The following is a 230,686-nucleotide window of genomic DNA, read 5'->3' on the forward strand; positions in this document are numbered from 1 at the left end:
TTTTCAAGTGACTTGCAAGACCATCAGCACTCAGGGTTGTTGGGTGGAGCGAAAAAACCGTAACGTAGTAGTGGGCTTGTGTGCGACACGTAGCACGTCCCGAAACAGAGCGGTTTTAGCTCGTTCGTCGGCTTCCGTTGACACGAGAAACGTCCCGGTTTGGCGTACTTTGGGCTCGTTCGGTGGCTCTAGTTGACATAGGTATCGGGTTCAACAATTAACTTGAAGAAAGTACTTTGGTAAGACGTATCAATTCCCGCGACATTCTTTTGGTTGAGTACAATACCGCTCAGAACTGGTACGCTCAAATTCCAACTAAAAATTGGTTATGCGTTTTAGTGAGCGATGACCGAGAAAGGAGGTATCTTGACGAAGTCATCGTAAAAATTATTCTCAAGGATGTTTGCTGGATAGCTACCGTTGGCAAGCAATGTGAAAAGGTGCATGATTGGGCCGACGAGGAAATTTTATTTAGGAAAGTGGAGGAGGAAGACGAGCCTTACCTGCCCAAGCATGACATCATGACCACTTGGCACCATGATTTTGAGGAAGGCATCTGGTTTTCAATCATCGCGGCCAATGACGCTGAAATTGACATTGAGACGGTTGTCATTCTGGACATGACCAACGGCCAACGGCAGGCTGATATTCAAGCAGCCCTTGACAAAGCTGAGAATGATAAGTAGGTTTGGTTGCGCCGGGTGGCTTCCTGCGACAGGCCGCACGTCCCGGTGGAGAGTTGGCAGCCCAACAGAAGGGGTGTGTAAAGGTTGAGATACGTGTGTTCAGTAGAGTTCTGCGCCCACCATCAACACCCGTTGGCGTTGGATGCATCAGCCAAAATGTAATGCTCGTTTGTAGGCTTTTGTGCGACAGGTCGCAAGGCTCGACAGGCAGGCTTTTCGGCGCGTTGGGCAGCTTCGGTTGACAGTTGGCAGGGCTCAAAAGTCAGGCTTTTACTGATTAGGTGGGTTTCGTGTGACACAAGAAACGCCCCAGCACAGGGTAATTGGACTTGCATTTTCAAGTTTCGGTTGACAGAGAATAGTTGGGTGACTTATTAGTATTCGATTTCATTCCAAAAATGCGCGGAGCTATATCAACAATTCTATGGGGGATTCTTTGTATAACCCCACTAGCCGTTATCTACTACATTTTTAAGGCATTTACATCAGAATATGATGAGGATATCGCTGCTTTTATTTGTGCTTTGGGATTGGGTTGTCTAACAATTGTAGTCCTGATTACTCTTAAAATAATAGATGAGTCAGTCTATTTACAACGCCATAGGCTGAGATTGTATGCAGGTATCCTTGGGACTCCTTTCACACCTCTGTTTGCTTACTTTATGGCGTGGTTTATTGCAGCTTTACGTGCTTGATAGGTGGCAGTAGGTAGCTTTCCGTCGACAGGGAGCACGTCCCGAAGGCGGGTTTGCAGCCCAACCAAATGAGGGTGTAAAGGTGAAAGTGCGGTTGTTTGTATTGACTTGTGCGCTCACCATCAACCCTCATGGTCGTTGGGTGAACAGCCAAAAGCTGGGAGTGCATTTCCAGCGTCCGTGCGACAAGGGAACAGCCCCGACGGTCATCTTGTGGCTCGTTAGGCGGCTCCGGTCGACACCAGAAGCGCTTCGAAGGTGAAGCTGAAAATGGTTTGCGGCTGACACGAGAGACGTAGTAAAAAGGCAACTTTTCAACTGGTCGCAACCTCGTGAAAGCTTCGCGCTCGGCAAAAAGCGGATGTGTGCGTTGTGGTTCGCTTCGCGGCTGTCACCCTGTAGGGCGACAGGCCACTCGTCCGGTGGAAAGCGGGGCAGCCTAACCAAATGAGAGTGTAAAAGTTCAAGTGTGGTTATTTGTGTTAACTTGTGCGCTCACCATCAACCCTCGCGGGCGTTGTGTGCTGTGCTAAACGACACAAAACCGGTTCAATAAGTTAAGATATGAATAGCTATGACCTTTTCACAAACATTATGGTTAGGCGTTTTCATGAATCCTTTCGCTTGCAGATAATTAACTCCTGATTGTTTTTGTCTGATATTTCTGTAGGGCGCAAACCAAGTGGTGCGACCACAATCTTCAACGAATCTCCGTCCAACTCATAAGCAATGCTGACAGGTGCCGAAATGTTGAGCGTCCCATCTGGCTGAATAATAATGAACTTGAGGCTGCCAGTAGTGTCCAACTTGAAAGAATACGTAACCTCCTTCCCGGTCTCGTCTGTGAAAAAAAGTTTATCTCCTCTGAAGACATATAGGTAAGATACATTCCATTTCTTGCCCTTTTGGCTTTCAGATTGCGCCAACCAAGCTCCTTGTAAGTTTGCTTGGTCGGTAGATTTTGCCGCATCCCTAGCGACACCACATGACAAAGCGCAAACAATAACCAATATAATGAGGGAGATCTTCATAATGTCATATCCAAAAAAAGTCTAACTATATAATAGACTGCAATTTTGCAGTCTATTGAAACCAAATATATTCCAAATAGATCAAACACCGAAACGGGGTCGCTTTTTGAGTCGCCTGCGACACAGGCAACGCCCCGAGATAGAAGCTAAAGGCGAGTTAGGCGGGTTGCGGTGGACACGAGAAGCGCCCCGACATGGAAGCTGACAAAAGCGGATTGGTGCGTATTGCTCGCTCCGCTCTGTCACCCTGTCGGGAGACAGGACGCTCGCCGGTTAGGAAGCTAAGCAGCCCAGCCACCAAGGGGTGTAAAGATGCAAGTGGCTCATGTTCAGGAGCGTAATGTGTTCACCATCAACCCCTTTAGTCATTGGGTGTACACAACAGATTGAAAAACAACGTAGTGCCGTGTCTCGGTCGACAGGCCGCTCGGCTCGACAGGTCAACTTTTTAGGCTTGTTATTCTGGTTTCGGTCGACACGAGAGTCGCCCCGGTTGGGTAGGTTAACAAAAAGTGAGCTGGCAACGTAGCGTCGACAGAGCCATCGTCCCGCGACAACGTAGTGAAAGGCTTCGCGTGATTCTGATACGTAGTAAACGGGCTTCGCGCGGGTCTTGAATCGGTTACGCGTGTTAGTGGTTCGCTTCGCGTGTGTTTCCTGTCTGGCGAAAGGAAGCCCGTCTCGGCGGAAAGTCGGGACAGCCCAACTAAATAGGGGTGTAAAGGTTGGTACTACGTTTGTTCATTAACGTAGCGGTAGGATTGCACGCGACAGGTGGCTCCATGCGCCAAAGCGTATTTTTGAACGAAGCCAGAAAATACAGATATTGGTTTTATGATCCAACTCGACCAGTTGACCGAACATTTAAACAGGATCGAGCCAAATGACTGGAATAAGTTATTCGGCTTGATACCTGAAATTGAAGCAACCGAAACATTTGGTGAAGTCAGGGGTGGAGATACACTCCCTGATGGATCAATCGCAATGCCTTACTGGAGTTCAGCCAAAATAGTAGACAAGTTTTTACACGCGGTAAATGATTTAGACGTAGTACCCGTGTATAACTGGACCTCCTGGAAAGAAGGAAAGAGCTTGCTTGATGACAACAGTACTGATTACAATACCTTACCTATTGAAACGCTCTGCAAACTCCTTACGATAATTATCCGGGCTGACAGATTTAGCGATGGCTATCTAGTTGGTATGTTCGCCAATGGAAAAATGCTGAAAATTATTAAAGCAATAAAAGGCAACAGAGATCAATACCTCCTGCTACGAGAACAGCGCTGACCAGGTCGCGTACGACAGGGGTAGTAGATGCTGCGAGCGATTTTCCAGCCCAATACAGACACGTAGTGTTCGACAGGCTAACCGATTTATATAGAGTAATGATGAATATCAAACTACTTTTTTTAGGATTTGGCCTGCTCTTATTAGTTGCCTCTTTTTGGGTTAGTCAGGCTACTTTTGACATTCAGCTTTATGACACCTACTACGTCATTGGCTGGGGAAATTTGTTTAGGGCGATCAGTTTATTATGTTGTCTGATCGGTGGTGTTGGCATCTTGCTTGCCCGCCGAGTTAGCTAGCGCTACTGAGATTCCACGCTATTGTCTGCGGGCAATTGATTTCCCGCCCTGCCCCCCGTCTGCTTCCCAACACAGCAATACTATAGATCGACGAAAAATTTAGTAGCCGTTTGATAACTACCATTTAACAGCTGGCTCAATAATCGCTTATTTGGCGCTTCTTCTTAACTCTTTTTTATCATGAAATCATTTACTCTGTCCACGCTTATCGCCATGATTGGGGGCACCTTAATCGTAGCTGGATTAACACCCAAATCCGAAAAATTACCGTCTGAAACTAAGCACATGCCTCCCGACCAGACATTGATCAAACGCGGAGAGTATCTGGTTGGCATAATGGGCTGTAACGATTGCCATTCACCAAAAACGATGGGCGCGCAGGGTCCCGAACCAATAGCCGATAAACTCTTGTCTGGTTATCCAGCTGGTCGCCCCCTACCCACGCGGAATTCAGAAGCATTGAACGAATGGGTCTTATTCAATAGCGACAATACGGCGGCTGCTGGCCCCTGGGGTATTTCCTTCGCAGCTAATCTGACGTCAGACGCTACGGGTATTGGTAACTGGACAGAAGAACAGTTTAAACGGGCTTTGACTCAGGGTAAAGCGAAAGGTATAGCCAGTAATCGGATGCTGTTGCCACCAATGCCATGGACCAATTATCGCGGCATAAAAGATGCCGATCTAAAAGCTATTTTTGCCTACCTTAAATCGACAAAACCAGTAGCGAATGTAGTTCCAGCGCCAATCCCTCCCGGCCGTTAATCATAAACGTGTTGTGGGTATTTTTTACGAAGCGTAAAGCTCAGTAGGAGTCTGGTTCAAGTACGTATCGACTAGGCGGCTTTTACAGGTTGGCTGTTGTTAAACTTGTAAAAGCCGCCCTAGGCAAGCCCAGATGTCGATTGTTTGTATTCAGCTGGTCAAGAAAACGTATAAGAATGACGAAAACATACCGATCCAAAGTAGGCCCCGAACTTTTAGCTACTTTTATACTGACACTGGGTGGGCCTTTATTGTTGATGATTTACCTAAAAAGCTGGCCTGGAATTGCTATCGTCTCATTTTGTCTGTTGCTCGTAATCCATCTGTTAACGACCACATATTATCAGATTCTGGGTCAGAAACTTAGAATTAAATCGGGTTTATTTTTCGACAAAACGATCGATATAACCACCATTGTACGAATAGAAGCAACTCGAACGCTAATCAGTGCGCCAGCTACCTCACTAAACAGGCTTGAGTTAATCTATAACCGCTACGATAGCGTAATCATCTCTCCTGAAGACCGGGAAGGCTTCGTTAACGACCTGTTAACCAGGAAACCTGATATAGCAGTAATCGTGTAGCGCTTCGTTCTGTACAATTCCCTTTCGGGCAACAGTACGTCCATGCCCTACTTCATCGCCTAAGAAGCGCGCAAACACGTTTGTGCTACGTAGTTTTAATGGATAATGAACGTAGCGTTAAAATCACGTAGGTCTGGTTGTACCAAACCGTTCAGCATAGATATATGGCGCTGGTATACCGAGGTCAACAAGCAGATTAGCAGCCAGTTCAACCAACTCAGTTGGGCCACAAATAAAACAGAGAGGAGGCTCAGTATACTGACCAACTTCCCTAGCCAGCATCTCTTTATTAATCCGGCGCCGGTTGCCTGTCCAGTGCTCAGGCGCCTGTCGGGTGTAGGTAATCGTACGAGAGAACGTAGCATCCTGCCCCATCAGTCGGTCTAGTTCCTGACCAAAAATAGTTTCCTCGGGAGTCCGAACACTGTATAATAATCGTGTCGGGTTAGTAGCTTTGATGGCTGAGCGGTGCCGAAGAATAGCCATTAACGGCACAATGCCCGATCCACCACCCACCAGTAGCAGAGGTTTGTTAACCATCGTTTTCTGCCACACAAAATACCCTCCTATCGGCCCTCGGACTTCTATCAGATCGCCAATCGTGACACCTTCGTGCAGATAGGCAGATACTTCCCCCTCCTCCAGCCATTCAATGGTCAGGTCAATTTCCCCGAGTTGCTCAGGGGGTGACGCAATGGAGTAACTACGTTCTGCCTGGTAGCCATCTTCGGCCGTCAGGCGTAGGTCATAATGCTGGCCTGGCAATTGGGCTGTCCAATTGGGAAGTTTTAGCCGAAACGTCTTGACTGTTGGCGTTTCCTGAATAATGGCGATAACCTCGCCTAACTGCCACTCGATTCGTGCCATCAATCGTCGCTACGATACCGTTGTTCTGTCCATGGATTACCATACATACTGTAACCCGCCTGCTCCCAGAAACCAGGCTGGTCATGAGCCATAAAACGTAGCCCCTGAATCCATTTGGCACTTTTCCAGAAATACAACTTTGGTACCACCAACCGGGCAGGTCCACCATGCTCGGCCGCCAGCGGTTCACCATCTACCCCCATGCCAATAAAGGCCTTTCCCTGGCGTAGATCATCCAGAGGAAGATTAGTTGTATATCCACCGTGCGAGTAGGCCATAACATACCTGGCTTCTGGTTTTATAATAATATGCTCCAAAAGCGTTTCCACGCTGATTCCATGCCAGCGCGTATCGAATTTCGACCACTTTGTCACGCAATGGATATCGACCGTAAACTCCTGCTGAGGCAGTGCCTGAAACTGATCCCACGTCCACGTAACAGGCGTATCGACCAGACCAGTTAACGAAAATGTCCAGCTTTCGATAGGAATACGTGGCGTTGGACCAGCCGTCAATACCGGAAAATCGTGCGTTTCATACTGGCCGGGCGGGAGCCGGTCAGCGTATTGGTTTGGATGCTTCCGTCCAAAACCAGGGTTAAAAAATGAAGCCATTGTATCGTAAGAAGAATGTATATAACTAAGCTGAAATACTCTGCCGATAGGCTGTTGGCGTATACTTATAATGCCGCTTGAATAGTTTGTTCAGATGACACACATCAGCAAAACCGAATTCATCGGCTATCTGCGAAATGGTCAGCGAGGTGTGTTGTAGTCGGGCAGCAACCTGTTTAAGCTTAAACCGAACGATAAACTGCTGAATGGAGTCGCCAACCTGTTGCTTAAACAAAGCGCTTAGATGCCCGGGGGAATAATTGAACGTATCCGCAATATGGTTCATCCGTAGCCGATCTGGCTCTCCAATATGCTGACGGATATAGACTATCAATCGTCGTATTAGCTCAGATGAATAACTAATGTGGCTTGTTGACTCCGTAAGACGTTGTTCATACAATCGGTCTATCAGGCTAAAAACAGTCTGCATCAGGGAGTTTGCGATTGGATTGCCGGTCAGTGGATGAAGACTGAGCTGCTCCGATAATAGAATGGCTAATAAGGCTTGTAATTTGCCCTGTTCCGCAGAGTCGTTCGTTAATGTACCCGTACCCGAAGTCACCCAGTCCGGATAGCCCCACACGTGGGACCCAGAAGCCATCAGATCGATAAGATAAGTCAGCGAAAAAGAGAGTTTAAGTAAACGGGTCTGCTCCGTAATCTGGAAACGGTATCGATCATTCGGCCCCAACACAAACACATCCCCTTTCTTGTACATAAACCGGTTTTCGTTGGCCAGGTGATCCCCCTCCCCCGCCTGAATCAAGTAGAGGTCGTATCCTTCAGGATAGCGAACAGGCATCATCCATTGGTCCAGCACTAACTGATCTATCGATAAGGCGTCAGGTTGATTGAAGTAGTTCATGCGTTTTGCGGTTAAAGATTACGGATCGAACTCACTACGTATTCAGCCAACACAGTGCCAATGGCTACAGAATAACCTCCAACCCGACACAACCACCTCAAATTCAATTATATACAATTAAAAACCTAAAAAACCACACACTCCAACATAGTAGAGTCTCCAATATATTGGAGGATACTATCGGAGTTCTTTTGGAGTCGTACTTTTGTACAGAATCGACCTTATAGATTTGCTATGCTGCCTGTTCCGGAATCGGCCCGACTTCCATCACTCCTTATTGTAGAGGATGAGTTTTTGATTGCCAACGATCTAAGGCGTATCCTGACCAAGGCAGGCTATCAGATTGTTGGTATCGCCAAATCAGTGGAAGAAGCTAAACAACAGGTAAGCCAGCAGCGACCTGATATCGTACTGCTGGACATTTTTCTGGCCGATCAGGAAACGGGTATCGATCTGGCGCATTGGCTGAATAAACAGGCCATTCCCTTCGTATTTTTATCGGCCAATCTGACCGACAGTTTGCTGGAGGCTGCTAAAGTGACCCAGCCCTACGGGTTTCTGACCAAACCATTTCGTGAGAAGGATGTACTATCGACCCTGGAAATTGCCCGCTATCGAAACGCCCATAGCGAAGAAGCCCGGCTGCGGCAACAACAGAGCATTCAGATAGCCGTCAACAACGCCAGCATCAACATTCAGGACCGGGAACAGTTTTGTCTGGCTATTGCGGAACAGATAAACCGTGTTGTGCCTTTTTCCTCGCTTACTCTTCGCATGGACCTGCCCGACGAATCGTCGTTCTACTGGATGATGCTGGAAAAAACGGCGGACACTACGTTCCGGCGAATTAATCTGGTGACCCTGTTGCAGCAGGAGCCTAATGGCTTTTTAGCCGAAAAACCGGATTCGGGCCCGCCCGACCGACTCGGCGAAGAAATTGGTGTTTTTAGTGGTAACGCGTTTGAGCAACTATGCCAGACATACGTAACAGCAAGGGCCTGCCGTAATCGATTGGGAGCGCGGTCGCTGGCATTGTTTCCTGTTCCACTGAAACGTAATGCCGTAACAACCATTATGCTGACCCGATCCGAACCGGAGGGCCTGACAGCTGTTGAATTCCAAACCATTTGCCTGCTTTGTCCACAGATTGCCTTAACGCTGGACAATCTGCTGGCTTACGAAGAGCTGGAAACCCGGCGGCAGGTTAAAGCCATAGAACTGGCTATTGCCAATGCGTTTCGGAACGAAATCGGGATGAGCGCTATATTGACGCAGGTGGCACGAGCCATTAATGAACTGCTACCAATCGATCTGCTCGCTCTCTGTCGAATCGATGGCCAACAACCATCGGGTGCCGACATGCTTACGACTGTACACAAGGTTAATGGCCTTTTTGAACCGCTGAACGCGCAGTCATTACCTTTGCAGGTAGCGATTAGTCCAGCAGGTTGGGATGCGGCTCTGACTGGGCTTCGTACCTCGCTGATGACGCCCGCCCTGCAGGTAAGTGCTCAGTTTACGGACCAGGCAACCGACAACATAATTATTGAGCTATACCGGAAGCACCTGGATGTACAATCATTTATGTACGTCCCGGTTTTTATCGGCAAACTACCCGCAGCCACGCTGATTCTAGCCAGCAAAGCCTCGTATGCGTTCACGTATCATGACCTCCGCACGTTGCAGGAAATCAGCGTTCAGATGGCCCTTGCGCTGGAAAACGTATTCGCCTTTGAACGGATCAAACTGCTCAGCGAGCGGCTTGAGCAGGAAAAAACGTATCTCGTTGAGGAAATCAAGCGGAGCCATAATCTTGGAGAAATCATCGGGGAAAGCCCGGCTATGCAGGCCATCTTCTCGGACGTTGCCCAGGTCGCCCATACCGATGCAACCGTGCTGATTATGGGCGAAACCGGTACGGGAAAAGAGTTGGTAGCCCGAGCGGTACACACACTGTCGGCCCGAAAAACACGTAGTATCGTCAAAATTAACTGCGCTGCTCTTCCGGGTCAGCTCATTGAATCAGAACTGTTTGGGCACGAACGGGGCAGCTTTACCGGAGCGACCGAAAAACGGATCGGAAAGTTTGAACTGGCCAGTGGCGGCACTTTGTTTCTGGACGAAATTGGCGAACTGCCAATCGAACTGCAGGCCAAACTCCTGCGGGCCATTCAGGAGAAAGAAATTGAACGGATCGGTGGGAAAGGTACCATTTGCGTTGATGTTCGGATTATTGCCGCTACCAACCGGAATCTGGAGGAAGAAGTAGCCAACGGTCGGTTTCGATCGGATTTGTACTACCGCCTGAATGTTTTTCCCATTGTCGTACCTCCCCTGCGAGAGCGTATCGTCGACATTCAGCCGCTGGCGCTGCACATTCTGAAACGTATCACGAAAAAGCTGGGCAAACCCCTCACCGGTATCAGCAACGACACGATGCATCAGTTACGTACCTATGCCTGGCCGGGAAATGTTCGGGAACTGGAACACGTGCTCGAACGGGCAGCTATTCTGTCGCGTTCAACAACGCTGACTCTGGCAGAACCACTACGGACACTCGTTCCCACTGAAGCCCCAGCCCGACAGCCTCAACATCCCGACTCCGTACAGCCTATTGACGACACCATGCGGGCGGCTATTCTGGCGGCTTTGTCTCAATCGGGAGGGCGTATTCGAGGACACGGTGGGGCTGCTGAACTACTCAATCTCAAGCCCACTACGCTGGAGGCCCGGATGAAGAAGTTAAACATCAGCAAGCCACCGGTCGACTGACTGGTTTCATGCCCGATTTTTACGCACTGCCCGGTCTTTGCAGTTGATTGCTGACCGATGCGCTACGTAGTGGTCAGGTCTTTTCGATCAACGAACGCTCAGCTTTTTTCAGCGGGCTAAAATCAAGCTGAATCGATACGCCATCGTTCTGATAAATCAGCAGATGCCCCCCCATCTGGCGGCTCAATCCCTGAATCATGGTCAGTCCCAGCGTATTGCTGGTGGTGGGATCAATATCGGCGGGCAAGCCCACGCCATTGTCTTCGATGAGCAGTCGATACAATTGATTATCCAGAGGCTGTAAACTTATCCGTATGCTCCTCACTACGTCACTTCGGTTACCGGATGGGAAAGCATACTTTAGTGTATTAGTAACCGCTTCGTTAATCAATAAGCCAATAGGCGTTGCCTGGTTAACATCCAGTTGAAGCGGCACTACCTCCAGAACAGACTCTACCGGCGGCTGAAGATTAAACGACTCCAGAAGATAATCGACCACATCGTGTATGTACTCAGCCATGTTAATCCTGGCCAGGTTGTCGGATTGGTAGAGTTTCTGATGAACCAGCGCCATCGCGTGAACCCGGCTCTGACTCTCCCGAATAGCCGCCAACGCCGTAGCATCGTGCAGATAATCCGATTGGGCATTCAGCAGACTGCTAATAACCTGCAGATTGTTTTTTACCCGATGGTGAATCTCTTTCAGCATCCACTCTTTCTCGTTCAGCAATTCCTCTTTTTCGGCCACGATCAGTTCGAGCGACCTGTTTTTCTGGTCGATTTCCCGTTGCTTGGCTTCCAGCATCTGGTTACTACGTTGCTTGAGTCGATACCGATTGTAGCTAACCCCCAACAAACCCACGAGGAGAACCGCTCCAACAATCATAGCGTTGCGCGTAGTTTCGGCCCGTTTTAACGCTAAGTGCTGATATTCATTCCGATCAGTTAGCAGGGCGATATTCTGCTCTTTCGCCTGAATATCGTACTGCACCTGCAACTGGGCGAACTGCTTACTTTTGGCTTCACTGACTAGCGAGTCGTTATAGACTTTGTAGCGATTGAGATGGTTGATGGCCGACAAATACATGCCCTGCGCGGAATCAACCTTAAAAAGCATCAATTGAATGTCGCGTAGCGTGGAGAGCGCTTCTTTCTGGGGAAGCTTTGTGAGTGCTTTTATTAGAAAATAGCGGGCTTCGTCATATTTTTTCTGCTCCAGATAAAACGTACCAATATCCTGTCGTACCTGCAGTGATTTTTCAAAATCAAGATTGTTTTTTTCGTAGCGAGCCAGGGCGTCCAGATAATATCGTTCCGCCACTGGATAATTCTTCAGCGATTTATAGCAGTAGGCCAGGTTTTGTGCCACACAGGCTTTTTGAATGAGCGTATTGGTTGGAATTTCGGCAACCAGTTTTTGTAGGAAGGTCAGCGCTTGCTGCGGTTTATGCTGAGCAATCAAATCCTTAGCGATGCAGCCTGCCGCATTGAACAAGGCATAGTTTGGCAGTCGTTCCCGACGCCAGACGGCCAGCGATTTTTTATACCACTCAATACGTTGCCGTTGGTCGCCAGCTACGTCATAAATTTCGGCCAGATCGCCATAGAAAGCCGCAGCCGACGCTGTATCGGCCGTTTTGTTCATACTGTCTATACACAACAAACCGTATCGGAGCCCTTCTTTCAAATCGCCTTTCACGCGCGCAATGGCCGACAGCAGATTGTAGGTGTAGTGCAGTTTGTCGTAACGAATGGCCTTGTAGCGGGTCAATACGGTACGTAACTCCGATTCGGCAAGCAGTATATGTCCTTCGTAGAAATGCGTTATGGCTATTTCCTGCAGCATCTGAATTTCCTGCTGCGGTTTTTTGATAGCCCGGTAGAGAGTGGCCGCCCGGTGGAAGTTTGTCAGTATGCTCGCCGAATCCGGGGCAAAATTCCGTTGCCATATCCCAAACCGATGCCGCGTAATAGCCTCCCCTTCCTGGTCGCCCGTGCGCTGGCATTCAGTAACTAGTTGGCTAAATTTACCCCTCCCTGCGCTGGTATCCCCCCCCTCCAGGTCGGCTACAATAAGTAAACAGGCGGTTTCGTGCTGTCGAGTTAACAGATGCAGTGAATCGCTCAGTTTTTTAGCCTGATACAGATACAATCGGGCACTATCTAAATCAACCTTCGATTCGCCGGGTTTATAGATATGGAATTTACCCAACTCCAGGAGAATAGGGATTCGCTTTTCAGTGGGTTGACTAACCGATAAATCAGCGAGCAAACGTCTGACCTGCTGACGGTTTATATTCTGCCCATCGGCAGTCAGCGCATGAAGGATCAGGGTAAACAGCAAAACCGTTTGCCAACTATATCGGGAAGTTGCCAGGCCTATCGGCGGTTGACCGATGCATGGAGTCACATATGCCTGCATTAGTTTTAATCGCCCATACAAACCATTGATCGTCAAAAGCGTAGGTATGGGTATAGCCAGTACGCAAATATAGAACGACAGGCAGGCTAGTACACTATTGTTGATGGACTTACGCTTGCCTATTCCGTAAAAAAAGCCGATAATACGTAGCAGAAATGCAGGCAACGTAACGCCATCTCATTGCTTCAGCAGGTATTTATGCTGACCAGATAGTACCAGTTCGCTACGTTGATTATGAACCGTAACGGCCGTTACCACCAATCCGGTATCCCCCTGATCGATAAGGTCTGTAATTTCCAGCGATGAATATAGCGTATCGCCCGAATGGACTTCCTTTAGAAAATGGCACGACAGTTCGGTGAAGCTGATGAATATTTCCCCAATGTAATGCGGAAACAACGTAGCGCCGGGAGCAGTGAAGGCCAGTACCTGAAGCCCATGAACAACCGGCGCTGAATGGCCATGTTTACGGGCCCATTCAACATCATAATGAACGGGATGATTATCGCAGGAAACGGCCTGAAACGCCGAGGCATGCGCATCGGTGAGTGTACGACTAGGTGCTCTGAACACATCACCAATACGTAAATCAGCGAAGGTTTTCGCCGGTACTATTGAATAATCGTCGGGAGAGAAATTGGTATTGACAGGCGTTGTATTCATACGCTTTGGTTACTAGAGGTTGTTGTTTTGTTCGAAGCAGGCAGGCCACCCGTAACGTTACATCCGAATGCCCGGAAGCCTGGCATTCGGCTGATACTGACGATTCCCGACTCGACTACTTTGTTTTTAGTAGTGGCAGTTCTTTTTCGATTCGCTCCCGAGACGATTCATATTGCTTAGGTAGTTTCAGCGTATTACCAAGCTCGCCCAAAGGCTCGTCGACCGTGAAGCCGGGATTGTCGGTCGCAATCTCAAACAATACGCCCCCTGGCTCGCGGAAATACAGCGAAAAGAAATAATCCCGATCAATTTTGGGCGTAATCTGTAAACCGGCAGACAATATTTTCTCCCTAAACTCCATCTGAACAGCATCGTTTTCTACCCGGAAGGCAACATGGTGGTTCGTACCGGCAGCATTACGCCCCAGTTTCCCCGATGGTTCTTCCAGTATATCGACCAGAGCCGCTTCCGTCACCGCGTCGGTCTGAAACCGATAGCGATTCCCCTCCTGCCCTAACAGCCGATACCCAAAAATATCGGTCAGGACCCGCGCTGTTGGTTCTATGTTTTGCAACGTCAACGTAACGGTATGGAAACCTCTGGTTGCCAGATCGGCGTTGACGTCTTCGGTTTGCCAGACGGGGCGGGTGTCGGGTTGCTGGGGCACAATAAGAGTGAAAGCCAGCCCATCGGGGTCTGTAAATGGCAGATACTGTTCCCCAAATCGTTCACCGCGTTCGCCCATCGGCACGCCATTTTCGCGCAATCGGCTGGCCCAGCTATCCAGGCTATCAGCTGGTACGGCATACCCGATCTCGGTGGCCATGCCAATCCCAGCCCGGCCAGGCCCAATGCCTTCCCAGGGGAAAAAAGTCAGAATGGTACCGGGCGTACCGGTTTCGTTACCGTAATAAAAATGGTAGGTGGTTGGATCATCGAAATTGACCGTCCGCTTAACCAGCCGCAATCCCAGCACATGCGTGTAGAAATCGTAATTGCGCTGTGCATTATTGGCGATGGCCGTGATATGGTGAAGTCCTAAAATTGACGAATTCATAACAAAAAAGATAAGGGAAACAGGCATTGACCTTCATTATGGCAGGCCCGCCTGTTGGTTGCACAAATCCGCTCTCACCCGCCAGCGATTGGCAGAGCGAGAGCGAATACTGGTTTACTTCATACTGAGTTTGGAGGCCGCTTCTATAATAACGGATGCTACCTTCTCGGGCTGCGCAAGCATGGCTACATGACTGGTTTTCAATTCCGACGTAGTAGCCTTAAGCTTCTTAGCCAGTGTCCGTTCCAGATCTGGATTGATCATCCGATCATTGGCCGCTACGATATACCAGGATGGCTTCGATTTCCAGGCAGCCTTGGTCACTTTCTCCTGCAGAGCAGAAAAAGCCTGTGGCCCCTGTGTTGCCAAAATCAATTTCTGTTCTGATTTAGGCAAGTCCTGCGCAAAGTCTTCGAAAATACCCTTGGGCGTCATACTGACAAATCCGTAGGCATCCGGGCGAATCTGATCGTTGCCAGGCGTGGCGGGTGCTGTCTGGACCAATTCCAGAAACGACTGCCCCTCGTCTGGCGCGGCTGCCGCTACGTATACCAGGCCAGCTACTTTATCGTGATTCCCCGCTTCGGTAATCACAACGCCCCCCCACGAATGCGCCACTAACAAGACTGGACCGTTTTGTAATTCGATGGCCCGCTTGGTAGCAGCTACGTCGTCACCGAGCGACGTAAGCGGATTTTGTACGGCCAGAACGGTATAGCCTTTGGCCTCCAGAAGTGGAATAACTTTCGACCAGCTTGACCCATCGGCCCAGGTGCCGTGTACCAGTACGATGTTCTTCACTCCTTTTCCAGTGGACTGAGCCAGTGTCACTTCGGTTGTCGACAGCGCCATTACAAAAATAGCCAACACGTTAATCATCAACCTATTCAGTATCATAAACGAATTACATTTAGGGTAGAGAGAGTACCGCTGTTGCGTCCAGTGTTTGCACCAACACCGCGTAACGGTTATGATTGTATAAACGCCAGCAAGTCGGCATTGATGGTAGCAGCTTCCGTAGTTGGCATGCCGTGCGGGAACCCAGGATACGTAATCAGGCGACCGTCTTTAAGAAGCTTAATTGCTTTACGGGCTGTAATATCGATAGGCACAATCTGGTCATCTTCGCCGTGCAGAATCAGAACCGGTACGTCTATGCTTTTCAGATCTTCCGTAAAATCGGTTTCCGAAAAAGCCTTGATACCATAGTAGTGAGCATTGATTCCGCCCATCATACCCTGGCGCCACCAGTTATTCTGAACGCCCTGCAAAGCAGTCACTCCCGGCCGATTGAAGCCATAGAAAGGCCACGTAAATTCGTGGAAATATTGCGCCCGTCTGGTAGCTGTGCCTTCCCGAATCTCATCGAACACCGACATAGGTACACCGTCAGGATTTGACTCACTAACCACCATCAGCGGAGTAACCGCACTGATCAGAACGGCTTTGGCAACCCGACCGTTTCCGTATTTGGCAACGTAACGAGCCACTTCGCCACCACCCGTAGAATGGCCAACATGGATAGCGTCCTTTAGATCCAGGAATTCGTATAGTTCAGCCGCATCAGCAGCATACGTCTCTATGTCGTGGCCACCAGTTGTCTGCGTAGAGCGTCCGTGTCCCCGGCGATCATGAACCACTACCCGATAGCCATGTAGCAGAAAAAACATCACCTGAGCATCCCAGTCGTCGCTGGATAATGGCCAGCCGTGATGAAAAACAACCGGTTGTCCTGATCCTAAATCTTTGTAATAAATTTCGGTACCATCTTTAAGTGTCAGCGTAGGCATAGTTTTTGAGTTAAACTGGCTAAAAAAATGTCGAAGAGTAATAGCCCCTGCGATCTATCAGGACAAAATTGGCAGGTATTGCTTGATCGAAAGCGGTACAAATCGCCGGTTATACGGTACTTTCTACGGTTTCTGACAACGTCATACACAGGCATACGCACGCTCACCATCAGGCCGTGCGCACAGAGGAGCCCTATCCCACAGGGGGATTAAACCAATACAGTATGAAATGTCAGGCTAACGTAGCAGACTAAAGAAACTATCGGATACCTCGCCCGAGAGACGAATGCTACGTTTCAACGATTAGCTCGCAACGTTGCGCTGAATCTTGTGGATTGCTTCCGCAAACGAATCCATATCGCTACGTGAACCCAGCATAGCGTGCTGAAAAATCCAGACGGCTTCGTCGGCACAGGCCCGTTCAGCCACGTCGCAGGACACCTGCGCATAATCGACCGAATCGGGAATGGCGTAGCACATCCAGTTCTTTTGCTGAAAAACGGGTTGTTTGTAGAGCGGATGCGGATAACCAGCCGAGCAAGGAACGCCTTCCGCGCTCAGCATAGCCACAAACTCTTTTTTAGGCAGATCGCCAAATCGGGTTTTGTCGTACCGGAAAATATAGAGGTGATAACAATGACGCAGCGGCAACGCTCCCCGGCTCAGGGGCGTGATACCGTCGATTGGTTCAAGTAGCGTATCCAGATACAGCCCGTTTTCGTTACGTAGTATCGTCTGCTCATCCAGCCGCTTCAGTTGCTGGCTCAGTAAAACCGCCTGAAGCTGGGTGATCCGGTAATTACACCCCGGATTAAAATGGTCGTACCATTGCCCGTGCGGTAATCGTCCTACGTTACGTAGCGAATTCATGGTCTGGTAGAGCGCATCGTCGTTGGTAATCACCATGCCGCCTTCCCCACTGGTCAAGTTCTTAGACGATTGAAAGCTAAAACTACCCGCATCACCAAATGTACCGAGTTTTTTGCCGTTCAGTTCGGCCCCGTGCGCGTGGGCGGCATCCTCAATCACGCGGAGATTATACCGCCGGGCAACGGATAAAATAGCGTCCATATCGCAGGGCAAGCCCGCAAAATGAACCGGAATTATGGCGCGGGTTCGTTCTGTTATGGCCGCTTCCAGTTTGGTGGCATCCAGGTTATACGTATCAGGATCAATGTCGACAAAAACCGGCACGCAGTTCGCTTCCAGCACGACGGAGGCCGTAGCAATAAACGTATACGGGGGAACGATCACTTCGTCGCCAGGCCGAACACCGCAGGCAATCAACGCCAGACGCAACGACACCGAACCATTGACACAGCTAATGGCATACGTACTGCCACAATAATCCGCAAACTCCCGCTCAAAAGCCGCCACAGCACCGTCGCAGTCGGGGTTGCCCCATTGTCCGCTACGTACTATATCGGCCACGGCCTGCACTTCCTGCTCATCGAAAACAGGCCAGGGAAAACTACCTTTTACGACTCGGTCACCGCCATTAATGGCTAACTGTTCTTTCACGGTATTGGCTACGTTATCGGGCTGAACTATATACTGATTATACTACGTCATCTACCTCCATTCAGACTATTCAGGCCAGTAGATAATTGATTAAAAATGGCTCATTAAAATTGAACGATACAACACACATTTTTAACTATTCCAACAATAAAGATCATTTAGTTGCGCATACCAGCGCATTCTTCTACATTTCATTCTTCACCCGTTTACTGGCTGCAACAGCTCACTATCAATAATCATTTATGCGGTTCTATCAATATCAACAAACTCAACTATACGTAAAAAGCCTGCGCTTCCTTATCGTTTTTTTCCTGGTCCTATCCACCCAAAAACTGGCGGCTCAGGGTGGAGCAAACAAGGAAGACTCGTTGTACATCCGGCAGAACTATACCAAAATCGAACGGCTGATTCCTATGCGCGATGGCGTAAAGCTTTTTACGTCGATTTATATGCCGAAAAGTACCGCGCAGAAATACCCCATTCTGCTGGATCGCACCCCTTATAGTGTGGCTCCTTATGGCGAAGACAAATACAAAACCTCGCTGGGACCCTCTATGCTGTTTGCCCGTGATGGCTACATTATTGTTTATCAGGACGTTCGCGGCAAATATATGTCGGAGGGAGAGTTTGTAGCCGTGAAACCGTTCATGCCGAACAAGAAGAAAAAAACGGATGTCGATGAGAGTTCTGATACATACGACACCATCGACTGGTTGTTGAAGAACATCCCTAACAACAACGGTCGGGTTGGAAGCTGGGGCATTTCAGCGCCCGGCTTTTACACCACCATGACGGCCATCGATGCGCATCCGGCCCTGAAAGTTGCTTCACCACAGGCCCCCGTAACGGACTGGTATATGGGCGACGACCGGCATCACAACGGCGCATTCTTTCTGATGGGAACCTTCGCCTTTCTGTCGTCGTATGGCGCCCCCCGGCCGGAACCGAGCGCCAAAGGGGCTCCCCAATTTTCAGCCTATGGCACACCGGACTCCTACGAATTCTATAAAAAGTTAGGCCCCATTCGGAACGTAAACGAGAAGATTTTCAACGGTCAGAATGTCATCTGGAATCAGATGATGGAACACGGCAATTATGACGAGTTCTGGCAGGCCCGTACCCCGGTTCCGCATCTTAAAAACATCAAACCTGCCGTACTGACTGTGGGGGGCTGGTTTGATCAGGAAGATTTGTACGGTCCACTGAAAACCTACGCAGGTATTGAACGGAACAACCCCAAATCGCCGAACCTGCTGGTGATGGGACCCTGGATTCACGGTGGCTGGGCGCGTTCGACGGGGGAATTACTGGGCAATATTCGGTTTGATTCCAAAACGGCTCCCTTCTACCGGGAAACTATCGAATTTCCTTTTTTCAATCATTACCTGAAAGACGCCCCGAACCCTAATCTTCCCAAAGCCTACATTTTCGAAACCGGTGCCAACGAATGGCGTAAATATGACCAGTGGCCACCGAAGAACACGCAGGAGAAGAAACTCTATTTCCATCCAAACGGCAAACTGTCGTTCGATGCACCACAAACATCGGCCCAGTCGTTTACTGAATACGTCAGTGATCCTAACAAACCCGTTCCGTTTACGTCCGAAATTCGTATTGTCCGGGGTAGTGATTTCATGTACGAAGATCAGCGCTTTGCGGCAACCCGCCCCGACGTACTCGTATTTGAATCTGATACGTTAACCGACGACGTAACGATTTCTGGCAACGTACTGGCCGACCTCTTCGTATCGACCACCGGAACCGATGCCGATTTTGTGGTCAAACTGATCGACGTTTATCCGGGCAATGCGCCCAACAACAGCCCAATTGCCAGCACCAAAATGGGTGGCTTTCAACTGCTGGTTCGTGGCGAGGTGATGCGGGCCAAATTCAGAAACAGCTTTTCGAAACCCGAACCCATGAAACCAGGCGAGGTGACGGAAGTGAAATTCGATATGCAGGATGCGGCTCACCGATTCAAGAAAGGGCACAAAATTATGGTGCAGGTGCAAAGCTCCTGGTTTCCGCTGGTGGATCGAAATCCACAGAAATTTGTCGACATCTACCAGGCCACCGAAGCCGATTTCCAGAAAGCCACGCACCGGGTCTATTTCTCCCCGCAGCAGCCATCCAGCGTTTCAGTACGTGTAGTTGAGTAGTAGTCTGTCCAGGCTACTCTGGACAGACTACTCAATAGGCAGAAATACTTCGACTTTTTCCCAACGTAGCATAACACCATCCGAAATAACGGCAAACGTTAGCCGTTCGGTGTACTCGTGCGGACGAACCATTGCCGAAACCCGGACTACATCCTCATTTTTAGTATATCCGTTGGTTCCCCACAGCTTACTGTTTGCGTTCAGGATAATGGTCCAGTAGTCGGGCCCAGGAATGGTAAAGATCGAATACGTTCCGGCGGCTATTTTTGTATTGTAGTCGACTGTTACGTCCCGGTCGAACGTAATGGTAGTTGCTTCGTTGGCGCCTGTCCGCCAAAGCTGACCATAGGGCGCAACGGTTGACCAGACGTCGCGCCCCCGAGCGGCAATTTGAGAGTATCGTACCCGAATAAATTTCCCGTTAATCTCGCCCTGGGCAGCCGATCGTGGCGAACCCGCCTGTGGAGTGGGCGTACTCACGGGTTCCATATACGTATTGGATTGCGTAGCATTTGTATTGCCCGCCAACGTAGTGACACGACCAAAATCGACTTCAAACTGCCGAATCATCCCCGATGACTGAAATAAATCGACCAGGGGCGGAAACTGATCGTGATCGCTCACAAGCGGGTAGCAGGCTCGGGCCAGCGTCATTCGTCCGGATTCTTCCGGATAACTTGCCAAAACTTGTCGGGCCTGCGCCGATGTCATGCTACGTAGTGAACCCGTCTGTCGCAGTTTAGTCAGCATGGCCTGGAGCGGATCGCCAACCGTACTATGCTGCGACTGGATAATAAACCGAATGTCGGTAGCATTCATCATCTGCCTGCCCGAACCGGACCCTCCCGATAAACTACCAACGCTGTTAGCGGACATGAATTTCCAGCTATGCGCCCGTTTGTCGCCCGTGAACCGGATCAATGGCTGCCCCGACAAATCCAGCAAAACCGTTTGCTGAGGAGACGTAGTGGGGTCGACAAAAATAACCCGGATACGGTCGAGGTTCCAGTTATCATACCCCTCGAAAGCGTTACGTCCGTTGCCATCGTGGGCAATTTTTATGCCTTTGAAATCAGACGGTTTCCAGCCGCTGCCCATCGGAAACATAAAGCTAAAACTGGTGTTGTTGCCCGACCCGCGTCCATCATTGATATTAACATCGGCCATCCCCGGCCCCATATTGGTGGTTGTGTATAACGTAGCAAGAACGTTCTGTCCATTACGCAGATCGTCGCCACCCGTATAGAGCGTGAGTCGCAGATAAGGGTTATTTCCATTCTGAGCCAGCGTGTGCCCCGAAAACCATAATAAGCCAAAGAGTAAACCCGCTAGCCGACAGGGCTGTAAAATAGAGGTCATGACGTAGCAGATTAATCGGGCAGATTATAGAATTTCTTTACCTCCTCATAGTTGGCATAATCTACGGCTGCTTTACGTGCGTTGCGAAGATCGTTGGCAGGAATCAGCACGACCCGAACAGCCGTGGCATTTAAGACTAATCCGGTACTGACTCGCTTAATAAATAGCGTAGAATTAGCAGCTGGCGATATATATGTTCTGAATTCGCCATAAGAACTTACTTCCCCAGGAATTGAATACCACAGCGTACCCGTCGAGACATAGGTAAAATAGGCACTCTTACTAACAAAATCAGCATTTACGCCCGTCATCAATAACTCAACTGATGTACCAACGGTATTGGCCCAGCTTTTTGCACCGTAACTTATCTGAATCACATTGGCATTACCATTCTGACCAGCCGGGCCCGCTGGCCCCGTAGCGCCTGATGGCCCGGCGGCACCCTGAGCTCCAGCAACACCTGTGTCACCTTTAGGACCCGGATCACCCTGCGGTCCTTTGCAGGCAGAAAACGAAAACAGAACAATGCACACCAGTAAAAAGGAGTGCGCGATACGAGACGTAGCAGATGTAAGCATGGTTGAATAGATTAATAAGACAGTTGTTTGACAATTACCTCCGTAGCACCCACTCTTTCATAGTTGCTACCTTCCATGAAGCAAAAGTCGGGCAGGCCGCCTACAGAAAACATCCCATAAAAGGGGGATACGTGCTACGTTCATCGTACGAATACATTTAGCGATCGGCAATTATATCACTTTGAGTAAATAGTATATTTACAAGTCAATACGCCCGAACCTGGCGGCTTCGTCCTGCCGGGCTACTGCTAGACATCCACACCTATGCTGCTTCTTTTTGACTACAAAACACTACGTATCTTCATGGACGGCATGCTGTGCATGATGCTGGCCTATACACTGATCTCGTATTTCTGGCACCATAAACAGACCTATTCGTTATACAGCCTGTATCTGTTTTGTATTTTCTGGTATCTATACCTGAATGATCAGTATCATCTGGATATTGATCAGCACGCATCTGTCCGGCAGATTCAGTTTGGAATGCTCACCGAAAGTATTGTACAGTGCTTTTCCTTTATCATCTATGGGCGGTTTGCTGTTCTGCTGATGGACTTGCAGACCAACGATAAAACCAGTGTTAAGCTCATCAACGCCATTTCCATATTATCCCTGCTACTGATTATTGTTGATGTCGTTAGCTATATGACCGGGACAACAGGCAACTCCATTCAGGGTAATTTTCACAGTTTTAGTCGCTACGTATTGGCCGCCTTAGCACTGGCAACAGTTCCCCGGATACTTCGACTTAAGAATCAGATTTTGTCGTTTTTCATTACTGGTACGTCGTTTTATCTGATAGGCGCGATTTTGGGGCTGGTGATGTTTCAGACGGGTTGGGCTACTCGCCAGCCAGAAAAGCCCTTCACGTTCCCAATGACACCACTTGAAATTGGCGTTATTCTGGAATCAGTTTGTGTGATGATTGGTATATCATTGCTCAACCGACGTAGCGAACGGGAAAAAATTCGCATTCAGGCTCAGCTCATTGAGCAGCTTCAGGAAAATGAACGGAAACAAACCCGGCTCAACAACCTTAGAGACGAGATAGCGCTGGATCTGCACGACGAAATTGGCTCACAACTAAGCTCAATTAGTATTCTTAGCCAGACAACCAGCCAGTACGTAGTCGATGCTAAGGTACAGGATCGACTGCAGACCATTAGTCAAACCGCGCGGCAGGTGATGGATTCGATGCGGGAAATTGTCTGGAGCCTTAACTCATCCAGTAATTCCTTACAGCATATTGGTCTGTGCATTCAGGAAACGGCCTATTCATTGTTTGCGGACAGTACTATCCAACTCTACATCGAGTGTGATCAATTGGACGAACTAACCGGGCTTACCCACAAACAACGACGCGAGCTGTATCTGATTGCGAAAGAGTGCCTGACGAACATACTACGTCACGCTCAGGCCACCCGTGTCTGGATTCAATTACGAACAACGCCTGATGGCTTGCTTCTGTGCCTGAAAGACGACGGCAAAGGTTTTTCGATAGCCTCCAAGACGAGCGGAATTGGTTTACAAAGTGTTCGTCAACGGGCTCACCAACTTGGCGCATTGCTGACGATCAATACGGCCGACGGCCAGGGAACAACCGTACTCATTACACTACAGTCTCACCAACTGACTAACCCAAATCCGATAATTTCCCACCGGCAGATTACCGATCATGAAGTAAGGTGAATTAAAAAAAAACGCTCCGACTGATTTGCAGAAAACAGCTGGAGCGTTTCAGATACTAGTAATACTACGTAGTCAATACGTCAACCCGCGTAGGCTTCTTCCAGCGTTTTGATATCGAGTTTGCTCATTTTCAGCATGGCCTGCATCACCCGTTTTGACTTTTCGGGGTCTTTATCGCCCAACATTCTTCCCAACGCCGACGGTACAATTTGCCAGGATACGCCAAATTTGTCTTTAAGCCAGCCACACGGCCCTGGTGTGCCCCCTTCAGACAGCTTTTGCCAATACGTATCGACTTCTTCCTGCGTTTCACAGTCGACAAACAGGGAAATCCCCTCCGAAAACGTAAAATGTGGTCCGCCATTTAAGGCAAAAAATTCCTGTCCGAATAGTTGAAACGTAACAGACATTGCGGTTCCGGCGGGTACGGGTGCCCCTTCTCCGTATCGGCTTACGGTGTTGATGGCTGAGTCTCTAAAAATAGAGGTATACATCGTAGCAGCTTCCTCTGCCTGGTTGTTGAATGTAAGGAATGTGGTGATCTTTTGCATGTTGTTTACCATTTAGACAGTAGCAAAAGTAAAGCAGATCAACCGAAAAAATGGAGGGCAAAAGCGGCAAAAAAAGGGGAATTTACGACAAATAGATGTAGACGTTTACGCGTAGACTCAATACATCAGGAGCGGTATTTAGACACGGCTTCCACCACCGAATGAACGTGTAGTTTTTCGTAGATACGCTTAATGTGCGTGCGCACGGTTTCGATCCCGACTCCCAATTCGGCAGCGACCAGTTTATAGCTCATACCCTGCGCCAGATAATACAGCACCTGACTTTCGCGACTGGTTAACTGATCGAGGTCGGCTGACTGTCCGACTTTAGACGGAAAGGATTGAATAACCTTGCGAGCAATACTGGGCGACATGGGGGCTCCTCCGGCATATACTGACTGGATCGCGTCGATCAATTGCGTTGGTGGCGTTTGTTTGAGCAGATACCCCGATGCGCCAGCGCACAAGGCCCGAAAAACGCGGTCATCATCGTCGAAAACCGTAAGCATCAACACCTCCACCGCCGGAAATTCCCGATGCAAACTCGATACGGCCTGAATACCATCACGACCGGGTAAATCAATATCCATCAGCACTACATCGGGCTGATGTTGATACGTTTGATCGTTCGCGCGCAAACAATCGCCGTAAGCTCCCACCAACGTACACTCATCGGCATCATCGACAAGGGCACTCAAGGCTTCCCGCAGAGGAACATTATCTTCATATATCAGGACACGTATCGGCATATACTGGTTTGACTATCATTCAAGTTGAACGTTTCTATTTTACAATAATTAGTTACAGCGAGTAAAAGTAGACGAGAGTCCGTTAGATGGGTATCCCATAAAAGGGGGATATTGGCCCAATCGTTAAACCGGGAATTTTAACGATACCGTAGTGCCTGCTCCTATCGCGCTCCTGACCAGCAAAACGCCCCCTAGTAACTCCGCCCGTTTTCTCATATTATTCAGCCCGTTTCCTCCTGCCGGGTTCCTACGCTCGGGTTTCTCCGGATCAAAGCCATCGCCATCATCGTCAATGACTAAAACCAGTTGACCACCCTCCCGGCTTAGTTGAACACGAACCCGACTGGCGTTTGCATAGCGGGCGGCATTGGTAATAGCCTCTTTGTAGATCAGAAAAAAATCGCGCCGACGTTCGGTCGATAAGCTCATCTGACATACCTCATCCGCTACGTCTACCTGCAGAGTAACCTGCTTGATAAATTCGTTATCGGCGCCAAATAACCCCGACGCTACGTCGGTCATTCGGCTAACCACCTGCTTCATGGAATCATGGTCGGGGTTGATACTCCAGACAATATCACCCATAGAATCCATCACCTGCCGGGCCGTCTGACCGATTCGATCGAGCGTAATCTGTGCTTTAGCCGGATCTTTTACTACGGACCGGCTCGCCGTCTGACTCAAAATACTGATGCTGCTCAGGTAACTCCCCATATCGTCGTGCAGATCACGGGCAATCCGGTCGCGAACGCGCTGAAGGCGAATAAATTGACGAAGACGATAAAGGTAAAACAGATATATGGCTACACCGATAATGAACACCATAAGTAAGGAAACTACTGGCCAAAACCACCCTTTTTGCCAAAAAGGCTGTGCTACTAGCTCAATGTGGGCGGTAGAACGTATGGGTGTATCGACTGCTTCGATCCGTAAAACAAAATCTCGGGCTGGCACATCATCAAGATGAATTACATGTTGCTTACCGATTCGACGCCGAATAGGATCAGGTTCCAATCGGTAAGCAAATGAGGGCGAACTGGCAGGAAATGGGTTTTCAAAGTAAACAGTCAGACTATTTTTATCGCGCTGAAGGAAAAGAGGCTGTCCAGGTTGTGGCTTCACCTCTAACCCGTTTACGATGATCTGCTTTATTCGTATGGGCACGTAACTAGTCTGCGCCCATACATGATGAGCCGCGAACAGGCCTATCCCAAGGGCAATTAACCCAATGGCAAGGCACGGGAACGACTTTGCCAGAATCCTATGCACGTAAATATGTACGAAAGTAGGTTTGAAAGCGGAGCCAGCGTATCATAGAATAAATTAAATAATCGTGCCGAATACGTGTAGAGCTGACTACCAAATAAATTTAATAGCAACGTAAAAAGATTTAATACTAAGACCCCCACAACTATATATACAACCGGTTGTCGACGTAATGAAACTGCCGTACTCTGACGAAGTTGATTCGTCAAAACAAGCAATGCCATTGAGATCACAACACAACTTTCAATACTTGACAGCCGTAGGGCTGTATTTAATGAACTGCCCCAAGTCCATATCCCCCAACCCATAAAAAAAAGTAAACCGACACACAACCCCTGATAAAATTTCTGTAAAAACGGACTGTGCATAAATGCCGAAAAGAAAGCAGTCATCAGCACAGCATCCGTAGCCGTATTCACATAGAACATGACGTGATTATTAATGTGCTTTGCCATTAGATAATCTCCAATAAGCGAAATCAGCAGTCCAACAACAAGGCTTAGCCAAAATATACGTAAAGGCCAACTAAGGTAGGTCCAGCAATAAATACCTACCCCAATTGGCACAATAGACATATATAGCACCACCTGGAACATTTTCTCTAAAAAGAGCTCAATATCCATACTCGGTTACGCTGATAGTTTAACATTGTCCGTTCGAGGGACATGGCCTAACTCTGGCTCCATCCGGCCCGTTACCTGCCCCTGGTTTTCCAGTTATGAACACTACGTTAGGATTCGTTAGTCCACCAATACCTTTAAAAATTAGTTGAAGCTGCCCTCCTTCTCCCAATGGCTTATCCATTCCAAAACAGATCTGAACAGCTTCACTATCAGCAAATGCCGTTGCCACCGCACGAAACTGATTAATGCCAATAACATATCCAGTTGTCCCTTTATAATCAGACTGTTTCGGATCATAGTGATTAGACCTTGTTGCATGGGGAGCCAGAATGGGCTCAACAACGGATTCATGAAAAGTAGCTCGCAGCATGCTTGCCTCTAAACAGTCGTTATTGTCAACAGTTTCCAACTCCAGTAAACCCGCTTCCCGATCCGCTAGCGTTGTAGAAAAAATTTTGCTCAGCTCCTCCCTGGCGTTATCGGTAAGAAGTGGCCAGATTGACGCATTAGGCCCTAACAAGTCAACTATTTGCTCGGCAGATAGACCCATTGGTGATTCCATAGACTAAACGGTTTAGAAGTTTTAATTATTAACCATTGCACTGATTTGTTCATAAATCCGGGCCATATCAGGTATAGTGCCAGTTAGCATGTCGCTAACCCTAACGTCTAGAGCCGAAGAATCAGGATTGCACAGCAGTTCCCGAAGGCGATAAGGGGGTAAATAGGAGCACAAATCTTGCCGCCCGTAGCGCATAATCATCGACTTATAGATGCTCTGAATCTGGCAGGCAACCCCCGCAATTACGGCCGCAGCCGCAGAAGTCTGACCATAATCGACATCCTTTCCATCTTTGCATACTATACTCGCTACCGGAACCGGCGCGAAGCAGAACCGCTTCGATAACATTGCCCTGGCACTGTAATTTCGGCCATTCATAAAGCTTGCTGCAGATTCATAAGCAGCCCCGACCAGGATAGCACCGGAGTCGAAATCGAGTAGTTGATCATCGACATTTGCAATGCTTTTAGGTATGCCGTTACCGGCCGGCTCCACAACTGTAATGTCCAGGCAATGCGTTGCATACCAAATCAAATGGCGCCCTACTTCCTGATACTCAAACGGTAGCCCCCCCGACGTCCACTCGTACTCGATCAATACTATGTCGCCCGGAGAAGCCAGACAAATAGCTTTCAGCAAGGCTGCCTCGGGCTTCTCATGATACGTAAGAGGCTTATAAGCGGCAGCCTCCGGGTTTTCATTGAGAATAAGGGGCATGTATGTCGAAATGAGTTTCGCAATAGTGGCATCAGGCACAATGCCAACCTTATCCCTTTCGGTTACCTTTTCACCGCTTGCGACCAGAACGCCTAATGTTTGAGTACCATGCGTTTTATCACTGAACGTCAACGGACCATCTATTAACGTTTCGTTTTCCCCATTTTCATAGGCATAACGAGTCTGGTTACTGGCTATATAATCCGGCAATTCAGGATTATCTATTCCCCAGCACACTTCGACAACAAAGCAGTTTGCTTGATGGCCACGCCCCCCCTCATATTGCCAACCGGTCTGAATACCCAGCAACTCTATATGATTGAGAACAGGCCAATTCTGGACTGGCTGACCCGACACCAGATTTGGAGTAGCCTCATAAACGCTAAGCGCTATGTATGGAAACTTATTTTTTGTTCCCCTGATAAGTTCGTCTGCAAACTGTTTCGCAACAGTAGCGTCAAGGTAGATGTATAAATATCGGAATAGGTTATCAAGAGCTGGGCCCTCATTCTGACATTTCTGGATATGCTCGTAGTAATAGTCTACTTGATCGTAGCAACCATCAAACAACAAGAAATACCGAATCGGTGTCCCTTTGCTCGTAAACACTTTAGCCAAATCTCTCAGGAACCTGAACAACGTATTACTTAACCCAGTATTTATTACCCCTAAATTTTTTTTAAAATAGCTAGCACCCCGCTCGAAATAGAGTTGAGGTAAGTTAAAATAAGAGAACTCGTATGTAGCATAACGTCCATCAAAAAAGACCTCGTTCGGCAGTTTAATAATCCATCGGGTCTGGTTGCTGTCTTGCGGCATTCTGGTAAAACGATTGAGCTCAATACGATAGAATTATAGAACTTATCAGGGAATCATTCTCCTCTGTAACGGTACTCCTTCAAACCTCCCTGGTAGTACCGATATACTTAGTTAATTAACAGGCCACATTAGTAAGCAATAATCGGTCTGGCAATCCGGAAACACCAACTATTGGCAGTATCCAGCTTTCATAGATAAAGCAATGCTAGTAACCAGCACATAAATTATGTAACAACTTTCACACTAAATCCAGCCAGGTACAAATTTTCATAGTCTATTTACTTTAAGGTAAATAGACTGATCTAAATCCGCACAAATTTCGTAAGGCATTGCCTGTCAGCACCATCCCATAAAAGGGGGATACAGACAGTGCGAATGTCTCTCCCGACCGCTAACTAGCCAACTTCCCTTATCCCCCTTTTATGGGATGGCCCTTTGCTTTATAGCAACCGAATTTTGGGGCATCGTAATGCATTTGCCTTTCACCACAAGACTATGCAATCAGGGAAATTCGCAGGACGCTTTTTATCGGTTTCACTATTCTTCTAAACGTCAATCACGCTCATGTTCACAAGCTGGAAGCGTATAGTCTGATTGTCAGTGTCTCGAAAGGAAGAATCGGCGATATACTTATTGCCAATGCGGATAAGATGACTAGCATACAAGATGCAATCCTAACTTTTACTTACACTAAGCAATAGTAGTATTCCCTACAGTCAGCCGCTGGCTTCTGAAGCGTACGACTCTAGATGGGGACACAAGCTTTGGATTTTATACCACAATTTAATGCAGATTTCGGCCTCCTCCGTTCGATCCCAATTGCGATTTGCGTATCACCTGGTGCGAAACAATCATCTAAGACAGATAATCGCTCGTTTTCTTATTCTTCATTCTCTGCTGCCTCTATTATTTAATACAAAACGTACTACAATCCGGGCGAAACCTCGAGTTGTAGTACGTTTTTCTTTCTGGCGAACGTAATGTTTATACGCAGCAGTTAGAATCGTTAGTTCGTTAGATTATGCTTTATCCGCATAAATATCAGGCATGTTATTTTGAAGAAATCGGCTGGGGCGTAGTATGTGGCTTGGTTACTATCGATCAGAATAGCCAACCGATCGATACGCCGGGCAGAATTTGTTCCAGATTGATGTATTTGTGCTTATCGCCGAAGTCCCGGTAATCGTCGGTGATACGTAACGACCCGTGTAGTTGCGCGCCAATCCCTAACGTAGCACCGAGCACATCGGCCGAAAGCCCCACCCGCATTCGGTGGGGCAACACCTGAGCTAATAACGGCATAGCCAAAGCCCAGGTGAGGAGGCTGATTAAACAGAGTTTGTACATGGTGTGGGGGCAGACTATCAGTATAACTATAGACTGACTCAGAAGAGCTAAAAAATCAACAACGTTACTGGCAACCCTCGTAAGCGTAGGTATACGTACTGGTACCGGTGACCATCGACGTACCCGACAAGAAACTACTTGTATACACATAACTCGCTACGTTACCCCGGCTATCGCCCTGATAGACCCAGCTGGATTCGTTGGTTTTGGTTTCTTTACCGGCCGCGTCGATAGTATAGTTAACCAGTTTTGCTGTTAACCCATTGTTTCCATACGTAGCTGGTAACGTAGTCGGATGGCCTTTAAAGCCCAATGGGTTTGTGGGTGTATTCAGCCTTTTATCAACACTTTCATAGGTTGTATACCCTGTTTTGCCACCACTCGCATTATAGTTTTCAATGACTGTATTCTGACCTGCAGCATTGTATTGGTACACCGATGACGTACCATTCGTGTTGACTCGTTTGGTCACAAATCCCTGGCTATTAAGCGTGTATGTAGCCTGATTGCTCGTGATAGCCGTAGCTAATCCATTGGCAAACGTAGTAGTTTCCTGTAAACCTGCCGACGACGTATTAATTCGTTTATTCACATTTCCCTGAGTATCGTATTCATACTGCGTGGTTGAACTGGAACTAGTCCCACCTACGGTAGTTATCACCAGCTCCGTCTTTACCATCCGTCCATTTTGATAGGCATACGTAGTGGTCATTTCCCTGAGACTCGAATTTGACGGTGTAGCATACCAATAACTGCGCACCGAACGGGTTAAAAAGCCGTCGGCATCATAGGTATAAATGGTTGTGTTCGACGAGATCAGTGTGTTATTCCCATCTGCATTTTCGGTCTTCTCCTGCACCAGTCGATTCTGACCATCAACCTGATACGTTGTTTTCGATCCGCTCGTGGTTGATGTACCAACAATAGACACAACCCGGCAAACCGACGACGTAGCGGGTGCTTTGCTGACCGTAACCGAATAGACCTGCATACTACCATCTTCGGCACTAACGGTATACGTAACAACTTTTGAAAAATCCTGCGCCACGCCCGAACCGGGGGAGACAGTCGCCTTTGATGGCAACGAAATAGACGGAGCCAGTTTCGTTACGTCTGTGCTGGCCGGAACAGTAGCCGTAATGGTTTTGGCCGTGGCATCAATAGTTGCCTTAACAACCGGGGTCAGCGCACTGAATTCAAAGCCCAGAATGTCTTTGGCCGAACTTTTGGTTGTGCCCGACGTAATGGTATTCGAACCGGGCGTGGTGGTGGTTCCGCCGGGCGTTACGACGGGATCTGTTTTTTTGCAGGATGCGAGACTGAGCAGCCCCAACATGACCAACGCCACGAAAAGACGATGATACGTTTTCATAAGAATGAATAGAAAAATGGTGTGGTGTAACTAAAAAATAACAAGGGCGTAGTGACGCCTAAGGCGTAAAACTCCACCACTCCTTGCTCGATCCTAGACCCAAATACGCTTTTCCATTTACAACCGGCACTTGATAAAGGCCCCGTGCTGTATTCGGACCTATGGGCGAATAGATTTCTTTGCCCGGGTATTTTGTCCAGGTATCGGTTGTGGCATCATAGCTCTGCACGTAGCGATCATTGATGGAATAGAACGTATTACCAATCGAACAGTAGTATTTTGCCCCAAACGAATTCGCTCGTTTCTCCCATACGTTTCGGCTGGGTATATATTCATACCAATCGCTCCAAACGGTACCACTGCCCGATCCACCACCAACGAATGGGCGACCGTTAATAACCGTTGCGATACCGTTAAATTCTACATTGGTGATGTTATTCCCTCTGGGTTTAGCCAGAAAATCGGCTTTCTGTGTCCAGCTATCTGTAGTGGGGTCATACTCATAAAAGGTACTTTTAGTAGGGTAATCGGTCTCACCCAGCCCCCAACCCGTAGTACCAAATAGGGCGTATCCTTTACCACCCGTAGCAAAAGCGGCTATATTATACCGTGCTCCGCCGGGAATGCTTTTGCGCTGCGTCCATTTGTCGGCCGATACGTCGTATTCCCAAAGCTGATCGGTTCGGGTATTGTCGATGGCTCCACCAAGAAAATAGATTTTCGTACCGATAACGAACGTACCGCAGTATCCAAAGCTTGTTTTGGCATTAGGGAAAGGCGTTTTGGCAGTCCACGTATCCGTAGCCGGGTCATACATTGCCCAGTCGACAGAGGTCTTACCCAGGCCGGCGTAAATTTTATCGCCAACAGTCAGACCCACCGCTCCTTCGGCGGCTTTACCGGGAAAATCAGCTAATCGCTGAAAATAGGCAGCCGATTCTTCTTTAAGTTTAATACCCAGTGCCATCTGATCGGCCATTTCGTCGCGGCCTGTAATCAAAACATCCAGCATACAATCAGACAGATCCGATTCGTGGATAATCCCAGCTCTCCGACAAGTCTGTTCTGCCTTATTACGAGCCGCCAGATCAAAATCAAACATGGATACGTGTTTGAGCTTGACGGGGTAATCGGCAATGGTATAGGTGTCGGTATTTTTACCAGCCGCATAGACCAGAATGGATTCGGCCTGTTTTATTCGCCAGTCGCCACAGAATTTCGTGTACCAGTCGGCTCGATTAGTGGTGGTCAGTGGTGGTCTGAAAATCTGCCCCGACTTATCCTGAAAATCGTCATCAGGGTTGTCGTTGAATTGGCCCAAAAGCCCTTCTACCTGATTTTTTCGCTTACTCGACAGCGTTCGAACGTACCAGCTCAGGTTGAACGTTGGATTCGTTCGAACCTCAATCAGATCGCCCCAGGTAGTGGCTATCATATACTGATTAGCACCAGGCCGAGTCATATAAGCCCGCTCCTGCAAAAGTTGAGTACCTGTAAAATCAGCCTTTATTTCCTGCCCGTTGAGATGAACCGTTAAGGGTTTTACGGTAATACTAACCACATCTTTTCCCGTACGCACGGCAATCGACGTAGTGATCGATGCCCCCGTCTGATTAGCGGTTGCTGCACTTGTCACAGGTTCGAAACGGACCTGCACGGCAAACTCATCGTTTTTCGAATGAATAGCCCAGAATTCTCCCGCCGGATGAAGTAGTTGTTTTGCTCCATCCAGACCCACGATCATCGGATCTCCCTGAGTACCACTGGCGGAGCGGCTTGAGCACCCGCCCGCAGCTACTCTCCCGCCATTTTTATTGCTACTAAATTCAGCCACTAACCGATCAAATTCAGCTTTAATGGTATCGACTGTCTGCTGAATACTGTCAGCGGTACTGGTACCGAGATTACCCAATAAACCGGCAATGTCAGAAACGAGCGTATTCATGCCGTTGAGGAAATCGGTCAGAGCACTTGTTGATACGGAAGGGCAAACGCCCGACGGCGTAGGCAGCGAAGCAGGGTAGCCCGAGTTAGTTGATGAACTCCCACCACCACCGCTGGAAGGAGGTGGCATAGGCATTCTCGTTCGCCAATCTTCTTCGGGGTACCCATCGAATTTGGCATTTGCTTCAAACCGATCAATCTGTTCCTGGCTGGGTGCGCTACCATACATTTCTTCCCACTCTCTTATCTTAGCCCCTACTACCTGAGAGACCGTCTGCGCCTGAACAGGCGTGGCTACGAAGTCACGCAACAACTTTCCAACCCACGCATACCATTCGTCAGGTTGTGCTCTCTGAAAACCATTATAGCCAAACTGCACGGATTTACCGCCCATGATATCGCGTAAAACATCGGGTTTTAGTTCTATAGAGCGCACATAACCGGGCAATTTCTCGAGGTGTTTTAACGCCAGATTTGTCAGCGTAGCGTAGGCCGTCACACGCTCATCAGCCTGTGCTACTGCGCTGCGTAATTGTTGGAGTAAACTGCGAATAGTCGAAAAATCGCGTAGGTTAAATTGAACGTAGCGCCCGTGCACGTCATACTTTTTGGACAATTGCTGGTATTTGATGTCGACGATTAACAGACCCACGTTCTGATTAGCGTCAATCGTTTGCAGTTTAAGATGAAAATAGCCAGGCGTGTCGCTCTTAGAAGTTGTACTACCTGGCCCCACCGGATCATTCTCGGGTTTCTTGCACCCCTCGAACAGCGCGGGCAGGAATAGCCCAAGTAATAAAGAAATGGGAATGATACGTTTCATGGGTATGGATGAAAAAGGTTCGTTCTATGGATAGTTGCCGGTAATGAAGTGGCTCCAGCTAGACTTCGTACACAACACAACCGGTAAAAAGCTGCCTGCTGCTATCGGGACCCGACGTTTACGAATTACCCTCTCTTAGGCGCTCCAGCAATGATTCTTTATCCTGAAAAACGATTGTGGGTATTGCGAGAAAAGTGGTGACGACCACGAGGCTGTAATCGATGGTGCCCCGGAACGGATCGTCGCCATTACTATCACGCAGGAGTAAACTCCCATCGACCGATAGCCATTTCCGATCGTCGCTGATCGCAACATCAAGCCCGACAGTCACTTGCTGAAAATTATGGTCGCCGTTGGTAAAGGTTACATCGTAGCCTCTTACAAAAACAGTGGCATCGTAGATAGTCGTACCTGTATCATCCGGTGCGACGGTAAACGCTTCGATAGTAGTCGTGGATACGCCCCGCGTTTCGCCGAATGTAAGCGTCCCTTGTCTGAAATGAACGGATTGCATAGCTACAGGTATGTTTAGATAAATGAGAGCGTTCCGCCTGCATAAGATGACGTGAGCGGCCTTGATGAGGTGGATTTTATGAGTTGTACCGTAAACGAAGCGACCGCCCGGCACCACTCGGCTGGAATCGTGAAAACATGCCCCTGTCTGCCGTCTGATTCAAGGGCTATTTCATGCGTCTGGGCATAGTGCTGATTTTGAGCACCATAATAGTCGAGACGGAGCAGCAATGGGCCAGCACCTTGCAGGAGTTCGGAGTGGGCGGGGTCAAATTCAGGCAGTACCTGCACATCGACCTTCAGATCAGTAGGTACATTGGCTTCGTAGGGCCAAACCGTATTGAGCAGCCGAAATTCATCGCGCCCACCGTTTAACCAGCGACCATTAACCGGTTGTCTGATCTGGAACAGGTCAATCAGCAGACCCGGCACAACCAATTGCTGTTCGGCTTCGGTCATGGGTTCGCCCAGCACGGTCAGCCGGGTCTCAACAGTGAACGGATCGTTCCAGTCTACATCCCAAAAATCGGTTGAGCTGTCTTTCAATACGGCCCGAACATCCAGATGAACATTTCCGCCATAATACTGGCAACCAATCAACAGTTTTTGCCAGGCCAGTTTATGATCGGTGTTGGGGAAATGAGCATCGACCGTAGCGAAGCCGGGCAGCACGTTGCGGGGTAGGCCTGCAAAAACGGTCTGAGCACTCCCTTTGGCCGAGTGGTCATATTCGTTTGTTGGAAGAGTCGATAGTTCGGCAGTGCCAAAAGGGAAAAGTGGTGTATCGCGCCCGCCCGATAGGGTGCAGGTTGTTTGGCTAAATAGTAGCATGGTTTCAGGGAGCTAAATCTGGGATGTGTTCCAATGCACTTTGTCCGTACAGTCTTTGTTGGGGCTGGGTGAGTGAGTCGTTTTCATGAAATAAATTTGGTTCTGGATAGCTATCTATTGCTGAGCACCGCTCCGGCCTGAATTGAAAACCTTGCCATTTTTGGCAACTATGGTCGGACTGGAGGTTAAATTCTCAGTGATAACTGCCTGCCATTTCTCTGTACCTGTCACGGCATCGAAGGCATATAGCGTTTTGTTTTCACCGGTAATGTATACCACACCGTTTACCACAACGGGGCTGGTAGAACCAAAAACCGTTCCCGTCGTACCAACTTTGGCACTCCATTTCTTAGTGCCGGTTGTTGCATCTACGGCATATAAATTTGCGTCGGAGCTGAAGAAAAAGACCAGTCCGTTAGCCACAAATGGACTGGAATAAACATCGCCCCCCGTCAGGAAGTCCCACTTTTTGGTGCCCGTGGTAGCATCCACCGCGTACAATCTCTTATCTCCACTACCCACATAAACGGTATTGTTGGCAACGGTGGCGCATGATCCCAGGCTGCCGAGCGTTGTTCCCATCTGGTAAGTCCATTTTTTTGCACCGGTAGCTATATCGACAGCGTGAAGCGTATTGGGTGCGCCTGTTGCGTAAGCGACTCCTCCAGAAATTGCTGCCCCGGTCTGCACTGCCGGATACGTCCATTTGCGGGTTCCGGTGGCAACATCGATAGCATACATACCGGTGCCCCCCACTACGTATGTAACGCCCCCGATCACGACCGGACTGGCCAGCGAATTGCCACCGGTTACTGAAAACTCCCATTTTTTTGTGCTGCTGGTCGCATCTAAGACGAACAGTTTACTTTCCGTTGGGACATACAGCACACCGTTGTCGAGCGTCATGGCTTCGGTAAGTTGCCCGTTAAGGCCGGCGTATTCCCAAAGACGACGGCCGGTACTTACATCGTAAGCCATAACGCTGTTGTAGCCGGTATAAAGCATTGTTTTATCTACGGCTGGTGACGCATTGGCACTGCCTCCTGTTATAGCGTATCGCCCTTTCTGTTTCCCCGTGACGGCATCGAAGGCATAGGTATAGTAATTTGCCCCGACATAAATCGTTTCGGCATCCTCACTGCTTGATACGACACCTGCGTCGCTGGTTTTCACCTGCGCTACGGCCCCATATCCCGTTCCCTTCTCGTTGGTGGCGTAAGCCCGCACGTAGTAAGTCGTATTGGCTTCCAGATTGGTGAGCTTGCTGGTGATGGTTAGCGGAAATGGACCCGACGTAGCACCCAGTTCTGTTTTACTGTCGGCCAGTGTGGGCGTCTGACTAGTTTTGCTGTACACAAACCCGTGCTGGCTAATGGCGGCCCCGCCGTTGCCGGTAATCACCGCCGATAGGATTGCCGACGTTGATGTACTACCCGACGCAATGGGTCCGGTAGCCGTGTTTACGCTGGGCACCGTTGTTGCGGCTGAGGTGCTACTACCTGGCGTAGTGGTAGTGTTACTACCCGGATTGGTGGTGCCGCCACCCGGGGTAATGGGATCAGTGGTTTTCTTACAGCTCTGGAGGCTCAGCAGTAACGTAGCGCAGACGCCTACCCAAAAAAATACGGATAATAACGATTTCATGGCGATGTAGATTGAAGCGAAAGGTAAAGTATCGCATCAAAGGTCTACACGCCCTGCTTGAAGCACCATCCCATAAATGGGGGATACGGCTTTATTCACAACATATTATTCGGCCTTAGCCCGCAAATAGGCCACCGCCTGAATAATTACGTGCAGTTCACATAACTCTTCCGTTGGCCCTCCTCCCGATTCGAACGTAGTGACCTCCCCGTTTTCGGCAATAAAACAGCCCATGACAGATGGGCCACTCGGCCAGATTTCAATCTTTACCAGAAAGCCTTCGGGCCGGATACTCTTTAGTACGTCGCGACTACGGCTGTAACGTAGCGGCAACGGGTGCGCCAGAAAATGTGATACGTGCAGGTCCAACGCATCGAGCGCCGTCGAATCCGTCGGATCGATTGTTTCCAACATGGAAAGCAACGTAGGAGCATCCAGTGTCATAGTTGAGATAGAATAATGTGGATATTGAAAATTACGGCGATCTCGACGGTAAAAAAACTATTACTACGTTAAAACGAACGAATCAGAAATTTTACCGATAAATCTCCCGATTTTCCGTTTCCTCGAATTACGTTCTTTCCGACTATTACCCTGTGTAGCCTACAAACATAATCGTTGACAGGCTTTCCGCTACGTCCACCCTTGTTCAGATCCGTAAAACCACCACATCAGCCATGTTTAACCTTTCCTACCTCCCTCTCCGTCGGGTAGCTCTGATGGTTCTTCTGCTCAGTCTGCAGAGCTGCTACCACTACCGGGTATCTACGTCCCGATTCGACCCCTCCACCGGCTATCAGAAACAAACGGCCCATTCGTTTTTCTGGGGACTGGTTCAGCAAAATGTCACTGCCAAAAACTGCGATTCGTTGAAACTGAAAAGCCTGGATGAAGTTCGTGTAACCACCAACTTTGGTTATTCGCTCCTGACGGTTGCTACGTTAGGCATCTGGAGCCCGGTTCAGATTGAATGGAAATGTCCTAAACCATGCCCTCGCGAAGGCGAGCTGTAGCATCACGACGTATAAACCCTCCTATCCACACCATGATTATTCATCCTACCAATCAAAAAAAATGGTCGCCCCGGCACGAGACGTTTGTTCAGGCCATCGATAACCTTTACGATCTGGCGAATGACGACACCGGCAACGTTCTAACCGATTATAACGCATCCACGACCGGGATTCAGGGTATTTTGCAGGACGCCATTCAAACAAATCGTCGGCTGCGGGTTGTTGGTGGCGAATGGTCGTTTACAAAAATCACGGCGACGGATGGCATCATCCTTAATACGAAGCCGCTGAATTTGAGTATGCGCATTACGGCGAGTAGTGTTCATGGTCAATACGTTAACACCGCTAACGATCTTTATTTTTCGCAATGTGGCGTGTCTGTCCAGGAATTGAGCGAACGACTCAAGGTAAGAGGTCGATCGTTAAAGACATCGGGGGCCAGTAACGGCCAAACGATTGCTGGTGCCTTATCCACTGGTACGCATGGGTCCGCTTTTACAGTAGGCGCTTTCCCTGAATTCGTCGTTGGATTGCATCTCATTGTTAGCCCAACCCGACATATTTGGCTGGAACGGGCCTCTTATCCGGTTGCGTCGGATACGTTTATCAGCAAGATTGGCGCCGAACCCGTGCGCAACGACGACTTATTTAAAGCCGCCCTGGTGAGTTTTGGCAGCTTCGGTTTCATTCATGGTGTTATGATTGAAACGGTGCCGCTGTTTCTGTACGAAGCGTATCGGCGACGAATGCCCCTGGATGCCTTACTCGAAGAGAGCATGCGGAGGCTCGACTTTTCCGACCTGCCGTTGCCGCACCCCAGCGAAAAACCGTATCACTTTCAGGTGGTTGTCAACCCATATGATCTGGACAAAGGAGCCTACGTAACAACCATGTATAAGCGGTCTTATTCACAAACGTATACACCGCCCTCGATCAGTCCGGCTGGCGTCGGTCCTGGCGATGATGCGCCTACGTTTGTCGGTCTGATCACGCAGGTAGCTCCAGCGCTTGTACCCAGCGTTGTTACGGCCATCACCAAGCAGCAATACCCACCCTACGAAAATGTGTGGGGAACCCACGGCGAAATCTTTTCCAGTACAGCCTTTCACGGCAAAGTTCTCAGTGCGGCCGTGGCTATCTCAGCCGACAAGGTTTCTGAGGTGTTAAGCCTGTTGCTGGACCTGAATCAAACAGCAGGGCCATTTACGGGTATATTCGCCTTCCGATTTGTGAAAGGTACGGATGCCACGCTTGGTTTTACCCGATTTGATACCACGTGTGTGGTAGAGCTAGATGGCGTTTACTCCACCGATACCGTACAATTCTGCGATGCGTTGTGGGATGCTTTGGAAGCAGCCGGTATACCGTTTGCCTTTCATTGGGGTAAACTGTTAAACCTGTCTAAAACACGGCTACGAACGATGTATTCAGACACCAGCGTAGATGCCTGGATTAAGGCCAGAAACACCCTGATGCGGGAAGAGGATTCGCTAAAGCTGTTTACCAATCAGGCTATGATTGACTGGGGATTGGATACCATCCTCGTACCCAACCCGATCGTCTAATTCTCTACTGATAAACGCGCACATAGTCGACCTCCATCCGGCGTGGCCATATGGTTTCATCGACGCCTTGCTGGCCGCCCCAATTACCACCAACCGCTACGTTCAGCAGTAAATAAAAGGGCTGCTCAAAGGGCCATTCGGCTACGTTACTTCCTAAAGCAGCTTTCTCAACGGTATTGTACTTCTGGTTGTCTACGTAGAAGTCTATTTTGTCGGCTGTCCACTCCACAGCATACAGGTGATAGGTCTGCGTAGCATCCGGAATACGAATTTGTTTCCCTTTCTGGGTTTTCCTGGCGTGGTTGTACGCTTCGGTGTGAATCGTTCCGTGAATAACCCCCTCGTCAAAGCCAACGTGTTCCATAATGTCGATTTCGCCACTTAAGGGCCAGCCAGCCGTTTTGATATTGTCGCCCAGCATCCAGACGGCAGGCCAGGTGCCCCGCCCGGCCGGAAGTTTGGCATAGGCCTCGATACGTCCCTGCTTCCACGACGCTTTGCCACGGGTCAACAACCTCGCGGATGTGTATTCCTTCCCTTGGTATGATTCTTTCCGGGCTTCAATGATTAGTTTTCCGTTTTCGACTCGGGCATTTTCCAGCCGACGACTCGTATAATATTGCTGTTCATTGTTGCCCCAGCCATTCCCTCCTACTTCATAGCCCCATTTGGTTGAATCGGGCAGGCCGTTTTTATCGAACTCATCGGCCCAAATGAGCTTGCGAGCTGGAAGTGTCGACGGAACTGGCTGATACGTACCATTAAAGCCAAAACAGCCTGCTGCCAATAGTGATACAGTTAGTACTGCTGAAAAGCCATTCATCGTTGTTTGTTCGTTTAATTCTGAGCGTTCGTTTTTGTTCACTTCTCGTCTTGGCAGGAAATGGTACCAACATAGTACGTATCAACGGTATACGTATGTGTTTCCGTTGATACATCACAGTCAGTAGAGCAACTTAACAGCTGACTCTTACTCGAATCCAGCATTGGCGATGTTTGTTCACAACGATAACAAAAGCTCGTTGATTGATAAAATCAATATAACCACGAGTTCAGTAGATGATAAAACTACATATCTGAACAAAAGTAACCTCAATATTTAGAACTTCATTTGGTCAGGCGGGAGGTGCATCCAGTTGACGGGAGTTACTCCTATTTAGGCTTCCAGTCCATTTACGAGAAATTAGCGCTAATAACGCTTTGTAATTCCTCAATAGTCAGCGGTGGATTTTGAGTGTGAAGCATAGCATGGCAATTTGGGCATACTGGCCGCAAATCTTCTACCGGATCAAGTTCATAGCTTTTGCCAATATAAGAGACAGGAATTAGATGATGGACATGAATAAACCCTTTACCTAATTCGCCATACGTTTTCTCAAAGTTGAAATCACACACAGTACAAAATGCGCCGTAATGCTCGATACAAATTCGACGCGCCTGCGAGTTTCGCTCATAGGCATTTACTGTAATTACCTTTTTTGCCCCCTCTGTTATTTTGTATAAAAGCTCTGCGCGTAACTCCTCTGAATGTAAAATCTCACCTGTAAGTTCAGTTTCCGTTAATGCCTCCACTAACTCGTCTTTAAGTTGCCAAACCCAAAATCGGCCCTCATCCCAGCCATTGAAAAATAAGTCCCAATACTTGTAGGTTTGATTACTTCTAATTGTAAAATTTATATCATGTTTTCTAGCTATTCTTTTAGCTAACCTGCCGATTTGAAGATTAATTGAGCTATGAGGATTTTTACCTTTTTTACCTAGTATTCTGGCGACCTGACTCGCATAGGCTTTGTGCCCCTCAAAAGCGTAAATAACCTGAAATACAGCTATATCTTCCTGTTTTACAATCTCATTATCTTGCAGTATTTCAATAAATTGATCTCTTGTCAGTGTGGATTCATTAAATTTCAAAGCCATAAGCAGCGCAAAAATTTTAGTTTTACCTTGTGGCTTAGATGAGCCGTCACTCAACTCTGTTGCTTCTACAAGAGAGCTATGTCACACATAATGTGTCAACTCAGTCAAAACCCAGCTTAGAGGCTATTATTTTATCAACCAAAGCTCAAAAATGAAGTAAAAAGACCGCCTATCCAGACGATTGGCTTGTCGACCGAGACCAAGCCACTACGTTTTTTTTAGTCTGTTCTCTCCACCTAACATCATAAAAAGCGCAATCAATGACTTTTTCTAACTGCGTTAGTTAGCGTGGGCTTCCATATTCGTGCGGAACCAGCGTTTATACGCCCGGACGTTGACGTCCAGGCTACCCCGTTATTTGCCAAAGGCCCAGGTCAGGAAATCGGGCATGATTTCGCTCCAGGTTTCCTGATTGTGCCTGCCACCCATAATCTCAACGTAGCGTATATCGTCGTTACGGCTGTAGCCTTTTTTGACCAGCTCATCAATCAAATCAGTTGTATCGTCGATGGAATCGATGATGCCGTTGTTGTTTCGGTCGCTGGTTTCATCGTCGGTTCCAGTTTCAAACCAGAATTTAAGATGCTTATTGTACGAGCCCTTTCGTACCAGATCGTGCATAATCCGGTCGGTTTCGTCCCGATAACCATCTTCGGTGCTTTTGCTACGCCACCAGAACGATCCGGAAAAAACACCAGCCCTACTGAACTGGCCAGGATGATGAAAAACAATATCGAACGCCGACAAGCCCCCTAACGAAAACCCGCCGAAAACCGACTGATTGGCCTCGCTCGTTACCCGATAATGCTTTTGTACGTAAGGTACTAATTCGGTCAGGACAAAATCGGTGTATAATCCGGCTTTGCTGCCCCGATTCATGTAATCGGCCTGAGCTGCCGTTCCGTATTCCTGAATTCGATCGCCCGCATGAACGGCTACCAGCACGAAGGGCGTAATGGCCTGCTGCCGATACAATGAATTCAGTACGTCGGTCATTCGTAAACGGGGTAAATCCTGCCCGTCGTTCAGATACAGCACAGGATATATCTTGTCGGAATGATCATAATCGGGTGGAAGCACTACGTCCAGATGAATGGTGCGACGCAATGGAACAGAAACCAGTGAGTCGTCGTGCCGAACGGTTACGGTAGGTGTTTCGGCAAAAGAAAAGGCCGGTAAATGGTCAGCCATAAGCGCAACTAATGTCAAAAATAATACAATCACGAACGCGCAAAATAGGGATTTTTTGGCTTATACGGGTCTACTTTTGCCGTTATGGGCGATTTCTTCTATTTTTCACCGGAAAAGATAAGGTTACATCTAAACAGTCATTACGTTGCAGCAGGATTATAGAAAATGGTACTCACATCATCTTGGACGCGATATCGAGATGTTGGTTTTCGGAAATTGGGGATATCCCGTATTGATGTTTCCGACCTCAATGGGACATTATTATGAGTACAAAGATTTCGGCCTGACCGAAACCGCCCGCTGGTTCGTGGAAACCGGTAAGATCAAGCTATTTTGTATCGACAGTATTGATCGCGACAGCTGGTATGCCAAGCATTTACACCCCGGAACCCGAATCTGGAATCATGTTCTATATGATCGGTTTCTTCACGAGGAACTGGTGCCGGGTATTCAGCGGGAATGTAATGTTCAGAAAATTGGCGTTTCGGGAGCCTCTTTTGGTGGTTACCACGCGCTGAACTTTGCGTTTCGTCATCCAGAACAGGTTGGTCATCTGCTTACGATGGGAGCCGCGTTCGATATTCGTTCGTTTCTGGGTGGCTATTACGACGAAAATGTTTATTTCAACAATCCGCCCGATTTTTTACCGAATGCCCAGAACCCCGAATTCTACCACATGAATATTGTTCTGGGGACATCAGAATATGATTTCTGCAAAGACGATAATTATCGGATGTCGGGGATACTCAGTCGGAAAGGAATTCGCCATCAGCTCGACGTAACGCCCTGGGGTAATCATGACTGGCCGGTTTGGAAAGATCAGTTCCCACGCTATCTAAGCATGATTTAAGTCCTACTTTATTGAAGTCCACTCATGCTCACTGGTCAAGATACCAAGTCAATCAGTATATCAACAACAAAACTTCAGACCTATCTGAAGCAAGTTCCGCTGGCGCTTCAAGCAATAACGGACGAAGAGTGGGCAGATAAACGACCCGGTAAATGGTCGCGTAAAGAACAGGTTGGCCATCTGATTGATTCTGCCCTCAACAACCTGAAACGGTTTACGGATGCTCAGGCTTCGGACAGTGCTTATGTGGTTCAGCGCTACGAACAGGATCATCTGGTTCGGGTAAACCAGTATCAGGCTCTGCCCGTAGCGCATTTACTTTCTCTGTGGATCAGTCTGAATCAGCAAATACTGTACGTAGTGGGTGCCATTCCAGAAACCACTTTGGCTCGTCCGGTCGTCATTGATCCTGCTCATGAATCCGCCTATACGTTAGGGTGGTTGATCGATGATTACGTTCGCCATCTGGAACATCATCTCCTAACCTTACTACCAGGGGGTTTATCGTCTGATCAGTAGCAGGGAATGGAGATCAATTCCTTTAAACGATACGTACCAGATACACTTGACAGGGCTACCATAAACAAAAAAAACGCCCTACCTCAAAGCGGGTAGGAGCGTTTAACTTTAACAACTTTCTGAAGTAGTTTACACATACTAAAAGTAATAGGTTACTAGAGGCAACGCATTAATTTTCAATGAAAAAAGAAAAAACCTTGACTGTAGGCTTTGCATTTGTCAATATGTTACATATCGCTAAATCACCAAAACGGCCTTCGGCTTTTATCGACCCAAACGGGTGAGTTGTCGATATTTATTGGCCGACTGTCTATTTGATAAACCTGATAAAGACGCAACCAATACCTTCGGGTATTATTTCAGCTTTAGAGATAGGAAAGCAGTCCAGCATTGAGGGGCTGCTTTTTTGTTTACCGTCCCATACAAACAATCGCATTCACTACCACCTGCCAGAAGCGAAAATAAGGTTCATAAACCCGACTGCTTAAGAGCAATACTACGCAATCAGGTAAATAGTCAATCTGAATAATACAAGATGCTGGCGGGGCCGATTGTAACAAAGGATAAACCTCGTAAGTTTACCCTATAATCGAGAATATACCATTAGAGACTACTTCTAGTGTGATTCCCTTCATCATTTCATTCGATTTAACACACTAATTATGAGCGAGAAAAAAAAGATCGGTATTCTGTTCGGACAGGAAAACACATTCCCACAGGCTTTTGTGGATCGGGTTAACGAAAAACAGAGTGCTTTCCCCGCCGAATTTGTCAGCATAGACCAGGTCGAGCAAAGCGTACCGACGGAGTATGCCGTCATTATCGACCGAATTTCACAGGACGTTCCTTTTTATAAAGCATTTTTAAAAAATGCCGCGCTTACGGGCACAGCGGTAATCAATAACCCGTTCTGGTGGAGCGCCGACGAAAAATTTTTCAACAACGCTCTGGCTGTTCAGCTAGGTGTTCCCGTTCCTAAAACCATTCTGTTACCGTCGAAGGAACGCCCGGACGATACCAATCATAATTCGTTCCGTAACCTGAAACACATGAACTGGGATGCCATCTTTGCTCATATTGGCTTCCCGGCATTTATGAAACCCCACGCTGGTGGAGGATGGAAAAGCGTTTATAAAGTAGATAATCCAGAGCAAATGTTCCGGGCCTACGACGAAACAGGCCAGTTGGTAATGCTCTATCAGGAAGCGATCGATTTCACGGATTATTTCCGGTGCTATTGCATTGGCGGAAAGGATGTACGAATTATGCCGTATGAACCACGTAATCCGCATCATCTCCGTTATGCTGCCCAAATGCAAACCACAGGCGATGCCGGCAAAAAGCTCCTCAAAACAATGGAGGAGTACGTACTGAAGCTAAATCATGGATTGGGCTATGACTTCAATACGGTTGAGTTTGCGGTGCGCGACGGTATCCCTATTGCTATCGATTTCTGTAACCCAGCTCCCGATGCGGATATTCATTCAGTTGGTCAGGAAAATTTTGACTGGGTGGTAGAAGCTGCGGCCAATATGGCTATTGGCCGGGCAAAAAACCTCAAAAAAGGAACCGACAACTTAACCTGGGGTACGTTTGTACGTAGCTCTGTCGGCAGCGAACCGCTCGTTCCGGCTAAAGCTCCCAAACCCGAGAAAAAGGAAAAAGAACCAAAGGCAGAAAAAGCTCCTAAAACGGACGTAAAAGCAGAAAAGCCTAAAAAAAGTAAAAAATAAACGGTACGCGTATAACCGAAGACCTGAGGAAGTAACTGATGAGTAACTGGCTGACCTTTACCAGCCCGACATCAGTTATCCGCTCAGGTCTTCGTATGTTTGTACCCCCAAGTATAGTCCGCCGGAAAACGAGTACATGAGAAATAGTTTGTTTATTGCCCTGATTGCGAGTGTTTCATTTCTGTTTACAACCTGTAGCACACCCCAGTTACCGCCCAAACCCGTCTTACTTAGCTCCACACAAATCGTTTTTTACGGCAATAGCCTTTTACAAGGGATCGTAACCTCCAATGATTCCCTTCTTTATCAGCCAGCCGACTACCAGATTAGTATTAACCGTATAACGTATCAGACTACCCTTAGCGACGGTACAACGGTAACAGCATCGGGTATTGTTTACGTACCTAGTCAGCTTAATTCGCCCAATAAAAAATACCCGTTACTCAGCTTTCAGCACCCTACTGCGTTTTCAAACGCCGAAACACCCTCTGGAACGGATTTCAGCAAAGTCATCTTCTCCTATCCGCTCTTTCTGGCCACGCATGGCTACATCGTGGCCTGCCCGGATTATATTGGCTATGGGGCTGCCGACCAGATTCCTCATAACTACGAACATCGACAAACACTAGCGCAGGTAACGGTCGACATGCTGCTGGCGACTAAAACTTTTTTGACCCAGAAAGGCATCAATTCAACGGGTCAACTATTTATGGCGGGTTATTCTGAAGGGGGCTTTGCCAGTATGGCCGCTCAAAAGCTGGCCGAAGAGCGGTATAAAGATGACCTTCCCGTAACAGCAGCCAGTTGCGGAGCTGGTCCCTATGCCATGCCTGCCTTTTTCAAGTACGTTACCCAAACGTCAACCGTTGGTGGCATTGCCAATTATATCTATGCCTGGGAAACATTAAGCTATAATCGAATTTATGGCCTAAATAAACCTGTTAGCTATTACTTTAAAGCCCCGTATGCCGCTCAGATTGAGCAATCCCTCGACAATGCCCGGACCATTACGACCAGCTTTGATCAGGTGTGCACCGATCAGTTTCGGGCCGATATTCAAAATCCGTCGTCGCCTTTCGGGAAAGCGTTAGCAGACAACGACTTAACGGGCTGGCAAACCCAAACGCCCACACGGCTGATTCATAGCCAGGAAGATGAAATTATTCCCTTTCTAACTTCGCAGCAAACGTATGCTTCATTACGTCAACGGGGATCGTCACAGCTAACACTGGTTGCCTTACCTACAGGCATGCACGTTCCGACCGAAGTTTTGTTTGTTCGTCGTACCCTGGACTGGTTTGAGCAGATAAAAAAAACAACGTACTGACTTACAACCCTTTGTCCATGTCGATGGTCTTTGGTTAAAAACTCTGGCTATGCGACTGTCCATCTACACTTTCTGCCTGCTGTTAGCTTTTATTTCTTGTCGTAAAGAGACAGCTATTTCACCGGATACACTTACGGGTACGTGGATAGAATTATCGGCAAGGCAGGATACGATTATCTTTAATCTTGCTGAGGATGGTACGGCCTTGCCCGGCTTTCTTATCGTGAATCGAATTAGAGAAATGAGCCCGGCTGGCTATTGGTTTCCCAAAGCAGGGAGCGGAATTTATAGTTATGAACTACAGAACAATCGAATTTTTCTGAGAAATCTTTACTCTAGCTCATCGATGGGCGCCGATTACACGATCGAACAAAGGGGAAACGAATTAGAAGTCGAGAATTTCTACGAGCTAGGCTACAAGCAACCTGCTTCCGCCAAACGTACACTGATACGTATCAAATAAATAGAGACAACAGGGTGATTCGGCTTCTTAAAAATCAATCGATTTGGGGTTAATACCCGTAACGTGGCGGACACCTGTACTACACCAGAGCGACCTGGCTACGTATTTCCCTATCTGTATCGACGAAAAGCCGTCAACACAGCAGGCAGCTACTGCGCAGTAGCTGCCCGGTAAAGTAGCACAAAGGCGAGTACCAATAACAGCTTCACGACGATGAGTCCTATATGTTGCGTTTTCATCTGCGGGAAAGGGAGTCAACGTTTTGAATTGCTTTTTTCGTAGCATCGGCAATGGTAACCGTCCCCGAGGTGGATCGTTGCGGCCAGACTGAGCATACGGGCAATGATGAGCCACATGGTAGTTACGGTGTTTATTGAGATCCTTAAAAAAATAGTTAGTCCTTACTGAGTTAAATCAGCCCTTGCGCCCATTTATAGGGTACATCCTGTTTTTGTTCATAGGATACTAGAATAGAACTGAGCGAATCCCCACCGGCCATGCTGGCGGGGATTTTTGTTCGGGTAAACCGACCGAATAATCAATTTTCGCAGCACTACAGGTATCATCTGCCTAAATCTCCCACCTATGGGTAATCCTGTTTTTGTTCAATAGGACGATAAACGATCGAATCCCTGCTGGCCATGCCGGTGGGGATTTTTGGTAGAATTATCGACCGACTAATCAATTTTTGAGTCAATTTTGGTTATCGTAGGTCTACAGCAGCTATTCTCTCTAGAGGCATATCCTGTTTAACAGGATGATTTAGGTTTGATGATAGGAATCCCCGCTGGCAGTTGCTGGTGGGGATTGTTGTTTGCGCACCTGATCAATCCACTCGAATTACTTCTGAGAGGAACCTGATTGAAAACGTCAGCTAGAACAGATGGTATAAGCGGTACGCCTGGCTACTCTTTCTGTCAGTCTTCAACCTGTTTTTTACCCGATTATATTCTGAAAGGATGTCTTGATTTAATGAATCCTTATCAGCATGTTTGACAACCCATTTGCTCCATTCTTTTTTTATTCCAAAATTTTAAATTGTCTATCTTAACGGTTGTTAGCACCCGGCCAGGTTTCTTACCTTTAAGATCCACTCGAACCATAACCGACCAGCGCCCGGATTTGTCTGGTTTGGATGTAAGTTCTATATTGTGTGTGAGAAGCGCCCTGACTCTGTTATCGTACCTATCCGGATAGAGAACAAGTTACAGATTACGGAAAAACAGGTGTACTATTTCCTCGGTTTTTAACTAAAATACGTCAACCATTAACCGCTAAAAACGAGCGTAGAAACTAACAAAAGCGGTATCCTTAGTATTATAAAGCACATTTAGTAATTTAAAACCGATAGACTAGCAAAATGCCCGTTTTTACCTTAGGTATCGAGGAAGAGTTCCAGACAATTGACCCTCTTAGTGGCGAACTACGCTCCCATATGTCGAAAATTGTCGACGGTGGCCAGATCGTATTACAGGAGCGTGTGAAAGCCGAAATGCACCAGGCTGTTGTTGAAGTTGGAACCAATATTTGTAATACGATTCAGGATGCCCGTCAGGAGGTAACCTATCTCCGAAAAATGATTATCGAACTGGCCGAAAAGCAAAATCTTAAAATCGCAGCGGCTGGCACTCACCCCTTTTCAGACTGGCAGGATCAGTTGATCACTCCTAATGAACGCTACGACCGATTAATTGACGAGATGCGAGACGTAGCGCGGTCGAACCTAATATTTGGTCTGCACGTCCATGTCGGCATCGAAAACAGAAATGATGGCATTCAGATTATGAACGCCGTGCGCTACTTCCTGCCGCACATTTACGCCCTATCGACCAACTCTCCGTTCTGGCGGGGACGTAACACCGGTTTTAAATCGTATCGGTCGAAGGTGTTTGACAAATTTCCCCGAACAGGTATACCCGACTTCTTTTCGTCAGCTGCTGAGTACGACGAGTACATTAACCTGCTGGTTAAAACGAACTGTATCGATAACGGCAAGAAAATCTGGTGGGATATTCGGCTGCATCCTTTTTTCAATACAATCGAATTCAGGATATGCGACGTACCAATGCGCATCGACGAAACCATTTGCCTGGCGGCCATTATGCAGGCGCTTGTGGCTAAAATCCATAAGCTCCACAAACAGAACCTGAATTTCAGACCCTATCGCCGGATACTCATTAACGAAAATAAATGGCGGGCGGCTCGCTACGGCATTGAAGGAAAACTGATCGATTTTGGTAAGCAGGAAGAAGTACCTACGCATCATCTGATCCACGAACTTCTTGATTTTGTCGATGATGTTGTCGACGATTTAGGGAGTCGGGCCGAATGCGAATACGTACTCAAAATCCTGGAAATGGGAACCGGGGCCGACCGTCAATTAGCTGTTTTTCAGCAACACAACGACCTTAAGAAGGTAGTCGATTATATCGTAGAGGAAACTTCTTTTGGCGTGATCTAGTTAAATCTGGAACGGTATCTTTCACTTTTTTCCGTAACCTGATACGATGAGCTTATTAAAAATTGCGGTACTGGACATGAATAACAACCACGCCAATGAAGGTATGCGTTGTATTCTTCAACTGATTCGAAGCGTCCAGGGTAACGATCATTCAGAACTGGCTTTTGACGTATTTAACGTTCGGGGGAGTAACGAAATTCCTGGCCTGGACTATGATATGTACATTTCCTCGGGTGGCCCCGGTAGTCCGCTAGCATCGGAGGAACTCTGGGAAAAACCATACTTCCAGCTGATCGACCAGATTTTCGCCTGGAACCAACAAAACAAGCGTAAGAAATTCGTCTTTCTGATTTGTCATTCGTTTCAGCTGGTGGTTCGACACCTGGAGCTGGGTCTGCTGAGCAAACGTAAATCAACGTCCTTCGGCATCTTTCCGGTTCACAAAACGGACGACGGCTGTTCGGAAAAACTGTTTCAGGGGCTTGCCGATCCGTTCTACGCCGTTGACTCCCGCGATTTTCAGATTACCGAACCGAACCTGGAACGTATCAATGAGCTGGGTGCCTCAATCTTATGCCTTGAGAAAATACGGCCCCACGTAGCACTCGACCGGGCTATTATGTCTATTCGTTTCTCTCCAGAAATTATTGGCACTCAATTCCACCCGGAGGCCGACAACGAAGGGATGCTACGTTATTTTCAGACCGATGAGAAACGGAATCAGATCGTAGCCAATTTTGGTCAGGAAAAATACGATGCTATGGTGGCTTATCTACAGGACCCGGATAAAATTGCGCTGACAGAATCGGTGATTTTACCTGGTTTCTTACGAGATGCCATTGCTTCGTTAAGCCCGAGCTCTCAGTTCATCGAACAGAATTAAATTTTTCGTTTATCAGTTGTGGTTTAGCCTTAAGCCACAACTGATAAACCTTCACCCATTCCTTGCTGCCTACTGCAATCTATGATTCAGTCCGTTCGACAGACCTTCAACCAAGCATTCAGCCCGGAACATTACCGGGCTTTTTTGGACAAAATTAACGCTGATTTCCCCGGTCAGCTCGATTTTCGGGTTGCCGAGACACCGGTTTTCGTCCCTAAAGTTCTAACTGACAAGCTTCTGACAGCCTGCAACGATATTGTCAATGTGATCACGCGCAGCGACTTTAAAACATTAACCGAGCAAGCCATTCCAGAGGGGCAGCGAGTTCCTAACGAAGACGATCATACGCAGTTTATGGCGGTCGATTTTGCGGTTTGTACCGATGAATCAGGCGAGCTAACGCCACAGCTCATCGAGTTACAAGGGTTTCCATCACTGTATGGTTTTCAGCCCTATCTCGCCGATCAGTTTCGGGCCAATTACCCAATCCCAGAAAATCTTTCCCATTTGTTCTCCGTCGCCAATAACGCTGAGTATCTGGAACGGCTTCGGCAGATGGTCGTGGGCGATTGTAATCCCGAGGAAGTGATCCTACTCGAAATTTACCCTGAGCAGCAAAAAACACGCATTGATTTTACGCTGACGGAGAAATTTCTGGGCGTAGCAGCCGTTTGTCTGACCAAGATAAAAAAAGAGGGACGGGCGCTTTACTACGAAAAAGATGGGCGAACTATTCGAATCCGGCGGATTTACAACCGACTCATCTTCGATGATCTACAGCACTACCCAGACCTGAAAACCGACTTTTACTTAACTGATGATGTTGATGTGGAGTGGATTGGCCATCCTAACTGGTTTTTCAGAATCAGCAAATACACGCTACCCCTACTGAAAAGCCCTTACATTCCAGCCAGTTACTTCTTATCGGACCTGACCGACTACCCTGCTGATTTAGAGAATTACGTATTGAAACCACTCTTTTCCTTTGCCGGTAGCGGTGTCAAGCTTCATATTACGTCCACCGACCTCGACGCTATTCCCTCCGAACAACGTAGCGGTTATCTACTCCAACGTAAAGTGACCTACGAACCTGTCATTCAATCACCGGACGGCCTCGTTAAATCAGAAATACGGATGCTGTTCATCTGGCCCAAAGAAGACGAACGCCCTACGCTACTAACTAATCTCAGCCGTTTAAGCCGGGGGGAAATGATTGGGGTCAATTTCAACAAAAACAAAGACTGGGTCGGCGGCACGGTCTGCTTCTTCGAGCAGTAAAGGCGTGTTTAGCAAACAGTATCATTCATCATCACCAGTACTCAACGCATTGGTAATGATGAATGATACTGTCAGTTCAATCACTAAAAGTGATTGGTTAAAAGTTTCGTAAACGCCACTACCGCTTTTTTCCGATAAACGTCTGCCGGAAATGTAATCGTGGCCTCACGCTGCATTTGAGATCCCTCTAATGGAATAGCCTTCAGTTCGGCGAAATCAAAGAGCGAACTGTTCATCAGTATGGTATTCCACTGCCGGGTGTTGGTGAGCTTCAACAGACTATGAATGTCGTTGATTTCCATGGTAACATTCAGGCTTATATTATTTTTGGCCAGCACATCATCTAAGAAATTACGGATACTATAACTTGGCGAAGGAAGAACCAAGGGTAATTCAGCCACCTTCTGTAGGGTAACTTGCTTCTGTTGACTCCAGGGATGCGATTCGTGCACAATTAGTGACAAGGTGGAGTCAAACAATTTTACGATATCAAGGTCGCTGTCGTTATAGGACGACGGCAGAAAGGAAAGCATACAGTCAATTTCATATTGTTTGATTTTGAGTAGCATATCGGCTGTAGAACCAAACACAATCTGAATCTGTACGTTGGGGTACGCCTGATTAAATGGAGCCAACGCCTGAATCAATAACTCGGTCAACCCATAAGTGGCCCCAATGATCAATTTGCCGGCTTTCAGCTCGTTTAAATCCTGTAAAAACTGCTGACCTTCTTCTGCCTGATGTATAGTTTTACGAGCATATGGTAGCATGATTTCACCAGCCTCGGTCAATTTTACTCGCTTCCCTATTCGGTCGAATAGCAAAACATTCAATGTATTTTCCAGCTCCTTAATCTGATGAGATAAAGTGCTTTGCGTAATGCACAAATCATCAGCCGCTTTAGTAAAATTCAACCGTTCTGCCGCCCGAACGAAGTACTTTAATTGGCGAAGTTCCATTTTTATGCGCTTCCTTAAATGTCATGATTAATCGAAATTATCGATTGATATGATCTAAACAATTCATTTTTACAATTAAAGCCTATTCCTGAGCTTTGTACCATCAACTAAAATCAAAGCAAATGGAAATCATTCAAACCCCGGAAAACGCATTGTCTGAATCAATTGTGTCTGCTATCATCAATGCCCCGATCGAGAAAATCAACATTAGCGACTGGCTCCTTAACCTCCCTGATGCCGAGTATCAACGCTGCTCAGTAAACCATATAGCCGCGGGAAATACAGTAAATTTTGCTGGTGAACCGATGTCAATTAACGTAGAATACGTAGGTACCGCCCTGGTCATTCAACACTATGTGGCAACGGTATATCAACCTGACTACTGCCGGATGTTGTCGGTTTCGGATACAATCACCGCTAGCGGCCGTTCCAAAGTTCAGGTTTTGTGGGAGTTACGGGCAGAGAAAATTGATGAAAACACCTGTAAGTATACCAATTCCATTCATGCTACTGCGACACCAGAGTTTCTGGAATTTATTAAAGACCATGGTATCTCATTGGCAGAAGCCGCTAAATCAAGACAGGAAGCTTCCGACGCGCACAACCACGAAGAAACTCCTCTGTTTGCGAAAAGCATTGAAAATAAAGCCTTATATGGAGCGTATAATTTGCCTTTTTAATAGCGAAGGCAGGAAGATTTTATCCATCTCAATAGTTGCTAATTACTGGATAACCAACTTTAAAAGCCACCAACTTCTACTGGTGGCTTTGGTACATTCCAGCCCAACCCTCACGGTTCGATAACCATTGCTTTCACCTTTCCATTCGCAAAGCTGTAGACATGATCGAGTGTAGTATCGCTCAGCAATTGGCCATCCAGATCCTTAATTACTTGGTGAACCTTGACGGCAACCTGATCTTCTGGTCGTATCTCGATGGCAACCGGGGTTACGCTGGGATCAATTTGCTCCCATTGCCGGAGCCAATAAGCTCGTACCTCATCATGGCCCGATACGTAGCCCCCCTCCCAGCCATTAGGCCAGGCCACATCGACGTGCAGATGGGCTAAGACGGCGTCAATACGACGGGCATTGAAATCCTGGTAAAGTTGGCGGAGCAGGAGTTGGTAATTCATGATTCAACACGTTTAGTTCGTAGTTTGACGAATCAAAGCTAGATAGAACCTGAACCTGTGGGGTTCGGCGTCGATTGATAGTTTATCGGATTTTCTTGAGATCACCACTAATTATCGAAAATCCAACCTGCCCCTGCTTACTCGCTTTGTTCATACCGGCCAACGACATCAAGAACCAATCGTAGTGCTTGACTATAATCTAACGCATATTTTATGGCTAACGCTTTCTGTAAAGAACAATACAGTATCTCTGCATGACGCTTCGGCTCAACCAGGTCAGGAGGAATGGCAGATGGACTGGGGATAGCCGTTATCTCGTCATAGGTCAATCCTTCAAATTTTTCTCTTGACCAGGGTGGCGTAGTTGATACCTTTACAGCTAATCGCTCTCGAATGGTCTTCGTTAGCCTTATATAGCTTTTGAATTCACCTCTGTAGCTGGTATCGTTATAGATCTCGTCAACCATTTCTTCATGTGTTTTCATCATAGCTCATATATTAGGCTGACCAACACCTAAAATTAGTCAACTTCTAGCGCGTATCTAAACGTTCTGAATCGCGACCAGGCTATATCTGTATAAGCTAGTCCCGAGTCACTACGCAAAGCTGACAGAGCAGCTATTGCCTAGTAACTCGGGACTAGCGCGTTATCTATGAAAGTTTACTACGTCCTTACTTCACTTTCCCACCAATCATCAGGTTATAACCAATGTAGGGTACGATACGGACTTTTTTGCCATCCCAGAAATAATTGTTCCGGTATAGAAAACTATAGGCTCCCAAGTCGAACGAATGCCGACGACGATCCAATCGTAGCGCAAACGATAACGTAGCTCGTTCGCCCCGATCATCGTACGAAAAAAAGCGTTTCCCCAGATTGATGCGATTGTCACTCAGCAACGTCAGATTGGGCAATATTTTCTGGACAATGCCCAACGTGATAAATGACTGATCGGGAATGCGTTCCTCCGTATACGGGGGTGGCCAGGCCGACGACCAGGGTGGGTACACATTTTGACGCCCCCGATTAATTATTCCATAGCCCACAGTAACATTACGCTGACTGGTTCCGAACGTAGCCAGTGCCTGAACCGTCCATTTACCATTTTTGTAAAAATAACTGGACGTTTTGGGCTGATAGGCAACCGTAAGCCCTGCGCGGAATTTCCGACCAATGGATGCACTTAACTTGGAGTTGAGTTCGATAGTATTACCCTGATAACTGGCCGTTGCCTGATAAGTATCAAGCTTTTCGACAAACATCGGTGGATTCAGCGAATAACTGGCCCCCACACTCCAGTTTCGGGTTATCCCATACTCAACTTCATTCAATAACACCCATTTATTTCGGTAGTAGAATCGGCCTTTTTCCGGATTGTAGGCCGTTTGCCCGATAAGCAGCCAGGGTGAAAACTGATTGATAAACGTTCTCCCAGAATCAGCAGTTGCTACGTTCACTGAATCGACCCGCAGGAGCAGCTCAGGCTCAAAATAGGTTAACTGCCCGTTACGTTTCCTAACCGTAATCATGGTACTATCCTGACGAACAAATCGCCCTTCCACGCGCGAACTATCCCGGAAAACAAATACCTGATACGACAACGTAGTAGCTCCGTTCGTTCGTGGCCGAATGGGCATAATGCCAATTAGCTGCTCATTCTCTACAAATGTCAGGTTGCCCCCGGACTTCCTAACCGTAGTCAATAAACTATCCTGACGAATTACCTGCCCACGTACCACTATACCATCACGTAGCAACAAAAACGATTGCTTACGAGCCAGATCTTCCGGTGTTACCCGAACGCGCTGGCCCCAGACCATGACCGGGAAAAGTAGCAGAACAAGAAGAACTGTTTTCATAGAAGCAGGTGTTAGGTAAAGCACAGCAACGGTTATGTACAGTATGAGAACGGTTACCCACCGACAGTTATTTTTTCAACACGTAGCACAGACCTCAGATTTCCCATTAGGGTTGGAAATCGACCGGGCCGAAGGCGCCTTTATTTACTCAACGGATGGTAAACCATACATTGACCTCATTTCTGGGATAGGGGTTAGCAATGTCGGCCATCGGCATCCGAAGGTTTTGGAAGCAATTCAAAACCAGCTCGACAAATACCTGCACCTGATGGTTTATGGCGAATACGTTCAGACACCGCAAACGCAGCTAGCCCACGCCCTGGCCGAAACGCTACCAGCAGGGCTGGACAATGTCTATTTCACGAATTCAGGCACGGAAGCCGTTGAAGGAGCCATGAAAGTAGCCAAACGGTATACCGGACGTAGCGAAATCATTAGTTGCTTTAATGCGTACCACGGTTCAACCCAGGGTGCCTTGTCGCTTTCGGGCGATGAAAATTTCAAGCGTAACTTTCGCCCGCTCCTCCCCGACATTCGCCATATTCGACATGGTAACTGGAATGATCTGGAACAAATCAGCCATAAAACGGCCGCTGTAATTATTGAAGTTATTGCGGGCGAAGCAGGGGTTCGCGTCCCTGAAGCAGCCTATTTACAGGCACTACGTCAACGCTGCACTGACGTTGGAACTTTGTTAATTTTTGATGAGATCCAGACGGGTTTCGGACGTACTGGTACGTTCTGGGCGTTTGAAAGCTTCGGCGTTGTTCCCGATGTGCTATTATGCGCAAAAGGCATGGGCGGTGGTATGCCGATTGGGGCCTTTATCAGTTCATCCGATATAATGGGCGTCCTGAAAAACGACCCGATTCTGGGGCATATTACTACGTTTGGGGGACATCCTGTTTCCTGCGCGGCCTCATTGGCAACATTAACCGTCATACGAAATGAACAGTTGCACGAAACAGCTGAAGCAAAAGGTCAGCTTTTCCGGAAACTACTAACTCATCCAGCCATCAAGGAAATTCGTGGAAAAGGATTAATGATGGCCGTTGAATTCGACTCGTTCGACGTACTGAAACCCATTATTGACCGGGCTATTCTAACTCGCCTGAACGATGTTGGTGTCATTACCGACTGGTTCTTGTTCTGCAACAATTCGATGCGTATTGCTCCTCCTCTCATTATCACTGACGAACAAATCCGTCAGGCCTGCACCATCATTCTGGAAGCTATTGACAATACGTAGGGGCGCTTTTTATGGTGGCAGGTATCGTTTCTGGGAATACAGTCACTAGCAAACAATGGCCAACTTACTCAGGGAAAAACAACGGATAATGTGCCAACCACCAGAGCCAGGCTAAAGATAATGAGCAACCCTATCAGCACGGTTCGCAATAAACTACCAGATTGTTTTGTGGAGTTATTTTCCATAATTGTTCACAGGTGTTGAGGGGTTACTATACAAATATGCGCAGATAAATAGACAAAGTCATTACATATGCTTAGTTATTTATATGTAATCAATACAGGGTATACCCATACTAACGGCTTCTATAAAGGAATATTTCCGTGCTTTTTCTTTGGCATCGACGCTACTTTATTTTCCAGCATCGCGAAGGCCCGAATGAGTTTTTGCCGGGTTTGGTCGGGCATGATCACTTCATCGATATAGCCCCGGTTGGCAGCCCGATATGGGTTCGCAAACTTTTCGGTGTACTCCTGCACCTTTTCCTGCAACTTGGCCTGTGGGTCTTCAGCTTGGGCTATTTCACGTTTAAAAATAATCTCAGCCGCTCCACTGGCTCCCATTACGGCAATCTCAGCCGACGGCCAGGCGTAGTTTAGATCAGCACCGATATGTTTTGAATTCATTACGTCATACGCTCCACCATACGCTTTCCGGGTAATGACCGTAACGCGAGGTACAGTTGCTTCACAAAAAGCAAACAACAACTTAGCCCCATTAGTGATAATACCGTTCCATTCCTGATCTGTGCCGGGTAAAAAGCCTGGCACATCCTCCAAAACCAGCAATGGTATATTGAAACAATCGCAGAAACGAACAAAACGAGCCGCTTTAGTACTGGCATTAATATCCAATACGCCCGCTAAAACGGCAGGCTGATTACCAACAACCCCAATGCTACGTCCGGCAATACGGGCAAAACCCACCACAATATTTTCCGCAAAATTCTTGTGGACTTCCATAAAACTATCCGCATCCACGAGTTCGGCAATAACCTCGCGCATATCGTAGGGTTGGTTCGGATTGTCGGGAATTACGGCATTCAGGGCCGTTCGGGTTTCATCAGCCGTCAAGTCATAAGGTATCCGAAACGGTTCATCCTCACAATTTTGCGGAATATAGCTCAGTAACCGTTTGAGGTTCTGAATGCACAGGAGTTCATTTTCGCAGGCGAAGTGAGTCACTCCTGATTTGGTACTATGCGTACTGGCCCCACCTAGCTCTTCGGCCGTTACGGTTTCGTGCGTCACGGTTTTCACTACGTTTGGCCCCGTCACAAACATATAGCTTGTATTTTCGACCATGAAGATAAAATCCGTGATGGCGGGGCTGTACACGGCTCCCCCGGCGCATGGGCCCATAATGGCCGACAGTTGCGGAATTACGCCGGATGCTTTTGTATTACGGTAAAAAATATCGGCATATCCCGCCAGCGACAAAACGCCCTCCTGAATCCTGGCTCCTCCCGAATCATTTAACCCAATGATCGGCGCGCCGTTCTGCATGGCCAGATCCATGAGCTTACAGATTTTTTCGGCATGCGTTTCGGACAACGCCCCGCCAAACACCGTAAAGTCCTGTGCAAACACATAAACCAGACGACCATCTACCATTCCGTAGCCCGTCACGACGCCGTCGCCCAGATAGTGTTCTTTATCCAGCCCAAAATCGCGGGTACGGTGCATCACAAACTTGCCTATCTCCTCAAAAGAACCCTCATCGACCAGCAAAGCGATTCGTTCGCGAGCTGTTAGTTTGCCTTTGGCATGTTGATTATCGATTCGTTTTTGCCCGCCACCCAACTCAGCTTCGGCATTTTTTTGCGCTAAGATGTCGACTTTGGATACTATAGGACTTGTAGACAGGTTGGTTTCGGGCTGGAATTCAGTTTGCATGAGGTCGTTCTAAAGAGCTAGTTAAAGCAAAGTTAATTTTTCTTCTCAAATCCAACGATCTCAATTGATATTGTATCCTTACGGCAAAACCTTTCACTATGCGATTAGCGGTCTACACCCTATGCTTATTTCTAGGCCCACTAGCGGGTAAAGCCCAGGACACAACGATACGTTACGTTCGTCCGGCCAATGTCATTGTGAAGCTAGCTCCTCTGTGGCTACTCGACCCCGACCCATCCGTTATGGGCGGCCTGGAAATCCGAACGGGAGCCCGAACATCCCTACAGGGCGAAATAGGGTACGGCTGGCCAGACTGGAATAATCCTGGTTCCAATAACCGCCATGCAGGAACCTGGCGTTTCAAATCTGAAATGCGTTTTTACCGGGGCAAGTATCGAACGAATCGAGCCAAAAACATTCGTATTCAGACGACTTACCCTCTGGGAAATTATGTTGCGGTTGAAGCTTATGCCAAGCTACTAGCCGTTGACCATACCTGGCGTTACGTCGACTCCAGAGCAGCTACTGAACAAATGGCCGTTACGCGGCAGACACGGTTTCAACGAAACAGCTTAAGTTTATCCGTCAAATTTGGCCGTCAGGTTGGCTGGACTGATCTGGCCCATCAGGCAACTACCCGCCTGCTGCTGGACGTATATGGTGGCGTTGGTATACGGTTCCTGAATCAGGATAACAAGGGGCAATGGGGAGAGCCGGGCTACCAGGAAATGAGCGGCATGTTCAACCGATTCAACGCCAACGGCTTTGTGGTAGCTCCCACAATTAATCTGGGCCTTAAGCTTGGTTTCGCGCTGTAGGAATTAGGTTTCCCAGTGCTACGTATTGAGCTTTCAGCCTTTTTCGCCGACCTTTGCCCGCAAACTTATTGAATCGAACTTGTGCTGACACGTTTCCTCTGGCTTATTTTTCTGGCTGGCTTATGTCAAACGGCCAACGCTCAGTCGTTGGGCGGGCAACGTGTCTTTTCGTTCCTCGATTTGCCGACTCACGCTCGTGTGGCTGCACTAGGCGGCCAGGTCGCTTCGGCCACCCAGCCCGATGGCTCCTATCATCTCAATAACCCAGCCCTGGCCGATTCGATACGTACCAATCAGCTGGCCATTAGTCTGATGCCTTATCTGGCGGCTGCGAAATATTACACTCTTCATTATGGGCTTCCCATAAACTCGAAAGGAAAATGGGCGGCTGGTATGCAGTATTTAACGTACGGGCAAATGAACCTGACCGATGCAGCGGGGAATTCGCTGGGTACGTTCACGGCTAACGATTACGCCCTGAGCCTCACCCACGCCCGCACGGAAGGGAATTTCACCCTCGGCGCTACGGTCAAAGCCGTTGGGTCCAGCATAGAAATGTATTCCGCCTTTGGCGTTATGGCCGATTTAGGGGGTACGTGGCGCCATCCCAGGCAGGAACTTACGTTCGGTTTAGTCGCTAAAAATGTCGGTTTCCTGCTTAAAAACTACGGTCCCTCCGATGCTGAACTCCCCTTCGATCTGCAGGCAGGCGTAACGATAAAGCCCCAGCACGCACCCGTACGGCTAACCCTCACGGCTCATCATCTTCACCGCTTCGACATCAGTTATAACGATCCGAACTTAAACGTACGCTACGATCTGAACGGCAATATCATTCCGCAGACTGTGGGGGTAGCCGAGAAAATAGCCCGGCATTTGAGCGTAGGTGCCGAATTGCTGATTCATCGTCATGTTCATATTCTGGTTGGCTATAATCACCAGAAGCGGCAGGAAGGAAAACTGACAACCGGTGGCGGTGGAGCTGGCATTTCATTCGGGGCCTCTATACAGGCTCGGGGATTTCAACTGACATATGGTCGTTTTTCAGCCGTTCCGACGGCCGGAACCAGCCAGTTATCGCTACGTATCGACCTGGATCGTTTTTTAAGGAATTAACTCCTGTAATCGGTGTTAGTATAAGCATACAATCACCTTTTGAGAAACAGATTATGGAATTAGGCATCAGTAGCTTTGGCGATTTAATTCCCGATAACGTGTCCGGCAAAGCCATCAACGCCCACCAGCGCGTACAGCAATTACTGGCAGAAATCACCCTGGCCGATCAGGTTGGGCTGGATGTGTTTGCGCTGGGCGAACACCATCGCCCCGACTACGTTATTTCAGCCCCTGAAGTTGTTCTGGCCGGGGCCGCTACACTAACCAAAACGATCCGGCTATCGAGTTCCGTGACAGTACTTAGCTCTGCTGATCCGGTTCGTGTATTCCAGAACTTTGCGTCGCTCGATCTGGTGTCGAACGGCAGGGCCGAAATCATGGCAGGTCGCGGTTCCTTTATTGAATCCTTTCCGCTGTTTGGCTATGATCTAAACGACTATGATGAGTTATTCATCGAGAAGCTGGACTTACTGGTTGCCATCAATAAACGTGAAGTCGTCAACTGGCAGGGCAAACATCGAGCGGCCATTCACAACCTGGGCGTTTATCCCCGACCCTACCAGAAATCCATTCCTATCTGGCTGGCGGTGGGTGGCACCCCGACCTCGGCTGTTCGGGCCGGTAGTATGAATTTACCGATGACACTCGCCATGTTAGGTGGCACACCCGATCGGTTTGTGCCCCTGGTGAATCTGTATCGGCAGTCAGCTCAACAGGCTGGTCATGATGTCAGTCAGTTACCGCTGGCGGTTAACTCCCATTTTTACATTGCCGATACGTCGCAAAAGGCCGCTGATGAATTTTTCCCTTTCTACTCCGTTATGATGAATCGCATCGGCAGAGAGCGGGGCTGGTCGCCACTGGGCAGAGAGCAGTTTGAGTACATGCGTGAATATGGCCCGCTGCTGGTGGGGAGCCCGCAACAGGTGGTCGATAAGATCCTGAGATTCCACGAGTTGTTTCAGAATACACGGTATCTGGCACAGCTCATTAGCGGTCCGCCAGCCGATCATCCAAAAATACTACGTGCGATCGAGCTATTCGGAACGCAGGTTGCTCCGGCCGTTCGCAAAGCGCTGGCTCCTGCAAAAGATGCCGTTGCTGGCTAAATATGTTTTTCGATAGGATGAACAGGATGAGTATCTACACCTTAACCGATCCTGTTCATCCTGTCAATCCTGTCTAAAACCAGATGTACCAAATTGACTTTTTTGGTCCTATTGGCACATTTTTCAATTTCCTGCGTTTCTTTACCAGGGAGCGAATTATACGCTCCATTTTTTTCAATGACCCAATCACTCAAAGACCTTACTCCCCGGCAGATCGTGACTGAGTTAGATCAGTACATTATCGGCCAGAACGATGCGAAACGTAACGTAGCCATTGCTTTACGTAATCGCTGGCGCCGAATGAACAGTGCTGCTGATATGCAGCGTGAAATAACGCCTAATAATATTCTAATGATTGGCGCAACGGGCGTTGGTAAAACCGAGATCGCTCGCCGGTTAGCCAAAATTGCAGATGCACCCTTCATTAAAGTAGAGGCTTCTAAATTTACGGAAGTTGGTTACGTTGGCCGCGACGTAGAGAGCATGGTACGTGATCTGGTCGAGCAGGCCGTCACGATGGTACGTACTGCCAAAAAAGAATCTGTGCAGGTTCAGGCGCAACAACTCGTTGAAGATGCGATTCTCGATATATTGATTCCGCCCGTCAAACCCACCAATGGTCATGTAGGCTTCGAAAGTGGTAAAAATGATCCTGACGCTGAACTCAACGAACGTACCCGCGAACGATTCCGTGAAAAAATCCGCTCCGGCGAGATGGACGACCGGAAAATTGAAATCGACGTTCAGCAAAATTCAATGCCTAACATTGGCGTTATGGGCGGTGCTATCGATGATCTTTCTATGATGAACCTGCAGGAAATGATCGGCGGGATGATGCCCAAGAAAGGCAAAAAGCGGAAAGTTACTATCGCCGAAGCGCGGAAGATCATGCTGGAAGATGAAGCAGCCAAGCTAATCGACATGGATGAGGTAAAAGAAGAAGCTATTCGCAAAGCCGAAGATGCCGGGATTATTTTCATCGATGAGATCGATAAAGTAGCCTCTTCCCGATCGGGTAATGGCGGAGGACCTGACGTTAGCCGCGAAGGTGTTCAGCGGGATCTGCTGCCTATCGTTGAAGGAAGCGCCGTAACGACCAAGCATGGCATTATTCATACCGACCATATTCTGTTCATTGCCGCCGGGGCTTTCCACGTAGCAAAACCCAGCGATCTAATTCCCGAATTACAGGGTCGTTTCCCGATCCGGGTGGAACTGCAGAGTCTGTCAGAAGACGACTTTTATCAGATTCTAAAAGAGCCGAAAAATGCGTTAACTAAACAGTATGTTGCTATGCTGGCCGCCGAGAACGTAGAACTGAGTTTCCAGGATGATGCGTTACGTGAATTAGCCCGGATTGCGTTTGAGGTGAACGAAGAGGTAGAAAATATCGGAGCACGTCGTTTGCAAACCGTTTTGAGCCATCTGATGAACGACTTTATGTTCGACATACCCGACGTCATTGGCGCCAATGCCCATGTTGTTGTAACGAAAGAACTGGTAGCCGAGAAACTAAATGGTCTGGTGAAGAACCGGGATTTCAGTCAGTATATCTTGTAATGCCCAATGAATGGATGATGGCGATAGGCTGGTTGCGCTACCCCATCATCCATTTTTCCCTCCTCCCTTCCACCACCAGTCGATTACCGACCACTACCTGTCCGAAAGTGCAAAAAAACTGTCCGATTTTGTACATCGGTAGCCCACTAACTATAGATAATAAACTACAAATCAGTCGATTATATTTCTGGCACAATAATAGCGGATGCAAATCTGTATGCAGACAGACTGCGCAAGATTGTTCCCTCTTATGCTAGCCAGACCTTTAGTTATTACGTTCGGAAAAGCGCTCATTCTATTCCTCTTTATCGCTCCAACAACGAGTCTTTTCGCCCGAGTCCCGCCCCCTCAGTCAGGAAAACAAATTCCCGACATTATACAGATACAGACGAAGGAGATTACCGATAAAAAATCACTACTGGATTGGATTATACGAAGCAGCGTTCAGGAAAAAAGGGCGGAATCTAAAAAATACGTAACGAATGCTGAGTGTTGTAAAAAAAGGCCGCAATCGGTCACTACGGCAAAAAATGCCCCCGAATTAGTCACTACGTCTTCCGGCACCGAGTCGACGGCAAATACCTCGAAATCAGAATTAATTTCGACCCCTAGTCTTTATATTCTGGAAATGGCTACCAAACGTTTTCAGGACGGAGATCCAGACTGATTGCAGTTTCAGGTCTTGTACTACGCTTACCTGGCCTGTCTAAAATGGGCTACCAGACGGATAGTTTGTTGAATGGCTCGGTCAATATCGGCTCGTTTTTGACCAGGCTGATCGAACCGATTAAATGGCCGAAGTTCTACTACAAAGGTTTCTTCCACAGCGTCCTCATCGATGGGCGTATACAGTCTGAATCCCCGCAAATTGACGGGCACAATCCCGTGCTGGTTTTTGTAACGGGTCAGTATATAGGCCAGAAGTGTTTCTACCTCAGCAATTGGAATCCCTGCTGCCGGAATAAAACGAACTTCGGCGTGGTTTCTATCGACAAGCGTTTGTTCGTCGGGCCCAAAATGACCTTCACAACTAGAGAACGTACGCACGACACCCGTTTCGTTTAGGGCATCGACGAGTGGCTTTATCTTTGGTTCAATGGCATCCATCATGGTTCTCCATCCAGTAAGGCCATTTCGTCGGCGTCGTTCATCCGCTGACGTTTGGCTTTAATTCCCTGCTGCCAGTACCATGCCAGATAAAACACGGCCACAACAGCAAGCGCTCCCGACACCGCAAACGACGCATCGACTCCGATTTCGCCAATCCAATGATTTAATAACCAGCCCGATGCGATAGCGCCCAGGCCAATTCCAGCTTCGAGCGCAATATACATGGTAGCCATGGCGCGCCCGCGTGTACGCTCATCACTTAAGTCGGCCGTCCAGGCCTGAACCGTTGGCGAGTTCATTCCCCACGACATCCCGTACAGAATGGCCGACGACCAGAACCAGATCAACGCATGCTTATCTAAGGGGTCCGTCAGCACCAGAAAAACCATCGATAACGCCAGCACACTGGTTGAGATAAACAGAACCGGCACTCGCCCATACCGATCCGATGATTTACTGAATAATAGCCGCACCGCCAGCGACGCGATGGTATAAACCGTAAAGAATAATCCTTTGTTGGCAATGCCCAGCGACGAACTAACCGACGATATGACGGTTAAAATAGTACCCGACGAAAACGACTGTAACAACAATACGATAAACGGAGGAATAGCCTGTTTGTCAAAAATCTCTTCCTTCTTCAGGCGTAGTAAACCGAACCGAAACGGTTGCCGATTCATCAGCGTTTCTGGCATACGTAACAGAATGGCAATCGATAACAGAGCGAACGCCGATGATGTCCAGAACATAACATTCATCGAATAATCGTCAGCCAGCCAGCTTCCTATGGCTGGGCCCAACGACATGCCCATGGCCGTAAACAGGCCCAACATGCCCATGGCTTCCCCCCTACGTGTGGCAGGCACTACGTCGGCCACGTAGGCAGAGGTAGCGGTCGGTTTGGTTCCGGTCGAAAAACCATGAATGAGACGTAACGTCAGGAAGCCCCAGACGGTGATCAGGTAGGGATACAGAAAACCGCAGAAGAAGCAAATGATAGAGCCGAAAGCCATGACCGGTACGCGCCCGACGGTATCCGTAATTTTGCCGCTGAACGGCCTCGATACACCCGCCGTGAGCGTGAACAGGGCAATTATTAAGCCTACATATTCCCTGCCGCCCAACCTGGCCAGATAGTCGGGCAACTCAGGAATCATCATGGAAAAACTAGCCGAAAACAGGAAGTTACTGACACACAGCAACCAGAACGAGAGGGTGTACAGCGACGTAGTAGATGGACGGGTAAGAGACAAACTGATAAAGCGACGATTGATCCGGCAAAGGTAGTCTCTCTACTCAGAATCCGGGGATTTTATTTAGGCTCCGGTGTTGTATTTCCACCGTCGATGACAAAACGCCACTGCCCGTTACGTTGCCGCTTCCAAACCGTTACGTAAACCCCATAGATCGGTTTCCGTTTATCGTTTTTATTCGTCAGCATCCACTGTCCAAACGTGTAGCCCAGGTCGCCCGATTGAGCGGCATCGGCTTTCAGAATCTGCCAGGTCAGCACCGACCCGTCGTTTGGTAGACGGCTCATTTGCGCCCGCAACGAGTCAAATCCTACGGTTGGCGCAGCGCCATCGTTCATTCGAATGACCTCATCGGCTGCGAAGGTTGTAAAGGCTTTGGCCATCCCCTGTTTTTCAGACATAATACTGAAATTCTGGTCAGCCTCCCGTATTTCATCGATTGATTTTTGACGTAGCGCCGAAGCGCCATTCATAGCCCGAGGATTATCGACAAGGGTACGACAGGATGCGGCCAGACCCAGGAGTAATAAAAGAGATAACGAGTACTTCATCATGGGTAGGTTAATTGGTAATGATTTGGCGTAACTTTGCAGGGATTTACGGCAGTCCGCTATGGTAAAAAGTCAGCGTGGAACCGCCCAAAATGGCGTCTATCCAAAATCGTACCGAAATCCGGAGCCGGCTTCGTAAATCGTAACTAGTCGATCTAATTATGTCTCGTAACGTCCAAATTGGCCTTTTTCTAACTGTTTCTATCCTGCTCACTACGTTCTCATTCTATTTCTGGCAGGTTTTTAAGAGCCCGAATCTTCAAGTTAAAGACAACGATAAAACTTTTGCGCTGCTTATTCCCAAAGGCGCTACGTTTGATTCGGTCATGGATACGCTAAAAACCCATAAAGTGATCAATGACGAAACATCGTTCCGGTTTCTGGCGAAATTAATGAAGTACCCGGAGCACGTAAAAGAAGGGCGTTATGAGATTGAACCGCGTATGGGCAACCGCGAAGCACTGGTCAAACTCCGAAATGGCAGCCAGGACCCAATGCAGGTTACGTTCAACAACATTCGGATGAAAAGCGATCTCATTCAGCGGCTTGGCAGCAAATTCGAATTTGGCCCTGATGCATTCGGCAAACTTCTGAACGATCCGGCAACCTGCGAAAAGTTTGGCTTTGATACGACCACCATCGTTTGCCTTTTTCTGCCGAATACGTACGAATTTTTCTGGACCGTAAAACCCGAAGCTTTTATGGAACGGATGGCAAAAGAATACAAGGCGTTCTGGACACCAGAACGGCAGGCGAAAGCCAAGGCCCTGGGGCTCACGCAGACACAAGCGCAGGTACTGGCCTCCATCGTAGCGTCCGAAACCAACAAACGCGACGAGCAACCTCGCGTAGCTGGTGTTTACCTGAATCGTCTGAAAAAAGGTATCAAACTGGAAGCCGACCCAACGGTGATTTTTGCCCTGCGCGATTTCAGCATCCGTCGACTGCTGAACAAACAACTGACTGTCGATTCGCCCTACAATACGTATCGGTACGCTGGCTTACCCCCCGGCCCTATCAACCTTCCTGCTCCGGCCACGATCGACAACGTATTGAATGCCGAGCAACATGATTACCTCTATTTTGTGGTCAACGCCAACTTCAACGGCTATCATACGTTCTCGAAAACGCTGGCCGAGCATCTGGCCAACGCTCGTCTGTATCAGCAGGCATTAACCCGCATGAAGATCATGAAATAACGGATGCGTCCGTTTCTTCCCTATGTTTGTTTACGACGTAACAGGAGTTCGGGTTCGGTATTATGATACCGACCAGATGGGTATTGTTTATTACGGCAACTATGCCCGTTTTTATGAAATTGGCCGGGTGGAAGCCCTTCGGTATTTGGGCATGGCCTATAAAGACCTCGAAGAGCGAGGTATTGGCATGCCCGTTTATGACATGAGTTCCCGCTTTATTCGCCCCGCCCGCTACGACGATCAGCTAACGATTCGCGTTACTATTCCGCAGCTCCCCACTACGAGAATCTTCTTTCAATACGAGATTTTCAATCAGGATGGGTTACTCCTGAATACGGGCGAAACCACGCTCATTTTCCTGAAATCGGCTACGGGGCGGCCGGGACCCGCTCCTTCTGACCTCGTCGAATCGATCAAACCTTTTTTTGAGCAGTCGGTTTAAAAAGTAGTCAATCCATCGTTGATACGTGATTTAGCGTAACTATTGACATGACGACTTACTGCTACTGACTTACCTATGTTTGAAAAACTGATGAGCTTTAAGGCCATACGAAAAACCCGCGTATGGCTTCGCGAGCATAAGGCCCTCAACGCAAAAATCAGCTGGTATGATTTTCTGAGGAGAATGTTTCAGAAGATCACCGAAAACGATACCAGCGAACGAGCTGCCTCTGTATCGTACAGCCTGATTCTGGCCGTTTTCCCGACCATTATTTTTCTCTTTACGCTTATACCCTATATCCCGGTTCCGAATCTGGAGGAGCAGATTATGGGGATTTTAAAAGAGGTGCTTCCGGGCGATACGTTCAGCACGGTCGAAATAACGATCCGCGACATTATCAGCCGCCCGCGTGGTGGCGTATTATCGTTTGGTTTTCTACTGGCACTATATTCTGCGACTAGTGGCGTCGTTGCCCTGATGAATGCCTTCAACTCGTCCAACGAAACCCAGGACCGACGTGGTTTTTTCGAAATCCGGGGTATTGCCGTTGGGCTAACGTTTATTCTGGCCATTGCGCTGGTTCTGGCCATTATTGTGCTGATCGTTGGCGGTGTAGTCAGTGATTATCTGCTACGTTTCGGCATCCTGAACAACGTAGTATTCGTCAATCTGTTAGCGATTGGTCGGTATTTAATCGTGTTTGCGGTGTTTGTAGCCGCCCTTTCGGTGATTTACCATTTCGGCCCCGATGTAAAAATGAAGTGGGCCTTTGTTGCGCCCGGCTCCATTACGGCCTCGACGCTTATTGTGTTAACGACGCTGGGCTTTTCATACTACGTATCAAATTTTGGGTCATACAACAAAGTCTACGGTTCTATCGGTACGCTGATCGCTCTGATGATCTGGATAAACCTGGTTTCGCTCCTGCTCATCATTGGCTTTGAAATAAACGTAGCACTCTACAGATTGGAAGGAGACCGAAATCCTAGTGTTGAAGCGAAAACAACAAACGCCATCCCGAATACCTAAGATGGCGTTTGCAAACCCTAACCCATAAATGTAAGTACGGCTTAAAAGCCGTTTACACGTATTCGTCTAAAAACCGTGCCAACTATGACGGTATGTAAATAATAGTCTATACTTTTTTCCGTTTGCTCAAAAAAATGATTTTCGGTAACAACAGGTTTGTAATATTGCCATAAGATTTATTGTGTAATTGCTTTTTTACTGTTTTGCGTATTATTGAACTGATCAGCCTGTATGATTTCTGTTACTGGCCAATCTAATCCACTACCGATGAGTCCTTATCTCAACCGGATCAAGCCCTGGGTTAGTGTCATATGCACCAGTTATAATCACGAGGCTTATGTTGAGGAGGCACTTCAATCGGTAGTTGATCAGGATTACCCGAATGTAGAATTGATTGTTGTCGACAATAGTAGTAGCGACCGTTCGGCCGAACGTATCGAAACGTTTGCGAAAAAACATCCGGGACTTCGCTTTATCAAAAACCTTACCAATCTCGGCCTTAACCGAGCCTTTAATCAGGGATTGGCCTTGGCGGAAGGGCGCTACGTTATTGATCTGGCGGCCGATGATGTGCTGCTGCCCAATCGTATTTCCCACCAGGTTTCTTTATTCGAAGAGCTGTCGGGGCCCTATGCCGTCGTGTTTTCCAATGCCGCTTACATTGACGGACAGGGTCGGGAAACGGCCATTCACTACGCTGTTGATGGCAACGGACGCAGCCGCACGAAAGTGCCTTCGGGCAATGTCTTTCAAAACGTCCTGGAATCCTATTTTATCTGTACGCCCACCATGATGATGCGCCGGGATGTGCTGAATGAACTGGGGGGCTATGATGAATCGCTCTCGTACGAAGATTTCGATTTCTGGGTACGCTCTTCACGACTGTATCATTACGCCTATCTCGATGAAGTTCTGACGCTGAAACGACGACTGCCCGATTCGCTGGCCACGCAGATTACACTTCGGAGTAATCAACTATTAAGCTCATCGTTGGCGGTGTGTTATAAAGCGTTTGACCGATGCTCGACCAAAGCAGAATATCAGGCGTTGGCTGGGCGCGTTCGAACCTTTATACGGAAAGCTTTTTATACGGAACAGTTTGAACTGGTCACTCAGTTTGGCCAGCTTCTTCAACATATCGAACGACCCGATATGTTAACCTGCCTGATTCTTCGCTTAAGCCGTTTCCAACTACCCGTTAACAGTCTGTACCGACACTACCTCAAATGGAACCGAGGTCGTCAATCCGCTTATCCCCAAACGAAACTGGTTTAGCAGGTTTATAGTTATAGTGTATGGATATTGGGCGCTTTCACTACGTTCGCGTTTGATGACACGGCGTACCGAAAACCCCAAATCCATGCCTATAAACTGAGTCTATTACGTATGCCTGCGGAATTCATAAAATTATATCCAGAAAACCCCGATCAACGGCGTATTGAACACATTGTCAAGGCGCTGCGCGATGGGGCTGTAATTATCTACCCAACCGATACCATTTACGGGATGGGTTGCGATATCCATAATGCCCGGGCCGTTGAACGTGTTGCCCGTATTAAAGGGATAAAACCCACCAAAAACGACTTCTCGTTCATCTGCTACGATCTTAGCCACATTGCCGACTATGCCAGGGTAAGTAATCAGGCGTTTAAACTGATGAAAAAACTGCTTCCTGGTCCTTTCACGTTTATTCTGGAAGCGAGTGGCAGTGTGCCCAAATTACTGAATACGAACAAAAAGACGGTTGGGATTCGGGTACCAGACAATAATATACCGCGTCAGATTGTTCACGAACTGGATCATCCTATTATTACGACGTCCATTCGCGATGAAGATGAAGTGATCGAATATTCAACCGACCCCGAACTGATTTTCGAGAAATTTCAGCACCAGGTCGACATCGTTATTGACGGCGGCTATGGCGGCAATGTAGCTTCTACCATCATCGACGCCACCGATGATGACTTTACGATAATTCGTCAGGGCCTAGGAGAGGTTTTGCTTTGAAAAGTTACCGTTTGCGTCTATACTTGCATCCTAGGGTGAACGCTGATAAGTATAGAGTTTAACCTTTTCAATAGACAAATTACGCCAAACTTAGTCGATTATTATGCGTTTTTCCCTGGCCGTGCTTTCCATGCTGGCTCTGAGTCACATTATTGGCTGCTCGTCTGATTCCAAACAGGAGTCAACCTCCCAAAAGGGTACTATTACCACCGAGGCAGCCGCCGAACCCAGTGTCGCTAAGCCAACAGCAACGGAACCCGATTCAACCGAGGCTCCCGCCAAGACTATCTCTCGAACAGGCGATGCCACGCTTGATTCTATGTCGTACGCGCCTTCGGAAGCAATTCTGCCTAAAAAGCGCATTTTTGCCTATTACGGCAACCCACATTCCAAGAAAATGGGAATTCTGGGCAAGTATCCGAAAGAAGAAATGCTTCAGCGGCTCGACAAAGAAATTAAGAATTGGGAAAAAGCAGATCCTGCCACCCCTATTCAGCCAGCTCTCCATCTGGTTGCGATATCGGCACAGGGAGCACCCGGCAAAGATGGTGGCTATCGATTACGAATGTCCGATAAAACCATCAAGAAAATCATCAAATGGGGCGACGAGCATAAGGCTATTGTCTTTCTGGATATTCAGCGTGGTCATGCTAATCTGAAAGGCGAAATGGAATATCTGGAAAAATACCTGAAGCTTCCTTTCGTTCATCTGGGTATCGACCCGGAGTTTTCAATGGTTACCGGCGCAAAGCCAGGCACAAAAATTGGCAGTTACGATGCTGCTGACGTAAACCAGGCGGTTCAGTTCCTGAGCCGAATTGCCAAAGAAAATAATTTACCGCCTAAAGTGCTGGTTGTTCACCGGTTCACGCAGGGCATGATCAAGAATTATAAAAATATCAAGCTCGATCCAAACGTACAGATCGTGATGGATATGGACGGCTGGGGACCACCCGTATTGAAGAAAGACTCCTACAAAGCCTACATTGAGAAAGAGCCCGTTCAGTACACCGGATTCAAGCTGTTCTACGATAATGATTTCCGCAAGCCGGGATCACGCATCATGACGCCGGAAGAGGTGTTGGCCTTAACGCCAAAGCCGATGTACATTCAGTATCAATAAGGTAGTAATCATACCAGCAAAAACGGGAGACGTACTGCGTCTCCCGTTTTTTTTGTTATACCCTTTCGGGCGGCTAAATCATCCCATTTTCATGAGGCATTTGCGCCGGTATAGTTTGATAAACAGACCACTGTTCAACAACCTTGCCGTTGTCAACCCGGAAAATATCGTAAAAGACAGCGGGCTGACTATACCATTTCCCCTCCGCCTGTACGACAACAAAACTGCCTTCACCAATCACTCGGTGAACTTTTTCATACGAAACCTCCCGACCATTGGCGATGTAATTTCGTAAGCCGGTAATGCCATTAGCAACAGTCGGATTGTGTTGTTGTAGCGATGACGATACGTACCAGTTCAACTGGTCCAGTTTCCGGCCAACAAACACCTGCTCATACAACTCAGTAACTAGTTGCTTATTGGCTTTGTCTACCCCTCCCGCTTCAACCTCTTCATCGCCATCCATCATAGCATTTCCATTCAGACTCACTTCGGGTTGATCCTGAATGGCGTCCCAGTGCTCGACGATCTTCCCGTCCTGAAATCGAAATATATCGACCACAGCCTTTTGTTTACCCCCCAGATTGAAACTTGTGTTCGTCACTACGTAATCACCTTCTGCAATCAACCGCATAAATGGCTTTGTCGGGTTAGCTGGCCTGGGCATTTTTTTTAAATACGCCAGTGATTCCATCAACCCCGATTTACCGGCCTTAACCATCGGACTGTGTTGAATATAAGCATCAGCGATAATCTGTTCGGCAAAAGCAATATCGCCCTGCCCGATTGCCCGTCTGTAGAAATCACGGACAATTGATTTATTGGATGTATTTTGATTCATAGATGATCCGATCTGTGCTCTTTTCGGAGCAGGAAAGTGCATTATATGGTCCCGTGTAGCCATAAAAAGCCACACCATACCGATTAGGAAATACCGATACTCCATGGTTGAGAAACTAAACTAAGAAAGAGAAACTGCGACAGAGAATAACGCCTTCTGTCGGTTAGTGTGTAGACGCCTGGGCTACTATAGCGAGTAGCCGCTCACCGAGGGTCTGTGGTATGTAGGCAGTATAATTTTCAGGGTAGCAAATATAGCGTAAAAGTTAATAAAAGCCCATTTTCACTATCGTTCAACTTCTACTTTGCCGTTCCTTCCGCCGATGGGCCGATACTACGTCGAGCCATTTTACCAGCATCGGCAGGCTTAGCCCCTGCCCGACCAGCGTAATGAGAACGGCCACCACCGAAATGAAAATAATGGTATCGCGCTGAGGAAATGCACTACCATCGGCCAACGTAGCGGGTAAGGCCAAGGCAGTGGCCAGCGACACAATCCCCCGCATGCCCGACCAACTGATAATCAGGCTATTTTTCCAATCAAGCTGGGCTGCCTGTAAACGGCTATCCCCCGTTTTAAGAAACGCCCGATCAAGGTTAATTTTTTGCAGGAATACACGTATCATCCGAATGGCCAGCGCGACAATACAAATTAGAAAACTGTACCCAATCAGCGGGAGAATTTCCTGACCGGCAATGTTTTCGAGCACGTAGGGAAATTCGATTCCGATCAGCACAAACACCAATCCGTTCAGAATAAATACGATAATTTCCCAGATGGCTCTGGATTGCGCTTTGGTGCCGTCGGGAAACAGTTTGGGTTCGAACCACGAAATCCGTAACCCCAAAAGTACTACGGCAATAACGCCAGATACGTGTATTTCTTCGGCCGCCAGATACGTAATAAAGGGCATGAGTAACGTAAAGCTGATGGCGACCAGCTTATTCTTCGGAATGCGCGGCAGAATAAACTCCAGCAATTTGCTGAACACAAACCCTACCAGCAATCCGCCCGCAATTAGCTGAACAAACTGCAAACCTGCTTTCCAGAAAACGAACGACGTACCGCCCACTGCTGCCACTGAAAGCCGGTAAGCAATCAGGCCCGAGGCATCGTTAATCAGGCTTTCACCTTCCAGAATCGTCAGTGTTTTGTGCGATAATCCCAGCCCCTTAGTGATACTCATAGCGGCTACGGCATCGGTAGCGGACAGGATGCCTCCCAGCACAAACGCCAGCGGCCAGGTCATATCGGGAATAATAAAGTAAGCCAGCACAGCAATGCCTCCCGCCGTCATAAACACCAGCGCAATTGCCAGTGTATAAATTGTATTGATGTTCTTCCTGAACTCATTGAAGGAGATGTTAAACGCAGCATCATAGAGCATGGGTGGTAGAAAAAGTAGGAAAACGATTTCAGGGTCCAGTTCTATTTTGGGCATTCCCGGAATAAAACCAACCGCAATACCTGCTGTAACCAGTAAAATTGGATAGGGTAACCGGATTTTATCGGCCACTGCCGATAACCCAATCATAACCACCAGTACAAATAATATGATGCTGTAATTTTCCATAAACCGCTGTCTACTTGGTCGGGAAACCCGTTTTCTTCAGTGTCTCAAATAACTGCTTCACCTCCCCGATACGTTGGTCGCCGTTGAGTGCAAAGTACCAGAAGACTTCCAGATCACCTTTGTGCATGGCCTGATTCATATCACCACTCTGGGTCTTGTGCGATGCTTTCACCCAGTCGGCCACAATCATATAGCTGTGTTTATTGTCTTCGCCGAACGTATAGGACCGATCAAATTCAAACACTGGCGACGTAGCACTGACCCGACTTTCGGGATACCCTTTCAGCGCCGTGAAGCGAAACGTATAGCCTTTATTTTGTGCCTGCCCGCCCAGAATAATTGGCTTTTTCGTCCCTTTGTAACGCTGAACGGCACGTAACGCACTGAGCGATGCCGTTTTGTGATGCGCATGCTGCCCCTCGTGCGGCACCATACAAAAAATACAATCGTATTGTCCGGCGGCCAGAATACTGTCGAGTCGCCGTTCTATATAGCTGATATTCCAGCGTTTACCCTGCAAATACGGTTTCTCGTCACGGTTGTAAAAATCGTCGCACTGATCGAAAAAGAAGTAGTTTTTGATGCCCAGAATATCGCCCGACGCCTTCATTTCTTTTTTACGTATCGTTGGCAGGTGTTTACGGCCTACCGTCGAATCGAGCATATTCATGCCAAAATAACTGGAAGCGACCATACCGTTGAAACCTCCCGACGCATCGGTCAGTAAGGCAATATCGGCACTGCCTTTTAGCTCGTGCGTGATTTTAAAAACCGTAACCGGAAACATCGTTTCATCATCGGGATGGGCCGTTACGATGAGTATATTAGGCCCCTGCGCCAACGCATTCAGCGAGAGAAGGAGAAAAAGTGCATAGCGTATCATGGCCATAGGACTTAGGATTGATACGTAAAAAACGGCCTGTTTTTGCTGTCAAGCAAACCGAATCAGTTCAATAGCTCGAAAATTATCACTTGGCAGTTGTCTATTATTACATAAGTATGGTACGTTCGACGGCTCCGGTTTTGCCAGGGCTAAAAGAACCAAAGCTATACCCATAATTGGTTGTTATTGGTTAGATTTGTTCATCCAGCTTCTCTGTTCATCTGCGCTCATGAAACCGCTTACTCTCGATGCTAAAAAAATTGATACGTTGCGCGATCTGCCAGAAATGATTCCTGTTTTCAGGGAATTTTATGAAGACTGGACCGTTCGTGTATTCAACCGTGAGCAGCACGAATGCCGGAATTACCTGTCGCCCAATCGCCGTAATTTTTACAAGATTTTACTGATAACAAAAGGAATTGGTCTGTTTACTACGGGAATGAACTCGTATTATATTGACACGCCAACCATTCTGTTCATCCACCCAAATGACATCATTTCCTGGAAAAACTTGTCGCCCAGCGAAGTTGGTGGCTATTATGTCCTCTTTAAAAAAGATTTTGTTCAGGAACATGGTCTTCTGAAAGTGGCTATTGAAAAATACGGTTTGTTTACCCAAACCAACAAACAGGTCGTTCGGCTATCAGATGAAAAAACGGTGGCAATTAATACCCTGTTTGAGCGGATGAAAGCCGAAGAGCTGGCGAATGCCTCCTTTCAGGAAGAGGCTATTCAGGCTTATTTGCAGTTACTGCTGGTAGAAAGCGCCCGCCATGCTGACTTTCCGGCGCCTGATCAGTTGTCCACTGATGCCGTTACCAGCGATTACCACTACATTTATCAATTTTTCAGACAGTTGGAGCAAGAAGCCGCTCAAATCAATTATGACCGGCCAATCCGACTAAAAACAGCGAAGGAATTTGCCGCCGATTTAGCCATTCACCCGAACTATCTGAATGCGCTGCTCAAAAAATATACCGGCGAAAATGTCAGTTCGCACATCAAAAACCGCCTGTTGGAAGAAGCCAAAGTGTTGTTGCTGCAAACCGAATGGACCTTGCAGGAAATCGGCACCAGCATTGGCTTTGCTGAACAACCCAACTTCAGCCAGTTTTTCAAGAAGAACACTGGCCTAACTCCGTCCGCTTTTCGTAAAATGCGTCAGGGCAGCTAAAACCTCCTTCTTTGATATTCATAAAATTGCCTTTGTCTTTGCTATAGAGCCCCGACCAGCGACCCACCATCTTTGCTTCATCAATTTACTTAATCAAGAAAGTAAGATGGAAACTCAAAACGTCACTATTCAAGTCCCAGTCCGGAATACCCAAAGCCCTTTCAGCCAGATGCGCGGTGCGCACGTTGCCGTTCGCGTACCCGATTACGAAGCCAGCAAAAAATGGTATATGGAAAAGCTGGATTTCCGGCTCATCCACGAATGGCCCTTCGGTGATTTACAGCTGGCGTATCTAGCTCCGGCTAACGACGACAACTTCTGGGTAGAGCTGCTGGCGGGAGGTGCCCCCGAAACAAAAGCCAACTATACCGATCTGAATGAGAGCCTTCATCCAGCAGGTTATCACCACTTCTGCATCGACGTACCGAGCGTTGACGACACGTTACGTGAACTCAACAATCGGAGTGTTACGGTTGTGGGCGAACCTTTCAATCTGCCAGCCATTGGCAAACGGCTAGCATTTATTGCCGACCCTTGGGGCAATTTAATCGAGTTTGCCGAACGCTTGGCGTAACGTTAGTTCTGGTGATTGTAGAGTCGCGATAAAGCCGTTACCAGCAAGGCAGCCTTTCCGAGTAACGTTCGCAATTCGAGCAAATCATGGCGTGTCATGGCACCAAACAACGTAACGTTCAGCACCCGTTGCGCACTGGCAATGGTCGAGGTAGTACTGGTTTTGGCAGGTAATTGCTTCCAGTCAAATCCCATAATGGAGTCGTGAAGCCGGAGAAATTCATCAGCCGTCAGGTAACGAAATAAGTTACCGAATCGGAAACTATACCAAAGCTCACAGTCAGCATACAGAATTATTTCGCCTTGTTTCGTCTGTGCCAGTCGATATGGCCCCTCAGTGCAGGTGTGTTTATTTGCCATTGGTTAACCTATTTAAGGAACGTAGCAGAATACCGCCCCGTAGCTGCTACGTCCCATTCATTAGTGATTTATTGACTTGTTTACTGCACAGTCAGCACATACGTAGCGCATCGCCAGATGGCCTGATACGTTTTGCCCCCGTGCTCACCCGTTGTTTTTTCGGTCTTCGAGGCTTCTAGTTTATAACGACCGGGCCAAACGGGCGTAAACTCGGCCAATCCATCGGCATTGGTTACGATGTCGCGATTCCAGCCGCTCGGCGACGATACGGTAATGCGCAGTTTCTCGGAAGGCTGTTCCTTGAAAAAGCCCGCCAGCGAAATCGGTTTACCGACTTTATACGTTTTCCCAAACTGAGTTTCTGCTACGTTCAGCTCGTTTAAACGTAGTGTTGGGGACGTTATTGATTTTCCAACCGTTACGGCCGCTGTGGCGTTGAACTGGTATTTTGTTGTACCGCCCAGCTCTTTGGCCGTGTGGCCAATGGCCAGCGTATAAACACCATCCTGCTGGGGTGTAAATTCAGCGGTAAAGTGATCCTCAACGGGCGTAACAGCAAGCTTCTTTTCCTGGCCGTCCGACCCGATCAACCAGAGTTCAAATTCTTTCACATCAGAATACCAATCAGCTATTTTTTCGGGTTTATCGTCTGGTTCAGCATACACAATTGTGACGGTTTGTGTCCGGCCTTTTTGCCCTACTGGATTAGTTTCAATCCATAACGCATGGGCATATACATTGCCTAACAATAGTGTAGATAGCAGTAAGGTAAGAATCGAGAATCGTTTCATGGTAGGTTGACTAAATTGACAAAGAGAGTTTTTTGCTACGTTCGCTCAGTCGGTCTGGCCGTTACGAGGCAACGTATCAGCACTATTGTTGCCAGGCCGATGTGGAATATTGATGTCCAAAATAGTTACGTTGGTCATGGGCGAAAACGGCACAACCGGTTCCTGCGGTTTTGGCGTCTTGTCGGGCCGATTGCCGCCGGGCTTGAAAACGGGCTTGGGCTTATCATAATCATAGCCAGCAGCAACCAGTTTCGTTTTGGCTTTACTATCTTTTTTCTTCTTTTTCGGTCGTTTTCCCCACCAGATAATGAAGCCGGTAATGGGTAAACTCGCGCCGATCAGGCTGACAAAAAAAGCCAGCACTTTACCCGGCAAACCCAGAATTGAACCCACGTGAATATCGTAGTTCATCCGGCGGAGCTTATCCCCGAAATCGGCCTTTGCATAGGGCTCATCGAACACCGCGCGGCCGGGTATCTGTTTCAGGGTGAACTGATCAAAGGTATACGACCGGATATCATAAAACTTATCGGCCGATGGGTAAACCGTTACGTAGATCGTTGCTTTGCGCTCCGAGGGCTCAGGAAAAGCCATATAAAAACCTTTCGAATCGGGATTATCGTGCGCTACTTTGTGCCAGGCCAGATCCACAGCCTGAGCCGGTGAATACGGACGGTTGTTCTGCACAGTATCGGAAAACGCGGGCTTGAAATCGGGCAGGACTTTTCCGCCCGAGGTTGTCCAGTATAGCCCTTTGCTGAACCACTCGATACCATACACCATACCCGTCATGCCGATAGCCGCCAGAAAAAGAAGCGAGTAAAAACCCAGTACGTTATGCAGATCATAGTTGACCCGTTTGACCGTACCGTTCCATTTGATGGCAAAGCTGCGCTGTCGGGTACTTTTGTTCCACTTCTGCGGCCACCACAACACCATGCCCGTAATGAGCGTAATGACAAAAATCAACGTACTGTAATTGACAATTGGCCGCCCAATTTTATACGGTAGCCACAAAAACCGGTGGCCGTTCAGAATCCAGCGAAAGAAGTTAACCTGTCCTTTTTTCCGTTGTTCTTTGCTGATGATCTGCCCCGTATACGGATTGATTTTGAGCGTTCCTCCCTCCTTGCCACGTCCACCCACGTTTACCTCAACCGCTTTACCCTGATGATACAGCGCATAGGAAGCGTGTTTCCCCGGATATTCCCGTTCGGCAATTGCCTTGAGCTGCGACGGACGTAACACTTCTTTATCCTGCCAGGCCACCTTCGACTCCGGCTCCAGAAACGTATCGGTAATTTCTTCCTGAAATACCCAGATACACCCTGTCAGGCAAACAATAACCATCACAATGCCGGTGATAAGCCCCAGCCAGAGATGCAGCCAGGCAGAGATTCGGTAAAAAAGCGACCGGGACGATTCTTTCTTTTTTGAGATTGAGCCCATAGGTATACGTTTATTTTTTCGACAGGATTGACGGGATTTTCATGATTTATTTCGTTGGAAAACCATCCTCTCAATCCTGTCAAAAAGAGCTACTGAGCAGTTTTGTACGTCAGCTTATTAATCCCCTGAATGCTACCACCTTCCACTTTCAGGCCGCGCGTAGCCTTGGCCGTCGATGCGTCGATTTGATAGATATAGCTCGTCCCATCGGTCAGCGTCAGGCCGATGTAGCCCGTTTTACCGTCCAGTGGGGCATAGTTGCTACGTGCGGCAACGGCGTTGATTTCCGTAGCGGCTGGCATACCATCGACCCACTTGAAGGTCTGGTTGTAGAGGTTCACCACCGCCAGCCGTTTACCCACCGTGTACATACCCTTTTCACTGGCCGACGTCATGGTCAGGATTACGTTGCCCTGACCAACGTAGAGCTGCGTGGAGAGGTTATAACCGCCCGATGCTTTCTCTACGTCGAAAAAGTAGCTCTTGTCGAACTCGGTGGTACCGGCTTTGATGCGGGTAATAGCCGACGGTTTGGTTGAAGTCAATTTGCCACTATTGCTGGCCACCGCCGACGAAAAAGCGTAAACATCTTTCTGCTCGTCAACGGCCAGACCGTCAACAAAATAGCGACCAATGAAGCTGGTTCGGTTGTCTTTGATGACTTTCTCCACCTGCAAACCGGGATACGACAGAACGGCAATCCAGGCACTATCGGGATAACTGGTTCCGAACACATCGGGCGATACGCCTTTGATGCTCATGTAGGGGGCAAACACTTTGTCGCCCACCTGCGTCGCCCACGTAAAATGCGCCCGTTCGCCATTGCCTGCCATTTTTACAACATTCACCTGCGCTTCACCGACTACTTTCGACTGGTCGGCATTGATCCGGTAAAACGACGCACTTTCGTTGCCGCTTCGTGGTATTTTAACGGTTACGATATCGTCCTGAACAGTCGTAAACACCTGAACGGTTTCGGCCTGAAAGTCAGATACTTTTTCGAGTTTTCCGGCAGCATTCAGCGTATACGTTGTAACAGCGCCCGGATTACCCTGTCCGTAGAGCAGGCTAAAGAAGCGGTTCTTATGCGTGATGTAATACCGATACGTACCGTCCTGCTCAATACCCGTTCCTTTGGTCGAAACGGTTCCTTTAGAAAGCGTATCGGCTGTCAGCAGATAATCAGCAACGCCTGTCGACCCGATGGGTAAAGCGGCAATAACGAATCGTTCTTTGGTTCCATCGCCGGTTTGGCCACCGGTTCCGGGCGTAACCGGTGTTTCCTCTTTTGTACAAGCGGCTATCGTCAGGCCAAAAGCCAGCGCGGTAAAAACAGACTTATAATTTGTAAACATGGTTGTATGAAATTGAAAATGATTAGTTACCTACGAAGTATCTGATTTTCAGATAGAAGCCTCGACTTGGCTTTTGCAGACTGAAGTTGTCGTACAACCTGTTGTCGAGCAGATTTTTACACTCCAACCCGATGTTGTATTTGCCATTGGCCAGCGCGTAAACGATGTTGGCATCGTGGGCAAGTTGTTCGGGAATGTCGAGCTTATTCTGGCCCAGACTCGGCCAATAGAGGTAATACGCGTGAACGTAGAGCAGGTTATAGCCGAAGGTCAACGTATTGCCCACTCCGCCCACGTTACGTAAGAATAGGGAGGCATCGGCATTCCCGAACAGGAACGGCATATTCGGAATCCGGTCGCGGTAGAGCGGACTTTCGCCGGTGATGCCATCCTCGAAACGGGTGTTGTTACGTAGATTCTGGTACGTCAGGTTCATTCCCGCCGTAACCAGTCGCTTATACGAATAGCGGATTTCGCCATCAAAACCAAGATTCGTTACGTCGGCCAGATTGTCCATCACCTGCTTGGTCTGGTTGTTGTTAAGCCGGGGCCGGATAAAACCACGCGCATCCCGATACAACGCATTGGCCGCCAGACTAAAGCGGTGCCGTTTCGTCAGATTGGTCAGGTAACTGACGCCCAGGTTGTAGTTGTAGCTGGTTTCGGGTTTCAGATTGATGTTGCCCTCCAGATTCAGCAGATCGCCGTAGAGTTCGTCGGTTTCGGGAAGCCGGTAACTCTTTTCATACGAGGCTTTTAGCTGTACGTTTTTCTGAAGAAAATAGGACGTAGCAAGACCGTAGCCCAATTGATTGAAGCTATTTTTCTGGGTCATGTACGCTACGTCGCCATAATTACCGGAGGGGTTATACGTAATGCCGTACTTGTTGTGCTGCGAAAAATGCTTCACGAACAGCGACGTATTCCAGCGGTCGTTGTAGTCGTATTTATAACCGATACCGAGCACATTTTTGGTGTTTACACGCGGCTGCTCGTAATTCTGATTAGTTGGATTCAGCTCATCAAACCCCTGACGATTAAACGTATTGATTACGTTGTTGACACTAAGCGACTGTTTTTCTGAGATTTGATAACTAACATTGGCCGTTACCAGTCCGTTGTTATTGCGGAATTTATAGAGCGACCGTTCGCGCTCGCTGCCCAGCCCCGGATACTGCTTAAACTGTTGAAACCAGTTGTAGCGACGATAAACGGTGTCCACATTCTGCTCCTGTCCCAGATTGACATTACCCGTCAGCCGAACATTCAGCCCTTTCACGAACAGGTTATCTTTCTGATACCGAACGCTCGGCATCACAATATTTCCCCGGCGGTACCAGTTTCCGAATACGCTCACCATCCGCGCACCCGTCTGAATTTCGGCCCGGTTCTGACCCAACGTAATACCAAACAACAGCTTATCAGCAAAACGTTTGCCCACTACGCCCACGTTGGCCACTACGGTCTCGTTCCGATACGTATCGTGGAACCGCCGAACGCGCTGATTCCGAAAATACTCGCCGGTGTTAATGTCTGCTACGTCGACCGTTACCCAATAATTATTGTCCGAATAATTCTGGAATGCATTGATCTGCGCAGTAAAACCCGATCTGGTCGTAACACCGGCGTTTATAGCGCTACGGTGTGTGTTGAACGAACCGTAAGAATAGGACGCATCGACGTAGTTTCGCTGGCGGTTACCCGTTACGATATTAACGGCCCCACCCAATGCATCAGAACCTAACCAAATGGGAACCACGCCTTTATACACGTCGACCCGCTCGGCCAGATTGATCGGGATGTTGTTCAACTGGAACGATGATCCGAAATTATCCATCGGAATACCGTCGATAAAGAATTTCACTTGCCTACCCGAGAAACCATTCAGCGAGAAATTGAAGTTGGAGCCAACCCCACCCGATTCCCGAACCCGTACACCCGATACGCGATCGAGAGCATGCGACAAATCGAGCGTTGAGTTATGCAGCTTTCCGGCGTCGATGGCCGTTACGTTGAACGCTTGCCGGGCCACTTCCTTCGCGTCGCTACGTCCGATAACCGACACTTCGGTGAGCTGAATATCGTCCTGTTCCAGGGCCAGATTATGGCGGGTATTCTGGTGGATCTTCAGCGTCTTGATTTCTTCTTTGAACCCAACTGACCTCACCTGCACGGAATAGTCTCCTTTGGGAATTCCCGACAGAACGAAGTGTCCTTTCTCGTCGGTGATGGTCGATTTTTTCAGGGTTTCAATCACCACACTAGCTCCCGGAATGACCTCCCCCCACGAAGCCCGAACAGTTCCCGACAGCGAAAAATCGGCCCCAGACTGAGCTCGTAAAGAGACCGACACCCATAAAAAGAATAGCAACAGAAGAAGTACACGTGTTTGCACAATGGGCATTTTACCTATATTTGATATTTATTTAGACTAATTATAAACAATCGCAAAAGTAAAAGCTGAAAAGTATTCGATATGCACAATCGGGTATGCTATCTGCATTTTGTCTATTTACGACCCGATTCCACGCCAAAGACATTTGACGAAAAACCCGCTTACAAAAAGCTTATGAAGAAAATTGCAACCTATTCAAACGAAGCAAATAACACCCTAAATAGCTCTCTATCAGAATCACATCCACAAGATGAGCCTACGAACAAGTCGACAGAGCATACGATAGTGAACGACAACGACGATCTACGAAAAATTCAATACGTATATCCGGACAGCGTGACGTTCAACTTCCTGAAATTGACCACCACTACGTGTCACACTGCCGACATTTGGCTTGATAAACCTACTATTCAGATGCTTTTTGTAGTAGAGGGGAGATGTAGCTACCAGCCACAGCCAGAGTATGGCCCAGCCAGTACGTTGATCGCTGGTCAGCACTGCCTTGGCTACTATCCAACTATGCAGGGGAAGGTTTTGTACGCGAGCGAAACACCGTGCTTCACAATCGATATATCACTGTCGGAAGCTTATTTTCGAGCCATTTTTCAAAACGACCTAACGCAGTTGGGTAGTTTTGGTGCATCGATAGAAAAGAAACAGTCGGCCTTGCTGGGCAATCAGATTTTTCCGCTGACTTCTGTCCAAAAAGAGGTGCTACTCGCCATACACGACTGCCCGCTGACCGGCCAGCTCCAGAAGCTTTTTCTGGACGGGAAATTACGGGAATTACTGACGCTGCAAATTGCGCAATCACAGTCCAGTTGCCCGGCGGATTCCGCTACGTTGCGCCATGACGATGTCGATACGTTTCATAGCATCCGTGATCAACTGGCGCAAAACCTGACCCATCCCCCATCGCTGAAAGAGCTGACGTTGCTGGCGGGGATGAACCGTACCAAGCTGATGAGCGGTTTCAAAAACTTGTTTGGTACAACCATTTACAGCTACGTAGCCGACCTGCGCATGGAACGCGCCAAAGAGCTGCTGATTAGAGAACCACTCCTGAAAATTGCCGACGTTGCCCGGCGGGTTGGGTTCAAAAACCCGAACAATTTTTCGGCCGCTTTCAAAAAGAAATTCGGTTATTCACCTAATTCACTACGTTGATTCTGGTTCACTGTGGAGCAATGGCTCCTTCAAATCCGAGCATCATAGCCGCTTTAAAATCGCCGGTATTGTACACGCCATTCGGTTGAAGCGATATGTCGCGGCACTTCACATACAGAAATCCGTTTACCTGCGATACTTGCACCGTGCCGTTTTCGCTACTCCATTCTTTTATTTTTTGCCCCGATACATCGCTAAACGATACGCGCACTTTTTTCTGCGTTACGTTACTTTCAGGCGCAACCTGATACGTACCCACAGCCGGTTTTTCTGTTCCGAAATCAAACGTTAGAACGTATAACCGATTACTTGTCGTTGATGTGAATAAGCCCTGAATAACCTCAAATCCTCCTTTATACCCATAGGTTGTTTTAGGCGTGTTGGCAATTGCTGCCCGAAGTTCGCCATAATTGTACCAGCCATTTGGTCCAGCATAGAGTTTGCTTTTCGGATTGGTAAAACGGTCGTCGGGAGCCGACGGTACGTTCGACCATGTGTCGGCAGGTTTTTGCTGGCCATACGTAGTGAATGTGCTTGCCAGCAGTATACAGAAAAATAAAATGGTGTGTTTCATGGCTTTTATGTGGTGTTACGTAGTGCCTGATTTTCTTAGCTAAACAAACTCATAAACCGAGTCTATTTACTTACATGCTGTAGAATTTCATACGTAACAGGCTTATTCGTAAATCGTTGCAGATGCTGAACAGCAGTCTCGAACACGCTACGTTGTGCATCGGTGGGGGAATAGAGAAAATGCGCTTTCACATCTGTGGACTTAGTACCGACGCTACGTTTCCACGTACCAATTAGTTGCCCATCGGCCATCAGTAGGTTCTCGAACACAGACAGCGGTTTCGATTCACTGCTCAGAAGCATCGACGGACTACGGTCTTTATAGCCCATCACGAACTCGTCATACATCGGCAGCAAATACAATCGTTCAGTTGTAGGTGTAGATGCTGGTGCTACGTCCTTAAAATAGTAATCGCCTGCTTTTGTTAAGTTGGTTTTCGCCAATTCTGCGCCTTTGCGGCAATCGGTTACGGTAAGCCCCGACCACGTAGCAAAATCATGGATGGTAGCGGGTCCCCGGCTGATAAAATACCGCTGTGCCATTTCTGCGAGTGCTTCTTCTTTACTCAACGTAGCAACCGGTTTAACACGCTCCTCAAGTAGCGCATACGTAAACTGATTGCCTTCACGCGGGCCACTACAAATCAGTCCATCCAGTTCAGCCTGCATCATAATACAGCTTAACCGCGTATCCGAAGCCTCAATACCCTGCTGCTGAAACGCCTGATTCAACGCATTACGGGTCAGAAACGTACCGCCTTCAAGTTGCCGAATCATGATCTCGTTGCATCGGTTGAAGATTGCTGAATCGAGTTCGCACTTTCGGTACATGTACGCATTGATCGCGTGTACACGCGGAGCCGTTAGCTGTAGTAGCCACCGAATATCAGCGGCCGCTACCAGATGCCAGGTTGGTCGTAATACGTGGGTACGTAACAGGGCACCAGACGCAAAATCCCGTTCGATATCAGCATCCGTTAGCTGAGGCAGCCGCAACCCAAGCCCCCATTTACTTTGGGCATATTCCTGTCCTTGCACAGCCCCCAGCCAGGTCACCAGTTCAACGGGTGTACTGAGGGTGGTTTCGGTAAGCTGTTGATTGATCAGGCGAAGGCGGGCAATATCGGCTACATTCATAGACTTGGCTCTGTTAACCACTACATGACTTGTTTAGTCGATCCGAATGAGTTTGTTCCGTTGGTCAAAGCGAACAACATGGTCTTTTAAGAAGGCGGTTCCGATACTAATCTGGTGAATCTTGTCAGAATAATAGATTTTCTGATTGCTTAGCCGTAACCCACCCAGCACGATTTCATCCTGCAAAATAGCTTCCTGCAAAACAAAACTGGTATTACCGATTGTCATGACCGGCTGATCAGACGTATCGGTAAACCGAAGCCCGGTCAGCGACGATGTTGGAAACAGGAATGCCTGATTCGAGCTGACGTCCAGATTGAACTCCATTACCCTGGCCCCAATCGTACCCCGAACCGCGAATGGTCTTGAGTACGCCAGAACTCCTTTGGCCCGTCGGGATAAGGTATCTTTTGTAACGGTCCACTGGTGATTGGGGCCGTCGATGATGATTAGGTAGCCATCAAAGAAATTTTGCCCAATCAGCCCATCCGTTAGCTGCGGTTTAACAACAGCATTATACTCCCCAACCATCAGTTGGAGCGCAGAATGGCTGACGTTAGTTGTGCTAAGCTGATTGACGCCCACCAGAAACTCACGCTTTACTTGATTGCCAGACGTATTCTGCTGAAACCCTAAAATCTTTAATCCCAAGTCTTTAGCTACGCGCCGATCGATACGGGCCGTTCCCATAACCTCAGCATTTAGCAAGAAGTTATACGGCCCGCGTCCGTCGATCCTGACCGGAATATACATCAGATTATCGCGAATGGTAAGCGGAGTAGGTTGCTGGATGGATTGTCCACTGACCGTATAACCCACCAATAGAAAGAACACGAAATGAAGCCGACTAAACACAGGCACAGGGTTGAAACTAATTCCGATAAGCAACAAAAGTAGTGCTGACTACCTCCTTAACGGTCCAAAAACAAAAGTTTACAGCAACCCCGAATCTTTGAACAGTTTATAAATCGCCATCGAATGGCCATGACCCAAGTCGAACTCCTCTTTGAGCCAGGCCACAATGGCTCCGGCTTTTGTACCGGGCTTGAGCAAGCCTTTTTCTTCGGCCAGTTTGATGAAATCGTCGGGACCTTTACCGGTTTTCGCCCGAATGTTATCGATATACGCCTGGAAAGACATGGTTTATTACGGTTTAAGGAATCGGTATTACGCCTGTAAAAATGCCCGATTTTTACCGCCAAACAAGCTAGTTAGGTCAACAAATTTGTATACCGAAGACTAGCTTAGCATCCCTCTTGAATCGAGGGTGTCACGATCACAACACATGATCCGCGATTTCAAGACATTTACTACGTTGATTCCTACCGAATTTTTGCTTCCGAGAACGGAGGTCATCAAATGCCTTTAGTGGAGCCGAAACCTGCCTCCTTCGAACAGGCTGTTAGAGCCGGATTGCCCGCGAATCAGGGCCTGATTATTCGGCTAGCGAAGTACGCTCAGAATGGCGACAACTGCCGAAACGATAACCAACCAGTGAATTAATATACCAACTGTTAGCTTCTTGGTTATCAAAAAAATAACCCCAAAGAAAAGCCCCATGCTAAAAAACCAGCTAAACTGAGGGATCGCTTTAAGACCATGCTGGAGCGTAAATGGTATACTGGCGAGAATGACCGACACCCACTTATTAATCCTGTATCCGACTAAACTACGGATCGCAAACCCGCGATACACGATTTCTTCCGAAAGCCCGGCAAAAAGCCCCATGATGATGTATATAATTCGCTGCTTTAACGTGGTGGGCGATAGATTCGCAAAATCAGAGAGCTTAGTCGGGTCTACCTGACCGGATCGAACTAAACTTTCTACGCCAACAAGGATGAGCAGCGACACTAGTAGATAACCACCTATCAATTTTCGCAATTGGCTGGTAGTGAGCGCAAAACCTATATCTGCAAGCGTATAGCCTTCTGAGGCCAGGGTATACGTAACAAGTTTCATCTGAACCACGTACCACAACGTAATGATTAACCAGAAAACAGAAAAAAAATCCCATCCCGTAAACGAGAACATGGCTCGATGCAACAGCATCAATGATAGTAAATATGAAATGGCAGGCAGACCGATCAATACGCTCAGTACTTTCCAGACTGGCAGCTTTACTCCTTTATCAAGGCTATCCATTTTGCGTAATTAGTAGAGACGCAAAGCTAGAAAGGAGCCAGCCTAATGGGAGTTACCATATGGTAACTGGTCGATTTTTTCGGACCGGATGCGACTCAAACTTTGGGGAGTGATTCCTAAATAAGAAGCCATGTACTTTAACGGAATCCGATCAACATCCTTATGGCGTTCGCAAACATCCAGATACCGTTCCTTGGCCGTTCGGGACAGCAAATCAACTTGTTGCCTCAATTTGTCCATATAAGCGCGCTCAAGCGATTTCAACGTAACAGCGGGGCCATATGCGTTCGGATTAAATGTTTCCTGAAAACGTTGATAAGGTATTCTGAACACAGAGCTGGCTTCGAACAGTCGAATCTCCGTGTCTGTTACGGATTGCAGAGTAAACGAAAGATAATCCATCACACAATCATTTTCAACGTAAAGATCGGTGCAGATGTATTGTTTTTTTCGCCAAATCAAGGCCCCGCCGATTCCACTGAGCAAGAGGCTGAACTGCTTTTCCCGTGTTCCGCTAGGCTTCAAGACCGTCTCGGCCGAAAAGTGTTCAACAGTGCCCAGTTTTGAAAAATTCTCCCAAACGACTAAATCCAGTTCAATAACTGAATCGAATGCTTTTTTTATTCTTGCTGCAACCATGCTACGTTCGTTCGTATACGTAGTGAAGATAGCCAAAAGCTAGCCACTGACCCGTAGCTGTCCAGCAATTTCCAGAACCGCCAATGGCTTATCATGACGCATATCGGCAAAAGCGCGGTTTTATTAAGCAACGATCATAGCAATACCCAATCGTTGCCTAGCTACGTATCGATCCCGTATTATTTACTGGAAAGAATGATTAACCACAACCGACATATCCGACAAGATGTCTGATTCTTACCACCAGATTGGCTGATAAACAGCCAAATTTTGCATAACTACTTCTCCCAAAAACAGCTATGCAACGCAGGCACTTTCTGGCTACTACGTTAGCCGCTACGTCACTAGGCGCAAAAGCCGCCATCACCGACGAATCACCGGCAGGACAACCTTTTATCGTTAAAGCCGGGGATGCCCGTTTCGGCGTTCATACGCCGTATCGGGGTACGAACGGAAACGACATAAAAATATCGGGCAAAGACACCAACGGCCAACTCGCTGTTTTTGAGTATATTGGCCGAGAGAAAATTGGCCCAACGCTGCATATTCACCATGATCAGGACGAGCTGTTTTCCATTATTGAGGGCGAGTATCTGTTTCAGGTCGGCAACGAAAAATTCACGGCCAAAGCAGGCGATACGGTGTTTGCCCCAAGGGGTATTCCGCACACATGGATTCAGTTGACCGACTATGGCAAACAGGTCTATATGGTGCAGCCAGCGGGTAAAATGGAGGAGTTTTTCCTGAAAATGAACGAATTGAAAGGGCCACCGACCGAAGAGCTTGCTCAGAAAATACACAAAGAGCACGGCATGACCATTGTTGGCCCACCGTTGGCGTTGAAATAAGTAAGTGAGTACCGGACTAAATACGTATGTTACTATGGATGGAATTTTCGACTATCGGCCACCCCACCCATCTCTGCGTGAGTACGTACGCTTGTTCCAGATTGTAGGCTGTGCGTTTCCGGCTTCCATGTCCGTTTTGCCCGTTAAATCGTACTGGCCCCGCGCCGAAAACTGCCTGACTTTTTTTCCGAGAGATCCCGAAAAAGTAGAATATGGATTTGACGGCAAACCCATTGAAAGCCCTCGTACACGGGTTTGTGGCCAACATTCAGTGGCGACAAACCGCCATGTTGGCCGCGATTTCATGATTTTTCAGATTCAGTTTCAACCGGGTGCGCTTTTCCAGCTCACAGGCATACCCGTACACGAGCTGACAAATACCATTGTGGACGCCGAAGCTGTTTTCCCGACTGAAATCAGTCGGATCAACGAACGACTCAGCTACACCAAACACTACACGGAGATGATTCCGATTGTCGAGAATTTTCTTCACTATTTAATCAATCGGGCCAAATACAAACACCTTCGGCCTATCGATAAAGTGAGCCGCTATATTCTTCAGCATTCGTCTGCCATCTCCACGAACTGGCCCGGTCTCGATTGGCTGGCCGATCAGGCCTGTTTGTCACAGCGGCAATTTTATCGGCTGTTCATGGAGCGCGAAGGCGTTAGTCCACGCCTGTACGGACGTATCGCCCGCTTCGAACACGCGATGAAAGTAAAAAATGCGCATCCTCATCTCGATTGGCTCAGCATTGCCGTTAAACTAGGCTATTACGATTACCAGCATTTGGTACGTGATTTTAAAGAGTTTACCCAGCTTACCCCCAACGCCTTTCTGGAAGCCGAAGGAAAAGCACCGGAGCGCGTGTTTGGTGTAGCCGAAACCTGAGTTACCTCATTAGCAAACTCAATAAAGCTGTCAGGACTTTCGTATCTTTAGGCAAACCAGCCGACTGCCTTATCGTGGTTTTCTTTCCGCACATACAACCTCACTCGGCGCTACGTCCTTATGTGCGGCATTACTTACTTCTACACGTACAGCTCAGCAACACGCCTTCCGCTCAGCGTATCAAGCCAATTCCGCCCGACGCCGATCAATCGCTCTTCTTTTATCCACGTAGTGTTGCCCAAACCATTGTTAACCGAAACGGAGAAACCCGACCTAATCCGTCGAGTATTTTTGTGGGGCAACAAACGTCGCGGATCAACATACTGCATGGAGAAGATCACCTGATTATCCAGGTTTGCTTTCGGCCCGGATTTTTGTATCAACTGCTTGGCGGAATGCCAGCTACTGAATTTCAGGGAAAAGAAATCGATGCGGAATGCCTGATGGATGCCGGAATAACCGAGTTAAACAATCGGTTGCGCGAAGAGACTGATTATCGGCGAATGATTGACCTTATTGAGTCATACCTGCTAAAAAGGATTGATTCATTAGCCCGTAGTTTGCAGCTGGAGCCAATTGACCGAGCGATTCTAGCGATCAAAGAAACGAATCAGTTGCTTTCACTTGACTGGATAGCCGATCAGGCCTGCCTGAGTAGTCGCCAACTGGAGCGTAAATTTCAGGAGCGACTCGGCATGGGGCCGAAGTTTTACGCCCGCATTGCCCGTTTTGATCGGGCTTTCAAACTAAAAGCCAGCAACCCACAACTTGACTGGCTCGACGTAGCATACGCCTGTGGCTACTTCGATTATTCGCATTTAATGCGTGATTTCCGGCAGTTTGCCGAGGTTTCGCCCACTATGCTGATAGCACAGGATAACGCTTCGCCCGGAACAGGCAACCGTTATCACGGATAGAAACGGCCCAAAAAGAAGATAGATTTATGACGTTATCTATTGGCAGAAAATCGTTTTCAGGCAAACGAAGAGCCTTTCTTAGCCAGGTATTGACCAATGTTGAATTGAATTCCCTCCAGTACGTCAATATCTTTGTGCCAGTCTTTCACCTGCCAGTCGCCCTGCGGGGTAGCCACGGTAACTTTCTTGGCTACAGTCGTAATCCATATTACTTTCTCCACGCCAAAATTCAGTAGTTTCTGGGTTTTCTGGAAAATGTAACCATCCGTATCCACGTCAGCCGAATCGGCCGAAATATCGACTTCAATCACAATTTTGGGCGGCACTTGCGCGTAAAATTCGTTGATAGCATCGATAGGTAACGTAGCATTATCGAAAATGAGAATATCGCCCGCCAGATTGGTACGTTTATCCAGATGCATACCAGCCTCACTCGATAAAATTGTATATTGATTTTCGTCGATCTGTTTGCCCAATAAGATAATAAGATGCGTCACGATCAACGCCTGTAACGTACTCGACCCTATAATTTCCGAAACCTTTTTTGTACCTGCCAATACCTCCCGGTAGCCTTTATAGTGAATCGGCTTACCATCCATGATTTCGTAAATGAGGTATTCGGGCACCTTGGTTCTGGGTCTTTTTGCCCGCACTCCAGATTTCGTAGCGATCATTTCCGTTCGTTTTCGATACGTTCAAATATAGCTAAAATCCATCGAAAATCTTTTTTATAAGTCCACCACGTGTGCGCTGAAATAGTTTTTAGCACAGGGGACAACTAAGCCCGGCCGAGGCAAATCCGGTTGATGAATGTCGTTTTTTTACATCTACCACGCCGACGCTACAAACTAGTTTTGACGGGTAAACCAATACCCGTTTCTCATGCGATACGTATTGACGGCCTTCTTTATCCATTTGTTTAGCCTTGGGGGCATTGCGCAGCAACCCGATCTGATTTTGACGAATGGACAAATTTTCACGTCGGATACTAGCCAGTTGTACGTTGAAGCACTGGCCATAAAGGGCGGACGTATCATAGCCATTGGCAAATCGTCCGACATTGAAAAACTGGCAACCCGACAAACGAAACGACTCGACCTGGGTGGCATGCTGGTTGTGCCGGGGTTCAACGATGCCCATAATCATTTGCCCGGTGGTCTGAAAGCAACCAAACTCGCCTTGACGGGCATGGACCCGTCCTGGATAGCGATTCAGGATTCGCTGAAAAAGGCTGTAGAGCGAACGCCCGAAGGACAATGGATTGAGGGAACGCTTGGTATAACGGTCGCTAATTCGCTGGAGGCTACCCGGTTCGTGCTCGACAAAATCGCGCCGAAACATCCGGTCCGATTGCTGTCGTGGTGGGGGCATGTCGGGTTATATAACACCTTGGGCCTTCGCGAAATGGGCATTGCCGAAAACCAACCCGATCCCAAAGGTGGCTTTTACGAACGAATGCCCGATGGAAAAACTCTCACGGGCAAAGGTTACGAAAAGAATGCTTACTGGCCGAATACCAGCTACGCAAAAATGGCCGTCCTGCGCGATGAAAATGCTATGGTGGCCGAATTTAAGGGCATGACGCAGGCGTTACTTAAAGCCGGTATCACCAGCTATCAGAATATGTGTACGGGCGCTACAGCCACCGACTACGCCCGAGTCTGGCAAAAAGCCGGGTTGCCGTTTCGGCTCCGCCTGATCCGCTGGGGCGATATGAACCCCGACGGCAGCCTGAGTATTCCGGCTAAAGATCAACCGAAAACAACGCCCGATTTACCACTCCTGACCGTGAGCGGCACAAAATGGCTACTCGAAGGTACCCCCCTGGAAGGCGGTGCCGAACAGGTTGACCCCTACCCCAATCGGCCCGGATGGTATGGCCGGATGAATTACACCATACCCGAAATTGAGCGAATGTGCCGGGAAGCCGTTGCCCGTAAAGATCAGCTGCATTTTCACATCGGCGGTTCGAAATCGATGGGCAAATTACTCGATCTCATGTCGGCTATGCCTGTCGATTGGAAAGCACTACGTCCTCGGTTTGAGCATGGCGACGAAATCGACTACCTCCCGGAGTACATCAAAAAAGCACAGGCAATGGGGATCATCATTGTACAAAACCCAACGCATTTCGCGCCGATAGACGGTTTTCCGATGGGTCCGCCAGCCACGCACGGCATGGCAATGAAAACCTTACTGAACGATCATATTCCGCTGGCGATTGGATCAGATGGGCCATTCAACCCTTACCTGAATATTATGTTTGCCACAACCCATCCACGCCGACCCAGCGAAGCCATCAGCCGGGAACAGGCGGTTATTGCCTACACCCGCACTGCCGCCTATGCCGAGTTTGCCGAAACGACCAAAGGGACGCTGACGGTGGGCAAAGTGGCCGATCTGGCCGTATTATCTCAGAATATTTTCAAAGTACCCGTTCCTAAACTACTCCAGACCGAGAGTATACTGACTATGGTGAATGGGGCGGTTGTATATGATGCGGGATTATTGAAAGTCAACTAATTCGAGTTTGTTCGTTATGTATGGCCCCCCGAGACAGCGGCCAACCATCCTAAACTGGTACGCCAGCCCTGCCCTCCCTTAGGCCTAATATTATGGATGGTAAATTGGGTTTGCTTTTACGCTGTTAACCACCCCCAACCCCCTCCTAAAACAGGAGGGGGCTAAAAAAACTCTATCGTCTGAAGCCCCCTCCTGTTTTAGGAGGGGGTTGGGGGTGGTAAGCTCAAAACCCTACAAGATTAAATGGCCTCGAATGAAAAGATTTAGGACGGTCGGCCGTTGTGGGCCAGTAACGTAACCAACTAGTCACCTTAAACAGACCTACTTTCTGGCTTTATCGTCGAAGATTCCGGTAAATAATCTACCCCCTCCACCTCGGGTTCACTCGTTGGTTGAGCTGGTCGTTTCCGAAACCAGTTGGCTAAGGCAGAACCCGTTACGTTCTGCAACGGACCAAAAATAGCGGAGGCCAGTCCAACCGTAGCTACTTTACCCATTTGCAAAGCGAGACCGGTTGCTACACCACCGTTTTGCATGCCAACTTCGAAGGCAATGGTTCGGCGGTCGCGCTCGGGTAAACCAAACAACAGGGCGGTGAAATAGCCAACACTAAGGCCAATCAGATTGTGCAGTAGACACGTAACAATCAGCAAACCACCTACCGCCAGCAGGTTATCGCGCCCCGATGCGGTAATGATAACCGTATTAATGACGATACCAAGCATAGCCACAAACGAAAGTAAATTATCCAGCGACGAGCGACTGACATTCCGGTTTTTCAGAACAATAGCAACGATCATCGGTAAGCCATAAAACCAGAAAAACGAACGTAGCACAGCGGCTAGAAAATCCAATGTATTCAGTTTCATGACGAGCATCATCACTACGTTCGTCAGGAGAATTACAGCCGCAAAACTCACCAGTTGGATAGCCCGGTCGCGGGGCGCTACGTTGCCGAAATAGAACAGATTGAAGATAAACCCCGCCACAATCGGAATGATAATCATGTTGGTAATATCCACCATCATGTGGGCTATATCGACCGCTACGTATTGCCCGGCCAGCCACTTCATCAGAAAGGGCGTCACAAACGGCGACAGGATGGTGGAACAGGCGCCAATTGTAACAGCCAACGCCAGATTAGCCCCTGACAAATAAGACATTACGTTAGACGCCATCGCACTTGACACGCAACCAATCAGGATGACGCCACCAGCAATTTCGGGCGGAAAATCAAACAGGTGCGACAGACAAAAGCCAACCAGCGGCATAACGATAAAATGACAGCCGATACCGATAAATACGCCTTTGGGCATTCGGACGACGCCCTTAAAATCATCGAAACTCATATGAGCGCCCATGCCAAACATGGTCAATTGCACGAAGGGCACAATCAGCCGTTTAAGCTGAAAATCGCCAACGGTGAAAAAATACTGAGGATACAACATCGCTACGCTTACCGCAGTCAGAATCCAGATCGTATACGAGAATCCTTTCAGTGCCGCAAACCCACGAAAAGCAAGGGCCATCCCAACCAGCCCAGCCAGTAGTAACGGTCCGGCAATGGCCTCATAACCAGCCAGCCCAAACAAGCCAGCTCCGGCCAATACTAGAACCGATACAATCAGTAGTAAACGCGCAAAACGATGAGTCATGAGTTTCTTTAGTCAGTGTCGTAGCTAATTAATGCGCTATCAGTGCCGCTGGGTATTCATGGCACAAAAAGCAGGTGCGGGGCTCGTCTTCTTCTATTTCGGGGAAACGAACGCCGTAATCGACCAGAAAAACGTTGTCGTTATGGTCGTCGCACACGCTCGAAATTTCGGCGCTGAGCGTGTATCCTACCCCATCGACCTGCCAGCCAGTGCCTTCTTCGCCCCAGAACTGGTGAATGGTACGTGGATGAATGGTCAGGCTTTCACCCGGCCGCAGACGCACAATGTCGCCGGGTCCTAACCGCCGGGTACAGCCATCGACTTGCGTCGTGAAAGTTTCGTGCGAGGGCTGGCCTTCGGCATCGGCTTTAGTGAGCTGAACCAGTACGTTGCCGCCCGCCCGACAGATGATATCCTCTCGCTTCGACAGATGAAAATGCGCCGGAGCCCGCTGGTTTTCAGGGTCGATTAGCCACTTTTCAGCGTACTGTTTGGGATAGCCCGCTACGTTCATCCGCCCGTTTCGAACAGTAAAAAGCGTTCGGCCAATGTTATAAAAGTCCTTACTCCCAAAATCCGTTACGTCCCAACCGAGCATGCAATCCCGGATTTCGGTGTATTCCGGGCCAGCTTCCCGCCATTGGTCAACCGTCCAATAGGCAAACGGCGGCAGATGAACGCCAAAGTGATCAATAACTTTCTTCGCCGTTTCGACGCTGGCGTTTATCATGGAGCGCTTTAAATTCATGAAATTATGTGTTTTTGATTTTTTTGACAGGATTAACAGGATTGACATGATGTTTCTAATTAGGAGCAAATCATAGTTTCATTGGAGTGGGAGTATTTTTTGCTCAGAATAAATCCTGTTAATCATGTCAATCCTGTCAGAAAAAAATTACTTGTTGCTGGCTTTAAAATTCCCGACGGCTTCAGAAACCGTAATAGCCCGAATGTAAACCGAAAGCTGAGACAACTGGCCCGTTAAATCCTTACCAATCGTTAGTTGAGCTGCCCCCGCCACCGACTTCAGAAACGGGCTGAACCGCCCCCAGCCGAACTGCCGCGACGAACCACCGTCGTTGAGCACCCCATCGACCACAAACGCTACGATTTTAGGACCTCCATCCACGATGATACTGACGTAGTGCCGTTTATTTTCAGCTAACATGCCCTCGTCGCAGGCCCAGGATGATTCCGTTCGGCCATCATTCATGATTAGCTCAAGCGTTTTTTGAGCCGTTGTTCGAACGCACCAGCCCTTGCCCGTACTGTCGCGCCCATCCACCAGCAGTTGATTAGGCGTAAGCTTTTTCAGCGTAAATGCCAGATCGACGGTAAAGCCATTGGGCGCATTCATGCCCGGTTGTTCCAGTTTTTTAGTATCGCGTTTGTAAAATTCGGGGAGCACCGGTGCCGTAGCCGTTTGCGGAAAATTTCCTTTCTGGTACGTCCAGTCCAGCACCGACCCTTCTTTGGTACGGGTTTGATTACCAAACTGATTCCAGAGGCCGGTGAGCAACTTTTCGTCGACCTTATGGACACGGGCAATGTCTTTCTGCGTCTCGGTAACGTAGTACGTTCCTTTGTCTTCGACCAGATCGGGGTAGCTCATCCGAATGAGCGGATCGTCGTCATAGAGCAGGATTTCGGGTTGTGTCCACCGAATGACTTTCCCTTTGGGCGAGTCGGCTTCAACGCCACCCATCAGCCAGGCCGGATTACGATCTTCGTAGGCCATATTACGTCGGTTCGGATGCTCGCGAATGAAACGCCCGCCGTGATTATGAAACCAGTACAGAAACTTACCGTTCTCGCATTTCCAGACAAAATTAGCCGCTCGCGGGTGTTTCACTAACCGTCCATTGGCGTACTGCATGTACTGTGGAGGCTCCCAGGTTCGGCCACCATCGCGGCTGTATGTACAGGCCGGATGTCCGTCAATCGTGCGATAGACGCAGAAAAATGAGCCATCACTCAACACGGCAAAACTTTGTTCTTCGGCGATAGGGCCTCCCACGTTGGCGGGTGTTCGCAGACCAATATCGCCGTCGGGCAGAGTGCTCCAGCTGGCTTTGGCCGGGTCGCTGATGGTGAGCAGATCGGCGCTACGTAGTAAGGCGCCTTCGCTCGACGTAAAGAATCCGACACCAAAACCACCGACTTTATGCACGGGCACAAAAGCAGCCCCTTTATCCGTAAACGCCTTTCCAACATTCCAGAAATACTGGATTTTGCCCCCATACGGATTCTTCCGGTCAATCTCGAAGTTCCGAATCGGGATCGTAATCCGGTTAGCCGACCATGTTTTGCCGTTATCGTCGGAGTATTTGAACACGAAATACCCCTGACTATCAACCCGTTTCACCAAGCCATCCTGATACGGCGGATTATCGCCTTTTACGGCTCTGATGTTATCCGTGTTGTGATTATAAAAGACAAACACGCGGCCCGATGGCGCTTTCAACAACACCGCATAAGACGCTTCGGGGCCATCGGCTGGTTCTACCTCACGCTTATCGACCCAAGTTTTCCCCTGATCGACGCTACGTTGGGTGATGATATGCTGGCCCGACGCCCCTTCGTGTCCCGATCCGGTTGTCAGCACGCACAGCCAGGCTCCGTCGTTGGTTTTGACGATGTAAGGCTGATCGCTGTACGTTTCGTCGGGAATGACAGACCCGGTCGTAATGTGGCGAGTATCCTGCGCCTGTAGCGAACAGACCAGCCATAGCCCTCCAAAAAGCAGTTGTATTGTTCTGATAATAAAACGCATAGAATATGGTTCAGTTTCTGTCAGGAAAGCGGCACACCGGACGGCCCTACTACCGAATCAATAGCCCGGATTTTGCGGTAACAGGTTTGGATTGAGCATGATTTCGGTATAGAAGACAGGCATCAGGGCTTTTTTATCGACGCCCAGCACAGGCTTGGCCCGTCCGGTACGTAGCAAATCGTACCAGCGATGGCCTTCGAAGCAAAGCTCTACAAATCGCTCCTGTTCGATGGCCAGCAACAACGCATCTTTCGACGTAGCGGTGGTATTGCCCAGTCCAGCCCGGTTCCGAATGCGATTAACCTGAGTTGCGGCTTCGGCGGTTTTCCCCAGTTGCGCTAGTGCTTCAGCCTGCATCAGTATCACATCGGCCAGCCGAATAAAGATGAAATTACTGTCGCTGAATCGGGCGCTACCAACCACGGTTCCCATGTATTTAGCCACGGTTGGCAGGTTCGGAAACTGGTCGGTGGCGGGATTGCTGGTATAGATGCTGGCCGCTTTGCGTACGTCGCCCGTCTCGAAGGCATCCACCAGTTTCGGGGTGGGAATCAGGGTCTGGTTACCGCCTGTTTGCACCTTGCTGCTACGGGGCAGGAAGTACGGCGACAGCGCATTCGTTTCCTGATTCGTATAATTATACTGCAATTCAAATATGGATTCGGTCGTGTTTTTGGTCGTGAAAAGCGTAGCATAATTAGCCCCTGACACCAGCGAATATGTAGCATTCGCCAGCACTTTGGCCCCGTAATCGGCGGCCTGTTGCCATTCGTTGGTCTGATTGTAGGAACTACGCCAGAGATACACCTTGCAGAGCATGGCCTGAGCGGCTCCCTGCGTAGCGCGTCCACGCGTTTCAACCGCCGACGCATACGTAACGGGCAGCAATGTTTCGGCCTGTTTCAGATCAGCAACCACTTGCTCCAGCACTTTGTCGGCGGGCGTTCGGGCCGGTTGCAAATCCTTGTCCAGCGATAGCGTGGGGTCCAGAATGAGTGGAACAGCTCCCCATAAACGTACCAGATTGAAATAGCTGAAAGCCCGCAGAAAATACGCTTCGCCCAGTAGGCGGTTTTTCACGCTACCAATGGTTGTGCTCTGAATGGTAGGCACCTGCGCCAGTACGTTGTTTACCTTATTAATGCCGTTATAAAATTTGGACCAGTTGCCGTAGCTGCTGCTACTGCTGATGTTATCATTCTGAAAATCGAGCACAGCCGGATCGGTAGCCCCAATGGTTTCGAGCGGAATTTTCAGGTTATCGGCCCGCGCATCACCCCAGATAATGTGCCGAACTTCGTCGCCCTGCAACGCATCATAGCCCGCCAGCACAGCCGCTTCGGCATCAGCCGCCGTCTGAAAAAAGGATGTTTGTGTCAACGCGCTAACGGGCGTTTGATCGAGGATGTCGCTACATCCCGACAACAGAAACACTACACTGCCTGTCAGTAATTTATAGATAGTATTTTTCATGGCTATAGTGTTGATTAAAAGCCCAGATTCAAACCAAACGTAATAGAGCGAACTTGCGGATACGTACCCAGATCGATACCCTGCAACAAGGGCTGACCGGTTCTAAAATTGGCTTCGGGGTCCAGTCCGGAGTAGTTCGTAAAGGTGAACAGATTCTGTCCCGACACGTATACGCGGGCATTATCAACCTTGATCCGTTTCAGCAACGTAGCAGGAACCGTGTAGCCCAACGTAGCGGTTTTCACCCGCAGGTACGATCCATCTTCAATCCAACGGTTCGACACAAAGCCGTTGCGGCCAATGGTGCTGGGAGCCCCGCGCGGTACGTCGGTAATATCCCCTTCTTTGCGCCAGCTACGTAGCACTTCGGTGGTGGCGGCATTGTACACAAAGCTGCGGTTCGATGACTGCCGGGTCTGGTTGAAAATGTCGTTACCGTAGGAGCTTTGCAAGAAAATCGACAGGTCGAAGTTTTTGAACGAGAACGTATTGGTAAGCCCGGCAATAAACTTCGGATTCGCATCGCCGATAACAGCCCGGTCGTTGTCGTTGATCACGCCATCGCCGTTTAAATCCTTGTAAATCATATCGCCCGCTACGTAGAAGGCTCCCGTTGGGCTACCGTCGCGCATGTTGGCCACCTTGGCTTCTTCCGACGTAGCATAGACGCGTCCCGTGTAGACGTAGCCATAAAAGATACCAATCGGTTGCCCAACCCGGCCAATTCCTATCGGGCTGGTACTGAAGAACGTAGCGTCGGCGCTGGTCTGAATAATATCGGCATTGTTGTTCGACAGGGTCAGGATTTTATTGCGGTTAAACGAAATATTGAAACCCGACGTCCAGGTAAATCCATCGCCTGCGCCTTTTATATTCTGGCTCGAAATACTGAATTCCAGCCCTTTATTCTGCGTATCGCCCACGTTTTGCAAGGCCGACGTGAAGCCGGTCGTGGTAGGAAGGTTGACCGACAATAACAGATCATTCGTCCGTTTCAGATACGCATCGGCGGTAATCTGCACCCTATTATTGAAAATCGAGAGGTCGATACCAATGTCTGATTGCGTCGTCGATTCCCAGCTCAGGTTTGGATTCGGAATGGCCGATAACGCAATACCAGCCTTGCCAACGTAGTTGCTGCCGGTGCTGTATAATCCCTGCGCACCAAAATCGCTGATCGACTGGTTTCCAACGACCCCAATGCTGGCCCGGAGTTTCAGATCATTGATGAACGTAAGGTTACGCATAAACGATTCTTCCGAAATCCGCCAGCCCGCCGATACCGACGGAAACAGCCCGTAACGCTTATCGGCCCCAAACCGCGACGAACCATCGCGACGTAACGTAGCGGCCAGCAGGTACTTGTCGTTGAAGCTGTAATTCAAACGAGCATAGTACGAAACCAGACTCCAAGACGATTTGCTGCTCGATGCCCCCGTTGGCGTAGCAGCCGCGTTCAACGTAGTGATATTGTCGGTAGCGCCCTGATTGCCAGATGCCGACAGGTTGAAAATTTTGGATTCCTGAACACTATACCCCAACAGGCCCGTTACGCTATGCTTCCCAAACGACCGGGTATAGTTCAGCGTATTTTCGTTGACCCACGTAAAGACATCGCCGTAGGAAGCCGTGGCCGGGCGAGCGGCCCCGCCCTGAATCGTACTGGGTGTAAAGCGTTCGTCGCGCGTGCCCGAATAGTCGATGTTTAGGGTGGAACGTAACGATAAGCCTTTCCAGATGTCGTAGTCGCCGTAGATATTGCCAACCAGCCGATTGTTGACCGTAAACCAGGACGTCAGATTGGCCAGTCCGACCGGGTTAGGCCGCTGAATCTGATCGACGAATGTGTACGAACCATCTTTGTTGAAGACTGGCGAGAAAGGCAACATCCGCATGGCATTGGTAATCACGGCATTATTGTCATCGCCTTCGGGAACCCTATCTCGTTTGGCCGTCGACAGCAGAATATTAGCCCCGGTTTTAAAACGATCCGAAGCCCGATGATCAATGCTGAACCGCCCCCGATACGTATCGAAACCCGAACTGATCACTACGCCTTTCTGATTGAAATAACCCAGACTGGCCGCGTAGGTCGTTTTGTCGTTACCACCCCGCAGTGACAGTTCATAGTTCGACACCGCGCCCTGCCGATAGATTTCGTCCTGCCAATTGGTGTTATAGACCGCCACGCCGTTTCGGAACAGCGTATCCAGCCCTAAACGTACCTCGGCGGTACCTGCGTTGGCATTGGCATTGAGAATGTAATCGCGCTCCTGATAGGCATCAAGCATCGGAATTTGCCGCCGAACATCCATGATACCCGTATAGGCATTCAGATTGAACGATGTTTTCCCGGATTTACCCCGTTTTGTGGTTACGATAATAATTCCGTTGGCACCCCGCGCGCCGTAAATAGCCGTTGCCGACGCATCTTTCAGCACTTCCATCGACGCAATATCATTCGGATTCACGACGCTGATATCGCCCGTAATCGGCACGCCGTCGACAATATAGAGCGGATCATTTCCGGCGTTGAGCGACGTAACACCCCGAATTCTGACGTTCGGCGCGGCTCCCGGCGAACCGCTGTTCTGCACAATCTGTACCCCGGCAACCCGCCCCTGTATGGCTTCGAGCGGCCCCCGAACGGGCAGGTTTTCCAGCTCTTTGCCCTTCACGGAACCAACCGAACCGGTCAGGTCTTTTCGTTGCTGCGTACCATAGCCCACCACCACTACTTCGTTCAGGGCTTTCATGTCGGCCTTCAGCGTTACGTTGATCGTGGTTCGGGCTCCTGGTGCTACGTCCTCTTTTTCGTATCCAACTGAGCTGAATACCAATACTACGTTCTGATTCGGCAAACTAAGGCTGTACTGGCCGGTTTCGTTGGTAGTCGTGCCGATGGTAGTTCCTTTCACGGCTACCGTCACGCCAGGCAGGGTTTCACCCGATTCAGACGTAACTGTTCCTTTAACCACAATAGCTTGCTGAAAGGCCGTACTCCTTGCTATTCCAGGTAGCTGGCAGCAGCACAGCACGAGAAGGAACACCCTCCAGGCGGCTTGTTTTAGAGATGAGATCATAATTGGGGTAAGGATTAGAAAAGTGATGTTTTTTAGCCCTTCCTTTCCGATTCGTCCAATTCAGGATTATCCAGAAATGGGCGGGCTATACCATCGAATTTATAGGGATTTAGGTCGCCGGAACAAGTACAATTGCGTGTTTTCGGGGTTTTATTGTAAAAAAACGTTACCGGAAACGTTGCCGGAAAAGCACGTATCGAGCCCTATTAGAGACGAGATGCCAGCATTGGCCCCGAATGGAGGAATGCTTTCTTCGTAACTTACAATTGAATAGCAACTCCCCTAAACGTAAAATAATACAATTTAAGCTACTAAAAGAGCTACAACCAGAGGCCACTAGTGACGGCTGACTAGAGAGCCTGAAGAAGAACTGAGTTGTCGTGGAAAAGCGTTATATTAGCACTTTAGCCATGTTAATAGCTGGTAAACAGAACACATAAACAATGGTCATTACTCGCGACAACAACAAAATCATTATCCAGGCCGTCAGCTCCATAAATATGGACGCTGTACAACGACTTATTGATTACATCAATGTTCTTGAGATAACAGCAAACAATCAAGGCACTGAAGAACAGGCTGCCGCGCTGGCCGATGAGATCGATAGAAACTGGTGGGCTGAAAACAAAAAACGTTTCCTAAAATGATCATCATAGTTGATACAAATATTTTAGTAAGCGCCTGTATTTCAACAAATAACAAAATAAGCGAAATCCTTCTCGACCCTTCGCCCAGCCTAAAGCTCATTAGTTGCTATTATGCCTTTGCCGAACTTTTCAAGCATCAGGAAAAAATCGTCAAACTCGCCAAACAACCTGCCGATCAGGTAAGTATCATTTTATACACTCTGCTAAGACAAATCGAGTTCTATAACGAAAGTATCATTCAGGAAGATTATTGGGCGAAAGCCGATCAGTTAACAGCAGGGGTCGACGCTAAGGATATAAGTTTCGTTGCGCTGGCCCTACAAAAAGCAGGGACACTCTGGACGGGAGACAAAAAGCTAACGAATCATCTAAAAGCAGAAGGGTTCAATCAGGTTATCAACACGGCTGAGTTGTACGAAATCCTGGGAACCAGACAGTAGATTCATGACAAAACGGAGATTTAACCGTTTATGAGCAGTAAACAACCGACCATCTGGGACATTGCCATCAAATTGAACGTATCGATCTCGACCGTTTCGCGTGCGCTACGTAACGCCCCGGATATTAACCCAGATACTAAGAAAGCCATACTGGATCTGGCCCATCAGCTCGATTATCAGCCCAACACAATTGCCACCAGCCTGCGCAAAAACAAGACGAATATTATTGGGGTGATGGTGCCCGAGTTTGTTCACGCGTTTTTTCCGAACGTGATTCTCGGGATTCAGGAGGCCGCTAACGAAGCCGGTTATAAAGTCATGACCATGCAGTCGGGCGAGTCGCTCGATATTGAAAAGCATAATCTGCAAGCCATGATTTCCAGCCGGGTCGATGGGCTGATTCTAGCTATTTCGCGGGAAACAGATGATTATGAGCACATAAAATCGGCCCAGCGAAAAGGGCTGCCAATTGTGTTTTTCAACCGGATTGTCGATGAACTTCCGGGCTCGAAAGTGATGGTCGATGATTATCAGGGGGCCTACATGGCGGTGGAGCACCTGATTCAAACGGGCTGCCGACGGATTGCCCATCTGGCAGGCCCCCAAAATCTGACCATTGGCAGGAACCGACTTAATGGGTATCTGGATGCATTAAAAGCCCACCAGTTTCCGATTGACGAAAGCCTGATTATGCCCTGTAATTTTCTGGAAGGGAAAGCGAGAATCTATACCCAACAATTGCTGGATCGGCCCGACCGGCCCGATGCTCTGTTTGCCGTGAATGATCCGGCAGCCATTGAAGCGTTAATCTGCATTCAGGAGCACCAACTTTCCATTCCTGATGACATATCGCTGATTGGCTTTTCCAATGCTCCGCACAGTGCCTTCGTGACGCCCCCCATGACCGCTGTCGCCCAACCCATTCACGCTATGGGGCGACTGGCCGCCGAATTACTCATGCGTCAGATTAGCGAAGGACAACGGTTCTCGCCCGAAACCCACGTTCTGCAAACCAATCTGATTGTCCGGCAATCGACTCGGCGTTTGAGCTAGAGAACGCTACTCGTCATGAAGGGTTGATATTCTTCAGGATTAGCGTCCGCAAACGCTGCTCATGCTCATCTGTCCAATGGCACTAATCACGGGGATCAGTGATTTTGGAAATCGGTTAGATAATACTCTACTTCCGGCGGAACGACCGGATAAATCACTTTCCCGATCAATTCATGGTTTTCCAGTTCCTTCTAGTGGACATTTTACACGAATCGGGCGGCTCCCGGAACCTTCCGCTGTAGCTCGCTGGGACGTTGAAACCCTTCGTTGATAAACCACAAAAGCCGAATTTTCCATTTCCCGTAGAGCACTTCGTCAATCAGGTCGAGTCCGCAATTTAGGTCGGCTACTATCTTTCGCACATAGTATAACTTTGTGTCCCAGGCAGTTCAATAGGGAGAAATTTCTCCCTATCCGATTCGTAAATCCGTACTTGTCAGCGCCTGTCCTACTACCGAAATTTGCCCTGCACACCGGCGGATTGCCCCAGGAATCTATATAATTTGTAACAGAACACCCTTAAGACGCATGATACATTTACCAATTGACGCTGCGCAAATGATCCGGCATGTCGGGTTTAAACAAGCTCTCTCTACGTTCTTGGCACTAGTTTTCCCACTGCTTACGCTAGCGCAAACTGTTGACTCTACGTATGAAAACGACCTGACTCAACGGATTCACGTTGCCCCCGAATCGGTTTTTACCATGTTTCGCGAGGCAGGCATGAAGCCCGTTAACCGTAGTCTGACACCAGTTCAACAAGAAAAAGTACAGAATGCTTTTTCCGTGTTGCCACCTTTACATCAGCAAATTTTAAAGCAGCATCTACAAAGTATCAGCTTTATGGATGGCATGCCCAATACCGCCTTAACGTCGCCAGTCGATACGGGAAACCGCCAGAAACAGTTCAACATCACCTTTCGGGCGGGCCTGCTGGATGAAACCATTTCAGAATGGGCATCGTGGAAAGAGAATACCTGCTTCGAGCCGGGAGTTGATGCGAAACTTAAGGTACGTGTTGAAGGTGGCAATCTGGATGCAATCATTTACGTACTGATGCACGAGGCTACGCACATCGTTGACGCCGTGATGGCAATCTCCCCACACGTATCGGAAAAACAGAGCGTGCCCGAACCAACCTCATTCACCAAAGACGTTTGGCGCACGATGAACGTACCGGAAGCTAAATACCTGGATTCGCTGCTGGCCAAAACTCGTTTCCGGAGCGGCAAGGTATTGCCAATAAGCCTGGGACCGGAGGTGTATCGTAAGCTTGCGCAGACGCCCTTCCCCTCTTTGTATGCAATGGCAGCCTGGTCTGAGGATATCGCTGAACTGGCAACCATCTATCACCTGACTACCCGGCTGAATCAGCCGTTTTCTGTGGTTGTCACCAAAGGCGACGTAGAGCTGGCCAGGTTCGAGCCAATGAAAAACCCACTCGTAAAACAGCGATTGAAGCAACTGACGATTTTCTACACGAAATAATGTAACCGTTCAGCACACCAGAGATGCCATAAGCTCCCTTTCAGTAGCCACATAGGGCTGCCAGCAATGGGTCAGGGAAAAATGTACAAGGCACGTTGCCTTTTATCCATTCTTCCAGGCGGTTTGCCATGCCAATTTTGCAATGTCAAATTCAATGACAGTCGGCTAATAGCTAGTCGATTCTCTTTTAAACGCAAACGTACTATTCATATGAAAACTGTTGCTTTGGTTCTCGGAGTTGTATTGACCTTTAGTTACGCCCTAGTTGCACAAACGCGCAAACCGGCATCTGCTGGACGCGAGGAGTATATTGAAGTAGAAAAAAACGTTAAACTCCACGTAGTAGACCTTGGCGAAGGCCAGCCCGTAGTGCTTATTCATGGATGGCCTTTGAACAATGCGATGTACGAATATCAATATCAGTACCTGGTTGACAAAGGATTCAGACTAATTGGAATTTCCCTTCGCGGTTTCGGTAAATCCGACCGGCCCTACGGAAAATACGATTTCGATACGTTCTCTGACGATATCAACATTGTGTTGGAAAAGCTAAACATTGAAAATGCCCTGCTCGGTGGCTTTTCGATGGGAAGTGCAGTAACGATCCACTACGTAACCAAGTACAAAGGGGCACATATCAGTAAGCTGGCGTTATTTGGCTCATCGGGCCCTTCGTGGAAACAACGGGACGGCTATCCGTACGGTATATCCGATCAGGACGCGGCTGCGCTGATTCAGCAGACCAAAACCAATCGACAGGAATTGGTAGCCGGTTTCGGGAAAGGTTTTGCCGGTCAGGAAGGCGGCCTATCACCCGAAGTGACCAAATGGCTTGAAAGCATCAATCTGGATGCATCACCCTACGCTACTACGCAGGCAATCACCGCCTTGCGAGACCTCGACCTACGCCCTGAATTATCGAAAATCAACATTCCCGTCGCTATATTTCATGGCATAAACGACAAATTGTGTGATTTCGCTCAGGCCGAACAGTTGCATAAAGGAATCAAAGGCTCTTACCTGGTAAAATTCGAAAAAAGCGGGCACGGTCTGTTTCTGGAAGAAATGGATAAATTCAACACCGAGCTCGAAAAATTTGCCAGACAGTAGGTCGTTGACTTTGTGGTGAAGCGATTAGGCTCTTCACCACAAAGTCCAGCACCAGTGCAGCGAAAAAAATAGTACCTATTCCTTACACCATGCTTAGGCGCCTGTAGCCATGACGACAACTGTATTCAACAACAATGCCAGGACGTTGGGATTACTGACGGTAAGTCAGGAGCAGACAATTGCGATTAATGGTCCCAACTATAAGCAGTATATCAAGATTCTCTATCTGACGGCTGGCTACAAACTAAGGGTCGATTTTTCAGTTTACGAAACGCAGCAACCGACCCTTTTCTTTATCAGCCCCAATCAATATCTTGAAATAGAGGAAGCTGGCCCGGAAAGCGGCTATTTTATTTTCTACAACCGCGACTTCTATTGCATCCAAATCCACGATCAGGAGGTTGCCTGCGACGGCCTGTTATTCAACAATATTCGGAACATGCCCAAAGTAGAAGCGTCGGCAGACGAAAGCCTGTTTTTAGGGTATTTGTTCAACCAGATGGTCCAGGAATTTAACCTGAACGACAGCTCACTGGAGGAAATGGTCCGGACTTACCTCAAACAGCTACTGATCCGGGCTACCCGCTCCTGGAAAAAGCAGCATCTGGACAACGTAGTGACCGAACAGCAAAGCGATCTGGAGTTTTTTCGCAAGTTTACCCGACTGGTGGAAGAGCATTATAAATCCAAGCACACGGTCGCCGATTACGCTGATTTCCTGTGTATAGCCCCCAAAACCATTACACACAAATTTAACCGGCTCCGGCTACCATCACCTAACGAGGTAATCAAAGACCGCATCATACTGGAAGCCAAACGCCTACTGGTACACACCTCCCTGACGGCAAAAGAAATTGCCTATGACCTTGGCTACAACGATCCAGCTTATTTCAGCCGGCTATTTATTGCCAAAACCGGCGATTCGCCTTCAGGTTTTCGGGCAAACTTTTCGGGGTAGAGAGCTTTGTGTGTGTTTGTTCGCAGCCTCCGGGCAGCTCAACAATTGAGTGACAAACGTAAGCGCTTTTTCCTCACAACCACCCAAACCGCTGAACCAACTTTTCTTTTTGATTGCGGGCAACCGAAATACTGACGTCGTTGGTCATGACCAGATACGTGTCTTCCCCTTTTATAAACAATTTGATGTGGTCGAGATTGATGACGTACTACCGGTGAACCCGCAGTAAATTACGCTCTTCCTGCACCTAGCGTACGCGTCAGCAGAAAACTCCGGTTTTGCGTGGCAATCACGTTGATATTATTGCTATCCGATTCGTAATACATGATCTCGCCCACGGGCAGAAAAATAACGCCCTACTGATACGGCACCGCAATTTTATCGGCCAACTGATGACTATGAAGCTGACTACGTAGTACATCAATCTGTCGAACATCCAGACGCTGCTGACGCTCAGCTTTCCGAACGACTTCCTGTAACTCGGCGGTATCAATCGGTTTGAGGAGATAATCCAGCGCGCTAAACCGAAACGTCTTTTCGCATTCGGAATGCCCTTTGTCGACAAAATGTGGATGGCCTGTTTTACGTAGCGAACAAATGCAGACAGGAGCAACCTTCGAACAAAAAATCAGTGCTGTTCGAAGATTGCTCCCGCGTCGTATTGACAAAAATAGCTACCCTACCAAACGACAATCCGGTCTTTTTCGGGTTTGTACATTTTATCGCCTGGCTGCACATTAAAGGCGTTGTAGAACGGCGTGAAATTCATCAGCGGGCCGTTTACGCGCCATTTGGCGGGCGAATGCGGATTCGTATTGACGTACATGCCCATGTAGGCATTTCTGGTTTTGACCCGCCAGATGCGGGCTATCGAAATAAAGAATCGCTGATCGGGCGTAAAGCTGTCGAGTTTCTCATTGCTTTTGCCTTGCTCGGTCAGTTTAAACGCATCGTAGGCAATGGCAACACCGGCAATGTCGGCGGTATTTTCGCCCACGGTTAAGGCTCCTTTTACGTGAACCGAATCCAGCACCGTGAATTTGTTGTACTGGTCGATCACCTGCTGGGTTCGCGCTTTGAATTTATCGTAATCGGTTTTGGTCCACCAGTTTGTTACGTTGCCGTACTTGTCATATTGCGCGCCCTGATCGTCGAACGAGTGCGTAATTTCGTGGCCAATTACCATACCGATACCGCCATAATTCAGGGCATCGTCGGCATTCACGTCAAAATAAGGCGGTTGCAGAATACCCGCCGGGAAAACGATTTCATTCAAAGGAGGATTATTATAGGCCGTTACGGTTGGCGGAGTGGTGTGCCATTCGGTACGGTCGACAGCTTTCCCCACTTTAGAAACCCGGTCGAGGTATTCGTTTTTCGTGGCCGACAGTCGGTTTTCAAAATACGCATCTCGCTTCACAATCACCTTCGAGTAATCTTTCCATTTGTCGGGGTAGCCGATTTTTTGCGAGAACGCGTACAGTTTATCTTTCGCTTTGGCCTTGGTCGAATCGCTCATCCAGTCCAGTCGGTTGATGCGAGCTTCAAACGCTTTTTTCAGGTTATCCACCAGCACCGCCATCCGTTTCCGGGCCGATTCGGGAAAGTATTTTTTTACATACAACTGAGCCAGCGCCTGCCCAAGCGACCGATCAACGGCTTGTGTCAATTCTTCGGCCCGCGTTTTCTTTACGGCCTGACCAGTCAGAACTTTGGCATACGCAAACGAGGCATCGACAAACGGCTGACTCAGAAAATCGGCGTAATTGGTTAGTGCCTGCGCTTTTAAATAGACTTTCCAGTCCGCCAGCGAAACCGAATCAATCATCTTGTTCAACTTGTCGTAATAAGCCGGTTGGCCCACATTCACCGAATCAGCCTTTACGCCCAGATCGCTCAACAAGGTTGTCCAACGTAGCGAAGGCTGCTTTTTTGCCATCTCCGCAACCGCCAGTTTGTTATAGTTCGCCTTTACGTCCCGGAGTTCGATATTGGTTCGGTGAGACGTAGCCAATAGTTTTTCAATAGCATACGTAGTATTTGCGTTTTTGGTGGCCGTTGCTACGTCGGTGCCCGTCAATTCAAAAAGGCGGGTGAGGTAGATTTTGTAGGCGTTTTGAATCGCAACGGTCGATGAATCAACCTTGAAATAATAGGCTCGTTCGGGAAGGCCAATGCCCGTCTGGGAGAACTGAGCAATATTGACCGTACTCTTCTTATCGTCGGGACCGACGTAAAAACCAATGATCGACCCATTGCCTACCTTCTGCTCATCGGCCACCAGTTTCAACAACGTAGCCGTATTCGAAATGGCATTAATACGAGCGAGCAGCGGCTTGATAGGGTCATAACCGCGTTTGTTAATGGCAACCGTATCCATGCCCGACGCATAAAAATCGCCCACCTGCTGTTCGAGGCTTCCGGGCTTATGCCGCCCCGCCGACAGGCTATCCAGAATGCCCTGAAGCCGGATGCGTTGCGGATAATTCAGAAACGAATACGAACCTACACCTGACTGACTAGCCGGTATTTGTATGGTATCATACCAAATGCCGTTGGCATACTTGAAGAAATCGTCCCCCGGTTTTTTAGACGTATCGACTCCTGTGATGACAACGCGTTTTGCCGATTGCGCAGATATCGGCTGGCTAGCTCCTGCCATCAGTAGCACCAGCGAGAAAAAGAAGATTTGTTTCATAGTTTGTTAGAAGCAGGGCTATGTTAGCCGGCTAATTCGATCAAAATCAAAAATACCTCAGTTTATCCTAAAATGGGGTAAGCTGAGGTAAAAATAGACGAAAACAGAGTTACACTATTTCCTATCAGCTTGTCTGAGACAGCATCCTGCTGTCGAGAACAAACTAATCACGCAATAGTGATTAATTCACCCGGATTGATACCTTTTTAACGTCTTCCAGGCTGTACGTTATGAGTTGGTTGCGCATCCTTATCTTTAAGGATAAACCGTACATTCAACACTGACCATGTCTGCCTTCTCTCCTACTTCATCATGGCGTAACGTATCTCTGCTTTTGTTGTCTCTGCTTACATGCGACCAGGCATTTTCGCAGGGCACATTAGCTGACTATCAGCGGGCGGAGCGATTAAATGGTGATTTTCAGAATAAGATTTACCATGCTCCCGAAAAAGTGCAGTGGCAAGCCAACGGTCACCAGTTCTGGTATACGAAGACAACCGCAAACGGCAAGGAATTTATTAAGGTCGATGCCGAACGTAATGTCAAGGAACCGGCTTTCGATCAGGCGCGTCTCGCTACGTCGTTAAGTACTCTGCTGAAACGTTCGGTTAAGCCGTACGAACTCCCGTTTACGGATTTTACGCTTCAACCAGCAGAGCTGTCCTTCAAAATCAGGGATTCGACCATCGTTTGTTCGCTCGATACGTATGCATGTACGCTCAAAGAAGCTCCCTCCGCCCCAACATCACGCTATTGGGGCGGCCAGAACGACGAACGGGACGGTAAACCCGTTCCTTCTCCCGACGGCAACTACGTAGCGTTTATCAAAAACCATAACGTCTATATCCGACCGACCCGTCGATCCGGCGACGAAACCGCCTTGAGCTTTGATGGCTCAGAAGGCGAGTATTATTCGGCACGTATTGCCTGGTCGCCCGACTCAAAAAAGCTGGCCGTCAATAAGGTCCGGGCCAATACGCCCCACCTGATTTACCTGATCGAATCGTCGCCAGCCGATCAACTGCAACCTAAGCTGCAATCTCGGCCCTACCTGAAACCGGGCGATGCACTCCCTCAGCGGACACCTACCCTATTTTTGATCGACACCAGAAAACAGATTCAGGTGCCGGGCTCGCTGATTGCCGAGCAGTATAACGTAACGGCTCCCAACTGGCGGAAAGATGGTCGGGCCTTTACGTTCGAATACAACCAGCGCGGTCATCAGCGATACACCATCTTTGAGATGAACGCCGACGGAGCCGTTAAGCCGCTCATTGAGGAATCCAGCAAAACATTTATTCATTACAGTGGTAAAAACTACCGGCACGATGTGGCCGACGGGCAGGAAATTATCTGGGCTTCGGAGCGCGACGGCTGGAATCATCTGTATCTCTACGATGGTAACGGGAAGCTAAAAAATCAGATTACCAAAGGCGACTGGGTAGTTCGTCGGGTTGTTCAGGTCAATGATGCTAAACGTACTATTTTGTTCGAAGGTAGCGGTCGCGAAGCTAATCAGGACCCCTATTTTATCCAGTTGTATCGAATCAATTTCGATGGAACAGGGCTTACGGCACTGACCACTGAAAACGGCAACCACCGGACATACTTATCCGATGATTTCCAATACGTTGTCGATTGTTATTCTCGTGTCGACGAGCCACAAACAACGGTACTCCGGCAGGCATCGACCGGAACGATTTTGATGGAATTGGAAAAAGCCGATAGTAAGCCGCTGCTCGCGACGGGCTGGAAACTACCGGAGGTTTTTACGGCAAAAGGACGCGACGGTAAAACCGACATCTGGGGTATTATTATCCGGCCGTCAAACTTCAATCCGAAGAAAAAATATCCGGTTATCGAATACATCTACGCGGGTCCGCATGATTCATTCGTTCCCAAGAATTTCGCAACCGACTCGCGGGGTTCGCTCCACGAAATGGCCGAACTGGGTTTTATTATTGTCCAGTGCGATGGGATGGGGACCTCGAATCGCTCGAAGGCCTTCCACGATGTATGCTGGCAAAACCTGAAAGACAGCGGCTTCCCGGACCGGATAGCCTGGATGAAGGCCGCTGCTCAGAAATACCCGTACATGGACTTGAGCCGAGTCGGCATCTGGGGAAATTCGGCGGGTGGCCAAAGCTCGGCGGGGGCGCTGCTTCACTATCCTGATTTCTACAAAGTTGCGGTTTCGTCGTCGGGATGTCACGACAATCGGATGGACAAGATCTGGTGGAACGAACAATGGATGGGCTACCCGATTGGCGCACACTACGCCGAATCGTCGAACGTAACGCATGCCGGAAACCTGAAAGGTAAACTCCTCCTGATTCTGGGCGAACTGGACGACAACGTTGATCCATCGTCAACGCATCAGTTTACCAATGCGCTAATCAAAGCCAACAAAAACTTTGATTTCCTGATGATTCCCGGCATGGGTCATTCGCTGGGCGGGGATTATGGCGAACACAAACGTCGCGATTTCTTTGTCAAACACCTCCTCGGCGTTAACCCACCCGAATGGACCTGGAAATCCAGCATCACCGTGCCTAAGCCTTGAGGTTTTAGTTCTTGGTTTTTAGTTTATGGTTGAACTGAGTTTGTCCCCGGCAGCATCCTGCTGTCGAAGCCACGTTAGTGCCTAATTGGGGCATTACAACTTAGCCTACGGCTTCGACAGCAGGATGCTGTCGGGGACAAACTCATTATTTAATACACATAGTTTATAGTGGCAGACGCGTCAGCAAGTATCTAGCGTCAGCCACTATAAACCAAAAACCATGTACTAAAAACCTACTTCCAAAACCCTTGAATCTCCTGAAGCAACTCTGGATGCATGCCGGAACCGGCAATTACGTCGCCCCGGAACAAATAGGCATTGCCGCCGTCAAAATCAGAAACAAAACCGCCCGCTTCCTGAACCAGTAACACACCAGCGGCCATGTCCCACGAATTGAGGTTGTACTCGTAAAAGGCTTCAAATCGCCCACACGCTACGTAGGCCAGATCGATAGCGGCCGACCCTAGCCGCCGAAGCCCGTGCGTTTTTTGCATAAGTGACTCCAGTATCTGCAAATACTTGTGCATCTGATCGAACTGGTAATATGGGAAACCGGTAGCAATCAGACTTTCGCCCAGTTGCGTGGCTGGCGATACCGAAATTTTTGTACCGTTGCAATACGCTCCTCCACCCTGCCAGGCCGAGAAACATTCATCGCGATTAGGATCGTACACAACTCCCGCAATGGGCGTGCTACCCTGCGCCAGGCCGATACTGACCGAAAAAACGGGGAGACCATGAATAAAATTGGCCGTACCATCGAGCGGATCGATAATCCAGTTCAGCGCGGTTTGGTCAGCGTCCTGCCCGGTTGTGCCTTCTTCGGTAATAAATCCGGCTTGCGGCAGTAATTGATTCAACCGGGCAACCAGTTGCTTTTCGGTTTCCTTGTCTACGTAGGAAACAAGGTTATTCAAGCCTTTGTATTCGATTGCATCACGCTGAAACTTGCTACGTTCCTGCAAAAGAAAAGCCCCCGCTTCGGTGGCAATGGTACAAATATCACGGGTGATTGCTGCTAAATCGAGAGGAGATTGAGTTGACGTAGGTGAAGTCATTCGTTAAGTAAGCCGATTTTGAGGAGCCAAGATATAAAAAACCGCAAACAAGGTCGGTTTGGTTGGCAGCAAATCCATTCTGTGCGAACTTTGTTGTATGACGATTGACCTACGTAGCGACACAGTTACTCAACCCACGCCCGCCATGCGCGAGGCTATGTTTTCGGCCCAGCTGGGCGATGATGTTTTCGGCGATGACCCAACCGTCAATGCACTTGAAGCCAAAGCTGCGGCTATGTTTGGTATGGAAGCAGCCTTGTTCTGCGCTTCGGGAACAATGACCAACCAGCTTGCCATTCGCACGCATACTCGTCCCGGCGACGATGTTATCTGCGATTATCTTTCCCACGTGTATCAATACGAAGGTGGCGGCATTTCGGTCAATGCCCTGGCCTCGGCCAGTCTGGCGCACGGCGAACGGGGCAAACTGACGCCCGATCTGATCCGCGAGTACATCTATAGTCCTGATGATATGCACAAACCCCTGTCGCGACTGGTTGTACTCGAAAATACGATCAATAAAGGTGGTGGTTGCTATTATACCGTACCGGAAATTGCCGCTATCCGTCAGGTTTGCACTGAATATGGGCTCATTCTTCACCTCGATGGTGCCCGTCTGTTCAATGCGCTGGTCGAAACCGGCGAACCAACCGAAGCGTATGGTCAACTATTCGACTCCATAAGCATCTGTCTGTCAAAAGGACTCGGTTGTCCGGTCGGTTCCCTATTGCTCGGCAAGGCTGATATGATCCGTCAGGCCCGGCGGTACCGTAAACTGATGGGTGGCGGTTGGCGGCAAGCCGGATTTCTGGCCGCAGCCGGTATTTATGCCCTGGACCATCACATTGATCGGCTCAAGATCGACCACGCCCGCGCCCGAAAAATTGGGGCCCTGCTCGAACGACTTCCCGAGATTGACGAAATTCTGCCGATCGAAACCAACATCGTAATTTTCAGGCTATCGGCAAACCTCTTAGCCGCCGATTACGTTGCACAATTAGCGGACAAAGGAATCAGAGCCTCCGTTTTCGGTAAACAGCTGGTGCGCTTCGTTACGCATCTGGATTTAACCGATGACATGATTGCGGAGCTGGAGAAGCGGCTGATCGCTACAGTATAGGACAGTCTTGTCCACGATCACAACTACGAGAAAATGCACATACAAACCAGACACTTACAGAAAGAAGATTATCATGACCTCAAAGTAACCATGATTGAGGTCTACAGCGGGATTGGTGGCGACTACTGGCCTAAAAGTTCAATCAATAAATTGCTGTCCATCTTTCCCGAAGGGCAGTTTTGCGTGGAAGTCGACGGGAAGGCAGTGGCTATTGCCCTGGCCATTCGGGTCAAGTATGACCGTTTCGGCGACAATCACACCTACAATGAAATCACGGGTGGCTATACGTTCAAAACGCATAGCGATGAAGGTGACTATCTGTACGGCATTGAAGTGTTTGTTCACCCGGATTATCGCGACCTGCGACTCGGCCGTCGGCTTTATGACGCCCGGAAGGAGCTTTGTGAGCAATTAAATCTAAAAGGTATTCTGGCGGGTGGCCGTATTCCGAACTATAATAAATACGCCGATGAATTAAGTCCCCGCGAATACATTGCCAAGGTTAAACAAAAAGAGATTTACGACCCGACGCTAACCTTCCAGCTTTCAAATGATTTCCACGTTAAGAAAGTGCTACGTGGATACCTGCCCGGCGATAGCGAGTCGAAGGAATATGCTACGTTACTGGAATGGAACAATATCTACTACGTAGCAGAAAAAGACAAAAAACCGCATACGGATTCGATTATCCGGTTGGGCGTGATTCAGTGGCAAATGCGCTTGTTCAAGAATCTGCATTCGTTTCTGGATCAGGTTGAGTTTTTCGTCAATGCCGTGAGCGACTACCGGGCCGACTTTATGGTGTTGCCGGAGTTTTTCAATACGCCACTCATGGCCGATTTCAACGATCTGCCCGAGCCGGTAGCGATTCGAAAACTCGCCGACTACACTATACCTGTCCGCGAAAAATTGTGCGAACTGGCCATTTCCTACAATGTCAACATCGTTGGCGGAAGTATGCCGCTCGTCGATGAAGATGGGAAACTATACAACGTAGCATACCTCTGTCGCCGGGATGGTTCGTGGGAAGAATACCGGAAGATCCATATTACGCCCAATGAAGTGAAACACTACGGCATGGTCGGCGGCAACGAAATCCGGGCGTTCGATACGGACTGTGGTAAGATTGGTATGCTGATTTGTTACGACGTCGAGTTCCCGGAACTGGGCCGTATTCTGTCGCAGCAGGGCATGCAGATTTTATTCGTCCCGTTCCTGACCGATACGCAAAATGGCTACTCACGGGTGCGGCATTGTGCGCAGGCCAGAGCCATTGAGAACGAGTGCTACGTGGCTATTTCGGGCTGCGTCGGCAATCTGCCAAAAGTCCACAACATGGATATTAACTATGCGCAGTCGGCAGTCTTTACGCCCTCTGACTTCCAGTTCCCCACGAACGCAGTAAAAGCAGAAGCGACCACAAATACCGAAATGGTACTGATTGCCGACATCGACCTCAGCCTGTTAAAAGAACTTCATGAACACGGTTCCGTACAGGTGTTGAAAGACCGCCGGACCGATCTGTATGACGTTACGTTGAAGAAAGCCGCCCGAAAAGCACTTAAGCAAAAAAAAGCTTCGCCCGACAATGACCCGGAAGAAGTAGCTCCAATTATCGTGGTGTCGGAATAGACTTAAAAAAGAATACGCAGGCAAGGAGGCTGTTTAAACCTTCTAAAATCAACTATTGATCGCTATCTTTTGTCCTTCCGACGAAGCAGGAACCTACACCCGAAGGTTGTTCTAGTGCATAATTCGAAGATTCCTCCTTCCACGGAAGGACAAAAATTCTATCAAAGCAAAAGGTTGAACAGCTTCAAGGAAAACCCTTCTCGACGTATGCGTTTTTTAATATAACGCAGCATACCAAATCCAGAGAATATACACCGGCTGAAACAAAAGCCGCGACCAGACGTACCAGGGTTTTGCGGGCAAGCCACCGGGCGGAGGTAATTGCTTTACAGCTACATTGATATTAGCCGGGAACATCGCAATCAATAGTATAATCAATCCCCAGGCCGACCACACGCGAGTTACAGGTAACAACAGGCCAAGGCCTAAACCTATTTCGGCTACTCCCGACAGCAATACGAGCAGTCGGGCATTTGGCAGAAAATTGTCGATCATGTACGTCAACTTTTCTGGCTTGCGAAGATGCATCAGGCCAATCATGACAAACATACTAGCCGCCGACAATAAAGCATCGTGCTGTAGATTGAGCAGAAACGTTGTCTGCGTAAGCCAGCCAGCCCCGTAGAGCAAGGCCGCAATTGATAATAAACCCGACAAGAAGGCCATAACAAGTTCCGAATTAATTTGGTCGGGCAAAGTTCCTGTGCTCCTCGCTCCTATCCACTAACATTTGTTAGCAAATCAAATATCACGTCGAATACGGCTCAAGCTTTCGGGTTCGATACCCAGATAGGATGCCAGATGCCGAACCGAAATGGTTTGTACCAGAGTCGGGTTTTGTTCGATGAGCTGAACGTAGCGTTGCTTGGCTGTACTGGTCAGGAACAATACTTCGCGACTGGTCTTACGAAGAAACGCCTGTTCGGCAATGATTCGCCCAATACGTTCGGCAGGATGTGATTCGTCATATAACTGCAGCAACCCCACCCGACTAAACCGAAACGCCCGAACGGTAGTCAGCGCCTGAATAGAAAAGGCAGTTGGCTGACCTGTCAGAAACGAAGAATAGGCCGAAGCAAAGTTGTTGCTGAACACAAAGTCAATCGATATGTCTTTGCCATTCTCCGTCAGCGACAAACGGACCATTCCTTCATTGAGGTAATATATGTAGCGCTCCACCTGGCCCGCCTGAATCAGAAACGCATTTTTCGGATACTCGACGGGTTCAACGATAGCAGCAAAACGACTCCATTGCTCGTCTGACAGTGGGTTTATTTCATCAAGTCGCTGGCGAAGTCCCGCAAGAGTGTCCATTCTATTGGTTCTGGTTTCTGGTTTATAGTCTATTGTTTTTAGTTTATCGTTGTTGAGGATGAACCCCATTGCAACCATAAACTAGAAACAATAGACCATAAACCCAAACCCTACAATTCTGTTCCTTCACCCGCCATAGGGTCGGGCGTTCCGTCGGGATCGCCGGAAACCGTTCCGTGGGTCGGCAACTGACCACCCCGAATCAGTAAAAGTCCCGACACGTGGGGCGCTGCCATCGACGTACCACTCAACGTAGCGTAACGGCCATTCATATAGGTCGATGTGATGCGAACGCCGTAGGCACATACGTCGACACTACTTCCGAAGTTAGAGAACGAAGCAAACTGATTGTTCTGGTTCATTGCCGACACCGTAAACACGTTGGTATGGTTAACCCGCGCCGGTGAATAATTCGCTACGTCTTTACCTTCGTTTCCGGCGGCTATGGCAAACAGAATACCGGCATTGGCTCCCTGAAGTATGGCTCGTTCGAGCGTTGCGGAGATCCCTTCGCCACCCAGACTCATATTAACGACATCGCCCGACTTTCCATTCTGTACCACGTAATTGACGGCCTGAATAATACCCGACAATCGACCTTCTCCCTCATCGTCTAAAACACGTAGCGACACCAACGTAGCGCCGGAAGCTATACCCGTTATACCAATCGTATTATTCTTCGCCCCGATGATCCCTGCTACGTGCGTACCATGCCCGTTCTCATCATCGGCAGACGTATTGCCACTCACAAACGATTTGCTACGTCCTGTATCGACATTCAAGTCAGGGTGATCAAGATCAATCCCGGTGTCGATTACCCAAACGGTTTTAGTCGTCTGAACATCGCCCCGACCGTATCCGGTCTGCGCAACATTCCAGGTGAGCGTCGACGTAGTGGCCACATCGACGCAGCTGCAAATCGACATGATCCGGTCGGGTTCTACCAGCGTTACAGCAGGGTCCTGTTTAAGTTGCTGCGACTCTGATTCTGTCAGGTGCGCCAGAAAGGTAGTTTGCTCACCCGATGCCAGCACATCGGTCTGAACGTTAGCTATTTTCCTGCTGGACAGGAACTGCACAGTAAGTGCTTCGGCAGCCGCCACGCGTGCTCCTGGCGCAACAGGCAGCGTTTGGGTTGGCCGATACGTAACGATATAAGCCCCCGAAAGGGTTTGCCCACTGTTGGCGGAGGCTTTTACCAGGCAATCAGCAGAATAGGTTGGCTCTAACTCGCTGTCACTCTGACAGCCAAGCACACTAAAGCCAATGAGAGCAACATTGGTCAGTGTTGCAAGCGAAAGATATCGTCGCATGATTATGTACGGAATCAGGTAAAAAGTAAAGTCTAACGAGAAGCGTACACAATCACATCATGCAGTTGTCGGAATTGGGCTATTCTACCATCAATACGCAGAAACAACACGAAACGTGTCAGTTTATATCGACTTTTTAGCCGCACTCTGTAGAGGAATAAAAACAACCCGACCCGTTGCGGGAAAACGTGTTTGGGCAATTGGCTGGCCGAAATGACGATAAAAACCGGCTATTTGGGAAGGAGTCAATAAATCCAGATAAAGATTGATACCCGCAAAGTCGTTTTTGCGTAGGAATGAATGTAAAAACTGCCAGTCCTGCTCAGAAAAGTCGCGGTTAGGCGTCAACAGACGAGGCCATCCATCGCGCAGAAACGGTTGAATCTGATCGGGATGTAACCGGCCAAAATATTGTCCCACTACACTTTTATTGTAGAATCGTCGGAAAGTAAAGTTGGCATTTTGCTGCTCGTAATACGGACATAATCCTTCCTTATCCCCTACACCATCGGCCCCAACTACGCAAAAAGGCCAGTCGAGAACAGCCTCGCCGGATTGTTTTTTTACGATAGAACAGTACTGAAGTACACTCCGGGAAACAGCTTTATCGGGCATTTGTGGTTTTTGATAAAAGCCAAAATACCATTCTAAACCCATCAGCACGACTAATAAGCCGACCATCGCTTGCCCAATCCGATAGCGCGGCCACGAAACGTTTAAGGCAAGAAGGCTCAATAAAACGGGATAAACCAAACTGGCCCGTCCACCGTGTCGGTTAAAGCTAAACCACGGAAAAATTTTCAGGGTAGGCACCAAAACCGGATGATAGATCAGACACAGAATCAGCATAACTACCAGCGGTAACCACAAAGCCACCCGCCGGCGAATCTGCCACCATCCTACTACAGCCAGCACGACCAAATACAATCCTGGGCTTCCCTGCGCATAGCTTTCGAACGTATCGCGAAAATACGACTGGTAGTCAACCGAGTAGGTGTTCAGTGAAGGCAAATGCGGAATAAATAACCGTAGTGGATGTGACCAGGCCCGTAGTTCGGGAACGCTGGCAAAGTCAAACTCCCAAGCCGTAAAAGCAATCTGAAGCGTAAGCGGCAGATACAGCCATGCGCTAATCGCAATCAGCGCGAGCAAACCAAGAATCAACCGTTTGCGTGATTGGTATTGGCTACTAACATAGCGTCGAATTAACGCTGGCCACTCCCGTACCACAGGGAATTGCCGATATAATAACACCATCAGAACAGGTATGGTCAGCGTGGTTAACGTTAGCGCAAACCCGGCTACGTAGGCTAATTCCTGCCCCAATACCTGAACATGTAACCATACCCAAAATACTATATAAGCTAACGAAACGGCTTTTCGCGCTACTACGTCCAGCAACAGCCGATACGTAGCAACCATGCACAAAACCGTCCAGTGATTAATACAGACGTTCATGTGGACGGGGAATTTCCAGATCGCGTAGAAGTTGAAAACGGAAACAACGAGTGCCAGAACAAAGGCTTTAACCCGACCAAAGCGAGGAGACATTAGCGCAAACGTACCGATGGCCGTTAACACCAGACTATATACGTAGTAGAATTGCAGATACGGCCCGGCTCCGCCAAACAGCCAGTAACAGATTGCGTACCAGTAATCGCGCTCAAACCCCCAGTCCAGAAACACCTGATTGGTGCCATAGGGATAAAAGGTCTGGGTATTGATCAGCTTCAGTTGGGGGAAAGGCCATAGTGTTACGTTCTTCCAGAAAAAATAACCTACATACTCATACTGATCAGTGTCGTTACCATCCGACATGGGCATCGTAAAATCACCAACGGCCAGACTAGCCAGCCCAGCCGTTAATAGAAAAAGCAGTACGTATCCGATTGTATTCGTGCGCATGGCGGGGTCCACCCGAATACCTCACCGAATGGACCCCGCAAGATAAAGTAGTATTGTTGATTTTTTCTTTTCTTGAGTATGTATAACTAATCAGGTATTATTTATTCGTCAATCATACTATTGTCAAATGCAAAATAAACTTGATCAAGGCTTGGGGTAAGGACAATTATTTTTGTTGAATACATCATTATCTATTGCCCATACTTTGACTTTGCCGGTATTTTCACAACTCCAACTTGTATGATATGCTCCTGCATTAATTGTAGATGCCCCACAGTCCCATTTACCATTTTTATACTCCATACAGAAATAGCAATTCAATTTCACATTTGTCTTGTTAGTAATCTTGATGGATAACCCATCCGCTCCACAGCCTCCCCATTTCGATTCTACGGTTAATGACTCCGAATTCGTATACTTATTCCAATCGCAGTTAGTATTGGTTGCGGGCGTATCGGGGAAATTTAAACGCATAGTACTGCATTGATTCTCTGTAATGGTAATATTTCCACTCCAGGTAACCCCCGTATTGCTTCTGGCCGTGTAAGCGTACGTACCAGGCGGACGAGTTACGGTTACGCTGGCACCGCAGTTCGGGGCAGAATTGTAGTAGCCTGTAATGGTACCAGCAGCCGTACCATCAACTGTTACGTCTATACTATTCCATCCGGTTGACTGGCTCGTCCAGAATACAGCTTGTCCGGTAGTAGCGGCTTTTCCAATAACCAGATTTTTTGAGGTTTCAGCCGAGCCGCCTGCTCCTGTTGCGACCAGTTTAACCGTATAGGAACCATCCTTCGTAAACTGTTTGGTTGGGTTCGTTTGCGTAGACGTAGTACCATCTCCAAAATCCCATTTATAGCCACTGGCATTTGACGACGTATTGGAAAACGAAACTATTGCCGGAGCCACTAAATTTTGGGAGGGAGAATACGTAAAACCAGCAGTAGGTGGCTTAGCAACAGGTGGACTATCAATGTAAATTGTTTGCGAATACGTATCGGTTCCCCCCTCGCCTTTGGCTGCGAGCGTAATGGTATAAACCCCACCAGCACTAAACGTCAGCGTAAGATCGTTGCTGGTGGCAGTTTGGCCAGTACCGTACGTCCAGACATAACTGGTCGAATTGTTGGATTTGTTAGCGAAAGAAATAGTTACCGGGGCTACTAAATTCGTGGTAGGTGAATAGCCGAAAAAAGCGACAGGTTTGGGAGTAGGCTCTTTCTGATCGCAGCTTCCAGTAATAAAGAGTAGCGATAAAATTGACAGATAAACGCTCAGATAGCTTCTTACGAGTTGTGTTTTCATGGTTGTTTGTGTGGATAGTAGCAGAAAGCTCAGAACAAAGGTGACTGAAAAACCCTGCGAGAGGCAATACCACTTTTGTGGTATTTTGAACTTAGTCACCAAAAAATATCTTTGGCTACGCAAATCCGCTTCGATGACAAAAGGCCTGATTATTAGCTACCTGTGGCTAACCGCACTTGTGGGCTGGTCACAGTCAGTTGAGCCAATCCAGATTGGGAATGAACCAGATTGGCCACTACAAAACCATCTTTTACTATTTAGGCCAGCATCGTGGCTTACCCCTTCGCAGGCTTTTGCGGCTGCCAAAACATCGCCCACTATCCGTCTTACGAAACAACACCTCAATCTGGGTCTTGAGCCTAACTATGTGTGGTTGTATTTCAAGTTGATGAATACAGGAGGTGCTCAGACCGTCGTCTTTCAGCTCGATCGTGTTGATATACACCGCCTTCAGTGTTTTCGCCGACGGAATGGCCAGATCGATACATTAGCCCTTATGGGCGATGCCTTCCCGTTTTCGGATCGCCCGATCAGGATTAATTATTTTGCAATTCCTATTCCACTTCAAGCGGGCGAACAATCCGAAATTATGGTTCTCCTCGACAAGCGGGATGAGTTCATTTCGGGAAACCTGACCCTCTCTTCATCCGACAAATTTTTACAGACCGTTCGGCTCGATACCGCACTGATTGCCTTTTTCCTCGGCATGGCCGGGTTTATTTTTCTCTTCAACTTTCTACTCTGGCTTTCTCTTAAAGATTCGGTGCACCTATTTTTTATGGCTCACCTGGCTTCTACTACAGTCTTTGTGCTTAGTAGTCTTGGCTATGGCTTTGAGTTTATATGGCCCGAGTTACTGTACAGTAATTCACTTATGCTGACCATGTTATCGGCGCTTTGGGCCAGCACCAACCTGTTTCTGATGAAACGCTTTCTGGGACTCAATCCAGCAACCAGCCAGTATGCAAAGGCCACAACCTGGTTAGCGTGGTATATCCTGATTTTGTCTTGGGTAGGTTGTTCCATCGCCTTATATCAACAGCAACAACTACCAGTATTTATTCTTAAGCTAGGTGAATTTCTGCTTGTAACCTGGATCATCGCCAATACCATTCTTGTGGTAGCAATATTCACCGAACAAATTCGAAAGAAGAATGAAGCCGCCTATGTATACGTAGCAGCTCTTAGTTTCACCATCCTGGGCACCATCGTCTACACACTGACTCTACTGAACGTATTAAATGGAGGACACTACACCACCAACTGGCTGCTGCCAGGCTTTCTGCTGGAACAAATCACGCTGGCTTTTGGCCTGACCATGCGGTATAACCGCTTCCGACAACAGAACCTCAACCTTCAACTGGATCTGGCCCAGGAACGTAACCAGACAACAACGCAGGTAATAAACGCCCAGGAAGCCGAACGTCGACGGCTGGCGGCTGACCTGCACGATGACCTTGGTGGTACGCTGGCGACGCTAAGACGCCGATTGGGAGATCTCCGTCTGCGGCTACGTGATCCTATGGCTACTGAAGCGCTCGCTCAGCTTGAACCGCTGGTACAAAAAAGTACGTATGATCTCCGGCGGATTGCTCATAATCTGATGCCCCCCGAATTTGACCGACTGGGCCTGCGACACGCTCTCGACCAGCTGGTACAGAGTCAACCGATGCGCCCCACCCGATTTTCATTTGTGGTAGCGGGTCAGGAACGACGGTTACCATTGGATGTCGAACTGAATTTGTATCGAATTATTTCCGAATTAGTACAGAACATCCATAAACACGCCGAAGCTGAGCAAGCCGCCGTGCAACTGCTTTACTATGAGGATTATCTGTCGGTGACGGTCGAAGATAACGGGCTCGGCAGCCAGGCAACAAAAAAGAAGGAGATTGTGGCGGGTCTTGGCCTGAAAAATAGTAGTTTACGGGCCGAATATATTGGAGCGCGGCTACGTAGGGACGTAACGGAAGCCGGTACGCTGATCGTGCTCGATATTCCTTACGTAACGCCGTCCCATGGCTCCTCCTAACCGTCTACTCTTAATTGATGATCATCGGCTGTTTAACGATGGTCTAAAAAGCTTACTGGATGCCCAGCCCGATCTGACTGTGTGTGGGCAAGTATTCACAGCGACCGATGCCCTGTCTGCCGTTCATCGCTTTCATCCTCAACTGGTATTGCTGGACATTAATCTACAGGGAACAAACGGCATTGACCTGGGTATACAGTTGATCCGCCAGTTCACGGGACTACGGGTAATACTACTGACGATGTACAACCAGCCTAAACTGCTGGAAGAAGCACGGCGGGCAGGCCTGCAGGGTTACCTGCTTAAAGAAGCAACGACCGACCAACTGTTAACAGGTATCCGTACGGTATTGAGTGGAGGGACTTTTTTTAAGCTGGACGACCCCGAAAGCAGCCCCATGAACGATCCGTTCAATGACGACTTTGCCCGTCGGCTGAATCTGACGTTTCGGGAGGTCGAAATAATCCGGCTCATCTGCCAGGGATTAAGCAGCGAGCAAATTGCCGAGCAGTTAAACCTGAGCATAGAAACCATTAAAACTCACCGAAAAAATATTTACTTTAAGCTGAATATCAGCAAAGTAGCCGATCTGATTCAGTTTGCCATAAAACAAGGTTTATGAGACTGTGGATTGCTACGTACCCAATCGCCCTGGCAAACGCTTTACTTGTCGCAGGGTAAAGTGGATGCCGACCCTCTTTATAAGCGCTGGGTAACGGTGAACGATTTCTGAGGTATTGATTTTGAGTTTAGATGCTCGATAATCGACTTTGTTGTTGATCAAGCGGCTACGTAGCAGCCTGAAAGACCGATTGACAGCCCAGAAATAGCCTTCTAGCAACCATTAGCAGGCAGAACGGCCAAAAAATGGTATCTTTGCCCATATTTCCGCAGCAATTTTATCCGTACATATGGAGTACAATCACCGCCAGACCGAGCAGAAATGGCAACGGTTCTGGGACGAGAAGCATACCTACCAACCAGAAGACCATTCAAACAAACCGAAGTACTACGTACTCGACATGTTTCCCTACCCATCCGGTGCGGGACTGCACGTAGGTCACCCACTGGGCTACATTGCCTCCGATATCGTTTCGCGCTACAAACGGCTTAAGGGCTATAACGTACTGCATCCGATGGGCTTTGATTCGTTTGGTTTGCCCGCCGAACAGTATGCTATTCAAACGGGGCAGCATCCGGCCATCACGACCGAGCAAAACCTGGCCCGCTACATCGAGCAACTCAAAAATATTGGTTTCAGCTACGACTGGACCCGCGAAGTGCGCACGTCTGATCCGTCTTATTACAAATGGACGCAGTGGATCTTCATGGAGCTGTTCCGCAGTTGGTACAATAAAGAAACAGATAAGGCAGAACCTATTGACACGCTGTTTGCCAAGTTTTCTGCTACCGGAACGGCTGGTATTCAGGCTGCGTGCGATGAAGACGTACCAACGTTTACGGCCGATGAATGGAACGCCAAAAGTGAAGAGGAACAATACGAAATTTCCCTAAAATATCGCCTGACGTTTCTGGCCGACGCCGTTGTGAACTGGTGTCCGGCATTAGGAACAGTGTTGGCTAATGATGAAGTTAAAGATGGAGTTTCTGAACGCGGGGGTTATCCGGTTGAGCAGAAACTGATGCGCCAATGGATGATGCGCATAACAGCCTATGCCGATCGTCTACTGACCGGGCTGGACACCATCGACTGGACCGAATCCCTGAAAGAACAACAACGTAACTGGATCGGCAAATCCGTTGGGGCCAGCGTACGGTTCGCGATTCAGGATTCGTCGAAATCGATTGAGGTGTTCACCACCCGTGTCGATACGATCTACGGCGTTACGTTCATGGTTCTGGCACCAGAACACGAGTTGGTGGCTGAGTTGACCACTCCAGAACAGCAGGAAGCGGTTGACACCTACGTGAATGCCGCCAAAATGCGCTCTGAACGGGATCGTATGTCCGATACGAAAACGGTTTCGGGTGTATTCACGGGTAGTTATTGCCTTAACCCATTCAGTGGCGAAAAAGTCCCTATCTACCTGGCCGACTACGTATTGGCCGGTTATGGTACCGGGGCCGTGATGGCCGTTCCGTCGGGCGATCAGCGCGACTGGACGTTTGCGACTCATTTTGGTTTGCCCATCATTCCGATTCTGGATGCGCAAAAAGATATTGATAAACAGGCCGATAATACAAAAGAAGGTCACTATATCAATTCCGGCATCATCAATGGAATGACCTACAAGGAAGCAACGGCAACTCTGATTGCCTGGCTGGAAGAACGCGGCCTTGGAAACGGAAAAGTCAACTTCCGTATGCGCGACGCTGTATTTAGCCGCCAGCGCTATTGGGGTGAGCCCGTACCGGTTTACTTTAAAGAGGGCGGTTCGACGGGTCGTTTGCCGTACCTGATCGACGAAAGTGATCTGCCACTAGAGTTGCCCGCTATCGATAAATACCTACCCACCGAAACCGGCGAGCCCCCGCTGGGTCGGGCTGAGGACTGGAAATACAAGGGCGAGTACGAATACGAATTGAGCACCATGCCGGGCTGGGCGGGCTCTTCCTGGTACTGGTATCGGTACATGGACCCTCAAAATAAGGAGGCTTTCGCGTCGAAAGAAGCAATCGACTACTGGCAGAACGTGGATCTGTACATTGGCGGAACAGAGCATGCTACTGGGCACCTGCTTTATAGCCGATTCTGGAATAAATTCCTGAAGGATCGCGGGTACGTACCGCAGGAAGAACCATTCAAAAAACTGATCAACCAGGGCATGATTCAGGGCCGGTCGAACTTTGTGTATCGGTTAAAAGGGACCGGCGTTGACGGTAAAGCTCCTGTTTTTCTGTCACTCAATCAGGTAGGCGATCAGGAAGTGACCCCGCTTCATGTCGACGTCAATATCGTCAATAACGACGTACTGGATATTGAGGCTTTCAGAAAGGCACGTCCTGACCTGACAACAAATTCAACGGGAGAACCCGCTGAATTTGTGCTGGAACCAGACGGACGTTACGTTGTCGGAGCAGAGGTCGAGAAAATGTCGAAGTCGAAGTTCAACGTCGTGAACCCCGACGACATCGTCGAGAAATACGGCGCCGACGTACTACGTCTCTATGAAATGTTCCTGGGTCCGCTGGAGCAGGCAAAACCCTGGAATACCAATGGTATCGACGGCGTTCACCGCTTCATCCGTAAATTCTGGCGGATGTTCTACAAGGACAATGCGGCTGGGGAAAGCGAGTGGATCGTTACCGACGAACAACCTACTCCTGCCGAGCTAAAAATTCTGCACAAAGCCATTCAAAAGGCCGAAAACGACATTGAAGCCTATTCGTTCAATACGTCGGTAAGTGCCTTTATGGTCTGTGTGAATGAGTTGACGGCCTTGAATTGCCGTAAGCGGGCTATTTTGCAGGACCTGATACTGATTCTCTCTCCTTATGCACCACACATTACCGAAGAGTTGTGGGCGGCACTAGGCCACGAACCGGGCACCTTGTCGAAAGCATCGTTTCCCGTTTTCAACCCAAATTATCTGGTTGAAGACGCGTTTGAGTACCCGATTCAAATCAACGGTAAAGTGCGGACTACGATCAGCTTCGCCATTGATCGGGCACCGACCGAAATCGAGAAAGAAGTGCTGGCCGACGAAATTGTCCAGAAATGGCTGGATGGTAAATCACCGAAAAAAGTGGTAGTGGTGCCGAAACGCATTGTGAACGTTGTGATTTAATACGTTCATCTATTCACCAAAATTGCCAAACCGTCAAATGCCATATCTCGAAGATATGGCATTTGACGGTTTGGCAATTTTGGCCTGCAAACTCTAAACAACGGCTGCAATAGATGTCTGGGCCGTTAGTGCGTCTCGCGCCTGGGCGGCAATGGCAATCGAACGTTTCCTGGCTTGATGATCGAAAATAGGAGCCGAAATGATCAACTCGTTCGCTTTTGTCTGATCGATTATCTCGGCCAGCCTCTGCCGCACCGTGTCAGGCGAACCAACGACCGAAAAACTCAGGACCTGTTCAATACCAGCCAGCTCAAAGTCGGGCCAGTATTGGCGTATATCATCCACGGGCGGCTGCATTTGTCTGGCCTTACCACGCCGAATATGTAAAAATTGCTGCTGAACAGACGTAAACAAGCGCTGCGCTTCCTTGTCGGTATCGGCAGCCACTACGTTAGCAGCTACCATAGCATAGGGTTCCTGAAGGTAGGGCGACGGCTTAAACCGGGACCGATAAACTTCCAGCGCCCGCATGAGCTGAGCAGGCGAAAAGTGCGATGCAAATGCGTAGGGCAATCCGAGCACCGCAGCCAGTTGCGCTCCATATAGGCTTGAACCCAATATCCAGACCGGAATAGTCAGGCCAATGCCTGGTATCGCCTGCACAAACTGGTTCGTATCGTCATCGGGCTGAAAGTAATTCAGCAATTCCAGTACGTCCTGCGGAAATGAATCGACATTGGTCTCTTCCCGACGTAACGCTCTGGATGTCAACTGATCAGAGCCTGGCGCGCGACCAAGTCCCAAATCGATCCGACCGGGGTATAAAGACTCCAACGTGCCGAACTGTTCGGCGATAACAAGTGGCGAATGGTTCGGGAGCATAATACCGCCCGATCCCACCCGGATTGTATTCGTACCACCCGCAACGTACCCGATCACGACCGACGTAGCAGCGCTGGCAATGCCAGGCATATTATGATGCTCCGCCAGCCAATACCGGTTAAAACCCAGCTTCTCGGCATGTTGGGCAAGATCAAGCGAATTTTGTAATGCCTGGGTAGCTGAATCACCAGCTACAATCGGCGAAAGGTCCAAAACTGAAAAGGGAATCATACTACGTCGGTATTTATGATAAACAGCGCATTTAAGATAGAATCAATAACTTACATCTATAGTAGTAATAAGAGCAGTTTACCTACCCTCGCCGTAACTATGAATTCTGGCATTGTCCTTCTATTTTCACATCGGTGATGCTAATGCGGTCTATTGTTCAATGACTATCGAACAACCATTTCTGATCCTGCAACAACGTATCTTATTGAAACGGTTCCTATACTCGCGTGACTGGCCTTCAATTTTTATTTGGTTTCTTACTACCTATGATTCATAAATACGCTTTGTTAATTGGTTTAAGTGTTGGCTTTGCTGCCTGCTCGCCAAAAACGTACACCAACATTCCAGCCGGTAATGGGCCCGAGTTTTTTAGTTATAAAGCCAATCAGGCTACCCAAAAACCACTGGCCAAAATCTCGGCGCATCGGGGGGGGGGCGACTTAAAGGGGTATCCTGAAAACTGCATTGAATCGTTTGACTACCTGGCCAAAAAGTTACCCGTTATTATCGAATGCGATATTGACCTGACAAAAGATAGCGTCATGGTTATGATGCACGATGCCACGCTCGACCGCACCACAACGGGAACGGGCAAGCTCATTGATAAGAACTACGCGGAGCTTGCTGCCTATCGTCTGGAAGACAATATGGGTAACGTAACACCCTATAAAATTCCGACACTGGAACAGGTGCTAATGTGGGGTAAAGGAAAAGTAGCGTTCACATTGGACGTGAAACGTAACGTTTCGTTCGACAAAGTGATCGATATGGTACGTAAAACCAAGATGCAGGACTACGTAGCAATTATTACCTATAATGCCCAGGATGCAGCCAAAATCAATAAACTCGACCCGAGTCTAATGATTTCGGTCACAATACGTAACCGGGCAGAATATGACCGCTTGCACGAACTCGGCATCCCCGATAATCGGATGGTAGCCTTCGTTGGCGTTAAAGAACCCGATGCTGAGCTATATCAGTTTCTCCATCAAAAAGGGATTGCCTGCATTTTGGGAACCCTGGGCAATCTCGACAAACAGGCCGCAGCCAAAGGCAATCAGGTATACCGCAAATTTGCCGAGAACGGCGCGGATATTATGTCGACCGACCGACCGCTGGAAGTGTGGCAAGCCGTGAAAAAATAACGGTATTGCCAATCGGAAACCGTTGGTCCTACTACGAAATCGATACTTTATTTGTTTTTACAACTTGTATATACGTAACTTTGCAGTATTATACTTCATCCAACAAAGCGGCACTTCATTGTGCCGCTTTTCACAAGAATAATAATCTATTATCTCGATAGGATTTAATCACTATGAATAATCCGGACGAAATTGAGTTGACACCGGCATCAGGGGCACCCACCGACACTACGCTTCCTATCGACCTAAACGGCCTGAAAATCAGCTTACAGGGCGACATCAACCATATAACAGTTCAGGCAAATGTGCTCCGGGAATTATTTCCTGACGCCCAGATCATTACAGCCGAAGTTGTTTCTAATCCGTTACTACGTCGTCGAAACAGAACTGAAATAGCGATCTATGTCTTTGCAGCCCTTGCCTTGATGATTGTCGGGCATTTGCTGTTTAGCTACTTTACAATGGATCGGCTTACGGTTATTGCTCAAGCCATAGACATCACTCCCGACATCTTTTATTTTATTGCTGCCGGATTTGTAGCACAGATGATCGACGGAGCGCTTGGTATGGCGTATGGCGTTACGGCCACTACGTTTCTGACCAGTGTGGGTATCAGTCCTGTTTTTGCCACCGCCAGCGTCCACAGCTCCGAGATTTTCACCAGTGGCGTTTCGGGATATATGCACCTCAAGTTTGGCAACGTCAACAGCAAACTCTTTAAAGTCGTGCTTATACCGGGGGTAATTGGTGCCGCGCTGGGGGCTTTTTTAATCACGAAACTAGCTGATCTGGAAGCAGTTAACGACTACCTAACTCCGGCTATTTCCGTGTATACGGCCATCCTGGGTATTCTGATTATCAAAAAAGCATTGGTTAAACGCGCCAAGAAAAAACCAGTCCGCCGAATTGGGCTACTGGCCTGGTTTGGGGGTTTTGTTGACGCTATTGGCGGTGGAGGCTGGGGTCCTATAGTTAACTCTACCCTGATTGCCGCTGGTCGGCATCCGCGCTATACCATCGGCTCGGTTAACCTAGCCGAGTTCTTTGTCTCCTTTGCCTCATCCGTCGTCTTTGCTCTCTACGCTGGTCTGGACAATTATGGCATGGTCATTATTGGACTCATTCTGGGAGGTATGATTGCGGCCCCAATAGCGGCTCACTTATCGCGTAAATTACCCGTGAAATCCATGATGGTACTGGTCGGAATTGTTGTAATCCTAGTAAGTTTGCGGAAGATTATTAAGTTTTTCTGATAGGATTTACAGGATTTAATAAGTAGAAAATGAAATCCTGTAAATCCTGTCAAATAAGTCTATGAAAAAACAAACCAAAGCCATCCGTACCCAGGCGAAGAAATCGCAAAATCGCGAGCATTCGGTACCGCTTTATCTGACCTCCAGTTTTGCTTTTGACAGTGCAGAACAGGGGAAAGCCTTGTTCGATGAAACAGAGGAAGGAAATATCTACTCCCGTTTCTCGAACCCCAACGTAACCGAGTTTGTCGACAAGGTGTGTATGTTGGAAAACGCTGAAGAAGGTATTGCAACAGGAACAGGAATGGCGGCCGTGTTTGCCAGCATGGCAGGTTTATTAAAATCAGGCGATCATATTGTGGCGTGTCGGGCATTGTTTGGTTCTGCGCACCAGATTATTACCCAGATTCTGAGCAAATGGGGCATCACGCACACCTACGTTGATGCTACTGCGACCGAGGCCGACTGGGAGGCCGCCATTCAACCCAACAACGGAAAGCCAGCCGCCCGGATGGTATATCTGGAAACGCCGTCGAATCCTGGCTTGGAATTGGTTGATCTGGAGATGCTTGGTCGACTGAAGCAAAAGTATGAGTTCATTCTGAGCGTCGACAACTGCTTCGCGACACCCATTCTACAAACACCAATTGATTACGGTGCTGACCTGTCGATCCATTCAGCAACGAAACTCATGGATGGTCAGGGACGCGTGCTAGGCGGTATTGTCGTGGGTCGAGCTGATCTAATGCAGCCGATTCGTTTTTTTGCCCGGCATACAGGGCCATCCTTATCGCCTTTCAATGCCTGGGTACTATCGAAAAGTCTGGAAACGCTGGAGTTACGGGTAGAACGTCATTGCAGCAATGCCATGAAATTAGCCGAAGCACTTGACGCGCATCCCGACGTAGCGAAAACGTTATATCCATTTCTTCCGTCTCACCCCCAATACGAACTGGCCAAACGCCAGATGAAAGCAGGTGGTTCGATCATAACCATCGAGCTGGAAGGTGGCTTTGAACGGGTAAAAGCTTTTTTTGATGCGTTGACGATCCCTACCCTGTCATCAAACCTGGGCGATTCACGTACCATCGTAACCAACCCGAACACGACTACTCACGCTAAATTGAAGCCGGACGAAAAAGCAGCACTGGGTATTACGCCCGGCCTGATCCGGATTTCGGTTGGTCTGGAAGCGGTTGAGGATCTGATCGCCGATTTCACGCAGGCAGTAGAAAAGTCGGCTGAAGTGGTTAAGGAGAAAGTAGCTTAACTAATTCTTAAGTAACGATGATACGTATCGCCTTTTCAATCACCCTCCTTCTTGTTATACAAATGGCTTTCGGGCAAACTACCTCAAAGCCGCTTCGGGTGGGTGTGGTTGGATTGGTGCATTCACACGTACATGGTATCCTGAATAAGACTTTCAAACAGACGGGTCAGAGCGATATTCAGATCGTTGGTATTGCCGAACCGAACCGTGAACTCGCCGAACGTTTCGCGAAACAGTATGGCTACAGCATGAGTCTGGTTTATCCGACGATTGCCGAGATGCTTGACAAAACCAAGCCCGAAGCCGTAACCGACTTTGGGCAAATTGTTGACCATAAAAAAACGGTTGAAGCCTGTGCTCCGCGCGGTATTCACGTCATGGTGGAGAAGCCACTGGCAACCAGTTTCGCAGATGCAAAGCAAATGGAAGCCCTAGCTCGTAAACACAATATTCAGGTGTTAACGAACTACGAAACAACCTGGTACGGTAGCAACCATAAAGCATACGCTATTGCGAATACCGAAAAATCGATTGGCGATTTGCGTAAAATTGTGGTACACGACGGCCATGAGGGACCCAAAGAGATTGGCGTCAATAAGGAGTTTCTGGATTGGCTAACCGATCCGGCCACGAATGGTGCGGGTGCTTTGTTTGATTTTGGCTGTTACGGTGCAAACCTCTCCACGTGGCTGATGCACAACCAACGCCCTGTGTCGGTAATGGCCGTAACGCAGCAGATTAAACCAGACATTTACCCGAAAGTTGACGACGAAGCGACCATTATTGTTACGTATCCCAAAACGCAGACCATTATTCAGGCATCCTGGAACTGGCCATTTGCCCGAAAAGACATGGAAGTATATGGGCAGACGGGGTACGTACATACCGTGGATGGTAAGCGGATGCGAGTTCGCCTGAAGAACGATAAGCAGGAATGGACAACCGAAGCCGTTCAGGCCGATGCACCTGCTGGTGACCCATTTGCCTATCTGGCGAAACTCATTCGCGGAGAAACTAAACCCGACGAATTAACGTCATTAGAGAATAACATGATCGTCATGGAAATTCTGGATGCTGCCCGCCAGTCGGCTAAAACTGGTAAAGCAGTTGCATTAAAACAGAAGTTATGATCGCTGAACCATCCTCCTATACGCTCGAAAGTTTGTCTGAGCGTTTACACGGCCTGAGCAACATCGATGCGCTACGCACATTGGCCGAATTATTTCCTGGTGAGGTTATTTTCTCAACCAGCCTGGGTTACGAAGATCAGGTCATTACCGACCTGATTCTGGCCAACGACATTCCCATCAAGATTTTTACGCTTGATACCGGACGAATGTTTTCCGAAACGTATTCGGTATGGAAAAAAACGAATGATCGGTATAACACGAAGATCGAAACCTATTTTCCGAAAGCCGACGCGGTCGAAAATCTGATGACGACCAAAGGGCCCTATAGCTTTTACGATTCGGTCGAAAACCGGAAGGAGTGCTGCGGTATTCGTAAAGTTGAACCTCTGAACCGGGCGCTGAAAGGCAATAAAATATGGATCACCGGTATCCGGGCGGAGCAATCTGCCAACCGGCAAGGAATGACTCAGCTCGAATGGGACGAATCGCACAATCTATTCAAATTCCATCCACTCATGGACTGGACGTTTGAGCAGGTGAAGCAATATATTAAAGACAATCACGTCCCTTATAATCCACTCCACGACCGCGGCTTTGTTAGCATCGGCTGTCAGCCCTGCACCCGTGCCATTCAGGAAGGCGAAGATTTCCGGGCCGGTCGTTGGTGGTGGGAAGACAACTCGAAGAAAGAATGCGGCCTGCACACGCACGAAGAGGCATTTAAACCATAAGTATGAAATAGTGATTATTGACGCGTCTTTTTTCACTTTTTCACTCGTTCACTTTTTACAATGAAACTCGATTATTTAGATCAGCTCGAATCCGAAGCCATTCACATTCTGCGTGAGGTAGCCGGTCAGTTTGAACGGCCAGCCCTGCTTTTTTCTGGTGGCAAAGATTCCATTACGCTGGTCCATCTGGCACTGAAAGCCTTCCGGCCCGGAAAATTCCCTTTTCCGCTGGTTCACATCGATACGGGCCACAATTTCCAGGAAGCCCTTGATTTTCGCGATAATCTGGCCGAACGTATCGGTGAAAAGCTAATCGTTCGCTACGTTGAAGATACCATTCGGGAGAAGAAACTAAAAGAGCCAACCGGACGTAACGCTACTCGGAATGGCCTGCAAACCTTCACATTACTCGACACAATCGAAGAGTTCGAATTCGATGCCTGCATAGGCGGTGCCCGTCGCGACGAAGAAAAAGCCCGCGCTAAAGAACGCGTGTTCTCCGTTCGTGATGAATTCGGCTCCTGGGACCCCAAGCGGCAGCGTCCCGAACTATGGAATTTATATAACGGTCGTATTCACAAAGGCGAGAATGTTCGCGTGTTTCCGATTTCCAACTGGACCGAGCTGGATGTATGGAATTATATCCGTCGCGAAAAAATTGAGCTTCCGAGCATTTACTTTGCCCACGAGCGTGAATTGTTGCTTCGCGACGGCAAATTGATGGCTACAGCTGGTGGCGTCATCAAGCCTGAGTCGGATGACCAGATCGTGACCCGGCGCGTACGTTTCCGCACCGTTGGCGACATTTCCTGCACGGCTGCTTCTGAATCTCAGGCCGATACGCTTGATGCAGTTATCGATGAGATTCAGGCAACGCGCATTTCCGAGCGGGGCGAAACACGGATGGACGATCAGTTGAGCGAAGCAGCTATGGAAGACCGCAAAAAGGGCGGTTATTTTTAAAACGACAAAGGTATGGTTGTCAATAATTTTCAGTCTTTCCAGACTTATCTTCAGCAGGAGAAGATATTTGATCAGTTCGGCATCAATCGAATTGGCGTCTTTGGCTCCTTTGCTCGCGGAGAATCGTATAGGGATATCGACCTGCTAATTGACGAAACCATTCCTTATCAGCAACTTATAGCACTCCGCGAAAAAATCCAGGACGATTTAAACATACCAGTTGATGTAATGATCCAACAGTATGCAGAACCAATTATTCTGCACCGTGCCTTGAAGGATATGAAATATGCAGTCAAGGCATAAAACGGATCTTGTTTATTGCTTACGAATCCTGGAAGCCATCGGCAAAATCAACGTCTATGCATCTGGATTCAGCGATCCTTTTGTTTTCTTTGAAGCTAATGATCAGCGAGATTTCAATGCTAGCCTTTTGCAATTACTTCATATAGGTGAACAGGTTAATCGCCTAAGCGATATGACAAAAGAACGGTATCAACAGATTCCCTGGACTAAAATCAGAGCATTTCGCAATATAGTTGCTCATGATTACGTCGGCGTCGACAAATTAATTGTTTTTCAGACTATTGTTATTCAGTTACCTCAACTGAAACAAGCAATACAAGACATAATTCGTACAGAAATCGACCAGAACGGTTTTGATGAAGCTGAATACCAACTATCAAAGGTTAGCGAATTCTATCGTCACATCGACTTCAATCAGATTAGATAATGGACCTCTTACGTTTTATAACAGCCGGATCAGTTGATGACGGCAAAAGTACGCTTATCGGGCGGCTTCTTTACGACTCAAAATCTATTCTGGCCGATCAGCTCGAAGCAATCGAACGGGCCAGTAAAAGCCGGGATGATGGCGAAATTGACCTTGCTCTCTTAACCGATGGACTCCGTTCGGAACGGGAACAGGGCATTACAATCGACGTAGCGTATCGCTATTTCCAGACTCCTAAGCGTAAGTTTATTATTGTCGATGCGCCGGGTCATATTCAGTATACCCGTAACATGGTTACCGGTGCTTCGAACTGTCAACTGGCTATTGTCCTGATCGACGCCCGGCACGGCGTTGTTGAGCAGACCCGCCGACATTCGTTAATTGCGTCGTTGCTGGGCATTCCACACATCGTTGTGGCCGTTAATAAGATGGATCTCGCAGACTATTCGCAGGATGTCTTCTCGGATATATGCATCCAGTACGCTGAGCTGGCCAAGAAGCTGAATGTACATCAGGTATCATACATTCCGCTGAGTGCTCTCAATGGCGACAACGTAGTAGATCGGTCGGAAGCGATGCCGTGGTATGAAGGCCCTACACTCCTGGAACATCTGGAAACAGTGGCTATCGACGACGATGTGAACGGCGTAACGGAAGACCATCATCCTGCCCGGTTCCCGGTTCAATACGTTATCCGCCCACAGACAGCCGAGTTACACGATTATCGTGGTTATGCGGGTAAAGTCACCAGTGGTACGTTCCGCAAAGGCGATGCGATTACCGTATTCCCCTCAGGCGAAACATCGACCATTGATGCGATTGAAATTGCCGAAAAACAATTAGAAGAAGCAGCTTCGCCTATGTCGGTGGTGCTGCATCTGGCCAACGACATCGATATCAGCCGTGGCGATCTGATTGTCCGCTCCAATAATACACCAACCAGCACCCAGAACGTAGAAGCTATGCTTTGCTGGATGGATATTAAGGAGTTCAAAGTCGGTAATAAATACGTACTACAAAACGGTACGTTCCGCACACGCTGCTCTGTCCGCAATATCGCTTATCAGCTAAACGTCAATACCTATGAAGAGACAGAAGATGTTGATAGTCTCAAACTAAATGACTTAGCGAAGATCGTACTACGTACCGCTCAGCCCGTTAGCTTTGATCCGTATCAGAAAAACCGGGCAAATGGTGGTGCAATTCTGATCGATGAAACATCGAACGTTACTGTCGGTGCTTTAATGCTGATAGGTGAAGCATAAGGTTTTTATTGGCGAGTAACTCCGTTGATATTCGATTGCTCTGTCAAACAGAACAACCCCAATAATAGGATCAAAGTCATAAATGGTTTGGGCAGGATTCTAGCTAGAATCCTGCCCAAACCATTTATGATGATTTAGTATCTTTCAACTAGTTCATGGCACTTTTACAAAACGCCTGATTACTGCCTGATTTTGACTTTTTGCCTCCACAAAATAGCTCCCGGCAGTTAAGTGCCCAACATCAATGACAACGGTCTTTTTTTCAGTTACCTGTCTGACAGCCACTCGGCCCAACATATCATACATCACGATTTCATAGCCGACGGGGATTCCTTCCACTCGAAGTTCGTTGCTTACCGGATTGGGATAAAGCTGAATCAGATTAGTAATCGGATCTTCTAAGGCGGTAATGATTGCCCCCTGCTGTTGTACAACAATCTGTCGCTGCACCCCTCCCCCTGAAACAACCAACGTAGCGCTACGTATCTGAGCTGCTGTATTGGCAGTTGCCGCTATCACAATTTTCAGGCTACCTGATCCCGCAGAAGGCGTTATAGTTAACCAGGATTGAGTTCCGCTTACGGTCCAGTCGGTGTTTGATGTAATATCAACCGAAGCCGTCTGGCGCCCGTCGGCTGTCAGCATTAGGTCCGTAGCAGAAACAGTTAACGATAGCGTAGCACCGGCTTGCGTAATCACAAGGGTTTTGCTGGTAACTCCACTAGCCAGAAAAGTTAGTATTGCCGTTCTCGACGTAACAGATGCATTAGGCGACACCGTAACAGCTACCGTCTGATTACCTGTCCCTAACGATTTATCGACAGTCAGCCACGGTTGCGAACTAGTAACCGACCAACTTGTATTCGACGTTACGTTTACCGATAATGAGTTTACAGACGTAGCATCTACGGTTAATGCCGTTACCGAAACACCGAGTGTAGGCTGCGCACCAGCTTGGTTTACTGTAATAATCTGATTGATAAAACTGGGCGAAGAAACGGCAACCGTAGCAGATCTGGATGATAACGATTGATTATCAGAAGCAGTCAACGTAATAACACGATTACCAGTACCCATTCCAGCATCAAGCGTCAACCAGGGCTGTGAGCTAACCGCTGTCCAACTGCTGGTTGATGTCACTGTCACCGATATGGGCGCGGCAGAAACGGCATTTACTGTTATCTGATTTGCTGACAGGCTCAGCAGATCTGGATTCAGATAAGCAAAATCCTCGTCGCTAATCGGGAAATTGAGCGCCCGAAAATCGGCCCGCAGGTCTTTTTGAAAAGCATGCGAAAGCGCAGCCACCATCAACGTAGCCCGGAAAGCATCGGCGGTTGGGTTGTTGGTATACTGATTATAGCGTTTTTGCCAATCTGCATTGAAGCGTTGCAAAAAGGCCATCAGTCGTTTGGTTGGTAATCGATAACCCAGATTCTGCTGTTCGGCATATTCGCAGAACTTATAGGCAATGGTCATAAATGTGGGTAAAGCTTCGTCGCCCGACGTAGCCGGATCATTCCAGGAAAAAAATCGTTTTCCATCAGCTACGTACTGTTGATGAAATCGTTTTAATACCCCAAAGGAACTTACAAAGCTTTTTTGCAGGCTAAAAACAATTTCTGCGTCAAATCCATATGATCCGGCTCTGTTTACTAACTCATATCCTGCTGCATGCTGAAAAATCTGGGCTAATGTCTCACTAAAAATAGCATTGGCATTCCCGTCAATTTTTCCTCCATAAATAAATTGAGCTGGTGTGTTCAGTGTGATATTGTGGCCCATTTCGTGAGCCATGGAAGAAAAATCTGTGTTACTAATCAATGCGTCACCGGCCCCAAAGGCAACAGGGTCCGTAAACCAGAGCGAATAACCTCCTCCGGCATTAGCATCCCGCAAAACAAACTGTTCAAATTTCCCATCGAACTGATACGTATTATTATTGACGAAATCATACTCAACAGTGCCTATAACGCTTAGTATGTACTCCAGATCAGATCGGGAAAAGCGGCCCGTAAAAAAATCATCCGTGAAAGCCGATAAAGTAGACGGTGGCGAATAATGATGAGCCGAAAGTTTTAGGGGACTACTAGGTATGTAAACCCGAAGCTTTGGATCAATGGCGATTGGCGTTATAACGGGTTTGGTAAAGCCTACTAATACGTCTACTGTATCCCGTTTATTATCAGGATAATTGGCAACTACTTTGGCCAAATAATTACTTTTCGTAGTTGCATAGGTGTGGGTCTGAGGGAAGAAGCCGTTCGTCGACGTGTTATCTCCCCAAATAAATGTAAATGGCGTAGTTGGCTGTTGCGAGTCTCCTCCACTAATCGTCACCTGGCCCGTCGTCAAATCAACCTTGTCGGTATACGCCATAAGTGTCGTAAGCTGGCCGCTGATTGATTTCTTATAATTAAAAGTTTCCGTTTGTCCCTGGGCGGCTGCAACTCCGAACAGAAAGTAAACAACATACAAACAGACCGACGTGCTGACGTTGACGATTTTCATAATAAAAGGGTGTGGATAGTAGTGCTTCACTGCAACTGATAGTGAACAGATGTACGAGTATCTTAGCACACCAAGTAGTCAAATGTGTCTCAAAATTCCAAACTACATATATGTAAGTCAATCCCCCAAACGGGGGGGGTTCTGCCTGGCAATTTCTCGGCAGTTATAGGGCAAGTTATGAATCCGCATGTACTTTCATAACTTGCAGTTATAGACCATAAGCAAAAGTTGGCCTTCATCCGAACTCATCAGGCCTAAATTTCCTTTATCATTGTACTTGGAATTGTCAGTTACGCCGGAATTCATCGGCGTTTTTGTTTAAACAAAGTAGACTATTAAATCTATAGACAATAGTAGTTATGTCTGTTCAACTTACCGATAACGTTAGTCAGGCCGCCCGTCGAGACATTCTGGATCTGGAGAAAAAAATCAGTTCATTCCAGTCCGGCAACATTGCCGATGAGGCATTTCGAAAATTTCGTCTAACACGGGGTGTGTATGGTCAGCGTCAGCCGGGAGTACAGATGATCCGGATTAAACTCCCACATGGACGTATCACGGCTGATCAGTTAACCCGAATTGCTGATTTGTCTGACAAATACGCTACGGGCAATCTACATGCTACTACCCGGCAGGATATTCAGCTCCACTTTGTTAAGTTAGCCGATTCCCCTCAGCTATGGGCAGACCTGGAAGATGCAGGCATTACGTTGAAAGAAGCTTGCGGGAACACGGTACGTAACGTAACAGGTTCGGCTCGGGCCGGTGTTGATCCAGAAGAACCATTCGATATTACTCCCTACGCCTACTCCATTTTTGACTATTTCCTGCGCAATCCAATTTGCCAGGATATGGGTCGGAAATTTAAAATTTCCGTTTCGTCGAGTGAGAAGGATTCCGCTTACGGCTACATGCACGATGTAGGTTTGATTCCTCGCGTTCGGGACGGCAAACGCGGCTTTAAGGTATTAGTGGGCGGTGGTCTAGGAGCCCAGCCTTTCCCTGCTCAAACGGCTAGTGAATTTATAGAAGAAGAACGTATCATTCCATTCATCGAGGGTGTTATTCGGGTGTTCGACCGTTACGGCGAACGCCAGAAACGGCACAAAGCCCGGATGAAGTATTTGTTGAATGATATTGGTCTGGAGGAGTTACTCCGCCGGGTAGAAGAAGAAACGCCTGCTCTTCGCGTAAAAGAATACAACATCGAAACGGTATCCTACGACGTTGCTGACCAGTATCCAGCTCGTCCCGAAGCCAGTAACGCTACGCTGGAGAGCGAAAACACCAAACTCAACCGCTGGTTTAAAACCAACGTTTTTGAGCAAAGGCAGGCTGGTTGGTATGCTGTTCAGCTCCGGGTATTGCTCGGCGATATGCATTCCGATACGGCCCGCGCGCTGGCTCAGCTGGTTAAACAATACGCAGCCGACGATATTCGGGTGACGGTCAATCAGGGTTATCTGCTACGTTACGTTCGTCCGGAAAATCTCGTCGCCCTTTTCGAAGCGCTTGACGCTTTAGGATTAGCCGAGCCCGGTTTCGACACAACGGCCGACATTACCACCTGCCCCGGTACGGATACGTGTAATCTGGCCATTTCGAGCAGCTACGGCATTACCCGCGCGCTGGAAACCATGATGCACGACGAGTTCCCGGATCTGGTTTTTAACGACGATATCAAGATCAAGATTTCGGGCTGCATGAATGGCTGCGGCCAGCACTCCGTTGCCAATATTGGTTACCACGGTTCGTCGCTTAAGAATGGGGCTTACGTGTTGCCAGCGTTGCAGGTATTATTGGGAGGTGGCTTTAATGGTAAAGGCGAAGGTCTGATTGCCGATAAAGTCATCAAAATTCCGAGCAAACGCGGCCCTGATTCATTACGTTATTTGTTACGCGATTACGAAGCGAATGGCTTCGATGGAGAATATTATAGCGACTACTACGCTCGGCAGGGTAAAAACTATTTTTATCAGTTATTAAAGCCGCTGGCTGATCTTAAATCATTAGTAGACAGCGATTATATTGACTGGGATCATACCGAACAGTACGTTACGGAAGTTGGTATTGGCGAATGCGCCAGCGTCTTGATCGATCTGGTAGCCACTACGTTAACGGAAGCCAGCGAAAAACTGGGCTGGTCGCGGGAAGCATTCACAGACGGTCGTTGGTCAGACGCGATCTACCATGCTTATAACGTGTTCATTACGGGAGCCAGAGCAGCGTTAATGAGTCGCGATATTCCTACCAACACCCAGCATGGTATTGTGAGCGATTTCGATAAGAACTTCGCAGGCGAGCCTGATTTCCACCAGGCAGAAGGCGATTTCAAAGCCTCGGTTTTTGGTATTAATAAACAGGAGCCGTCGGAATTATTCGCGCGTCAGTTTATTGCACAGGCCGAAGCCTTTCTGCAAGCGGTTCAGGCGTATCGCGAAACGCAAATTGCTCAGGAAGGAATGCCTGAGTTACAGGAACTAACGCAAGCCCAAGACAGCTAGAAAGTTATGTATGAAGTATGGTGTAAATAAAACAACATATACCATAGTTCATACTTCCCTTATTGCACATTCGAATGAAACTAACTCTCGTGGGAGCCGGTCCTGGTGACCCTGATTTAATAACAGTTAAGGGAATTAAAGCGCTTAAACAGGCTGATGTAGTCATGTATGACGCGCTCGTTCACCCAGATCTACTTGATTATTGCCGCCCTGATGCGCTAAAAGTATACGTTGGCAAACGACGCGGTGCGTACTCCTGCGTACAAGAGGAAATTAACCCGTTGATTGTTCATTACGCTCAGCAGTACGGTCATGTTGTCCGGCTTAAAGGGGGAGATTCGTTTGTATTTGGCCGTGGTTATGAAGAAGTAGAATTTGCGCGTGAACAGGGTATTGAAACCGCTGTTATTCCTGGCTTATCCAGCAGTTACGCGGTTCCGGCTGCGGCTGGCATTCCACTGACGACTCGGGGCATTTCAGAAAGTTTCTGGGTTGTAACGGGAACAACAAAAGCGGGTCAACTGTCGAGCGATCTTGGTTTAGCGGCCCAATCGTCAGCAACCGTAGTGATCCTGATGGGCATGCATAAACTAGCCGACATCATGGCTGTTTTTTCAGAATGCGGCAAAGCCGAAACGCCCGTAGCCATTATTCAGAACGGTACGCTCCCAGACCAGCAACTGGTCACTGGCCATGTGTCGGATATCGTTACTAGAACGGAAGAGGCCGGCGTTGGCAATCCGGCTATCATTGTCGTTGGTGAAGTTGCGAAACTGGCGCCTTCTGACATCGTTACGTTGACCAATCAGGTACAATCAAGTCTTTAGGACGTACCGGATTATATTTCCCTCCCGAATAGAACACTATTAATTTCTCAAAAAAGCAACCAGACTAAAAAACCTGGTTGCTTTTTTATTGCCTATCGACCAGTCAGATTGTGAGCGTTTCAACAAAGCACCTTTGAGCGTTTCAACAAAGCCGACCGCTTAAAAAGAGCTGAACTTTGTCAAAAATAAAAACGAAGACAATGACAAAAGTTTGGTTTATTACAGGAAGTTCGCGCGGTCTTGGCCGCAGTCTTACAGAAGCAGTATTGGCTAATGGTGATAACGTAGTGGCAACGGCTCGTAATCCAGAGCAGTTGAAGGAGTTGGCTGAACTATACCCAGATCAGTTGTATCCATTACAGCTAGACGTAACCAAGAAGGATCAAATTAACGTAGCTGTTGAACAAACCATCAACCGTTTTGGCTGGATTGACGTGCTGGTCAACAATGCCGGATTTGGTATCATTGGCGCAGCGGAAGCCTTTAGCGATGAGCAGGTACGTAGCCAGCTAGACACCAACCTATACGCTCCTATCGAAATCACCCGCGCAGTGCTGCCCCATATGCGCAAACAACGGTCGGGGCGGATTCTCCAGATCAGCTCGATTGGCGGTCGGGTTGGCAATCCCGGTTTAACGATGTATCAGGCGGCTAAATTTGGCTTAGGCGGATTTACCGAAGCGCTCGCTAAAGAAGTGGCGCAACTAGGCATCTATGTTACGTCGGTAGAGCCAGGCGGCTTCCGTACCGATTGGGCTGGCGATTCAATGACCTACGCGCCATACGTAGACGGATACGAACAAACCGTAAATCAGCGGGCCGATTTCTTTAAAGGCGGAACATACATTCCAGTAGGTGATCCTGTTAAAGCAGCCAGCGCCATGGTCAGTCTGGCCAATCATCCCGAACCACCCGTACATCTCGTGCTGGGCAGCGAAGCCGTTGCCATTCTAAAACAGGCCGACTCAGTACGTCAGGCCGAATTAGAAAAATGGCTGCCCGTTAGTCTGTCCACAGATCACAACGAAGCAACCAATTTTCTGGACACGGAAATCGGTAAATCATTCATCACCAGCAAATAGTATGAATAAAACCATATTAATAACCGGATCATCATCGGGTATCGGTAAAGCCGCAGCCCTCAAGTTTGCCAGAGAAGGCTGGAACGTAATAGCTACCATGCGTAGCCCCGAACTCGAACAGCAACTCACGGCGCTTCCTAATGTATTTGTAACCCAACTGGATGTCCAAAACTCCGCATCCATTCAGAAAGCAGTTCAGGATGGACTAGACCGTTTTGGCCAGATCGATGCTGTTATCAATAATGCGGGCTATGGACAGAATGGCATTTTTGAAGCCATAACTCCCGAACAAATTCAGAAGCAGTTCGAGGTGAATGTATTTGGCGTCATGAACGTAACGCGGGCTCTGCTTCCGCATTTTCGACAACGTAAAGCTGGCTTGATCCTCAATATCAGCTCAGGAGCTGGTCGGTTCACGTTACCTATGCTTTCGCTGTACTGTGCGTCGAAGTTTGCGCTGGAAGGTTTCTCCGAAGCGCTTTCCTATGAGCTTTCTTCGCAGAATATCGTCGTAAAAATTATCGAGCCAGGTGGCACCGAAACCAATTTCAGCAACGTAACACGCGAAGAGTTTGCTCATAACGACACCTTAACCGATTACGATGCTTTTGTCGACGCTGCCAATACCATGTTCGCGGGCATGATTGCTGCCCGGCTTGTTACAGCCGACGACGTAGCCGACGCTATATACGAGGCAGCCACCGACGGAACAAACACGCTACGGTACGCCATTGGCAACGATGATTTCAAAAAGCGTATTCTCGCCAGACAACAAATGCCCGATCAGGAGTACATCCAGTTCATTAAGCAGGGGTATACCCGATTTATGGCCGTGAATTGATCTAATTCACCCTCAGCATGGTTATCATTGATGATAACCATGCTGAGTAGCTTGCTACGTTCTGCCTTATGACACTACAGGAAGACACCAAAAATTTGCCTCCAATTACGTATTCATGCTATTTTGCCAGGAGCCGAGAAGGCGAGCAGTTTGTCAAGGAACATGTATTCAGCTATCAGATTTCGGGTTCACTTATCATGAATGACGGCGATAAGGTTTTGAGCAGCCATCCGGGCGACTTTCGATTGACCAGAAGAGCCCACCTGCTTAAATTCCTGAAGATGCCGCCCGAAGGAGGTGAGTTTAAATCGTTGTCGATTTATCTCGATCAGGAGACGCTACGGAAGTTTAGTCTTGATTATGGTTTTACCGCCGATAACTACCAGCCTACTGATGCCGTCATCGCCTTAAAACCGGATTCACTGTTTAAAAGCTTTATGGATTCGTTGCAGCCTTATCAGCAACTGACGCAGCCGGGCAACGAAAAGCTACTGGCTTTGAAACAGCAAGAGGCCATTTTCCTGTTGCTGAAGGTAAATCCTGACCTAAAAAACGTCTTGTTCGATTTTGCCGATCCGGGTAAGATTGATCTGGAAGCGTTTATGAACAGGAATTTTCACTTTAACGTGGAACTGAAACGATTTGCCTACCTGACCGGCCGAAGTCTGGCTACATTTAAGCGGGATTTTGAGCGAATATTCCATAACTCTCCCAGCCGCTGGTTGCAGCAAAGAAGGCTTCAGGAAGCACATTATTTGATTAAGGAACAGCGAAAAGCTCCCTCGGATGTGTATCTGGAATTAGGATTTGAAGACCTGTCGCACTTCTCGTTTGCTTTTAAGAAAATGTATGGCATCGCTCCGTCAAAACTGTAACTTGTTAAAAAACTAATTGGGGCCGACTGAGCAGTCGGCCCCGATTGGTTTTGTGCGATCAAACTAATGTCTAACTCGCCAGTTCTTTCTGATATAGGCCTACCAACGTATCAACTGCATAGTCGATCTCGGCTTCGGTGTTGTATTTGCCAAACGAAAAACGAACATAACCGCGTTCGGGATCAAGGCTGGGCAAAGCACCCAGTACGTGCGAACCCACATTTGAACCGCTTGAACAGGCCGAACCACCCGATGCTGAAATCCGGGCAATATCGAGGCTAAACAGCAGCATATCGCTTATATCCGAGGCAGGCAGGCTCACATTCAGAACCGTATACAGGCTATTATCAATATTTCCCGAATCGCCATTAAAGCGAACATCCGGCATTTTTTCGACCAACCGCTCAATCATTCGACGTTTGAGCGACGTAATGTGCTGCTTATGAGCCTCCATATCACGATAAGCGATTTCCAGGGCTTTGGCTAAACCGACGATGCCGTATACATTTTCGGTGCCTCCACGCATGTTACGTTCCTGCGCTCCTCCGTGAACAAACGGGTGAATTTTCACTCGCTCAGCATTGACATACAGAAAACCGACTCCTTTAGGCCCATGAAATTTGTGGCCCGCCCCAACAATAAAATCGACGGGCAATTGCTGGAGATTGTGCCGAAAATGCCCCATTGTCTGCACGGTATCAGAATGAAAAATAGCGTCGTGTACCCGACAGATTTCGCCTACCCGATTCAGGTCGAGTAAATTGCCAATCTCATTATTGCCATGCATCAGCGACACCAGTGAACGTGGGTTCGTTTGTAACAAACTTTCCAGATGAGCCAGATCGATATGCCCTTTTTCGTCGATATTCACCAGACTTAACGTAATGGCGCCCTGTTTCGCCAGATGCTCAAGTGTGTGTAGCACGGCATGATGTTCGAGTGGCGACGTAATGGCGTGCGTTAGCCCATAGGTTTTAATGCTGCTCTGAATGGCGGTGTTATCGGCTTCGGTTCCTCCTGATGTAAAGAAGATTTCAGCGGGTGACGTATTCAGTAATCCGGCAACCAGTTTACGTGCTTTTTCGATGGCAGTACGTACGGTACGGCCGTGGCTATGAATGGAAGATGGATTGCCAAAATGCTCAGTCATCAGCGGAAGCATAGCATCAAGCACTTCAGGGTCGAGCCGGGTCGTAGCGGCATTATCCAGGTATACAGCAGCGGTAGGAGTCATTGTCTGTTGATTGTGTTGGCAGCGATCAATCTGGCAAAGGTACGGCGAAGCCAGGTAATGATGAAACACAATTGGCGATTCTGTCGTTCTGCCCTCACCACCTATTATCGATTTACATGGATTTTTCGCAGGCAGCCGGGCTTATTTATGCCGAACTATCGAAATGGATTCGCGATGCCATTCGCTACGTTCCCAAAATAGCGGTTGCCATCGTGCTACTGGTATTATTCACCTTCCTGTCACGCTGGATAAGTCGCTGGGTTATAAAGGGGTTGGATCGAGTCAGCACGAACGTATCGCTTATCAACCTGACCGGGGCCGTCATACGGGTTATGGTTATGGCCGTCGGACTGTTTGTAGCCCTGGGTGTACTGGGTCTCGATAAAACCGTGACCTCGCTCCTGGCTGGGGCTGGTGTTATTGCACTCGCTGTTGGTTTCGCGTTCCAGGATTTAACGACTAACTTTATTTCGGGCGCGATGATTGCCTTGGCTCGTCCCATTCAGGTAGGCGACGTAGTGGCGACGAATGGCTTTACCGGGAAAGTGCTGGATATAAAACTTCGATCTATCGTTATTGACAATGGCCAGGGCCAAACGATTGAAATTCCCAGCAAGGATGTATTTCAAAAACCGATCACCAATTACTCCCGCCTTGGACAGCGACGTATTGAGGTGGCTGCTGGCGTCTCCTACATCGATGATCTGACAAAGGCACAGAACGTAGCCAAAGCCGCTGTAACCAACCTACCATTTGTGCTCCGGGAGCGACCCATTGAACTACATTATCGCAATTTTGCCGATGCCAACATTCAATTTGTTCTCTGGTTCTGGATCAACAACGCAACCAACGCACAAATGGCACTCAGTGAAGCGATTATAGCGGTTAAACAGGCCTTTGACCAACATCAGATTCTGATCGTATTTGCGGGCCAAACATTTGATTTAAAGGAGAAATTAGCGCCTAAATCGGTTCAGCAGGAATCCCAAACTAATGCAAATTAGTTAACACTTCTTTTAGCTGCTCATAGACGGTTGCCCCCTGAAGATTAGCCAGCACTTTACCCGCTTTATCGATAACGACAATCGTTGGAATACCCGTTACGTGGTACTTCTCATGAAATCCATAGGCATTGGGCACCGCAGCAAACGGCAATTTCTCGGCAGCCGGATTGTCGGCCGCTTTTGTGGGCTCACTATTTAATACGGCAATCTGAACTGGCTTTTGCGGTGATTTATAAACGCTGACGGCATCCGTATACGCCGATTTTTGCTTTTCGGTCCAGAACTCCTTGTTCAGACTAATCCAGAAACTAAGGATAACGACTTTGCCCAGCAAATCGGCCGAACGATACGTAGTACCATCCAATCCGGTCATCGCAAACGGCGCAATGGTTTGTCCCAGCCGGGGCTGTTTCGCTGGATCGCGATCCCGAAACCGATGCGTTTCATGCTCTTCGGGCGTTGATGGGCGCATAATGTACGACTTCGGGCGGCCAAATTCGTTATACTCAGGCACCAGATGGTATTTGAATGGATCGTCTTTCGTAAGCTCACTATACTGTTCCATCGTGATCGGCTGCCCCGTAAGCTTATTCGTAATCGGGATTGACGACGTAACTTCAGTCTGGCGAGGAGTACTACGCACGGTCACTTTCTGAACACCTACCTGTGCCTTACAAACTGATACTGTTACGTAGGAGACAAATAAAACGGACGATACTAGTTTCTTTGATCCAGTCATTGATTTACGATGGTTTCTCTAGTTATCAAACAAAATTCGGGCCAGCCAACAGCTTCACGCTACGTAATAGTAACAATCATTCCCGTTTTCTGATGCGTTCACTGAACATTACGCTTTTCCCCCGGGTTAGGGTTCATGAAAAAACTACGTTATTGCGTATGATTCGATTTGTACTGATTCTACTTTGCTGTGCTACGTTACAGACACGCGGCCAGTCAACCCGCCATGAAACCCGCAACCGGGCTGTTTTTTGGACAGAACAGAACTTCGTCTTTAAAACGGGCGGTCGCTGGAGCTTTCAGCTCGATCATCAATACCGCCGACAGGCCGATGACGATGGGCGTGATTTAAACGCATTCCGGCATCCGCTATTACAGGTTTTCAGACCCTGGATTAATTATCAGTTGTCTAAACCCGTTCGACTTTCCATTTCACCAATCGGACTTTGGTGGAACTGGGGGCGGATTAATGAGTATCAACCAACCACTTTTTTTCAGGAAATACGGATAATTCCGCAATTACAAATAACCAAACCGCTAGGTGATGGCGAATTCATTCAACGGTTTCGCACAGAACTTCGCTGGCCGTCCCGGACTGATACGTTAGCCAACGCCTATGTATTTCTTTCGGATGGCGAATCGCAGGAGGTGCTGGCCGACCGTTTTAATGTTCGCTTACGGGCGATGGCTCGCTGGATCAATCCTGTTTTTAAACGTAACGAGCAAGATAAACGGTGGTATACGCATTTGAGTATCGAACCCATGATGGTCCTCTCACCCACGGCTACGCACTTCGACCAGAACCGCACTTATATGGCTATCGGCAGGAAGATAAGCGAAAATCTCCGGCTCGAACTTGGCTATCTGAACCAATACACAATCCAGCGCATTCCAGCTGATCAATTACGGATCCATCGTTTTAACCATGCGCTTCATGTCTACGTATATCTGGAAAACCGCCGTCGTTCCAAAGCAGCTTCCGACTCGGGGCCAGAAGATTAAACCACCTCTCAAAAGTCTTCAATAACTACAGCAGCTACAGTTGAAACCATTGATCACACCGCACCAGAACGAAACCGTAAATCTTCTGGCTATGAATAAAATAACATATCCATAAAAAAGGCCCTGAAATCAATTCAGGGCCTTTTTTATGGGTCAAACGACTTACTTTTTGTACTGCTGAATGATTTTGTAGAGCGCTTTTTGCTTTTCCAGCTCCGGGAAAAACTCAAACAGCTGCACATGCGCATCATAGTCAAGAGCAAGCGCAGCTTCCAGTTGGATCAACGACTCCCGATAATAACCCGCATGAATCAGATAGACAGCCGAGCGGTAATATAAATCAGCCTCTTTGGGCATATCCTCAAGCCCTGTCTGAATAATCTCGTTGGCTTTCAGAAAATCGCCCTGATCAAAAGGAACCAGCGACCAGGTTAAGTAAACATCAGGGTTTGATGAATCGACCTCAGCTGCTTTCTCAAAGGCTTCGACACTGGATAGAACATTGCCGATTTTATACTCTGTTTCGGCCAGAGCCAGGTAATACTCACTGTTCTGATCGTTTAGCTTGACAGCCTTTTGCAGGAACGGCAACGCTTCGTACCATTTCCCCGACTCACTCAAACATACACCAATGCCGTGCCAGGCTTCATCCCACAGCGAATCTAGTTTAATAGCTTCTCTATATTCTTTGATAGCCTCTGGCAAACGGTCCTGCTTTTCTAAGCTAGCGCCCAGGTGGCAGTACGTATCAGCGGTTGCTTCTTCATACTTAAGCGTTTCCCGGTAGCAATTCTCTGCTTTTTCGAAAAGCCCCAGGTTCATATATGTATTACCCAGGTTGAAATGTGCGGAGGAGAAATCTTCCTTGATCAGGACAGCATAATCGTAGGCTTCGGCCGCTTCGGCATACCGGGCCAGTTTACTATACGCTATCCCGATGTTGTACCAGGCATTGTATGAATACGGATCTTTATCGATCAACTGTTGGTAGTACGTCAGGCTATTTTCCAGCTCACCCGTAACGTCGAGACAAAACGCCAACTCGTAGAGCGCATTTTCATTGTTGATATTCAGAGCAATTGATTTTTTGTAGTAAGCAATTGCATCCTCATATCGCCCCCAGTTCTGGTAGCTCTGTCCCAGCTGAAACAGAATATCATCCTTATCTTCAGCTTTGTCGAGCAATTCTTCCAATACCTGAATGGCTTCTTCGTAACGACCAGCCATATTTAAAACTGATCCCTGCATAAATGGCACATCAAGATCGCCGGGATTAAACAACGAAGCCCGTTCCAGCAGATCCAGCGATTCATCAAACCGCTGAAAATTAGCCAGAATCTGGGCTTTGTCGAGCATAAGCTCCAGCGCATATGGGAAATTCTCCAGTCCGGCCTCGGCGGCTTTAAAAGCCTTGTCTAAATCACCATGATTGAGGTAATGTTCAACCATTTGTTCATAGACGTCCAGGTCGAAAAACTGGCTTTGCTGCTGGTCCAGCATCTGCTCAAAACGCCGGATAGATTCTTTAATATCGCCTTCTCGTTCTTCGAACTCTTGCTCCATGCTATTGCCTTAAAAATGTGGGGCGGATAGGGGCCGCGCCAATGGCGCGATTTATCCTTTGGCAGTGTAATATAATGTCAGAAAAGAGAAATTCCAACCCATTGCCCGAAAATTTACGCTCTGATCAGCCATCACAAAACTGCCTTTGTGGAGACTTTTATGTATCGCTCAGAGCCGAGGCTATACGCTGAATTGTTTCGCTTAGCGAACGATACTGAAACCCAGCTACCTGTTCTATTTTACGTCCATCGTACTGATACAATGAACTGGCCGAGCGGGCAGTTTCCCGAGTAATCAGCGGTGTCTTTCCTAGTACCCAGGCTCGTATCGCTTCAAGTGGCCAAAGCAGACGAGTCAAGGCTGGCGGCACCCGCATGGTTGGGGGGCGTTTCTTCAGCGCATTCGCTAGTTGTTCTAACAAGGAACGGTAAGGAATGGTGCCCCCATTGAGAATGAACCTTTGTGATGAAATGGATGACTGCATTAAACGAACCATCGCATCAACCACATCCAACACATCAACGTAGTTCGCCAGTCCAGCCGGGTAGAACGGTTTTTGGTCCATTACGTACTTGATCAATTGTAAACTGCTTCGGTTCCAATCGCCCGTTCCCAGCACAATGGATGGATTGACAATGGCTACGTTAAGCCCTTCGGCGACTCCACGCCAGACTTCCAGCTCCGCCCGGTATTTAGTCTTTGCGTAGTTTGAGTTATTTGGCGATTCTTCCCATTTATAGTTCTCATCGACCACAACGGGCTCGTTTTTAGTATTTCCCTTCGGAACCGGTCGCCCTACGGCGGCCACTGAACTTATAAATCCCAACTTTCGTATGCCCACGTTCAGGCAGACATTTACTACGTTAGCCGTACCTTCCACATTAATACGTTCCATCTGATCCCGGCCTTTAGGCTCAAACGAGACAATAGCTGCGGCATGAACAACATCGATTCCTGGTTTTATAGCTTGTTCAAGCGAAGGAATATCGAGCACATCGCCTTCGTACCACGTAATCTGATCTGCTACGTCAATAAGCATTCCATAGCTGCTATCCGCCCGTTTCAGCGCCGACACAGAGTAGCCATCTGCCAGGTAGCGACGTGCTATATGCGACCCAATGAATCCGGTTGCTCCCGTAATAAAAACAGAATTAAATAGTGATGATGTCAATTGAAGTTTTTGATTTCGACCCAGTTGAGGAAATTATTCGTATCGGGCTTGTTGTTTTCCATAGTAGCCTAACGTGTACTCTTTGCGTAAACATAACAACGTTCGGGCTTGAATTACTAATTTTACGCCACAAATGCAGTTTATAGTTTTCAGTTTATAGTTTTCAGTGGCTGATGCGTCAGCAAATATCTAGCGTCAGCCACTGAAAACTATAAACTGAAAACTATAAACTATAAACTGTTTATGTCCCTGGAAAACCCACAACGATATACCGTTACGGCGGCCTTAATTTACGCCAACGGTCCGATTCACATCGGCCACATTGCAGGCTGTTACCTACCCGCCGACATCTACGTCCGCTATCTACGCTCGACCGGGAAAGACGTAGCGTTCATTAGCGGAACCGATGAGCATGGCGTTCCGATTACTATCAAAGCCAAGAAGGAAGGCATTACTCCGCAACAGGTTGTCGATAAATACTACGTTCAGATTAAGCAAGCCTTCAGCGATTTCGGTATCTCGTTCGATATTTACTCGCGTACCTCGAATCAAATTCACCACGAAACGTCGCAGGAGTTTTTTACGAAACTGTACGACAACGGTGATTTCGACGAAGAAGTAACTGAGCAATACTATGATGAAGTGGCAGGTCAGTTTCTGGCCGATCGCTACATTGTCGGTACGTGTCCGGTTTGTGGTAATCCTAATGCTTATGGCGATCAATGCGAACGCTGTGGAACGGCACTCAGCCCAACCGAGCTTATTGAGCCACACTCAACCCTCTCGGGCTCCAAACCAGTTATGCGTTCTACCAAAAACTGGTTTTTGCCGCTGGACCGGATGCAGCCCAAAATTGAAGAATACGTGAACAGCCATACCGAATGGAAAACAAACGTATTCGGTCAGTGTCAATCGTGGCTGAAAGAGGGACTACGTCCCCGCGCCATGACCCGTGACCTCGACTGGGGGATCTCCGTTCCATTGCCCGATGCCGATGGTAAAGTGCTGTACGTCTGGTTCGACGCACCCATTGGCTACATCAGTATGACCAAAGAATGGGCGGCTCAGCAAGGGCGTGACTGGGAACTATACTGGCGCGACAAGGATACCAAGCTGGTTCATTTCATCGGAAAAGATAACATTGTTTTCCACTGCATTATTTTCCCAGCCATGTTGATGGCGGAAGGAAGCTATATTCTGGCCGACAACGTACCCGCCAATGAATTCATGAATCTGGAAGGCGATAAGATCAGTACGTCTCGCAACTGGGCAGTCTGGCTTCACGAATATCTGGAGGAGTTACCAGGAAAACAGGACGTATTACGCTACGTTCTGGCGGCTAATGCTCCCGAAACGAAAGACAGTGAGTTTACCTGGAAAGATTTTCAGGCACGTAATAACAATGAACTGGTTGCGGTTTTTGGCAATTTTGTCAACCGGGCTATTGTGCTCACCCAGAAATTCTGCGATGGAAAAGTCCCTCCTATTGGTGCTTTGACAGATTATGATCAACAGACACTGAACGAACTGGCCCAATTTCCGGACCGAATTGGTCAGGCTATAGGTCAATATAAATTCCGGGAAGCGCTTGGCTCGTTGATGGACTTAGCCCGCTTGGGCAACAAGTATCTGGCAGAAACGGAACCCTGGAAAGTTGTTAAAACCGATCCACTACGGGCTAACACGATTTTGAACATCGCACTGCAAATCTCTGCGAATCTGAGCATCGTTTGCGAGCCCTTTTTGCCCTTTACGACCGAGAAATTACGTAGTCAGTTGAATATCACCGAACATTTCAACTGGACCAACGCCGGGCGTGCCGACCTACTGGTGGAAGGTCACGAGTTGGGAAAAGGTGAACTGCTGTTTGCCAAGATCGAAGACGAAGAAATAAATAAACAGATTCAAAAATTACTCAATGCCAAGCGCATGAATGAATTAGAAACGAAAACCATTCCGGCTATTCGAAATGAAATTACTTATGATGATTTCGCCAAAATGGATATTCGGGTAGGTACGATCACCGAAGCCGAACGCGTTCCTAAAAGTGATAAACTGCTGAAACTAAAAGTCGACGATGGTTTAGGCGGCCGACAAATCCTGAGCGGGATTGCCAAGCATTTTTCGCCGGAAGAAGTCATTGGCAAACAGGTTACCTTCCTGGCCAATCTGGCTCCCCGTAAAATGATGGGACTGGAGTCGCAGGGAATGATTCTGATGGCTGAAGATCGTGACGGAAAATTGTCTTTGATTACACCGGGAGAAGCAGTCTGGAACGGCGGAACCGTTTCGTAACCCCTTACACTACGTTTACCGATGCCGGAAACTTGAAGGTTTCCGGCATTTTTGTTATCCTTTTATGGCGTGATCCGTTTTTACATCCTGCCCCGACCAGATCTTTTTCGATGTCCAGTCCGTAGATGGATCAGACCAGAAAGGCTCGGATGCGGGTAAGCCCAAGGCTACAAAGGCTACCGAACACAGATACAAGCTCCCTGTTGAAATATACGTTTCGCCAATGGACGGCTGATGACCACATAAGCCAATTTGTAGCCATCCTTTCGAATCAAAGGTATTCGAAGCATCCATTGTTCGCCGAATAACGGCCGTCAAGGCAGACCGAACCTGTCCAGGTGTGATTTCGATTGGCAGGTTATTCTGAAGCGCAACCTGCGATAACAGTTGAAAAGCCCCACACCGATAGGCCAGCGAACGGCCAAATGCCGCAAATGAGCCATCTGGCCCAATTAATCGTTCCTGAACAATAGCGTATCGCTGGGCACGTAGCAGTAAGCTTTCGTACAGTTTTTTGTCTGCTTTTCCGGCCTCCGTTAATGTTTTCACTACGTCCAGCAGCATCGGCTGAATAACGTAGCTGTTATAATAATCCCAATGAAAATCAGGCCCATCACCGTATACACCATCCCCTTTATACCAGGCTTCATGTTGACGAATGGCATAATCCATGCGCATTTCGTCGCCCGACCCGGTAAACTTCAGTAAAGCGGCTTCTACCATCGCACTGAATAAAAGCCAGTTATTGTAGCCCGGCTTTATAACTCGAGTTAACTGTAACGCTTTAACCAGATTGGCCTGTTCCTCAGCACTTAGTGCACTCCACAGCCTGGGAGCACGTAGCAGTCCGTGCGCTAAGAAAGCAGCATCCACCAACGGCTGGCCCCCTTTCGTAAAATTCAGATAATCGGGCGACTGTGGATTGACACCGTTAGCAATTGACTTCCAGGTAAGATCAAAAAATCGTTGCCGTATCCGTCCCTCTGGCGAATCATCGATTTCCAATTGCAACCAGGGAGCTAAACCAGCTACCGTACGCCCCAAGGCCTCCAGATGTGAAACAGCGTTTCGGCTATCCTCCTGCCCCGGTACCGACTCAACCGGCATGGTCTCTCTCAGACGATTGGCCGACAAAGCCACTAAAACCGGCTCAACGATCTTACCCAATGTCTGTATCCAGTAAGATCGATCATCGTTCGTGTTACGTTCATCTACACTAGGCCTTACCTTGTCCAATACTGGTATTTCATTGCCTATCTGTAACGTTGCTGGTACTGCTGCCACCAGCCGGGCGAAGGTCCGCCGTTTCATATCCTAATTGATGCTATAAACCACACTGCTTCACCATACTCGTTTTTGTAGCAAATTGTTAGTCGCTACGCTGCTAACTTACTACGTTGCTTCCAGTAAAGCACTGCGTGTTCGTTTTTACTCGTATTAAAACAGACGAACCAGAATCAAATCTATCTGCGCTGAAACGTTCACACGAGAAACGCTGTTACCTAGCTACACTCGCCATTTTTACGTTCTGTGAGCCAGGAAACAAAAAACACCGAATCGTCGGCCGGTCGAATTTTCGACTGGGATATCCTTCGGCGGTTATACTCATTTGTCAAGCCTTATCAAGGCCGCTTTTATCTTCTTATTGGTGTTATTCTGCTGTCAGCCTGTCTGGCCCCGTTGACGCCACTTCTTATTCGATATACCATCGATAACGTAATTGCCGCTGCCGACTACCAACGACTGACGTTTATGCTCATCGTGATGATTGGCGTTCTGGTTGTTCAGGCAATTATTCAGTTTTCAAATACCTATCTATCGGGGTGGTTGGGGCAGTATATTATTCGCGATATCCGTGTACAGCTTTATCGTAAAATCCTTCAACTCCGGCTCAAATTCTTCGATAATACGCCTATAGGTCGACTGGTTACCCGATCCATTTCAGATGTTGAAACTCTTGCCGATGTATTCAGCGAGGGCATGGCCGCCATTGCCGGTGATATTCTCCAGCTGGTTCTAATTATCGGCGTTATGTTCTACACCGATTGGCGATTGGCAGCCATCAGCCTGTCGACAATTCCGCTGATGCTCTTTAGTACGTATGTCTTCAAAGAGAAAATCAAAAAATCATTCAATGAAGTACGTACTGCTGTAGCCAACCTGAACTCCTTTGTGCAGGAACACATTACCGGCATGAATATCGTGCAGATATTTGGTAGTGAGAAAATAGAGGCTGAAAAATTCCGGACAATCAATGCCGAACACCGCGATGCCAACATTCGCTCCATCTGGTATTATTCAGTGTATTACCCGGTCGCCGATATTATTTCAGCCGTTGCCGTTGGGCTGGTTGTCTGGTACGGTGCCAAACAGATTATTACTGACGACATTACGTTTGGTACGGTAACGGCCTTTGTAATGTTTATTAACCTGTTTTTCCGGCCAATTCGTATGCTGGCTGATCGCTTCAATACGTTGCAGATGGGTATTGTAAGTACTGACCGGATTATTAAGCTATTGGACAGCGACGACTTTACAGTCAATAATGGCAATTATGCTCCATCGACCATAAATGGAGACGTAGTGTTCGACAACGTATGGTTTGCTTACAACAACGAAGATTGGGTATTACGCGATATTTCATTCCGTGTTAAGGCTGGCGAGACAATCGCATTTGTTGGAGCTACAGGAGCCGGTAAATCGTCCATTATCAATTTGCTGAGCCGTTTCTACGATATTAATAAAGGAGAAATTAAGGTCGACGGCGTTGATGTGCACGATTATGAACTAGGACATTTACGACGTAACATTGGTGTCGTCTTGCAGGATGTCTTTTTGTTTTCCGACACGATAGAGAATAACATTACGTTAGGCGACAAGAAAATCAGCCACGAAAAAATGATCGAAGCCGCCAAACTGGTTGGTGTTCATGATTTCATCGAACGGTTGCCGGGTGGTTATCAATATAACGTAATGGAACGCGGATCAACCTTGTCAGTCGGTCAGCGTCAGTTGATTTCGTTCGTAAGGGCTATGGTCCAGGACCCTAAAATTATTGTTCTGGACGAAGCAACATCGTCTGTCGATACCGAAACGGAAGAGATGATTCAGAATGCCATTGGCAAGCTGATGAAAGGGCGTACGGCTATTGTAATTGCTCACCGCTTATCCACCATCCAAAAAGCAGACAAGATCATTGTGGTCGATAAAGGTCATATTGTTGAGCAGGGAAATCACGAAGAGCTTCTTCAGCATGAAGGCTTTTATGCTAATCTATACCGTATGCAATACAAGGAGGTAGTCTAATAGTGTATCAACGCTTATCTCTACAAATCAGAGGGCCAACCGAAGTTTTCGGTTGGCCCTCTGATTTGTAAAACTATTCCTTATTTACGCTTGAGAGTCTTCAGGAGCATCTCCTTCAGCTACGACACTATGCGCAGCTGCATTAGGCGTATCGTTCGTTATACCGGGTCCACTGCCATCAATCGCATAGGCAATTGAATCAGCAAGGTTATCGGGAGATATTTTGGCAAGTTCTGCTGGCTGTTCAACCGCTTTCGGGTATTGCTCTCCTACTTGCTGATTGATTATTTCCTCATCAGCATTTGGATCGTTGTCCATCACAGATGGAACCTGGCTCGAACTTTTACCAGAAGTATCGACAATATCCGGGGTAAGTTGCCGCATGGCTATTGATGAGTTTGGTACATCCTCAATAACCTATAAACGATACTGACTGTTTAAAAATCAGCCTCATTCTTCCCCTATCCGACGTACCAGAATTTTATCAATCCGGCTCTTATCCATATCCACTATTTCAAACCTAAAGGCCTGCCAAACAAACGACTCTCCAGTTTGAGGAATATCCTTTAAAATATGTAAAGCAAAGCCTCCTAACGTATCAAAACCGGTAAGTTCACGTCTTGCCTGGGCCGTAATCGTGATGTTAAAGTATGATATAAAATCTTCAAAAGGTAACTGGGCGTCAATCAAAAAACTACCGTCTTCCCGCTCCCGGATTTCATAATCAGGATACGTATCGTCATTAATATCACCCACCAGTACGTCCAGAATGTCGTTCAAGGTAACGATTCCTAAGACACCTCCATACTCATCAACAATCATACCCACATACTGGCGACGCTCCCGAAAACGCTCAAGCACTTGATAGGCCCGATTATTTTCGGGTACAAATAGTGCCTCCCGTTTAATTTCGTCAAGGCGCATCAATTCCGTATCGAGATCCTTGCCAAGGAAATCTTTCGAATAAATTAACCCCACAACCTCATCTACACTTCCGTTGCAGAGCGGATAGATCGAATGCTTATAGTCTAGTACTTTCGCTTTATTTTCAGCGAGGTCGTCTTCCAGGTCCAGAAAAACAATCTCCTGCCGATTGGTCATCAACGATGTAATTTTTCGGTCGCCGAGTTGAAAAACATTCTGCACAATCTCCTGCTCGATTTCTTCAATGGCTCCGCCAGAAGTACCTTCCTGTATCAGACTTTTGATTTCTTCTTCCGTAACAGCGCTCTCGTTGGGTTTGATATTAAGTAGCTTTAGCAACAGATCACTGGAAAAAGTTAGTAGGGAGATGAACGGCGATGTAACCCGGGACAGTAAAATCATCGGACCTGCCATTGTTTTGGCAATTCCTTCAGGATTTGAAAGGCCAATCCGTTTAGGTACTAACTCGCCAAATACTAAGGACATATAGGTTAACAAGAGCAACACCAGCACTACAGCAATAGAATGAGCGTATGGTGCGAGTACGTCGATTTGGGCGACAAACGCCTGCACATCGCCGGTTAACTTATCGCCCGAAAAAATACCGAGCAAAATACCGATCAACGTGATACCAATCTGTACGGTCGATAAGAAGCGGTTCGGTGCATTCGATAATTCAAGGGCAACCTGCGCTCTTCGATCTCCATTTTTGGCTGCGGATTCCAGCTTTGATTTACGTGATGAAACAAGGGCAATTTCTGACATGGAAAACACACCATTCAGAAGTGTCAGCAGTAAGATTATAAGAAGTTCCACGAAGGGAGATGGTTGGCTTATCGCAAAAATAGCAAACGGAAATTGTTTCCAACGGGTAAACCCTGTAACAGACGCGGGTTTTTGCTATTTTTACCATTCGAACCGCAAAATGTACCGATGATTGTTTTTATAAACGACCGCCCAATTCGGCTCGTTGGTCCAAAAGCTGCTTCTCAGCTTACCGAACCCTTGAAACAGGGGCCTTTCAATGATTTTGATCGAATCGTTGATTCGAGGCTGGAAGTCCTAAAGGAAGATGCTTTGCAGGGCCATCTTCTAGTACTAAATACAACTCCCGCTACCATCGATAAACTCCTCTTATTACTCCAGAAAGCAAATGCTTCGCGCCTGCTTTCGATAACATTAGGATGTCTCGATAAGGATAGTTGCGAAACGGCTATTAAAAAGCCCTTCAAAATAATTAAAGCAGCAGGTGGGGTGGTTGTGAAGAACAACAATATACTACTCATATTCCGTAGGGGCGTATGGGACTTACCCAAAGGTAAATTAGACGATGGCGAATCATCCCGGCAGGGTGCCGCCCGCGAAGTAGAGGAGGAAACCGGTGTTCGGGTGTCGGTTGGAGAACGTATCTGCACTACCTGGCATACCTATACCCTGAACGGCAGCCGCATTCTGAAACGGACGAAATGGTATCGAATGAGTTCGCGGGATGATAGCCGCATGGCTCCTCAGGCCGATGAAGACATCGAGAAGCTCGCCTGGCTCGACCCACGTCAAACCAAGTTAGCCCTTACCAACTCATTTAGCTCCATCCGCTACGTGATCGAGTCAATGAGTAACTCTGTAAATCAGTCTATCGATAAGTAATTTAATGACCCAGTGGATGGGCTTCCAGCTTGTACGGCAGAAACTCATCCACCTGCTGTCCATACCGGTGTAATTCGCGAATGATGCTCGAACTAATTGGAGCCAGATGAGGAGAAGTAATTAGGAAAACCGTTTCTACCTCATCGTAGATATATCGGTTCACCTGAGAAATACCGTTCTCGTACTCAAAATCTGTCGTATTCCGTAAACCACGTAGCAAAAACCTGGCCCCGGCTTCCCGAGCCACAGAAGCGGTTAAATCATCGTAGCTGATTACACGTACGGCCGGATAATCCCTGAACGCTTCTTCAATTAAATGAATCATCTGTTCTAGTGGGAAGTAGCGTTCTTTACGAGGATTTCTGCCGATTCCAATAATTACTTCATCGAATAAGCGAAGTCCACGCAACACAATATCTTCATGGCCTTTGGTAAAAGGATCGAACGAACCAGGGAATAGAGCAATACGCTTCATAGAGTTATGAATTAACCTTTGGCCACAAAGTTATTTGCTCTTTGGTGTAAACCTCACTCACTCAATAAAGAAAGTCCAAACAGGCTTAAATATCGATGCTCGGGCAGGTCATCGAACTCATCTGCCAGTTTCAGGCTTGTAGGCGAATGGCCAAATGATAAGTTGGGCAAAAACCGGCTTAACGTAGTATAGGACTCCGCAAATGGCGTAATTTCACCGTAGAGATAAATATTAGCTTCGGCCGGCGGAAGGCCCATTTCATCCAGCACATACAGGACGTAATAAGCCAGATCCTGTACATTTTTATACCCAAACCGATTGCAGTATATCAATTGTTTCTCTCTACGGTATAGTATCGACACAAACTCGTCTTCAAAATAAAACCACATATTGTGTGGTGTCATGATGTGTCGATCCAGTTCGGCAGTTGCCTGAATCAGGGAACCAATCTGGTGAACAAATACGGATGGCTGTAACGGGTACACCCCTGAAAAATAATCAACGAGCGGATGTTCCAGATTGAAAATGGATAAGAACCCTTCACTTTCATGAGCGTATGACTGGGCAAACTCATGCGCAGGCAGGGCACTTCCCCGCATCAGCGATAGGTAGCTACTGGCGTATTCTTTCCGAAAAATTGGCTTGGGAACAATAGTAAACGACGACGAATTGACACCGATACGAATTTCCTGCCACGGTCCCGCCGAAAGAATAGGATGGTGCCGAAAAACATCAGGCAGAATCTCCGTCAATGGCCGGTCGGTCAGCAACGAAGGGAACGTATAATCTTCCAGATAGCTAGCTTTCCGACGTGAATCCTGCACCAGAAACCGAAATCGATCGCGCCCAACCTCCATACACAGAACAGATTTAGCTGTTTTGGTAGGATCAAATGAGCTTGAATGAATAATTACGGTTGGAGTAAGGGTCACATTAATTTGCACGGGTTCCTGGCAACTAAAAAGTAAGAAAAAGGAAGATTATCAAACTAAATCTAAGTTAACACTTCATTGACTTATTAAACCAAATACAAACAAAATAGGCTAAAAAACCTCAGTAACACAAATACCCGCGCAAACGAAACAAATCATCAATTGACTGGCAATTACGTACTACAACATGCACAGAATCTTCCGGAAGACGTTTGATAGCATCAAATGACAGAAATTGAACGTCAGTAATCTGCTGGCTCTCTGCAGGCATTTCAGGATCATACCCTTTCTGTAGTACCCCGCATACAATGTTTACCTGAAAGAAAAGCTCGATTGCATGTAAAGGATCGGCAATGAATTCATGAACAAACAGCAGTTCTCCTACATCAATAATCAAACCAGTTTCTTCCGAAAACTCCCGAATTAACGCATCATACGCCTTTTCTCCAAATTGCACGCCCCCACCCGGCGGGCTCCAGAACGTACCGGCTGCTCCTAATCCCTGATGGTGTACGAGTAATAATCGATCCTCCTGACGACATAGTCCACAGACGCGTACACGCAATCGATTCCCATAAACTTCCAGTACATTGTTCTGACTTGATACCACCTTATACTACCTTCATTTATGTATCGGGAGCGCAAAGGTAGCCAAAAAAGGGTATGATAAGGTGCTTACAGATAGCTGCCAGGCTACGTACCCCATCATACCCCATACCCTAGTAAGGGCTGCCCGAAATATAACTTTCGAGTGAGTCAATACGGGTTTTCTGATCCCGCATGATTGCTGTTACTACGTCATTGATGGAAATAATGCCCATCAACGTACCATTTTCCATCACGGGCAAATGCCGGATGTGGCGCTCTGACATAATTTCCATACATTCATCAAGTCTTTGCTCCGGCTCAATCGTAATTACCCGCGATGTCATAACTTCGGCAACTCGCGTGTCGTTCGAATGCCTTCCCTTCAAAATCACTTTACGGGCGTAGTCACGTTCCGAAAATATACCCGTCAGCCTACCCTCATCAACAACCAGTACAGCGCCGATATTCTTGTCCGCCATAACTTTGAGTGCGTCCAGAACGGTTTCATCAGACGATACAGAATAGAGGGCATTAATCGCTTTCCCCTGAAGAATTTGACGTATTTTCATGTATTAGAAGGAGTTAGTGGTGCTGTGAAGATAAACAAAAAGGAGAAAGCATGAAAGAGAGTATTGCGAAAGAAATAAAAAATAGTAGAAAATAAGCATTACACCTGTTTCTACCAGCTGATTATATGCTTTTAGCTTTCCTGCTTTTTTTGTATATTGTAACATGAATGAAACACAGACTGCAGCCCAACTGTTGGCGAAACGCTTCCCCTATAAACCCACACTTGGACAACAGCAATTTTTTGAGCAGATAGGTGCGTTCATTGTTCAGGAAGAGTACGAGCATTACCGCGACTGCTTCCTGCTACGTGGCTATGCAGGAACCGGCAAAACCACTCTTGTTGGAACGCTTATCAAGGTTTTACCCCGATTCGGCTATAAATCGGTTCTCCTGGCCCCAACAGGTCGGGCGGCCAAAGTAATGGCCAGCTATGCGAAGAAGCCCTCTCAAACCATCCACCGGAAAATCTATCGGCAGGTTGCCGAACCAGGCTCTAGTCAGTTGGCGTTCCAGCGGCAAAAGAACTATCATGAGGACACGCTCTTTATCGTAGACGAAGCTTCCATGATTTCTGATGAAGCCGAATTTGGGGGCAAAGGCCTCTTAACCGATCTGATTGATTACGTATTTGAAGGCCCCGGCAACAAGCTGATGTTGGTTGGTGATACGGCACAGCTTCCGCCCGTTGGCCGTGAGTTGAGCCCGGCACTGGATCGCGGCTTTCTGTCCAGCTCGTTCGATATGACCGTTTACGAACAGGAACTCACGGAGGTGATGCGTCAGGAAGAAGAGTCAGGGATTCTCTACAACGCAACGAACTTACGATTACTGCTTGGCAACGTAGCATCAAGCCCTAAAGCTGTTGGCTTCGACGCACTGATGAATGACGACAATAACGCTGACAGCATGGAGGTCCCTCCTATTCAGCTAAACGTTCGATCGTTCCGCGATATCTACAAAATGCCGCTTATGAAGCTGGAGGATGGTATTCGGTACGCTTATAATAAATACGGCCGGGAGAATACAGCGATCATTTGCCGGTCGAACAAAGTGGCCGTACAGTACAATCAGTTTGTACGACGGATGATCGATCAGTGCGAAGAAGAGCTGGATGCGGGCGACATGCTGATGATTGCCCGTAACAACTATACGATTCTCGATGAGGACTCCCCCGCTGGCTTTCTGGCGAACGGAGAATTTGCTGAAGTGCAGAAGATACGGAATAAGGAAGAAGTGCACGGGTTCCGATTCGCCACTGTTACGTTACGTTTAGTCGACTATGAGGATCAGCCTGATTTTGAAGCTAAGATACTGCTCGACACCCTTTATTCTCCCGTTCCTTCCCTCTCGGCAGATCAGTATAAAGCGCTCTATGAGAGCGTGATGAAAGATTATTTCTACATCAAAAGTAAAAAAGAGCGGGCCGAAGCTGTTCGGAAAGATCCATACCTTAATGCCCTACAGGTAAAGTTTGCCTATGCACTCACTTGTCATAAAGCGCAGGGGGGGCAGTGGAGTGCGGTATTTATCGATCAGGGCTTTTTGCCGGAAGGGCAAGTCAATAATGAATTTGTCCGCTGGTTGTATACCGCTTTAACCCGGTCTACCGATGAAGTTTTCCTGATGAATTTCAATCCACAGTTTTTTGGCTAAACCGAATAGCTTAAAATGAAGTTTATACTTCCTGGCTAGTAACGGTATGGCAGATTAAGCAAAGCAATACCGCTATTGCTCGCTAAAGCTGTACGTTTAACCAATTAACTGTTCAATAACTATGTCCATCGAATGGATCATGAGTGCCTGCATTGGTGTAGGGTTAGCCGCCTGTTGCGGGTTCCGTGTGTTTGTACCATTGCTTATAGCCAGTGTTGCCACCAAGCTCGGATTTATTGGCACGGTTGCAGGCTTTGAATGGCTGAGTGGATGGCCCGCTTTATTCGGCTTGTCCATTGCTACCATTTTCGAAATAGGCGCTTACTACATTCCCTGGCTCGACAATTTACTGGATACGCTGGCAACCCCTGCATCAATCATAGCCGGTACGTTACTCAGCACGTCTTTTCTGCATATCGATAATCCAATCCTGCATTGGGGACTGGGGTTAATGTTGGGCGGGAGCTCGGCAGGTATCGTTCAGGCCGGAACGAGTTTGCTGAGGATGGGCTCGTCAATAACTACGGGTGGTGTTGCTAATCCGGCTGTGGCGACCGGCGAAAACGTTGCCTCATTGAGTTTATCGATTTTTTCGATTTTCCTGCCCTTAATTGCCGTTGTTATCATTATGGCAATCATGCTATTTGTTATATCCCGTCTGATTGCTCGTCGAAAGGTTTGGTTCAGCCGCCGATCAAACCGAGCCGCCGGGGCTTCCATTACCCAAATACCACGTAGCAGCAATGGACGAGCCTAATAAACCAGACTTCCAATAACAAAAAAGCCACCAGCAGATACGTCTACTGGTGGCTTTTTTGTTATTAGAAGCCTGCTTACAACGTAGCAACCGTACGCCGTACAAAAGCCGTCAAATCAGACCCGGTCAGCATATTTTGCGACAACAATGCTAAATCATACACTTGTTTCACCAGCGATTTCTGCGCATTCTCATCGGTTTCAGACAAAACTTTGCCGATAAGCGGGTGATTGGCGTTAACAACCACATTGTACGTAACGGGCAGATTCCCATAAAACGATTGCTCACCCGATAAAGCCGACATATCTTTCATCCGACGCATGAACTCAGGTAACGTAATGGTTACTGGGAGTTCATCCGTTGGCTGTGCTTCAATGCTCACATTCAGCATTTTATTATCCAATACCTGCTCAAACACTTCTTTTAACTTGGTCTGGTCAGCTTCTGAAAGAACGCTTTCGTTACTGATTCCTTTATCGATCAGCTTATCTAGCGTATCAGCATCAACTCGTTGGAAATGTACCTTTTCCAGTTTTTGCTCCAGTGCATTGATGAAATGAGCGTCGATTACATTATCCATCAACAATACGTCATAACCACGCCGAACGGCCGACTCGATGTAAGCATCCTGCTGCTTGCGATCGGACGTGTACAACATGACGACCGTGTCGTTTTTATCGGTCTGGTTAGCCTGTACCTTCTCGCGGTATTCGTCAAGAGTCGAATAAGCGTTAGCCGTGTTTTTGAGAAGCACGAAATTCTTCGCTTTTTCCCAGAACTTGTCATCGCTCAGGATACCGTATTTGATGAATAAGCCGATGTCGTCAAACTTCTCTTCAAAGGCCTTCCGATCAGCGTTGAAAAGCTCCTGTAGTTTGTCTGCCACTTTACGGGTAATGTACCCATTGATTTTCTTAACATTCGAATCAGCCTGCAGGAAACTTCTCGATACGTTAAGCGGAATATCTGGCGAATCAATAACGCCGTGGAGCATCATCAGGAAGTCAGGAACAACATCCTTCACTTCATCCGTAATAAATACCTGGCGGCTGTAAAGCTGTATTTTTTCACGTTGAAAACGTAGCTCATTCTTGATACGCGGGAAATACAGAATACCCGTCAGATTAAATGGATAGTCTACATTCAGATGAATCCAGAACAAAGGCTCTTCGCTCATTGGATACAATTCGCGGTAGAACGTTTTGTAATCCTCATCGGTCAGTTCAGATGGCGATTTGGTCCAGATGGGAGTGGTATTGTTCACGACCTGGCCATCAAATTCAATGGCAGCAGGTAAGAAACGAGCGTATTTATCCAGAATTCCGCGCAAACGGCCTTTATTCAGAAACTCCTCAGAATCGGGAGCAATGTGCAGAATAATATCCGTACCGCGCTCGGTACGTTCGGCGGGTGTCAGTTCAAACTCAGTCGATCCATCGCAAACCCAACGAGCAGCTTCCGCATTATCGCGATACGATTTGGTAATAATCTCGACTTCTTCGGCAACCATAAATGCCGAGTAAAAGCCTAGACCGAAATGACCAATAATCTGGCCTTTATCGTCGGTTTTGTCTTTATATTTTTCCAGGAAATCAGCCGCTCCAGAAAAAGCAATCTGGTTAATGTATTTCTTGATTTCGTCGGCCGTCATACCAATACCATTATCGCTAATGGTAATGGTTTTAGCTTCTTCGTTGAGCGATACGGTCACTTTTAACTCGCCCAGTTCGCCATTAAACTCACCAAACGAAGCCAGTTGACGTAGTTTCTGAGTCGCATCAACCGCGTTCGATACTAATTCACGCAGGAAAATCTCGTGGTCGGAATAGAGAAACTTCTTGATAATCGGGAAGATATTCTCTGTGTGGATCGAAATCTGCCCTTTTTCGCTCTGTACGGATTCCATAGTGTCTTCTAAAGTCAGTTGTTATTTTAGTCGGGCGTATTCAAATCCTGTTCCAGTACGTTCTTTTCTGACACATTGACAGTTTTTGCTGTAACATCGGCCAGTTACAACTATTCAAAAGCAAAAAGAGTCTTTATAAAAAATTACTGCCATGAGAGTCTTACTACTTTTTCTGCTCACCTTTGCTTTCAGTTGTCAAAAAGATTCGCCAGAAGGACTAGGGCCAATACGTACCGAACCAGCTTTTATCTATGAGAACTCGGTCCCTACTGATGGTTGTGAAGAACACGTCCGGCTCGATATACCCGATTCAACCGCAACGGCGGTCAGTTATAAGCCAACAGCCTCATCGCTTCCAATTTTACAGAAAGCGCTGGCCGACATTCAGCCCAATCCAACCACCTTTGAACGAGCTGTTACTATTCGTTTTGCAGAAACGGGCCGTCAAGTTGACTTGATGTGTGGTTGGGGAACCCGCCAACAAATGAACGAAATAGAAATTATTTCGATTAGCAGGCGTTGACTATACTTGCCGAACACCTACCGTTCATTCTGCGTTATGGCTTTGTATGACCACACACGATTATACCGACATTTCGCTGGCAGAACTGGAGACCATTCGAAAAGACCCCAATACATTGGTTATAGATGTACGGGATGAATGGGAGTTTGAAGAATTCAATATCGGCGGCATCAACATACCACTACCCGATATCCGAGCCAGAAAAGCAGAGTTGGCGCCCTACGATACGCTTATCGCCATCTGTACAAATGGTGTTCGCAGTCGGGTAGCTGTCAAAGATTTTCTACGCCAGCCTGACTTACAAACTAAGTATATTTACCATCTGCATGGCGGAATTATTGAATCTGAAGACTGAAGCAAGCTATGCTATAGGACGTAGCAATGCATACGTAACAATGGGTAATCCTACAAAAACCAGCCGCCGACGAGTCGTATACACAATCGTCCGTCAGGAAAGAAAAGGGTTTGACCTCAGAGAGAACTTGTTCGCCTACAGAGCAATACTGCCAGAATAAACCCGTTTTGCCGGACCTATCAGGTGAATACTTTCGAAAATATCCTCGCCCTGGTACTGGAACGATACGCTCAGATTACCACCAATGGTCTGAATATGAATTGGATCGGGCATCGATAACTGCTGATGAGCCACCAGCGCAACGGCGGTTACGCCCGTTCCGCAGGAGTACGTTTCGTCTTCCACACCCCGCTCATACGTTCTGACAAACAGAGTATTGGCATCGACTATCTGCGCAAAATTAATGTTTGTGCCTCCGGGCTGAAACGGTTCGCTATACCGAATGCTACGTCCATCAGCAACCACATCAAGCGATTCCAGGTCATCCACGAACTGCACCACGTGTGGTGAGCCCGTATTTAGGAACGTAAGCCCTCCCCGATTCTCGATGCCCGATACATCACTCATTTTAAGTGATATGTTCTCGCCATCAACAACCGCTACGTGCTCGCCATCGACCGCTATAAATCGGGCCTTTTTCTCAAATAAACCCAGATCGTGGGCAAAACGAACGATGCAGCGGCCACCATTACCGCACATGCTGCCTTCGGCCCCATCGGCATTGAAATAAACCATTCTGAAATCGTATTCCGGATCGTTTTGCAGCAGAATGAGTCCATCAGCGCCAATCCCAAACCGACGGTGACACAGCCGTTCAACGAAAGCCTGATCGGAAGCGGGGAAATTACCATCCCGATCATCGATCATGATAAAATCATTCCCCGTACCCTGGTATTTGAAAAAATTCATTGTGTAGTGATTAGCCGACTCTGATTAAGGACGGAGTCGCGAGTTAAGTTCCGTTTCGCTACGTTATAAAAACAAAAAAGCTGCCTATACAGGCAGCTTTTCGTAAGATCGTATTAACGTAGAGCCATTAAGCTGCTACCGTTGCCTTTGGCTTACGCTCTTTCAGACGGGCAGCTTTACCTTGACGACCACGTAGGAAGAACAAACGGGCACGACGTACTTTACCAAGGCGCACAACCTCAATTTTGTCGATATTAGGCGACAAAACGGGGAAGATACGTTCAACTCCAACGCCATTTGATACTTTACGGACAGTGAATGTTTCACCAGCGCTGCTTGGGTTACGGCGTTGAATAACCGTTCCCGTAAACACCTGGATACGTTCCTTATTTCCTTCGCGGATTTTAACGTGTACGTTCACCGTATCGCCCGCCCGAAACGTGGGCAAATCGGCGCGACGCTGCGCGTTGTCTGCCTCCACTAATTTGATTAACTCGCTCATGACTGTATATAAATCGCCAGATAAGTATTTGCGAAATGAGCCGCAAAGATAGCAAATTTCTCAGCACTTGAAAATACTTTTGCAAAATTACCTCGCGTAAATGACGCCAAATCGATGAAAATACTAAATGTTGACCAGATTCGAGCCCTTGACCAGTATACGATCCAGCACGAACCCATTGCACCCATCAATCTGATGGAGCGTGCTGCTCTTGCGTTCGTTGACTGGTTCGCGGATCATTTTTCTACTTCAACGGCCATAAAGATATTTTGTGGTTTAGGAAACAATGGCGGTGATGGCCTGGCCATTGCCCGACTGCTGCTCGAACGGGAGTATCGTATTGAAGTCTTTGTGGTTCGTTACGCTCCGCGCGAATCCGACGATTTTATGCATAATCATCGTCGGCTGAAGCTCGTCACGGAGAACATCCGCTACGTTGAATTAACGCACGATATACCCGCTATACGCCATAATGAAGTTGTTATTGACGCCATTTTGGGATCGGGTCTGTCGCGGCCAGCCGATGGCATCGTTAAAAGTACCGTCGAGGCCATTAATCGGGCTCCTGCAACCGTTGTTTCTGTCGATATAGCTAGCGGACTATATACCGATCAGCCCAACTCGCCAACGGACGTCATTATTGAACCCGATTATACGGTCTCCTTCCAATTACCCAAGTTAGCCTTCTTGCTGCCAAAAAATGGACGCTACGTTGGCAATTGGCAGCTAGTTGATATTCAGCTCCATAAACGCTACATCGATACCTCTCCAACGCCTTATTATTTCACGCAACCGAAAGATGCAAGGCTGTTACTACAGAAAAGGGATCGGTTTTCGAACAAGGGATCCTTCGGCCATGCGCTGCTGCTGGCGGGTAGTTACGGTAAAATAGGCGCGGCTGTTTTGTCAGCCAAAGCTTGTTTACGGTCGGGCGTGGGCTTATTAACAGTTCAGGTGCCTCAATGTGGTTACGAAATCCTGCAAACCTCAGTACCCGAAGCGATGTGTCGCCCCGATGAGCATCAGCGGGTATTGACAGGGGCCAGTGAGGTGGAAGGTCCTGAGCCTGTCGATTATTCAACTGTAGGCATTGGTCCCGGCATTGGCAAAGCCCCCGAAACACTGACCATGCTTCGTTCATTGCTACCCACGTTAAAAAAGCCAATTGTTGTTGATGCCGACGCCTTAAACCTGTTATCTGAAAACCGTGACCTGCTGGCTAAATTACCTATCAACAGTATTCTCACCCCTCACCCAAAAGAGTTTGAGCGACTGACTAAAAAGTGGGAAAATGATTATCAGAAACTGGATATCCTGCGCGAATTTGCCAAAAAGTACAAAGTTATTGTTGTACTTAAGGGCGCCTATTCGGCGGTAACCACCCCCGACGGCGATATTCATTTTAACTCAACGGGAAATCCCGGACTGAGCACAGGTGGTACCGGCGACGTACTGACGGGTATTCTTACCGCTTTGCTCGCTCAGGGCTACGATCCGATCGAAGCAGCTGTGTTAGGTGTTTTTGCCCATGGTCTGGCTGGCGATCGGGCTGCCGAGCAGCGCGGACCTATTGGAATGGTTGCTACTGACATACTAGATTCTCTACGCTGGGACTAGACTTGTAGAAAATAAGTTACAGAACTGTAGATTCTTCGCCACGCTACAGGAATTAATTTTCGATTTTCTTTTTTCAGTAACTACCGCTTAGTAAACATTACGTATATAGGTCAACAGGTATTCAGGTAATAATACGCATTAGGCATAATCAGGGTTTTCGCTCTGTTTTTACAGTGAAAGCGGTCCCAAATTTGTACTGCGTAAAAGCATACCAACAAATACTCATGAAACCTACAGCACAGCGCGATTGGCGCGTACACCGTCCCTCGCGGAGATCAAGAGTCTCCTTTGACCAAACCACCGCTTTAGGCGGGTTAACCGTAGCGTTGTTTGCTTATATCGTCTATCATTTTGTGTATCCTCTCATTTCGAAAGGATTACTTTGGTAGCATCCATTGATAATAAGAAAACCCCATCTGGCTAGAGCCGGATGGGGTTTTCTTATTTATGCATTTCACTATTTCAAAAAATGATACGTAGCAAAAGCCGTTACGTAGGCTAACGTCATCATATATACTAGTTGAACCGCTGGCCATTTCCAGCTTTTTGTCTCCCGTTGTGTAGCCGCCAGCGTACTCATACACATCATGGCAAATACATAAAAAATCAGTAACGACCATGCCACAGCAGGCGTGTACATGGGTCCGCCTGTTTCCGGATTACGCTCCTGACGCAGTCGTTCGCGGATCGTAACCCCTTCTTCATCGCCATCACCGATACTGTAAATGGTAGACATGGTGCCAACGAAAACTTCGCGGGCGGCAAATGAACTCAACAGAGCAATCCCAATTTTCCAATCGTAGCCAAGTGGTTTAATAACGGGTTCTATAAAATGACCGAAATTCCCGGCATAGGATGCTTCCAGTCGTTCAGAGGCCACCCGATTCTGTAATTCGTCGTCCGATAGAGTGGGGTTTTGCTGTCGTACCTGCTGTTCAGCTTTTTCCATTGAATCGCCGGGGCCGTAGCTTGCCAGCACCCATAAGATAATAGAAATAGCCAAAATAACCCGTCCGGCTTCCCAGACAAACGACCGAACGCTTTCCCAAATGGTTAAGCCAACGTGGTTCCAGCGCGGTAACTTGAACGTAGGCAATTCCATGATAAAGAAGCTACGCTCTTTAGTCTTTAGAAAGCCTTTCAATACGTAGGCGGCCAGCAAGGCACTTACTAATCCCAGTAAATAAAGCGCCATCAAGGCCAGCCCCTGCAGGTTAAACACGCCCAGCACTCGTTTGCTGGGAACCACCAGCGCAATCAGGATCGTATAGATTGGCAGGCGAGCCGAACAACTCATCAATGGAGTCACCAGAATAGTAATCAGACGGTCGCGCCGTGTACCAATGCTACGTGTCGCCATAATGGCTGGGACAGCACAGGCGACCCCCGAGATCAGCGGTACGACACTACGTCCGTTCAGACCGAATTTTCGCATAATTCGGTCCATAATAACCATCACCCTCGACATATAGCCCGACTCTTCGAGCAGGGCAACCAACAAAAAAAGGAAAGCGATCTGCGGAATAAATACTAGAATCCCCCCTATTCCGGCCAGGATTCCGTCCGTCAGCAAATCGGTTAGCGGACCAGCTGGCAAGCTTTCTTTTAATTTACCATTCAACCAGGCCACGCCCGAGTCAATGGCATCCATGAACGGTTCTGCCCAGGCAAAAATTGCCTGAAAGATTAACAGCAGAACAAACGTAAACAGTATATATCCCCAAACCGGATGCAGAAGGATTCGATCAAGTTTCTGGCTCCAGGTAGGCTGATTGGCTCCGCGCTTCTGGGTAACCGTATCAGCCACGATCTTACTGATCCGCTTATAGCGCGTAATGGTTTCGTCTGCCTGAAATTTGCGTTCGCTGAACTGATGCTTATCGATAATAGTATCGAGCCCAACTTGTTGCTGGCGATTCAAAAACGTGAAGCCGTCGTGCTGAATAATATATTGCAACGCCAGATAATTATTGGCAAGCTGATATTGTGTTTTCGTATCGGTTATTAATCCAGCTACTTCATCGCCCGGATCGAAGAAAAGTTTGTTTGCCGGTAGAGGTTGTTCAACGTGATTAAGAACAGCTTTTTTTAATTGCTCCACCCCTTCACCGGTACGGGCATTGATCCGCACAACCGGCACCCCCAAACGCATGGACAACTTAACAGCGTTAACTTCCTTTTCCTGCTTATGGGCCACATCAAGCATGTTCAGGGCTAATATGACTGGTACGCCAAGGTCTGCGATTTGGGTAAATAGCAATAAATTCCGATGCAGATTTGACGCATCGACCACCACTATCGCTACGTCGGGATAATCCGGGTGCGTTGGATTAGCCAGAATATCCGTAACAATCTGCTCGTCCAGCGACTTGGGGTAAATAGAGTACACTCCAGGGAAGTCAACCACAGTAGCCGTGTGGTTCGAATCGATGGTCCAGGTTCCGGATTTTTTATCGACCGTAACACCGGGGAAATTCCCCGTCTTTTGTCGCAATCCAGTTAGTTGATTGAAAAGTGATGATTTACCGGCATTCGGGTTTCCGACTAAAGCAATTATGGTAGCACTCAACTCTGTTACGGTTTGTGATTTAAAACGTGCGACTGGTCAATCAAGATCAGTCACAACACCCTGACTAATCAATGATGATCGTAGCAGCTTCCGATTTTCGAATGGCCAGACGATAACCAGCTACATTCAGACAAATTGGATCGCCCATCGGCGCTTTGCCACTCATTTGTACTTCAGCTCCCGGTAGACATCCCATTTCAAGCAGCTTCAGCGATAATGATTCATCATCAAACGACTGAATAACCGCTTTTTCGCCAATGGTCAAATCTGCAACACTACGTTTACGCATAGCAACGAAACCCTTATTTAGATTCAATACAATTAACGCAAGATTACGACGGAAAGTGCTTGAATGCAAGGTAAGAGACTTAAAACTTCAATTTGCCCAGCGGCCAGGGATTCCGATAAACGCACCCAAGGCACAATAAATCAGCAACTTTCTCAGCCACCCAACTAGCAACTTGTACGCACAACCACCTTATGCAATCGCAAAAATGACCTTTGTGGTAGCTATTGCGTAATCAGATCCCAACTAAACCGTAGAATAGTAGCCGCAATGATGAAGAGAAAAAATACCCGGATAAACTGATTCCCTTTCAAGATCGCCAGCCGAGCTCCTATAAACGCGCCCGTCAGGTTGGCAATAGCCATCGGAATCGCAAATGCATAGAGCAATTTCCCTTCGCTGACAAAAAATAAGACGCTCGCCAGATTAGTCGATGCATTGACCAGCTTGGCATGGGCACTGGCTTTCAGAAAATCAAATCCAATCAGCGCAATAAAGCCCAGCACGAGAAAACTTCCGGTACCCGGCCCGAAAAACCCATCATAGAAACCAACAATACCACCCATCAGCCACATGCGTAGGCGCTTCTGTCGGTCTGAAACGTATTGATCCGTTACGTTACCAAAATTTTTCCGGGTTAGTGTGTATATAAATACAGCAATGAGAATAATCAGCGCTAGTGGCTTCATGAATCCATTAGGCACTCGTGTTAATACTAGTGAACCTAGCCAGGAAGATCCAAACGCAATTACCATCATAGGCGCTATAAACTTACCTACAATCTTCACTCGCTGGCTATACTGGAAAGCACCCATTAGACTTCCGCTCAACGATGGAATTTTAGTAGTTCCAATCAGGGTCGGAACAGGGTACTGAGGAAGCGTAAAAAGAATAGCCGGGGTTTGGATGAGCCCACCACCCCCAATTATGGCATCGATAAAACCCGCTGAAAACGAAAAAAGGCAAAGAGTCAGTGTTGTATAAAAATCCATTAATGCAATAAAAAGCCGCTGTAAAAAATCTGTAGATCGACGAATACTGAGCAACCAGCTTACAAAGAAAAAAGCCTGCGACCTGTTTGCCTAACCATCAAATCTCAACGTAGCTATTCATAAGATCAAACTATTTCTTTTGTGCATCAGCATTGCGCCGTAAATTTGCAGAATTAAAAGAAACGGCATGGCAGAATCAGTACGTCAGTTGGGAGCATTGATGCGGAAAGAATTTCTGCTGGAATGGCGTCAGCGCTATGCCCTCAATGGCATGTTATTGTATATTGTCGGTGCTGTTGTTGTCTGTTATCTGAGTTTCAATGCTCGTCGTGGTCAGTTGACACCCATCGTCTGGAATACACTTTTCTGGATTATTCAGCTTTTTACGGCCATTAATGCGATAGCCAAGAGTTTCGTTCAGGAACGGGCGGGCCGACAGCTCTACTATTATACATTAGCCAGTCCGCAGCAGATCATCCTCTCAAAAATCCTATATAACATACTCCTGATGCTGGTTCTGGCCTTACTCGGATTTGTTGTGTATGCGTTTGTGATGGGGAATCCGGTTAACGATATGTGGCTATACGTAGTAACGCTCCTATTAGGGTCAGTAGGCTTTGCATCGTCGCTGACTTTAGTTTCTGGAATTGCCAGCAAAGCAGAAAATTCGGCGACCTTGATGGCCGTATTAAGTTTCCCGATTATTCTGCCTTTACTGTTAATGCTGATTAAGCTGTCCAAAAATGCCATCGATGGTCTTGACCGTAGCACCAGCTGGGACGAAGTCGGCATTGTACTGGCCGTCGACGCCATTGTCGTTACGTTATCGTGGTTGCTTTTTCCATTTTTATGGCGGAGCTAGTGCTTGTTTTCATCACCCCAACGGCCACGTTAGGGTTGTCGTTCATTTAATACGTCCAGGGTGTGGCCATCTGGACTTTCGCTCCGGCGATCCAAGAGTATGAAAAAAAACTGGTGGAAAATCCTGTCGGTTCTGATTCTAACCTACGTAATATTTCAGGGATTACTGGGTAAGGTTCCCCGTCAGCCTATTCTCAATGAAAGTATCAGAAACGTCTATTTTCACGTGCCACTTTGGTTTGGCATGATCACATTGCTCCTCACATCGGCGGTCTATTCTGTCCGTTACCTACGTAGCGGCCGCGTCGATGATGATCTGGTTGCAGTCGAATTTGCCAATACGGCTATCCTGTTTGGCCTGCTTGGCTGTGCTACGGGCTCCCTATGGGCCAATTTTACCTGGAACGACCCCTGGCCTAACGATCCAAAGCTAAATAGTGTAGCTGTTGGCATGCTGATGTATATGGCTTATCTGATTCTTCGGGGTTCTTTCGATGATGAACAGCGTCGTAGTCGTATTTCGGCGGTTTATAATATTTTCGCTTTCGCTGTTTTTGTACCGCTGATTTTCATTGTTCCCCGCCTTACCGATTCTTTGCACCCTGGCAATGGTGGCAACCCCGCTTTCGGCAAGTATGACATGGATAACAACGTTCGCATGGTTTTCTATCCGGCTGTTATTGGATTTACCCTGCTGGGTGTCTGGATCACGGAGCTACGTGTTCGGCTACGTCGGATAAAAGTTATTCTGGATGATTAATTCTGGCTGGTAGTGCCGGAATGTTTCCCCTATTTTTTGCGTTATTTTTAAGACTTATTTCCTTATTCAAATGCGACTGTCTTTTTTGACGAAAGCCCCTTTGGCAACTCTATTGCTGCTTAGCCATACCCTACTGGCCCAACAACCAGTTTCTAATGGTGTCGAGATGGCCGACAAACTCCGGGCCGATGGCAAAATATGGGTGGTAGTAACGGTTGTTGCAGCCGTATTTGCCGGTATTATTATTTATCTGGTTCGATTAGATCGTCAGATTGGGAAGCTTGAAGAAGCGGTTAAAAGTCAGAAAGAAACCAAACTGAAAGCCCAGGATATAAAACGTTAACATCGTAACTCCATCGAAAACTATGAAAATTTCCCATATTATCGGTATCATCATTATTGCGATTGCGATTGGCATCATTGCCTCAACAGCTGGCGATGCCAGTGTATACGTAACGTTTGCCAAAGCGCAGGCCATGAAACAGGATGGTGACGATAAAATGATCCACGTAGTGGGTAAAGTGCAGAAAGATGCTCAGGGCCGCGTAACCGACATTTTATACAATCCCGCTATCGATCCCAATCACTTCGAGTTCACCCTCGTCGATAATGATAACCGGGCTGAACGTGTTGTTTTTAATAGCCCCAAACCGCAGGACTTTGAGCGTTCCGAGCAAATCGTTATCATTGGCAACATGCAGGGCGATCATTTTCAGTGCAACAAGATTTTGCTCAAATGTCCATCAAAATACCAGGACGGTACGCTCGAAACGACTGAACACGAAGCAAAAACGGCTCAACTTTAAGTGTTTTCAGTTTTCAGAGTCTAGTTAACAGTAAACTGCCTCCTGAAGACTGAAGATTGAAACGGACTATGATACATACTACAGTTGGTCAACTCGGCCACTTTTTCGTTATTCTTTCCTTCGTTACGTCGCTGGTGGCTACAGTTGCGTACTTCCTGTCTGCATTAGGTCGCCGGACTAGCGTGCAGACGATTTCCGTTGAAGAGCCGCAACTGGCATACGCTGGCGAATCGTCCTTTGGCGGAAAAACAGCCAGACATAAAGCAGCTGTTCAACCCGCAACACCGGACAACGAAAAAGATGACTGGAAGGGATTGGCTCGCTGGGCTTTCTACGTCCACGGCGCGGCCGTATTGGGGGTTATTGCCTGTCTGTTTTACATCATATTCAATCACTATTTCGAATACCATTACGCCTGGAGCCATTCATCCCGCGCGCTGCCTGTCTATTACATGATCGCGTGTTTCTGGGAGAGTCAGGAAGGTTCCTTTTTACTTTGGCTTTTCTGGAACGTAGTACTCGGGAACCTCCTGATCCGTACCGCCGGGAAAACCTGGGAAGCCCCTATAATGACAGTTTTTGCGCTGGTTCAGGTATTTCTGGCTTCCATGATTATGGGTGTTGTGTTTGGCGATACGTTCAAGCTAGGCTCTTCGCCCTTCCTGCTGCTACGGGAAGCGATGCCTGATGCCCCAATTTTTGGAACCGACCCCAACTTTGTGCCCAAGGATGGTAATGGCCTGAATCCGTTGCTCCAGAATTACTGGATGGTTATTCACCCGCCTACTACGTTTCTGGGTTACGCCCTCACACTCGTCCCCTTTGCCTATTGTATTGCTGGTTTGTGGCGTAATGAGCCATTCGCCTGGATACGTCCCGCCCTCCCCTGGACGCTGGCGGGTGGTCTTATCCTCGGTACGGCCATCATGATGGGCGCTTACTGGGCCTACGAAACCTTAAACTTTGGCGGTTACTGGAACTGGGACCCCGTCGAAAATTCCGTGTATGTTCCCTGGCTGGTTCTGGTTGCATCTGTACATACCATGTTGACAGCCAAACGATCGTCTACCGCGCTGAAGAGTTCCATCATCCTGACGATTGCTACGTTCATTTTAGTGCTTTATTCTACGTTCCTGACACGTAGCGGTATTCTGGGAAATGCCTCGGTTCACTCATTTACTGATCTGGGTCTGTCGGGGCAGTTACTAGTATACCTGCTGGTTTTCGTGGCCTTGGCCGTTGTTCTGGCCGCCCGCAAATGGAAACATATTCCAACTGATGATCAGGAAGCCTCGGTTTACACCAAAGAATTCTGGTTGTTTATCGGTGCAACGGTACTTTGTCTGGCTGCTTTTCAGGTTATTGCCACTACGTCGATACCGGTGTACAACAAGATTCTGGAGTCGTTTGGCAAAATATCGAACCTGGCGCTACCTGCCGATCAGATTGCCCACTACAATAAGTTTCAGGTTTGGTTTTTTGTGGTTATTGCGCTTTTAACCGGCGTTGGCCAGTATATGTGGTGGCGCAAAGTCGACAACAAAAAATGGGATGCACTCATTACGCCAGCCATCATTACGTTACTCATCAGTGCAGGCGTTATTGCCCTTGGCGGCATCAAAAATCCTGTTTACATGGCGCTGCTGGTATCTGCCGTATTTGCGGTGGTTACCAATGGTAGCATTCTGATAGGCGTCATTCGTGGTAATTATCGATTCTCTGGCGGAGCCATCGCCCATTTGGGCATGGCGCTGATGTTGATTGGTATTCTGTATTCGGCGGGCTACTCGACAGTGATTTCGGTCAATACATCGGGCCTGTTGATCTCCAATCAGGACGAGTTTACGAAGAACGATAACAAAGAAAATAAAGAAAACACGCTGCTATGGCTGAACCAACCCGAACGTATGGGCCAGTATCAGCTTACGTATCGTGGCCAACGTATTGAAGCTCGGGAGATACCGGGCTATATCCCCCGGAAAGACGTGATGGTTATTGAGGGTGATTTTCATGGAATTGCCCAAAAAGACATCGAGAAAAACGGTAAAGTCTACTACAAAAAGGGTGATACGTTAGCCCTCTATCCGGAAAACACGTATTACGAAGTCGAATATCGTGAGCCGGATGGAAAAGTGTTTAGTCTGTATCCACGGGCACAAGTAAACGCAAAAATGGGTCTGTTGGCCTCGCCCGACACTCGCCATAAAGCAGATCGGGATATCTACACCTATGTAAACTCGGTTCCTGATCCTGAAGCCGAAAACAAGTGGGAAAAAACCGAAACCTACAGCGTAGCCATCAAGGACACTTTTTTCCTGAACGATTACGTAGCCATTCTGGACGATGTGGTTCGTACCAACGAAGTTGACGGTCTGCAAATCGGGCCGGAAGATGCCGCAGTACGAGCCCATGTACGGGTAATGAGCAAAAATGGCGAACAGGTTTTGAGTCCGGCTTTCGTTATCAAAAACCGTATGGTTGCCCACCCAGCCGAAACGAGCGATGAGCTGGGCGTCCGAATTCAATTGAATGAGATTGACCCACGTACCGGTAAATTCACGTTTGCCGTGAACAGAACCCAGCGCGACTACATTGTGATGAAGGCGTTTGAAAAACCGCTCATCAACCTGCTGTGGATTGGTACGTTCCTGGTTATCCTTGGTTTTGGTTTCTCAACCATTCGCCGGTATCGTGAGTTTAGTAAGATGCGGGATAAATTGGTCTGATAAAAGGGATTGGTTTATGGTCTATGGTTTTTTGTTTATAGACTCAAAGGCAGAACTATAAACCCAAAACCATAGACCATAAACAGATTAAACCTTCTCCAACGGGATACGTAATGAAATTGAAACTTTCTGAAATATTGCTACTTTCGGCAGGAGTCGGCTTTTTGGTGTTGTGGATTGCCGAATACCAGCGAACTTCCTTTGCCGAAAGCTATTGGTTATTAATGCTGTGCCTGGGTTGCCTGCTGACGTTTCAGTACGTTAAAAACAAACGTATCGAACGAGAAAAAACGGTTTCCCCAACGATCAGGCAAATGGTGGAAGATCGCAAAAAAAAGAAAAAATAAGTTTATCGTTTTAGGTTTGTAGTACGCTGCTTTACTACGTAACACGCAAACCATAAACCTGTAATCGTTTGGAACCGTACGCTTTACTCTTTGGTGCCCTGCTTGCTCTTGTTTTAGCAGGCTTTTTTTCTGCCGTCGAGATGGCTTACGTATCAGTCAATCGATTATACTTTGAACTTCATAGCAAGCAAGGTCCGTTGGGTGAAAAACTCGTTTCGAGCTTCCTGAAGAATCCCATACTCTTTATCGGAACAACGCTGACGATCAATACCTTATTTCTGGTATTATACTCCGTTTTAGGTGTAACGGCGTTAAATCCCCTTCTGATGCTTCTGTTGCCAGCTGATTGGTCAGATATGGAATTTGTCTTCATTCTGATTGAAACACTGGTTTTAACGATTATTTTTCTACCCGTCGCCGATTACGTCCCTAAAAGCCTTGCGCTCATTCACCCCGACCGCTTCCTGGAAGCGCTGGCGGTTCCTCTGTGGGTGATTTACAAAACCATAGCCCCACTTGTAAGACTTCTGGTTGGCACGGCCCGTTTCTTTATTCAATACGTAATGGGGAAACGAAATCCAGAAATTCGGCCGGTTTTTGGACTGACCGATTTGAATCAATACCTACAACAACTCAATCAGAAAGCTACTCCCGAAGAAGAGTTAGAAATTGACACTCAGATTTTTAATAATGCTATTGAGTTTCGGGATATTCGCGTTCGTGATTGCCTCGTTCCCCGCACTGAAATCACGGCCATTGAAGTAGATGACTCCGTAGAAGATCTTCGGAATGCCTTTCAACACAGTGGCCACTCCAAGATCCTAATTTATCGGGATACGATTGACGATGTGATTGGGTATTGCCACGCGCTGGCCTTGTTTAAAAAGCCAGCTACAGTTCAGGAGATCATTACGCCTATCCTTACCGTACCAGAAACCATGCCCGCTCAAGACTTGTTGCTACGGTTTCTGTCGGAACGGAAAAGTCTGGCAGTTGTGGTTGATGAGTTTGGCGGCACAGCGGGTATCGTAAGTCTGGAAGATATGGTTGAGCAAATTTTCGGCGAAATTCAGGATGAATATGATACGAGCGAAGACTGGACCAATCAACAAATCGACGAAAACACCTGGTTGTTAAGCGCACGACACGAAATCGACGACCTCAATTCGACCTATGGCTGGTCAATTCCAGAAGGTAGTTATGATACGTTGGGAGGGCTGATTCTGGCAACGAACGAAGATCTTCCTCAGGTTGGCGACGTTATTGAGTTCGCACCATTTACGTTCACGATCGTTTCCATGAACGGTTCCCGAATTGATACGGTTCGTGTTCGGCGCAACTCGGATGATGACTAGTTCTTTCAAACGGGTAAATACACGTCAAATGTAGCCCCTTCCTCTAACTGGCCCGTTGCCAGAATATTTCCACGATGGTTTTCAGCCACTCGGCGGCAAATAGCCAGTCCAACCCCCGTGCCTTCGTATTTCTGCCGATTATTCAGCCGTTGAAATACCTGAAAAATCTGTTCCGCGTATTTCTCTTCAAAACCGATGCCGTTATCGACGACACTAATCTTGTGATACGTTTGCCGGGGAATAAGGTCAGCAGGTTTTTCGGAGCCTGATACTAACTGATACGTGATATGAATGTCGACAGGTCGTTCTGACGATCGAAATTTGAGTGCATTCAAGATCAAATTAGTGAATAGTTGGCGAAGCTGTGCCGGATCGCCCTTAACTAACGGCAGTGTGTCAATGCGCAGTACACCACCTACACTCGCAAGCTCGGCTTCAAGTTCCACTTTAATATCCCTGATCAGGATAGCCAGATTTATTGGCTGGAATGCATCTCGTTGCGTACCTACTTTCGAGTAGGTCAACACATCTTTGATCAGCGTAGACATTCGGGTAACCGCCGACAGCATTCGCCTGATAATATCGTTACCATAATCGCCTAGTTGTGTAGCGAACTGCGCCTGCAGAATGTCGCCGAAAGCCGTAAGCTTACGTAGCGGCTCCTGTAAATCATGACTGGCGATATACGCAAACTGCTTCAAATGTTCATTAGCATTATTCAGTTCCCGATTCGTTTGTTCAAGTTGTTGTTCGTAGGTTTTACGCCCGGTAATGTTTGTTGTTGTCAGTACAATACCATCTTCCCACTTTAAAACCGACAGCTCGTACCAGCCGATCAGCGAGTCATAACTATACTCTTGTTCAAACCGAGTTGGCTTACCTGTTTCAACGACTTCCACATACCGATCAAATAACTCGGTCTGGATCACATACGGGAAGAATTCTAGCATAGAATGGCCAATGGTTTCGTCATCGCTCCGCCCTAAAATCTGTCGATTCGCTTCATTCTGGGCAACGTAGTGAAAGTCGATAATTTTTCCTGTCTGCTCATCACGAACGGCTCTAAACGCAATGATAGCATTCGATGATCCATCCAGCACAGACCGCAATAATTCGGCTTGCTGCTGATTGGCCAGTTCGGCTCGTTTAAGAGCCGTTACGTCCACAAACGTAACAATAACGCCATCGAGCAACGGGCGGGCCCTAATATTATACCAGCCATTATACCCTTCTGCGGGTAGATTTACGCCATTTATCCGAATGGGCTCACTCGTTTCAGCGACCTGGAGATACCAGCCTAACGTACCGTTTGATCGCGCATCGGGCCAGGTTTCGGTATATAATTCCCCAATCAAAGCTTCCTTGGAGCGTCTGGTCATCCGTTCGGCATTCGCGTTGACGTGCGTTATCCGAAAGTCAACAATTCTACCTGCACTATCCCGAACTGACTCCATTACCGTAATGCCTGTTTGCGTATTATCGAGAATGGCCTGAAGCAATTCGGTTTCGCTAGTCCGCGTAAGCTCAGCTTGTTTCTGGTCACTGATATCCGTCCAGGAAACTAATAAGCTATCTTCGTATCGGGCAAGCGATTGCGCTACCCAACGGTTGGTATTCGCCAGGTAATACTCAACATGCGTCGGCAGGCCGGTTTCAACCACCTGTTTATAGATGTCGAAAATGCCGCTGCACTCGCTTCCAGGATCGAGCGTCAGCATTGAAGTCGCTAATAGATCCTGCTGGGAAAAACCTATTAAGTCAACGGCCCGCCCATTACAACGGACAAACCGAAAATCCACAATCCCTTTATTGTCATCTCGGATAGCGGTGCATAGCAGAACCCCGTTTAATGGGTTTTGAAATATACTCTCCAGCAACGTATTAGGAGGCTGAATGGGCAAATCCGTACTCATTTCTTAGGGCAACAGCTATATAAGTTAAATATCGACAATAACGGTAAACTTATTAAGAGAGCAAGCTACACACATATTAGTTAACGGGCAAGTGCTATTTTCAGGATTATTTTTGGCCAGCTCCGAACAAATTAGGCGGGTGTGCCGTCATTTTCCTACTTTTGAAACGACTACTTTTTACAACTCGTGAATTCATTATCAACTCAACAGGCTGTTGCCCGACATCTTCTTACTGTACAGGCCGTTCGTTTACAACCCGACCAACCATTCACCTGGAGTTCGGGCTGGAAATCACCGATTTACTGTGATAATCGTATTACGTTAGCCTATCCAGAGGTTCGCTCGTTTATCAAAAATGCACTCGCAGAACGTATCAGACAGGAATTTCCCACTGTAGAGGTCATTGCTGGCGTAGCAACAGCCGGTATCCCTCAGGGCGTTTTAGTAGCCGATGCGCTGAATATTCCTTACTGCTACGTTCGCCCAGAACCTAAAGCTCATGGGATGGGCAAACAGATAGAGGGTCGTCTGGAAGCTGGTCAACGGGTGGTTGTTATCGAGGATTTGATTTCGACCGGTGGCAGTTCGCTTAAAGTTGTCGATGCACTTCGGGCCGCTGGTGCAGACGTACTAGGCATGGCCGCTATTTTCACCTATGGTTTTCCGATTGCTGCCCAGAATTTTGCCAGCAAAAACCTACCACTCGTTTGTCTGAGCGATTATAACGTTCTGTTAACGGAAGCTCAGGCACTCGATTATATTTCGGCCGATGCATTGGACTCGCTCGCTACGTGGCGCGAGAATCCGGCAGAATGGGGCAAGTAACATTTCCTTTCTTTATGGTTTATAGTTTGTAGCTATGTTTATTAGGAAAAGCTACGACCTATAAACCATAAATAGAAACGTATAATGGCAACCATTTCCGCTCGCATTGAACGCTCTCCCTACGAAACTCATCTATCGACAGATTCTCAGGTTATTGTTGCCGACGAGCCATTGGATGCGGGTGGCCAGGATCGGGGCATGCGTCCCGGCGAACTCCTGGCGGGTTCGCTCGCTTCCTGCACAGTAATCACGCTACGTATGTATGCCGACCGAAAAGGCTGGCCACTGGATTCGGCCGTAGCCCACGTAGACTATACGCACTCTCCCGACCGGAAGCATTCCCATTTTACCCTGAAACTTATTCTAAACGGCGATTTAACGACGGAGCAACGGTCGCGGCTGCTCGAAATAGCTGATCGTTGCCCTATTCATAAGGTATTGGAAAACCCAAGTTCGTTTAATACAACGCTAGTTGAAAACGCGCAGGCTCAGCCCGAATAATGCTCACCCAGCGGAGTAGCCATTGCTGGTAGATTCATGGGAAATTCCGTTGTTTACCCTCTGTAAAACGGACAAACCTTAGCCTTACTAAAAGGGATAATTGGTTATTAAATACAAACAATGTTTGCCTGGCACAGGTTACTTTTTTAGTAGTCTACTCTTGGAGAAGACTACTTCTAAGGTTTTTTTAAGGTTTACTTAAGGCCTTTTTAAGCCAATTAATCGTTTTTTGTACTAATACCAAGCTCTTTTGAGGGCACCAAAAACTTCATGAGCACTATTGATGGAACGTTTAAACGACTAATCATTGTAGCCTATCGATTACCATTTAGCATTAAAAAAACCAAAGAGGGCGTTAGCCTCTTTCAAAATTCAGGGGGCTTAGTATCGGCTGTCATGTCTATGGCTGAACGAATGGGGCAATCTTCCACCGATGATGCACCCAAAATCCACTGGATAGGCCACTGTGATAATAGCCTGAAGACCGTACATGAGTCGGCCTTCGAAAATGAGCACTTCATTGCTCACCCTGTGTTTGTCGATGACGACATACATCAGGCTTTTTACGAGGGGTTCTGTAACGACATGATCTGGCCCCTTTTCCATTACTTTCCCACGTTTGCCTCCTTTCAGGAAAAGGATTTCGACGCTTATCAGCAGGTAAACAACCGGTTTCTGGAGGAACTGACCTCGATCATCGAACCCGGCGATCTGGTTTGGATTCACGATTTCCAGCTGATGCTGCTACCGGAAATGCTTCGCAAAGCTATTCCGAGTGCAAGCATTGGCTACTTTTTTCATATTCCATTTCCAACCTACGAAATCATTAAGCTTTTGCCCCGAACCTGGCGTCAAGCCTTAATCGGTGGCATTCTGGGGGCTGATGTCATTGGTTTCCATACAGCCGATTACGTTCAGCATTTTATGCAGAATGTTTCGGAAGTACTGGCCTTACCCATTATTGAACGTTACGTGGTTCTCGAAGACCGATCGGTCTTTGTGGGCGACTTCCCCATTAGCATAGACTTCACCAAATTTGACGAAGGCAGCCAGGTTGACGCAGTGGTTACTACCCGGCAAACGAACAAAGAGTTGCTCCGATCCGAAAAAATCATTTTTTCTGTCGACCGACTCGACTATGCCAAGGGGATTACGTATCGGCTGCAGGGATTTGAGCGCTTTCTGACGCAGAACCCAGAATGGCACGATCGCGTAACATTTGTGATGACGGTGGTTCCGTCGAGAGACAAGATTGGCCATTATCAGGAAATAAAACGTGAGATTGAGGAAGCCGTTGGCCGTATTAACGGCTTGTTTGGCTCGATCGGCTGGCGGCCCATTGTTTATTCATACGTATCGCTGACATTCACTGAGTTGATGGCTCTGTATACGGGTTGCGACGTAGCACTTATTACGCCCATTCGGGATGGAATGAATCTGGTGTGCAAAGAGTTCATCGCCAGCCGCCACGATAACCAGGGCGTTCTTATTCTGAGTGAACTGGCTGGTGCGGCTCAGGAGCTTCCCGATGCGCTGATCATTAACCCAACCGATACACAGGAAGTGGCTGATGCCATTAAAGATGCGCTACGTATGCCATTACCCGAACAACAACAACGAATGAAAACCATGCGACAACATCTCCAGAATCATAACGTATTTAGATGGAGCCATAGCTTTCTATCTGCCTTCACGCAGGACGATGCCGAACAACCGGATCTGGCTACCAATTTACCCGTTCAGGCCTTTGTTGATTCTTATCAAAAAGCGCAACAGCGGCTCCTGTTGATTGATTTCGATGGTACGTTGTCGCCCATCGTTGATGATCCATCGAAGGCTCAACTATCGTCGAGTATTCGTCCCATCCTGAATCATCTGGCCGAAAACAGCGATCTGGTTATCATCAGTGGGCGAAATCGCGCGTTCCTGGAACGCACGTTTCAGGGTTTGCCCGTTACGTTGGTTGCCGAACACGGCGCCTTCATCCGCGATACGGACGAGAACTGGCAAAAACTGGATCTGTCGGAAGATGACTGGATTGAGCCAATCCGATCGGTTATGGACGAATACACCGACTTATATCCGGAGTCATTCATTGAGCAAAAAGAAACGGCCATTGCCTGGCACTACCGGTTGGCGAAATCCGACGATATTGAAAGTAAGGCCGTTGAACTGTCTGAACGTCTACGTAGCATACCAACGTCAACCAAACTTACAGTAATTCAGGGCAATAAAGTTGTTGAAGTTAAAGCGGCTCAGTATAGCAAAGGTACCATTGCAGAAAAACTATATGCCCAAACCGCCTATGATTTTATCGTTAGCATTGGCGATGACACCACCGACGAAGATATGTTCCGGCAGCTTCCCAACTGGGCTTATACCCTGAAAGTAGGCGCTGGTCAATCGTTTGCTCGTTATCGCCTGGCCCGCCAACGTGACGTAGAACGACTTTTAGAATTACTCGACGAAGTCGCTGTCAACATCTAGCTATTTTTTTAAGAGTTCATCTTCAGGCCAATTCCAATCCTCAGGCTTCTTTTTGGCAGGATTGGAATTGGCTTTAAATTGTCCCTTCAGCTTCCGATAATGAGGAGGTAATGGTCCAAAATTTGATGATTGGCAGCCAAACCAGGCATTGGTGAAATAACTGATCACTCCGATTGCCACTATCAGGGCTACCACAATCAGGAAAATTCCCATACGTATTCTGGTTTATACCTCAACCCATCTAACGATCACAAACCTGGGTCTGGCGAGGTCTTTGTCAACATGAATAACTGCTTGTGTCCGGAAAATTAGTTGGCATCAATAAGGAAGAACTTAAACAAAACTTAGAATATCATTAGAATAAGCAGTTACGTATACTTTTCTCTTTTATATAACCTAGCCCTGCTTATTATGTTACCTATTCACCAACCACCAACTAAAATCTTAACGTAGTATGAAACTCCTGGTTATTGAAGATGAACCAAAAACGCTTCAGGCTATTCAGCAGGGGCTTGAAGAAAGCCAGTTTGAAGTAGATATTGCCTATGATGGGCTGATTGCCAGACGACTGGCCCTGAAAAATAATTACGCAGCTATTATCAGCGACGTTATTTTGCCTGGTATGAATGGGTATGAACTTTGTCGGCAATTACGGGCCGAAGGCTTAACAACCCCTATCCTTCTGCTTACCGCCCTGGGCGAATCAGACGATAAAATTCTGGGCTTCGATGCCGGGGCCGATCAGTATCTCACCAAACCATTTCAGTTTGCGGAATTGCTGGCCAGAGTTCGCTCGCTGACCAAACGTGGCAATCAGGTGGCTATGACCGCCCAAACGTTACGGTATGGTGGTATTGACATGAATCTGGACGCCAAAACGGTCCACCGCGACGGACAGCCAATCGATTTAACAGCGCGGGAATTTGCCCTGCTTGAATTTCTGATGCGTAATCAGGGGCGCGTATTGTCGAAGCCCGAGATTGCGGAACACGTCTGGGATCTCAATTTCGACACGGGCACCAACGTAGTAGAAGTGTATATCAATTACTTACGTAAAAAAATCGATAAAGATTTCCCTAAAAAACTGATTCACACCCAGTTTGGCATGGGCTACGTTTTTAAGGAAGAGTAATGCAATCGTAAGGGTTGACTAATGCTCCCACTTCATTCTTATGACCATCCGAAACCGTCTGGCAATCCGTTTTACCGGCCTTGTATCGGCTATTCTACTCCTAACGTTTGTCAGCGTGTATGCTTTTTGCTGGTATTTTGTTTCGTCCGATTTCTATCGACGACTCGACCGAAAAGCAACTACCCTGGGCGAAATGCTGATCCGGCATCGGCTGGATGGCGAACTGATCAATCAGCTTGGGCGGATCCGAAAAGATCAGCTGCCCAATCAAAAAATGCTGGTTTTCGACAAGCGGGATTCCATTATCTATGAATCTAATCGCACCATTTTACTGGCTATTCCGCCGAAAACAATTGCTACCATTCGGGAAAAGAAACAGAAAGAGTTCAAACAACGGGACTACTACGTGTATGGCATCCGGTTTATGACGGCATCGGGCCAGTACGTTGTAGTCGCCAGCGCCGAAAACACGTATGGCGACGCTTTTTTACGGGAGCTACTATGGGCCCTAAGCGGCTTATTTTTTATATCGATAGCCATTACATCCTTTTCTGGCTGGTTTTTCGCGGGCGATGCGCTACAACCCATTCAACGTATCGATACCATTTTGAATGCCATTTTCCCGAAGAATAGAGCGGAAAGGCTGCCCGTTAAACAGGAAGATGATGAGATAAGTCGCTTATCCATAACCATAAACCTACTGCTCGACCGAATTGCTGAATCGTTACGTCTGCAACGCATGTTTGTCGCCAATGTTTCGCACGAGCTCAAGAATCCGCTCACTCAGATTAGTTCACAGCTGGAAGTCAGTTTGCTGAACCAACGAGATCCAGATGCGTACAAGCAAACGATACGTTCCGTTCTCGACGACGTTAGGAACCTATCGGATCTGACACATGAATTGTTACAACTCTCGCAGGTGAGTGCCGACGATGCCCCTGATCTATTAACCGATACGGTCCGTATGGATGAAATCGCCTGGGACATTCGGGACGAAGTGTCGGCCATCAATCCCCGCTATCGGGTTCAGATAGAGCTTGGTGCCTTGCCCGACGATCCAGATCAGTTGACGATTCTGGGCAATAAAACGCTGTTAACAACCGCGTTAAAAAACCTGGCCGAAAACGCCTGTAAGTTTTCAACGGATGGTCAGGCGCTCATTAAGGTAAATTTCGGGCCTGATACATTACAAATCAGTGTCATTAACGAAGGTCCATCGATCCCGGTCAGTGATTTGCCGTATATTTTTGAGCCCTTTTACCGAAGCCGCCAAACAGCAGATGTGCGCGGATACGGCGTCGGACTAGCGCTCGTTTACCGGATTATTCAACTTCACAGAGGGCAGATCAGAGTTGATTCCGGGTCTGATCAGACAACTATTTTTTCGATTCTGCTGCCACACAAGGCTCACTTCTAAGCAAATTCTAAGCAGTTTTTCAGAGGAAACTAATCTGGAAATATCAACTTTGGTTCTGTAACTAATACCAAAAACCTAGATGATTATACGCCATGACCAACGAAAAACAAGATACTCAGTATACGTCCTATTTCCCTCCTACACCAACCAGCCAGCCTCAACAATCGAACAGTTTTTTTGATGATGAACCACCGGAACAACCCGACTGGCTGCTCATTTTTATGGGGATTCTCTTTCTAGCTTCTGTATTAATTGCCTGGCTGGTCGATTTTCCCAGTCTGATGGACAAGCCTTGATCACAACGTAGCAGGAGTTAACTTGGGCAACAGGGTGTTATTCGATTAAAAGCTTTATTCGTTTGCTTTTGGTGCGTGTCCGAAGCCAGCTTTCAATACGTCTTCGTTCTCCGGCAGTGTGTCTACGAGAAAATTTTGCATAAACCATCAGCAACGTATCTGGTTTATTTCCTTTTGCTGGCATCACTAATGAACGGGCAGCCGTAAAATACTGTACATCAGGCATCAAGGTTTTCAACTCATCCCTTAAATCAGAGACATTGAGCCGTGCTGTTTCTGTCATGCTGATATACCGCCTTAATGAATCGATGGTCTGATCTTTCATGACAATAGCCGCCTGATTATACCGAACAACCTGATCCGTAACCGACGAGGTAATAGCGTCCATGTCAACCGGCACATCCTTAAAGTTTCCCTGACGGACAATAAGCTGAGCGTCCTTTAATCCATAAGCCAGCATTTTCGATTTAAGCAAATTGATAGAATCGCTCGGTAAGGCTTCTCCTACAAGTGTTAATTCAATTCGGCTTTTTTTACGATGAAAAAGTGCATCGTACTTAATTACCTGTCGATACTGAAAGTTACACTCGTTGTTCACAAATCGTTTGGCGGCCTGTTCAAAGATGGTTTTCCGGACAATTTGATAGCCTAAGTAAGTGCTGGGTACCACCACGATCAGTACGGCTACCCAAATGGTATTCCGTACACGTCGTTCGATTTCTGGTGTTGGATATTCTTTTTGAGAATAGCCTAAAAAGCGAACAATAAGGAATGTAGCTAAACTGATACAAACACTATTGATCAGGAATAAATAGAAAGCTCCGGCAAAGTAGTAGAAATTACCCGTAGACAACCCATAGCCGGCGGTACACAGGGGCGGCATTAAAGCCGTAGCAATCGCTACTCCTGGAATTACATTTGATACTTTTTCACGACGCGACCCAGCTATAATTCCGGCTAGCCCACCGAAAATAGCAATAAACGCATCCCATACTGTTGGTGATGTTCGGGCTAGCAATTCGGACTGAGCAATGTGTAACGGACTAAGCAGGAAATAAACGGTTGACGTAAGCAGACTAATGAAAACAGCGATACTTAAATTTTTAAGCCCTCGCTGGATCATCGTCAAATCGTTGATACCCACACCAAGCCCTATTCCCATAATTGGGCCCATTAAGGGTGAAATCAACATTGCCCCGATGATAACGGCTGTCGAGTTAACATTCAATCCGATTGAAGCAATAAAAATAGCAAAGATTAACGTCCACAAATTAACTCCTTTAAACTCAATACCTCTGCTGATCGTTTGTATGATAGCGTCTTCGTCATCTTTATCTTCTTCTAGACTAAAACGTTCTCTGATCAAATGACCAAAACGGGTAAAAAAATCCGGGGTTTTAGTCTGAGGTTTATCTGGATTTTCACTAATCATACACGAATTGAAAAATTTCTGATGTCAATACAATTAACTATGTATTTCAATCAAAGCTCTATTATACTTGCAAATCATTCCTACTAATATATGGATATATTTACTCTAATCACGTTACTTATAGTTATTTCCGCACTGTTTGCTTACTTAAATACAAAGCTGTTAAAATTACCTGACGCTATTGGCATTATGGTAATTTCGCTGTTTTTTTCTTTGGTACTTCTTTGGGGAAACGCCATTGCACCCCACTGGTTCACAGTCATTCGCCAGACCATAGCTGAGATTGATTTTGGCAAAACGCTTTTTGATTTCATGCTCAGCTTTTTGCTGTTTGCTGGCGCTTTCCATACAGACGCGGCAGAGCTGCGTGTCCAACGTCGGTCGGTCATGCTTTTTGCTTTTATCGGCGTAGTACTTAGTACATTTTTTGTGGGAACAGGGCTTTACTTTATATCAGAAAACCTTGGCTTTGAGCTTCCTTACTTATTATGCCTGCTCTTTGGCTCATTAATCTCCCCTACCGACCCCATCGCCGTTCTGGGTATTCTGTCGAAATTTAAACTTCCTGAAAGTGTTAAAATCAATATTGTAGGCGAGTCGTTATTTAACGACGGTGTTGGCGTTGTGCTTTTTTCATCCATCTATCAGCTCGTACTTAATGGTACAGAGAGCGTTAGCGGTGGTGAAATTGCGCTTCTTTTTGTTCAGGAAGCTGGTGGAGGAATTTTATTTGGGTTAGCCCTTGGCTATTTTTTATTTCTCTTATTACGTTCCATTAATCATTATCAGACCGAAGTCATTATTACGGTGGCTGGCGTTATGGGAGGCTATCTGCTGGCCCAAAAACTTCATATCTCCGGTCCATTAGCGATGGTCGTTGCCGGATTACTAGTCGGCGGCAGTACCGCAAAAGCCGACGCGATGAGCAAGGTCACCGAGGAGTACATTGACAAATTCTGGGAATTAGTTGATGGGATTCTGAATGCACTACTTTTTGTCCTGATTGGCCTGGAACTACTCGTAATCGATATTAAGTTCACGCAGTGGACAATCTACCTGCTAGTTGTACTAATCGTTCTGCTATCCCGCTATTTAGCTATATTGATTCCATTCTCATTAGCCCGTCGTTGGCTTGACTTGGATAAAAAAGCGCCTATCATGCTAACTTGGGGCGGCTTGCGGGGTGGCCTTTCCATTGCAATGGCTCTATCAATAAGTCATGAAATTCCTCAAAAAGATTTTATTGTAACGATCACCTATGCTGTCGTTCTTTTCTCCGTAATCGGACAGGGGATGACTATGGAACCGCTCATTCGTAGACTTTACCCAAGTGAAAAATCGAATGCAGACTAACGGGTCAGCCCGCTTTTGATTTTTTGCCCAAATCGATTGGCCCTGACTGAGCGATGGTTTCTCTGACAAACCCTGTTTTTAGATGCTCGTAGAACGAGACTGGATCGACTAGCGATGCCGCGCCCTGCGCCATAAGTCCGCCGAGCAGTAACTGAAAAATGGCCGAATGCCGATCCGTCATTTCTAATACCAGTATGGCAGCCGTAAATGGCGAACGAACAACGCCGGTCAGGAAACTGACCATACTGACTAAAATCACCAGATTCGTGTCGCTGGGTGTTACGTCCAATAGCTGCGCCAGGGCATCACCCAAAATAGCCCCCGCACTAAGCGACGTAGCAAAAATCCCACCTGCGGCACCACTGCTATAACTCAACGCCATTCCGATAAACCGAACCGGGAAGAGATACCAGGCCGCCTGGTGATCATTCTGAAACAGCAATCGGTTAATAATTGGCTTGCCCGTTCCAACGGCATCGGTCCCTACCCAAAACGCCAGCCCGGCCAGCACCAGACCGCAGCCAGCTACCCAGCCCAATTGCTGCGTAAACGTAGTGAATCGGCGTCGGTAAGCATTCAGCCATAGCAAGGTTTTTGCCAGAACAGCGCCCGCAAATCCGCAAAACATAGCGACCAGCACTACTATACCCAATGCCCATCCGGTCGAAGCCGTAACTTTCGGAAAGCCCAGATATAAGTAAGGTCCTTGTATGGCCTGAGCAGTCATCCCGGCAATGATCACCGCCGAAAAAACGGCCGTACGAAACCGCGTAATATGGGTCTGCGTTAACTCTTCTACCACAAACACAATACCACCTAATGGCGTATTAAACGCAGCCGCTAAACCAGCGGCACCGCCGGTAACGAGTGCAATTTGTCGGGATAATTGGGGCCATCCGGCTGGCTGAAGTCGATTAATAGCCCGGAAAATCGCGGCTGAAATCTGAATCGTTGGTCCTTCACGTCCAATAACTCCTCCTCCTATCAACAACGTAACACTACTCAGCACTTTTACAAAAGCAACCCGTAAACTCAGCAGATAGGAAATACGATTATGATGCACCGGATTCGACAACTCTATTCCCGCCATCACCTGAGGGATACCGCTTCCACGCGCAGCTGGTGCCAGTTTTGCCACCAGGAGCCACGAAACGACAAAGGCTACTGGCGTCAGCAAAAACACCAGCATTGGCTGTGACTGAATCCAGGCAAAACTGGCATGTTCTGCCCAAACAAACAGTTCTTCATAGCCTACTGCACACAATCCTGTTAATAAAGAAGCAAACCAGAATGGCAAACTCTGTAGAATGACTCGACGAACACGTTCGGTATAGAGTCGTTTAATAATGTGCTGATCAAGCCAGGCCAATGCCTGCGCATACCGAGAGGGTCTATTGCCCATTTATGAAGCTACTATTTTGGGTAAGAAACGCAAAAGTAACCCTATCTGATTGACACTCTGAGCAATTCTAAGCAAATTCTAAGTTTCTTCTAAGTCCGTTTTTAATGCGCTGATCGACATTTGTCCTATCAACACAACGAACCCTATGCCTATGGGAACCGAGCCAAGACAGCCAAAAACCAAACTTTCGACAACAATCGTTACCTCATTGTTTCTTTTGTCGCTGGCTACTGGTATTTACTTCTGGAAAACAAGTGGGCAAATGGCCCGTCAAAATAACCTGAACGAACTCAGAGCCGATTCACTCCTGTCGGCCAAGTTTCGGCTGGAAGGTGATATTCGAAGTCTGGAAAGTCAACTAGAGAGCAATGCCGATAACAGTATGTCTCTCGACAATCGAATCACTGACCTACATCAGCTTCTGGATCAGCGGGACCACGAGATTCAGTTACTACGTCGGGATAAGGCCAGGCTGGAACGTAGCACGCAGCTTCACAACCGGAAAACAGACACATCAACCACCAGAACCGATAGCCTGGAAAAGCAGTTGGAAGCCGTTAGCGACAAAGTAGACTGGTTATCGGAAAACAATTCGCTGCTGGTGAAACAGAACAACGATTTACAAAACCAGATTAGCCATCTAAATAATACGTTATCGACCACCGTTTCTCGCACAACGCTTACCGGTGACGCCTTTTTTGTTGAAGCCACTAAAGGGAACAAAAAGGAAACGGCTAAAGCCAAGAAAGTAAAAACACTGACTATATCGTTGAACATCCTCTCCGAATTGCATCTGGAAGGCAGTCAGGAGGTTTATTTAAGTTTAACGAACGAACAGCGGGCAGCTAGTATACCACCCTTACGAACCACAACGGTATCGCTGGCAACCACCAATGACGTTATTCCCGTTCATGCTACGCAGCGGATCAATTTTGACCAAAACCCGCAGCGCATTTCGTTTATCGTCCGGCCGGGCACTCCGTTAAAACCGGGCAAATACCGGGCCTCGGTCTTTACCAAAGATCGTTATCTGGGTTCCGTAGACTTTCAATTCCGGGATAGCTTTCTGTTTTTCTAGTTAAACAACATACATGGACCAACACTAAGACGATGGAAACGCTGAATTTCAAAACGAACATACAATCGAGCGACGACGTAGCAGCCGTTACGTTAAATCTCAACAACATCGAGCAGGTAGACGGCTGGAATATCGATACAGCCGCCCCCGACAAGCTGTTGACCGTGCAAACCACCGATAATCGTATTGCCAATCTGGTGGAAAAAGCCGTTCAGGAAGCCGGCTATGAAGCTGAATTAGTATCTCACTAGTTGCGATAACGGATCGCTACGTAGCAAACGTCCCGCTGGCTCAGAGCCAGCGGGACGTTTGTTTTTAAGCCAATAACCCTTCTAAGCTAATTCTAAGGAGTCTTTAAGGCCATTCTTAGTTTCATGTTGCTTCTTGCCACTGTCTCCTCAGCGATGTTTTTCTAGTCTGGGGAGCTAAACCTAAGCGCATCTATGAAAACCCTCATAACAGTTTTTCTACTATCGGGGCTAGCCGGGTCTGCTCTCGCCCAATCCCCTACCCCTGATTCTAACACCCTGATTAATCTGGGACGTTTCGATGAAGCAAAACAGCTACTAAGCCGTAATGCTGAGCAAAACCCATCCATGCAAACCTATTTCGATGCGGGTTATGGCTATCTGCGTGCTGGTCAGCCCGATTCGGCCCGGATCTGGTTCGACAAAGGAATATCGATGGACGAGAAACGTGTTCCGTTGAATGAAACCGGAGCCGCCATTACGTATCTGGTTAAAAATGATACTGCCAATGCGAATCCGAAATTCGCCGAAGTTATTAAGAAGAGTAAAGGTAAAAATGCCGATATTCTCTACCGAATTGGTGAGGCTTACACGGGTTACCTAACTCCCGGCGATGGTTCTATCAAACCAGCTTACCCCAAAGCAGTAAACGCAGCCAAAGCCATCGATTATCTAACGCGTGCCGCCGACCGCGACAAGAAAAATGCAACGATTCAACTCGTTCTTGGCGACGCTCATTACTTGAATAAAGATGCCGGAACAGCCGTTTCCCGCTACGAAAGTGCGCTTGAGCTGGGCATGAACCCACCTCGGGTCTACCAACGTATCGGCGACATTTACTGGCAGGGCCGAAACCTGAATCTGGCGGTTGAAAATTACAAGAAGGCCATAGAAGCGAATGCTACGTATGCGCCTGCTTATAGTCAGCTAGCCGAACTATACTTCCTGGTTAACCGATACAAAGAAGCATCCAACTACATTGATCAGTACGTGAACGTATCACACGATAATCGGCAGGCCACGTTGCTACGTCAGGCGCAGTTCCACTTCCTGGCCAAAGACTATCAGCGGGCTGTAAATCTGATCGATAGTAACCGTACCGCTCTGGGGCAGAATCCTATTCTATATCGAATCAAAGGCTGGTCTTTCTCGTCGCTGAAACAGCCCGAAAAGGCGATTGAAAATATTAATACGTTCCTGGAAAAAGCACCGGAAAAGGCAATGCCCGACGACTACAAATACCTGGGTCGTGCCTACATGGAAACCGATAGTGCCAGTGATGATTCACTGGGGGCAGTATTCCTGACCAAAGCAGCTCCGTTCGATACAACAGAGAACCTGTACAGCGACGTTGCCAAGTATTACTATCGGGCTAAAAAACACGTTGAGGCCGTTGCTACGCTCGACTCATCCGCGAAACACGGCTTTAAAGCCGACGTTCAGGATTTATTCCGCTACGGTATGAGCAATTACACGCTGGGCTTTCAGCGGGATACGGCGGGTAAATTAGTGCGTGACACGGTTCGTTTCGCCCTGGCCGATTCGGCGCTGGCGCTGGCTCAGCAAGGTTCTCCCGACTATGTGCCAACGGTATTGTACCGCGCAAAAGCAAGTTATTACGCCTATACGCCTGAAGAAGCCGTCATGAACGGCAAAGCAAAACCGCACTTTGAGCAATTTATCAGCATGGTGGCCGACAAGGAAGAAGAGCGGAATCGATACCAGAAAGATTTAGTGCTGGCTTTCAAATACATCATTGCCTATAACGATCTGGTTGCTCACGACGAAAGTGCGCAGAAAGAGTGGCTTCAGAAAGGACTTTCATTCTTCCCCAACGATCCGGAATTGCTTAAGATAGCCACGGCACAATCAGACAACACGGCGAACGCCAAATCGCCGAAACAATAACACCTTTTTTCATAGAATTAGCGAGTCTTAACGCTACCAGAGCCTGATCTCTGGTAGCGTTTTTGTGTTATTGCCAGTAAGAACAGTTACTACGTTTCCAGCATAGAACTCATATCCGATGCATGGCTTGGATAAGCCCACAACATTCTACGCAGGGTTTTAGCCGGAATATGGTGTTCGATGGCTAACGCGAAAATGTTAATGAGATCATCACTACCTGTACCCAGCAAATGAGCGCCGACAATCTGGTCCGACTCCTGATCGATCAGAATTTTGAACCCTGAAAATGATTCGTTTATCCGCCGACTAATGTACCAGTCGTCCGTCTTCTGATATGTGATTTTTACGTTACGTCCTTCATTACGTGCCTGCTCTTCAGTCAGACCGATTGAGGCTAGGGTCGGTACGGTAAAAACCGCCGACGGTACCGCCTTCTTTTCATACGTTTCCTTATTGCCATCCACTATATTCTTCGCCACGATACGTCCCTCGTACGAAGCCAGAGGGGTTAGTGGCAACCCTTTATCCGCTACGTCTCCGCAGGCATACACCGCCGGATTGGATACGCTTTGCAGAAACTCATTTACCTTGATTCCTTTCTCTCCCTTTTCAACAGCGGCTTTGTCCAGCGCCATATCGGCAATATCAGCTACCCGGCCTGCTGCATGAACAACCAGGCCGGTTGCTAGATGGTGAGTTTGACCAGCTCGTTCGTATTGAACGGTTAAGTTGCCGTCTTCTCCCGCAACTGCTTTCACGGTAGCGTCCAGCACAATAAAAATTCCGATGGCCCGCATCGCTTCAACGAGTTGTTCGACCAGATCCTTATCGAAGCCTTCCAGCGGTCGTTTACCCTGATGGAGAATGGTTACGTTAGCACCAGCCCGAGCTGCAATATGGGCAAACTCAAAAGCAATATAGCCACCGCCCACCATAACCATATCGCGTGGCAGTTCGGTCAGCTCCAGAAAACCAGTGCTATCGATCAGCAACTCTTCACCCGGAATGTTGAGTGGTTGCGGGCGCAGCCCGTTGGCCAGCACAATGTAGTCGGCCTGAAGTTCGTCGTCGCCAACCCGTATTGAGCGTTCGGACAGGAACGTAGCAGTGCCGTGAAAAAAGTGAATGTCCTGCTCCGCAAATTTCTGTTCGGTTTTCTCGGGAATTGGCTCGGTAAAAGTTTTCTTGAATTTGATCAGATCAGGCCAGTTGATAGTTGCAGCAGCCGATATGCCTTTTCCGACCAGTTGCGATGTGCGGGCTACTAGTTCTGCAGCTCCAACCAAGACTTTTTTGGGGTCGCAGCCCCGTTGTGAGCACGTACCGCCAAACGGAAGTTTATCAATAATAGCTACGGATTTTCCGGCCTCCCGAACGGTTTCGGCAACAGTTTTTCCCGCCGAACCCGTCCCAATAACAATAACGTCGAATGATTGCATAGATATGATGCATGATAGAATGCTTATCTATAACTAATAAATCAGGCAATCGGCTGAAAGAAAAACGGGCAACCAGGAAGTTCATCCCGGTTGCCCGTTGTAAATGGGTGCGAGCTTGTTACGCTACCTGACCATACAGCTCGTCGCGTTGTGTTTTCACCCGGCTATCAGAGAGGTATTCATCATACGTCATTAACTTGTCGAGAATACCAGCTGGCGTGATTTCTATAATCCGATTCGCAATCGTCTGCACAAACTGGTGATCGTGCGACGTAAACAGGACTGGTCCCTTAAAGTCGATCAGGCCATTATTGAGCGATTCGATCGATTCCAGATCGAGGTGGTTGGTAGGTTCATCGAGCAGCAGTACGTTAGCACCTGATAACATCATCTTCGACAACATACAGCGGACCTTTTCGCCCCCACTCAATACGGTCGCCTTCTTGAGCGACTCTTCGCCCGAGAACAGCATCCGCCCTAAAAAGCCACGAATAAAGCTTTCGTCTTTTTCTACCGAATATTGCCGTAGCCAGTCGACCAGATTCAGATCGGTTTCGAAAAACTTATCTTTCTCCGCATCCGTTGGGAAATACGACATCGTAATCGTCACCCCCCATTTGAACGTACCGGAATCGGCTTTACGCTCGCCCGCCAGAATATCCAGCAACGCCGATACGGCCAGACCATCACGGCTATAGAGGAATATTTTGTCTTTCCGGTTAACCGTAAACGACAGATTGTCGAACAGTTTCGTCCCATCTTCAGCCGTGTAGGTCAGGTTTTCGACGGTCAGAATCTGATCGCCGGGTTCGCGTTCCGATTTGAAGTTAACGTACGGGTATTTACGGGACGAAGGCTGAATATCGTCGATAGTCAGCTTTTCGAGCAGTTTCGCACGACTGGTTGCCTGCTTCGACTTCGATGCGTTGGCCGAGAATCGACGGATAAACTCTTCCAGTTCTTTCCGTTTATCTTCGGTTTTCTTATTCTGATCCTGGCGCTGTTTTAACGCCAGCTGGCTTGATTCGTACCAGAACGAATAGTTACCCGCAAAGAGTTTTACCTTGCTGAAATCGACATCGACGATCTGCGTACACACCTGATCCAGGAAGTGACGGTCGTGCGATACAACGATAACCGTATTATCGAAGTTGGCGAGGAAGTTTTCCAGCCAGATACTCGATTCTACGTCGAGGTTGTTGGTAGGCTCATCGAGCAGCAGAATATCCGGGTTACCAAACAAAGCCTGAGCCAGCAGCACACGCACCTTTTCTGAACCGTTCAGATCGGCCATCTGGGCGTAGTGCATATCTTCCTTAATCCCTAAACCCGACAGCAAAGCGGCCGCATCAGAATCAGCATCCCAGCCGTTCATTTCCGCAAACTCAGCTTCCAGTTCAGCCGCCCGTTCGCCATCGGCATCTGTAAAATCCTCTTTTGCGTACAGTACGTCTTTTTCCTGCATGATGTCGTACAAACGCTGATTACCCATAATCACCGTTTGCAACACCGGAAATTCGTCGTACGCCGACTGATTTTGCTTCAGCACCGACATTCGCTCACCGGGGGTGATAGTCACACTACCCGTTTGAGGTTCGATTTCGCCCGAAAGAATTTTTAAAAAAGTTGATTTACCCGCCCCGTTGGCGCCAATAACGCCATAACAGTTGCCCGAGGTAAATTTTATGTTGACATCGTCAAATAACACCCGCTTACCATAGCGGAGAGAGACGTTTTGTACCGATACCATGTGTTGATTTCTGTCCAGATTGAACCGCAAAAGTACGAAATTTTAGCGGGAAAAGGGAATTTTCTCAGGAACAAGGTCAGTGAATGCTGTATGATCGTGTTTTGTAACGATAACGTCACATCTAGTTTAGATCGTAAAACTCCATCGCCTATTTTTGTCGTAGCTAAAACGTTCAGCACTCATGATTCAGGCCGCTACCCTTTCTTTTCTGACCGATCTGAAAGCCAATAATACGAAAGCATGGTTCGATGAGAACCGAACCGCTTACGAAACAGCCCGCAAGGATTTTATTCAGTTTGTCACCAAGCTCATCGATGGCCTTGGCACGATCGACCCCGACATCGCCGAAACACCCTTACAAGCCAAAAGCTGTATTTTTCGGATCAATCGCGATGTTCGATTTTCGGCTAACAAATCGCCCTATAAAACCAATTTCGGCGCCTGGTTCAACAAAGGCGGAAAGAAACTCGAAGCCGCTGGATATTACTTTAATCTGGAACCAGGCAACTGTTTCGTAGCGGGTGGTATGTATATGCCAGAAGCCGCTACGTTAGCCGCAATCCGGCAGGAGATTGACTATAACGTCGAGGAGTTTACAGGCCTACTTTCTGATCCTGGCTTTACTAGCCTTTTTAACGGATTGAGCCGTAGCGATGCCTTACAACGCCCGCCCAAAGGCTACGCGGCCGACAATCCAGCCATTGACTATATAAAGCTAAAAAGCTTTACGGCTAGCTTTGTGGTACCTGACGCTACGTTAACGAGTCCTGCTCTGGAGAAAAAAGTCCTGGAAGGATTTGCCGCCCTACAACCCCTGGTAGCTTTCCTGAATCGATCGATCGCGTCGTAACTTCACGCTCCAGACCCTCTATCCATGCCCAACCATTACGTATTGTTTTTTGTCCTTTGCTGGACGACATCCTCCTTTGCGCAGAGTTACTACGTTTGTCAGTCATGTGGCAATGCGAACGACAGCAACCCCGGCACGCTGGCTTCACCGTGGAAAACAATCGGGCGATCCTGTCAGGCAGGAGCCGTACTGCCGGGCAGTACCGTTTACATTCGAAGTGGTACGTATTACGAGAAACTCACGGTCAACGTTGCTGGCGCGCAGAACCAACCCATTACGTTCAGACCCTACAATACCGATCTGGTTCGGGTTGACGGCGGCAGCGCAGCCGGTGTTTTGCTTGCCATTCGCAATAAGAGTTATCTGATCATTGACGGGCTGACTTTTCAAAATGCAATTGGCAGTAACTCCGACGGCATTCAGATCAGCGGCAATGCACAATCCATCACCATTAAAAACTGTACGATCAATACCATTGCTTTTGACGCTACACTGAACACACCGACCAATGCTTCTCTTCATAATGCTCACGGTATTTTGGTGAAGGGCGATGATCCGGTCAACCCTATTTCAAACTTCCTGATGCAGGGGAACACGATCAATCAGATCAAACCGGGTTATAGCGAAGGCATTACGTTCGTTGGAAATATCGACAATTTTCAGGTTCTGGATAATATCGTCAGCAATATTGCCAATATCGGGATGGTGTTTGCGGGCTACTATAGCTGGGCCTGTCCTTCCTGCCCGCAAACGGCAACGACCCAGAATCAGGCCCGGCGCGGTACCATTTCCCGGAATCAGGTGATTAGTTGCCGGGGACCACTGGCCTTCGCAGCAGGCATTTATGCCGATGGCAGTAAAGACCTGGTAATCGAAGGGAACGTAGTTCGTGACTGCCAGCGCGGAATTCAGATTAACTGCGAAAACCCGAGCTCAATTGCGGGAGCAAGCGCCAGCAATATCAGTATCCGGAATAACCTGATTTACAAAAATTCACGGGCAGGTTTGGGCCTGGGCAGCCATTCCTACTCGACCAACCTGGGGAAGGTTACCAGTTGTTCGGTAGTCAACAATAGCTTATTCGACAATTTTATTGATCGACCGGAAGCGACGGCCACCACCAATGAAGATTTTGGGGAAATGACCTTGAGTTATTCGGAAAACTGCGTCGTTGAGAACAACATTTTTCATGCCGGTAATCGCCAGCGCCTGTTAAACTCATACGACACCCCGGCATCGGTCAATCTTCGATTTAACTACAATCTCTGGTTTACGAACAATGCCAACCCGTTCTGGGTGCTGTTTTCCAGCGTTTATTACGGCTTAAACGCCTTCCGAACCGGAACCGGCCAGGAAGCAAACGGAGCTTTTGGCAATCCTGCTTTTGTCAGTACAAGTCCTGGCATCAATCTGGCGCTTACGTCTACATCGGCTGCCATTAACCTGGGAAACCCGGCGGCTACGTCGGCTTTGGCTGGCTCACTGGATTATAGTCAACAGGCCAGGTTTAGAGCCGGACGTATCGATGCGGGCGCGTACGAATATCCCAAACCCGTACTTAGCATAGCGTCAGGATCGTGGCATACAACCAATAGCTGGGATTGTGGCTGCATACCAACCCGTTTCGACCTAGTGCAGATCCAGTCCGGCCATACAATATCGATCAATAGCGGAAACGGAACAGCACAGGCTCAGCAGCTTACCCTTCGAGGGCGGCTACAATACGTTAATGCGGGCCGATTGCAACTGGCGATCCCTTAGTTTTATAGAGCCAGATGAACCGAGCGCACCGACTCGCCGTAGAAATTAGTTGCCTGTCTGTCAAAATCGTCGGTGGAATCGGTTGTTAAGAAGATTCGGCGGCCCTGTTTGCTGCACTGTTCGTCGATTTCGGGGTGCCGGACCAAATAGTCAGCCAGACTGTCGGCCACAATTCCACCCTGACTTAGAATAGTCGCATCTGCAGGCGCAAACTGACGAATCTTGTCAATCAGAAGCGGGTAATGCGTACAGGCCAGTAAAATGGTATCGATGGCTGGCGACTTTTGCAATAACCGATCAAGGTGCTGTTTTACAAAATAGTCGGCACCAGGGCTGGCATATTCTCCATTTTCGACCAGTGGTACCCACATTGGGCAAGCTTCCTGAAAAACCTGCAAGTCGGGGAAGCATTTGTCAATTTCCACTACGTATGATTCCGACGTAACGGTTCCCCGCGTTGCCAGAATGCCAACATTGCCCGATTTCGAGTAATTTCCAATTACTTCCGTGGTGGGACGTATTACGCCTAACACCCGGCGGTCGGGTGCTATAACGGGCAAATCCAACTGCTGAATGTTACGTAGTGCTTTAGCGGATGCAGTATTACAGGCCAGCACCACCAACCGACAACCCCGGTCGAATAGATGTCGAACGCATTCGAGTGTGTACTGATAAACCGTATCGAACGAACGTGTACCGTAGGGCGTACGGGCATTATCACCCAGATAAACGTAGTCGTACTGCGGTAACTTCCGGACTATTTCGCGTAGGATGGTCAGGCCACCGTAGCCCGAATCAAATACGCCAATGGGTTGATTCATACTTCATTGTCAATCTAATGTGAATCGTAAAACGACGTTACCAGCATACACCGGCTAGTTACACAACTAATGCATTGCCTTTTTCTTGACCTCATCCAGAAGGCTATCCAAGGCTTTTCGGTCATACACCGCTCCTCGCAGAATAACCGTATTGATAGCCTGGGTAGCGCTTATATCCTGCAATGGGTTCTGATCCAGCAAAACGATATCCGCACTTTTACCCGCTGCTATATCGCCAAACACATCAGTTTTTCCGAGAAATGCCGGTCCCGGAATAATTGCCGATTGCAGAGCCTGCAAAGGCGTCAGACCTGCCTTGACGAAAAGTTGCAGTTCGTGGTGCAGTCCTAGCCCCGGATAGACAAACGAATTCAGGAAACCAGCATCGGTTCCGGCCATGATCGTCACCCCCGCCTGACGAAGCAGCGGAAGCAAAGCACTCGACTTTTCGTAGACCGCGTGTCGTTCAGCAATGGCATCCGGTCCATCATGCGCGGCCCGATTCACTCGCCAGGCATACGTATTTTTCAGTCCCTGCCCGATGTACTGCAAATAGCTATCGTTTTGATGATTATTCTGATCCAGATAGGCTACGGTCTGGCTAATGGTTAACGTGGGCACAACAATCGTCCCATTTTTAGCCATTCGTCGGTAGACAGCCAGAGCAGTCGTTTCATCAAAACTCTGAAGTAGCATGGGCAAAGCAACCCGGTTGGTTAGCTTGCCAGCCATTACTTTTTCGGCCACTTCCTTATCCCGCGTTGAGCCCGCTTTCAATACGTAGGTCATGTGTTCGACCGAACCCAGACCAGCCGTTGACACCTGATCCATAGTCAGGGCGAATGGTACGTGCCCCGAGGTTTTCATCCCTCGCTTTTTCGTCTCCTGAAGAATGTACAGATACGTTTCCGGCTTGATTGTGTTGTCGGTAATCTTCACAAAGTCGACCCGCAAACCCTGCAACGAATCAAGCATTTTATCCACTTCTTCGGGTGTACTCACCTCAATATCGCCCACCCAGCTGGATTTGTAGCCTTCCAGTTTGGGACCGGACGTAAACATGGTAGGTCCGTTTAAGTCACCTTTCGCAATCTGATCGCGCCATTGTAGAACGGATGGGCTTAAATCGGCCGCAGCATCCCGAATGCCGGTAATGCCGTGGGCAATGTACAGCGGCAATAGGTTTTTATTTTCCTCGATCAGCGTGTCTCCTCCACCAAAATGGACGTGCATATCCCAGAGACCCGGAATGATGTATTTTCCACTGGCATCAATTGTCGTCCTGGCCCGAAAATCGTTTAGCTGCGACTCATTGAACACCCCCAGAATCCGCTTGTTCTGAATGGTAATCAGTTTCTTTGGCTGGATAGTGCCCGTCTTTATATCGATCAGATTACCCGATCGGATCAGCACATCGACATTCCGTTTTTGGGCAATGATAGGGTTGGCTCCTACGCATAGAAAAGCCAGATACAGGAAAAATTTTCTCATTACAAATGGTAGCTATGGCTAAGAATAAAACTTCCCGAAAACGCTGGGCTTCCGGGAAGTTCGATTGCATAAAACAATGTGTTGGAGGCTTATCCGAGTAACTCCTTACCCTGGGCCAGGGCCGCATCCAGTCCCGACACGTCAGAACCGCCCGCCGTAGCAAAGAATGGCTGACCACCGCCCCCACCTTTAATATTTTTAGCCAGCTCTTTTACGACCTGACCTGCGTTCAGGTTTTTACCTTGAATCAACGAGTCGGGAAGCATAACCGCTAACTGTGGTTTGCCATTAATATCGGCTCCAAGCACAACGGCCAGATTATCAACTTTCGCCTTCAAATCATAAGCAAGCTGTTTGAGCGCATCGGCCGACGGTACGTCTACTTTTTCAATAAGACGGCTATGTCCATTCACCACTTCTATTTTTTCCAGCAGTTGATTTTTCAATTGCTGAACTTTCTCATTCTGCAGTGCTTCAACCTGTTTTTGCAGCGCGCTACGTTCCTCAAGCAGGGCCTGCACCGCTTTTACTACGTCTTTCGGGGCTTTCAATAACTCCTTCAGTTCTGTCACAACGGCCATTTGCTCGTTCACCAGCGCTTCGGCTCCGGCCGATGTTTTTGCTTCGACCCGACGAACGCCCGTCGACACCGATCCTTCTCCCGTGAATTTGAACAGCCCGATATGGCCGGTTGCCGGTACGTGCGTTCCGCCACAAAGTTCAACCGAGTACGCAGGATCGAAGGTAATCACCCGAACAAAGTCACCGTACTTCTCACCGAACAAAGCGGTTGCGCCCAAGGCTTTCGCTTCTTCGATAGGCACATTCCGTTTCTCATCCAGTTTGATATCTTCCCGGATTTTCTCGTTCACGATCCGTTCCACTTCGGCCAGTTGCTCATCGGTTACTTTGCTGAAATGCGAAAAGTCGAAACGTAGCGCGTCAGGACCAACATAAGATCCTTTCTGTGCTACGTGCGATCCCAGCACTTCCCGTAGCGCCGAATGCAACAGGTGCGTAGCCGAGTGATTACTACTAGTGAGACCACGGCGGGCTGTATTGATCACAGCATAAACCGTATCAGCCTGCGCCAATAAATCATCAATACCCGTTACGTCCTGTACGATATGGATCGTCAGATCATTCTCTTTTTTCGTATCCAGTACGGTCAACGTACCGATCTGATCTGAGCCTGCAAATAATTCAAACGTACCTGTGTCACCAATCTGTCCACCAGATTCAGCATAAAATGGCGTCTTATCCAGCACGACCTGAATCTGCGTCCCCTGTTTATTCTGAATCTTGCGATACTTCACAACCTGAGCATAGGCTTCGGGCTGATCGTATCCAACGAATTCAACTTTACCATCAAGGTCACTAAGTTCAATCCAATCACCTGCCGACGAAGCCGCATCTTTCCGGGAGCGTGCTTTTTGTTCAGCCAGCGCCTTCTGGAAACCAGCCTCGTCGATTGAAAAGCCTTTCTCGCGAGCGATCAACGCCGTTAAATCAGCCGGAAAACCGAACGTATCGTTCAACTCGAAAACGGTTTCGCCCGGAATTTCCTGCTTACCTTCTGCCGTAAGCTGTCCGATAATCTGATCCAGACGCCCTAAACCCGTTCCCAGCGTGCGCAGGAAGGCGATTTCTTCTTCCCGAATTACGGTAGCTACGAAATCGCGCTGGGCGTTCAACTCGGGGAACACATCGGCAAACTGCATAGCCAGCGTTGGCACGAGTTTGGTCATGAATGGTTCAGTCAGGCCAAGGTACGAATACCCGTAGCGGATGGCCCGGCGCAAAATCCGACGTATGACGTAGCCCGCTTTCGCGTTGGATGGAACCAATCCATCGGCAATGGCGAACGAAACAGCCCGGATGTGGTCGGCAATCACACGCATCGCTACGTCGGTCTTTTCCATCGTGCCCGTGTATTTCTGACCCGACAGCTCTTCGATTACGTTGATCGTTCCAGAGAAAACGTCGGTATCGTAGTTCGACTGCTTGCCCTGAATGGCCATACACAACCGCTCGAAACCCATACCCGTATCGACGTGCCGGGCAGGCAGTTCTTCCAGCGAACCATCGGCTTTCCGGTTGAACTGCATGAATACGTTATTCCAGATTTCGACCACCTGCGGATGGTCGGCATTGACCAGCTCTTTCCCTGGCGTCAGGGCAACGTCTTCGGCAGAACGAAGGTCAATATGAATTTCGGAGCAGGGGCCACAGGGTCCCGTATCGCCCATTTCCCAGAAGTTATCTTTTTTATTGCCGAGAATAATGCGCGACTCATCCCCGATGATCTCTTTCCAAAGATCCCAGGACTCCTGGTCGAATGGTACGTTATCTTTATCATCGCCCTTGAACACCGATACGTATATACGGTCTTTCGGCAGTTTATAGACTTCCGTCAGCAGTTCCCACGACCAGTGTAGCGCTTCTTTTTTAAAGTAATCGCCAAACGACCAGTTACCCAGCATCTCGAACATGGTGTGGTGATACGTATCGAAACCAACGTCTTCAAGGTCGTTATGCTTCCCGGATACCCGCAGGCATTTCTGCGTATCGGCCACGCGTTTTGCCGGTGGCGTTCCATTGCCAAGGAAAAAATCTTTAAACTGGGCCATCCCCGAGTTGTTGAACATCAGCGTGGGGTCGTTTTTAGCAACGAGCGGAGCTGATGGCACAATCAGGTGTTGTTTAGACCGGAAGAAGTCGAGAAAATGCCGACGTATTTCGTGGGAAGTCATTGTGTTAATCGTTAGTTATCCGCAACTAGTGCAACCATACGACAGGATTGTTCTAGTCACATCAGCAGGCTAGTATAAATTACCGGCTATTGATTTGCAAAATTACGTCAAAACTTGCAGGTTTACCCGAACCTCAGCAAGTTTGTCAAATGGAAAATCCGAACAAACTCTATTACGGCATCAAGGAAGTAGCGGATAAGTTTGGCATCAATGCATCCAAACTGCGGTATTACGAAAAGGAGTTTCCAACACTTCAGCCCAAGAAAAACCGCTCCGGCGACCGTGTCTATACGCAGGCTGATATCGACCATCTGGCGGAAATACTGGACTTAATTGACCGGCAGAAATATACACTCCCCGGTGCCCGCGAGTTTCTGAAAGAACGGGAAGCTCGCAAACGGGAGAATGCCAGGCACATTGCTAAACTCCAGAAAATCAAATCTTTTCTGGAGCAAATGCGGGCCAGCCTGGATAATCCGCAGGAAAGTCTGGCGTTGGAAGAAGACGAATAGAACGGTATAGAACGCTGATTTTCATGATAATTATGATTTAAACTTTTTAGCTTACGTCATAACGTTGAGGCTATTCACTCCTAGATTTAGGGGTGAAACCAACTATTGAAACAGTTTCGATTATTAATCATAACGATCATAAAAATCAGCGTTCTATGTTGTCACATAATCGAATCGAAGTAGCGAACCATTCCCGCATACGGCTCCCGGCTGTCTTTCATCTCAGCGATTCGATCAATGGCCATTTGAATCAGGTCGTCACTAAACCGATCAGCCCGTTGGGAGGTTAGCTTCACAATCTTGAAGTTTTTAAAAACCTGATAACGTAGCAACTTCAGCTCTGTCCGGTTCAAACCCAAGCAATCGTTAACGGCTTTAAAAACCCTTTCAGCATCGGGATGAGCCGGATTTGGGGCAATAACAACCTCCTTCAATACGTCGTCGACCTTCCAAATGAAATACGGCGACGGATCTTCGTAATACGGGTTCGGCAAATCCGCTTTCTCGGCTGCCAATTGCTGCTGAAACGTCGTGTGCAGTGTTGTCTGCGCCAGCGGATCGATGGCTAATTTTCCGGCCAAAATCGACCTAATATCCGGTTCCGTAAGCAGATCGGCCGATACTGGAAACTTATCACTTTTATAAGCCTGATTACAGATCTGACAGGAATACAGATAATTGTCATAGCAATAAGCCAGCCACCAGTACACCGACTTAGGCCGATAATGCTCTACGTCGCCGTGAGCCACCACCGCCGTGGGCGATTCGCAATACGCACACTTATTGAACGATTCTTTTTTCAACTGTGCCTTTGCTTTCCCCCAGTAGCTATCCTTAAACTCGACTTTCTTCAACGTACCGCTACGCACCTTCATCACGGAGTCGATTAATTCCTGCTCTTTCTCGATCAATTTCTGACCGCACAGACTGGGTGGTACGTCCTGCGGCTTTCGGCTACGCTTCAGCTCAATCATGGCTTTTCTACTGCTTTAATTCGCTTTCCAGCTTTTTCAGAAAATCCATTTGCTGCGCGCTAACCAGCGAATTGATGTATTCCGGCGTTGGCAGGTTACTGATCTGTTCGGCCAGATCATTTAATTGACGTTTTTCAACTGCCGATCGACTGGGCTTATCTCGTAGTTCCTTATAATTCTGCTTGATGGTTTCGACCTGTACCGATTCGTCTGTTGTCAAACCAAACGCATTGGTCATCAGTAGTTGGTGTAATAGTAGTTTTTGAGGGGAGCCCACAAAAGGCACCAACTCAACCCGATTCTCTTCTCCACGCTGTAGGGAAAACAATTCGCCTTCTTCAGCCTGTTGCGCTGTCAGTGGCGAATGCGTGGTAGCAATAATCTGAAAATTAGGCAGCTTGTTACGTATAAAATCGAGCAGATGACGTTGCCAGACGGGGTGTATGTGCAAATCAACCTCGTCGATCAACAACAAGCCACGAGCGGCTAACGGCGATTGATAGTCCTCGAACGTATTGGAAATGCGATAGAGCAAATCGCCGATCCAGGCCGTCATATTCTGATACCCATCGCTCAATTGGCTGAGGGGAACAATGCCATCAGGGGTTTCAAAAGTCAGCTGCTTTTTGTCCTTATCAATCCCATGAAACTGAACATGGGGCAGAAAATCGTCCAATGCCTCCTGAATGAGCGGAAATCCGTTCGGCAATCGATAGTCGAGATCGATCGCCCAGCTGGTCAGTGAATTCAGTTGTGCTTCCGCATTGAACAACGTAGCAACATTATTGGAGCGACCATGCCGATACACACCAGCCCCCATATTCCAGAATAACTCCTGTCCGTTAAGCCGCCGGGATGCTCCATAACCGACCACAAAATAGTTGCGCTCTGTGTACTGCAGGGCTCGTTCAAGGAAGTTAAGTGACTCAAAATTACTTCCCAGAATCTGCCCCAGCGAGGCATCCCGATCGATACGTAAACCCACCGGTCGTTCTTCGCCCTCTTTTGTCACGAACAGAGCCTGAATCTCGCAAAAGTCAGCTCCGTTACGTATCCAGTCGTTGGTATGCCCAAGCAATTCTCCCAGCGCATTACTACCGGCCGTAATCAGGGCTATAGCCTTCAGTAAGCTGCTTTTCCCCGTTCCGTTCTGGCCGAGCAGTAACGTCTGTTTCCGGGTAGATCCCGTCGTATCGTCAAAATCAATAGACAATTCGCCAATTGACCTTAGATTTTTTACCGTGAGTGATCGAAGAAACATCGCCGTATCGTTTATCCAAAGATAGAAAAAGACCGGAACAGGTTGGTACCTGATTAAACTAGTAACTTGCCATAGTCACCAATTAAAGCCATATTGCATACAAAATTTAGTATGATTTGTGTCGACTGAAAAACAACATCAAATTGCCCTTACGCTGGTTCCGGGCGTAGGTAGTATTCTTATTCGCCAGCTGATCAGTTACTGCGGTTCAGCTTCCGATGTCTTCCGATCTCCGCTGGCCCGACTGCTGAAAATTCCCGGCATTGGCGACGTAACGGCACGTGCTATTCTGAAAACCAGCGTGCAACAGGAAGCCGAACAAATCCTGAAGCGTGTCGACAAGCTCGGTGCTGACGTTCTATTTTATACGGATAAAATATACCCATCCCGGCTCAAATCACTCTACGACGCTCCCGCCCTGCTGTATTTTCAGGGGTCTGGTAATCTCAATGCTTCACGTACCATTGCGCTCGTTGGCACCCGGCAAGCCACCGAATACGGCCGACGTATCACAAACGATATTGTTGAAGCAGTAGCTCCATATGGCGCTACGGTTATTAGCGGTTTAGCGTATGGAATCGACATTGCTGCTCATCGGGCTAGTTTGGCCCATAATACCCCAACGATTGGTGTGATGGCCAGCGGTCTGGACATTATTTATCCCAATGTTCACCAGAAAACGGCTCAGGAGATGTTGGCCCACGGCGGTTTGCTCACCGAAAGTCACCCTGGCACCAAACCGGATGCTCACTTGTTTCCGGCGCGTAATCGTATTATTGCCGGTTTGAGCGATGCTATAGTCATCGTGGAAGCGGCTGCCAAAGGTGGCGCGTTGATTACCGCCGAGTACGCCAACAATTATCATCGCGACGTGTTTGCGGTGCCGGGGCAGTTGAATCAGACTTTTTCGGCTGGGTGTAACAAGCTCATTCGGGAAAATAAAGCGCAAATTTATACCAGCCCGAAAGATATCATTGAAGCCCTTAACTGGGATATTACGCCCTCTCAACATGCGGATCTATCTGCCACACCAGCATCCCTTCCTTCATTGCCTCTGAATATTACCGAAGAAGAAAGCCAGATTCTGGCCTTGCTACGTCAGTCTACGGATTCTCACATCGATGATTTAAGCTGGAAAAGTCAGATTCCGATGGGGAAACTCGCGTCTTTACTGCTTAATCTGGAGTTTCAGGGCTTCGTCCGTTCGTTACCGGGTAAGAAGTACGCGGCCGTATATGTTTAACCGTACGACGGGGAAACGTAACAACATTTAGGGGTGATCAGAAAAGGAAATCGAATCGCTGTTTACTTTTACAATCTGATCGTTCAATTTTCTGACACATGACTATAACCCGTCTTTTTTACTGTTACGTTCTCAGCACTTTTCTTTGTTTCTCAGCACAGGCACAAACTAAATCGACTACGAAGAAATCAGGCAATCCTGTTTTTACCGGCTGGTACGCTGATCCAGAAGGCGTTATTTTCGGCAAAGAATACTGGATTTTCCCCACCTATTCAGCACCTTATGAACAACAGATCTTCTTCGATGCCTTTTCCTCTCCCGATCTGGTCAACTGGACAAAACATAGCCGAATCCTTGACTCTGCAGCCGTAAAATGGGCAAAAAAAGCGATGTGGGCACCCGCCATCGTTGAAAAAGGCGGCAAATACTATCTATTCTTCGGAGCTAATGATATTCATGACGAGAAAAAAGAAGTCGGCGGCATTGGCGTAGCCGTAGCTGATAAGCCATCTGGCCCCTACCGCGATTATCTGGGCAAACCACTAATCGGCACTATCGTTAATGGCGCTCAACCGATTGACCAATACGTATTTAAAGACAAAGATGGCAAGTACTACATGCTATATGGCGGCTGGGGCCACTGCAATATTGCACAATTAAAAGACGACTTCACGGGTTTTCTGCCCTTTTCGGATGGCAGTACATTCAAGGAAATTACCCCAAAAAACTACGTAGAAGGCCCAACGATGTTTATACGGAACGGGAAGTACTACTTTATGTGGTCGGAAGGCGGCTGGACAGGCCCCAATTATTCGGTGGCTTACGCCGTGGCTCAATCACCATTTGGACCGTTTGAGCGTGTCGGTAAAATTCTGCAACAAGACCCTGCCGTAGCCAGAGGAGCTGGGCATCATTCTGTTATTCAGGTTCCGGGCAAAGATGAGTGGTACATTGTTTACCATCGTCGTCCACTCACTGAAACGGATGGTAACCACCGTGAAACCTGCATCGATCGACTATACTTTGACGAAAATGGGGCCATCAAACCAGTAAAAATTACGGTTGAAGGCGTTGAAGCCAGAAAACTCAACTAGAATCGGGCCTTTCTCCGTTATCCTGAACGGAGAAAGGCTTATTTACTTCTTCACTTTTTCGATCTCCTTAACCAAGATGTAGCGTATCGATGACCCATCGGCCGGTGGATCCGGGACGGTCTCTTTCCTGACCTGGATTGTATATTCGTAGCCCTCCTCGTGGGTGAACCCTTCAATCTCACTATAGAAATAGTGCCAGTCAGCACTACCCTCCTCTTTTACTAACAAACATTTCATTGGCCCAACACCCGTGCAATCTTTACGATAGGCACCAATTTGCATCTGCCCGGTTTCGGGTCGGATTTTACTCGTGTGGCAGCTAAGCTGAACAAATAAAAAAGCCAGGATTAGCCAGGTTGTGAGTCGTTTCATACGGATCGGTTTTATCTAACAGATTCGTTACTGATCTAATCCGTTGTAGTGGAAAGGCACAATTTTTAGCGAATAGTTTTTGAGCCAAGCAACCGTACCCTCGAATTTGCCCCATTCAAAGCCCAGCAGATGGCATCTATGGCCGTGGCTTAGTACCTTTAACTACCTGTTTACCAAATTATCAGACAATTTAAACTTTTAATAATTATGGGAAAAGGAGATAAAAAATCGCGTAAAGGCAAAATCTCGATGGGGTCCTATGGCAAAACACGCCCACAAAAACTCCATAAATCACAAGCTCCCAAACCGGAAGCAACACCCAACTCGTAACCGACCCGCCCAACGCTAAGAAGGCCCGATTGACGCAACAACTCGTCAATCGGGCCTTCTTCCATTTATTCCGCAGCGGATTACCGCGATTTAGTTTTGGTCGATTTGGGCGATGTTGGCTCGGACGTTACTGGCATAATGGGTTCCGACGTAACACTTGGTTCATTACGTCTGTTACGTCCCTCCCAGAACACGACGAATCCGATCAAACCAATCAACAGTACGTTGCAAATCAGATCGATCATATCGCCGGTACGAGCCAGCGGAGGATCGAAACGAAACTCAATGGTATGTTTACCAGCCGGTACACGCATAGCCCGTAACGTATAATTGGCTCTCAGATGGGGGGCAGGTTTACCATCGATAAAAGCCTGCCAATCCTCGTTGCCCCGGTAATACACTTCCGAAAACACGACCAGTCCATCACGCGCGGCATTGGCCTGATAGACCAGTTTATCGGGTCGATAGCTGGTCAGTTCAATCGTGCTACCGGTATGATCCACCACCGCTGGCAAATTACCCAGTTCTGGCGCAAACCGTTTATCGACTACGGCCGAATCGCGGGGATTCATCGATTTCATCACCGCCATTTCCTCATCGGCGTTGTTAACCTGCTGAACCGTTTTTACAAACCAGGCGGCTCCTAAAACGCTCGGGTTCGGCAAGGCAATCGGTCCGGCCGGAGCCTGCTGTGGATTGTTGGGGTCAGATTCGCTGGGACGTATTACGTACTTCGCATTCAGCATGCTCAGAATGTTCATAAAATTGGGCTGAAGCGCGTACGTAATCAACTCGTTATAGCGACGTAGTCGGGTGGTGTTGTAACCGCCAATAGACCGGTGGAAATACGACGCCCGGTTGCTTTCCATAAACGACTCGGTCTGGTCCATCACCCGGTAACCAAGCGATTTGTCCTGTAAGATTTGCTGATCGGCAGCCGTTGGCTCAAACACCGTAGCGACCTGCGATTTGGGCACAAAATCGGCATTGTTCAGAAAACGTTTATCGACCGAAAACAGATCAAACACCACAATCGCGAACAATAGTGGATAAAAAACAGCCGACTTAATTTTATTGGTCAGGAACAGCCACAACGTACCGGCTGCCAGCAGGATCAGGATCACCGACCGGAACGCATCTGACCGCAGCATACTCTGGCGGTCGCTGATCAGTGCGATCTGGAAATCTTTGGCAGCCTCGCCAAAATAGCGGGATAAAATATCAATATCGTTAGGCTTCTGGAACGAGAAGAACGCTCCTGCGGCAACGGCCATCACCAGGGCCACGCCCGCTGTTAGGGCAAGACTAATAACCAAAGGCTGACGTAACTGAGCCAGCGACAGCTTTTCCTTAACGATAGTCTGAATACCCAGCGCAGCTCCGGCTGCCAGGAACAATTGAGCCAGACAGAACGCCATGGTCATAGCCCGAAACTTGTTCAGATACGGCAAATAGTCGAATAAAAGCTCGTTGAAAAACAGTAGATTTTTCCCCCACGCCAGCATAATCATGAGCACCGCCGACGACAATAGCCACCACCGAATTGGCCCACGAATAACAAACAGGCTCAGTACGAACAAAAACAGCAAAGCAGCCCCTGCATAGGCTGGTCCACCCAATATGGGCTGATCACCCCAGTACGTAGGCGCTCCCAGTTCAGCCATCTGCTTGGCGGAAGCCGGGTCAACACCACGGCTGGTCATGGCCTTATAGAACTCCGAATCTGTTGTTAAACCGCCGGCTGAACCTCCCCCGTAAGCACTCGGAATCAGCAACGTAAAGGTTTCCGCTTTTCCATAACTATACGTAAAGGCATAGTCTTTATCGAGTCCACCTTTGGATTCACTACTTGGCGTTCTGCCGTCGGGGTTTGTCGTTTTCGCTGTCAGCTCCGACTTACCACGTATCGTTTCTTTCGTGTACTGATTCAGGACTAACAGACGCTTTCCGAAACTACCGGCGGCCAATGCCCCCGCAACAGCCAGCGTTGCCAATCCAAGCCCTAGTTGCCGGCCCTTACCCGCCTTTATCAGCGTAATACCTTCTATCAATACGTATAGGCCAATGGTCATAAACAGATAGTACGTTATCTGAATGTGGTTGGCCCCAAATTCCATACAAAGGAACAGCCCTGTCAGCGCAGCACCGATCCAGTATCGGCCACGTAATGCCAGAATAACGCCCGCCAACAGACCAGCGCCGTAGCCTAATGCAAATAGTTTTGATACGTGTCCGGCTTCTAGGCTAACAATACCGAATGTACCCAATCCGTAGGCGGCAGCCCCCAAGGCACCCAACCAGGCATTGCATCCGAGCACCACCAACAGAATGTACATGCTGAGCATGACCACAAAAATGATACTAGCCGTATTAGGCAACAGGTTGACTGCCCCCGTTACCACCTTGTAGACTAAAATATAAGGATAATGAAAATCAATCATGTAGCCCGGCATCCCACTGAAAAGGGCGTCCGTCCAAAGTGGCTTCTCCCCGGTTTGCTGAGCAATTTCACGGATTTCGCGAGCAGATGCAGACGCCTGCTGTACGTCGGGCATGGATAGGGTTTTTCCCGATAGTACTGGAGAAAAATAAATAATTGCCAGTACTAAAAGACCTACCGCAGCAATTAAATGCGGTCGGAGTCGTTGAAAAAGGGTTTGATTGGTCATAAAATCAGACAGTACGTAGCCCAAAGATACGTGTTTGTGCCTAAACGGTGGCAGAGCGGTAGTATTTTAGGCTTCTCCTCGAAGAAGCGATCGTGTTGATCCCGTTTTGCGGTCAACTGGTTGCCTCAATAGCTTCCGAACGTTCTTAGTACATCATTTCTTTTCCAGACTGTCCATCAAATTTTCTGCCGAAATGGGTAGCAACGTAGTAGTACGCTGCTTATTTTCATGCACTTATTTCATCCACCTTGGAAAAAGAATCCCTTAAAAAAGCCGTTTTCAGTGTTTATCCCCTAGCGGATAGCGATTGGCACGCGTTCGCTAGTTGCTGGAACCCTGTCAGTTTCAAACGAAAAGAAGTTCTGACCAGCGCCGGCGATATTGAGCACTACGTCTATTTTGTTCTGGAAGGCGTTCAACGGGCGTTTTATCTGGGCGATGATCATAAAGAAGCCACGCTTGTCTTTTCCTACACGGGGTCTTTTTCTGGTGTCGTCGATTCATTTCTTCTGCAACGCCCATCACGCTACTATCTGGAGACGTTGACAACCAGCCATATGCTACGGCTGTCTTATGCTGATTTCAGTCGGCTGATGGATACGTATCCGGCCATTGAACGCTGGGTTCGGTTAGTTACGGCTCATTCCTTAGCGGGTGTGCTGGAGCGCCAAATTGAACTTACGACGTTCAGTGCTGAAGAGAAATTCCGAATCCTACTGACACGTAGCCCGCACGTATTACAACTGATCCCGCAAAAGTACCTGGCTTCTTACCTCGGGATTGATCCCACTACGTTCAGTAAATTGTTAAAATCCGTAAAGTTATAACGAACTAAACCGGCTTGTTTAAGCACCTATTCCGATAAAAATCTTGGTTTAGACCAAGATTTTTGACACAATTCTATGCTACGTTTGCCCGCAAACGATACGTTTATGGCACGCTTTCATACGTCAGCGCTCATCAATCAGTTACAAAGCGATGTACATACGCTCTCGGCCATTGTACAACAGGATTTCAGCGCACTAACGGCGAAGCAACTATGTCAACAGCCTACCCCCGAACAGTGGAGCATTGCTCAATGTCTGGAGCACCTGAATAGCTACGGATTATATTACATTCCTAAAATCGACGAAGCGCTTCAGAGAGGAATCAGTGCCAATTTACCAACTCAGGAACGATTTGCCAGTAGTTGGCTGGGCAACTATTTCGCTACGTCGATGAAACCGGGCGCAGACGGAACCGTTCCGCTTAAAATGAAGGCATTTAAGAATCATACACCTTCGGCCGAATTAGACGCTCAGGTTGTTCTACAGGAATTTATAAAACAACAGCGTCAGCTCAACCAGCTTTTAGAATTATCGAAACGTACTGACATGGGTAAGCTGCGGATTCCCATTTCCATTGCCAGCTGGATAAAACTGAGTGTAGGTGATACGTTCCGTTTTTTAGTAGCTCATGAGCAGCGGCATATTGTACAGGCGCAACGCGTTTACCGATCACTTTTTCATCCAGAAGTGATTCGTTAAACATCAAAAAGCCGAACATGCTGGTGTTCGGCTTTTTACATTGTCTGAGATCGAGATATGTTCTGTTTATACGGACAGAATATCTTTTTCTTTGGCTACAAAAATGTCATCAACCCGCGCAATAAAGGCGTCGGTCAATTTCTGCACGCGCTCTTCGCCCTGCTTAACGGCATCTTCCGCAACGCCTTCCTTAACCAGTTTCCGGATGTCTTCGTTGGTATCTTTGCGGATATTACGCACATTAACCTTAGCCACTTCAACTTCCTGCTTTACTTTCTTCACCAAATCACGACGACGTTCTTCTGTTAATGGCGGAATGCTCAGACGAATTATTTCGCCATCATTACTGGGAGACAAACCAAGGTTAGAATTACGAATTGCCTTTTCAACCTCTCCAATAATTTTTTTCTCGAAGGGTTTGATGGCGATGGTGCGGGCATCAGGCGTATTGATGGAAGCAACCGTATTCAACGGCGACAACATCCCGTAGTATTCAACCTGAATACCGTCGAGCATCTGAGCGGATGCCTTTCCGGCCCGAATTTTTGTTAATTCGATGGCCAGGTGTTTGAGCGCCTTTTCCATCGTATCTTTTGCATCGTCGAGAAATAGCTCGATCTCTTCCATTTTTATAAGTTTTCAGTTTTCGAGTTTACAGTTCAAAGGGGCTTTTCTGTCTCACTATAAACTATAAACCACCGACCATGTTAAACGGTCTCTTCCGGTAATTTAGTTGTAATCAGGGTACCAACATCTTCGCCTTGTACGAGCCGTAGCAGGCTACCCGTTTCGTTCATATTGAAAACGATAATGGGCAGATTGTTTTCCTGGCAGAGCGTAAAGGCTGTTAAGTCCATGACACTCAGTTTCTTTTCGTAAACGTCATCGAACGTAATCGTGGTGTACCGGGTGGCTGATTTGTCTTTCATCGGATCAGCGGTATAGACGCCATCTACTTTTGTTCCTTTTAGAACGGCATCCGCTTCGATCTCAATGGCCCGAAGTGCGGCTGTAGAATCGGTCGTAAAGTAAGGGTTACCCGTTCCGGCGCCAAAAATTACGACCCGGCCTTTTTCGAGGTGACGTACTGCCCGACGACGAACATACGGTTCGCAAACTTGTTCCATTTTAATGGCCGACATAACCCGAGTGTACATACCGTGTTTCTCGAGTGAGCTTTGAATAGCCATCGCGTTGATTACCGTCGCCAGCATACCCATATAATCGCCCTGAACCCGGTCAATGCCAGACCGTTCGCCGGAAACACCCCGAAAGATATTACCCCCGCCAATGACAATGGCAACCTGAACACCCATGTCGACCACCTGTTTGATCTCCTGGCTGTATTTTTCCAGCACGACAGGGTCGATATTATAACCATTTGGGCCCGCCAAAGCCTCTCCACTCAGTTTGAGCAGAATCCGTTTGTAGTTCGTCGAAGGTGTCATGAGGAGAAATTTTGCGGGCAAAGATAGGGAAAAACCGTGGGCACTGGAAGAGATAGCCCCGAGTTTTGTCTCCGCTTTTTATCCTGCGTATCCAACTAATCGGGGTTACTCCTACGCAAACTCGATCAATACCTGCCCTTTTTCTACACGATCTCCCTTCAGCACTTTGATGGTTTTAACGACTCCTTCGCCGGTAGCTTTCAGTACGTTTTCCATCTTCATGGCCTCCAGAATCAGTAAACTATCGCCTTTACTGACGGCATCACCCGGTTGAACAGGAATGCCAACAATCAAACCAGGCATTGGTGCTTTCAGGTCGTTTACTTTTGTCTGGGCGGCCCCACTAATACCCATTTTTTCCAGCAGCAGATCAAACCGATCCTTCAACTGAATCTGATGAATATGGCCATTAATTTTTAGGCTAACCCGCTTTTCGGCTGCGTTCAGGTCAAGCACCTCGGCGGTGTAGGAACGGTTCTGATGGAGAATATGAAACGTCCGGTCAGATAACTTTGTCAAATCCCAGTCAAAGGAATTTCCGTTCAGAAGGGGGCCGGTTGAGTTAAAGTCAATCGTGCTATTTTCTCCGTTAAGGGTAGTCTGATACATGAGTCATTCGTTCAGTGGCGACGAATCTACGCACCAGGACGGATAAACAACAATTTTTTATGATTTATTGATACGCCCGATTGCAGTTATCTTTGAGGCTCATTATAGACTAACCCCGACAGGAAATGCTCAACGAATTGCCGCCAGATCTGGCTCCGGTTACCCGTCATCTTCGAGCCATGTTTGGCTCACGCCTGCTGATTGCCACCGTAAGTCATTTCCATGTGTTTGATATCTTACAACAGGAATCGCTTTCACTAACCGAAATCAGCAATAAACTCCAACTAGCCGAGCGCCCTGCCATGGTTCTTTTCCCGGCGTTATGTGCTATGGACCTGTTGCGGTTCGACGAAGCCGGAAACCTGGCCCTTACAGAGACAGGCCGCTACCTGGCCACAGCCGAGAAATCCAATATCGCGGGCTACGTTGGCCTTGAAAAAGATGACCCCGGCGTTGTTGACATGGTAGAACGACTACGTAATGATGGGCTTTTAGAAGCACCACAGGGTATTTCGTTCGTAAAGGAAGGCGAAGGCTTTTCGCCAATGGATGATCCTGAGCTGGCCCGAAATCTGACCCTGGGTTTGGCCGGGCGTGCCCGCCGGCTATCCCCTATTGTGGCATCGAAACTCTCCAAACGGGAAGGACATTTGCTGGACGTAGCGGGAGGCACCGGCTTTTATACATATGAGTGGCTACTCAACAATCCCGGTTCAACCGCTACCATCCTCGACCGCCCAGCCGTACTCAACGTAGCGCAGGAGCTGTTAAACGAATTCATTGACAGTGACCGACCTGGTGCAACGGGTTTGCGAGACCGTGTTACGTTCCTGGCAGGCGATATGCTAACTGACACTTTACCCCAAACCGACCTGTTGCTGGCAGCCAGCCTTTTTCATGACTGGCCTACCGAAACCTGCCAGATGCTGGCCAACCGTTTTTCCTCAGCTATTCGGCCGGGAGGTGAGTTGTGGGTGCACGATGCCTTTCTGAACGATGCGTTAGATGGCCCATTAGCCGTTACCGATTATTCGGCCCAGCTTTTCTGGAATACGAAAGGCCGTTGCTATAGCCGGGCCGAGTACCGAGGTTGGTTTACCAAAGCGGGCCTGTTGCCGACTTCCGATACCATTTCTACGCAAATGGATTACGGATTGATCTGGGCCCGTAAGCCCCTCTGATCATAACGCGAACTGACTCTTCCAAAAAGAAGTTAGCCAGTTGATAATCTAATTTATTGCAATCAGCAGAGTAATCTGCTGCAACTGATACACTACGATGGAAGTAGAAATATGGAGTGATGTGATGTGCCCGTTTTGCTACATCGGCAAACGCAAGTTTGAGCAGGCACTACAGCAGTTTTCGCATAAAGATCAGGTTTCTATTGTCTGGAAAAGCTTTCAGCTCAACCCAGACATGAAAACAATTCCAGATAAAAATATCAACGAATACCTGGCCGAAGTGAAAGGCTGGAGCCTGGACCAGGCTCAGCAGATGAATGATCGGGTAACGGCAATGGCTAGTGAAGTTGGACTGACGTATCATTTCGATAAAGCCGTAGTAGCCAACTCATTCGATGCCCATCGGCTCATCCAACTGGCTAAAACCAAAGGGCTGGGCGACGCAGCTGAAGAACGCCTTTTCCGAGCTTATTTTACAGAAGGGCTCAACACGGCCGACCATGCTACGTTGCTTGAACTGGGTACGGAAATTGGCCTGGACGCCACCGACGCACAGTCGATGCTCCAGAGCGATGAGTTTACCGAGGATGTGCAACGCGACGTTTACGAAGCCCAGCAGGTTGGCGCCCGTGGCGTTCCATTCTTCGTTTTTAACCGTCGATACGCTGTTTCCGGCGCTCAACAACCCGAAACCTTTCTGGGAGCGCTGAACACGACCTGGCAGGAAAGCGAAAACGTATAAAAATTTCTGTAATGGACGTAATGTACCGGATAATAAGTCGATAAAGTACGTTACGTCTATTATAGTTGTACGACAAGCAGGTCAATACATAATTTGCCCTACAGCTATGACGAAATCAGTATCAGCAAAAATGGGAATCCAATCGGGTAGCCGGGTCCTGTTGGTCGACGCTCCTGACGATGCCATTGACGCCATTGAACTACCCGACGTAATACGTGAAACGAAGCTCAGTAACGATTTCGACTATATTCATCTTTTCGTCCGTAGCCAGGCAAGGCTTCATGAGCAGTTCCCAAAACTCAAAGCGCATTTAAAACCCACCGGAATGCTCTGGGTATCATGGCCTAAAGCCAGGAAAGATGGAACCGACCTCACGCTGACGAAAGTTATCGAGATTGGCTACAACTATGGTCTTGTTGAAAGCAAAAGCATTAGTATAAACTCAACCTGGTCAGCGTTGAAATTTACCCATCCCAAAGATGGGAAAACCTATAACAATAGCTTCGGCCAACTTCCTTAATCTGTTCAAAAGGGGTATTGGTTCTCCGCTAGTCAATTACGCCAATTCGGGAACGTACTGCTCCTGAACCTCGGCTAGAATCGCATTCAGCTCGTCGTAGGAATCCGCTGTAACTAAGCGCGACCGATAGGGTTTAAAGTCAGGAAGCCCTTTGAAATAATTAGCGTAGTGACGACGCATTTCGAACAAGCCGACAATTTCACCCTTCCAGCGAATTGAAAAATCGAGGTGCTGCCGACATACCGAAACACGATCAGCTACGGTAGGTGCCGACCGGTGTTCGCCCGTTTTGATAAAATGCTTGATTTCGTCAAATATCCACGGATGCCCAATACTGGCCCGGCCGATCATGACGCCGTCAACACCATACCGATTCTTGTATTCGACGGCTTTCTCGGGTGAATCAATATCGCCATTACCGAAAATAGGAATCTGAATTCGAGGGTTTTCTTTAATCCGACCGATTAGCGTCCAGTCGGCTTCTCCCTTATACATCTGCACCCGCGTACGGCCGTGAACAGTCAGCGCTTTAATGCCAATATCCTGTAACCGCTCGGCTACTTCGCCAATATTTTTAGTATTCTCATCCCAGCCAAGCCGTGTTTTTACCGTGACGGGCAAATGCGTCGACTTAACCACCGATTCGGTCATACGGACCATCTTCGGGATATCCTGCAACAGGGCGGCTCCTGCCCCACGGCACGCTACGTTCTTAACCGGACAACCGTAGTTAATATCGATCAGATCGGGATTGGCTCGGGTTGCGATCTCCGCACAGGCCCCCATCGTTTCTACGTCGGAGCCAAACAGTTGAATACCGATAGGCCGTTCGTACTCAAAAATATCCAGCTTCTGCACACTCTTCGCAGCGTCGCGAATGAGCCCTTCCGACGAGATAAACTCCGTGTACATCAGGTCAGCGCCATTTGCTTTACAAACCGCTCGAAACGGCGGATCGCTAACATCCTCCATCGGAGCCAGCAGCAGCGGAAAATCTGGTAGTTGTATGTTGCCGATTGTTACCACAAATAAAATCAAAGCCGTTTCAATGGCTTTGTAATCCACTACGATTTATGGGCCTGTTTGGTTCCGGGTTTGTTGAACTGACGTAGCGCAGCTGGCTCCCTGGCGTGGCTTTACAACTCGGTCGCACCAATCGCCAATTGACGACTCATTTATGCCGGTTTGTCTAGTTTGTTCTTCAACCGGTCGGATTCAGGCTCGAATTTCATGGTCAGGTTAGCTAATCGATACGTATCACTCATGGCCGCAACTGTTATTAACGCAACTGACATCTTTGACTTTCAGCAACTCCCTCACCCGCAACAGTTAGTATCCAGTAGCCCCCAAGCGCCACCCTCGTTCGCATCGATTTACCATCATCCCCTGGTGGGTTCCATTGCGTTCCACAGCACTGCGTTCAGCTATATGCATGTCATGGATATGCACTGGAATACCACCAACGACATCGATCTGAGAGGAGAAGCGCCAACGGATACGGTTAACATAAATTTTCTGACAAACGGTTACCTCTACTCTCGCTTCAACGCACTCGCGCATCCCCTGGATATGAGCAGCGGGAAGCATAATTTAATTTACACGCCCGAAATTGGTGATAGTAATCAGGTAAAAGGTAAACAGTCGCTATCTATGTTTCATATCAGCCTGGATAAAACCTTTTTTGCATCAGCCATTGGCTATGACGATAGCTGGAGCGACAAAGCCCAGCAGGCTCTGGAACGTCAGCACCCTTTTTCCGGCATTACAGGCACGCAGCACATCAGCGCGCAAATGCTGAGCCTAATTGACAGCATTCGTACCAGCAAAGCAGTCGGCCCCATGCAAAACTTGTTATTTCAATCACGGATATTAGAATTGTTAGCTCTGCAAATCGACCAATTTAAAGCACCTCGTATTGACCAGGACACAATTAACCCCGGCGAGGCCGAAAAGCTCTACCAGTTGAAAGCGTATCTCGATAGCCACTTTTTAACAACCTATACGTTAACCCAGCTAAGCCGATTAGTTCTCCTGAATGAATTCAAACTCAAAAAAGGCTTTAAGCAGCTTTTTGGCGTAACGGTTTTTTCGTATATCCGCCAGCTCCGCATGGAGTATGCGGGCCTGCTCTTACGGGATTGCACAATGCCTGTAGAAGAAGTTTCCGAGCGGCTGGGCTACGAACACCCACAACATTTTTCCATTGCTTTCAAAAAATATTCTGGCGTCAATCCCTCACACTACCAACGTAACAAAGTACACTACTAAGACCGTTACGTTGGTGTGCCAGGCTCAAACAAAGGTAGCGTTACCGAAAAATAGCCATCCGTATCGTCAATGATGGGCTCTGGATACGATAAGAGCCGGTATTTGGCGGCAATATTGGTTAATCCGATTTTATTTGACGCCATCCGGTTATTCTTACGCTGTAAGTTGTTCCGCACAGTCAGCCAGATCAGGTTTTCTTTTGCCGGGCGATTTTTGCCCAGCGCTGTCTTGTAGACAGTAGACGTATCACCAGCTGACGACGTCGTAATTTCCAGTAACAACGGTTTATTGGCGGCAATGACGTTATGTTTAACCGCATTTTCCACCAACATCTGCAACGTCAGGGGAGGCAGCCGATGCGCCAGTATATCGGGCTTAATAGACGTAACAAGATCAATACCCGTCCGGTAGCGTGTTTTCAGAAGATGAAAATACGAATCAATAAATTTCAGTTCCGTCTCCAGCGTTGTAAGTTCCGCTTCGCCGTCGGCGCTGGTCGATTTATTCGTGTGCAATAAATAGCGGTACACGTTCGCCATCTCATATAAAAACTCCTCGGCCTGCTCAGGTTCGTCAGCGATCAGCGACGACAGCGAATTCAGGCTATTAAATAAAAAATGAGGATTGACCTGATGTTTTAAACTCTCATATTGACTCTGTAACGTCACCTGCTTCAGCTTTTCCTGTTCAAAGGCACTTTCCCGCCACTTGGTGAGCGAGTATACCGTCTCGTCGATACCAACCGATACGATGTTCACCAGAAAATTATACAGCAGAATTTTGATTGTTATATCGGGGTCGTGCCGATACCCGAAGAGATGAAAATGATCATAAATAAAAATCCCCCCCAGGATGTAAGCCGGTGTTATTATGCCGAAAACGAGTAGCATTCGCCAAACCCGCATCCAGATCTGATTAAGAGCCGGGAATGATCGGAGAATACGCTGGGTAAAAAAATTAAGCGTCAGTACACAGCAGCCCGACAGCGTATAATTCAGCAGAGTCCCTAAAATAAACGTCCTTACATCGGCTATGTAGGCCGGTCCAATAATCCAGTACGTGATTAATGGAATAAAAAACAAAGGCATCACCAGTACGTGCCACCGTAGGGCTGGCTGCCTGGCGGGCATAAACTCTTGCTCGGCGTCTGCGTCGGGAATCCATCGATCCAGCGCGTAGTTGGATAAGGGACCTTTGGCCAGCCAGAAACGAAGATTTTTCAAAAACGGAGGTAGCATAAACAAATTCGTCCTGAACAAACTGTTGTTCTGAGCGCAAGTAACAAATGGATCAACCGACCTCCGAAAGCTTCCTGCCTAAGCTGTTATTTGTATCCGCTAACGTGCAAAAATCCAGCGATGAATTGCAGGCTGAAACGCTACGTTCCCTGCGCGAGATCAATCAACGGCACCGTAACGGTAAACCACTGATCCTCCTGCTTAATAACCAGTTTGTTCTCGCCAAGCAGATCATAGCGAGCCGTCAGGTTCGCCAAGCCTGCCCGCGTTGTTTCGATCCGGTTAATCTTACGTTGAAATCGGTTTTTTACTTCGAGCCGACCGTCCGGCGTTGTAGTAGCCCGAATAATCAACGGTTTTGTGGCCGACATAATATTGTGCTTGATCGCATTATCGACCAGCGTCTGAATGGTTAGCGGAGGTAGGCTCAGCGATAAATAATCATGTTTCAGATCCAGTTCTATGGCCAGACTGGCTCCATAACGGATTGAGAGCAGATTGGTGTAAATTCGGGTGTACTCTACTTCGGTTTGTAGCGTC

The 230,686-nt window shown here is 47.9% G+C and carries 209 protein-coding genes (1 of these 209 cut by a window edge); 105 read left to right on the top strand and 104 right to left on the bottom strand.

Translation table 11 applies throughout. From position 1 onward, the window contains the following. The first annotated feature begins 236 nt into the window (after window positions 1-236). On the top strand, window positions 237-686 hold the full coding sequence (locus GK108_RS16280) for a DUF7684 family protein (protein ID WP_163950634.1): 450 nt from the start codon (window positions 237-239) through the stop codon (window positions 684-686). A gap of 1,303 nt (window positions 687-1,989) precedes the next feature. On the opposite strand, the gene GK108_RS16285 is transcribed toward GK108_RS16280, so the two are convergent. Then, on the bottom strand, window positions 1,990-2,412 hold the full coding sequence (locus GK108_RS16285; protein WP_163950636.1) for a TIGR03067 domain-containing protein: 423 nt from the start codon (window positions 2,410-2,412) through the stop codon (window positions 1,990-1,992). An 834-nt stretch (window positions 2,413-3,246) separates the two neighbouring features. Between GK108_RS16285 and GK108_RS16290 the strand changes: the two genes are divergently transcribed. The 4 genes from GK108_RS16290 (at window position 3,247) to GK108_RS16305 (ending at window position 5,350) form a co-directional block, all read left to right on the top strand. Then, window positions 3,247-3,702 carry a DUF6508 domain-containing protein gene (locus tag GK108_RS16290; protein WP_163950638.1) on the top strand — a complete coding sequence of 152 codons (456 nt, stop codon included), beginning with the start codon at window positions 3,247-3,249 and terminating at the stop codon, window positions 3,700-3,702. Between the two features lie 98 nt (window positions 3,703-3,800). Continuing rightward, the gene (locus GK108_RS16295; RefSeq protein WP_163950639.1) at window positions 3,801-4,001 is read left to right on the top strand and encodes a hypothetical protein; all 201 of its coding nucleotides are present in this window, start codon (window positions 3,801-3,803) and stop codon (window positions 3,999-4,001) included. A gap of 180 nt (window positions 4,002-4,181) precedes the next feature. Then, entirely contained in the window at window positions 4,182-4,766 is a 585-nt protein-coding gene (locus GK108_RS16300) for a c-type cytochrome (protein WP_246224934.1), read from the top strand. Window positions 4,767-4,942: 176 nt separating this feature from the next. Beyond that, window positions 4,943-5,350 carry a PH domain-containing protein gene (locus GK108_RS16305; protein WP_163950642.1) on the top strand — a complete coding sequence of 136 codons (408 nt, stop codon included), beginning with the start codon at window positions 4,943-4,945 and terminating at the stop codon, window positions 5,348-5,350. Window positions 5,351-5,473: 123 nt separating this feature from the next. Here GK108_RS16305 and GK108_RS16310 read toward each other — a convergent pair whose 3' ends face one another. From GK108_RS16310 to GK108_RS16320, 3 genes are read right to left on the bottom strand one after another with little or no spacing between them, the layout of a single operon-like run. Next, window positions 5,474-6,217 carry a ferredoxin reductase gene (locus GK108_RS16310; protein WP_163950645.1) on the bottom strand — a complete coding sequence of 248 codons (744 nt, stop codon included), beginning with the start codon at window positions 6,215-6,217 and terminating at the stop codon, window positions 5,474-5,476. Continuing rightward, window positions 6,217-6,831 carry a sulfite oxidase-like oxidoreductase gene (locus GK108_RS16315; RefSeq protein WP_163950647.1) on the bottom strand — a complete coding sequence of 205 codons (615 nt, stop codon included), beginning with the start codon at window positions 6,829-6,831 and terminating at the stop codon, window positions 6,217-6,219. Before GK108_RS16315 ends, GK108_RS16310 begins: the two co-directional genes overlap by 1 nt. A gap of 25 nt (window positions 6,832-6,856) precedes the next feature. Beyond that, window positions 6,857-7,696, bottom strand: a complete 840-nt coding sequence (locus tag GK108_RS16320; RefSeq protein WP_163950650.1) for a helix-turn-helix domain-containing protein — start codon at window positions 7,694-7,696, stop codon at window positions 6,857-6,859. Window positions 7,697-7,930: 234 nt separating this feature from the next. Here GK108_RS16320 and GK108_RS16325 point away from each other — a divergent pair, with 234 nt between their 5' ends. Beyond that, window positions 7,931-10,468 (top strand): sigma 54-interacting transcriptional regulator, encoded by a 2,538-nt coding sequence (locus tag GK108_RS16325; RefSeq protein ID WP_163950653.1) that lies wholly within the window; start codon window positions 7,931-7,933, stop codon window positions 10,466-10,468. Window positions 10,469-10,541: 73 nt separating this feature from the next. On the opposite strand, the gene GK108_RS16330 is transcribed toward GK108_RS16325, so the two are convergent. The 6 genes from GK108_RS16330 to GK108_RS16355 form a co-directional block, all read right to left on the bottom strand. Continuing rightward, window positions 10,542-12,878 (bottom strand): histidine kinase dimerization/phosphoacceptor domain -containing protein, encoded by a 2,337-nt coding sequence (locus GK108_RS16330; protein WP_317166537.1) that lies wholly within the window; start codon window positions 12,876-12,878, stop codon window positions 10,542-10,544. 189 nt (window positions 12,879-13,067) lie between these two features. Next, on the bottom strand, window positions 13,068-13,553 hold the full coding sequence (locus GK108_RS16335; protein WP_163950656.1) for a MaoC family dehydratase: 486 nt from the start codon (window positions 13,551-13,553) through the stop codon (window positions 13,068-13,070). A gap of 115 nt (window positions 13,554-13,668) precedes the next feature. After that, window positions 13,669-14,610: a ring-cleaving dioxygenase gene (locus GK108_RS16340; RefSeq protein ID WP_163950659.1), complete on the bottom strand. Its 942-nt coding sequence runs from the start codon at window positions 14,608-14,610 to the stop codon at window positions 13,669-13,671. A gap of 114 nt (window positions 14,611-14,724) precedes the next feature. Beyond that, a complete protein-coding gene (locus GK108_RS16345) occupies window positions 14,725-15,507 on the bottom strand; it encodes an alpha/beta fold hydrolase (protein WP_163950662.1) in 783 nt (260 codons plus the stop codon). Window positions 15,508-15,578: 71 nt separating this feature from the next. Continuing rightward, entirely contained in the window at window positions 15,579-16,400 is an 822-nt protein-coding gene (locus GK108_RS16350) for an alpha/beta fold hydrolase (RefSeq protein WP_163950664.1), read from the bottom strand. A 303-nt stretch (window positions 16,401-16,703) separates the two neighbouring features. Then, window positions 16,704-17,921 carry a DegT/DnrJ/EryC1/StrS family aminotransferase gene (locus tag GK108_RS16355; protein ID WP_317166538.1) on the bottom strand — a complete coding sequence of 406 codons (1,218 nt, stop codon included), beginning with the start codon at window positions 17,919-17,921 and terminating at the stop codon, window positions 16,704-16,706. Window positions 17,922-18,163: 242 nt separating this feature from the next. Here GK108_RS16355 and GK108_RS16360 point away from each other — a divergent pair, with 242 nt between their 5' ends. Next, window positions 18,164-20,080 (top strand): CocE/NonD family hydrolase, encoded by a 1,917-nt coding sequence (locus GK108_RS16360; RefSeq protein WP_163950668.1) that lies wholly within the window; start codon window positions 18,164-18,166, stop codon window positions 20,078-20,080. A gap of 27 nt (window positions 20,081-20,107) precedes the next feature. Here GK108_RS16360 and GK108_RS16365 read toward each other — a convergent pair whose 3' ends face one another. After that, window positions 20,108-21,439, bottom strand: coding sequence for a DUF2911 domain-containing protein (locus GK108_RS16365; RefSeq protein ID WP_163950671.1), 1,332 nt, complete (start codon window positions 21,437-21,439; stop codon window positions 20,108-20,110). Between the two features lie 11 nt (window positions 21,440-21,450). Next, window positions 21,451-22,017 carry a collagen-like protein gene (locus GK108_RS16370; RefSeq protein WP_163950674.1) on the bottom strand — a complete coding sequence of 189 codons (567 nt, stop codon included), beginning with the start codon at window positions 22,015-22,017 and terminating at the stop codon, window positions 21,451-21,453. 264 nt (window positions 22,018-22,281) lie between these two features. Here GK108_RS16370 and GK108_RS16375 point away from each other — a divergent pair, with 264 nt between their 5' ends. After that, window positions 22,282-23,706 (top strand): sensor histidine kinase, encoded by a 1,425-nt coding sequence (locus tag GK108_RS16375; RefSeq protein WP_163950676.1) that lies wholly within the window; start codon window positions 22,282-22,284, stop codon window positions 23,704-23,706. 80 nt (window positions 23,707-23,786) lie between these two features. On the opposite strand, the gene GK108_RS16380 is transcribed toward GK108_RS16375, so the two are convergent. The 13 genes from GK108_RS16380 to GK108_RS16440 form a co-directional block, all read right to left on the bottom strand. After that, complete coding sequence (locus GK108_RS16380) at window positions 23,787-24,257, bottom strand: VOC family protein (RefSeq protein WP_163950678.1); 471 nt, start codon at window positions 24,255-24,257, stop codon at window positions 23,787-23,789. A gap of 125 nt (window positions 24,258-24,382) precedes the next feature. After that, window positions 24,383-25,006: a response regulator gene (locus GK108_RS16385; protein ID WP_163950681.1), complete on the bottom strand. Its 624-nt coding sequence runs from the start codon at window positions 25,004-25,006 to the stop codon at window positions 24,383-24,385. 123 nt (window positions 25,007-25,129) lie between these two features. Beyond that, window positions 25,130-26,128, bottom strand: coding sequence for a sensor histidine kinase (locus GK108_RS31295; RefSeq protein WP_163950683.1), 999 nt, complete (start codon window positions 26,126-26,128; stop codon window positions 25,130-25,132). Window positions 26,129-26,226: 98 nt separating this feature from the next. Next, window positions 26,227-26,895, bottom strand: a complete 669-nt coding sequence (locus GK108_RS16395; protein WP_163950686.1) for a hypothetical protein — start codon at window positions 26,893-26,895, stop codon at window positions 26,227-26,229. A gap of 19 nt (window positions 26,896-26,914) precedes the next feature. Beyond that, a complete protein-coding gene (locus GK108_RS16400; protein ID WP_163950689.1) occupies window positions 26,915-27,457 on the bottom strand; it encodes a hypothetical protein in 543 nt (180 codons plus the stop codon). Window positions 27,458-27,478: 21 nt separating this feature from the next. Beyond that, complete coding sequence (locus tag GK108_RS16405; RefSeq protein ID WP_163950694.1) at window positions 27,479-28,993, bottom strand: S8/S53 family peptidase; 1,515 nt, start codon at window positions 28,991-28,993, stop codon at window positions 27,479-27,481. 1,101 nt (window positions 28,994-30,094) lie between these two features. Beyond that, window positions 30,095-30,340 (bottom strand): hypothetical protein, encoded by a 246-nt coding sequence (locus GK108_RS16410; protein WP_163950698.1) that lies wholly within the window; start codon window positions 30,338-30,340, stop codon window positions 30,095-30,097. A gap of 64 nt (window positions 30,341-30,404) precedes the next feature. Further along, entirely contained in the window at window positions 30,405-31,712 is a 1,308-nt protein-coding gene (locus tag GK108_RS16415) for a DUF5018 domain-containing protein (protein ID WP_163950701.1), read from the bottom strand. 58 nt (window positions 31,713-31,770) lie between these two features. Then, on the bottom strand, window positions 31,771-34,479 hold the full coding sequence (locus GK108_RS16420) for a VWD domain-containing protein (protein ID WP_163950704.1): 2,709 nt from the start codon (window positions 34,477-34,479) through the stop codon (window positions 31,771-31,773). A gap of 118 nt (window positions 34,480-34,597) precedes the next feature. Continuing rightward, entirely contained in the window at window positions 34,598-34,993 is a 396-nt protein-coding gene (locus GK108_RS16425; protein ID WP_163950707.1) for a hypothetical protein, read from the bottom strand. 14 nt (window positions 34,994-35,007) lie between these two features. Further along, a complete protein-coding gene (locus GK108_RS16430; RefSeq protein WP_163950710.1) occupies window positions 35,008-35,823 on the bottom strand; it encodes a hypothetical protein in 816 nt (271 codons plus the stop codon). Between the two features lie 114 nt (window positions 35,824-35,937). After that, entirely contained in the window at window positions 35,938-37,467 is a 1,530-nt protein-coding gene (locus tag GK108_RS16435; protein WP_163950714.1) for a PQQ-binding-like beta-propeller repeat protein, read from the bottom strand. Window positions 37,468-37,572: 105 nt separating this feature from the next. Then, a complete protein-coding gene (locus GK108_RS16440) occupies window positions 37,573-37,911 on the bottom strand; it encodes a hypothetical protein (RefSeq protein WP_163950717.1) in 339 nt (112 codons plus the stop codon). Window positions 37,912-38,144: 233 nt separating this feature from the next. Here GK108_RS16440 and GK108_RS16445 point away from each other — a divergent pair, with 233 nt between their 5' ends. Continuing rightward, window positions 38,145-38,480, top strand: coding sequence for a Bor family protein (locus GK108_RS16445; protein WP_246224935.1), 336 nt, complete (start codon window positions 38,145-38,147; stop codon window positions 38,478-38,480). A 32-nt stretch (window positions 38,481-38,512) separates the two neighbouring features. Next, window positions 38,513-40,045: an FAD-binding protein gene (locus tag GK108_RS16450; RefSeq protein ID WP_163950720.1), complete on the top strand. Its 1,533-nt coding sequence runs from the start codon at window positions 38,513-38,515 to the stop codon at window positions 40,043-40,045. A 4-nt stretch (window positions 40,046-40,049) separates the two neighbouring features. Here GK108_RS16450 and GK108_RS16455 read toward each other — a convergent pair whose 3' ends face one another. The 3 genes from GK108_RS16455 to GK108_RS16465 all read right to left on the bottom strand — a co-directional run bounded on the left by GK108_RS16455 (window position 40,050) and on the right by GK108_RS16465 (window position 43,153). Further along, the gene (locus GK108_RS16455) at window positions 40,050-40,868 is read right to left on the bottom strand and encodes a glycoside hydrolase family 16 protein (protein WP_163950723.1); all 819 of its coding nucleotides are present in this window, start codon (window positions 40,866-40,868) and stop codon (window positions 40,050-40,052) included. A 350-nt stretch (window positions 40,869-41,218) separates the two neighbouring features. After that, window positions 41,219-42,016, bottom strand: a complete 798-nt coding sequence (locus tag GK108_RS16460) for an HNH endonuclease (RefSeq protein ID WP_246224936.1) — start codon at window positions 42,014-42,016, stop codon at window positions 41,219-41,221. Window positions 42,017-42,316: 300 nt separating this feature from the next. Beyond that, window positions 42,317-43,153: an alpha/beta hydrolase gene (locus tag GK108_RS16465; protein ID WP_163950726.1), complete on the bottom strand. Its 837-nt coding sequence runs from the start codon at window positions 43,151-43,153 to the stop codon at window positions 42,317-42,319. Window positions 43,154-43,298: 145 nt separating this feature from the next. Between GK108_RS16465 and GK108_RS16470 the strand changes: the two genes are divergently transcribed. The 8 genes from GK108_RS16470 (at window position 43,299) to GK108_RS16505 (ending at window position 52,667) form a co-directional block, all read left to right on the top strand. After that, window positions 43,299-44,003, top strand: coding sequence for an esterase family protein (locus GK108_RS16470; protein ID WP_163950729.1), 705 nt, complete (start codon window positions 43,299-43,301; stop codon window positions 44,001-44,003). 24 nt (window positions 44,004-44,027) lie between these two features. After that, window positions 44,028-44,522, top strand: a complete 495-nt coding sequence (locus tag GK108_RS16475) for a DinB family protein (RefSeq protein ID WP_163950732.1) — start codon at window positions 44,028-44,030, stop codon at window positions 44,520-44,522. 662 nt (window positions 44,523-45,184) lie between these two features. Then, a complete protein-coding gene (locus GK108_RS16480; RefSeq protein ID WP_163950735.1) occupies window positions 45,185-46,255 on the top strand; it encodes an ATP-grasp domain-containing protein in 1,071 nt (356 codons plus the stop codon). A gap of 136 nt (window positions 46,256-46,391) precedes the next feature. After that, window positions 46,392-47,582 (top strand): lipase family protein, encoded by a 1,191-nt coding sequence (locus GK108_RS16485; RefSeq protein WP_163950738.1) that lies wholly within the window; start codon window positions 46,392-46,394, stop codon window positions 47,580-47,582. 49 nt (window positions 47,583-47,631) lie between these two features. Then, entirely contained in the window at window positions 47,632-48,045 is a 414-nt protein-coding gene (locus GK108_RS16490; RefSeq protein ID WP_163950740.1) for a hypothetical protein, read from the top strand. Window positions 48,046-49,405: 1,360 nt separating this feature from the next. Then, on the top strand, window positions 49,406-50,506 hold the full coding sequence (locus tag GK108_RS16495; protein ID WP_163950743.1) for a carboxylate-amine ligase: 1,101 nt from the start codon (window positions 49,406-49,408) through the stop codon (window positions 50,504-50,506). A gap of 46 nt (window positions 50,507-50,552) precedes the next feature. Next, window positions 50,553-51,389 (top strand): type 1 glutamine amidotransferase, encoded by an 837-nt coding sequence (locus GK108_RS16500; RefSeq protein WP_163950746.1) that lies wholly within the window; start codon window positions 50,553-50,555, stop codon window positions 51,387-51,389. Window positions 51,390-51,470: 81 nt separating this feature from the next. Further along, window positions 51,471-52,667, top strand: coding sequence for a hypothetical protein (locus GK108_RS16505; protein WP_163950749.1), 1,197 nt, complete (start codon window positions 51,471-51,473; stop codon window positions 52,665-52,667). Window positions 52,668-52,750: 83 nt separating this feature from the next. On the opposite strand, the gene GK108_RS16510 is transcribed toward GK108_RS16505, so the two are convergent. Further along, window positions 52,751-53,626, bottom strand: a complete 876-nt coding sequence (locus GK108_RS16510; protein WP_163950752.1) for a LysR substrate-binding domain-containing protein — start codon at window positions 53,624-53,626, stop codon at window positions 52,751-52,753. A gap of 122 nt (window positions 53,627-53,748) precedes the next feature. Between GK108_RS16510 and GK108_RS16515 the strand changes: the two genes are divergently transcribed. Further along, entirely contained in the window at window positions 53,749-54,306 is a 558-nt protein-coding gene (locus GK108_RS16515) for a hypothetical protein (RefSeq protein WP_163950755.1), read from the top strand. A 110-nt stretch (window positions 54,307-54,416) separates the two neighbouring features. Here GK108_RS16515 and GK108_RS16520 read toward each other — a convergent pair whose 3' ends face one another. The 3 genes from GK108_RS16520 to GK108_RS16530 form a co-directional block, all read right to left on the bottom strand. Continuing rightward, window positions 54,417-54,761, bottom strand: coding sequence for a nuclear transport factor 2 family protein (locus GK108_RS16520; protein WP_163950758.1), 345 nt, complete (start codon window positions 54,759-54,761; stop codon window positions 54,417-54,419). A 137-nt stretch (window positions 54,762-54,898) separates the two neighbouring features. After that, window positions 54,899-55,249 (bottom strand): hypothetical protein, encoded by a 351-nt coding sequence (locus GK108_RS16525; RefSeq protein ID WP_163950762.1) that lies wholly within the window; start codon window positions 55,247-55,249, stop codon window positions 54,899-54,901. 184 nt (window positions 55,250-55,433) lie between these two features. Continuing rightward, window positions 55,434-56,621 (bottom strand): hypothetical protein, encoded by a 1,188-nt coding sequence (locus GK108_RS16530; RefSeq protein WP_163950767.1) that lies wholly within the window; start codon window positions 56,619-56,621, stop codon window positions 55,434-55,436. A 43-nt stretch (window positions 56,622-56,664) separates the two neighbouring features. Here GK108_RS16530 and GK108_RS16535 point away from each other — a divergent pair, with 43 nt between their 5' ends. After that, a complete protein-coding gene (locus GK108_RS16535; protein WP_163950771.1) occupies window positions 56,665-57,870 on the top strand; it encodes an aspartate aminotransferase family protein in 1,206 nt (401 codons plus the stop codon). 305 nt (window positions 57,871-58,175) lie between these two features. Here GK108_RS16535 and GK108_RS16540 read toward each other — a convergent pair whose 3' ends face one another. Continuing rightward, window positions 58,176-59,765 (bottom strand): acyl-CoA carboxylase subunit beta, encoded by a 1,590-nt coding sequence (locus GK108_RS16540; protein ID WP_163950774.1) that lies wholly within the window; start codon window positions 59,763-59,765, stop codon window positions 58,176-58,178. A gap of 98 nt (window positions 59,766-59,863) precedes the next feature. Here GK108_RS16540 and GK108_RS16545 point away from each other — a divergent pair, with 98 nt between their 5' ends. The 5 genes from GK108_RS16545 to GK108_RS16565 all read left to right on the top strand — a co-directional run bounded on the left by GK108_RS16545 (window position 59,864) and on the right by GK108_RS16565 (window position 65,035). After that, on the top strand, window positions 59,864-60,583 hold the full coding sequence (locus GK108_RS16545) for a hypothetical protein (RefSeq protein ID WP_163950777.1): 720 nt from the start codon (window positions 59,864-59,866) through the stop codon (window positions 60,581-60,583). 81 nt (window positions 60,584-60,664) lie between these two features. Continuing rightward, window positions 60,665-61,699, top strand: a complete 1,035-nt coding sequence (gene porQ, locus GK108_RS16550) for a type IX secretion system protein PorQ (RefSeq protein ID WP_163950780.1) — start codon at window positions 60,665-60,667, stop codon at window positions 61,697-61,699. Window positions 61,700-61,752: 53 nt separating this feature from the next. Beyond that, window positions 61,753-62,808 (top strand): Atu2307/SP_0267 family LLM class monooxygenase, encoded by a 1,056-nt coding sequence (locus GK108_RS16555; protein WP_163950783.1) that lies wholly within the window; start codon window positions 61,753-61,755, stop codon window positions 62,806-62,808. Between the two features lie 177 nt (window positions 62,809-62,985). Further along, window positions 62,986-64,368, top strand: coding sequence for an ATP-dependent protease ATPase subunit HslU (hslU, locus tag GK108_RS16560; RefSeq protein ID WP_163950786.1), 1,383 nt, complete (start codon window positions 62,986-62,988; stop codon window positions 64,366-64,368). Between the two features lie 250 nt (window positions 64,369-64,618). Next, window positions 64,619-65,035 (top strand): hypothetical protein, encoded by a 417-nt coding sequence (locus GK108_RS16565; RefSeq protein WP_163950789.1) that lies wholly within the window; start codon window positions 64,619-64,621, stop codon window positions 65,033-65,035. A gap of 26 nt (window positions 65,036-65,061) precedes the next feature. Here the strand turns inward: GK108_RS16565 and GK108_RS16570 are convergent, their stop codons facing one another. From GK108_RS16570 to GK108_RS16580, 3 genes are read right to left on the bottom strand one after another with little or no spacing between them, the layout of a single operon-like run. Continuing rightward, entirely contained in the window at window positions 65,062-65,478 is a 417-nt protein-coding gene (locus GK108_RS16570; RefSeq protein WP_317166539.1) for a hypothetical protein, read from the bottom strand. Beyond that, window positions 65,475-66,731, bottom strand: coding sequence for an MFS transporter (locus GK108_RS16575; protein ID WP_163950792.1), 1,257 nt, complete (start codon window positions 66,729-66,731; stop codon window positions 65,475-65,477). The genes GK108_RS16570 and GK108_RS16575 overlap by 4 nt, the downstream gene beginning before the upstream one ends. 59 nt (window positions 66,732-66,790) lie before the next feature. Continuing rightward, on the bottom strand, window positions 66,791-67,285 hold the full coding sequence (locus GK108_RS16580; RefSeq protein WP_246224937.1) for a YybH family protein: 495 nt from the start codon (window positions 67,283-67,285) through the stop codon (window positions 66,791-66,793). A gap of 158 nt (window positions 67,286-67,443) precedes the next feature. On the opposite strand from GK108_RS16580, the gene mltG reads away from it, so the two are divergent. The 6 genes from mltG (at window position 67,444) to GK108_RS16610 (ending at window position 73,082) form a co-directional block, all read left to right on the top strand. Next, window positions 67,444-68,481: an endolytic transglycosylase MltG gene (mltG, locus tag GK108_RS16585; protein WP_163950798.1), complete on the top strand. Its 1,038-nt coding sequence runs from the start codon at window positions 67,444-67,446 to the stop codon at window positions 68,479-68,481. Between the two features lie 22 nt (window positions 68,482-68,503). Beyond that, a complete protein-coding gene (locus tag GK108_RS16590) occupies window positions 68,504-68,923 on the top strand; it encodes an acyl-CoA thioesterase (RefSeq protein WP_163950799.1) in 420 nt (139 codons plus the stop codon). Between the two features lie 75 nt (window positions 68,924-68,998). Next, window positions 68,999-69,952 (top strand): YihY/virulence factor BrkB family protein, encoded by a 954-nt coding sequence (locus GK108_RS16595; RefSeq protein ID WP_163950800.1) that lies wholly within the window; start codon window positions 68,999-69,001, stop codon window positions 69,950-69,952. Between the two features lie 267 nt (window positions 69,953-70,219). Then, on the top strand, window positions 70,220-71,227 hold the full coding sequence (locus GK108_RS16600) for a glycosyltransferase family 2 protein (protein ID WP_163950802.1): 1,008 nt from the start codon (window positions 70,220-70,222) through the stop codon (window positions 71,225-71,227). Window positions 71,228-71,338: 111 nt separating this feature from the next. Then, a complete protein-coding gene (locus GK108_RS16605) occupies window positions 71,339-71,959 on the top strand; it encodes an L-threonylcarbamoyladenylate synthase (protein WP_163950805.1) in 621 nt (206 codons plus the stop codon). A 103-nt stretch (window positions 71,960-72,062) separates the two neighbouring features. Then, on the top strand, window positions 72,063-73,082 hold the full coding sequence (locus GK108_RS16610) for a hypothetical protein (RefSeq protein WP_212592819.1): 1,020 nt from the start codon (window positions 72,063-72,065) through the stop codon (window positions 73,080-73,082). A 73-nt stretch (window positions 73,083-73,155) separates the two neighbouring features. Here GK108_RS16610 and GK108_RS16615 read toward each other — a convergent pair whose 3' ends face one another. The 3 genes from GK108_RS16615 to GK108_RS16625 form a co-directional block, all read right to left on the bottom strand. Beyond that, window positions 73,156-73,923: a nuclear transport factor 2 family protein gene (locus tag GK108_RS16615; RefSeq protein WP_163950810.1), complete on the bottom strand. Its 768-nt coding sequence runs from the start codon at window positions 73,921-73,923 to the stop codon at window positions 73,156-73,158. A gap of 292 nt (window positions 73,924-74,215) precedes the next feature. Further along, window positions 74,216-75,496 (bottom strand): Na+/H+ antiporter, encoded by a 1,281-nt coding sequence (locus GK108_RS16620; protein WP_163950813.1) that lies wholly within the window; start codon window positions 75,494-75,496, stop codon window positions 74,216-74,218. 10 nt (window positions 75,497-75,506) lie between these two features. Then, window positions 75,507-76,385: a PIG-L family deacetylase gene (locus GK108_RS16625; RefSeq protein WP_163950814.1), complete on the bottom strand. Its 879-nt coding sequence runs from the start codon at window positions 76,383-76,385 to the stop codon at window positions 75,507-75,509. 223 nt (window positions 76,386-76,608) lie between these two features. Between GK108_RS16625 and GK108_RS16630 the strand changes: the two genes are divergently transcribed. Next, window positions 76,609-77,553: a helix-turn-helix domain-containing protein gene (locus tag GK108_RS16630; RefSeq protein WP_163950815.1), complete on the top strand. Its 945-nt coding sequence runs from the start codon at window positions 76,609-76,611 to the stop codon at window positions 77,551-77,553. 106 nt (window positions 77,554-77,659) lie between these two features. Then, window positions 77,660-78,127 carry a VOC family protein gene (locus GK108_RS16635; RefSeq protein WP_163950819.1) on the top strand — a complete coding sequence of 156 codons (468 nt, stop codon included), beginning with the start codon at window positions 77,660-77,662 and terminating at the stop codon, window positions 78,125-78,127. 2 nt (window positions 78,128-78,129) lie between these two features. Here the strand turns inward: GK108_RS16635 and GK108_RS16640 are convergent, their stop codons facing one another. The 5 genes from GK108_RS16640 to GK108_RS16660 all read right to left on the bottom strand — a co-directional run bounded on the left by GK108_RS16640 (window position 78,130) and on the right by GK108_RS16660 (window position 84,485). Next, window positions 78,130-78,486 carry a hypothetical protein gene (locus GK108_RS16640; protein ID WP_163950822.1) on the bottom strand — a complete coding sequence of 119 codons (357 nt, stop codon included), beginning with the start codon at window positions 78,484-78,486 and terminating at the stop codon, window positions 78,130-78,132. Window positions 78,487-78,566: 80 nt separating this feature from the next. Beyond that, the gene (locus GK108_RS16645; RefSeq protein WP_163950825.1) at window positions 78,567-79,277 is read right to left on the bottom strand and encodes a DUF4198 domain-containing protein; all 711 of its coding nucleotides are present in this window, start codon (window positions 79,275-79,277) and stop codon (window positions 78,567-78,569) included. 45 nt (window positions 79,278-79,322) lie between these two features. Further along, a complete protein-coding gene (locus GK108_RS16650; protein ID WP_163950827.1) occupies window positions 79,323-80,726 on the bottom strand; it encodes a PepSY-associated TM helix domain-containing protein in 1,404 nt (467 codons plus the stop codon). A gap of 89 nt (window positions 80,727-80,815) precedes the next feature. Next, window positions 80,816-82,081: a DUF4374 domain-containing protein gene (locus GK108_RS16655; RefSeq protein WP_163950830.1), complete on the bottom strand. Its 1,266-nt coding sequence runs from the start codon at window positions 82,079-82,081 to the stop codon at window positions 80,816-80,818. A gap of 22 nt (window positions 82,082-82,103) precedes the next feature. Continuing rightward, the gene (locus GK108_RS16660; protein WP_163950833.1) at window positions 82,104-84,485 is read right to left on the bottom strand and encodes a TonB-dependent receptor; all 2,382 of its coding nucleotides are present in this window, start codon (window positions 84,483-84,485) and stop codon (window positions 82,104-82,106) included. A gap of 165 nt (window positions 84,486-84,650) precedes the next feature. Between GK108_RS16660 and GK108_RS16665 the strand changes: the two genes are divergently transcribed. Then, on the top strand, window positions 84,651-85,643 hold the full coding sequence (locus tag GK108_RS16665) for a helix-turn-helix transcriptional regulator (protein ID WP_163950835.1): 993 nt from the start codon (window positions 84,651-84,653) through the stop codon (window positions 85,641-85,643). A gap of 7 nt (window positions 85,644-85,650) precedes the next feature. Here the strand turns inward: GK108_RS16665 and GK108_RS16670 are convergent, their stop codons facing one another. The 6 genes from GK108_RS16670 to GK108_RS16695 all read right to left on the bottom strand — a co-directional run bounded on the left by GK108_RS16670 (window position 85,651) and on the right by GK108_RS16695 (window position 90,173). Further along, a complete protein-coding gene (locus GK108_RS16670) occupies window positions 85,651-86,217 on the bottom strand; it encodes a hypothetical protein (protein WP_163950839.1) in 567 nt (188 codons plus the stop codon). A 62-nt stretch (window positions 86,218-86,279) separates the two neighbouring features. Next, a complete protein-coding gene (locus GK108_RS16675) occupies window positions 86,280-87,353 on the bottom strand; it encodes a winged helix DNA-binding domain-containing protein (RefSeq protein WP_163950842.1) in 1,074 nt (357 codons plus the stop codon). Between the two features lie 33 nt (window positions 87,354-87,386). Then, window positions 87,387-88,214 (bottom strand): pepsin/retropepsin-like aspartic protease family protein, encoded by an 828-nt coding sequence (locus GK108_RS16680; RefSeq protein ID WP_317166540.1) that lies wholly within the window; start codon window positions 88,212-88,214, stop codon window positions 87,387-87,389. A gap of 72 nt (window positions 88,215-88,286) precedes the next feature. Beyond that, window positions 88,287-88,493, bottom strand: a complete 207-nt coding sequence (locus GK108_RS16685) for a DUF4287 domain-containing protein (RefSeq protein WP_163950850.1) — start codon at window positions 88,491-88,493, stop codon at window positions 88,287-88,289. 303 nt (window positions 88,494-88,796) lie between these two features. Beyond that, window positions 88,797-89,498 carry a CPBP family intramembrane glutamic endopeptidase gene (locus tag GK108_RS16690; RefSeq protein WP_163950852.1) on the bottom strand — a complete coding sequence of 234 codons (702 nt, stop codon included), beginning with the start codon at window positions 89,496-89,498 and terminating at the stop codon, window positions 88,797-88,799. A 42-nt stretch (window positions 89,499-89,540) separates the two neighbouring features. Beyond that, on the bottom strand, window positions 89,541-90,173 hold the full coding sequence (locus GK108_RS16695) for a Crp/Fnr family transcriptional regulator (protein WP_163950853.1): 633 nt from the start codon (window positions 90,171-90,173) through the stop codon (window positions 89,541-89,543). Between the two features lie 263 nt (window positions 90,174-90,436). Here GK108_RS16695 and GK108_RS16700 point away from each other — a divergent pair, with 263 nt between their 5' ends. The 3 genes from GK108_RS16700 to GK108_RS16710 all read left to right on the top strand — a co-directional run bounded on the left by GK108_RS16700 (window position 90,437) and on the right by GK108_RS16710 (window position 92,794). Then, window positions 90,437-90,985, top strand: a complete 549-nt coding sequence (locus GK108_RS16700) for a cupin domain-containing protein (protein ID WP_163950854.1) — start codon at window positions 90,437-90,439, stop codon at window positions 90,983-90,985. Between the two features lie 34 nt (window positions 90,986-91,019). Further along, window positions 91,020-91,877, top strand: a complete 858-nt coding sequence (locus GK108_RS16705) for a helix-turn-helix domain-containing protein (RefSeq protein WP_163950855.1) — start codon at window positions 91,020-91,022, stop codon at window positions 91,875-91,877. A 74-nt stretch (window positions 91,878-91,951) separates the two neighbouring features. After that, window positions 91,952-92,794: a helix-turn-helix domain-containing protein gene (locus GK108_RS16710; protein ID WP_317166541.1), complete on the top strand. Its 843-nt coding sequence runs from the start codon at window positions 91,952-91,954 to the stop codon at window positions 92,792-92,794. Between the two features lie 56 nt (window positions 92,795-92,850). Here the strand turns inward: GK108_RS16710 and GK108_RS16715 are convergent, their stop codons facing one another. After that, window positions 92,851-93,468 carry a Uma2 family endonuclease gene (locus GK108_RS16715; RefSeq protein ID WP_170305400.1) on the bottom strand — a complete coding sequence of 206 codons (618 nt, stop codon included), beginning with the start codon at window positions 93,466-93,468 and terminating at the stop codon, window positions 92,851-92,853. A 208-nt stretch (window positions 93,469-93,676) separates the two neighbouring features. Between GK108_RS16715 and GK108_RS16720 the strand changes: the two genes are divergently transcribed. Continuing rightward, window positions 93,677-95,317 carry an amidohydrolase gene (locus GK108_RS16720; protein WP_163950856.1) on the top strand — a complete coding sequence of 547 codons (1,641 nt, stop codon included), beginning with the start codon at window positions 93,677-93,679 and terminating at the stop codon, window positions 95,315-95,317. 311 nt (window positions 95,318-95,628) lie between these two features. Here the strand turns inward: GK108_RS16720 and GK108_RS16725 are convergent, their stop codons facing one another. The 5 genes from GK108_RS16725 to GK108_RS16745 all read right to left on the bottom strand — a co-directional run bounded on the left by GK108_RS16725 (window position 95,629) and on the right by GK108_RS16745 (window position 104,301). Continuing rightward, on the bottom strand, window positions 95,629-96,972 hold the full coding sequence (locus tag GK108_RS16725) for a bile acid:sodium symporter family protein (RefSeq protein ID WP_163950857.1): 1,344 nt from the start codon (window positions 96,970-96,972) through the stop codon (window positions 95,629-95,631). 28 nt (window positions 96,973-97,000) lie between these two features. After that, window positions 97,001-97,720 carry a D-lyxose/D-mannose family sugar isomerase gene (locus GK108_RS16730; RefSeq protein ID WP_163950859.1) on the bottom strand — a complete coding sequence of 240 codons (720 nt, stop codon included), beginning with the start codon at window positions 97,718-97,720 and terminating at the stop codon, window positions 97,001-97,003. 147 nt (window positions 97,721-97,867) lie between these two features. Next, complete coding sequence (locus GK108_RS16735) at window positions 97,868-99,745, bottom strand: LamG-like jellyroll fold domain-containing protein (RefSeq protein WP_163950861.1); 1,878 nt, start codon at window positions 99,743-99,745, stop codon at window positions 97,868-97,870. A gap of 57 nt (window positions 99,746-99,802) precedes the next feature. Beyond that, window positions 99,803-101,218 carry a RagB/SusD family nutrient uptake outer membrane protein gene (locus GK108_RS16740; protein WP_163950863.1) on the bottom strand — a complete coding sequence of 472 codons (1,416 nt, stop codon included), beginning with the start codon at window positions 101,216-101,218 and terminating at the stop codon, window positions 99,803-99,805. A gap of 14 nt (window positions 101,219-101,232) precedes the next feature. Beyond that, window positions 101,233-104,301: a SusC/RagA family TonB-linked outer membrane protein gene (locus GK108_RS16745; RefSeq protein ID WP_163950865.1), complete on the bottom strand. Its 3,069-nt coding sequence runs from the start codon at window positions 104,299-104,301 to the stop codon at window positions 101,233-101,235. Between the two features lie 443 nt (window positions 104,302-104,744). Between GK108_RS16745 and GK108_RS16750 the strand changes: the two genes are divergently transcribed. Genes GK108_RS16750 through GK108_RS16760 form a run of 3 tightly spaced genes read left to right on the top strand, consistent with a single transcriptional unit; the run spans window position 104,745 to window position 106,441 of the window. Next, entirely contained in the window at window positions 104,745-104,948 is a 204-nt protein-coding gene (locus tag GK108_RS16750; protein WP_163950866.1) for a hypothetical protein, read from the top strand. Continuing rightward, window positions 104,945-105,388 carry a PIN domain-containing protein gene (locus GK108_RS16755; RefSeq protein WP_163950869.1) on the top strand — a complete coding sequence of 148 codons (444 nt, stop codon included), beginning with the start codon at window positions 104,945-104,947 and terminating at the stop codon, window positions 105,386-105,388. The genes GK108_RS16750 and GK108_RS16755 overlap by 4 nt, the downstream gene beginning before the upstream one ends. Window positions 105,389-105,418: 30 nt before the next feature. Then, window positions 105,419-106,441, top strand: a complete 1,023-nt coding sequence (locus tag GK108_RS16760) for a LacI family DNA-binding transcriptional regulator (protein WP_163950871.1) — start codon at window positions 105,419-105,421, stop codon at window positions 106,439-106,441. Between the two features lie 95 nt (window positions 106,442-106,536). Here the strand turns inward: GK108_RS16760 and GK108_RS31490 are convergent, their stop codons facing one another. Continuing rightward, window positions 106,537-106,599, bottom strand: coding sequence for a hypothetical protein (locus GK108_RS31490; RefSeq protein WP_317166545.1), 63 nt, complete (start codon window positions 106,597-106,599; stop codon window positions 106,537-106,539). Window positions 106,600-106,644: 45 nt separating this feature from the next. Further along, window positions 106,645-106,803, bottom strand: a complete 159-nt coding sequence (locus GK108_RS31300; protein ID WP_246224938.1) for a hypothetical protein — start codon at window positions 106,801-106,803, stop codon at window positions 106,645-106,647. A 166-nt stretch (window positions 106,804-106,969) separates the two neighbouring features. On the opposite strand from GK108_RS31300, the gene GK108_RS16770 reads away from it, so the two are divergent. The 4 genes from GK108_RS16770 (at window position 106,970) to GK108_RS16785 (ending at window position 110,226) form a co-directional block, all read left to right on the top strand. Beyond that, on the top strand, window positions 106,970-107,929 hold the full coding sequence (locus GK108_RS16770; RefSeq protein WP_246224939.1) for a hypothetical protein: 960 nt from the start codon (window positions 106,970-106,972) through the stop codon (window positions 107,927-107,929). A gap of 210 nt (window positions 107,930-108,139) precedes the next feature. Continuing rightward, window positions 108,140-109,039 carry an alpha/beta fold hydrolase gene (locus tag GK108_RS16775; protein ID WP_163950874.1) on the top strand — a complete coding sequence of 300 codons (900 nt, stop codon included), beginning with the start codon at window positions 108,140-108,142 and terminating at the stop codon, window positions 109,037-109,039. A 109-nt stretch (window positions 109,040-109,148) separates the two neighbouring features. Further along, window positions 109,149-109,997, top strand: a complete 849-nt coding sequence (locus tag GK108_RS16780; protein WP_163950876.1) for a helix-turn-helix domain-containing protein — start codon at window positions 109,149-109,151, stop codon at window positions 109,995-109,997. Window positions 109,998-110,046: 49 nt separating this feature from the next. Next, window positions 110,047-110,226, top strand: coding sequence for a hypothetical protein (locus GK108_RS16785; protein WP_163950879.1), 180 nt, complete (start codon window positions 110,047-110,049; stop codon window positions 110,224-110,226). A 127-nt stretch (window positions 110,227-110,353) separates the two neighbouring features. On the opposite strand, the gene GK108_RS16790 is transcribed toward GK108_RS16785, so the two are convergent. Both GK108_RS16790 and GK108_RS16795 read right to left on the bottom strand, forming a co-directional pair. Continuing rightward, on the bottom strand, window positions 110,354-110,665 hold the full coding sequence (locus tag GK108_RS16790) for a response regulator (protein WP_163950882.1): 312 nt from the start codon (window positions 110,663-110,665) through the stop codon (window positions 110,354-110,356). 11 nt (window positions 110,666-110,676) lie between these two features. After that, window positions 110,677-112,695 carry a M13 family metallopeptidase gene (locus GK108_RS16795; RefSeq protein WP_163950885.1) on the bottom strand — a complete coding sequence of 673 codons (2,019 nt, stop codon included), beginning with the start codon at window positions 112,693-112,695 and terminating at the stop codon, window positions 110,677-110,679. Window positions 112,696-112,981: 286 nt separating this feature from the next. Between GK108_RS16795 and GK108_RS16800 the strand changes: the two genes are divergently transcribed. Then, window positions 112,982-115,258 (top strand): DPP IV N-terminal domain-containing protein, encoded by a 2,277-nt coding sequence (locus tag GK108_RS16800; RefSeq protein ID WP_163950889.1) that lies wholly within the window; start codon window positions 112,982-112,984, stop codon window positions 115,256-115,258. A 233-nt stretch (window positions 115,259-115,491) separates the two neighbouring features. On the opposite strand, the gene GK108_RS16805 is transcribed toward GK108_RS16800, so the two are convergent. Continuing rightward, window positions 115,492-116,316, bottom strand: coding sequence for an inositol monophosphatase family protein (locus GK108_RS16805; protein WP_163950893.1), 825 nt, complete (start codon window positions 116,314-116,316; stop codon window positions 115,492-115,494). Between the two features lie 97 nt (window positions 116,317-116,413). On the opposite strand from GK108_RS16805, the gene GK108_RS16810 reads away from it, so the two are divergent. Both GK108_RS16810 and GK108_RS16815 read left to right on the top strand, forming a co-directional pair. Further along, window positions 116,414-117,436, top strand: a complete 1,023-nt coding sequence (locus GK108_RS16810) for a threonine aldolase family protein (protein ID WP_163950896.1) — start codon at window positions 116,414-116,416, stop codon at window positions 117,434-117,436. Window positions 117,437-117,469: 33 nt separating this feature from the next. Beyond that, on the top strand, window positions 117,470-119,068 hold the full coding sequence (locus tag GK108_RS16815; RefSeq protein WP_163950899.1) for a bifunctional GNAT family N-acetyltransferase/carbon-nitrogen hydrolase family protein: 1,599 nt from the start codon (window positions 117,470-117,472) through the stop codon (window positions 119,066-119,068). 216 nt (window positions 119,069-119,284) lie between these two features. Here the strand turns inward: GK108_RS16815 and GK108_RS16820 are convergent, their stop codons facing one another. From GK108_RS16820 to GK108_RS31400, 5 genes are all read right to left on the bottom strand, one after another. Then, entirely contained in the window at window positions 119,285-119,734 is a 450-nt protein-coding gene (locus GK108_RS16820) for a DoxX family protein (protein WP_163950902.1), read from the bottom strand. Window positions 119,735-119,809: 75 nt separating this feature from the next. After that, window positions 119,810-120,382: a Crp/Fnr family transcriptional regulator gene (locus tag GK108_RS16825; RefSeq protein ID WP_163950905.1), complete on the bottom strand. Its 573-nt coding sequence runs from the start codon at window positions 120,380-120,382 to the stop codon at window positions 119,810-119,812. Between the two features lie 110 nt (window positions 120,383-120,492). Continuing rightward, entirely contained in the window at window positions 120,493-121,695 is a 1,203-nt protein-coding gene (locus tag GK108_RS16830; RefSeq protein WP_163950911.1) for a S8 family peptidase, read from the bottom strand. Between the two features lie 123 nt (window positions 121,696-121,818). Then, entirely contained in the window at window positions 121,819-123,600 is a 1,782-nt protein-coding gene (locus tag GK108_RS16835; RefSeq protein ID WP_163950917.1) for a hypothetical protein, read from the bottom strand. Between the two features lie 144 nt (window positions 123,601-123,744). Further along, complete coding sequence (locus GK108_RS31400) at window positions 123,745-124,908, bottom strand: PKD domain-containing protein (protein ID WP_163950922.1); 1,164 nt, start codon at window positions 124,906-124,908, stop codon at window positions 123,745-123,747. 133 nt (window positions 124,909-125,041) lie between these two features. Between GK108_RS31400 and GK108_RS16845 the strand changes: the two genes are divergently transcribed. The 3 genes from GK108_RS16845 to leuS all read left to right on the top strand — a co-directional run bounded on the left by GK108_RS16845 (window position 125,042) and on the right by leuS (window position 130,689). Beyond that, the gene (locus GK108_RS16845; RefSeq protein ID WP_163950927.1) at window positions 125,042-126,940 is read left to right on the top strand and encodes a sensor histidine kinase; all 1,899 of its coding nucleotides are present in this window, start codon (window positions 125,042-125,044) and stop codon (window positions 126,938-126,940) included. Continuing rightward, window positions 126,927-127,562, top strand: a complete 636-nt coding sequence (locus GK108_RS16850; protein ID WP_163950932.1) for a response regulator — start codon at window positions 126,927-126,929, stop codon at window positions 127,560-127,562. The genes GK108_RS16845 and GK108_RS16850 overlap by 14 nt, the downstream gene beginning before the upstream one ends. A 289-nt stretch (window positions 127,563-127,851) precedes the next feature. After that, window positions 127,852-130,689, top strand: coding sequence for a leucine--tRNA ligase (gene leuS / locus GK108_RS16855; RefSeq protein WP_163950951.1), 2,838 nt, complete (start codon window positions 127,852-127,854; stop codon window positions 130,687-130,689). A 93-nt stretch (window positions 130,690-130,782) separates the two neighbouring features. Here leuS and GK108_RS16860 read toward each other — a convergent pair whose 3' ends face one another. Then, window positions 130,783-131,802 carry an LLM class flavin-dependent oxidoreductase gene (locus tag GK108_RS16860; protein ID WP_163950953.1) on the bottom strand — a complete coding sequence of 340 codons (1,020 nt, stop codon included), beginning with the start codon at window positions 131,800-131,802 and terminating at the stop codon, window positions 130,783-130,785. Between the two features lie 266 nt (window positions 131,803-132,068). Between GK108_RS16860 and GK108_RS16865 the strand changes: the two genes are divergently transcribed. The 9 genes from GK108_RS16865 (at window position 132,069) to GK108_RS16905 (ending at window position 140,289) form a co-directional block, all read left to right on the top strand. Next, on the top strand, window positions 132,069-132,947 hold the full coding sequence (locus GK108_RS16865) for a glycerophosphodiester phosphodiesterase family protein (RefSeq protein ID WP_163950956.1): 879 nt from the start codon (window positions 132,069-132,071) through the stop codon (window positions 132,945-132,947). 173 nt (window positions 132,948-133,120) lie between these two features. Then, the gene (locus GK108_RS16870; protein ID WP_163950959.1) at window positions 133,121-134,200 is read left to right on the top strand and encodes a sulfite exporter TauE/SafE family protein; all 1,080 of its coding nucleotides are present in this window, start codon (window positions 133,121-133,123) and stop codon (window positions 134,198-134,200) included. A gap of 61 nt (window positions 134,201-134,261) precedes the next feature. Then, entirely contained in the window at window positions 134,262-135,470 is a 1,209-nt protein-coding gene (locus tag GK108_RS16875) for a trans-sulfuration enzyme family protein (RefSeq protein ID WP_163950962.1), read from the top strand. A gap of 17 nt (window positions 135,471-135,487) precedes the next feature. Continuing rightward, window positions 135,488-136,600, top strand: coding sequence for a Gfo/Idh/MocA family protein (locus GK108_RS16880; RefSeq protein ID WP_163950965.1), 1,113 nt, complete (start codon window positions 135,488-135,490; stop codon window positions 136,598-136,600). After that, a complete protein-coding gene (locus tag GK108_RS16885) occupies window positions 136,597-137,331 on the top strand; it encodes a phosphoadenylyl-sulfate reductase (protein ID WP_163950967.1) in 735 nt (244 codons plus the stop codon). The genes GK108_RS16880 and GK108_RS16885 overlap by 4 nt, the downstream gene beginning before the upstream one ends. A 60-nt stretch (window positions 137,332-137,391) precedes the next feature. Then, window positions 137,392-138,294, top strand: a complete 903-nt coding sequence (gene cysD / locus GK108_RS16890) for a sulfate adenylyltransferase subunit CysD (protein ID WP_163950970.1) — start codon at window positions 137,392-137,394, stop codon at window positions 138,292-138,294. Between the two features lie 12 nt (window positions 138,295-138,306). Beyond that, a complete protein-coding gene (locus tag GK108_RS16895) occupies window positions 138,307-138,597 on the top strand; it encodes a nucleotidyltransferase family protein (protein WP_163950973.1) in 291 nt (96 codons plus the stop codon). Beyond that, a complete protein-coding gene (locus GK108_RS16900; RefSeq protein WP_163950976.1) occupies window positions 138,581-139,024 on the top strand; it encodes a HepT-like ribonuclease domain-containing protein in 444 nt (147 codons plus the stop codon). Before GK108_RS16895 ends, GK108_RS16900 begins: the two co-directional genes overlap by 17 nt. Next, entirely contained in the window at window positions 139,024-140,289 is a 1,266-nt protein-coding gene (locus GK108_RS16905; protein WP_163950979.1) for a sulfate adenylyltransferase subunit 1, read from the top strand. The genes GK108_RS16900 and GK108_RS16905 overlap by 1 nt, the downstream gene beginning before the upstream one ends. Before the next feature lie 153 nt (window positions 140,290-140,442). Here GK108_RS16905 and GK108_RS16910 read toward each other — a convergent pair whose 3' ends face one another. Next, window positions 140,443-142,800: a BACON domain-containing protein gene (locus GK108_RS16910; protein WP_163950982.1), complete on the bottom strand. Its 2,358-nt coding sequence runs from the start codon at window positions 142,798-142,800 to the stop codon at window positions 140,443-140,445. 359 nt (window positions 142,801-143,159) lie between these two features. On the opposite strand from GK108_RS16910, the gene GK108_RS16915 reads away from it, so the two are divergent. The 5 genes from GK108_RS16915 to GK108_RS16935 all read left to right on the top strand — a co-directional run bounded on the left by GK108_RS16915 (window position 143,160) and on the right by GK108_RS16935 (window position 148,929). After that, a complete protein-coding gene (locus GK108_RS16915) occupies window positions 143,160-145,304 on the top strand; it encodes a nitrite/sulfite reductase (RefSeq protein WP_163950985.1) in 2,145 nt (714 codons plus the stop codon). Between the two features lie 74 nt (window positions 145,305-145,378). Then, complete coding sequence (cobA, locus tag GK108_RS16920) at window positions 145,379-146,131, top strand: uroporphyrinogen-III C-methyltransferase (RefSeq protein ID WP_163950989.1); 753 nt, start codon at window positions 145,379-145,381, stop codon at window positions 146,129-146,131. Window positions 146,132-146,331: 200 nt separating this feature from the next. Beyond that, entirely contained in the window at window positions 146,332-147,213 is an 882-nt protein-coding gene (locus tag GK108_RS16925; RefSeq protein ID WP_163950992.1) for an oxidoreductase, read from the top strand. Between the two features lies 1 nt (window position 147,214). Next, entirely contained in the window at window positions 147,215-148,054 is an 840-nt protein-coding gene (locus GK108_RS16930) for an SDR family oxidoreductase (RefSeq protein ID WP_163950995.1), read from the top strand. Window positions 148,055-148,122: 68 nt separating this feature from the next. Then, window positions 148,123-148,929, top strand: a complete 807-nt coding sequence (locus GK108_RS16935; protein WP_163950998.1) for a helix-turn-helix domain-containing protein — start codon at window positions 148,123-148,125, stop codon at window positions 148,927-148,929. Window positions 148,930-148,999: 70 nt separating this feature from the next. Here GK108_RS16935 and GK108_RS16940 read toward each other — a convergent pair whose 3' ends face one another. After that, on the bottom strand, window positions 149,000-150,163 hold the full coding sequence (locus GK108_RS16940; protein WP_163951001.1) for a cysteine desulfurase family protein: 1,164 nt from the start codon (window positions 150,161-150,163) through the stop codon (window positions 149,000-149,002). A gap of 116 nt (window positions 150,164-150,279) precedes the next feature. On the opposite strand from GK108_RS16940, the gene GK108_RS16945 reads away from it, so the two are divergent. Beyond that, entirely contained in the window at window positions 150,280-151,167 is an 888-nt protein-coding gene (locus GK108_RS16945) for a mechanosensitive ion channel family protein (protein ID WP_163951415.1), read from the top strand. Here GK108_RS16945 and GK108_RS16950 read toward each other — a convergent pair. Next, complete coding sequence (locus GK108_RS16950) at window positions 151,154-151,906, bottom strand: TlpA family protein disulfide reductase (RefSeq protein WP_163951004.1); 753 nt, start codon at window positions 151,904-151,906, stop codon at window positions 151,154-151,156. The genes GK108_RS16945 and GK108_RS16950 overlap by 14 nt on opposite strands. 158 nt (window positions 151,907-152,064) lie before the next feature. Between GK108_RS16950 and GK108_RS16955 the strand changes: the two genes are divergently transcribed. After that, window positions 152,065-152,907, top strand: a complete 843-nt coding sequence (locus GK108_RS16955) for a DUF2490 domain-containing protein (RefSeq protein WP_163951007.1) — start codon at window positions 152,065-152,067, stop codon at window positions 152,905-152,907. Window positions 152,908-153,069: 162 nt separating this feature from the next. Here the strand turns inward: GK108_RS16955 and GK108_RS16960 are convergent, their stop codons facing one another. Both GK108_RS16960 and GK108_RS16965 read right to left on the bottom strand, forming a co-directional pair. After that, entirely contained in the window at window positions 153,070-154,470 is a 1,401-nt protein-coding gene (locus tag GK108_RS16960; protein WP_163951010.1) for a tetratricopeptide repeat protein, read from the bottom strand. A gap of 157 nt (window positions 154,471-154,627) precedes the next feature. Continuing rightward, window positions 154,628-155,641 (bottom strand): NAD-dependent epimerase/dehydratase family protein, encoded by a 1,014-nt coding sequence (locus GK108_RS16965; protein WP_163951012.1) that lies wholly within the window; start codon window positions 155,639-155,641, stop codon window positions 154,628-154,630. Window positions 155,642-155,884: 243 nt separating this feature from the next. On the opposite strand from GK108_RS16965, the gene metG reads away from it, so the two are divergent. Continuing rightward, entirely contained in the window at window positions 155,885-157,936 is a 2,052-nt protein-coding gene (gene metG / locus GK108_RS16970; RefSeq protein ID WP_163951016.1) for a methionine--tRNA ligase, read from the top strand. A gap of 54 nt (window positions 157,937-157,990) precedes the next feature. On the opposite strand, the gene GK108_RS16975 is transcribed toward metG, so the two are convergent. After that, window positions 157,991-159,247 (bottom strand): DUF2264 domain-containing protein, encoded by a 1,257-nt coding sequence (locus GK108_RS16975; RefSeq protein WP_163951019.1) that lies wholly within the window; start codon window positions 159,245-159,247, stop codon window positions 157,991-157,993. A 219-nt stretch (window positions 159,248-159,466) separates the two neighbouring features. Between GK108_RS16975 and GK108_RS16980 the strand changes: the two genes are divergently transcribed. Further along, entirely contained in the window at window positions 159,467-161,242 is a 1,776-nt protein-coding gene (locus GK108_RS16980) for an ABC transporter ATP-binding protein (RefSeq protein WP_163951022.1), read from the top strand. An 84-nt stretch (window positions 161,243-161,326) separates the two neighbouring features. Here the strand turns inward: GK108_RS16980 and GK108_RS16985 are convergent, their stop codons facing one another. Together GK108_RS16985 and GK108_RS16990 are read right to left on the bottom strand one after the other, a co-directional pair. After that, window positions 161,327-161,626: a hypothetical protein gene (locus tag GK108_RS16985; protein ID WP_163951025.1), complete on the bottom strand. Its 300-nt coding sequence runs from the start codon at window positions 161,624-161,626 to the stop codon at window positions 161,327-161,329. Between the two features lie 66 nt (window positions 161,627-161,692). Then, complete coding sequence (locus tag GK108_RS16990; RefSeq protein ID WP_163951028.1) at window positions 161,693-162,982, bottom strand: hemolysin family protein; 1,290 nt, start codon at window positions 162,980-162,982, stop codon at window positions 161,693-161,695. A 117-nt stretch (window positions 162,983-163,099) separates the two neighbouring features. Here GK108_RS16990 and GK108_RS16995 point away from each other — a divergent pair, with 117 nt between their 5' ends. After that, window positions 163,100-163,813 (top strand): NUDIX hydrolase, encoded by a 714-nt coding sequence (locus tag GK108_RS16995; RefSeq protein WP_163951031.1) that lies wholly within the window; start codon window positions 163,100-163,102, stop codon window positions 163,811-163,813. Window position 163,814: 1 nt separating this feature from the next. Here the strand turns inward: GK108_RS16995 and coaD are convergent, their stop codons facing one another. The 4 genes from coaD to GK108_RS17015 form a co-directional block, all read right to left on the bottom strand. Next, on the bottom strand, window positions 163,815-164,288 hold the full coding sequence (gene coaD / locus GK108_RS17000; protein ID WP_163951036.1) for a pantetheine-phosphate adenylyltransferase: 474 nt from the start codon (window positions 164,286-164,288) through the stop codon (window positions 163,815-163,817). A 53-nt stretch (window positions 164,289-164,341) separates the two neighbouring features. Then, on the bottom strand, window positions 164,342-165,232 hold the full coding sequence (locus tag GK108_RS17005) for a DUF3822 family protein (RefSeq protein WP_317166542.1): 891 nt from the start codon (window positions 165,230-165,232) through the stop codon (window positions 164,342-164,344). 109 nt (window positions 165,233-165,341) lie between these two features. Next, a complete protein-coding gene (locus tag GK108_RS17010) occupies window positions 165,342-165,830 on the bottom strand; it encodes an NUDIX domain-containing protein (protein WP_163951039.1) in 489 nt (162 codons plus the stop codon). A 109-nt stretch (window positions 165,831-165,939) separates the two neighbouring features. Then, on the bottom strand, window positions 165,940-166,377 hold the full coding sequence (locus tag GK108_RS17015; RefSeq protein WP_163951042.1) for a CBS domain-containing protein: 438 nt from the start codon (window positions 166,375-166,377) through the stop codon (window positions 165,940-165,942). Between the two features lie 163 nt (window positions 166,378-166,540). Here GK108_RS17015 and GK108_RS17020 point away from each other — a divergent pair, with 163 nt between their 5' ends. Together GK108_RS17020 and GK108_RS17025 are read left to right on the top strand one after the other, a co-directional pair. Further along, window positions 166,541-168,031 (top strand): ATP-dependent DNA helicase, encoded by a 1,491-nt coding sequence (locus tag GK108_RS17020; protein WP_163951045.1) that lies wholly within the window; start codon window positions 166,541-166,543, stop codon window positions 168,029-168,031. Between the two features lie 121 nt (window positions 168,032-168,152). Next, window positions 168,153-168,788, top strand: coding sequence for a DUF4126 domain-containing protein (locus GK108_RS17025; protein WP_163951048.1), 636 nt, complete (start codon window positions 168,153-168,155; stop codon window positions 168,786-168,788). A 76-nt stretch (window positions 168,789-168,864) separates the two neighbouring features. Here GK108_RS17025 and htpG read toward each other — a convergent pair whose 3' ends face one another. Next, complete coding sequence (gene htpG / locus GK108_RS17030) at window positions 168,865-170,694, bottom strand: molecular chaperone HtpG (RefSeq protein ID WP_163951051.1); 1,830 nt, start codon at window positions 170,692-170,694, stop codon at window positions 168,865-168,867. 151 nt (window positions 170,695-170,845) lie between these two features. On the opposite strand from htpG, the gene GK108_RS17035 reads away from it, so the two are divergent. After that, the gene (locus tag GK108_RS17035) at window positions 170,846-171,217 is read left to right on the top strand and encodes a hypothetical protein (protein WP_163951053.1); all 372 of its coding nucleotides are present in this window, start codon (window positions 170,846-170,848) and stop codon (window positions 171,215-171,217) included. Between the two features lie 46 nt (window positions 171,218-171,263). Continuing rightward, a complete protein-coding gene (locus GK108_RS17040; RefSeq protein ID WP_163951056.1) occupies window positions 171,264-171,572 on the top strand; it encodes a rhodanese-like domain-containing protein in 309 nt (102 codons plus the stop codon). A gap of 135 nt (window positions 171,573-171,707) precedes the next feature. Here GK108_RS17040 and dapF read toward each other — a convergent pair whose 3' ends face one another. Continuing rightward, complete coding sequence (dapF, locus tag GK108_RS17045; RefSeq protein ID WP_163951059.1) at window positions 171,708-172,481, bottom strand: diaminopimelate epimerase; 774 nt, start codon at window positions 172,479-172,481, stop codon at window positions 171,708-171,710. Between the two features lie 127 nt (window positions 172,482-172,608). Beyond that, entirely contained in the window at window positions 172,609-172,983 is a 375-nt protein-coding gene (gene rplS, locus GK108_RS17050) for a 50S ribosomal protein L19 (protein WP_163951062.1), read from the bottom strand. Window positions 172,984-173,097: 114 nt separating this feature from the next. Here rplS and GK108_RS17055 point away from each other — a divergent pair, with 114 nt between their 5' ends. Both GK108_RS17055 and GK108_RS31090 read left to right on the top strand, forming a co-directional pair. Next, entirely contained in the window at window positions 173,098-174,600 is a 1,503-nt protein-coding gene (locus GK108_RS17055) for an NAD(P)H-hydrate dehydratase (protein ID WP_163951066.1), read from the top strand. A 224-nt stretch (window positions 174,601-174,824) separates the two neighbouring features. Next, window positions 174,825-174,989, top strand: a complete 165-nt coding sequence (locus tag GK108_RS31090; RefSeq protein ID WP_170305401.1) for a hypothetical protein — start codon at window positions 174,825-174,827, stop codon at window positions 174,987-174,989. 68 nt (window positions 174,990-175,057) lie between these two features. Here GK108_RS31090 and feoB read toward each other — a convergent pair whose 3' ends face one another. The 3 genes from feoB to GK108_RS17070 all read right to left on the bottom strand — a co-directional run bounded on the left by feoB (window position 175,058) and on the right by GK108_RS17070 (window position 178,447). Then, on the bottom strand, window positions 175,058-177,169 hold the full coding sequence (gene feoB, locus GK108_RS17060) for a ferrous iron transport protein B (protein WP_163951069.1): 2,112 nt from the start codon (window positions 177,167-177,169) through the stop codon (window positions 175,058-175,060). Window positions 177,170-177,233: 64 nt separating this feature from the next. Further along, the gene (locus GK108_RS17065; protein WP_163951074.1) at window positions 177,234-177,458 is read right to left on the bottom strand and encodes a FeoA family protein; all 225 of its coding nucleotides are present in this window, start codon (window positions 177,456-177,458) and stop codon (window positions 177,234-177,236) included. 221 nt (window positions 177,459-177,679) lie between these two features. Beyond that, on the bottom strand, window positions 177,680-178,447 hold the full coding sequence (locus GK108_RS17070; protein ID WP_163951077.1) for a sulfite exporter TauE/SafE family protein: 768 nt from the start codon (window positions 178,445-178,447) through the stop codon (window positions 177,680-177,682). Window positions 178,448-178,634: 187 nt separating this feature from the next. Here GK108_RS17070 and GK108_RS17075 point away from each other — a divergent pair, with 187 nt between their 5' ends. From GK108_RS17075 to GK108_RS17105, 7 genes are all read left to right on the top strand, one after another. Further along, complete coding sequence (locus GK108_RS17075) at window positions 178,635-179,309, top strand: heme exporter protein CcmB (RefSeq protein WP_163951082.1); 675 nt, start codon at window positions 178,635-178,637, stop codon at window positions 179,307-179,309. A gap of 99 nt (window positions 179,310-179,408) precedes the next feature. Beyond that, window positions 179,409-180,068 carry a cytochrome c biogenesis protein CcsA gene (gene ccsA / locus GK108_RS17080; RefSeq protein ID WP_163951098.1) on the top strand — a complete coding sequence of 220 codons (660 nt, stop codon included), beginning with the start codon at window positions 179,409-179,411 and terminating at the stop codon, window positions 180,066-180,068. 70 nt (window positions 180,069-180,138) lie between these two features. Continuing rightward, complete coding sequence (locus GK108_RS17085) at window positions 180,139-180,411, top strand: CcmD family protein (RefSeq protein WP_163951103.1); 273 nt, start codon at window positions 180,139-180,141, stop codon at window positions 180,409-180,411. 22 nt (window positions 180,412-180,433) lie between these two features. Beyond that, window positions 180,434-180,874: a cytochrome c maturation protein CcmE domain-containing protein gene (locus GK108_RS17090; protein WP_163951105.1), complete on the top strand. Its 441-nt coding sequence runs from the start codon at window positions 180,434-180,436 to the stop codon at window positions 180,872-180,874. A gap of 68 nt (window positions 180,875-180,942) precedes the next feature. Further along, window positions 180,943-183,600, top strand: a complete 2,658-nt coding sequence (gene ccsA / locus GK108_RS17095) for a cytochrome c biogenesis protein CcsA (protein WP_163951108.1) — start codon at window positions 180,943-180,945, stop codon at window positions 183,598-183,600. A 113-nt stretch (window positions 183,601-183,713) separates the two neighbouring features. Beyond that, complete coding sequence (locus GK108_RS17100) at window positions 183,714-183,947, top strand: hypothetical protein (RefSeq protein WP_394366280.1); 234 nt, start codon at window positions 183,714-183,716, stop codon at window positions 183,945-183,947. A 68-nt stretch (window positions 183,948-184,015) separates the two neighbouring features. Next, window positions 184,016-185,302 carry a hemolysin family protein gene (locus GK108_RS17105; RefSeq protein ID WP_163951111.1) on the top strand — a complete coding sequence of 429 codons (1,287 nt, stop codon included), beginning with the start codon at window positions 184,016-184,018 and terminating at the stop codon, window positions 185,300-185,302. A gap of 5 nt (window positions 185,303-185,307) precedes the next feature. Here the strand turns inward: GK108_RS17105 and GK108_RS17110 are convergent, their stop codons facing one another. Then, window positions 185,308-187,215 (bottom strand): sensor histidine kinase, encoded by a 1,908-nt coding sequence (locus tag GK108_RS17110; protein ID WP_163951115.1) that lies wholly within the window; start codon window positions 187,213-187,215, stop codon window positions 185,308-185,310. A 186-nt stretch (window positions 187,216-187,401) separates the two neighbouring features. On the opposite strand from GK108_RS17110, the gene pyrE reads away from it, so the two are divergent. The 3 genes from pyrE (at window position 187,402) to GK108_RS17125 (ending at window position 191,028) form a co-directional block, all read left to right on the top strand. After that, window positions 187,402-188,040 (top strand): orotate phosphoribosyltransferase, encoded by a 639-nt coding sequence (pyrE, locus tag GK108_RS17115; protein ID WP_163951119.1) that lies wholly within the window; start codon window positions 187,402-187,404, stop codon window positions 188,038-188,040. A gap of 84 nt (window positions 188,041-188,124) precedes the next feature. Then, window positions 188,125-188,541, top strand: a complete 417-nt coding sequence (locus tag GK108_RS17120; RefSeq protein ID WP_163951124.1) for an OsmC family protein — start codon at window positions 188,125-188,127, stop codon at window positions 188,539-188,541. Between the two features lie 270 nt (window positions 188,542-188,811). Further along, window positions 188,812-191,028, top strand: a complete 2,217-nt coding sequence (locus GK108_RS17125; RefSeq protein ID WP_163951129.1) for a bifunctional alpha,alpha-trehalose-phosphate synthase (UDP-forming)/trehalose-phosphatase — start codon at window positions 188,812-188,814, stop codon at window positions 191,026-191,028. Here the strand turns inward: GK108_RS17125 and GK108_RS17130 are convergent, their stop codons facing one another. Beyond that, window positions 191,029-191,241, bottom strand: a complete 213-nt coding sequence (locus tag GK108_RS17130) for a hypothetical protein (RefSeq protein ID WP_163951131.1) — start codon at window positions 191,239-191,241, stop codon at window positions 191,029-191,031. Between the two features lie 241 nt (window positions 191,242-191,482). Between GK108_RS17130 and GK108_RS17135 the strand changes: the two genes are divergently transcribed. The 3 genes from GK108_RS17135 to GK108_RS17145 all read left to right on the top strand — a co-directional run bounded on the left by GK108_RS17135 (window position 191,483) and on the right by GK108_RS17145 (window position 193,873). Next, on the top strand, window positions 191,483-192,160 hold the full coding sequence (locus GK108_RS17135) for a response regulator transcription factor (RefSeq protein ID WP_163951134.1): 678 nt from the start codon (window positions 191,483-191,485) through the stop codon (window positions 192,158-192,160). A 40-nt stretch (window positions 192,161-192,200) separates the two neighbouring features. Next, window positions 192,201-193,577 (top strand): sensor histidine kinase, encoded by a 1,377-nt coding sequence (locus tag GK108_RS17140; RefSeq protein WP_163951137.1) that lies wholly within the window; start codon window positions 192,201-192,203, stop codon window positions 193,575-193,577. Between the two features lie 92 nt (window positions 193,578-193,669). After that, window positions 193,670-193,873 carry a hypothetical protein gene (locus tag GK108_RS17145; RefSeq protein ID WP_163951140.1) on the top strand — a complete coding sequence of 68 codons (204 nt, stop codon included), beginning with the start codon at window positions 193,670-193,672 and terminating at the stop codon, window positions 193,871-193,873. Between the two features lie 37 nt (window positions 193,874-193,910). Here GK108_RS17145 and GK108_RS17150 read toward each other — a convergent pair whose 3' ends face one another. Then, window positions 193,911-195,305, bottom strand: a complete 1,395-nt coding sequence (locus GK108_RS17150; RefSeq protein ID WP_163951143.1) for a TIGR00341 family protein — start codon at window positions 195,303-195,305, stop codon at window positions 193,911-193,913. A 90-nt stretch (window positions 195,306-195,395) separates the two neighbouring features. Here GK108_RS17150 and GK108_RS17155 point away from each other — a divergent pair, with 90 nt between their 5' ends. After that, window positions 195,396-196,658, top strand: coding sequence for a cation:proton antiporter (locus GK108_RS17155; RefSeq protein WP_163951146.1), 1,263 nt, complete (start codon window positions 195,396-195,398; stop codon window positions 196,656-196,658). Window positions 196,659-196,662: 4 nt separating this feature from the next. Here the strand turns inward: GK108_RS17155 and GK108_RS17160 are convergent, their stop codons facing one another. After that, window positions 196,663-198,060, bottom strand: coding sequence for a chloride channel protein (locus GK108_RS17160; protein WP_163951149.1), 1,398 nt, complete (start codon window positions 198,058-198,060; stop codon window positions 196,663-196,665). Window positions 198,061-198,205: 145 nt separating this feature from the next. Here GK108_RS17160 and GK108_RS17165 point away from each other — a divergent pair, with 145 nt between their 5' ends. The 3 genes from GK108_RS17165 (at window position 198,206) to GK108_RS17175 (ending at window position 201,294) form a co-directional block, all read left to right on the top strand. Further along, complete coding sequence (locus tag GK108_RS17165; RefSeq protein ID WP_246224941.1) at window positions 198,206-199,138, top strand: hypothetical protein; 933 nt, start codon at window positions 198,206-198,208, stop codon at window positions 199,136-199,138. Between the two features lie 32 nt (window positions 199,139-199,170). Beyond that, window positions 199,171-199,389, top strand: a complete 219-nt coding sequence (locus tag GK108_RS17170) for a copper chaperone (RefSeq protein ID WP_163951152.1) — start codon at window positions 199,171-199,173, stop codon at window positions 199,387-199,389. A 192-nt stretch (window positions 199,390-199,581) separates the two neighbouring features. Then, window positions 199,582-201,294: a tetratricopeptide repeat protein gene (locus GK108_RS17175; RefSeq protein ID WP_163951155.1), complete on the top strand. Its 1,713-nt coding sequence runs from the start codon at window positions 199,582-199,584 to the stop codon at window positions 201,292-201,294. 89 nt (window positions 201,295-201,383) lie between these two features. On the opposite strand, the gene GK108_RS17180 is transcribed toward GK108_RS17175, so the two are convergent. After that, the gene (locus GK108_RS17180) at window positions 201,384-202,733 is read right to left on the bottom strand and encodes a dihydrolipoyl dehydrogenase family protein (RefSeq protein ID WP_163951159.1); all 1,350 of its coding nucleotides are present in this window, start codon (window positions 202,731-202,733) and stop codon (window positions 201,384-201,386) included. 118 nt (window positions 202,734-202,851) lie between these two features. After that, window positions 202,852-204,483, bottom strand: a complete 1,632-nt coding sequence (locus GK108_RS17185) for an ABC-F family ATP-binding cassette domain-containing protein (protein WP_163951161.1) — start codon at window positions 204,481-204,483, stop codon at window positions 202,852-202,854. 181 nt (window positions 204,484-204,664) lie between these two features. Here GK108_RS17185 and GK108_RS17190 point away from each other — a divergent pair, with 181 nt between their 5' ends. Continuing rightward, the gene (locus GK108_RS17190; protein ID WP_163951164.1) at window positions 204,665-205,333 is read left to right on the top strand and encodes a DUF2461 domain-containing protein; all 669 of its coding nucleotides are present in this window, start codon (window positions 204,665-204,667) and stop codon (window positions 205,331-205,333) included. A gap of 24 nt (window positions 205,334-205,357) precedes the next feature. Next, window positions 205,358-207,094, top strand: a complete 1,737-nt coding sequence (locus GK108_RS17195) for a right-handed parallel beta-helix repeat-containing protein (RefSeq protein ID WP_163951167.1) — start codon at window positions 205,358-205,360, stop codon at window positions 207,092-207,094. A 2-nt stretch (window positions 207,095-207,096) separates the two neighbouring features. Here the strand turns inward: GK108_RS17195 and murI are convergent, their stop codons facing one another. The 3 genes from murI to alaS form a co-directional block, all read right to left on the bottom strand. After that, window positions 207,097-207,915, bottom strand: coding sequence for a glutamate racemase (gene murI / locus GK108_RS17200; protein WP_163951170.1), 819 nt, complete (start codon window positions 207,913-207,915; stop codon window positions 207,097-207,099). A 66-nt stretch (window positions 207,916-207,981) separates the two neighbouring features. Then, entirely contained in the window at window positions 207,982-209,406 is a 1,425-nt protein-coding gene (locus tag GK108_RS17205; RefSeq protein ID WP_163951173.1) for an amidohydrolase family protein, read from the bottom strand. An 89-nt stretch (window positions 209,407-209,495) separates the two neighbouring features. Continuing rightward, window positions 209,496-212,159 carry an alanine--tRNA ligase gene (gene alaS, locus GK108_RS17210; protein WP_163951176.1) on the bottom strand — a complete coding sequence of 888 codons (2,664 nt, stop codon included), beginning with the start codon at window positions 212,157-212,159 and terminating at the stop codon, window positions 209,496-209,498. A 149-nt stretch (window positions 212,160-212,308) separates the two neighbouring features. On the opposite strand from alaS, the gene GK108_RS17215 reads away from it, so the two are divergent. Next, the gene (locus tag GK108_RS17215; protein WP_163951179.1) at window positions 212,309-212,671 is read left to right on the top strand and encodes a MerR family transcriptional regulator; all 363 of its coding nucleotides are present in this window, start codon (window positions 212,309-212,311) and stop codon (window positions 212,669-212,671) included. Window positions 212,672-212,832: 161 nt separating this feature from the next. Here GK108_RS17215 and GK108_RS17220 read toward each other — a convergent pair whose 3' ends face one another. Further along, the gene (locus GK108_RS17220) at window positions 212,833-213,645 is read right to left on the bottom strand and encodes an HNH endonuclease family protein (protein WP_163951183.1); all 813 of its coding nucleotides are present in this window, start codon (window positions 213,643-213,645) and stop codon (window positions 212,833-212,835) included. Window positions 213,646-213,652: 7 nt separating this feature from the next. After that, the gene (locus GK108_RS17225) at window positions 213,653-214,906 is read right to left on the bottom strand and encodes an AAA family ATPase (RefSeq protein ID WP_163951186.1); all 1,254 of its coding nucleotides are present in this window, start codon (window positions 214,904-214,906) and stop codon (window positions 213,653-213,655) included. A gap of 118 nt (window positions 214,907-215,024) precedes the next feature. Between GK108_RS17225 and dprA the strand changes: the two genes are divergently transcribed. Both dprA and GK108_RS17235 read left to right on the top strand, forming a co-directional pair. After that, window positions 215,025-216,149, top strand: a complete 1,125-nt coding sequence (gene dprA, locus GK108_RS17230) for a DNA-processing protein DprA (RefSeq protein ID WP_163951189.1) — start codon at window positions 215,025-215,027, stop codon at window positions 216,147-216,149. A gap of 98 nt (window positions 216,150-216,247) precedes the next feature. Beyond that, window positions 216,248-217,243, top strand: coding sequence for a glycoside hydrolase family 43 protein (locus GK108_RS17235; RefSeq protein ID WP_163951192.1), 996 nt, complete (start codon window positions 216,248-216,250; stop codon window positions 217,241-217,243). Window positions 217,244-217,285: 42 nt separating this feature from the next. On the opposite strand, the gene GK108_RS17240 is transcribed toward GK108_RS17235, so the two are convergent. Further along, window positions 217,286-217,615 carry a DUF4377 domain-containing protein gene (locus GK108_RS17240; protein WP_163951195.1) on the bottom strand — a complete coding sequence of 110 codons (330 nt, stop codon included), beginning with the start codon at window positions 217,613-217,615 and terminating at the stop codon, window positions 217,286-217,288. Window positions 217,616-217,822: 207 nt separating this feature from the next. Here GK108_RS17240 and GK108_RS17245 point away from each other — a divergent pair, with 207 nt between their 5' ends. Then, a complete protein-coding gene (locus tag GK108_RS17245; protein ID WP_163951198.1) occupies window positions 217,823-217,945 on the top strand; it encodes a 30S ribosomal protein THX in 123 nt (40 codons plus the stop codon). Window positions 217,946-218,025: 80 nt separating this feature from the next. Here the strand turns inward: GK108_RS17245 and GK108_RS17250 are convergent, their stop codons facing one another. Then, the gene (locus tag GK108_RS17250; protein WP_163951200.1) at window positions 218,026-220,614 is read right to left on the bottom strand and encodes a YfhO family protein; all 2,589 of its coding nucleotides are present in this window, start codon (window positions 220,612-220,614) and stop codon (window positions 218,026-218,028) included. A 248-nt stretch (window positions 220,615-220,862) separates the two neighbouring features. Between GK108_RS17250 and GK108_RS17255 the strand changes: the two genes are divergently transcribed. After that, on the top strand, window positions 220,863-221,441 hold the full coding sequence (locus GK108_RS17255) for a Crp/Fnr family transcriptional regulator (RefSeq protein WP_163951208.1): 579 nt from the start codon (window positions 220,863-220,865) through the stop codon (window positions 221,439-221,441). Window positions 221,442-221,516: 75 nt separating this feature from the next. Then, on the top strand, window positions 221,517-222,140 hold the full coding sequence (locus GK108_RS17260) for a DinB family protein (RefSeq protein ID WP_163951211.1): 624 nt from the start codon (window positions 221,517-221,519) through the stop codon (window positions 222,138-222,140). Between the two features lie 66 nt (window positions 222,141-222,206). Here the strand turns inward: GK108_RS17260 and frr are convergent, their stop codons facing one another. The 3 genes from frr to GK108_RS17275 all read right to left on the bottom strand — a co-directional run bounded on the left by frr (window position 222,207) and on the right by GK108_RS17275 (window position 224,197). Then, window positions 222,207-222,767 (bottom strand): ribosome recycling factor, encoded by a 561-nt coding sequence (frr, locus tag GK108_RS17265; protein WP_163951213.1) that lies wholly within the window; start codon window positions 222,765-222,767, stop codon window positions 222,207-222,209. A gap of 80 nt (window positions 222,768-222,847) precedes the next feature. Beyond that, the gene (gene pyrH, locus GK108_RS17270; protein WP_163951216.1) at window positions 222,848-223,588 is read right to left on the bottom strand and encodes a UMP kinase; all 741 of its coding nucleotides are present in this window, start codon (window positions 223,586-223,588) and stop codon (window positions 222,848-222,850) included. A 111-nt stretch (window positions 223,589-223,699) separates the two neighbouring features. After that, entirely contained in the window at window positions 223,700-224,197 is a 498-nt protein-coding gene (locus GK108_RS17275) for an acetyl-CoA carboxylase biotin carboxyl carrier protein subunit (RefSeq protein WP_163951218.1), read from the bottom strand. 125 nt (window positions 224,198-224,322) lie between these two features. Between GK108_RS17275 and GK108_RS17280 the strand changes: the two genes are divergently transcribed. The 3 genes from GK108_RS17280 (at window position 224,323) to GK108_RS17290 (ending at window position 226,640) form a co-directional block, all read left to right on the top strand. Next, window positions 224,323-225,378 (top strand): methyltransferase, encoded by a 1,056-nt coding sequence (locus GK108_RS17280; protein WP_163951220.1) that lies wholly within the window; start codon window positions 224,323-224,325, stop codon window positions 225,376-225,378. 97 nt (window positions 225,379-225,475) lie between these two features. Further along, window positions 225,476-226,120, top strand: a complete 645-nt coding sequence (locus tag GK108_RS17285; protein WP_163951223.1) for a DsbA family oxidoreductase — start codon at window positions 225,476-225,478, stop codon at window positions 226,118-226,120. 106 nt (window positions 226,121-226,226) lie between these two features. Continuing rightward, window positions 226,227-226,640: a DUF3052 family protein gene (locus tag GK108_RS17290; protein WP_163951226.1), complete on the top strand. Its 414-nt coding sequence runs from the start codon at window positions 226,227-226,229 to the stop codon at window positions 226,638-226,640. 36 nt (window positions 226,641-226,676) lie between these two features. Here the strand turns inward: GK108_RS17290 and dusB are convergent, their stop codons facing one another. After that, window positions 226,677-227,666 carry a tRNA dihydrouridine synthase DusB gene (gene dusB / locus GK108_RS17295; protein WP_163951423.1) on the bottom strand — a complete coding sequence of 330 codons (990 nt, stop codon included), beginning with the start codon at window positions 227,664-227,666 and terminating at the stop codon, window positions 226,677-226,679. Between the two features lie 237 nt (window positions 227,667-227,903). Between dusB and GK108_RS17300 the strand changes: the two genes are divergently transcribed. Then, window positions 227,904-228,908: a helix-turn-helix transcriptional regulator gene (locus GK108_RS17300; protein ID WP_163951229.1), complete on the top strand. Its 1,005-nt coding sequence runs from the start codon at window positions 227,904-227,906 to the stop codon at window positions 228,906-228,908. A 5-nt stretch (window positions 228,909-228,913) separates the two neighbouring features. Here the strand turns inward: GK108_RS17300 and GK108_RS17305 are convergent, their stop codons facing one another. Both GK108_RS17305 and GK108_RS17310 read right to left on the bottom strand, forming a co-directional pair. Continuing rightward, complete coding sequence (locus GK108_RS17305) at window positions 228,914-230,146, bottom strand: sensor histidine kinase (RefSeq protein ID WP_246224942.1); 1,233 nt, start codon at window positions 230,144-230,146, stop codon at window positions 228,914-228,916. Window positions 230,147-230,286: 140 nt separating this feature from the next. After that, window positions 230,287-230,686: the final stretch of a sensor histidine kinase gene (locus GK108_RS17310; RefSeq protein WP_163951233.1), read on the bottom strand. The gene runs 680 nt beyond the window's last position; the window shows 400 of its 1,080 coding nt (coding positions 681-1,080); its start codon lies beyond the right edge, outside the window; it ends in the stop codon at window positions 230,287-230,289.

This window comes from Spirosoma terrae (assembly GCF_010435915.1).
Lineage (GTDB): Bacteria > Bacteroidota > Bacteroidia > Cytophagales > Spirosomataceae > Spirosoma > Spirosoma terrae.

What these genes read in the sequence shown, in the direction of transcription:
- GK108_RS16285 (WP_163950636.1), bottom strand. Translation starts at nt 2,412, where the DNA reads ATGAAGATCTCCCTCATTATATTGGTTATTGTTTGCGCTTTGTCATGT.
- GK108_RS16290 (WP_163950638.1), top strand. Translation starts at nt 3,247, where the DNA reads ATGATCCAACTCGACCAGTTGACCGAACATTTAAACAGGATCGAGCCA.
- GK108_RS16295 (WP_163950639.1), top strand. Translation starts at nt 3,801, where the DNA reads ATGATGAATATCAAACTACTTTTTTTAGGATTTGGCCTGCTCTTATTA.
- GK108_RS16300 (WP_246224934.1), top strand. Translation starts at nt 4,182, where the DNA reads ATGAAATCATTTACTCTGTCCACGCTTATCGCCATGATTGGGGGCACC.
- GK108_RS16305 (WP_163950642.1), top strand. Translation starts at nt 4,943, where the DNA reads ATGACGAAAACATACCGATCCAAAGTAGGCCCCGAACTTTTAGCTACT.
- GK108_RS16310 (WP_163950645.1), bottom strand. Translation starts at nt 6,217, where the DNA reads ATGGCACGAATCGAGTGGCAGTTAGGCGAGGTTATCGCCATTATTCAG.
- GK108_RS16315 (WP_163950647.1), bottom strand. Translation starts at nt 6,831, where the DNA reads ATGGCTTCATTTTTTAACCCTGGTTTTGGACGGAAGCATCCAAACCAA.
- GK108_RS16320 (WP_163950650.1), bottom strand. Translation starts at nt 7,696, where the DNA reads ATGAACTACTTCAATCAACCTGACGCCTTATCGATAGATCAGTTAGTG.
- GK108_RS16325 (WP_163950653.1), top strand. Translation starts at nt 7,931, where the DNA reads ATGCTGCCTGTTCCGGAATCGGCCCGACTTCCATCACTCCTTATTGTA.
- GK108_RS16335 (WP_163950656.1), bottom strand. Translation starts at nt 13,553, where the DNA reads ATGAATACAACGCCTGTCAATACCAATTTCTCTCCCGACGATTATTCA.
- GK108_RS16340 (WP_163950659.1), bottom strand. Translation starts at nt 14,610, where the DNA reads ATGAATTCGTCAATTTTAGGACTTCACCATATCACGGCCATCGCCAAT.
- GK108_RS16345 (WP_163950662.1), bottom strand. Translation starts at nt 15,507, where the DNA reads ATGATACTGAATAGGTTGATGATTAACGTGTTGGCTATTTTTGTAATG.
- GK108_RS16350 (WP_163950664.1), bottom strand. Translation starts at nt 16,400, where the DNA reads ATGCCTACGCTGACACTTAAAGATGGTACCGAAATTTATTACAAAGAT.
- GK108_RS16360 (WP_163950668.1), top strand. Translation starts at nt 18,164, where the DNA reads ATGCGGTTCTATCAATATCAACAAACTCAACTATACGTAAAAAGCCTG.
- GK108_RS16365 (WP_163950671.1), bottom strand. Translation starts at nt 21,439, where the DNA reads ATGACCTCTATTTTACAGCCCTGTCGGCTAGCGGGTTTACTCTTTGGC.
- GK108_RS16370 (WP_163950674.1), bottom strand. Translation starts at nt 22,017, where the DNA reads ATGCTTACATCTGCTACGTCTCGTATCGCGCACTCCTTTTTACTGGTG.
- GK108_RS16375 (WP_163950676.1), top strand. Translation starts at nt 22,282, where the DNA reads ATGCTGCTTCTTTTTGACTACAAAACACTACGTATCTTCATGGACGGC.
- GK108_RS16380 (WP_163950678.1), bottom strand. Translation starts at nt 24,257, where the DNA reads ATGCAAAAGATCACCACATTCCTTACATTCAACAACCAGGCAGAGGAA.
- GK108_RS16385 (WP_163950681.1), bottom strand. Translation starts at nt 25,006, where the DNA reads ATGCCGATACGTGTCCTGATATATGAAGATAATGTTCCTCTGCGGGAA.
- GK108_RS16395 (WP_163950686.1), bottom strand. Translation starts at nt 26,895, where the DNA reads ATGGATATTGAGCTCTTTTTAGAGAAAATGTTCCAGGTGGTGCTATAT.
- GK108_RS16400 (WP_163950689.1), bottom strand. Translation starts at nt 27,457, where the DNA reads ATGGAATCACCAATGGGTCTATCTGCCGAGCAAATAGTTGACTTGTTA.
- GK108_RS16405 (WP_163950694.1), bottom strand. Translation starts at nt 28,993, where the DNA reads ATGCCGCAAGACAGCAACCAGACCCGATGGATTATTAAACTGCCGAAC.
- GK108_RS16410 (WP_163950698.1), bottom strand. Translation starts at nt 30,340, where the DNA reads ATGTACAAACTCTGTTTAATCAGCCTCCTCACCTGGGCTTTGGCTATG.
- GK108_RS16415 (WP_163950701.1), bottom strand. Translation starts at nt 31,712, where the DNA reads ATGAAAACGTATCATCGTCTTTTCGTGGCGTTGGTCATGTTGGGGCTG.
- GK108_RS16420 (WP_163950704.1), bottom strand. Translation starts at nt 34,479, where the DNA reads ATGAAACGTATCATTCCCATTTCTTTATTACTTGGGCTATTCCTGCCC.
- GK108_RS16425 (WP_163950707.1), bottom strand. Translation starts at nt 34,993, where the DNA reads ATGCAATCCGTTCATTTCAGACAAGGGACGCTTACATTCGGCGAAACG.
- GK108_RS16430 (WP_163950710.1), bottom strand. Translation starts at nt 35,823, where the DNA reads ATGCTACTATTTAGCCAAACAACCTGCACCCTATCGGGCGGGCGCGAT.
- GK108_RS16435 (WP_163950714.1), bottom strand. Translation starts at nt 37,467, where the DNA reads ATGAAATCGTTATTATCCGTATTTTTTTGGGTAGGCGTCTGCGCTACG.
- GK108_RS16440 (WP_163950717.1), bottom strand. Translation starts at nt 37,911, where the DNA reads ATGACACTGGATGCTCCTACGTTGCTTTCCATGTTGGAAACAATCGAT.
- GK108_RS16445 (WP_246224935.1), top strand. Translation starts at nt 38,145, where the DNA reads ATGTTTAACCTTTCCTACCTCCCTCTCCGTCGGGTAGCTCTGATGGTT.
- GK108_RS16450 (WP_163950720.1), top strand. Translation starts at nt 38,513, where the DNA reads ATGATTATTCATCCTACCAATCAAAAAAAATGGTCGCCCCGGCACGAG.
- GK108_RS16455 (WP_163950723.1), bottom strand. Translation starts at nt 40,868, where the DNA reads ATGAATGGCTTTTCAGCAGTACTAACTGTATCACTATTGGCAGCAGGC.
- GK108_RS16465 (WP_163950726.1), bottom strand. Translation starts at nt 43,153, where the DNA reads ATGGCTGACCATTTACCGGCCTTTTCTTTTGCCGAAACACCTACCGTA.
- GK108_RS16475 (WP_163950732.1), top strand. Translation starts at nt 44,028, where the DNA reads ATGCTCACTGGTCAAGATACCAAGTCAATCAGTATATCAACAACAAAA.
- GK108_RS16480 (WP_163950735.1), top strand. Translation starts at nt 45,185, where the DNA reads ATGAGCGAGAAAAAAAAGATCGGTATTCTGTTCGGACAGGAAAACACA.
- GK108_RS16485 (WP_163950738.1), top strand. Translation starts at nt 46,392, where the DNA reads ATGAGAAATAGTTTGTTTATTGCCCTGATTGCGAGTGTTTCATTTCTG.
- GK108_RS16490 (WP_163950740.1), top strand. Translation starts at nt 47,632, where the DNA reads ATGCGACTGTCCATCTACACTTTCTGCCTGCTGTTAGCTTTTATTTCT.
- GK108_RS16495 (WP_163950743.1), top strand. Translation starts at nt 49,406, where the DNA reads ATGCCCGTTTTTACCTTAGGTATCGAGGAAGAGTTCCAGACAATTGAC.
- GK108_RS16500 (WP_163950746.1), top strand. Translation starts at nt 50,553, where the DNA reads ATGAGCTTATTAAAAATTGCGGTACTGGACATGAATAACAACCACGCC.
- GK108_RS16505 (WP_163950749.1), top strand. Translation starts at nt 51,471, where the DNA reads ATGATTCAGTCCGTTCGACAGACCTTCAACCAAGCATTCAGCCCGGAA.
- GK108_RS16510 (WP_163950752.1), bottom strand. Translation starts at nt 53,626, where the DNA reads ATGGAACTTCGCCAATTAAAGTACTTCGTTCGGGCGGCAGAACGGTTG.
- GK108_RS16515 (WP_163950755.1), top strand. Translation starts at nt 53,749, where the DNA reads ATGGAAATCATTCAAACCCCGGAAAACGCATTGTCTGAATCAATTGTG.
- GK108_RS16520 (WP_163950758.1), bottom strand. Translation starts at nt 54,761, where the DNA reads ATGAATTACCAACTCCTGCTCCGCCAACTTTACCAGGATTTCAATGCC.
- GK108_RS16525 (WP_163950762.1), bottom strand. Translation starts at nt 55,249, where the DNA reads ATGATGAAAACACATGAAGAAATGGTTGACGAGATCTATAACGATACC.
- GK108_RS16530 (WP_163950767.1), bottom strand. Translation starts at nt 56,621, where the DNA reads ATGAAAACAGTTCTTCTTGTTCTGCTACTTTTCCCGGTCATGGTCTGG.
- GK108_RS16535 (WP_163950771.1), top strand. Translation starts at nt 56,665, where the DNA reads ATGAGAACGGTTACCCACCGACAGTTATTTTTTCAACACGTAGCACAG.
- GK108_RS16540 (WP_163950774.1), bottom strand. Translation starts at nt 59,765, where the DNA reads ATGCAAACTGAATTCCAGCCCGAAACCAACCTGTCTACAAGTCCTATA.
- GK108_RS16545 (WP_163950777.1), top strand. Translation starts at nt 59,864, where the DNA reads ATGCGATTAGCGGTCTACACCCTATGCTTATTTCTAGGCCCACTAGCG.
- GK108_RS16555 (WP_163950783.1), top strand. Translation starts at nt 61,753, where the DNA reads ATGGAATTAGGCATCAGTAGCTTTGGCGATTTAATTCCCGATAACGTG.
- hslU (WP_163950786.1), top strand. Translation starts at nt 62,986, where the DNA reads ATGACCCAATCACTCAAAGACCTTACTCCCCGGCAGATCGTGACTGAG.
- GK108_RS16565 (WP_163950789.1), top strand. Translation starts at nt 64,619, where the DNA reads ATGCTAGCCAGACCTTTAGTTATTACGTTCGGAAAAGCGCTCATTCTA.
- GK108_RS16570 (WP_317166539.1), bottom strand. Translation starts at nt 65,478, where the DNA reads ATGATGGATGCCATTGAACCAAAGATAAAGCCACTCGTCGATGCCCTA.
- GK108_RS16580 (WP_246224937.1), bottom strand. Translation starts at nt 67,285, where the DNA reads ATGATGAAGTACTCGTTATCTCTTTTATTACTCCTGGGTCTGGCCGCA.
- mltG (WP_163950798.1), top strand. Translation starts at nt 67,444, where the DNA reads ATGTCTCGTAACGTCCAAATTGGCCTTTTTCTAACTGTTTCTATCCTG.
- GK108_RS16590 (WP_163950799.1), top strand. Translation starts at nt 68,504, where the DNA reads ATGTTTGTTTACGACGTAACAGGAGTTCGGGTTCGGTATTATGATACC.
- GK108_RS16595 (WP_163950800.1), top strand. Translation starts at nt 68,999, where the DNA reads ATGTTTGAAAAACTGATGAGCTTTAAGGCCATACGAAAAACCCGCGTA.
- GK108_RS16600 (WP_163950802.1), top strand. Translation starts at nt 70,220, where the DNA reads ATGAGTCCTTATCTCAACCGGATCAAGCCCTGGGTTAGTGTCATATGC.
- GK108_RS16605 (WP_163950805.1), top strand. Translation starts at nt 71,339, where the DNA reads ATGCCTGCGGAATTCATAAAATTATATCCAGAAAACCCCGATCAACGG.
- GK108_RS16610 (WP_212592819.1), top strand. Translation starts at nt 72,063, where the DNA reads ATGCGTTTTTCCCTGGCCGTGCTTTCCATGCTGGCTCTGAGTCACATT.
- GK108_RS16615 (WP_163950810.1), bottom strand. Translation starts at nt 73,923, where the DNA reads ATGAATCAAAATACATCCAATAAATCAATTGTCCGTGATTTCTACAGA.
- GK108_RS16620 (WP_163950813.1), bottom strand. Translation starts at nt 75,496, where the DNA reads ATGGAAAATTACAGCATCATATTATTTGTACTGGTGGTTATGATTGGG.
- GK108_RS16625 (WP_163950814.1), bottom strand. Translation starts at nt 76,385, where the DNA reads ATGGCCATGATACGCTATGCACTTTTTCTCCTTCTCTCGCTGAATGCG.
- GK108_RS16630 (WP_163950815.1), top strand. Translation starts at nt 76,609, where the DNA reads ATGAAACCGCTTACTCTCGATGCTAAAAAAATTGATACGTTGCGCGAT.
- GK108_RS16635 (WP_163950819.1), top strand. Translation starts at nt 77,660, where the DNA reads ATGGAAACTCAAAACGTCACTATTCAAGTCCCAGTCCGGAATACCCAA.
- GK108_RS16640 (WP_163950822.1), bottom strand. Translation starts at nt 78,486, where the DNA reads ATGGCAAATAAACACACCTGCACTGAGGGGCCATATCGACTGGCACAG.
- GK108_RS16645 (WP_163950825.1), bottom strand. Translation starts at nt 79,277, where the DNA reads ATGAAACGATTCTCGATTCTTACCTTACTGCTATCTACACTATTGTTA.
- GK108_RS16650 (WP_163950827.1), bottom strand. Translation starts at nt 80,726, where the DNA reads ATGGGCTCAATCTCAAAAAAGAAAGAATCGTCCCGGTCGCTTTTTTAC.
- GK108_RS16655 (WP_163950830.1), bottom strand. Translation starts at nt 82,081, where the DNA reads ATGTTTACAAATTATAAGTCTGTTTTTACCGCGCTGGCTTTTGGCCTG.
- GK108_RS16660 (WP_163950833.1), bottom strand. Translation starts at nt 84,485, where the DNA reads ATGCCCATTGTGCAAACACGTGTACTTCTTCTGTTGCTATTCTTTTTA.
- GK108_RS16665 (WP_163950835.1), top strand. Translation starts at nt 84,651, where the DNA reads ATGAAGAAAATTGCAACCTATTCAAACGAAGCAAATAACACCCTAAAT.
- GK108_RS16670 (WP_163950839.1), bottom strand. Translation starts at nt 86,217, where the DNA reads ATGAAACACACCATTTTATTTTTCTGTATACTGCTGGCAAGCACATTC.
- GK108_RS16675 (WP_163950842.1), bottom strand. Translation starts at nt 87,353, where the DNA reads ATGAATGTAGCCGATATTGCCCGCCTTCGCCTGATCAATCAACAGCTT.
- GK108_RS16685 (WP_163950850.1), bottom strand. Translation starts at nt 88,493, where the DNA reads ATGTCTTTCCAGGCGTATATCGATAACATTCGGGCGAAAACCGGTAAA.
- GK108_RS16690 (WP_163950852.1), bottom strand. Translation starts at nt 89,498, where the DNA reads ATGGATAGCCTTGATAAAGGAGTAAAGCTGCCAGTCTGGAAAGTACTG.
- GK108_RS16700 (WP_163950854.1), top strand. Translation starts at nt 90,437, where the DNA reads ATGCAACGCAGGCACTTTCTGGCTACTACGTTAGCCGCTACGTCACTA.
- GK108_RS16705 (WP_163950855.1), top strand. Translation starts at nt 91,020, where the DNA reads ATGGATGGAATTTTCGACTATCGGCCACCCCACCCATCTCTGCGTGAG.
- GK108_RS16715 (WP_170305400.1), bottom strand. Translation starts at nt 93,468, where the DNA reads ATGATCGCTACGAAATCTGGAGTGCGGGCAAAAAGACCCAGAACCAAG.
- GK108_RS16720 (WP_163950856.1), top strand. Translation starts at nt 93,677, where the DNA reads ATGCGATACGTATTGACGGCCTTCTTTATCCATTTGTTTAGCCTTGGG.
- GK108_RS16725 (WP_163950857.1), bottom strand. Translation starts at nt 96,972, where the DNA reads ATGACTCATCGTTTTGCGCGTTTACTACTGATTGTATCGGTTCTAGTA.
- GK108_RS16730 (WP_163950859.1), bottom strand. Translation starts at nt 97,720, where the DNA reads ATGAATTTAAAGCGCTCCATGATAAACGCCAGCGTCGAAACGGCGAAG.
- GK108_RS16735 (WP_163950861.1), bottom strand. Translation starts at nt 99,745, where the DNA reads ATGCGTTTTATTATCAGAACAATACAACTGCTTTTTGGAGGGCTATGG.
- GK108_RS16740 (WP_163950863.1), bottom strand. Translation starts at nt 101,218, where the DNA reads ATGAAAAATACTATCTATAAATTACTGACAGGCAGTGTAGTGTTTCTG.
- GK108_RS16745 (WP_163950865.1), bottom strand. Translation starts at nt 104,301, where the DNA reads ATGATCTCATCTCTAAAACAAGCCGCCTGGAGGGTGTTCCTTCTCGTG.
- GK108_RS16750 (WP_163950866.1), top strand. Translation starts at nt 104,745, where the DNA reads ATGGTCATTACTCGCGACAACAACAAAATCATTATCCAGGCCGTCAGC.
- GK108_RS16755 (WP_163950869.1), top strand. Translation starts at nt 104,945, where the DNA reads ATGATCATCATAGTTGATACAAATATTTTAGTAAGCGCCTGTATTTCA.
- GK108_RS16760 (WP_163950871.1), top strand. Translation starts at nt 105,419, where the DNA reads ATGAGCAGTAAACAACCGACCATCTGGGACATTGCCATCAAATTGAAC.
- GK108_RS16770 (WP_246224939.1), top strand. Translation starts at nt 106,970, where the DNA reads ATGATACATTTACCAATTGACGCTGCGCAAATGATCCGGCATGTCGGG.
- GK108_RS16775 (WP_163950874.1), top strand. Translation starts at nt 108,140, where the DNA reads ATGAAAACTGTTGCTTTGGTTCTCGGAGTTGTATTGACCTTTAGTTAC.
- GK108_RS16780 (WP_163950876.1), top strand. Translation starts at nt 109,149, where the DNA reads ATGACGACAACTGTATTCAACAACAATGCCAGGACGTTGGGATTACTG.
- GK108_RS16795 (WP_163950885.1), bottom strand. Translation starts at nt 112,695, where the DNA reads ATGAAACAAATCTTCTTTTTCTCGCTGGTGCTACTGATGGCAGGAGCT.
- GK108_RS16800 (WP_163950889.1), top strand. Translation starts at nt 112,982, where the DNA reads ATGTCTGCCTTCTCTCCTACTTCATCATGGCGTAACGTATCTCTGCTT.
- GK108_RS16805 (WP_163950893.1), bottom strand. Translation starts at nt 116,316, where the DNA reads ATGACTTCACCTACGTCAACTCAATCTCCTCTCGATTTAGCAGCAATC.
- GK108_RS16810 (WP_163950896.1), top strand. Translation starts at nt 116,414, where the DNA reads ATGACGATTGACCTACGTAGCGACACAGTTACTCAACCCACGCCCGCC.
- GK108_RS16815 (WP_163950899.1), top strand. Translation starts at nt 117,470, where the DNA reads ATGCACATACAAACCAGACACTTACAGAAAGAAGATTATCATGACCTC.
- GK108_RS16820 (WP_163950902.1), bottom strand. Translation starts at nt 119,734, where the DNA reads ATGGCCTTCTTGTCGGGTTTATTATCAATTGCGGCCTTGCTCTACGGG.
- GK108_RS16825 (WP_163950905.1), bottom strand. Translation starts at nt 120,382, where the DNA reads ATGGACACTCTTGCGGGACTTCGCCAGCGACTTGATGAAATAAACCCA.
- GK108_RS16830 (WP_163950911.1), bottom strand. Translation starts at nt 121,695, where the DNA reads ATGCGACGATATCTTTCGCTTGCAACACTGACCAATGTTGCTCTCATT.
- GK108_RS16835 (WP_163950917.1), bottom strand. Translation starts at nt 123,600, where the DNA reads ATGCGCACGAATACAATCGGATACGTACTGCTTTTTCTATTAACGGCT.
- GK108_RS31400 (WP_163950922.1), bottom strand. Translation starts at nt 124,908, where the DNA reads ATGAAAACACAACTCGTAAGAAGCTATCTGAGCGTTTATCTGTCAATT.
- GK108_RS16845 (WP_163950927.1), top strand. Translation starts at nt 125,042, where the DNA reads ATGACAAAAGGCCTGATTATTAGCTACCTGTGGCTAACCGCACTTGTG.
- GK108_RS16850 (WP_163950932.1), top strand. Translation starts at nt 126,927, where the DNA reads ATGGCTCCTCCTAACCGTCTACTCTTAATTGATGATCATCGGCTGTTT.
- leuS (WP_163950951.1), top strand. Translation starts at nt 127,852, where the DNA reads ATGGAGTACAATCACCGCCAGACCGAGCAGAAATGGCAACGGTTCTGG.
- GK108_RS16860 (WP_163950953.1), bottom strand. Translation starts at nt 131,802, where the DNA reads ATGATTCCCTTTTCAGTTTTGGACCTTTCGCCGATTGTAGCTGGTGAT.
- GK108_RS16865 (WP_163950956.1), top strand. Translation starts at nt 132,069, where the DNA reads ATGATTCATAAATACGCTTTGTTAATTGGTTTAAGTGTTGGCTTTGCT.
- GK108_RS16870 (WP_163950959.1), top strand. Translation starts at nt 133,121, where the DNA reads ATGAATAATCCGGACGAAATTGAGTTGACACCGGCATCAGGGGCACCC.
- GK108_RS16875 (WP_163950962.1), top strand. Translation starts at nt 134,262, where the DNA reads ATGAAAAAACAAACCAAAGCCATCCGTACCCAGGCGAAGAAATCGCAA.
- GK108_RS16880 (WP_163950965.1), top strand. Translation starts at nt 135,488, where the DNA reads ATGATACGTATCGCCTTTTCAATCACCCTCCTTCTTGTTATACAAATG.
- GK108_RS16885 (WP_163950967.1), top strand. Translation starts at nt 136,597, where the DNA reads ATGATCGCTGAACCATCCTCCTATACGCTCGAAAGTTTGTCTGAGCGT.
- cysD (WP_163950970.1), top strand. Translation starts at nt 137,392, where the DNA reads ATGAAACTCGATTATTTAGATCAGCTCGAATCCGAAGCCATTCACATT.
- GK108_RS16895 (WP_163950973.1), top strand. Translation starts at nt 138,307, where the DNA reads ATGGTTGTCAATAATTTTCAGTCTTTCCAGACTTATCTTCAGCAGGAG.
- GK108_RS16900 (WP_163950976.1), top strand. Translation starts at nt 138,581, where the DNA reads ATGCAGTCAAGGCATAAAACGGATCTTGTTTATTGCTTACGAATCCTG.
- GK108_RS16905 (WP_163950979.1), top strand. Translation starts at nt 139,024, where the DNA reads ATGGACCTCTTACGTTTTATAACAGCCGGATCAGTTGATGACGGCAAA.
- GK108_RS16910 (WP_163950982.1), bottom strand. Translation starts at nt 142,800, where the DNA reads ATGAAAATCGTCAACGTCAGCACGTCGGTCTGTTTGTATGTTGTTTAC.
- GK108_RS16915 (WP_163950985.1), top strand. Translation starts at nt 143,160, where the DNA reads ATGTCTGTTCAACTTACCGATAACGTTAGTCAGGCCGCCCGTCGAGAC.
- cobA (WP_163950989.1), top strand. Translation starts at nt 145,379, where the DNA reads ATGAAACTAACTCTCGTGGGAGCCGGTCCTGGTGACCCTGATTTAATA.
- GK108_RS16925 (WP_163950992.1), top strand. Translation starts at nt 146,332, where the DNA reads ATGACAAAAGTTTGGTTTATTACAGGAAGTTCGCGCGGTCTTGGCCGC.
- GK108_RS16930 (WP_163950995.1), top strand. Translation starts at nt 147,215, where the DNA reads ATGAATAAAACCATATTAATAACCGGATCATCATCGGGTATCGGTAAA.
- GK108_RS16935 (WP_163950998.1), top strand. Translation starts at nt 148,123, where the DNA reads ATGACACTACAGGAAGACACCAAAAATTTGCCTCCAATTACGTATTCA.
- GK108_RS16940 (WP_163951001.1), bottom strand. Translation starts at nt 150,163, where the DNA reads ATGACTCCTACCGCTGCTGTATACCTGGATAATGCCGCTACGACCCGG.
- GK108_RS16945 (WP_163951415.1), top strand. Translation starts at nt 150,280, where the DNA reads ATGGATTTTTCGCAGGCAGCCGGGCTTATTTATGCCGAACTATCGAAA.
- GK108_RS16950 (WP_163951004.1), bottom strand. Translation starts at nt 151,906, where the DNA reads ATGACTGGATCAAAGAAACTAGTATCGTCCGTTTTATTTGTCTCCTAC.
- GK108_RS16955 (WP_163951007.1), top strand. Translation starts at nt 152,065, where the DNA reads ATGATTCGATTTGTACTGATTCTACTTTGCTGTGCTACGTTACAGACA.
- GK108_RS16960 (WP_163951010.1), bottom strand. Translation starts at nt 154,470, where the DNA reads ATGGAGCAAGAGTTCGAAGAACGAGAAGGCGATATTAAAGAATCTATC.
- metG (WP_163951016.1), top strand. Translation starts at nt 155,885, where the DNA reads ATGTCCCTGGAAAACCCACAACGATATACCGTTACGGCGGCCTTAATT.
- GK108_RS16975 (WP_163951019.1), bottom strand. Translation starts at nt 159,247, where the DNA reads ATGAAACGGCGGACCTTCGCCCGGCTGGTGGCAGCAGTACCAGCAACG.
- GK108_RS16985 (WP_163951025.1), bottom strand. Translation starts at nt 161,626, where the DNA reads ATGCGGCAACTTACCCCGGATATTGTCGATACTTCTGGTAAAAGTTCG.
- GK108_RS16995 (WP_163951031.1), top strand. Translation starts at nt 163,100, where the DNA reads ATGATTGTTTTTATAAACGACCGCCCAATTCGGCTCGTTGGTCCAAAA.
- coaD (WP_163951036.1), bottom strand. Translation starts at nt 164,288, where the DNA reads ATGAAGCGTATTGCTCTATTCCCTGGTTCGTTCGATCCTTTTACCAAA.
- GK108_RS17015 (WP_163951042.1), bottom strand. Translation starts at nt 166,377, where the DNA reads ATGAAAATACGTCAAATTCTTCAGGGGAAAGCGATTAATGCCCTCTAT.
- GK108_RS17020 (WP_163951045.1), top strand. Translation starts at nt 166,541, where the DNA reads ATGAATGAAACACAGACTGCAGCCCAACTGTTGGCGAAACGCTTCCCC.
- GK108_RS17025 (WP_163951048.1), top strand. Translation starts at nt 168,153, where the DNA reads ATGTCCATCGAATGGATCATGAGTGCCTGCATTGGTGTAGGGTTAGCC.
- htpG (WP_163951051.1), bottom strand. Translation starts at nt 170,694, where the DNA reads ATGGAATCCGTACAGAGCGAAAAAGGGCAGATTTCGATCCACACAGAG.
- GK108_RS17035 (WP_163951053.1), top strand. Translation starts at nt 170,846, where the DNA reads ATGAGAGTCTTACTACTTTTTCTGCTCACCTTTGCTTTCAGTTGTCAA.
- GK108_RS17040 (WP_163951056.1), top strand. Translation starts at nt 171,264, where the DNA reads ATGACCACACACGATTATACCGACATTTCGCTGGCAGAACTGGAGACC.
- dapF (WP_163951059.1), bottom strand. Translation starts at nt 172,481, where the DNA reads ATGAATTTTTTCAAATACCAGGGTACGGGGAATGATTTTATCATGATC.
- rplS (WP_163951062.1), bottom strand. Translation starts at nt 172,983, where the DNA reads ATGAGCGAGTTAATCAAATTAGTGGAGGCAGACAACGCGCAGCGTCGC.
- GK108_RS17055 (WP_163951066.1), top strand. Translation starts at nt 173,098, where the DNA reads ATGAAAATACTAAATGTTGACCAGATTCGAGCCCTTGACCAGTATACG.
- GK108_RS31090 (WP_170305401.1), top strand. Translation starts at nt 174,825, where the DNA reads ATGAAACCTACAGCACAGCGCGATTGGCGCGTACACCGTCCCTCGCGG.
- GK108_RS17065 (WP_163951074.1), bottom strand. Translation starts at nt 177,458, where the DNA reads ATGCGTAAACGTAGTGTTGCAGATTTGACCATTGGCGAAAAAGCGGTT.
- GK108_RS17070 (WP_163951077.1), bottom strand. Translation starts at nt 178,447, where the DNA reads ATGGATTTTTATACAACACTGACTCTTTGCCTTTTTTCGTTTTCAGCG.
- GK108_RS17075 (WP_163951082.1), top strand. Translation starts at nt 178,635, where the DNA reads ATGGCAGAATCAGTACGTCAGTTGGGAGCATTGATGCGGAAAGAATTT.
- ccsA (WP_163951098.1), top strand. Translation starts at nt 179,409, where the DNA reads ATGAAAAAAAACTGGTGGAAAATCCTGTCGGTTCTGATTCTAACCTAC.
- GK108_RS17085 (WP_163951103.1), top strand. Translation starts at nt 180,139, where the DNA reads ATGCGACTGTCTTTTTTGACGAAAGCCCCTTTGGCAACTCTATTGCTG.
- GK108_RS17090 (WP_163951105.1), top strand. Translation starts at nt 180,434, where the DNA reads ATGAAAATTTCCCATATTATCGGTATCATCATTATTGCGATTGCGATT.
- ccsA (WP_163951108.1), top strand. Translation starts at nt 180,943, where the DNA reads ATGATACATACTACAGTTGGTCAACTCGGCCACTTTTTCGTTATTCTT.
- GK108_RS17100 (WP_394366280.1), top strand. Translation starts at nt 183,714, where the DNA reads ATGAAATTGAAACTTTCTGAAATATTGCTACTTTCGGCAGGAGTCGGC.
- GK108_RS17110 (WP_163951115.1), bottom strand. Translation starts at nt 187,215, where the DNA reads ATGAGTACGGATTTGCCCATTCAGCCTCCTAATACGTTGCTGGAGAGT.
- GK108_RS17120 (WP_163951124.1), top strand. Translation starts at nt 188,125, where the DNA reads ATGGCAACCATTTCCGCTCGCATTGAACGCTCTCCCTACGAAACTCAT.
- GK108_RS17125 (WP_163951129.1), top strand. Translation starts at nt 188,812, where the DNA reads ATGAGCACTATTGATGGAACGTTTAAACGACTAATCATTGTAGCCTAT.
- GK108_RS17130 (WP_163951131.1), bottom strand. Translation starts at nt 191,241, where the DNA reads ATGGGAATTTTCCTGATTGTGGTAGCCCTGATAGTGGCAATCGGAGTG.
- GK108_RS17135 (WP_163951134.1), top strand. Translation starts at nt 191,483, where the DNA reads ATGAAACTCCTGGTTATTGAAGATGAACCAAAAACGCTTCAGGCTATT.
- GK108_RS17140 (WP_163951137.1), top strand. Translation starts at nt 192,201, where the DNA reads ATGACCATCCGAAACCGTCTGGCAATCCGTTTTACCGGCCTTGTATCG.
- GK108_RS17145 (WP_163951140.1), top strand. Translation starts at nt 193,670, where the DNA reads ATGACCAACGAAAAACAAGATACTCAGTATACGTCCTATTTCCCTCCT.
- GK108_RS17150 (WP_163951143.1), bottom strand. Translation starts at nt 195,305, where the DNA reads ATGATTAGTGAAAATCCAGATAAACCTCAGACTAAAACCCCGGATTTT.
- GK108_RS17155 (WP_163951146.1), top strand. Translation starts at nt 195,396, where the DNA reads ATGGATATATTTACTCTAATCACGTTACTTATAGTTATTTCCGCACTG.
- GK108_RS17160 (WP_163951149.1), bottom strand. Translation starts at nt 198,060, where the DNA reads ATGGGCAATAGACCCTCTCGGTATGCGCAGGCATTGGCCTGGCTTGAT.
- GK108_RS17165 (WP_246224941.1), top strand. Translation starts at nt 198,206, where the DNA reads ATGCCTATGGGAACCGAGCCAAGACAGCCAAAAACCAAACTTTCGACA.
- GK108_RS17170 (WP_163951152.1), top strand. Translation starts at nt 199,171, where the DNA reads ATGGAAACGCTGAATTTCAAAACGAACATACAATCGAGCGACGACGTA.
- GK108_RS17175 (WP_163951155.1), top strand. Translation starts at nt 199,582, where the DNA reads ATGAAAACCCTCATAACAGTTTTTCTACTATCGGGGCTAGCCGGGTCT.
- GK108_RS17180 (WP_163951159.1), bottom strand. Translation starts at nt 202,733, where the DNA reads ATGCAATCATTCGACGTTATTGTTATTGGGACGGGTTCGGCGGGAAAA.
- GK108_RS17185 (WP_163951161.1), bottom strand. Translation starts at nt 204,483, where the DNA reads ATGGTATCGGTACAAAACGTCTCTCTCCGCTATGGTAAGCGGGTGTTA.
- GK108_RS17190 (WP_163951164.1), top strand. Translation starts at nt 204,665, where the DNA reads ATGATTCAGGCCGCTACCCTTTCTTTTCTGACCGATCTGAAAGCCAAT.
- GK108_RS17195 (WP_163951167.1), top strand. Translation starts at nt 205,358, where the DNA reads ATGCCCAACCATTACGTATTGTTTTTTGTCCTTTGCTGGACGACATCC.
- murI (WP_163951170.1), bottom strand. Translation starts at nt 207,915, where the DNA reads ATGAATCAACCCATTGGCGTATTTGATTCGGGCTACGGTGGCCTGACC.
- GK108_RS17205 (WP_163951173.1), bottom strand. Translation starts at nt 209,406, where the DNA reads ATGAGAAAATTTTTCCTGTATCTGGCTTTTCTATGCGTAGGAGCCAAC.
- alaS (WP_163951176.1), bottom strand. Translation starts at nt 212,159, where the DNA reads ATGACTTCCCACGAAATACGTCGGCATTTTCTCGACTTCTTCCGGTCT.
- GK108_RS17215 (WP_163951179.1), top strand. Translation starts at nt 212,309, where the DNA reads ATGGAAAATCCGAACAAACTCTATTACGGCATCAAGGAAGTAGCGGAT.
- GK108_RS17220 (WP_163951183.1), bottom strand. Translation starts at nt 213,645, where the DNA reads ATGATTGAGCTGAAGCGTAGCCGAAAGCCGCAGGACGTACCACCCAGT.
- GK108_RS17225 (WP_163951186.1), bottom strand. Translation starts at nt 214,906, where the DNA reads ATGTTTCTTCGATCACTCACGGTAAAAAATCTAAGGTCAATTGGCGAA.
- GK108_RS17235 (WP_163951192.1), top strand. Translation starts at nt 216,248, where the DNA reads ATGACTATAACCCGTCTTTTTTACTGTTACGTTCTCAGCACTTTTCTT.
- GK108_RS17240 (WP_163951195.1), bottom strand. Translation starts at nt 217,615, where the DNA reads ATGAAACGACTCACAACCTGGCTAATCCTGGCTTTTTTATTTGTTCAG.
- GK108_RS17245 (WP_163951198.1), top strand. Translation starts at nt 217,823, where the DNA reads ATGGGAAAAGGAGATAAAAAATCGCGTAAAGGCAAAATCTCGATGGGG.
- GK108_RS17250 (WP_163951200.1), bottom strand. Translation starts at nt 220,614, where the DNA reads ATGACCAATCAAACCCTTTTTCAACGACTCCGACCGCATTTAATTGCT.
- GK108_RS17260 (WP_163951211.1), top strand. Translation starts at nt 221,517, where the DNA reads ATGCTACGTTTGCCCGCAAACGATACGTTTATGGCACGCTTTCATACG.
- frr (WP_163951213.1), bottom strand. Translation starts at nt 222,767, where the DNA reads ATGGAAGAGATCGAGCTATTTCTCGACGATGCAAAAGATACGATGGAA.
- pyrH (WP_163951216.1), bottom strand. Translation starts at nt 223,588, where the DNA reads ATGACACCTTCGACGAACTACAAACGGATTCTGCTCAAACTGAGTGGA.
- GK108_RS17275 (WP_163951218.1), bottom strand. Translation starts at nt 224,197, where the DNA reads ATGTATCAGACTACCCTTAACGGAGAAAATAGCACGATTGACTTTAAC.
- GK108_RS17280 (WP_163951220.1), top strand. Translation starts at nt 224,323, where the DNA reads ATGCTCAACGAATTGCCGCCAGATCTGGCTCCGGTTACCCGTCATCTT.
- GK108_RS17285 (WP_163951223.1), top strand. Translation starts at nt 225,476, where the DNA reads ATGGAAGTAGAAATATGGAGTGATGTGATGTGCCCGTTTTGCTACATC.
- GK108_RS17290 (WP_163951226.1), top strand. Translation starts at nt 226,227, where the DNA reads ATGACGAAATCAGTATCAGCAAAAATGGGAATCCAATCGGGTAGCCGG.
- GK108_RS17300 (WP_163951229.1), top strand. Translation starts at nt 227,904, where the DNA reads ATGGCCGCAACTGTTATTAACGCAACTGACATCTTTGACTTTCAGCAA.
- GK108_RS17305 (WP_246224942.1), bottom strand. Translation starts at nt 230,146, where the DNA reads ATGCTACCTCCGTTTTTGAAAAATCTTCGTTTCTGGCTGGCCAAAGGT.